Genomic DNA, 227,372 nt, shown 5'->3' with positions numbered 1-227,372 from the left:
CCGCCGTCCGCGCGCGACGCCGCCGCGATCGTGTGGGCCGCGAACCCCGGCATGCGCGGCGGGCAGGCCGTCGCCGAGCTGCTGCTCGGCCTGGTCGAGCCGGAGGGCCGGCTGCCGGTCTCGTTCGCGGAGCACGCCGGCCAGCAGCCCACCTACTACAACCAGGTGCGCGGGCAGCACGGCGACCGGTACGCCGACCTCACCCAGCGCACCGCGTTCGCGTTCGGCGAGGGCCTGAGCTACACGACCGTCGAGTACGCCGACCTGCGCGTCCAGGACGCGGTCGTCGGGCTCGACGACGTCGTGCGCGCCCAGGTGACGCTGCGCAACGTCGGTGCGCGCGCGGTGCGCGAGACCGTGCAGGTGTACGTCAGCGACGCCGTCACGACGGTGACGTGGGCCGACAAGGAGCTCAAGGCCTACCGCAAGGTGGAGCTCGCCCCGGGCGAGACGGCCGTCATCGACCTCGAGGTCCCGGTCGCCGACTGCACGCTCGTGGACGCCGCCGGTCACCGCGTCGTCGAGGCGGGCGACTTCGAGCTGCTCGTCGGCCCGTCGTCGCGCGACGAGGCGCTCCTGCGCGCCGGCTTCACCGTCAAGGGCTGACCGCGCTCGGAGACAGAGCCCCGGTGCGCGAGATAGAGCCCCGGTGCGCGAGATAGAGCCCCGGTCATCGACCAGGGCTCTATCTCGCGAGCTGGGGCTCTCTCTCGGCGGAGTGCTGCCCTCGCCCGAGCGGGCGGAGCTGTCTCCGGTCAGGCGCCGCTCGTCACCTCCTCGCGCACGTCCGCGATCTCCTCGCGGTCGACCCGGGCCGCGCGGAGCCGGGACATGATGACGGCACCGAACGCGATGCCGGCCGCGACGACGGCGATCCCGATGCGCAGCACCTGGTTCGCGTCCTCCGGCACGCTGAGCAGGACCACGGCCGGCGCGATGAGCAGCGAGACGAGGTTCATGACCTTGATGAGCGGGTTGATCGCGGGCCCCGCGGTGTCCTTGAACGGGTCGCCCACGGTGTCGCCGATCACGGTCGCCGCGTGCGCCTCGGACCCCTTGCCGCCGTACGCGCCGTCCTCGACGATCTTCTTCGCGTTGTCCCAGGCGCCGCCCGAGTTCGCGAGGAACACCGCCATGAGCACGCCCGCACCGATCGCGCCGGCGAGGAAGCCCGCGAGCGGCCCGACCCCGAGGCCGAACCCGACCGCGATCGGCGCGAACGCCGCGAGGAGGCCCGGCGTCACGAGCTCGCGCAACGAGTCGCGCGTGCAGATGTCGACGACCTTGCCGTACTCGGGACGCTCGTCGTACGTCATGATCCCCGGGTGCTCGCGGAACTGACGGCGCACCTCGAAGACGATGGCACCCGCGGCACGGGTCACCGCGTCGATCGCGAGCCCGGAGAAGAGGAACACCGTCGCCGCGCCGAGGATCACGCCGACCAGCGTGATGGGCGAGATGATCTCGTAGTCGAGCATCGACGTGACGAGGCCCGCGCCCACGGACTCGACGTCCGCCATCGCGTGGTTGACCGCGTCCGCGTACGAGCCGAACAGCGCCGTCGCGGCGAGCACGGCCGTCGTGATGGCGATGCCCTTGGTGATCGCCTTCGTCGTGTTCCCCACGGCGTCGAGGTCGGTGAGGATCTGCGCGGCGTCCGACTCGTCCGCCTCCGACGCCTCGCCGAGCGACATCTCGTAGATGCCCTGGGCGTTGTCGGAGACCGGTCCGAACGTGTCCATCGCGACGATGACGCCGACGGTCGTGAGCAGGCCGCACCCGGCGAGCGCGACGAGGAACAGCGCGAGCCACACCGAGCCGCCCGCGAGCAGGAAGAGCCCGCAGATCGCGGCCGCGATGACGCCCGCCGTGTAGACGGCGGACTCGAAGCCGACGCCGATGCCCGACAGGACGACCGTCGCGGCACCGGTGCGCGAGGTGGCGGCCACGTGCAGGGTGGGCTTCGACGTCGTGCCCGTGAAGTAGCCCGTGATCCACAGGATGATCCCGGCGAGGACCACGCCGATGACGACCGCGAGGCTCGCGACGACGCGCGGGTCCGCGGCGATCCCGGAGAGGTCGCCCAGGTCCGCCGTCCCGTCCATCTCGCCGAACGAGGACGGCAGGTAGACGAACGCGGCGACGGCGGCGAGCACCGCGCCGACGAGCGCCGAGAGGTAGAAGCCGCGGTAGATCGCCTTGAGGCCGTTCTCCTGGCCCCGCACGCGCGTGATGAACACGCCGAGCACGGCGACGAGCGCGCCCATCGCGGTGACGATCAGCGGGAAGACGAGGCCTTCCTCACCCATCGCGGCCTTGCCGAGGATGAGCGCCGCGACGAGCGTCACCGCGTAGGACTCGAAGAGGTCGGCGGCCATGCCTGCGCAGTCGCCGACGTTGTCGCCGACGTTGTCCGCGATGGTCGCCGCGTTGCGCGGGTCATCCTCGGGGATGCCCTGCTCGACCTTGCCGACGAGGTCCGCACCCACGTCCGCCGCCTTGGTGAAGATGCCGCCGCCCACGCGCATGAACATCGCGAGCAGCGCCGCCCCGAAGCCGAAGCCCTCCAGCACGGCAGGAGCGTCGCCTCGGTACAGCAGGACGACCCCCGCCGCACCGAGCAGGCCTAAACCCACGACGGACATCCCCACCACGCCGCCGGTGCGGAACGCGATGCGTGCGCCCTCCGTCCGGCCGCCCGGACGCGTCGCGGCAGCCGCGACGCGGACGTTCGCTCGCACGGCGAGCCACATACCGAGGTAGCCGATCGCGGCGGAGAACGCCGCACCCACGAGGAAGGCGATCGAGCGGCCGACGCGCACGCCGCCATCGCCCGGCAGGAGGAACAGCAGGCCGAACACGATGACGGCGAACAGCGCGAGGGTGCGGAACTGTCGGCTCAGGTAGGCCGCGGCACCCTCCTGCACGGCCAGGGCGACGTCGCGCATCGCGTCGTTGCCCTCCCGTGCGGCGAGGACCTGTCTGCGCAGGACGACGGCGAAGCCGAGGGCGACGAGCGCGATCAGCGCGATCACCCCGACGATGGCGAGACTTTCGGTACCGAGGGTGGGCATCCGTCCTCCTTGACGACTGCGGTCGTGCCTGGCCCCTGCCGACACGATGGGGAGGAGTCTACGCACGTGTGTCGTGGGTCACGACCGTTCGTGCAGCCCGTCACAAGCACGCCCGTCACGGCGGCCGTGCCACGGCACACCGCACCGTGTCAGTCCGCGAGACGGAAGGCCAGCTCGTGGTCCCACTCGGCCAGGTCGGGCTGCTCGGACGGGTCCGTCAGGTACCGCTCGACCCGCGCGCCCCACGCGCGCTGCTGGTCGTCCGCGTCCCACGCCAGGCCCTGCGTCGCGGCCCACGCGAGCAGGTCGCCCGTCACGGCCTCGAGCTCGTCAGGGTGGCCGTGGTGGCCCACGACCACGTACCTCCCCGCCGGCAGCGTGCCCGACCGGGGGCCCGGTGCGACGACGTGCCCGACGGGTGCGGCGTCGTCCGGCACGGGCGTGGCGACGGGGAACCCGACGTCGAGGACGAGATCGTCCTCCATGTCGATCACGCGATAGCGGAAGAACGGTGGGCCGGCCGGCTCGACGCCGCGCTCGGCGAGCCACGCGAGCACCTCGAGGAGCCGGTCGGCCGCCTCGGCGATCGTCGCCATCGTCACGGTGCACGTCACGCCGACGTACGGGACGTCGGGGCGGGCCTGGATCTCGGGGGTCTGCTGGAGCGTCATGGCCGGTGGACCTCGCCGGCGCGGCAGACTCATCGGCGTCCGCCGGTGCCGTCGCCGCGATGCCGACGACACGCGCCCGCGGGCGGACCCTCAGCCGTCGCGCACGAGGCGCCCGACGGCGTCCGCCCGGGTCAGGGGGAACAGGTGGCCCTCTTCCGCGACCCCGACGCGCGGCAGGTCCAGCCGTTCGGCGAGCTCACGCTGCTCGCGCAGGAACCGGGCGCTCGCTCGCGTGCCGGTGATGAGCAGCGGGTGCGCCGACGACGGGACGGCACGACCGTCGTCGAGCAGACGGCGCACGCGGGGCGCCTGCTCCCAGCTCGCCGTCCACTGGTCGGCGACGTCGAGCCACCCGGCGCGGTCGCCGTAGCGCGCGGCCGCGACGTCTCGGGCGAGGTCGTCGGGGCGGTGCGCGACGGCGCGCACGGCCGCCCGGCGCAGCGCCGGTCCGGTCGGGGCGAGGACGTCCGCGACCGCACCCACGGCCGCACGTCCGGCACGCGACGCCCGGGTCCCCGGGTGCAGCGCGGGACGGTGCCGCTCGAACGGGCTCGAGGGGTCCAGCAGCACGAGGCGTCGCACCTCGTCGGGGTGGAGGAGGGCCCACTCGAGCGCGGCGAGACCGCCCGCGGAGTGCCCGACGAGCGCGACGTCGTCGGACCCGTCGACGTCCAGGGCGGAGCGGAGCGAGCCCGCCGGGTCGGTCACCGGCGTGCGCCAGGCGTCGAGGACGCGGACGTCGCCGTCCGGATCGATCGCCCGGGCGAGGGGGACGTAGTCCTCCGGTGCCAGGGCGAGTCCCGGCAGGACGACCCAGATCATCGCGCTCTCCTCTCTGCCCGGTGAGGCCGTCACGACGGTACGCGGTCGACCTGGACGTCGCCCGGAGGCCGGCTGGAGGCCGCCCGGACGTCGGCGACCTCGGCCGGACGCCGGCCCGGGCGACCGGGCGGCGCGGTGCGAGACTGGCACCATGCCCGCACCGACCGCTGCCGCGCACGAGCACGCCCTCGACCTCATGTCCTTCGTCCAGGCCTCGCCGTCGTCGTTCCACGCGGCGCACGAGGTGGCTCGCCGTCTCGTCGCGGCGGGCTTCACGCAGCTCGCGGAGACGGACGCGTGGCCGACGCACGCGGCGTCGACCGGGCCCCTGAGGGAGGTGCAGCGCGAGCCCGACGTCGGAGGGCGGTACGTCGTCGTGCGCGACGGGGCCGTGATCGCCTGGGTCGTGCCGCCGGGCGCCACGCCGACGACACCGTTCGCGATCCTCGGCGCCCACACCGACTCCCCCGGGTTCAAGCTCAAGCCGCGCCCCGGCCTCGTGCGCGAGGGCTGGTGGCAGGCGGGCGTCGAGATCTACGGCGGGCCGCTGCTCAACTCGTGGCTCGACCGCGAGCTCGAGCTCGCCGGGCGGGTCGTGGTGGGCGACGGCACACGGCCGGACGACGTGCACCTCGTGCGCACCGGGCCGCTGCTGCGCATCCCGCAGCTCGCGATCCACCTGGACCGCCAGGTGAACGACGGCCTCGCCCTCGACAAGCAGCAGCACACGCAGCCGGTCTGGGGGCTGTCGTCGGCGGCGGGCTCCGCGGGCTCCGACCGGGTCGGCGGCGGCCACGACGGGCCCGCGGAGGCCGACGTCCTCGCCGAGCTCGCGCACCACGCGGGGGTGCGCGCGAGCGAGATCACCGGCTACGACGTCGTCGTCGCCGACACGCAGGACCCGCGGGTCTTCGGGGCTCGCGACGCGTTCCTCGCGTCGGGGCGGCTCGACAACCTGATCTCCGTGCACGCCGGGCTCACCGCGCTGCTCGAGGTCGCGGGTGCGGGCGCGGGTGCGCCGGGGGCGGGCGCGACGGTCGAGAGCGACGGGGCCGCGACGATCCCCGTGCTCGCCGCGTTCGACCACGAGGAGATCGGGTCGGAGTCGCGCTCCGGGGCGTCAGGACCGTTCCTCGCCGACGTGCTCTCGCGGGTCGCCGCCGGTCTCGGCGCGGGCGAGGAGCAGCGCCACCGCCAGCTCGCGGCGTCGCTGTGCGTGTCGAGCGACGTCGGGCACTCGGTGCACCCCAACTACCCCGAGCGCCACGACCCGGCGAACCGCCCGCTCGCGGGCGGTGGTCCGATCCTCAAGATCAACGCCAACCAGCGGTACACGACCGACGCGCTCGGCGCCGCGGCGTGGGCGCGCGCGTGCGCGACGGCCGGGGTGCCGAGCCAGGAGTTCGTGTCGCGCAACACGGTCCCGTGCGGCTCGACGATCGGGCCGCTCACCGCGACGCGCCTCGGGATCCGGACCGTCGACGTCGGCGTGCCCATCCTCTCGATGCACTCCGCGCGCGAGCTCACGGCCGTCGTGGACCCGTGGTACCTCACGCGGGCGGTCGTCGAGGTGTTCCGCGGCTGACCCTGGACCTGTCAGGCGAGAGGTCACCCCGGTCCCGTGGCCCCGACCCTGGCCGCCGCGACGGTGGGCGCCGGGTGGAAGACTCGTGCCGTGCCCGACGCCTCTGCCCCGCCGACCCTGGTGACGTCGAGCCCGCTCCTCGACGTGCTCCTCGCGGGCGGGCGTCGTGCGGACCGGCTCACGCACGTCCGTGAGCTGCCCGCGCGCGACGGCGTGCACGGCGACTGGCCCGCCTGGTCCGACGCCGCGCTCGTCGCCGGGTACCGCGCGCTCGGCGTGGAGCGGCCGTGGGTCCACCAGGCCGTCGCGGCCGATGCCGCGTGGTCGGGCCGGCACGTCGCGCTCGCCACGTCCACCGGGTCCGGCAAGTCACTCGCGTTCTGGCTCCCGGCGCTGACGTCGGTCCGGGCCGACGTCGCGGCCCGTACGCTCGACCCCGGGCGCATCGAGTCCGTCGCGCGCCGCGGGTCCGTGCTGTACCTCTCGCCGACCAAGGCCCTGGCCGCCGACCAGCTCGCCGGGCTGCAGCGGCTGCTCGACGCGGCCGGGACGCGGGACGTGCGCGTCTCGACGTGCGACGGCGACACCTCGCCCGACGAGCGCCGCTGGGTGCGCGAGCACGCCGACGTCGTGCTCACCAACCCGGACTTCCTGCACTTCGCGCTGCTGCCGAACCACCGGCGCTGGTCACGGCTCCTGCGCGACCTGCGGTACGTCGTCGTGGACGAGGGGCACGCGTACCGCGGCGTCTTCGGCGCGCACGTGTCGCTCGTCCTGCGGCGGCTGCGGCGGCTCGCCGCGCACTACGCGCGCGAGGGCGAGGCGGCGCCGACGTTCGTCGTGGCGTCGGCGACGACGGCGGACCCGGCCGTGAGCGCGGCGCGGCTCGTCGGCGTGGACCCGGCGGACGTCGTGACGGTCGCCGGTGACACGTCCCCGTCGGGTCACCGGACCTTCGCGCTCTGGGAGCCGCCCGTGGTGGCGGGCTTCGGCGCGGCCGCACAGCACCAGGAGGAGCACGTCGACGACCCGGCGGTGCCCACGGCGCCGACCGAAGACGAGGCGCCCGAGCACCCCCGACGCAGCGCGACGTCGGAGGCGGCCGACCTGCTCGCGGACCTCGTCCTCGCCGGCGCCCGCACGCTCGCGTTCACGCGCTCGCGCCGGGGCGCCGAGGCGGTCGCGACGCAGACCCAGGACTACCTGCGCCCCGTCGACGCCGACCTCGCGCGGCGCGTCGCGGCGTACCGCGGCGGTTACCTGCCCGAGGAGCGCCGCGAGCTCGAGGACGCGGTCCGCTCCGGCGCGGTCCGGGCGCTGGCCACGACAAACGCGCTCGAGCTCGGGGTCGACATCTCGGGTCTCGACGCGGTGCTCGTCGCGGGCTGGCCGGGGACGCGCATGTCCGTCTGGCAGCAGGCCGGCCGAGCGGGGCGTGCCGGCGCGGACGGGCTCGTGGCGTTCGTCGCGCGCGAGGACCCGCTCGACACGTACCTCGTGCACCACCCCGAGGCGATCTTCGACGCGCCGCTCGAGGCGACGGTCTTCGACCCCGCCAACCCGTACGTCCTCGCACCGCACCTGTGCGCGGCGGCCGCGGAGGTCCCCCTGCGCTCGGAGGACCTCGCCGCGTTCGGCGACCCGGCGGCCGTGACCGACCTGCTCGGCGTGCTCGTCGCGCGCGGCGCCCTGCGCCGGCGGGCGTCGGGCTGGTACTGGACGCACGCGCAGCCCGCCGCGGGGATGACCGACCTGCGCGGGTCCGGCGGCTCCCCGGTCCGCGTCGCCGAGGCGCGCACCGGCCGCCTGCTCGGGACGGTCGACGCGGCGTCGGCCGACGGGACCGTGCACGACGGCGCGGTGTACGTCCACCAGGGCGCCACCTACGTCGTCGAGCACCTCGACCTGACCGACGGCGTCGCGCTCGTGCGCCGCACCGACGTCGACTTCGGCACGTGGTCGCGCTCCGTCACGTCGATCACGATCGCCGACGAGCCGGGGCCCGGGGACGCGGCCGCCGGGCGCGAGGTCGTCGAGCGGCGCTGGGGCCCGGTCGGCTGGGGGTACGGGCCGGTCGACGTGAGCTCGCAGGTCGTGAGCTTCCAGCGTCGCCGTCTGCCGGACCTGCAGATCCTCGGCACGGAGCCCCTCGACCTGCCGGAGCACACCCTGCCCACCATGGCCGTGTGGTGGACCGTGCCCGAGTCCGTGCTGGAGGAGGCCGGGGTCGACGCCGACACCGCGCCCGGAGCGCTCCACGCCGCCGAGCACGCGTCGATCGGGTTGCTCCCCCTCCTCGCGACGTGCGACCGGTGGGACCTCGGCGGCGTGTCGACGGCGCTGCACGTCGACACCGAGCAGGCGACGGTGTTCGTCTACGACGCCTACCCCGGCGGGGCGGGCTTCGCCGAGCGCGGGTACGAGCTCGCCGCCACGTGGCTGCGCGCGACGCGCGACGCGATCGTGCGCTGCCCGTGCCAGGACGGGTGTCCCGCGTGCGTCCAGTCGCCCAAGTGCGGGTCGTACAACGCGCCGCTCGACAAGGACGCCGCCGTGCGGCTGCTCGACGCCGTGCTCGCGTACGCTCCCGCCTGACCGGACCGTCGCGCGGCCACCGCCCGACCACGACACCGCACCCCGCGGCCCCGGGTACGCCGGCCGGTCCGGGAGCGGGCCATGCTCCCACCGTCGTCAGAGGGTCGGTGATCGCTCGAGGAGGCGCAGGAGGGACGGCACCTACCGACCGGTGTCCGGCCGTCTTTCGGGCGCGACCACGCTCCACGGCACCTGGTGTCCTTCGAGCGCGCCCGAGAGGGCCGCTCGCGCGCACGCACGGCCTTGCTCGCGCAGGGAGGCCGACACCGACCAGACTCCCGAGGTGGTGGCTTCTCGCGAGGCGTCCCACCCGGTGATCGTCACCTTCCGTCGCGTGCCCCCCAGCGCCGAACGGGCCCCGAGCGCCAGCTCGTCGCTCATGGCCAGCACCACCACGGGGCCGGAGCCCTCCAGCGTCTCGAGCAGCGCCGCGGCAGCGTCCTCGCCCCGTTCGCGCTGGTTGCGCTCGACGACGGCGATCCGCACGTCGCCCCAGTCGTGACCAGCCTCGGTCAGCGCGTCGCGGTAGCCGGCCAGACGTGCACCGGTCACGGGGAAGGGGACCGCCTGCAGGTCCGTCAGGTCGAGGGGCAATTCGTCGCCGCGCAGGACGCCGCTGGTGCGACGCCGGTCCAGGGGGAAGCTGATGATGACCGGGACAGCCTCCGCCAGCGGCGTGGCTGCCGCGACCGCTGCCGCGGCGGCGCGGTCGTCGGGCGCGATGCAGACCAGGCCCGGCTGGGCAGGACCGCCTTGGATGGCAGCGGGTCGTCCGCTGGCCGCGACGGCAGCGAGGACGGGGTCGCCGGCCACCGTGGTCCACAGCACGTAGCAGTCCACCGCCGCTGACAGCACCCGGTCCACGTCGGTGGCATCCCCTCGAGTGGGGATCAGCACCATACCCAGGTCCTCGCTGACGCAGACCTCCGCGATCCCGGCGAGGAACTGCGCAGCCTGTGGATCGTCGAAGAGGTAGGACAGGTGCTCCCCGACCACCACCCCGAGCTGCTTGGCCCGGCCCGAGCGCAGGGCACGGGCCGTGCTGTCGGGGTGATAGCCCAGCTCGGCCGCGGCTGCGAGGACTCGGGTCCGGGTGGCCTCGGCCACTCGCGCGGGGTGGTTGAACGTGTAGGAGACGGTCATGGGCGCGACCCCCGCCTGCTGGGCGACGTCTTTGACGGTGGGCCGCCGTCGTGCAGGTGGGTTCACACCGGACAGCATACTTGTGTAACGTTACGATCATGCACCGAGACATCAGCGCCGCCGCGCCGCGCCCACCCTTCGACGGTGCGCGTGCCGCCTACGCGCCCTACGCCGCGTTTGCTGCGTTCGGGATCTTCTGGGGTGCGTGGGGCGCTGCGCTGCCCGCGTTGCGCACCCAGGCGGGGGTCAGCGACGGCCAGCTGGGCACCGCCCTGCTCTTCGTCGGTCTGGGAGCGCTGCCGACGATGGCCGTCACCGGACGCGCGGTGGACCGCTTCGGGCTGCGCGTGGCGGCCTGGCTGCTGGCGGCTCTCGCGGGCGCCGGCCTGCTCATCACCGCCGGAGCGGACGGGATGGTGCTGCTGGTGACCGGGATGCTCATGGTGGGCGCCGCCTCCGGTGCCGCGGACGTCGCCATCAACACGCTGGCCGGGCGCGCGGAGCACTCCACCGCACAGCCTCTGCTCACCCGTTCACACGGGCTGTTCTCCGTGGGCGTGGTCATCGCCAGCCTGTCCACCGGAGCGCTGCTGGGTGGGGGGCTGTCACTGCTGGCGACCTTCGCCGTCGTGGCGGCGGTGATGAGCGTCCTCGCAGCGACTGCCTGGCTGACCAGCGCGTCGCTGCAGATGCCGGATCACCAGGCCCCTGCTGCTGCCCGGCAGGAGTACGAGGCACCGACACGCTCCGGCACGACAGCGCCCCGCGGCGCACCACGCTTCACGGGTCTGTTGCGCCGGGTCGGCCCGACCTCACCGCTGCTGGTCGTGGGACTGGTCGCTGCCTCGGCATACGCCGTCGAGAACGCCCACCAGAGCTGGGGAGCGGTGATGCTCACCGACGTCTTCACCGCCTCGCCCCAGATGGCGGCCGCAGCCCCGGCGACCTTCGCCGCCACCGCCGCGCTGGCCCGCCTGAGCCTCGCGCCGCTCTCACGCAGCCACCCCACCGCGATGCTCGTCGGTGGCGGCGCCCTGGCCACCGCAGGCACCACGGTGCTGGCCATCGCTCCCTCGGTCGCCGTGGCCCTGGTGGGGCTCGTGCTGGCCGCCCTGGGCACCGCGACGCTGTTCCCCACGCTGCTGAGCCGCAGCCTGCGTGGCACGGACCCCGCGCAGCACGGCCGGGCCACCTCCACGGTCGCCGCCACCGCCTATCTGGGCTTTCTGCTCGGTCCAGCCTGCGTGGGCCTGCTGGCCGACCGCAGCGACCTTCGCGGCGCGATGCTGGGCGTGGCCGCGCTCGCCCTGATCTTCACCGTGACCGCAGCGCCGATCAGCGCCTGGGCGGCGAGAAGGAGATGATGCACCTCGACGTCGCAGCGCCCAGTCCGACGACGGATCGGGTGCGTCCGGACGCGGCTGACGCCGAGGTCCGGGCGGCGCAGGACCCGTGAGCTGACGCGTCGGCGGTGGTCCCGCCAGCACCGGGACGGGCACGCGAAGCGGTCCTCGCGCGTCAGTGCCCGCGGGTGCTGACGTCGACGACAGCCCGCAGCCGCGCGGGGGTGGGCCGCGACGACGGCCGCGGGCTGCGGCCGCCGTCGCGCAGGATCGACGTCGACGTCACCCCCACCGGCGCTGCTCAGTCGTCGAGCGCCTGCTGCGCCGTCCACTCCCAGAGGCTGAGGCCCTCCGGCGTGGTCGGGGCGTTGCGTGCCTGATAGATCCACGACCAGTGCCCGGGATAGGTCACGCCGTCCCACGTCACGTCGTCGTACAGCGACAGGATCGAGCCGGGCAGCTGCTCGTGCGCCCACACGCTGGTCTGCGCGTACGGGACGGTGGGGTCGTTGCGCGCGTGGACGAACCACGTCGGCGTGCCCGCCAGCGCGGCGATCTCGGTCGCGTCGATGCGGTAGGTGCCGCCCGTGTAGTACGCCGGCGCCGAGACGGCGAGGGACGCGAAGTCGTCCGGGTAGGCGGCCACCAGCCGGGTCGCCATGTACCCGCCGGCGGAGGCGCCGGCGACGTGGATGCGATCGGTGTCGACCTTGTACCGGTCGGCGATCTCGTCGATCAGGGCCCGCAGCCTCTCCTGGTAGCCGGCGGCGTCCGCGTTGTACCAGGTGTCCGGGACCTGCGGCACGAGCACGTAGGCACCGCCGAGGACCTGCTGCGCCTCCGGTGTCGCGAACCCGAGCGCGCCGCGGTTGGCACGCAGCGGCGGCTCGTTGTCGTAGTAGCCGCCCAGGCCTCCCTCGCCGTTGCCGTGGAGCCAGACGACGAGCGGCCGGTCGCCGCCGCCGCGCCGGTCCGGCGTGAACAGGCGGTAGTTGAGCCCCGTCGCGGACACCCCGGCGCGGAACGCGTCGACCTCCGGGTCGACGAGGTCGCCCTGGACGAAGCCGCGGATCGTCACGTCGCGGCCGTTGCGCAGCTCGAGCGGGGCGTTCTGCACGACCGTGTACGTCAGGTCGAGCAGCACGTTGCGCCCGGCCACGGGCTGGTAGGTGAGCGTGTCCGCGCCCGGCGTACCGAACCCGGACGCGAGCTCCAGGTGGAGGTCGCCCGAACGGGTCAGCTGCACGTCGGTGACGGTCCGCTCGACGTCGTACACCAGCTGGGGACGACCGCCGCGGTCGACACCGTCCGGGTAGGCACCGACGGCCCGCACGGTGAACGTGCCGGTGCCCAGCGACGCCGGGTCGATCCCGCGGAGCCGGTGCGCGTCGATCGTGAGGCCCGTGACCTGCTGGCCGGAGTCGAGCACCTCGGCGTCGAGCGTGAAGGTGGTCTCGGCGACGCGGCCCGGTGGGTCGTCGCGGGGCACGGCGACGCTCGGCGTGGTGACGGCGGCGAGCGCGAGGGTCGCGACGGCGGCCGACGCGATGCGCCAGCGGTGCGGCAGGACATGCATGGGGTGCCTCCGGATCATCGTTGACCACGCCCGACAGCAGGCGCGAGGACCCGTCGAACGCTACCGACATCTCCCCGGCTCGCCAGGAGACGGACCACCGCGGTGGGGCACGGGGCGCCCGGTGATCACCCGTTCGCGGAGGTCGCCGGGCCGGCACGCGCGGCCGCCGTGGCCTCGCCGAGCGCGACGCCGAGCACCGAGACCGTCGGCCCCGACACGACGTCGACGCGGACGGAGCCCGCTCCCGTCTCTGCGCACGCCACGACCCGCACGCCGTTGCGGCCCGCCGTCTCGCGGGCACGTCCGCACGGTTCCCAGCCGTCGCGCAGCGCCGTGGCGGCCGCGAGCGCCGCCAGGTCCGCTCCGGCCTGGGCCCGACCTCGCGCGGCCTGTGCCTGCGCCAGTCCTCCGAGCGCGACGAGGACCACGAGCAGGCAGGCGACGATCCCGAGCACGAGCACCGTGCCCGCGCCGCGCTCGCGGTCCCGCGCGTCCGGTCCGTGTCCTCCCGGCCGCCCTCTCACGGTTCGACGCGCGCAACGGCGTGCCCGCTCGCTCGCAGCGGCGCGGCCGAGAGCCAGCCGCCGACGACGGGCGAGCTCACCGTGACCTCGACCCACGGCTCGCCGCGCACGACGGTCACCTGTGCGCCGTCGCCCGCCACGTGCTGGGCGGTCGAGCGCACGGTCGCGTCGTCCTCGCCGATCGCCGCCGCCCGCGCGCCCGCCCTCGCCGCGTCCGCGGAGCGCATCTGGGCGCCCGCGGCCGCGGCGAGGGTGAGCACGGCGACGAGGACGAGCACGACCGCCGGGAGCGCGACCGCCAGCTCTGCCGTGACGGCACCGCGCTCGCGTGCCTCCGCGACCGGGCTCCACCGACCGGAGAGGGTCGCGGCGGACCGCCGTGCCCGTTCCCGCCGCACGATCAGCCCAGCGAGAGCGCGCTGCGGACGATGCCGAGCAGCATCTCGCGCACCTCGCCGCTCCGGAGCACGACGATCAGCAGCCCGGCGAAGCCCGCGGCCGCGACGGTCGCGATCGCGTACTCCGCGGTCGCGAGGCCGGCCTCCCGGCCGTCCGTGCCGCCGGTGAGCCGTGCGAGCACGCGTCCGGCCGTCGTACCGGACCCCGCGGCCCAGCCCCTTCCCACGGTCCTGGCCTGGGGCACCGCCTGGGACACCGCCGTCGCCTCCGGCACCACGTTCCCCACCGACAGCCCGGTCCTCGTCATCGTCGTTGGCGTCGTCATGACTCTCTCCCCTTCTCGTGGCCCGCGGTCGCGGGCGGTGCGCCCACTCTGGCGAGTCCGGTCGAGACGTCGCGCGAGGCGACGGTCCCGCGGTGGACGGGACACCCGAGGACCGGGCCTGTGGACGGCCAGGACCGGCGCCCGCGCGCGCACGCCGTCGTGCCGGTCCCGAGAACGGCCGCGCGATCTCTGCCAGAGTGGTGTCGATCTGCGCCGGCCTCGCGCGTCATCACCACGAGACCTCGACCGAGGTCCTCCGTCCGGACCGACCGGACGGCGGCACGACGTCAGGAGACGACCATGAGCACCGAGTACGTCATCCTCATCCACGACGACGAGAGCGCATGGGTGGACCCGTCACCCGAGCTGCGCGCAGCGACCTACGCACGGCACGACGAGTTCGCTCGTCTGGCCGCGGCCGAAGGGCACCGGATCACGGGCGGGGGCGAGCTGCACAAGACGTTCACCGCGCGCGTCGTCCGGCCCGGGGCGACACCGGACCAGGCGCTCGTCACCGACGGGCCGTTCGCCGAGCTCGCCGAGCAGGTCGGCGGGTACTACGTCGTCGAGTCGTCCGACCTCGACGGCCTCGTGCGTGCGCTCGCCACCGCGTTCGCGGGCAGCCCCGAGTCGTTCGAGATCCGGCCCGTCGTCTCCGAGGCGGAGCACGCGGCCGGTCAGGACGCGAGCGCCGACGTGGCCGGGGTCGGCGCGTGAGGTTCCTGCTGCTCCTGTGCGAGGACGAGCAGGTCTGGGCGGGGCTGCGTGACGCGCACCGCGACGAGTACCTCCGGCGCCACGACGACTTCGCCGCGGCGGTGCGCGCGCGGGGGACGATCGTGTCCGCCGAGGCGCTGGCGCCCGTCGCCGCGGCGACGACCCTGCGGCGCGACGACGACCGGCTCGCGGTGACCGAGGGCCCGTTCGCGGAGACCGTGGAGCAGGTCGGCGGTTTCTACCTGGTCGACCTGCCCGACCTCGACGCCGTGCTGGACGCCGTCGCCCTCCTGCCGCCCTACACGGTCGAGGTCCGGCCCGTGGTCGACGTCGACGACCTGTGAGCACGGTGGGGACGCCGCCGACCGCGCAAGAAGCGCTCGCCGCGGCCTGGCGCGAGCACTGGGCACGGCTCCTCGCCGCGCTCGTGGCCCGCTACCGCCGTCCGGACCTCGCGGAGGACGCGCTGGCCGACGCGTTCGCGGCCGCCGCCCGGACCTGGCCGGCCGACGGCGTCCCCGCCAACCCCGCCGGCTGGCTGCGCACCGCGGCCGGCCGGCGGGTCCTGGACCGGCTCCGCGCGGAGGCGGTCGCCCTCCGGAAGGAACCGCTCATGGTCGTGGAGGAACGTGGCCGTCCCGGCCCTCCGGAGCCGGGCGAGGACCCCGACGAGGGTGCGCACGTCCCCGACGAGCGTCTGCGGCTCGTCTTCGCGTGCTCCCACCCTGCCCTCGCCCCCGAGGCCCGCGCGGCGCTCACGCTCCGGTTCGTCGCGGGTCTCGGCGTGCCCGACCTCGCACGGTTGTTCCTCGTCCCGGAGGCGACCATGGCGGCACGCGTCACGCGCGCGAAGAAGCGGCTCGCGGCGTCGGGCATCCCGTTCGCCGTGCCTCCGCCCGAGCACCTCGACGAACGGCTCGACCTCGTCGCGACGGTGCTCTACCTCGCGTTCACCGCCGGCTACGCGCCCGGTACGGGACCCGACCTGGTCCGCGTCGCGCTCGCGGGCGAGGCGATCCGCCTGGTCCGCCTCCTCGACGAGCTGCTGCCGGGCCGGCCCGTCGTCCGCGCGCTCCTCGCGCTCCTCGTGCTCCAGCACTCGCGCCGCGACGCGCGCACCGGCCCTGACGGCACGCTCGTCCTGCTCGCGGACCAGGACCGCTCCCGGTGGCACGCCGACGAGATCGCCGTCGGGCTCGCGGTCCTCTCCTCCGTGCCCGACGACGTCACCGGGCTCGCGCGGGACTACCTCCTCCAGGCGCGGGTCGCCGCGGAGCACGCCGTCGCGCGCACCGCGGGAGCGACGGACTGGGCAGCCATCGCGTCGCACTACGCCGCTCTCGAGGACCACACCGGCTCGCCCGTCGTCCGCCTCGCACGTGCCGTCGCAGTCGCCGAGTCCTCGGGGCCCGAGGCCGGGCTCGTCCTGCTCGACGGTCTCGACGCCGCGCTGCCCCACCACCACCGGCTCCTCGCCGTGCGCGGCGAGCTCCTCGCGCGTGCCGGACGCGTCGACGCCGCCGTCGCCGCGCTGGAGCTCGCGATCGAGCGGTGCGCCAACGGCGCGGAACGCGCGCACCTCGAGCGTCGTCGGCGGGAGGTCGCCGGCGGGTGAAGCCCGTCAGCCACCGAGCACCCCGGAGCCCAGCGAGAGCAGCACGGGCAGCAGGCCCACGAGGACGAACGCCGGCAGGAAGCACGCGCCGAGCGGCAGGACGAGATGGACGCCGAGCCGCGCCGCGGCAGTGCGTGCGGCCGCCGCACGCTCCTGCCGCAGCGCGTCTCCCGCCGCCCGCAGCGAGCCGACCGGCCCCGCCCCGTGCAGCCAGGCCGGCCGCAGGGCACGACGCACCACGTCGAGCCGTCGCGGGACGTCGACCCACGCGCCGTCCCAGCTGGACCCGAGCACGAGCGCGGCGCTCGCCCGGCGCAGGCACGCGCCGTCGGACCCACCGACCGCGACGCCCACGGCGTCGAGGGCCCGGGGTACGGACGCCCCGGCCCGCACCGCCGCCGCGAGGAGCTCGAGGATCACGCCGGTGTCGATCGCTCCCTCCGCCTCGGGCCGTCGGCCGCGGACGGGTTCGCCCGTCCGCCCACCACCCGCCCGTCCGCCCATCCCCCGACCACCGGTCCCGCGCCGGCCGAGCGCGCGCGACACCCCCGCGAGCCGGGCGGCCCGGCGACCGGTGACGGATCGGGCCAACCACCACGGTGACGACGCGACGAGGACGCAGCCGATGACGACCACCACGAGCGCGTTCACGCGTCCTCCCCCGCGGCACGCGCCCTGTCGACCAGCCGCGCGGACCACGCCCGCCCGACCGCGAGCAGCAGGACGCCGAGCAGCACGCCGACCGTCCCGATCCCGCCGTCGAGGGCCGTGGCGACCGGGTCGGCACCGAGCACGTAGCCGAGCAGGACGCCGACGGCGGGAAGCCAGAGCAGCACGCGCGTCGTCGCACGCGGCCCGGCGAGCGCCGCGTCCCGCGCCGCACGCGCCTCGGCCTCGGCGGCGATCGACGCCGCGACCTCGTCCAGCACGGTGGCGAGCGGTGCGCCGACGTCGCCCGCGAGCCGGCACGCCGCCACCACGGCCCGGGCCGTGGCGGCACCGCCCACGTGGACGGCCAGGTCGGCCGTGCGCGGCGTCCCGGTCGCGTCGACCCGTGCACCGGTCGTGCGCTCCCACGCGGCCCCGGGCGGCTGGCCCGCGCGCAGGAGAGCACCGACCTGGGACACGACGAGACGCACGGCCTCCGCCTCGGCCGGGCCGTCCCGACGTCGGCTCCTCGTCCGGGCGTCCCGGCCCGCCTCGCCGGGCCGTGCCCCTCCGACCCGCACGCCGCCGGCTCCCGCACCGCGCGTCCCCGCGACGTCGCCGCGCACGGCCACCGACGCCCGGCGCCCGCCGGGGTCGACGGCGCACCACACGGCGAGCGCGACCAGCAAGCCCACGGCGGCCGTCACCCCGACGCCACCGACGCCACGCCGACAGGGCGCGCGGACGCACCGGTGGGCAGGGCGCCCGTCCGAACGCGCCGCGCACTCATGCGGACCACCGGCGCACCAGCTCGTCCCAGGCAGGGCCCGGTCGGGGATCACCGCGACCGTCCCACGCCGCGGCCAGGTCGACGACCAGACCGGTCCGGTCGTCCCGGCGGACGAGGCCGACCTGGGCGAGGAACCGTCGACGGGCGGACTCGACACCGCCACGCCGCAGGTGCAGCACGACGTCGAGGCCGCTCGCGGCCTGCGCGGCCAGCGCGGCGCGGTCCATCCCGGCGAGCGCCGCGAGCGCCTCCAGCCGCGCAGGGATCACCCCGACGTCGTTGGCGTGGATCGTCGCGAGACCGCCCTCGTGCCCGGTGTTCAGCGCCATGAGGACCTCACGGACCTCGGCCCCACGGCACTCGCCCAGCACGATCCGGTCCGGCCGCATCCGCAGCGCGGCCCGCACCAGGTCGGCGAGCTCGACGGCGCCCGCACCGTCGACGTTCGGGCGCCGGGCGGTGAGCGGCACGACGTGCGGGTGGTCCGGCACGAGCTCGCGCGCCTCCTCGACGCACACGACGCGCTCGTCGTGCGGGACGAGCGCGAGCAGGGCGGCGAGCAGCGTCGTCTTGCCCGTGCCCGTGCCGCCGGACACGAGCACCGAGGCGCGCCGCGCGACGAGCACGCGCAGGAGCGGCTCCCACGCGGGCGGGACGGTGCCGTGCGCGACGAGCTCCGGGAGCCCGAACGCCCTCGGCCGCAGCACGCGCAGCGAGATGACCGCGCCCGCCGCGCACACCGGCGCGACGACGGCATGCAGGCGCGTCCCGTCCGGCAGCCGCGCGTCCACGACGGGGCTCGCGTCGTCGAGCCGTCCACCGCCGGCCGCGGCGAGCCGGGTGGCGAGCGCGCGCACGTCGTCGGGGCCACCGAGCGACACCGCCACGCGCTCGAGGCCCGAGCCCCGGTCGACCCACACGTCGTCCGGTCCGTTGACCAGCACGTCGGTGACACCGGGCTCCTCGAGCAGGTGCTGCAGCGGCCCGGCCCCGTAGAGCTCCGCGCGCGCGGCGCGGGTCAGCTCGCGCAGCGCCGTCGAGCCGATCACCCGGCCCGACGCCCGGAGCGCGTCGGCGAGCCGGGCGTCGACGAGGCGGGACTCGTCACGCGCTGTGCCGTCGAGCGCGGTGCCGTCGCGCCCCGTGCCGTCGAGCACGGCGCGGTCGAGCCCCGTGCCGTCGCGGCCGGTGAGGTCGGCACCGGGCCCCAGCCCTGCGCGCGCGAGCCGGTCCCGCACGCCGTCGAGCAGGTCGGCGGTCGTGGACGTCATGACCGCCTCCCGGGACCGAGATAGCGCGCGGCGAGCACCCGGCCGGCACGCTCGACGTGTCCGCCCGCCGGGCACGGTCCGTGGCCGCGCTCGACCGACCCCGCCACCCGGCGGTCCCAGCGGACGCTCGCCGCGACGTCGAGGCCGACGGCGTGCGACACCTCCGCCGCGGACAGCCGTCCCGGCGCGGGGTGCCGCACGACGAGCGCGGCCGGACGGCCCGCGAGGTGCGTGCCGAGGGCGACCGCCCCGCCGACGGCGGGGACGTCGAGCGGCGTGACGACGAGCACCTCGTCGCACGCGGCGAGCAGCTCGTCGACCGGCCGCCCCAGGGTCGCGCGCCCGACGTCGAGCACGACGAGGCCACCGCGCGGGACGACGTCCTCGGCCAGGGCCGCGACGACGTCCACCACGCTCTCGGGGTCCGCGCCTCCCTCGGTCGTCGCGCTGACCACAGCCACGTCGGACCAGCAGGGCAGCCGGTCGAGGAGGTCGACGCCGTCGAGGCGGCCTCTCGCGTCGCCCAGCTCGGGCCAGCGCACGCCGGGCTCGTCCTCGACACCGAGCAGCACGTCGAGCCCGGCTCCCGCACCGGCGAGGTCGACGAGGCACGCTGGCGCTCGCCGTCGGACGACGGCCCGGGCGAGGGCGGACGCGACGACGCTGGCCCCCGCGCCGCCTCGCGCCGCGACGACCCCCACCACCGCACCCGTGCTGCCCATGCGTCCTCCGTCCGTGCGTCCCGCCCGCCCCGTGCGGGCCCTTGCGGCTCGTGGCCGGGGGCCGGAGCGAGCGCCGACCTGCCGGGACCTGACGCGCACACCCTGGACCGTCCGGGAGAGGTCGCGCGACCCGCCCGGCGCGACCTGTGGACGAATCTCCCCACGCCGGGCCTGTGGACGGCCACGCTGCGCCGCTAGGCTCACCGCGTGACCTCGCCGACGGACCACTCGCCACCGCGCACCGACGGTCGCGTCGCCGCGTTCTTCGACCTCGACAAGACGATCATCGCGACGTCGTCGGCCGCCGCGTTCTCCCGCCCGTTCTTCGCGGGCGGCCTCATCAACCGCGCGGACGTGCTGCGCAGCGCCTACGCGCACTTCCTCTTCATGGTGGGCGGCGCGGACGCCGACCAGACGGAGCGGATGCGCGCGCACCTGTCGAACCTCGTCACGGGCTGGGACGTCGCGACCGTCTCGCGCATCGTCGAGGAGACGCTGCACGAGCACATCGACCCCGTCGTGTACGCGGAGGCGGTCGAGCTCATCGACTCCCACCACGCGCACGGGCACGACGTGGTGGTCGTCTCGGCGTCCGGCAGCGAGGTCGTCGAGCCGATCGCGGCCGTGCTGGGCGCCGACCACGCCATCTCGTCGCGCATGGCGATCGAGGACGGTCGCTACACGGGCGGGATCGACTTCTACGCGTACGGCGAGAACAAGGCCGCCGCGATCCGCGAGCTCGCCGAGCGCGAGGGCTACGACCTCGGCGCGAGCTATGCCTACTCCGACTCCGTCACCGACGCGCCGATGCTCGCGGAGGTGGGCCACGCGTCGGTCGTGAACCCCGACCGGGCACTGCGCCGCCTGGCCGCGGAGCACGGGTGGGGCGTCCTGGCGTTCACCAAGCCGGTCGCGCTGCGCTCCCACCTCTCCCCGAGGACGCCGGCGCTCGCCGCCACAGGCCTCGTCACCCTCGCGGTGGTGGGCTGGCTCGTGTGGCGTGCGGTGCGGCGTCGGCGCCGGAGCGCGCCGGAGGCCTGACCACCGCGTGCCAGGGACGTCCCGGACCAACCTCGCGAGGCGGGCTCGAACACGGGTAGAACACGCTGTGAGGGTCTGCCCGGGGGCTTGCGGTCGCGGCCTCGCGGGGCTCTCATGGAGGGACAACAGCATCGCGGCGGTACCCACGCGCAGGTAGTCCACGCGGAGGACTCGCTGACCGGGCGGGAGGGCCATGGCGGCCCCCCGAGGCCGTTGCAGCGGCTACGAACCGAGCACGCCTTGATAGCCACCGAGATGCTGGCGGGACGGCGCCCGAGAGGGCGCCGTCGTCGTGTCTGTACATGCCGGCCGCCCGACGGCGGCGCGACCCTGGGCCGATACTGGTCCTCATGACCTCTGCGCCGAGCGTGTCCTCCTCCATCACCGTCCGCCTGCAGGTCGAGGCGCGACCCACGGCCGTGAGCGAGCTGACGACCGCGATCGAGCACACGGGCGGCATCGTCTCCGCGCTCGACGTCACGGCGTCCGGCCACGAGCGCATCACGGTCGACGTCACGGTCGCCACGCGCGGCGAGGACCACGCCGGGGAGATCGTCGAGGCGCTGCGCGCGCTGCCCGGCGTGGACGTCGAGCGGGTCTCGGACCGCACGTTCCTGCTGCACCTCGGCGGCAAGCTGAAGATCGAGTCCAAGGTGCCGATCCGCAACCGCGACGACCTGTCGATGATCTACACGCCCGGCGTCGCGCGCGTGTGCGAGGCCATCGCGGCCAAGCCCGACGACGCGCGCCGCCTCACGATCAAGCGCAACACCGTCGCGGTGGTCACCGACGGGTCGGCGGTGCTCGGGCTCGGCGACATCGGCCCGCTCGCGTCGCTGCCGGTCATGGAGGGCAAGGCCGCGCTGTTCAAGCGGTTCGCGGACATCGACGCGTTCCCCATCGCGCTCGACACGACCGACGTCGACGAGATCGTCCGCACGGTCAAGGCCATCGCCCCGGTCTTCGCGGGCATCAACCTCGAGGACATCTCGGCGCCGCGCTGCTTCGAGATCGAGGCGCGGCTGCGCGCCGAGCTGGACATCCCGGTGTTCCACGACGACCAGCACGGGACGGCGATCGTCGCGCTCGCCGCCCTGACGAACGCGCTCAAGGTCGTGGGCAAGTCGCTGCCGGACGTGCGGATCGTCCTCTCGGGCGCGGGGGCGGCAGGGACCGCGGTGCTCAAGCTGCTCCTCGCCGCGGGAGCGCACGACGTCGTGGTCGCCGACGTGGAGGGCGTCGTCCACCCGGGCCGGCCCGGGCTGTCGCCGTCGCTCGCGTGGACCGCGGTGAGCACCAACCCGCGCGGCGTCACGGGCACCCTCAAGGACGCCGTCGTGGACGCCGACGTCTTCGTCGGCGTCTCGGCCCCCGACGTCATCGCGGGCGACGACGTCGCGCGCATGGCCCCCGACGCGATCGTCTTCGCGATGGCGAACCCGCGCCCCGAGGTCGACCCCGTCGAGGCGGCGAGGTACGCCGCGATCGTCGGCACCGGGCGGTCCGACTTCGCGAACCAGATCAACAACGTCCTCGCGTTCCCCGGCGTGTTCCGCGGCCTGCTCGACGCGCAGTCGCACGTCATCACCGACCGCATGCTGCTCGCGGCGGCGCGCGCGCTCGCGTCGGCGATCCACGAGGACCAGCTCAACCCGACGTACATCATCCCGAGCGTCTTCAACCCCGAGGTGACGAGCCTGGTCGCCGCCGCCGTCGAGCGGGCCGCGCGGGAGGGGGACGAGACCGAGCCGGCCGCCCTGACCGGCGGCGTCCCACGCGTCGGCCCTGCGTCCGGCCCGTCCTCGGCCTCGGCCCCGACCACCGCCACGGAGGCCTGAGCATGCAGCGCGTCACGACCCGCAACGCCGCGTTCCAGCAGTGGGAGGCGCTGCTCACCAACCGGACCAAGCGCCACCGCGCGGGCGAGATGGTCGTCCAGGGCGTCCGGCCGATCACCGTCGCCGTCGAGTCCGGGTGGACGGTCCGCACGTGGCTCGTCGACGCCGACCGGTCGCTGTCGACGTGGGCGCACTCGATGCTCGACCGGGTCCGCGCGCACACGTTCGCCGTGTCGACCCCGCTGATGCGCGAGCTCGGCGGCAAGGACGACGACGCGCCCGAGCTGCTCGCCGTCGTCGAGATGCCGCCGGACGACCTCGGCCGGATCGCGGTGGGCACCGCCTTCCTCGGGGTCGTCCTGGACCGTCCCACCAGCCCCGGCAACGTCGGGACGGTGGCCCGCTCGCTCGACGCGTTCGGTGGCACGGGCCTCGTCGTCGCGGGCCACGCGGCCGACCCGTACGACCCCCGCGCCGTGCGCGCGAGCACCGGCTCGATCTTCTCGGTGCCGACGGTGCGCGTGCCGTCGGGGCGCGAGGTGCTCGACTGGGTCGCGGCGCAGCGCACCGCCGGGCTCCCCCTCACGCTCGTCGGCACGGACGAGCACGGCGACGTCGAGCTCGCCGCGCACGACCTCACCGGCCCGACGCTCGTCCTCACCGGGAACGAGACGACCGGCCTGAGCGCGGGGTGGCGCGAGGCGTGCGACGTCATGGTGAGCATCCCCATGCTCGGGTCGGCGAGCTCGCTCAACGCCGCGAGCGCCACGACGGTCGTGCTGTACGAGGCGGTGCGCCAGCGCCGGCCGCAGGGCTGATCCGAAGCAGTCACCCTCGAGGTTCCTCACGTTTCCACCATGCTCCGGTAAAGCCGCTGGTCAGGGAGCGTGGACTACCTACTCAGGCGCCCCCACGCCGCCGTGCGACGCCGCCCCGGAGGCAGGCTTCGGGTCAGAGGACGTGCACCGAGCACGGCCGACCACCTGAAGGGGACGCACACCATGACCACGACGACGAAGAACAACCACGGGGCCGTCAAGGGCTCGGTCGCCGCCGCGGCGGGCATCGCCGTCCTGCTCGGCGGGGCCGGCACGTTCGCGCTCTGGAACGCCAACGGGGCGATCGGCACCACGGGCACCGAGACCGGCAGCCTGACCGCCGAGTTCGGCGACTCCACGACGTGGGAGGACGTCACGGCGGGCGCCGCCAACCCGATCAGCGACATCACCGACTTCCGCATGGTGCCGGGCGACACGGTCGTCGGGACGACCACGGTCGACGTCACGGCCACCGGCGAGAACCTGCTGGTCGACGCGACGCTCGACTCCGAGGCCGCCGGCCTCCCCGAGGGCGTGACCGCGACCGTCGTCCTGACCGACGGCGGCACGGAGGTCACGAGCCTGCGGGGGTCGAACGCGGGTGAGACGTACAACCTCTCCGCCGCGGTCACCCTGACCTTCGACGCGAGCACTCCGGGCTCGATGACGGAGGCGGTCGACCTGAGCAAGGTCACGATCGACCTCCAGCAGCGCCTCAACGCCTGACCCACCCCGACCCCGCGGGCGGTGGCGGCCACGCCCCTGGCCCCGCCGCCCGCGGTCCTTCCCCCGCCCGCCCCGCGTCGACGGTCACCCACCGCGACGGCCAGCTCCTGAGACGGGAACCTCATGCGCCGAGACCACCGACAGCCCCCCACGACGACGCTGCGCGCGACCGCGCTCGCGGCCGCCGTGGCCGCCGCGACCGTCGCCTTGGTCCTCGGCGCGCCCGCGGCGGGGGCGTACGCGGCGTGGAACGAGACGACGCCGGTCGGGGGCGCCACGAGCACCGGTTCCCTCGGTCTCGACCAGGACGCGCTCTCCCCGGGGACCTGGACGCGGGACGGCGCGGCGTTCGACCCGGCGACCGGTCGGCTGACCGCCGGCACCACGCTCGCCTACGCGATCACGGACGTCCCGGTGACCGCGCTCGGGGACAACCTGGTCGCCAGTTTCACCGTCTCCGGGGCACGGGTCCCGACGGCGATCGCGGACCACGTCACGGTCGCCGTCGACACGCCGGCCCCTGTCCGGGGCTCCGCGTCCGACGCCGCCGGGCACCAGGACGTCGACCTCGCTCTCACCGTCACCGCGGACGCCGGCCTGCCGTCCGGCACGCAGACCGTCGACCTCACCGACCTCACCGTGACGCTCACGAACGGCCACGCGTGGTCGGACACCGCCAGCCTCGACGCAGGGACCCTCACGACAGGTCGCACCCCGGCTCCCGGCGGGTCGACCCTGTCGCTCATCTTCAGCCTCGCGCTCGACGACGACGGCGTGATCGGCTTCTACCTCGACGACCCGGCACCCGGCACCATGATCTCGTGGGGCGTCTGGGACGGCGGGACCGAGCGCAGGACGGAGGCCGTCGACGGGCTGAACTCGATGGACTACGGCGACCTCCAGACCAACCCGAACGTCGACGTCGTGGGTGCCTTCGACGGGTTCGGCTCGGCGGAGCAGACCGCGAGCCTCGTCGGCGCCCTGACCCACGTCTCGGGCTGGACCGAGGACTACGGCACGACGTCGGCGAGCTACGCCTTCAAGGACGCCGTCCACCTGCAGCACGTCAACGACTTCCCCGACACCCTCACGGACACGTCCTACGCCTTCCAGAACGCCGGCTCGGCCAACGACCCCGGTTCGTCGTCGTTCGAGCTGACGAACTGGGACTCGTCCCACGTCACCACGATGGCGCACATGTTCGACGGTGCGACCAACTACAAGCAGTACCAGCCGACCTGGGACACCTCGAGCGTCACGGACATGTCCTACATGTTCGCCAACACCGCGAGCTTCACAGGGCCGATCAGCTTCTCCAGCACCGCGCGCGTCACGACCATGGAGGGCATGTTCCAGAACGCGACGGCCTTCGTCGGCGCGTCCTGGTCGGAGGGCGCCCACATCCAGTTCTGGGACGTGTCGAGCGTGACGACCATGGCGCACATGTTCGAGGGCGCGACCTCGTTCGACCGCCGGCTCGACGCCTGGAACCCGTCGCAGGTCACCACGATGGAGGCCATGTTCCGCGGCGCGACGCGCTTCTCCCAGGACCTGAGCGGCTGGGACGTCGCGAGGGTCGGCAACCACGAGAGGTTCGCCGAGGGCTCGTCGCTCACGCCCGACCGGCTCCCCTGCTTCCCCGGCGCCGCCTGTGCGACGTCGCTGCTGACCGAGGGGCTGGCTGCGGACGAGCCCGCCGCCGACGACGCGGCGACCGCGACGACACCCGCGGAACCCGCGGAACCCGCGGAACCCGCGGACGAGGCGGCGCCCGGCCCGGGCGTCCCCGACCCGTCGGCCGAGGGCACGTCGTCGGGCACGGAGACGACCGAGCCCCCGGTGGAGCCGCAGGACCCGGTCGACGCGCCCGAGGACGCCGGGGCGCGCCACGAGGACGGAGAGGCAGAATGATCACGGCGCCGGCAGCTGCCGCGCGAGGACGTCGGGAGGTCGACATCAGCGCGGACGACGCCATCACACCGGTCCCGCACCCCGCGCCGGGCGCGGGACCTGACGAGCAGCACGCGCCCGGCCGCGCACCCCGGCGTCACGCGGTGCTGTCCGGGCTCTGGACCGGGATCACGTACGGCGTGCTCGCGCTGGTCCTGCTCCTCGCGACGCTGGTGATCGTCGTGCCGCGGCTCGTGGGCGGGATCCCGCTGACCATCCTCTCCGGTTCGATGGAGCCGAACCTGCCCGTCGGGTCGCTCGCCGTCGTCCGTCCGGTCGACCCGGCCGAGATCCGCATCGGCGACATCGTCACCTACCTGCCGAACCCGGAGGACCCGACGGCGGTCACGCACCGCGTGGTCGCGATCGACACGCACCAGGACGGGACGCGCACGTTCACGCTCCAGGGCGACGCCAACGCGAGCCCGGACGCCCCTGTGCAGGAGCACCAGGTGCGCGGGACCGTCGCGTACGCCGTGCCGTGGCTCGGCCACGTGAACTCGGCGGTCAACGGCGAGCAGCGTGCGATGGCGGTGTACGTCGTCGCGGGCGCCCTGTTCCTGTGGGCGGTCGTCCTGTGGTGGCGGGCCTGGCGCCGGCGGGCACGCGCCGCTGCACCCGACAGCCCGGTGGCGGCGTCAGCCGACGAGCGCCCGCCGGTCTGAGACCCCGAGCTTCTGCATGGCCCGGTACAGATGGTTCTCGACGGTGCGGACGGAGAGGAACAGACGGCTGGCGATCTCCCGGTTGGTGTGGCCGGAGCGCGCGAGGTCCACGATCTCGAGCTCGCGGGCGGTGAGACCGGCGGACTCCCCCTCCACCGGTCGCGCCGTCCGCGGGTCCGCACCGATCAGCACGGCCGCCTCCTCGGCGGTCAAGGGACGGCGACCCTCCTGCGCCGCCCGCTCCTGGGCGACCCTGACGGCGACACGCGCCAAGGGGCCCCGTGCACGGAGCACGGTCATGGCCTCGATCACGGCTCCGCTCGTGCCGTGGTCGAGGTACCGGTGCAGGCGCACCGCGGGTCCGAGGACGGGGAGCCGCGTCGCGGCGAACACCTCCTCCAGCCGTGCGAGACGCTCCTGCGGGAGCTGTTGCGGCGTCAACGCCCAGCAGAAGGCCGCCGACGCGACACGGCCTGTCCCCCACAGCTCCTCGCCCGCCTTCCACAGCGCGTCCGCGTCCGGGTCGCCGCCGGTCGCCGCCTCGACCTCGAGCCTGGCCCACGGCCGCATGAAGTCCATCGCCGGGGCGTAGGGGCGCGGGGTGCCGTCGAGCTCCTCCAGCAGGGTGCGGGCGAGCTCTGGTCGCCCGTCGCGCGCGTACAGGACCGCGGCGAGCGCGAACACCCGCTCGTCGAACGGGCTCTGGACCGGACCGCAGCGGCCGAGCCGCAGGACGACGCTCAGCGCCCGCCGTGCCCGCGCGTGCTCGCCGCGCAGGAACAACGCCGTCGCGAGGCAGCGCGACGCGAGCCGGATGCCGAACGGGCTGAGCTCGTCGTACGCGGCGCTGAGCCGCGAACGGGCCCAGCTCACGGCGTCGTCGACCTGCCCGACCAGGAGCAGCGCGTCGCCTCGCAGCGCGTCGAGCTGGTGCGTGAACGGCTGCTGCCGCGCCGAGCCCGTCCACGACCCGAGCAGCTCCAGCGCCCGGTCAGGCGCACCGTCCTCGATCGCCGCCTGCACCCGGAGGATGGTCGCGAGCCCGCGCAGGGAGTCGGGCACGTCCCGCTCGTCGTCGATGTCGGCGAGGTCGGGGACGACCGCGTCGTCGACCCCCCGCCGGTAGACCGCGTCGAGGTGGGCCAGGAACGGCTCGCGGGCGCCGGGGAGCACGAGCCGACCCGACGGACCGGGGTCGTGCAGCAGGCCCTCGCGAACCGTCCCCCCGCACTGTGCGGACCACTGGGCGCGCAGCAGCACGTACGCACCCACCTCGTCCGGGTCGTCGTCCGCGCCGGCGGAGGTGCCGGCGAACACCTCGTCGACGTCGACGGACACCAGTCCGTCCACGAGGTGGAGGCGCAGGAGCGGGAGCGCGCTGGCGACGTCCCTGCGCTCGGACCACGCCCGCGACCACAGCGCGGCGCGCGTGCGGACGGACTCGGTGATGATCGCGACCTGCTGGTGGACGGGGCGGTCGTCCGGCGCGACCGACTCGTCCTCGAGACCGCCGACGAGGCGTGGGCCCTGCTCGGGCGTCGGTACGTCCGTGCCGAGGATCTCGCCCGCTCGCTCGCGCAGGAGCGCGCGACGCGCCGGCGTGTGCCCGAGCCGCAGCGCGTGCCCGAGCACGGGCGGGCTGACGGCCACGGCGGGGTTCCGGGAGTGCTCGTCCACCGCGATCCGGCCCGCGTGGTCGAGCGCGCGCAGGACGTCGTCGCCCACCAGCATGCGTGCGTGGGCCAGGTCGAGGAGCCCGAACCACGCCAGGACGTCGAGCGCGGCGCGCTGGTCCGTGGGGAGGTGGCCGATCAGCGCGTGCACGACGGGCTCGGTGGGGACGGCCTCGAGGCTCCCCGTCTGCGCCCACCGTCCCTGGCTCTTCCCGACGGCGCCGGCCGCGAGCGCCGCCGCCGCCAGCATCTTCACCACGCGCGGGTTGCCGCCCGACCGTCCCGCCACCGCGGCGGCGAGCCCGACCTCCACGAGACCTCCGAGGGCGTCGGAGAGGAGGGCGACCGTCGCGTCCACGCCGACGGGAGGGACTCGCTCGACCACCGCACCGTTCGACAGCGGTGCTCCCGAGTCGGGCGCGCTCGCCGGGAGGGTCGTGACGACGCGGACCTGGTCGGGACGCTGCCTGACCGCTGCGGCCACGACCGTGAGGGAGGCCCGGTCGAGCAGGTGGACGTCGTCCACGAGGACGACGGCGGAGCGCGAGCCGAGTGCCTCGGCCAGCACGGCCACGGCCTCGGCCGGACCCGCGCGCCCGGAACGGGGCCGCAGGACGGGGTGCGTCGTGAAGGCTCCCAGGGGCACCGCGTCGCCGGTGCCCGCGCCGAGCAGCTCGACGACGGCAGCGCCCGACGCCCGCAGCGGCGCGACGAGCGCGCGCAGGACGGTCGACCGGCCGGAGCCGGTGTCGCCCACGAGCACGACGTCGTGGCCCGAGCGCACCCAGCGCACGACGGACGTCAGGACGTCCTGGTGGACGAACGTGCCGTTGCCCACTCGCGGCCTCCTCTTCCGTCCGGCGCCACCCCAGGATGGCAACAGGATCCCGGGACGGCGACCGCTGGCCGCGCTCCGGCAGGTTTTGCGAGGACGGCGACCGAATCCTGGACGCGATGACCCCGGTCACCCGTGCGGTCTAGACTCGCCCGCGACGAGGCCCTACAGGACCCGCCTCCCCGGGCGCGACACGTCGCGCGCCGGCGGACCGCACCAGAGTCGATGCGCACCGGAGGTCAGCGTGCCAGAGAACGAGTCCACCACCGCGGCGGGCGCCAGCCCCAGCCTGGAGAACCTCCTCCACGAGACCCGGAGCTTCGCACCGAGCCCCGAGCTCGCCGCCCAGGCGAACGCCCAGCCCGGCATCTACGAAGAGGCCGGCGCGGACCGGCTCGCGTTCTGGGCGCAGCAGGCTCGGGACCTGGTCACGTGGCGCACGCCGTTCACCGAGACGCTCGACTGGTCACAGGCCCCCGTCGCGCGCTGGTTCGCCGACGGCACGCTCAACGCCGCGTACAACGCGGTCGACCGGCACGTCGATGCCGGCCTCGGCGACCGCGTCGCGCTCCACTTCGAGGGCGAGCCGGGCGACACGCGCACCGTGACCTATGCCGAGCTCCAGCGCGAGGTGTCGCGCGCGGCCAACGCGCTCGCGGCGCTCGGCGTCTCGACGGGCGACCGCGTCGTGATCTACCTCCCGATGGTCGTGGAGGCCGTCGTCGCGATGCTCGCGTGCGCGCGGATCGGCGCTCCGCACTCGGTGGTGTTCGGCGGGTTCTCCGCCGACGCCCTGCGCAGCCGCATCGCCGACGCGGAGGCGACGCTCGTCGTCACGGCCGACGGCGGGTACCGGCGCGGGGCCGCCTCGGCGCTCAAGCCCGCGGTGGACGAGGCGCTCGCCCCCAAGGAGGGCGCCCCCGCCACGACCGTGCAGCACGTGCTCGTCGTGCGCCGCACCGGGCAGGACACCGCCTGGACCGAGGGCCGCGACGTCTGGTGGCACGACGCCCTGGAGTCCGCCGACACGACGCACGAGCCCGTGTGGGTCGAGGCGGAGCACCCGCTGTTCATCCTCTACACGTCGGGCACCACCGGGAAGCCGAAGGGCATCCTGCACACGACCGGCGGCTACCTCACCCAGACGGCGTTCACGCACAAGAACGTCTTCGACCTCAAGCCCGAGACCGACGTCTACTGGTGCACCGCCGACATCGGCTGGGTCACGGGGCACTCGTACGTCGTGTACGGGCCGCTGCTCAACGGCGCGACCCAGGTGATCTACGAGGGCACGCCCGACACCCCGCACCAGGGCCGCTGGTGGGAGCTCGTCGAGAAGTACGGGGTGTCCATCCTGTACACCGCGCCCACGGCGATCCGCGCGTGCATGAAGTGGGGCGACGAGATCCCCGCGCAGTTCGACCTGTCGTCGCTGCGCGTGCTCGGGTCGGTCGGCGAGCCCATCAACCCCGAGGCGTGGATGTGGTACCGCCGCGTGATCGGCGGCGACCGCACGCCCATCGTCGACACGTGGTGGCAGACCGAGACCGGCGCGATCATGATCTCGCCGCTGCCCGGGATCACGGCCGCCAAGCCCGGCTCGGCCCAGGTGCCGCTGCCCGGGATCTCCGCGACCGTCGTCGACGACGAGGCGCACGAGGTCCCGAACGGTGGTGGCGGCTACCTCGTGCTGTCCGAGCCGTGGCCGTCGATGCTGCGCGGCATCTGGGGCGACCTCGAGCGGTTCAAGGACACCTACTGGTCGCGGTTCCCCGGCATCTACTTCGCGGGCGACGGCGCCAAGAAGGACGAGGACGGCGACATCTGGCTGCTCGGCCGCGTGGACGACGTCATGAACGTGTCCGGCCACCGCCTGTCGACGACGGAGATCGAGTCGGCGCTCGTGTCGAACCCGATCGTCGCCGAGGCCGCCGTCGTGGGAGCTGCCGACGACCTGACGGGCCAGGCCGTCGTCGCGTTCGTCATCCTGCGCGGCGAGCACGCGGCGCGCGCCGCCGACCCCGAGGGCGCCGCCGCGGTGCAGACCGAGCTGCGCAACCACGTGGCCAAGGAGATCGGCCCGATCGCGAAGCCGAAGAAGATCCTCGTCGTCCCGGAGCTGCCCAAGACGCGGTCCGGCAAGATCATGCGCCGCCTCCTGCGCGACGTCGCGGAGAACCGTGCCGTCGGCGACGCGACGACGCTCGCGGACTCCTCCGTCATGGACCTCATCGCGACGGGCCTGCAGAAGCCGCAGTCGTCGGAGGACTGACCGGCCTCGCGCCGAGCACGACCTGAGGGTCGTCATCCGCTGGATGGCGACCCTCACGTCGTGCTCGGTGGCGGGAGGTGTCGCGCTCGTCGCGTGGTTGCAGCGGTCCCGGCTCACCTAAACGGTTCGGCCCCTGCCCGACGGCGCTCCCTCGTCCCACGATGACAGCGCACGCACGCCCGTGGGTGCCGACACCGACAGAGACGAGGACGTCCGATGAGCCGCTCCGCACCCCTGCCCGACGCCGAGGCCGCCCGCCCACGCAGATCCCGGCTGTCCGCCCCGGTCGTCGCAGCCCTGACCACCGCCGCACTCCTCGCGACGACCGCGGCCGTGGCGACCGCGACCGCGCGGTCCGCCGCCGCCGCGGAGGCGGACACGCCGCCCGGCATCCACGTCGTCGACGGCCGGATCGCCGAGGCCGACGGCACGGACCTCGTGCTGCGCGGCGTGAACCACGCCCACACCTGGTACACGCACACCACCGACTCGTTCGCCGACATCAAGGCCGCCGGCGCGAACTCGGTGCGCGTCGTGCTCTCGAACGGCGTGCAGTGGACACGCAACGGTCCCGAGGACGTCGCGAACATCGTCGACCTGTGCGAGGAGAACCGCCTCGTGTGCATCCTCGAGGTGCACGACACGACCGGCTACGGGGACGAGTTCGCCCCCGCGGCGTCGACGCTCGACCAGGCGGTCGACTACTGGGAGGACCTGTACCCGACGCTCGCCGGGACCGAGGACTTCGTCATGGTCAACATCGGCAACGAGCCGTTCGGCAACGACGCGACGGTCAACCAGCGGTGGGCGCCCGAGACGTCGGCCGCGATCCAGCGCCTGCGCACCATCGGGTACGAGCACGCGATCGTCGTCGACGCCCCGAACTGGGGCCAGGACTGGACGAACGTCATGCGCGCGGAGGCCCCCGGCGTCTTCGCCGCCGACCCCGACGCCAACACGATCTTCTCCATCCACATGTACGGCGTGTACGCGGACCCCACGACGGTCACGAGCTACCTCGAGCACTTCGTGGACGCCGGGCTGCCGATCATGGTCGGTGAGTTTGGCTGGAAGCAGACGGCGTCCGACGTCGACGAGGACGTCGTCCTCGCCGAGGCGGCGCGGCTCGACCTGGGGTGGCTCGCGTGGTCGTGGAGCGGCAACACCGACCCGTACCTCGACATGGTCCTGGACTTCGACCCGGCGAACCCGAGCGCGTGGGGGACGCGCATCATCGACGGTCCGCAGGGCCTGCGCGAGACGGCCGTCGAGGCGTCGTGGTTCGACGACGACGGGTCGACCGACCCGCCCACCGACGCCGTGTGCACCGCGACCCTGCGCGTCGCGAACTCGTGGCCGGGCGGCTGGCAGGGCGAGCTCGTCGTGACGGCCGGTGACGAGGCGATCGACGACTGGGCCGCGACGTTCGCCCTGCCGACCGGTGTCACGGTGGCCCAGCTCTGGGGCGGCGTGCACAGCTCCGGGGCGACGGGCGAGCAGGTGACGAACGCCGCCTGGAACGGCTCGCTCGCCGCGGGCGGCTCGGCCACGGCCGGGTTCATCGGCACGGGCACGGCGCCGGGCACGGCCCCCGAGGTCGCCTGCACCTCGAGCTGACCGCGCCTAGCCTGCCGAACCCCGGGTTGTGTGCCGATCAACGCCGTGAGCGGCGCACAACCCGGGGTTCGGCGCATCCAGCCCGGGGCACCGGGCCCGATCCCGCCGACGACGACGACGCAGCGGCAGGTCGACGACGGCCGCGGACTACCCTCTGGAGGTGGCCTCCCCCGACCGCGCCCTCCTGCTCGAGCAGCTCGACCTGCGCACCGACTGCTCGCGCTGCACGGGCCTGTGCTGCGTCGCGCTGACGCTCACGCGCTCGGCGGACTTCGCGATCGACAAGCCCTCCGGCGAGCCGTGCCCCAACCTCCGCGAGGACTTCGGGTGCGCCATCCACGCCCGGCTCCGGTCGTCCGGGTTCCCGGGCTGCACGGCGTACGACTGCCTCGGCGCCGGGCAGCGCGTCACGGCCGTCGTCCGTGCCGCGCACGACGGCGCGACGTGGCGCGACGACGCCGCCGCCGCGCACGACGCGTTCGCCGCGCTCCCGGTCGCGACCCAGGTGCACGAGCTCCTCTGGTACCTCACCGAGGTCCTCGCCCATCCTGACGCGACCCCCGTGCACGACGACGCCCGCACGGCCCTCGACGAGACCGCACCCCTCGCGGCCCTCGCCCCGGCCGACCTGCTCGCGCTCGACGTCGGCGCGGTCCGCCGGGCCGTCGGTCCGCTGATCGACCGGGCGAGCACGCTCGTGCGGACGGCAGCCGTGCGCCGTCGTCCCTCCGCCCACGCCCCGGCGGGCACGGCCACCGACGCCTCGCCCACCACGTCCCCTCCCACGCCGGCCGTGCGCCGCCGGCTGCGCCGCGTGGCGGACCTCGTCGGCGCGCGGCTCGGCGGCCTCGACCTCACCGCGTCCGACCTGCGGGGCGCGCTGCTGCTCGGCGCCGACCTGCGCGGTGCCGACCTCACCGCCGTCGACCTGCTGGGGGCGGACCTGCGCGGCGCGGACCTGCGCGGCGCCGACCTCTCCGGCGCGCTCTTCCTGCTGCCGGCCCAGGTCGGCGCGGCGCGGGGCGACGCCGCGACCCGGCTCCCGGCCGTGCTCGACCGCCCGACGCACTGGACCTGAGCGACCGTTCGGCACCCGGTGCACGGTTCGGCAGCACGAGCCGCCGACCCCGAGCACTGAGCGCCGAACTCCGCATGTCCTGCCGAACGGTCGCCGACTCAGCGCCGCCCGACGTCGACGGATCCCGGCAGCCGACCGATCCGGCGTGCGGCGGGCACGGCGACGACGAGGAACGCCACGACGAGCGCCGCCGCTCCCCACGCGAGCGTCGCGTACGACCACAGCGCGATCACCCCGCCCGCGAGGAGCCCGCCGACGGCGCCCCCGGCGTTCATCGACAGGTCGGAGACGCCCTGCACGGCCGTGCGCGACGACGCGGGCGTCGCGTCCACGAGCAGCGCCGAGCCGGCGACGAGACCGCACGACCACCCGATCCCGAGCAGCACGAGACCGACGGTCAGGCGCGCGGAGTCGTCGCTCGGGGCGCCCGCCACGACGACGGCCGCCCCGAGCAGCACCACGCCGCCGACGACCAGGACGCGCGCGTGACCGACACGGTCCGCGAGCCACCCGATCACCGGGCTGAGCGCGTACATCCCGGCGATGTGGGCGCTGATGACGAGCCCGACGACCTGCAGCGTCGCCCCGCCGTGGTTCATGTGCACGGGCGTCATCGACATGAGCCCGACCATCACGAGGTGGCTCACGACGACCGCCCCGAGCGCGAGCCGCGCCGCGCCCGACGACCGCACCACCGCCCACCCGGCCCGGACGCCGCCCGCGGTGGGCCCGGGGGGCGGCACGGTGCCCGCGGGCGTGCGCGCCTCGGCGGCGACGTGGAGCGGGTCGGGGCGCAGCCACACCCACACGACGAGCGCCGCGGCGACGAACGCGACGGTCGCGAGGACGTAGGGCGCGGCGGTCGGCCCGGCACCGGTCGCGGCCTGCGCGGCGCCGTGCCCCGCGTGGTCCGAGGTCGCCGCACCGGCGCCGACACGGTCGGCGAGGCCCCCGAGCGTCGGCCCGAGGACCGAGCCGATCGTCGTCGCCCACACCACGACGGACAGGTCCGTCGCCCGGCGCTCGGGCGTCGCGAGGTCTGTCGCGGCGAACCGCGACGCGAGACCGGCCGCGGAGCCCGCCCCGAACAGGACCATCGCGACGACGAGCGCCGGCCACGACCCGAGCGTCGTCGCGACCGCGGCCCCGACCGCTCCGACCGCGGCGAGCACGAAGCCCGTGGTGAGCGACCGCCGTCGGCCGTGCCGCGCGGCGAGGCGCGCGAGGGGCAGCGCCACAGCCGCCGCCCCCACGACGGCCGCGGTCTGCGTGAGGCCGGCCACGGCGTCGGACCCGGACAGCTCGGACGCGATGAGCGAGCTCACCGCAATGCCCGTCGCGACGCCGACGCCGGCGAGCACCTGGCTCGCGGCGAGGGTAGCGACGGTCCGGCGCTGCGTGCGGGCGAGGTCGAGGCTGGTCACGACCCGACCCTAGAGGCACGCCCGACCGCGCGACCAGCAGCGGGACCGCCACGGATCGTCGACGTCCTGCCACCCCCTGCCGGCCGCGGCGTCGCCCGCCGGGCGGGCTCAGGGGAGGATGGAGTGGTGGAGACCTCGATCCTCTGGCACCCCGGACCGCTGATCGACGACGCCGAGATCACGCAGGTCCACGAGCTCGCCGCGGCGGCCGAGCGCGCGGACGGCGTCGCGCCGCTCTCGGAGCAGCCGTTGCTCAACCTGCGCGAGGCGGACGACGACGTCGTTCACCTGCTCTCGTGGTGGCGCGGCAGCCTCGCCGGCTACGCCCAGGTGGACCGGCGCGGGCCCGTGCCCAGCGGCGAGCTCGTGGTCCGGCCCGAGCACCGGCGCCACGGTCTCGGGTTCCACCTGCTCGCGAGCGCCACCGCCCGCGCGCAGGAGCGTCACGACGGCGCCCCGTCCGGACAGGAGGGCGGCGGACCGCCCGCCGCGCTGCACGTCTGGGCCCACGGCGACCTGCCCGCGGCCCGGTCGCTCGCCGCGCGCTCAGGGTTCGTGCCCGTGCGCGAGCTGCTCGTCCTGGCCCGCCCGCTGGGCGGCCCGGACGAGCACCCCTTCCCGGACGTGCCTGCGGACCTGCGCCCGCGCACGTTCGTCCCCGGAGCCGACGACGCGGCCTGGGTCCGCACCAACGCGCGCGCCTTCGCGCAGCACCCCGAGCAGGGACGCCTCACCGTCGACGACCTGCGCGCCAGGACGCGCGAGGACTGGTTCGACGCGAGAGGGCTGTACCTGCTCGAGGAGGAGGGCGGCGGCGACCCGGTCGGGTTCGTCTGGACGAAGATCCCCGACGCCCTCGACGCCCCGACGGGCGCGCCGCACCCCGAGGGCGAGATCTACGTCGTCGGCGTGGACCCGGACGCCCAGGGGCGCGGCCTCGGCAGGCTGCTGACCGCCGTCGGCCTCGCCCACCTGGCCCGCGCGGGCGTGCGGGAGGCGGTCCTCTACGTGGACGGCGACAACACCGCCGCCCTCCGGACGTACGAGCGGGCAGGGTTCTCCCGGCGCACGGCCGACGTCCAGTACGCCGCCGCTCCCCCGGGCCCGACCGGTCGGTGACCCGCGTCACGCGTCGTTCACCATCTGGTGCCACCATGAACCCATGACCGACACGTCCACCCAACGCGCGCTCGACCCCGACCTCGCGGCGCACATCGCCGAGCACATCGCCGAGGAGCCGGAGATCGAGATCACGACGGTCGGCACCGAGCCGCTGCCCGACGACCGCTTCGCGGACCGAGAGCTGAGCTGGCTCGCGTTCAACCAGCGCGTGCTCGAGCTCGCGGAGGACCCGCGGCAGCCGCTCCTGGAGCGCGTGCGCTTCCTCGCGATCTTCGCGTCGAACCTGGACGAGTTCTTCATGGTGCGCGTCGCCGGCCTGAAGCGCCGCATGGCGACGGGCATCGCGGTCACGGCCGCGTCCGGTCTGTCGCCGCGGCAGGTGCTCGACGCGATCAGCGAGCGCGCGCACGAGCTCATGGCGCGGCACGCGAGCGTCTTCGCCGACGACGTGCAGCCCGCGCTCGCCGCGGAGGGCATCACGCTCGTGCACTGGGACGAGCTGGAGACGCGCGAGCAGGAGCGCCTGCACAAGTACTTCCGCAAGCAGATCTTCCCGGTCCTCACGCCGCTCGCCGTGGACCCGGCGCACCCGTTCCCCTACATCTCGGGCCTGTCCCTCAACCTCGCGGTGGTCGTCGCGAACCCGACGACGGGCAAGGAGCACTTCGCCCGCGTCAAGGTGCCGCCCCTGCTGCCGCGGTTCATCGCGGTCGACGCGCGGGGACGCCCCTCGGCGCCGACGTCGCAGACGGGCGCGTCCGACCGCGGGCCCACGTCGTTCGTGCCGATCGAGGAGGTCATCGCCCAGCACCTCGACCACCTCTTCCCCGGCATGGAGGTGCGCGAGCACCACACGTTCCGCGTGACGCGCAACGAGGACGTCGAGGTCGAGGAGGACGACGCCGAGAACCTCCTGCAGGCCATGGAGAAGGAGCTCCTGCGACGCCGCTTCGGCCCGCCCGTGCGCCTCGAGCTCACGCACGGCATCAGCCCGCGCATCCGCGCGCTGCTCGTGCGCGAGCTCGGCGTCGTCGAGGAGGAGGTCTACGAGCTGCCCGAGCCCCTCGACCTCACCGGCCTCAACCTCATCGCGGACCTGGACCGCGCCGACCTGCACTTCCCACCCTTCGTCCCGACGACGCACCGCGTGCTCGCCGAGGTGGAGAGCGCCTCGCCGACCGACGTGTTCGCCGCGATCCGTGAGCGCGACGTCCTGCTGCACCACCCGTACGACTCGTTCTCGACGTCCGTACAGACGTTCCTCGAGCAGGCCGCCAACGACCCGAAGGTCCTCGCGATCAAGCAGACGCTGTACCGCACGTCGGGCGACTCCCCCATCGTCGACGCGCTCATCGACGCCGCCGAGGCGGGCAAGCAGGTGCTCGCCCTCGTCGAGATCAAGGCGCGCTTCGACGAAGAGGCGAACATCTCGTGGGCGCGCAAGCTCGAGCAGGCGGGGGTGCACGTCGTCTACGGGATCGTCGGGCTCAAGACCCACTGCAAGCTCTCGCTCGTCGTGCGGCAGGAGTCGGACGGCCTGCGCCGGTACTGCCACGTCGGGACGGGCAACTACCACCCGAAGACGGCCCGCCTGTACACCGACCACGGCCTGCTGACGTGCGACCCGGACGTCGGGCAGGACCTCACGCGCCTGTTCAACCAGCTCTCGGGCTACGCGCCGCAGTCCCGGTTCCACCGGCTCCTCGTGGCGCCCCGCACGGTGCGCACGGGCCTGGTGGAGCGCATCGAGCGCGAGTCGGCGGCGGCGCGCGAGGGCCACGAGGCGTGGGTCAAGATCAAGGTGAACTCCGTCGTCGACGAGGCCACGATCGACGCGCTCTACCGGGCGTCCCAGGCCGGCGTGAAGGTCGACCTCGTCGTGCGGGGCATCTGCGCGGTCCGGCCCGGCGTCCCGGGGCTGTCGGAGAACATCCGGGTCCGCTCGATCCTCGGCCGGTTCCTCGAGCACTCGCGCATCTTCGCCTTCGCGAACTCCGCGGGCCCCGCCATCGGCGAGGGACCCGAGAGCGGTCCGGAGGTCTTCATCGGGTCCGCCGACCTCATGCACCGCAACCTCGACCGCCGCGTCGAGGCGCTCGTGCGCATCACCGACGCCGACCAGGTGCGCGAGCTCCTCGACCTGCTGGACACGTCGACGGCCGACACGACGGCCTCGTGGCACCTCGACGCGGACGGGACGTGGCACCGCCCCGACGGCGGTCCCGACGGCAGACCGCTCGTCGACCTGCAGGCGAGCCTCGTCAGCCGTCAGCGCCGCCGTCTCGCCGGGCGGCGGTGAGCCGCGGATGGGAGTACCACCCTCCGCGCTGCAACCGGGCGTCCCGCTGCGCCCTGCCCTCGGCCCCACGCACGTCGAGCACGCCCCCGTCATCGAGTCCGCCGGCGCGCTCGTGTGGCGCGTGCACGACGGCGAGCTGCAGGTCCGGCTCGTGCACCGCCCGCGCTACGACGACTGGTCCTGGCCCAAGGGCAAGCTCGACCCGGGCGAGACCTTCCAGGCCGCTGCCGCGCGCGAGGTGGCCGAGGAGACGGGCAAGGCCGTGGTCCTGGGCGTGCCCCTACCGGGTCTGCAGTACCTCACGCCCGAGGGCCGCGTGAAGCGGGTCCACTACTGGGCGGCGCGCCGCGCGTCGCGCACGCGCGACGCCGGCGCGCTCGCCGCGCGCGCACCCGTCCCCCCGGTCTCGCCGCAGGAGATCGACGCCGCAGCGTGGCTCCCGGTCCAGGATGCCGCGCGCCGGCTGACGCGCTACGTCGACCGGACGCCGCTCGACGCGCTCGTGCGCGAGCGGGACGAGGGCCGGCTGGCGACGCACGTCGTCGTCATCGCGCGGCACGGCAAGTCCGTGACCCGCGGCGTGTGGCACGGCGAGGAACGCGACCGCCCGCTCACGCCCACCGGGCACGCGCAGGCGATGGCGCTCGTCCCGGTGCTCGCCGCCTACGGCGTCGAGGCGGTCGTCACGAGCCGGTGGGACCGGTGCGCGCAGACCATCGCGCCGTACGCCGACGCGGCGCGCCTCGAGACGGTGAGCAGCGAGCACCTCAGCGAGGCGCAGCACGAGCGCTCCCCGGGACGGGTCGCCCGGACCGTGCGCGAGCTGCTCGAGACCGAGCGGTCGACGGTGCTGTGCACGCACCGACCGGTGCTGCCCACCGTCCTCGACGTGCTGGGGCAGCACTCGCGCCGCGCCGTCGCGAACGCGCTCCCGACGCAGGACCCCTACCTGGAGCCGGGCGAGGTCATCGTCGCGCACGTGGCGCACACCGCCAAGGGCCCGCGCGTCGTCGCGGCGGAGAAGGTCGCGCCACCCCTGCACTGACGGGTCAGGGCCACAGGCCGCCCGAGCGATCGCTCACCCCGGCACGTCACACGAGGAGCGGGCTGAGGATCCAGTACACGAGGGCCGCGACGAGCGCGGCCATGGGGATGGTCAGCACCCACGCGACGCCGATGTTCTTCGCGACGCCCCAGCGGACGGCCGAGAGCCGCTTCGTCGCGCCGACGCCCATGATCGCGGACGTGATCGTGTGCGTCGTGGAGACCGGCGCGTGGAAGATGAACGCGTTGGCGTAGAGCACCAGGGACGCCACGGACTCGGCGACGAAGCCGCGTGCCGGGTCGAGCTCGATGATCTTGCGGCCCAGCGTGCGCATGATGCGCCAGCCGCCCGCGTAGGTGCCGAGGGAGATCGCCGTCGCGGCCGACAGCTTGACCCACAGCGGGATGGTGTTGTCGTCCTGGAACCCTCCGGCGACGAGCGCGAGCACGATGACGCCCATCGTCTTCTGGGCGTCCTGGAGGCCGTGGCCGAGAGCCATCGCCGCGGCCGAGGCGGTCTGCGCGATGCGGAAGCGGCGGAACGCCTTCGCGGGCGCCGCGTTCCGGAAGAGCCACAGCACGCCCACCATGAGCACGAACGCGAGGCCGAACCCGATGAGCGGAGAGAAGATCATCGGCAGCACGACCTTGTCGAGGATCGCGTCCCAGTGCACCGTGATGCCCGACGCGAGCCCGACGCCCGCGAGCCCGCCGATGATGGCGTGCGTCGAGGACGACGGCAGCCCGAGCCACCACGTGATGAGGTTCCACGTGATCGCGCCCACGAGCCCGCACAGCACGATGACGAGTCCCTGGTGGGGCGGGACGTCGTTCACCGCCACGATGTCCTCGGCGATGGTCTGCGCCACGGCCGTGCCGAGCAGCGCCCCGATGAGGTTGAAGACCGCCGCCATGATGAGCGCGGCGCGCGGGGTCAGCGCCCGCGTGGAGACCGACGTCGCGATCGCGTTCGCCGCGTCGTGGAAGCCGTTCGTGTAGTCGAACGCCAAGGCGAACGCGACGACAACGACGACGAGGATGACCTCGCTGCCCACCGTGCTCAGGACTCCTTGAGCGCGATGGTCTCGACGGTGTTCGCGACCTTCTCGAACGCGTCCGCCGCCTCCTCGAGGATCTCGACGATCTCCTTGAGCTTCATGAGGAGGATCGGGTCCGCGACGTCGTCGAACAGCTCGGCGAGCAGCTTGCGGTGCAGCTTGTCGGCCTGGTTCTCCAGGCGGTTGACCTCGACCCAGTACTCGGCGAGGTCGCTCATGGACCGCAGCCGCGGCATGGCCTCCGCGGTGAGCTCCGACGCGCGCTGCAGCACCTGCACCTGCTCGGACACCCGCGCCGGCAGCTCCTCGACCTTGTACAGGACGATGAGGTCGGCGGCCTCCTCCATGTAGTCCATGCAGTCGTCGAGCGCGGACGCGAGCGCGTAGATGTCGTCCCGGTCGAACGGGGTGACGAACGTCTGGTTGAGGCGCCGCATGATCGAGTGCGTCGCGTCGTCCGCGAGGTGCTCGGTCTCGCTCAGCTGCTTCGCGAGCACCTTGCGGGTGGGCCGGTCGGCACCGAGCAGCTCGGCGAGGAGCGTGGAACCGGTGACGAGGTGCTGCGCCAGTGCGGCGAGGAGATCGAAGAACGAGGTGTCGCGCGGGGTCAGGCGCAGGCGCACGGGAGGCTCCGGAGGTGGGGCGGGGTCTGGTTCAGCGCTGTGCCGGAACGCTCGCGTGTCCCTGTCGACGAGGCGCTGTCGGTACGGCGGAGAGGAGTGTCGAGGACTGCTGGGCGGTGTGGCACGGGTGAGGCGTGGGTGTGGTGCGGGTGAACACGGGTCGAACTCTCGTCAAATGTAGCCGACCGGGAGCCGTGCTCCCGCACTCGTGCCCGCGCGCACGCCACGAGGTGCCGCACGGCCTCTCCGGGCCGGGCCGCAGGTCCCGCGCCCGTGGAGCGTCGGGGAGAGATGCCGACGCCGCCCGCCTCGTCGCGGGCCGCTCGGCCACGGAGCGACGCCGGACCGGGAGCGCCTCTCGGCGCGTGGCCGCTCGAAGCGGCTGAGTGTGGAGCCCGGGGCTACCGCGGTCCGGCGTCGTCGTCCATCGTACGTGCCGGTCCCCGGCACGGGAACCCGGGCGGTGGCGTGTTCGCGCACCGCGAGACTCCCCCGCTCACCGTGCGAGCCGACCGCTGCCGTGCAGGTGCGCGGCCGTGCGGGCGCGCGGCCGTGCGGGCGCGCGGTCAGTCCAGCCGGTCCGCGCGCCAGAGCGTCGCCGCGTGCTCCAGCTCCTCGGCGGTCCGCTGGAGCGACGACGCGCCGCGGGTCGTCCGCAGCGCGCCGTCCGGGTCGGCGACCTCCCGGGCGTCGGCGTCGAACGCCGCCCCGGTCGCGAGGATGCGGCAGAACGACGCTGCACGCTCCAGCGCGACGGCGAGGTCCCCGGCGAAGACGCCCGAGAGGACCGCGTCGGCGAGCTCGAGGAGGTCCTGCGGCTCGGGCGGGCGGGGGACGCCGGCGATCGCCTCGTGCACCGGGGCGACGTCGACGCCCAGTCGGTAGCGCAGCGTCACGGTCTGCGGGTCCCGGCGCACCCACTCGCGCAGCACGTAGAGCCGCCACAGCGCACCAGGCAAGGAGTTGGGCGGCGCGTCCGCCCAGAGTGCCGCGACGACGTCGAGGCCCTCGGTCTCGACGAGGTGGACGAGCCGGCCGACGACCTCGGGGTCCTCGGCGTCGCGGGCCTGATGGACGATGGCGTGCGCGGTGGTGTGCGCGACCTCCTCGCGGAGCGCGGGGTCCAGCTCGCCGGGCAGCTCGTCGGCGTCGCGCGGGTCGAGCATCGCGGGGCGCCGCGGGCGCACGGTGCGGTCCGAGCGGCCGGGATCGGGGGCGTCGTCCGGCACGGCGGAAGGCGGCACGCGAGGACGCTCGGGCGGCAGGTCTGGGACGTCGGGCACCGAACCAGTCTGCACCGGACCGCCGTCGGGCACGTGCCGCGGCGGTGTCGCCCAGGCCACTCGCGAGCCGGGCCGCTTCGGCGCGCCGGGTCGAACAGGCCGCCCTACAGTGACAAAAGGGGTCCCGGCCGGACCCGTGAGCGACCGGAGGGATCCCATGTCCAGCAGCGACACCGCAGGTCACCCGACCGTCACCGCGAAGAGCGCGCACCGCAAGGCCATCGGCCTCGCGTTCGCCGCCGCCGTCGGTGGCTTCCTCTTCGGGTTCGACAGCTCGGTCATCAACGGCGCGGTGGCCGCGATCGAGGGCCAGTTCGACCTCGACGCCGCGGTCACCGGCCTGGTGGTCGCGATCGCGCTCCTCGGGTGCGCGCTCGGCGCGTGGTCCGGCGGCAAGCTGGCCGACCGGTGGGGGCGCACGCGCGTCATGGTGGTCGGCGCGGTCCTCTTCTTCGCCTCCTCGATCCTGTCCGCGATCGCGTGGTCGGCGCTCGACCTGGCGCTCTGGCGGTTCATGGCGGGCGTCGGGATCGGCATCGCGTCGGTCATCGCCCCGGCGTACATCGCCGAGATCGCCCCGGCGAAGCTCCGCGGCCGCCTCGGGTCGCTGCAGCAGCTCGCGATCACGGTCGGCATCTTTGCGGCGTTGCTGTCCGACCAGCTCCTCGCGGAGACTGCCGGCGGCGCCGCCAACGAGCTGTGGCTGGGCTGGGAGGCCTGGCGCTGGATGTTCCTCGTGTGCGTGGTCCCCGCGGCGGTGTACGGCATCCTCGCGCTGCGCATCCCGGAGTCGCCCCGCTACCTCGTGGCGAAGGGTCGCGACGCGGAGGCGAGGGACGTGCTCGAGTCGGTGCTCGGCCCGGACGAGGACGTCGACGACCGCATCGCCCAGATCCACCGCTCGATCGCCGTGGACGAGAAGAACGCCCAGGAGGGCTCGCTCAAGGGCTCGGCCTTCGGGCTCAAGCCGATCGTGTGGGTCGGCATCCTGCTCTCGGTCTTCCAGCAGTTCGTCGGGATCAACGTGATCTTCTACTACTCGACGACGCTGTGGCAGGCCGTCGGCTTCGACGAGAGCCAGTCGTTCCTCGTCTCGACGATCACGTCGATCACGAACGTCGCCGTGACGTTCATCGCGATCGCCCTCGTGGACAAGGTCGGGCGCCGTCCCATCCTGCTCATCGGCTCGGCCGGCATGACCGTCTCGCTCGGCATCATGGCGCTCGCCTTCACGCAGGCGAGCGGGAGCGGCGACAACATCTCGCTGCCGGACCCGTGGGGCCCCATCGCGCTCGTCGCCGCGAACGCCTTCGTCGTCTTCTTCGGCGCGTCGTGGGGGCCGCTCGTCTGGGTCCTGCTCGGCGAGATGTTCCCCAACCGGATCCGCGCCGCGGCGCTGGGCGTCGCCGCGATGGCCCAGTGGCTCGCGAACTTCGCGATCACGCTCTCGTTCCCCCCGATGCTCGACGCGTTCGGCGCGACCATCCCGTACCTCATGTACGCGATCTTCGCGGCGCTGTCGTTCGTCTTCGTGCTCTCCAAGGTCCCGGAGACGAAGGGCATGGAGCTCGAGGACATGGGCAACGAGGCGGCCGTGCGGCACGGCTGACCCGCTCCCCGGCAGACCCGACGAGCCCGGGGTCGCGCGGCACCTGTGCCCGCGGCCCCGGGCTCGGCACGTCCGGGAACAACCGGACGGCACCGATGGTTGCTGCAAGCAACTGCATGGCGTATGCTTGCCTGCAGCAACCAAGGAGTCACCGTGCCCGTCACCCCCACCCTCGCGCCCGACGACGCGCCCCCCGCCGCTCCCGACCGCACCCCGACCTCGGGGCTGGTCCGCGCGCTCGACGACCTCGCGCGCGTCCAGCGGGAGAGCGCCGTGCGCATCGCCCGCGAGCTCGACATCCCCCGCGCGTCGCTCGGCGTGCTGCGCATGCTCGACCGCTGCGGCCCCGTCCAGCTCGGCGACGTCGCGGCCAGGCTGCGCGTCGACCTGTCGGTCGCGAGCCGTCAGGTGAGCCACCTCGTCGACGGCGGCCTCGTGCTGCGCTCGGTCGACGACGACGACCGGCGGGCACGGACCATCGCGCTCACCGACACCGGGCGCGACGTCGTCCGCCGGTCGTTCGCCGTGATCGACGTGATGAGCGCCGAGACCTTCGCCGACTGGTCGCCCGACGAGATCGTCGCCGCGACCGACCAGATCGAACGCGTGACCGAGGCCGTCGCGGCGGCTCACGCCGCCTCCGGCCACGCCACGCCCACCCCGACCTCCCCCGCACCGTCAGCACCCCCGAGGAGCCACTCCGCATGACCAGCACCTCCACCAGCCAGGAGACGCCACCCGCGTCCGCCGGGCAGACCACGATGACCCGCCGCGAGGTCATGGAGTCCCTCTCCGGGATCCTCCTCGGCATGTTCGTCGCGATCCTCGCCAGCTCCATCGTGTCGAGCTCGCTGCCCAAGATCGTCAGCGACCTGGACGGGTCGCAGTCGTCCTACACCTGGGTCGTCACGTCGACCCTGCTCGCCATGTGCATCTCGACCCCGATCTGGGGCAAGCTCGCCGACCTCACGAACCGCAAGGTCCTCATCCAGGTCGCCCTCGTGGTCGCGGTCGTGTCCTCGGCGCTGGCCGGGCTGTCGCAGAACGTCGAGACCCTCATCGCGCTGCGCGCGTTCCAGGGCATCGGCGCCGGTGGCCTCATGGCGCTCGCGACCGTGCTCATCACCGACATCATCTCCCCGCGCGAGCGCGGCAAGTTCATGGGCCTCATGGGCGGCATCATGGCCGTCAGCCAGATCGGCGGCCCGCTCCTGGGCGGCGTGCTCACGGACACCGTGAGCTGGCGCCTGAACTTCTTCGTCGGACTCCCGTTCGCGATCGCCGCGATCGTCGTGCTGCAGCGCACGCTGCACCTGCCGACGATGGCGCGCAAGGTCGTGCGCATCGACTACTGGGGCGCGATCCTCATCAGCGTCGGCGTCGCCACGCTCCTGCTCTGGGTCACGTTCGCCGGCCAGAACTTCGAGTGGCTCTCGTGGCAGACCTTCGTCATGGTCGGCGGGGCGCTGGCCGCGCTCGTCGCCGCCGTGCTGGTCGAGCGCGTCACGCCCGAACCCATCATCCCGCTGCACCTGTTCAAGAACCGCACCTTCGTCCTCGCGGTCGTCGCGTCGGTCGCCGTCGGTGTCGCGATGTTCGGCACGGCCGTCTTCCTCAGCCAGTACATGCAGGTCGCGCGCGGCAAGACGCCGACCGAGTCGGGTCTGCTGACGATCCCCATGATCATCGGCACGTTCGTCGCGTCGACGCTGTTCGGTCAGCTCATCACCCGGACCGGCCGGTACAAGACGATCATGGTGTCCGGCGCGGCGCTGCTCGCCGTGTCCCTGCTCGCCCTGTCGACGATCGACTACCACACGAGCTTCGTCCTGGTCAGCCTGTACCTGTTCCTGCTCGGGACGTCCATGGGCATGCTCATGCAGAACCTCGTGCTCGCGGTGCAGAACACGCTCGCCGTCGAGGAGATGGGTGCCGGGTCGTCCACCGTCGCGTTCTTCCGCACGCTCGGCGGCGCGATCGGCGTGTCCGTGCTCGGCGCGGTCCTCGCGAACACGGTGACGTCGTCGATCCGGTCCGGTCTCACGTCGATGGGCGTCCCGGCCGACTCGATGGGCGGCAGCAGCGCCGTGCCCGACGTCGCGACCCTGCCGGCCCCGGTCCGCGACCTCGTCGAGAAGTCGTACGGCGACGGGATCGCCGAGATCTTCCTCGTCGCGGTGCCGCTCGCGCTCGTCGCGCTGATCGCGGTCGCCTTCCTCAAGGAGGTGCCTCTCGGCACCAAGACGGGTCTGCAGGAGCGTCTCGAGCGCGAGGCGGCGGCGTCCGCCGGAGCCGACGAGGCGCCCGTGGACGCGACGCCCGGTCGCGTGACCCTGGCCGAGGAGGCGGAGTCGACGCTCGTCGACGCGTGGGCCCCCGGCAGCGTGGTCGACGACGAGGCCGCGGCCCGACCGTCCCGCTGACCCAGCGAGCGCTGAGTGCATGAGATATGCGGTCTCGAAACGATTCGGGGCCGCATATCTCATGCACTCAGCGTGCTGGTCGGGTGTCCAGCGGGGTGAGGTTTCCCGAACGATCGTGACCTTTCCTCCCCGTTGCCGCCATGATGGGCCTGTGTCCGCCGAGAAGCCCGTCCCCAGCGCCCCGACCTCCGAGCCCGACGTCGCGTACGTCGACCTCGAGCGCGAGCTGCGCATCCTGCTGCGCCGCGCCGGTGCGGCGGCCGCTGCCATGGCGCGCCGGATCCACCCCGGGCTGGAGGCGAGCGCCTACCCGCTCCTGGCGCACATCGCGGACCGGCCCGGCATCCGCGGCTCCGACCTCGCGGCCCACTTCGGCGTCGGGCGGGCGACCATCTCCCGCCAGCTCAGCCGCATGCACTCGCTCGGCCTCGTCGCCCGCGAGGTCGACCCCGACGACTCGCGCGGCCAGCTCATCACGCTCACCACCGACGGTGCGGCACGCCTCCAGGCCGCCCACCGCGGGCGGGTGCAGTCCATCACCGAGGCGCTCGCCGGGTGGGAGCGCGACGACGTCGCGACCCTCGCCGGGCTCCTGCACCGCTACTCCGAGGACGTCGTGCGCTGGAACGCCACGCGGTGACGACGTCTCGGCGGCGCCTCGCGCTGCTGGCCGCGCTCGCCGTCGCGGTGCTGGCCGGCCTCGTCGTGGCGACCCGCGTGCCGGACCCGTGGGGCGACGTCGGCGGCGACGTGCTCTACGCGGTGGCGACGTACCTGCTCGTGGCGCTCGTCCTCGCGCGCTCCCGGCCTGTCGTGGTGGGCGCGCTCGCGCTCGCGTGGTGCTGGGCGGTCGAGGCGTTGCAGGCCACCGGCCTCGCGGCGGCGGTGAACGACGAGGTCCCGCCCGCGGCGTGGCTGCTGGGCAGCACGTTCGCGGTGCGGGACCTGGCCTGCTACGCGGTCGGCGTCGTCCTCGCGCTGGGGGGCGACGTCCTGGTCAGGTCGCTCGCCGCGCGCCGGACGAGCCGGGGCGCGACGGCGGCCGTCACGCCGTCGGCTCGAACGTCAGGCTGACGGAGTTCATGCAGAAGCGGTCGCCCGTCGGGGTCTGCGGCGCGTCGTCGAAGACGTGCCCCAGGTGCGAGCCGCACCGGGCGCAGCGCACCTCGGTGCGCACCATCCCGAGGCTGCTGTCCGTGAGCAGCTCGACGCGGTCGCCGGCCAGCGGGCTGAAGAAGCTCGGCCACCCGCAGTGCGAGTCGAACTTCGTGTCCGAGCGGAACAGCTCGTTGCCGCACGCGCGACAGCTGTAGACGCCGACGCGCTTCTCGTCGAGCAGCTCGCCGGTCCACGCGCGCTCGGTGCCCGCGTGGCGCAGGACGGCGTACTCCTGCGGCGTCAGCTCCTCGCGCCACTGCGCGTCGGTCTTCGTCACCTCGTAGGTGCCGGTGTTCTCGTGGGTCTTGTCGGTCATGATCCACCTCCGACCATCCCAACCGCCGGGAGGCGTGCAGTGTTCCTGGCCCATGGCGCCCGGGCGCGCCACCGGCGAGGATGAGCCCATGGCCGACATGCCGAAGAGCTGGCGCCGCCACGTCCACGCCCGGGCGGCGCCCGACCTGCTGTACGGCGCGGTCGTCACGGGGTCCGTGCTCGCGGTGAACAGCGTCCACACCGTCGACGGCGACAGGGTCGCGATCGCCGCCTCGGTGGTCGCGGTCATCTACTGGCTCACCCACGTCTACGTGGACGCGATCGGTGGCCGGTTCTCGGACCCGGACCACTCGTCGGGCCATCGGCTCAACGAGGCGCTGCGGACCAACACCGGCGTCCTCGTCGGCAGCATCCCCCCGATCGTCGTCTTCGTGGTCGGGCGGTTCGCGGGCCTCGACGCCGAGACCGCGTCCTTCGTCGCCCTGTGGTTCACCGTGGTGCTGCTCGCCGGAGCCGGCTGGTACGCCGCGTCCAGAGCGGGCGTCCGCGGCTGGCCGCTGGTCGGGGAGACGTGCGTCGCGGCGGGCTTCGGCGTCGTCGTGATCCTGCTCAAGTACCTGCTGCACTGACGCGCCCACCTTCGGCCGCGGGCGGCGCGGCTCCTCGCGCCGCCCGACTACCGGTCGCACTCCCTCTCCGCGCGTGATACAGATCACACTGGCAGGCGCCAGCAGGGCGTCCGCAGCGGCGTGGCGCTCGCGCCCGCCCTGCCCGAGGAGGCACCATGCGTCCCGACCAGCACCTCCGCTCGATGCTCCCGATCCCCGACCGCACGCCTCCCGGCCTGACGACGTACGACGCGCGGGACCCCGACACCGCGTTCCCGCCGATCGAGCCGCTGCTGCCGCCCGAGGGGGCGCCGAACGTCGTCGTGATCCTGCTCGACGACGTCGGGTTCGGCGCGTCGAGCGCGTTCGGCGGTCCGTGCCGTACCCCGACGGCCGAGCGGCTCGCCGCGGGCGGTCTGCGCTTCAACCGGTTCCACACGACGGCGCTGTGCGCCCCGACCCGTCAGGCGCTCCTCACGGGCCGGAACCACCACTCGGTCGGCATGGGCAGCATCACGGAGACCGCGACGTCGGCCCCGGGGAACAGCTCCCTGCGTCCCAACACGAAGGCGCCCCTCGCCCTCACGCTGCGGCTCAACGGCTACTCGACGGCGCAGTTCGGCAAGTGCCACGAGGTCCCCGTGTGGCAGTCGTCCCCGATGGGCCCGTTCGACGCCTGGCCGTCGGGTGGCGGCGGTTTCGAGACCTTCTACGGCTTCATCGGCGGCGAGAACAACCAGTGGGACCCTGCGCTGTACGACGGCACCACCCCTGTCGAGCCGCCCGCCACACCCGAGGAGGGCTATCACCTCACCGAGGACCTCGTGGACCACGCCTCGGCGTGGGTGCGCCAGCAGAAGGCCCTCATGCCGGAGAAGCCCTTCTTCGTCTACCTCGCGCCGGGCGCGACGCACGCACCGCACCACGTGCCGGCCGAGTGGATCGAGAAGTACCGCGGCGCGTTCGACGACGGCTGGGACGTGCAGCGCGAGCGGATCTTCGCGCGGCAGCAGGAGCTCGGGGTCGTGCCCGAGGGCACGGAGCTCACCGCACGCCACGACGAGATCCCCGCGTGGGACGACATGCCCGACGATCTCAAGCCCGTCCTGGCCCGCCAGATGGAGGTCTACGCGGCGTTCCTCGAGCACACCGACCATCACGTCGGCCGGTTCGTCGACACGCTCGAGGAGCTCGGTGTGCTCGAGGACACGCTCGTGTACTACGTCATCGGCGACAACGGCGCGTCCGCCGAGGGCACCGTGAACGGCGCGTTCAACGAGATGGCGAACTTCAACGGCATGGCCGCGCTCGAGACGCCCGAGTTCATGCGCTCGAAGATGGACGACTTTGGCTCACCGGCCTCGTACAACCACTACGCCGTCGGGTGGGCGTGGGCCATGAACTCGCCGCTGCAGTGGACCAAGCAGGTCGCGTCGCACTGGGGCGGCACGCGCAACGGGACGATCGTGCACTGGCCCCGGCGCATCGCGGAGCGGGGCGGGCTGCGCTCGCAGTTCACGCACGTGGTGGACGTCGCACCGACCGTCCTCGAGGCGGCCGGGATCCCCGAGCCCACGATGGTCAACGGGGTGCTGCAGTCCCCGATGGAGGGCACGTCGATGCTGTACGCGTTCGAGGACGCGGACAGCCCGGAGCGGCACGACCTCCAGTACTTCGAGATGTTCGGCAACCGCGGGATCTACCACAAGGGCTGGAGCGCGGTCACGAAGCACCGCACCCCGTGGGTCATGGTCGGCGGGGTCGTCCCCGCGTTCGACGACGACACCTGGGAGCTGTACGACGGGTCGACGGACTTCAGCCAGGCACGCGACCTCGCCGCGGAGCACCCGGACAAGCTCGCGAGCCTCCAGCGGCTGTGGCTCATCGAGGCGACGAAGTACAACGTGCTCCCGCTGGACGACCGCACCGCCGAGCGCCTGGAGGCGTCGATGGCCGGCCGGCCGACGCTCCTGCGCGGGACGCGGCAGGTGTTCTACCCCGGCATGGGGCGCCTGTCGGAGAACAGCGTGCTGAGCGTCAAGAACAGGTCGTTCTCGGTCACCGCGCAGGTCGACGTCCGGGACGCGCCGGCGCAGGGCGTGCTCCTCGCACAGGGCGGCCGGTTCGGCGGGTGGAGCCTGTACGTCCACGAGGGCCGGCTCACGTTCCTCTACAACGTGCTCGGCATCCACCACTTCGCCGTCCGGGCGGACGTCCCGCTGCCCACGGGCAGCCACCAGGTGCGCGCGGAGCTCGCGTACGACGGCGGCGGGCTCGGCAAGGGCGGCGACGTCACCCTGTTCCACGACGGCGAGCCCGTCGGCACCGGTCGCGTCGACGCGACCCAGCCGATGGTCTTCTCCGCGGACGAGACCACGGACGTCGGCTACGAGTCGGGCACGTGCGTCTCGCCCGACTACACCGCGCGGACGAGCCGGTTCACCGGGCGGCTGCACTGGGTCCAGCTCGACGTGGGCGGCGACACCCACGACCACCTCGTCGACCCCGAGACGGTGCTCCGGATCGCGATGGCGCGGCAGTAGCGGCGACCGTCCGGCGGGAGCGCTGCCGGACGCGGGGACGACAGCGGGCCGAGGACGGTTCTCCCGTCCTCGGCCCGCCGTCGGTGCTGCGAGAAGCTGAGCCGTGCAGCGCTCAGCGCGCCGACGACGTCGAGTAGACGGTCCCGCCCGCGGGGCGCTGCGCGCGGCCGCGGCCGCCGCGGCGGGCGGAGCCGCCCTGCCCTGCCGACTGCTGGCCGCCCTGCTGACCGCCGCGGGACTGCCCACCGCGCGACGAGCCGCCCGCCGAGGAGCCACCGGCGGGGCGGCCGGAGCCGCCCGAACGCTGCGCCGTCTGGCGCTGGCCACCCTGGCCGCCGGCCGACTGGCCGCGCGGAGCGCCGCCCTGGCCCGAGCCCTGTCCGCGACGCGAGGCGCGCGAGCCGCCGTTGGTCGACGCGGTGCCACGACGCGCCTGCGTCTGCGGCGGCGTGATGTCGGCGGGGCGCACGTACTCCGCGACGTCGCCGACGAGGGCCTTGAGCGTCGCGTCGCCCGGGTCGACGGGCTTCGGCTGGGCCGTGATCTTCGCCTTGCGGGTCAGGTCGCGCACGTCGCCGCGCTGCTCCGGGAGCATGACCGTCACGACGACGCCCTCCGAGCCCGCGCGTGCCGTACGGCCCGAGCGGTGGAGGTACGCCTTGTGCTCGGCCGGCGGGTCGACGTGCACGACGAGCTCGACCTCGTCGACGTGGATGCCGCGCGCCGCGATGTCCGTGGCGACGAGCACCTTGACGGTGCCCGAGGAGAACGCCTCGAGGTTGCGCTCGCGCGCGCCCTGGCCGAGGTTGCCGTGCAGGTCCACCGCGGGGACGCCCGCGGCGGTGAGCTGCCGCGCGAGCTTCTTCGCCTGGTGCTTCGTCTTCATGAACAGGACGCGGCGACCGGTGCCCGACGCAAGCTCGTGCACGACCTGCTTCTTCGCCTCCGCGTCGCGCACCGCGAGGATGTGGTGCGTCATCTGCGGGGGCGCGGCCGCGGCGTCGTCCACGGAGTGGCGCACCGGGTTGCTGAGGTAGCGCTTGACGAGCTGGTCCACGCCGTTGTCGAGCGTCGCGGAGAACAGCATGCGCTGACCCTTCTTCGGGGTCTTGTCCATGATGCGCTTCACGCCGGGCAGGAACCCGAGGTCGGCCATGTGGTCCGCCTCGTCGAGCACGGTGATCTCGATGCCGTCGAGCGTGAGCACGCGCTGGTTGAGGAGGTCCTCGAGGCGGCCGGGGCACGCGATGACGATGTCCACGCCCTTGTCGAGCGCGGCGACCTGGCGCGACTGCGCGACGCCGCCGAAGATGGTCGTCGTCGTCAGGCCGAGGGCCTTCGCGACGGGCTCCATCGTGGCGTTGATCTGGTTGGCGAGCTCGCGCGTCGGGCACAGCACGAGCGCGCGGGGCCGGCGCGGGTGGCGCGACGTCTTGGCGTGGGCGAGCCGCGCGACGGTCGGGAGCGAGAACGCGAGCGTCTTGCCGGAGCCCGTGCGGCCGCGGCCGAGGACGTCGCGGCCCTTCATCGAGTCGGGCAGCGTGGCGGTCTGGATGGGGAACGGGGAGTCGATGCCCTGGCGCGAGAGCTCGCGCACGACGGTGGTGGGCAGGCCGAAGTCGGCAAAGGAAGTCACAGGAAGAAGGGCCTCTCGAGGCTGGGGTCGGGGTCCGCCGCACGCAATCCGGGGGGATCTCCACGACGCGGGGCGCGCGGTTCGCGCTGCCCTCGTCCGTCCAGTGTCTCATGCCCGACGCCGTGGGGCCGGAACCGTGTGCGGCGTCACGTCTGGAGGGGGCACCCGGCTCGCCGCCGAACACGGGTTATCCCACCGGATCTGCCGCGATCCGGTGGACGACCCCGTGCTCGGCCGTGGACGATCCCGTGCTCGGCACGCTGTGGTGGAATGGCGCGCGTGGACGTGCTGACGAAGGCCGTGACGGCCCTGACCACCCTGTCCGACGGCGGTGCCCCCTCGGGCGGCGACGTCGCCTCGTCGGTGGGGGACGTCGCCGGGCAGATCTGGGACGCCGCCGTGACCCCCGTCGCTCCCCCGGACCCTGCGGTGGTCACCGCGATGGGTGCCCTGGCGCTCGCCGTCGTGCTCGTGACCCCCGTGTGGCGCGTCGCGCGGCACGTGATCACCATCGCGCACGAGGGCGCGCACGCGCTCGCCGCCGTGCTGACGGGCCGGCGTCTCTCCGGCATCCGGCTGCACTCCGACACGTCCGGGCTGACCGTCTCGTCCGGCCGGCCGCGCGGGTTCGGCATGGTGCTCACCGCGTTCATGGGCTACGTCGGGCCGGGCCTCATCGGCCTCGGCGCGGCCGGGCTCCTGCGCCAGGGGTACGCCGTCGGGCTGCTGTGGCTGCTCGTGCTGCTCCTCGCGCTCCTGCTGCTGCAGATCCGCAACTGGTTCGGCCTGTGGTCGGTGCTCGTGAGCGGTGCCGCGCTCGTGGCGGTCTCGTGGTGGGCGACGCCGCCGGTGCAGAGCGCGGTCGCCTACGCCGTCACGTGGTTCCTCCTGCTCGGGTCGGTTCGGCCCGTGCTCGAGCTCCAGGCCGAGCGGTCGCGCGGACGGGCAGCGAGCTCCGACGCCGACATCCTCGCCCGGCTCACCCACGTGCCGGGCCTGCTCTGGGTCGGGGTGTTCCTCGTCGTCACGGCGGGCGCGGCCGTCCTCGGCGGCTGGTGGATCGTCGGGCCGGCGGCATGACGCGCTCCGCCGGCACGTCCTCGGAGCGCGGCTCGCGACGGCGCCTCGCGAACCTGCTCCTGCCGGAGACGGACCGCCGGGACGTCGCGCCGGCCTCGTCCGGTCTCCGTCGCCTTCGAGAGACCTGGGGGCGGCGACGCGCGGAGATCTGGCTCGGCACCCGGTTCGAGGTCAGGTCCGAGCACCTGTGGTTCGGCGTCTCGCGCGCGGACCGGGCGCTGCTGCGCGGCGTGCCGGGCGAGATGATGCTCGCGCTGCACGACGTGACGGCGGTCGAGACGGAGCCGGGGGTCGTGACCGGGATCGTCGCGGTGCACCACGAGCGCGGCGTCCTGCGGTTCCGGTGCTGGCGCGCCGACCGCGTGGCTGCGGAGGTCGCGGCCGCTGCCCGCGCGACCCGGTAGGTACCCCGCGCGACCCGGGCGTGCACCACCGGGCACGACGACGGGCCGCCCGCTCGATGCGGACGGCCCGTCGACGTTCGAGGACGCGCCTGGAGGAGGAGGACGACGCGTCGCCGAGGACTGCGTACGGCGTCAGCCCTGAGGGGTCAGGACGAACGACGGACCCTGAGCGTTCGGGTCGGTGTCGAGCGTGAGGTTCGAGAGCGTCTGCACGGTGGTGTTCTCCACGAACACCTTCGCCTCGCCGTCCTCGACGACGGTGTCGTCGGGCTGCGGGGCGGGCACGAGCGCGAGCTCGAAGCTGCCGGCCTGGTCCGCGGACTCGGCGATCCGCAGACCGCCTCCCTCGGGGACACCGGCCTGCGTGGTGAGGTCCTGGACAGCGGTACGGGCGTTGTCGGTCAGGGTAAGCACGAGAGCTCCTCTCGTCGCCGGGCGGGGGCCACGGGACACGTCCGTGCGACTCACACCTGGGGGGTGTGACCTGCCGTCGGTGCACCCTCCCGCGGGCCCCTCGGTCTCCTCCAACCAAGCAAGATCCGGCGGGGTACGCAACCGCCACGCCGGGATCTCACGAAAGTTCTCACGCAGCAAGACTGGCCAGGACGTCCCCTGCACGGGCGCGTACGGTACGCGCGCTCGCGCGCTGCCGGGGTCCCCCGGAAGAGCTACCCCGGTTGCTGACCGGCGGGTGATTCGCCCGTGCCGTGGCCCTCCTAGCGTTGCTGGTGGTCGCCGATCCGGGCGGCCACGCACCGACGGAGGCCCGCATGAGCACGACGACCGCGACACCCCGACCGGACGCCCTGGGCGCCCTGGACCCCGCACCAGGCGGCCCGATGGCCCGCTTCCTCCGCCATCCCCTGGCCTGGATGCTGCTCGGGATGGTCGCCGTCGGCGCGGTCGCGGGCCTGACCGCGCAGCGCGAGCCGCTCACCGTCTTCCCCGTGCTCGGAGCGGTGCTCGCGGTCGTCGTCTACCGGGTGGTCATGCGGTTCGTCGCACGACGCCGGACTCCCGAGATCGCCGCCCGCCGCGCCGTGCCCGAGGCGCTGCTGGGCGCCGCGATCGGGCTGGGCTTCGTGGCGGTGTCCGCGTCCGTCGTCGCCGCCCTCGGCGGCTACACGTTCCGCACCGCCGACGTCGACCTCGTCGCCGTGGTGGTGCCGGTGCTCACCGTCATGCTCGGCGTCGCGGTCACCGAGGAGCTCATGTTCCGCGGCTTCGCGCTCCAGGCCCTCGAGCGTGTCCTCGGCAGCTGGGTCGCGCTGCCGGTCACCGCCGTGTTCTTCGGGGTGGCGCACCTGCTCAACCCGGGCGCCACACCCTGGACCGCGCTGGCGATCGCGATCGAGGCCGGCGGCATGCTCGGCGCCGCGTTCCTCTGGCGTCGCAACCTCTGGTTCGTCATCGGTCTCCACCTCGCCTGGAACACCACCGTCGCGCTGCTCGGCCTCCCGGTCTCGGGCCACGCGGAACCGGGGCTGCTGGTCGCCGAGGTCTCGGGTCCCGCCCTGCTCACGGGCGGCGACTTCGGCATCGAGGGCTCGCTGGTGACCGTGACGGTCGGGGTGCTGCTCGCCGTCCCGATGCTCGTCGCCGCCCGACGCCGCGGGACGCTGGTCCCGTCGCGCCGCCGCCGCCCGTAGGCTCGGGCGGTGCCCGTCACCTCCGCCGTCGACCGGGCGCAGCGTCCTCTCCGGACGCGCGCCCGGCGGCTCGCGCACCGTCCGGGCGTCCGGGACGGTCTGCTGGCGGCGCTCCTCACGGTGCTCGGCGTCGTCCCGACGCTGTCGACCATCGGGGTCGAGCTCGGCGACCTGCCCGAGCGACCCCTGGACGCGCTGGGCGTGACGCTCCTCCTCGCGCAGTGCGTGCCCGTCGCGTTCCGCCGCCGGTGGCCGGGGGCCTGCCTGCTGGTCGTCGGCACGGCGCTCGCCGCGGACCAGGCGCTGTCGTACCCGCCGACGTTCGCGAGCGTCGGCCTCTACGTCGCGCTCTACGCCGCCGGGGCGTACCAGACGCGGTTCCGCCACGTCACCGCCGCCCTGACGACGGTGGGCTACGCCGCCCTGACGGCCACGCTCGTCGGTCTCGGTTCGCCGAACGACCTCCCGGCCTTCCTCGCGTTCTACCTCGTCCTGGTGGTGATCTGGATGGCCGGCACGGGGGTGCGCCGCTGGCGGGCGGAGGAGGTCGAACGCCGGCGCCTGGCCGCCGCGGTGGCGACGTCGGACGAGCGGGCCCGGATCGCGAGGGAGCTGCACGACGTGGTGACGCACCACGTGACGGCGATGGTGGTGCAGGCGGACGCCGCGCAGTACCTCCTGCCCGCGACGCCGGACCGTGCGACCGACGGGCTCGTCGCGATCAGCGAGACCGGACGACGCGCCCTGACCGAGCTCCGGTACCTGCTGGGCGTCCTCGAGGCGACCGGCGAGCCGGAACCCACGGGACGGGTACCCGTCCTCGGCCGTGTGGACGACCTCGTCGAGCAGGCCCGCCGGTCGGGCCAGCCGGTGGAGTGGAGCGAGGAGGGCGGACCGCGCGCCCTGCCCGACGCCGTCGGGCTCGCCGCCTACCGGGTCGTCCAGGAGGGCCTCACCAACGCGCTCAAGCACGCCCCCGGGCGACCGACCACCGTTCGCGTGCGGCACGGCGCCGAGCACCTCGAGACCGAGGTGACCACCAGCGGCCCCGCTGCGTCGGTCGCCACGCCCGGCACGCCGTCGTCGGCCCGGTCCGCCGCCGTGGCGGTGTCGGCCCCCGGCGGGCGCGGCCTCTCCGGCCTCCTCGAACGTGTCCGCCTCCTCGACGGCGACCTGGAGACCGGGCCGACGCCCGACGGCGGGTTCCGCGTGCGGGCCCTGATCCCCACCACACCGACCAGGAGCAGCCCATGACCGTCCCGTCGACCGAGCGAACACCCCCGATCCGGGTCCTCGTGTGCGAGGACCAGGAGCTCGTGCGGGTCGGCTACGTCACGATCTTCTCCGCCCAGGCCGACATGGAGGTCGTCGGCGAGGCGCAGGACGGGCGCTCGGCCGTCGAGGCCGCGCGACGGCTGCGCCCCGACGTCGTGGTGATGGACATCCGGATGCCTGTGCTCGACGGCATCGAGGCGACGCGGCAGATCGCGGGACCGGACGCCGAGACGCCGGTCAAGGTGCTCATGGTGACCACGTTCAACGTCGACGAGTACGTCTACGAGGCGCTGCGCGCCGGGGCGAGCGGGTTCCTGCTCAAGGACGCTCCGCCCGCAGAGCTGGTCGACGGCATCCGGACGATCGCCCGGGGCGAGTCCCTGCTCGCCCCGACCGTCACCCGGACCCTCATCGGCCGCTACGCCGAGCGGGTGCGGCCGACCGGCACGTCCCACGCCGCGCGGGACGACGTCGTGCGCAGCCTGACCCCGCGCGAGCTCGAGGTGCTCGAGCAGCTCGCCGCCGGGCTGTCGAACGCGGAGATCGCGCGCGAGCTCGTCATCACGCCGGAGACGGTCAAGACGTACGTGTCCCGCATCCTGGCCAAGCTCGGCCTGCGCGACAGGGTGCAGGCCGTCGTGCTCGCCTACCGGGTGGGACTCGTCTCGGCGACGGACCAGGGGTGACCCCTGGGGCGTGAGCCGGGGGCGTGACGTACGCCGGGATGAGCCCTCGGCGGAACCCGCACGCCGCGGCCAGGCGGTACTGTCGGACGCGTCGACCGCAGCGGTCCCCGACCGCCCGCGCACGACACCGGTGGTGTGCCGGGGACTCCACGGACGGACCCGCTCATCGCCCGGGCCTCTAGCTCAACTGGCAGAGCTGCGGACTTTTAATCCGTAGGTTGTGGGTTCGAACCCCACGGGGCCCACGCGCCAGCACGGTCGGTTTGTCCACGGGCCGCCGTCGCGACCGGCGACGTCAGGAAGGGCCGGTCGCAGGGCCGTTCTCGCCCGTGCCGCCGTCGGGGCGTGCTGCACCCCGCACGGCCTCCGCGAACCAGCGGTCGAACTCGGCACCGATGTCGTCAGGGTGCATGCGCAGCGTCTCCGCGGGGCTCGTCGCCTCGCGGCCCGCGACGTAGAGCCGACGCACCATGTCCGTCGCCGGCGTCCAGGGCCTCACGCGCCCCGTCCTTCACCGCTGCACGGCGCGGGCACCGCGGCGTCGTCGCCGGTGGCGCGAGCGTCGGCGCTGTGGGGACCGCCGACGAGCTCGACCAGTCCGCGCGCACTGCTCATGTCCAGCAGGTCGAGCACCGGCTGCGGGGCGTCGACGAGACGCGGACGGCTCGCCGCCGTCACCTTCATGAGGATCAGGTGCAGTCCCGACGAGTCCATGAAGGTCACGCGTCGCAGGTCGATGGTCTTCGGGAACCCGTCGATCGTGGAGGCCAGCGCCCGCTTGACCCGGTGCGTCACCGAGAAGTCGATCTCGCCCCACATCACCCACCGCGACCCGCCGTCCTCGATCGCGACGTCGCCCACAACTTCCGCACTCACCGTGATCCGCGCTCCCTTTCGTCAGCGGCTCGACGGTACGCGCCCTGACGCGTGCTCGCTCAGCGGGCGCGGCTCACAGCGCTCTGGCGAGCGTCGACAGCTCCTCGAACGATGCGACGCGCACGAGACCCTCCGCCGCCCGCACGAGCCCGGCGTCCTCCGTGACGAGGGCGTCGGCCTGAAGCTTCGCGACGGCGACGTACTCGGCGGGCCCCGTGTCCTCCCAGCCGAGACGGTCCGCGACGGACCAGGCCGTCGCGCGCGAGACGCGGTCGCCGAGGAGGCGCATCCTGGTGGTCGTGACGCGGTCGAGGAGCTCGCGGCCCTCGTGCTCGCTCAGCTCGCCCGTGCGGACCGCGCGGTAGAGGCGCGACAGCACCTCCGACCGCAGCTGGTTGGGCGCCACGAGCTGGTGCTCGGCCGGCACGACCACCTTCTCGCGCGCCAGCCGGATCGCCACGGGCGCGTCGATCGCGTAGCGGGTCATGCCGTCATCGTGGCACCGCCCGGACGCGGCGTCGACGGTATGGCCCGCCCGGTCCGGGCTCCTCGGCGACGGGCTCAGGCCTCGGGCGGCACGATCGGCGTCGGCTCGAGCGACGCCCGCAACGTGTCCATGACCGCGTTCTCCACGAGCACGGGCACGAAGTCGCGCACGTGCGCGTCGTCGAACGCCTCGAGCTCGGCGTGCACCTGCGCGCGGACGTCGTCCGGGTCCACCCCGGGGAAGCGGTCCGCGATGCGCTGGACCACGACGTCGATCTCGCGGGTCTCGTCGGCTGTCATGGGGGCACGCTCGCACGCCGTGGTGACCGGGGGCCGAACCGACGGTGAACACCTGCCCCGCCGGCCGTCGCAGCGACCCGCCACGGGTCCGGGCGTCCCGCCCGTAGACTCGAACGAGTGCAGTGCCACCACTTCGACGCCTGGCGGTGCCGGTCGTGCACGCTCCTGGAGCAGCCGTACCCGGCGCAGCTCACGGGCAAGCAGCGACACTGCGCCGACCTCCTCGCCCCGCTCGCCCCCGGTCTGCGGTGGCTCGACCCGGTGACGTCGTTCGAGGCCGGCTTCCGCAACAAGGCCAAGATGGTCGTCACGGGGACCGTGGACGACCCGGTGCTCGGCATCCTCGACGAGGCCGGCGGCGTCGACCTCACCGACTGCCCGCTCTACCCCGCGGCTCTGCAGCACGCGTTCGGCCCGCTCGCCGAGCTCGTGACGCGCGCCCGGCTCGTGCCCTACGACGTCCGAGCCCGGCGCGGCGAGCTGAAGTACGTGCTCGTGACCCTCTCGCCGGACGGCGAGCTCATGGCCCGGTTCGTGCTGCGCTCCACCGAGTCGGTGCCCCGCCTGCGCAAGCACCTGCCCGCGCTGCTCGACGCACTGCCCCGGCTGCGCGTCGTCTCGGCGAACATCCACCCCGAGCACAAGGCGGTCGTCGAGGGCGAGACGGAGATCCTCCTCACCGACACCGAGACCTTGCGCATGACGGTGAACGGCATCGACCTGCACCTGCGCCCGCAGAGCTTCTTCCAGACGAACACCGACGTCGCCGCGGCCCTGTACCGCCAGGGCCGCGACTGGGTGGACGACGCCGCCCCCTCCACGGTCTGGGACCTCTACTGCGGCGTCGGCGGGTTCGCGCTGCACGTCGCGAGCGGGGACCGCGACGTCGTCGGTGTCGAGACGAGCGTCGAGGCGATCGCGAGCGCGCGGCTCTCGGCGCACGACGCCGGGCGGGACCGCACGACGTTCCGCGCCGGCGACGCGACGGCGTTCGCTCTCGCCCAGCCGCCAGCCGCCGCCCCTGACCTCGTCGTCGTGAACCCGCCGCGACGCGGCATCGGCGAGACGCTGAGCACGTGGCTCGAGGAGTCGGACGTGCGGCACGTCGTGTACTCGAGCTGCAACGCGACGTCGCTCGCGCGCGACCTCGCGCTCATGCCGTCGCTGCACGCGCGGGAGGCGCGCGTGCTCGACATGTTCCCGCACACCGCGCACTACGAGGTCGCGGTCCTCCTCGAACGCGCCTGAGACGGCGAACCCCGCCGAAATCGACCCGAGCGTCGCGAGATCGACCTTCCGTGGGTCGACCTCGCGGCGCTCAGGTCGATCTCGCGGTCAGTCGCCTGCCCGACGCGCTGCCTCCACCGCCGCGTCCTCGAGGCGCTGACGGTAGGCCGCCCACTTCGCGTCCGACTGGACGGGCACGTCTCCCCTGCCGTTGCCGACCGCGCCGTCGACGAGCTCGCGCACGATGTCCGCGTGGCCCGCGTGGTGCGCCATCTCGTCGAGCATGTGGACGAGGATCTGGTGGAGCGTCACGTGCCGCCGCGCCGGCGCCCACCACGGCACCTCGCCGCGCGCGTCGAGGTCGAGACCGGCGACCCACTCGTCGGAGATCTCGCAGGAGCGTCGGAACAGCTCCACGATCTCCTCGCGCGACTCGTCGGCCGTCGCCCACATGTCGGCGTTGACCTCCGCGCCGTCGTCGAACCACGGCATCGCGAGGTCGTGCGTGCCACCGAACGTCTCGCACAGGTAGCCGACCTGGACGCTCGCGACGTGCTTGAGCAGGCCGAGCAGGTTGGTGCCGGTGCGGGTCAGGGGGCGACGGACGTCGTACTCGCTCAACCCTTCAGCCTTGCTGAGCAGCGTGGCGCGCTCGCGCGCCAGATACCGCAGCAGCGTGTCCTTCGGATCTTCCGGCAACCGGTCCGCGTGCGGTGTCGTCCTCGATGCGCTCATCCCCCGGACGCTACTCCCGGCCACCCGCAGCGGTGCCAGACTCGGCCCATGGCGACCCTCCACGAGCAGATCACCGACCGTCTCGCAGCGTTCGTCCTGGCACAGCCGGTGTTCTTCGTCGGGACCGCCCCTCTCGCCGCAGAGGGGCACGTCAACGTCGCGCCCAAGGGCATGGCCGGGACGTTCGTGGTGCTGGGGCCGGACCGCGTCGCCTACCTCGACTACACGGGCTCGGGCGCGGAGACACCGGCTCACCTGCGGGAGAACGGCCGCATCGTGATCATGTTCTGCGCCTTCGACGGGCCGCCGAACATCGTGCGGTTCCACGGCACGGGGCGGTACGTCGAGGCCGGCACGGACGAGTTCGACGAGCTGCGCCCCCTCTTCGCCAAGGAGCAGACGGCGGGGCAGCGGGGCGTCGTCGTCGTGGACGTCACGCGCGTCTCCGACTCGTGCGGTTTCTCCGTGCCCCGCATGGAGCTCGTCGAGGACCGCGACCTGCTGGACCGCTGGGCCGCACGCAAGACGCCCGAGCAGCTCGACGACTACCGGGAGCTCAAGAACACGTCGAGCATCGACGGCCTCCCGGCGATCGGCGACGGGCGCGCCCACGAGCTGTCGGCGCCTCACCGACCCCAGGGCCTGCACGCTGCTGACAACGCCGGGTGACGACAACCTGTCAGCGGCTCACCGGTCCTGAGGCCGCCCTGTCGCTGACAGCCCGGACCGGCCCTCGTCGCCCGACGTCGCGTCGAGGTAGGCGCGCCCGCGCGGCGAGATGCGGTAGCCGACCTCGAGGCTCTCGGTGAGCCCGAGCTCCTTGAGCCGCCGCACGCGGACCTTGAAGTCGTCGCGCGGCATCCCGAGCCCGGCCGCGAGCTCGCGCGCCACGACGCCCGGGTTCGCTGCGACGAGCTCGAGGTACGCGCGCGTCCAGGGTTCGGCCGCGGCCCGGTCCTTGCGGGCGAGGCTCGCGCCGATCTGCTCGACGGCGGCCGCGTCGAGCTCGGCGTCGGCACGCAGCGCGACGCGCGGGTCCTCGCCCACGAACCGCAGCCCGACGCGATACAGGTCTCCCTCCCGGGCGCCGCCGCGGGCGAGCACACGCTCGGGCGAGGCCATCCCGGCGCGGCGCGCGTCGTCGTCGGACACGAGCGGAGCGCCGTCCGGTCCTGGCGGGACCCGCTCGACCGACGTCACCTCCACCACGCCGATGCGCGTCCGCTGCTGCGTCCCGACACGCACGCGCGGCACGGTCCAGCGACGGAACGCGAGCGTCACCGTCCCGTCCTGGATGCCCTGCAGCGTCCGCGCGTCGAGCAGCACGGGACCGAGCCTACGAGCCTCCGGGCGTCGTGCCCGTCCGGCACGGCGGTCCGGCACGTCCCGACCGCGGTGCTACCTCGCGGTCAGGCGAGCTCCGGACGGCGCGCGACGGTCAGAACGTGGGTGTCCGGCCAGTCGACGGGCTCGCCGGTCGCGGCGTCGTGCAGGGTCGCCACGGGCGCGAACGCGTGCTCGACGAGCCAGTCGTTGCGCCAGGCGCCGCTGCCGGGCTCGAGCTCGAAGCCCGCCTCCACCAGCAGCGACTCCCACGCCGGGCCGCTGAGGTCGCAGAACCGCTCGTGCGCCTCCGACAGCCAGTTGTCGACGTAGTCCTTGCGCGTGAGGAACTCCATCGCCTCGCGCAGCGTGAGCCGCCAGCGTCCGCCACCGAGCGGCTCGGGCGCGAACGCCGCGCCCGAGGACCGCGGGAAGTCGTGCGCGAACTGGGCGAGACGCGCGTCGGTCGACAGCCCGCCCACGTACGCCGCGACGTCCTCGCGCGCGAGCCCGTCGAGGTCGGTCCGCGCCCCGCCCGGGCCGTCCCCGGTCGCCGGGACGCCGTCGTCGGTCCGCAGCGTGAGCACGACGACGCGGCCCGGGTCCGCCGGCCCGCACACGTCCGAGTTGACCCAGACGCCGCCGGGCCGGGTGTGCCGCAGCACGCGGCGGGCGAACAGCCCGACGTCGCGCACGCCGTCGCCGTACGACGACACCTCGTGCGTGAGCGCGATGGTGAGCGTCGTGTCCACGGACGCGTCCGGCATCACGGACCGCGCGAGGATGTTCGCCTGCACGAACCACACGTTCGGGTTGGCGAAGACGCCCTGCGCCTTCTTGTGCTCGGCCTCGGCGACGAGGTGGCGCGCGACGTCGACGCCGAACAGGTCGGACTCGTGCAGGCGCGGCTCGCGCGCTGCGTGCTCGAGCAGACCGCCCGTGGCGCACCCGATGTCCACGACGCGCCCCGGGCGCACGTGCGGCGCGACCTGAGCCCACTTGCGCGCCGACGCCTCCTCGAACGCGGCCGCGTACGTGCGGTAGTCGCGCGTCGTCGTGAGGTCGCCGTCCCCCGAGACGACAGGGTCGGCGAAGATCTCGCGCACGTGCTCGACGAGGCCGTAGCGCGCGTAGAAGTCGGGCACCGCGGGGTGCGCCACCTCGCGCCAGCGTTCGTCCCCCGCGGCGAGGAGCTCGACGAGGTCCCAGGGCCGCGCGACCGCCTCGCCCACCGAGGGTGCGCCGCCGCGGTCGTCGTCCTCCGCCGCGTCGAGCTCGACGCCCGCGACGCGGAAGCCCAGCTCCCGGTAGGCGTCGATCAGGGACGGCGTCGAGCAGGCCACGACGGTGTCGGCGGGCGTGGGCTCGCGCCCCGTGCCCGTCGCGACGCTCGTCACGACGAGGGTCGCGAAGCGCGGGCTCGGCGCGGCGTCCGGCACGGGGACGACGACGCTCGGCAGGCCCTCACGCACGGCGACGTTCTCGATCAGCGCCTCGCGCCGGTGCCCCGGCAGCGGGTTGCGCCGCGTGCCCGAGTGGTTGGCGGAGGTCACGACCCAGACGACCTCGACGTCGGGGGCGCAGCGGACGCGCCGCCCGTCGAGGTCCCGGACGAGCCCGGCGCGCAGGGCCCGCAGGTAGTCGACCTGGAACCGTGTGACGAGGTGGTGGCGGCCGGGGAAGAGGATGCGGCGGACGACGCCGTCGGTCGGGTGCACGGGCCAACGGTGCTGGTCCCGGCCCCGGTAGCGCAAGCCGGCGGGCGGGGAGGGCCCTGGTCACGAGACGCCGGCGCGGCCGTCCTGGACGCTCGTCCACGATGCGATGGGCACCTCACCTGTGGCACGGTGGTCGCGATGTTCTGGATGATCGCAGGGGCTGTGCTCGTCGTGTCCGGCCTCGCGGTCTCCGCGGCGGCCGTCCGCGCCACGCCCCGGGACCGGTCGACGGGCGCGAACGGCCTCGCGATCGGCTGCGGCGCGGGGCTCGTCCTCTGGGGTGTGATCGCTCTCGTCGTCGCGCTCGCGCTGCGCTCCTGAGACGGTGCCGGTCCGCGCCGGCTCGTGCCGGCTCGTGCCAGCTCGTGCCAGCTCGTGCCGGCTCGTGCCGGACCGCGCGATCCGTGCGACGGTGGACGCAGGCTCACCGAGGAGGACGACGATGGACGTGCTCTCCGCCCACGGGGACGCGATCGGCGCGTTCGACGCACGCGTGCGTCCGCTGACCGACGACGACTGGCCCCGGCGCACCCCCGACGACGACTGGACGGTGCGCGACCTCGTCAACCACCTGACGGCCGAGCAGCTCTGGGCGCCCGAGCTCCTCGCGGGCCGGACCCTCGCCGAGGTCGGCCCGGTGCTGGACGGCGACGTGCTGGGCGACGACCCGGTCGACCGCTGGGTCGACGCGTCCGTGCAGGCTCGTGAGGCGTTCCTCGCGCCGGACGCGCTGGACCGCGTCGTGCACCTGTCGTACGGGGACACGTCGGCGGCGGAGTACTGCGCGCAGATGACGTTCGACCTCGTGGTCCACGCGTGGGACCTCGCCCGGGCGACGGGCGGTGACGAGGACGTGGACCCCGCGCTCGTCGCGTGGGCCCTGCACTACGCCGAGGCGCGCTCGACGCTGCTCGACCCGGGCCCGCTGTTCCGCGGCCCGCTCGACGTCGAGGACGACGCGGACGACCTCACGCGCCTGCTCGCCCTCACGGGCCGCCGCCGCTGACCGACCAGGGACTCCGGCAGGTCAGGAGGTCGAGGTCTCCCCCGCGGCGTCGCACAGCTCGCGGTACTCCGTGAGGCCCTCGCGCGCCGAGGCGATGTCGAGGTCGACGGACTCCTCCGTCCCGGTGTCGAGGTTCTCCTGGAGCTGGAGGAACGGCACGCGCACCTTCTCGACCGCGCCCTCGAACTCCGTCGGCACCGTCACCGAGAGGCTGCCGAGCTCGATCCCGACCGCGGTCATCGTGCCGACGGTGTCGGTGCCCGCGCCGTCCTCGCTGATGCCGACGAGCGCGGCGACGACGCGGCGCTCGAGCGGCTCGCCGCCGTCGACGTACATCGCGGCGCACGCCTGCTGCGCCGTCAGCGTCTCGTCCGGGCTCGCGGTGCCGTCCGTCTCCTCGGCGCCCGCGTCCGTCGACGCGGTGTCCGACGGCGTGTCCGACGGCGAGGCCGACGCCGCGTCCGACGGCGTGGGGTCGGTCGGCTCGTCGGGTCCGCCCGAGCAGGCGGTGAGCAGGGCGGCGCAGAGCACACCGGCGACGACGACGGCAGAACGGGACAGGGCAGGTCGGGGCGAGGCGGGTCGGAGGGCCATGGACAGCATGGAACCACCCGCACCGGCGAGCGCCCAAGCCGGGGCGGCCGAGTGAACGGCGGGCGAAGGGTCGGCGACGGGCGGCCCGGGGGCCTGGCGCGCCACCGCTCGCGTGGCGAGACTGGCGCTATGACCCTCGACGACGTGCCCCGGCTCCTGCTCCCGGTGACGGCCCGCGGGGGGCGACCGGCCGTCGTCGCGCACCGCGGGAGCTCGTCCGTCGCCCCGCAGAACACGCTGGCCGCGTTCGAGTCGGCGTGGCGCGCGGGTGCCGACGCGATCGAGCTCGACGTGCACCTCACGGCGGACCGTCGCGTCGTCGTGCTCCACGACGACACCGTCGACGAGACGACCGACGGCACGGGTCGTGTCGCCGACCTGACGCTCGGAGCGCTGCGCGGCCTCGACGCCGGGGCGTCCTTCTCGCGGGCCTACGCGGGACAGCGCGTCCCCACGTTCGAGGACGTCACGCGCCTCGTCGCGGAGCGGCCGGGCATCGACCTGCTCGTCGAGCTCAAGGGCACCTGGACGGCCGACGACGCCCGGCTCGTGGCGAAGGAGGTCGACGCCGCGGGGCTCGCCGGGCGCGTCGTCGTGCAGTCGTTCTGGCCGTCCACGGTCGCCGCGCTGCGCGACGCCGCACCGCACCTCGCGCGCGCCCTCCTCCTCGCCCTGCGCCCGGACAGCACGGACGAGCTCGTGCGCGTCTGCTCCGAGCTGGACGTCGTGGCGTGCAACCCGGAGCTCGCGCTGCTGGGGCGCGAGCCCGGGCTCGTGGACGTGCTGCACGGCGCCGGTCTGCGCGTCCTCGTGTGGACGGCGGACGAGCCCGGGGAGTGGCTCGACCTGCTCCGCCGCGGGGTCGACGGCGTCGTCACGGACCGGCCCGACCGCCTCGCGGGCTGGCTCGACGGCCGCCTCGGCACCCCCGGGGCGCCTCTCGCCGGGTGAGGCGCCGCCGCGCGCCCTAGCCTCGACGGATGAGCGCGACGTCACCGACCCCGGTGCCCGAACCCGCCCCGACCGCCCCGGCCCCCGCCGCGACCGCCCCGACCGAGGCCCGCACGCCCACGGTGTGCGTCCTCGCCCTCACGCCGCTGCTCACGATCGAGATCGAGCCCGCGGGCCCGCACGAGTCGTCGCCCGAGGTCCACGTCCACCCGGGCGGGCAGGGGCTGTGGCTCGGGCGCATGGCGTACTCCCTCGGCGCGCGCGTCGTCGTGTGCGGGCCGTTCGGCGGGGAGACCGGCACGGTCGCCGCGCACCTCGCGCGCGCCGAGAACCTCGAGCTGCGCACGGTCGGCACGGGGGGCAACGGCGCGTTCGTCCACGACCGCCGCAGCGGCGAGCGCACCGAGGTCGTGACGATGGACCCGTACCCGCTCAACCGGCACGAGGTCGACGACCTGTACAGCACGGTCCTCGTCAGCGCGCTCGACGCCGCCGTCACGATCCTCACGGGCTCCGAGACGGCGGTCGGCGTGCCCGCGTCGTTCTTCGGCCGGCTCGCGCGCGACCTGCACGCGTCCGACCGCCAGGTCGTCGCCGACCTGTCCCGCGACCAGGCGCGCGCGGTCTGCGACGCGCCCGGTGTCGTGCTGAAGATGAGCCACGAGGAGCTCGTGGACGGCGGGTTCAGCGACGACGACTCGGAGACCGCCCTGCTCGCCTCCGCCCGGGACATGGTCGACGCCGGGGTGCGGGCCGTCGTCGTCTCGCGCGCGCAGGACCCCACGCTCCTCGTGACCCGGGAGCACACCTACCGGGTCACGACGCCGCGCGTCACGACCGTCGACCACCGCGGCGCCGGCGACTCGATGACGGCCGGGATCGCCGTCGGGCTGGGGCGCGGTCTCGAGCTGCCCGACGCGGTCCGCATCGGGGCCGCCGCGGGGGCGCTCAACGTCACGCGGCGCGGCCTCGGCACCGGTCGCCGCGACCAGATCGAACGCTTCGCGCGGCGTGTCACGGTGCGCGAGGCGTCCTGACCGACCGACGACCCACCCGGAGGACATCGTGCACGCACTCGTGACCAACGACGACGGGATCGACTCCCCCGGCCTGGCCGTGCTGGCGGGCGCGGCGCTCGACGCCGGCTACGACGTGACCGTCGCCGCCCCGGCGCGCGAGTCCTCCGGGGCGAGCGCGTCCCTGCTCGGGGCGGAGCACGACGGACGCCTCGTCGTCGAGCCGCGGGACGCGCCCGGGCTGCCCGACGGCGTGACGTCGTCCTTCGCCGTGCGCGCCGCGCCCGCGCTCATCGCGTTCGTCGCCGCGTACGGCGGCTTCGGCCCGAAGCCCGACCTCGTGCTCTCGGGCGTGAACAAGGGTGCGAACACGGGCAACGCGATCCTGCACTCGGGCACCGTCGGCGCGGCGCTGTCCGCGACGACGCACGGCATCACGTCGATCGCCGTCTCGGTCGACGCCGCCGAGCCGCGGCACTGGGAGACCGCGCGGCTGGTCACGGACCACGTGCTCGACTGGGTCCGCAGCACGCCCCTCGACGGGCGCACGCTCAACGTCAACGTCCCGGACTGCCCCCCGGACCGGCTCCGCGGGCTGCGCTCCGCGCCGCTCGCGACGTTCGGCCTCGTGCAGGCGCGCGTGCACGAGGACGGCGACCGCCACCTCATGCTCCAGTACTCCGGGACGGAGCGGCACTCGGAGCCCGAGTCGGACACCGGCCTGCTGACGCGCGGCTGGGCCACGGCCACCCTGCTGCGAGCGCCGTTCGCCGACGCGAGCGTCGAGATCCCCGGGCTGGGGTAGCCCCTCCGTCTCTGCTCGTCGTCCGCCGAGCACGGGGTTCGCCACCGGATCGCGCCGGATCCGGTGGTCAGTCGCGTGCTCGGCGGTCGCCGTCCCCGTGGTCGACGTCGCGGGTGCCGCTCCCGTCGTCGTCCCGGGCGTCCGCCGTGCCGTGGGCGGACTCCTCCTCCACGCGCGCGTGCTCGGCCGTGCGCTCGCGCTCCTCGATGACGTCCTGGCCCGGGCCGGCGAAGGCCTTCGAGCGCTCCTCGCCCTCGGCGCTGCCGCTGAAGAACGCCGACTCGGCGGCCTCCGGCAGGGCGTCGTCGTCGTGCCCGACGGCGGGCAGCACGCGGGTCTCGCCCGGCGCCCCGCTCCCCGGGCCGGGGACGACGCCGACGAGCCGCGTCGGGTCCTCGCTCGGCGCGGCTCCCGCCCTTCCGGCACGACGGATCGTGCCGAGCACGACGGGCGCGTCGGCGCGTCGCGAGCCGCGGTCCGGGGGGAGCCGGGGCGGGCGCGCGGGCGCGACCCGCGGCGGCTCGTCGTCGGCGCGGTCGCCCTCCTCGTCCGGACGCCCGTCCGTGGGTCGGCCGGGTCCCGGGCCGCCGGCCGGGGCGTCGTCCGGGTGCGCGGCGAGCGCGGGCCTCCCCGCGTCGTCGGGCACGGTCGTGGCGGCACCCTCCCACCGGGTGCGCGGGAGTCCCTGCGGCGCCGCCCGCTGCAGCCAGTCCACGAGGCCCTCACGGACGAAGCAGCGCAGGTCGAACAGCGTCGGGGCGTCGTGCGCGCTGACGAGAGCGCGCACGCGCACGAGCCCCCCGACCGCGTCCGTCACCTGGAGGATCCCGACGCGCTCGTCCCACAGGTCCGTGAGGGCGAGCAGCCGCTTCAGCTCGGCACGCATCGCGCCCACGGGCACCTCGAAGTCGAGGTCGAGCTCGACCGTGCCGAGCAGGTCCGCGGCACGCCGCGTCCAGTTCTGGAACGGCGTCGTCGTGAAATACGTCGACGGGAGGATGAGCCGCCGGTCGTCCCACAGGTGCACCACGACGTACGTCATGGTGATCTCCTCGATCCGGCCCCACTCGCCCTCGAGCACGACGACGTCGTCCACACGGATCGCGTCGGTGAACGCGATCTGCATCCCCGCGAAGACGTTCGCCAGCGACGTCTGCGCGGCGAGCCCGGCGACGATCGAGATGAGGCCGGCCGACGCGAGGAGGCTCGCCCCGGCGGCGCGCGCCTCCGGGAACGTGAGCAGCACGCCCGCGATCGCGCACACGATGATGACGGCGACCGTGAGCCGGCGGAGCACGGTGATCTGCGTCCGCACGCGGCGCGCGTGCCGGTTGTCCGCGGTGTCCATGCGGTAGCGCTGCAGGGCCGAGTCCTCGAGCACGAACGCGAACGCGCCGACCCACCACGCCCCGACGCCGATGAGGGTGATGAGGAGCAGGTGCTCGACGACGGGCAGCCACGGCGTCGACGCGTCGGTCGTCAGGCGCACCGCGATCCACCCCGCGAGGACCATGAGGACGGCACGGTCCGGGCGGCGCAGGCGCCGCGAGAGGTCGCGCATGAGCTCGCTGCGCCGACCGAGGCGCCGGACCACGGCCGACAGGATCGTGCCGAGCAGGAACGCGACCACGATCCCCGCGGCCACGGCACCCAGCGTCACGACGACGTCCGTGGCGTTCTCGATCTCCGGTTCCATCCCCCCAACGTAGGCAGGAGGCGCGGCCGGCGCGCGAGGCGGCGACGAGACGCCCGTCACGGGCGGCCGGGCGCGCGACGGGCGCCCGCTCGGCGCCGGGCCTACCGTGGGCGCATGATCTCGTGGGACCTCGCCCTCTCCCTGCGCGACGCCGGCCTCCGCTGGTCCCCCGCCTCCGGCGACCGGTTCCGGCTGCTGGCGACCGGGCGGGACGGCGACGTCTTCACGGTGAGCGACATGACGATCGAGCCGCACGAGTTCGACACGGGCGTCGTGCTCGGCTTCAACGGCACGACGGAGTGGGCGCTGGACTCCGTCGCGCTCGAGGACGCGCTGTGGCACCCCCTCGAGAATCAGCTGCGCGAGCTGCTCGGCGGCACGTTCCGGCGCCTCGAGCGGACGGGCGAGGGGTACGTCGTGCGCACCGTGCTGCTCGACGACGCCGCGACCTACGCCGCCGCGGAGCCCGCCGACGCGTACGGCCAGGCGCTGCTCGCCCTCGTCAGGGCCAGCGCCGGAGACCGCTCCTGACCGGGGCCGGGAACCGTCGGTGGCGGGACGGGCTGCGCGGTGCACCGGCCACGTTCCGCAGGATCCTGCACGCCCTCGGCAGGGACCCTGGTCCCGAGGACGTCGCGGAGCCGCCCGACGTCCCGCCCGACCTCGTCCCGCTGCTGCGCGCGCTCGGCCGCGACCTGCTCGACTCCGGCCAGTCCGTGACGGACGTGGAGGAGGCTCTGGAAGCCGTCGCACAGCGGTACGGGGCGACGACGGTCGGGACGCTCGTCCTGCCCACGGGCGTGTTCGTGCGGGTGAGCACGGCGGGCGGCACGCTCACCGACTTCGCCGCCGCCGCGGGGAGCGGGCTGAACCTCGACCAGATCGGCGCGATCTACACGCTCGTCCGGCGCCTGCGGACGACCGACGTGCCGCTCGCCGACGCGCGCTCCGAGCTCCGCGCGATCCGCGCGCGACCGCCCCGCTTCGGCGCGGTGGTGACGATCCTCGGGCACGGTCTCCTCACCGTCGGCTTCGGCCTCGTGCTCAACCCGACGGCCCACCTGCTCCCGGTCTACCTCGTGCTCGGGATCTTCGTCGGCGCGCTGCGCTGGCTCGGGTCGCGGTGGCCGACCCTCGGTACCGCGCTGCCGGTCGTCGCAGCGTTCCTCGTCACGGTCGTCGCGATCGACGTCGTGCAGCCCTGGCTCGGCGACGAGCCGCTGAGCGTCCTGGTCCCCCCGCTCGTGTCCTTCCTGCCGGGCGCGGTGCTGACCGTCGCCGCGATCGAGCTGACCGGCAACCAGATCGTCGCGGGCGCGAGCCGGCTCGTGTACGGGGTGGCCCAGCTCCTGCTCCTCGTCTTCGGCGTCATCGCCGGCGCCGCGGTCGCGGGCCGGCTCGACGCCGCGACCGCGCAGCCGACGCCCGTCTGGTGGGCGCCGTGGCTCGGCGTGCTCGTCGTCGGGGTCGGGCAGATGTACTTCGCGTCGACGCCGCGCGGCTCGCTGCCGTGGGTGTGGGTCGTGCTGCTCGGCGCGTACGCCGCCCAGCTCCTCGGCGCGCTGGCCGCCGACCCGCTCGCGGGCTTCGTCGGGGCGCTCGCCGTGGTGCCCCTCGCGGCGCTCGTGGAGCGCACGCGGACCGGTCCGCCTGCGGTGGTCACGACCCTGCCCGCGTTCTGGCTCCTCGTCCCCGGGGCGCTGAGCCTGCTCGGCCTCTCGGACCTCGTGAGCGGCGGGGCCGAGGCCGCGCAGGAGCTCGCGAACGCGGCGGTCGCGGTCTTCGGGATCGCGCTCGGGACGCTCGTCGGCAGCGGCGTCACCCGGGACGCGAGTCGCGTGACACGTACCCTCTTCACATCCTGAGCACGGACCTCCCACCCCATTCGCGACGCATCCCCGCGGAAATGGTCACGGCTGGACGTCCGTCTAGTTGACGATTGAACGGTCGGTAGGGGTCGCCTCGCGAGCCCGGCAGCCGACCTCGTGGTGCGAGGGCCTGAGCGTCCCGCCACGACACGCACGCCGTCGTGGTCACCGCGCCCGCCCTCCGTCCGGCCGCCCCTGCCCGGGGTGGTCCACCGGGCCCCGTCGACCACGACCCGACGATCGGACCCTGGTTTGACTCTGCTGCACCACGACGCCCGCGGTACCCGCCGGCCGACCACCGGCGAGGACCGCTAGATGGGCCGCCACTCCGCCCCGCGCACCTCGCTGCGCTCGACCCTCGGCGCCACGGCTCGCCTCGAAGCCCTCGCGGCGCGCCCCGTGACGGGCCCGCGCGCCCGGCGCACCGCCGTCGGGACCGGCGCCGCCCTCGCGGCCGTCGCCCTCACGGCGACCACGGCCGCTGCCGCCTTCGTCGACCCCGCCGGAACCCCGGCGCAGGGCACGACGACGCCTGCGCCGACGACGACCTCCCCCCTGCAGACGAACGGGGCGCCGGTCGTCGTCGCCGACCCCGCGGTGATCGAGGCCGCGAGCGACGCGCTCGTGCGCGCCGAGTACGTCACGAGCGAGCAGGCGGCCTCCCTCCCCGCCGACCAGGCCGCGAAGATCGAGGAGACGCGGACGCGACTCTCCGAGGCGATCTCCGCGAACGACGGCTCGACCGACGTGATCGCCGGCGCCACGGACGCGCCGGAGGGCGCGGACGCCGTAGCCGCCGACGCTGCGGCTGACGCTGCGCCCACCGAGGATGCCGATTCCGAGGACGCACGTTCGGAGGACGCCGGGGCGACGGACGCCGCAGGTGCCGACGACACCGGACTCGCGGCGCGCGGCACCGAGAAGGCGAGCCGCAGCTCGGAGCGCACCCACCTCGACACGCTCGCCGCACCCCTCGGCGGCGCGCTCGACCTCCCCATGCCGCTGGAGCCGGTGTCCGCCGCCGAGGACACGACATCCGCCGGGTCGTCCGACGACTCGACGGCGGCGAAGGACGAGACCGCCGCGGCCGAGGCGGCGAGCGCCGACGGCGCGGCCGCGGACACGCCCGATGCGTCCGACCCCGCCGACACCGCCGCGGAGAAGGCTGCCGCGAAGGCTGCCGCTGACGAGGAGACCGCCACGGCGGCCGACGCCGAGGCCGAGGCCGCGGCCGTGCCGGCGAGCGCCGACGAGATCACGGCGCTGACGGCCGAGCTCCGCACGCTGCTCGACGCGACGGAGGCCGGGATCGCCGTCGAGGTGGTCCCCGGCCCGCCGTCCGCCGCAGAGGTGGCTGCCCAGCTCGACCAGTGGGCGTCGTCCACGGCCGGGTACGGCAACGGCCAGATCCCCGCCGAGTCCCTCTGCGAGCTGTCGTTCGCCCCCGGCGAGATGCTGCGCTGCGACGCGGACTTCCAGATCGAGGCTCTCAACCTCAAGTACCGCGAGGCGTTCGGCACGGACCTGTCGGTCACCGACTCGTACCGGTCGTACGGCTCCCAGGTCGCGGTGAAGGCGTCGCGGGGCCACTTCGCCGCGACCCCGGGGACGTCGAACCACGGGTGGGGTCTCGCGCTCGACCTCGGGGGCGGGGTGCAGAGCTTCGGGTCCGCGCAGTACGCGTGGCTGCGGGCGAACGGCCCTGCGTTCGGCTGGGACAACCCCGAGTTCGCTCGTGCCGGCGGTTCGCTCCCCGAGGCATGGCACTGGGAGTACGGCGACCTCTCCTGACGACCGCCCTTCGACGGCTCGACGCCGATCCACGTCACCCCGCGACCGTTCCGGTCGCGGGGTGTCGTCGTCCCGGGGACCGGGCGTCGCCGCGCTACGGGGCCAGCGCGGCGTGCGGCGCTACGCGGCGAGCGCGTCCGCGATGAGGAGCATCGTCACGAGGAAGCCCGTCACCAGGTTGAGCCACAGGAACGTGCGCCACCCGGCGTTGGCGCGCTCGCAGTCGGCATCGCGCACGGCGCGGAAGCGCAGCACGTTGGCGACGTACGGGAGGGGCAGCAGCGCCGCGAGCGCTCCTGGCCACGGCAGGAGGGCGAGGACGACGGCCGCGGCGGCGTAGGCCCCGGCCGCCCCGAGCACCGTCGCGTGCGCCCCGACGACCGTCGCCACCGAGCCGATCCCCGCCTCCCGGTCGGCCTTCACGTCCTGCACGGCGCCGAAGGCGTGCGACGCCGCCCCCCAGAGGAAGAACCCCACGAGCACGGGCCACACGGTGCGCGACCCGAGGTCGGCGCCGACGAGCACGAGCGCGTAGAGCAGCGGCCCGACGAAGTGCATCGACGACGTCGCCGAGTCGAGGAACGGCCGCTCCTTGAACCGCAGCACGGGTGCCGAGTAGGCCACCACCAGGAACACCACGAGCGCGAGCACGAGGCCCGCGGCCACGTCGCCGAGCGCGAGGAGCCACACGACGAGCGGGACGTTGGTCAGCGCGCACGCCCACAGGATGCGCCGGTGCGTCGCACGCGCCGTCGCCGGGTCCGCGAGCGCGCCCTCGATCCCGCCCTTGCGCGGGTTCCGCAGGTCGCTCTCGTAGTCGAAGACGTCGTTCACGCCGTACATGAGCAGGTTGTACGGGCCGAGGAAGTACAGCGTGCCGACGACGAGCGCGACGTCGACGCGCCCGCCCGTCGCGACGAGGTACCCGGCGGCGAAGGGGTAGGCGGTGTTGATCCACGAGAACGGTCGCGACGCCGCGAGCACCTCCTTCACGACGCGTCCCCTCCGGCGGTGCCGTCCGGACCGGGGGTGCCGTCCGGTTCGGAGGTTCCGTCCGGACCGGCGGCACGACGACGGCCCAGCACCGTCCACAGCACCGGTATGCCGAGCGCGGCGGCGACCGCGTAGGCGAAGTCCTCGAGCGGCGCGCCCCACAGGTACACACCGAGGATCTTGTCCGGGTCGTAGACGTACAGGTCGGCGGCGATCATCAGCGTGTCGAACACGAGCGTGAGCACGCACAGCACGAGCACCGTGAGGGCGAGCGGCGCGGGCCGCAGGCGGCGCAGCACGCGCCACGACACCGCGACGAGCACGACCAGCACGATCGCGTTGAGCACGATGTTCGTCATGCGCCACCGCCTCGTGGTGCGGCCTCGTCGGCCGGTGTCCGCCACCGCAGCACCTGCTCGAGCAGCCGCCACACGACGAGCGCGACGTAGCAGAGCAGCGTGAGGAAGAAGACCTCCTCGATCGGGAGGTCCGGCGCGAGCAGGATGCCCGTCATCCACGGGCTCTCGCCGCGCGCGAAGATGCCGAGCACGAGCCCGGCGACGTCCCACAGGAGGAAGCCGACGACGCCCAGCCCGACGGTGAGCGCGGCGCGGCGCGCGTCGTGCCAGAAGGCGAGGCGGAACCGGTGGTCGATCACGGCCATGCCGCCGATCGACACGGCGAGCGCGCCGAGGTAGGCCAGTCCGGTCACCCCCGCGTCACCGCCGCACCGCGACGGGCGCGCCCAGGCGCTCGGGCCGCCGGCTCGCGTCGAGGAAGCCGGCCCGCAGCGGCGCCGGCAGCGGGCGCGCCGACGTCTCCCCGAGCAGCCGCTTGGCGACCAGCTCGGCGCTGATGAGGCACATCGGCAGTCCCACGCCCGGGATCGTGCCACCTCCTGCGTGGTAGAGCCCGTCGACGCGCGGCGACACCACCCCGGGCCGCCACAGCGCGGACTGGCGCAAGGTGTGCTCCATGCCGAGCGCGCCGCCGCGCCACGCCGACAGCTCGGTCGCGAAGTGCGCGGGCCCGAGGACGCGCCGGGTCACGACGCGGCCGGGCAGGTCGTCGATCCCCGCCCACGCGCCGACCTGGGCGAGGTAGCGGTCGGCGAGCCCCTCGAGCGCCCGTTGCGACGGGGCGTCGGCGCCGAGCGCGGGGTCCGCGGGGAACGGGACGAGCACGAAGAGGTTCTCGTGCCCGGGCGGCGCGGCCGGGCCGCCCGACGACGGCCCGTCCGTCGCGGTCGTGCGCGACACGTAGAGGGACGCCGGCTCGGGCACGCGCAGGCCGTTGACGGCGCTCCCCGCGTCCGTGCCGAGGATCGCCTCGAAGTTCCGGGGCCAGTCCCGCGTGAAGAACAGGGAGTGGTGCGCGAGCTCGGGCAGCTCGCCGCGCACCCCGGCGAGGACGAGCAGCGCCGAGACCCCCGGCCCGTGGTCGTCCCACCACGCCTCGGGCCGCGTCGACCAGCGCGGGTCAAGCAGCCGGGTCTCGGTGTGGTGCAGGTCCGCGGCGCTCACGACGACGTCGGCGGGGACCACCTCGCCCGTGGCGAGCCGGACGCCGGTGGCGCGCCCGCGGCGTCGGGCACCGGGCTCGACCTCGATCGCCTCGACCTCCACGCCCGTGCGGATGTCGACGCCCTCGGCGCGCGCGAGCCTCTCGATCGCCTCGATGACGGTGTACATCCCGCCGCGCGGGTACAGCACGCCGTCCACGAGGTCGAGGTGGCTCATGAGCGAGTAGAGCGCCGGGGCCCGGTACGGCGAGGACCCGAGGAAGACCGCGTGGTACCCGAGAACCTGGCGCAGCCGCGCGTCGTCGACCGTGCTGGCGGCGTGGTCGGCGAGGGTGCGCCCGAGCAGGCGCGCGAGCCGCGGCAGCCGCCGCAGGACGTCGGGCGACAGGGCGCGGTCCGGTCGCTCGAACGTCGTGTAGAGGAAGTGGTCGAGGGCGAGCCGGTACGCCTCGGAGGCGTCGTCGGCATAGGCACCCATCCGCTCGCCCGCGCCGGGCTCGAGCGCGTCGAACGCGGCGAGGGTCGCGGCGCGGTCCCGCGTGACCTCGAGGGTCGTGGCGTCCGCGCCGCCCGACGCCGCGCCCTCGGCGCCCGGCTCGAAGAAGACCCGGTACGCCGGGTCGAGGGGCACGAGGTCGACGTGGTCCTCCACGCGCTCGCCCAGCAGCGCGAAGAAGTGCTCGAACACCTCCGGCATGAAGTACCACGACGGCCCGGTGTCGAACCGGAACCCGTCGAGCTCGAGCGTGCCCGCGCGACCTCCGACCGTGTCGTGCCGTTCGAGCAGCGTGACGCGCGCCCCGCCGCGCGCGAGCAGGGCGGCCGTCGCGAGACCCGCGATACCGCCGCCGACGACCGCGACGCGCGGCGCCCTCACACGGCCGCCCGTACGCGCGCCGCGGGGGTCCTGGTCCGCTGCGTCGCGACCTGACCGAGGAGCTGCGTGCTCGCGGCGCGCGCCGCGAGCGCGATCTTCACGGGGTCCGCGACACGGACCCGCGCGCGCAGGATCTCCTCGGGCGGGGTCGCGCACAGCCGCGCGAGGAGCCGGTCGTAGACGGCGAGCGTCGCGGCGACGGCGACGCGGGCGCGCACGGGAAGTCCCGGCAGCGCCGCACGGGCGTCCGCGAGATCGGCCTCGACCTCGGCGCAGAACGCCTCGACGTCGCGCCGGCGGAGACGGTCGGGGACGACGCCCGGGAGATAGCGGCGTCCGAGGTCGGCGTAGTCGGTGCGCAGGTCGCGCAGGAAGTTGATCTTCTGGAACGCCGCGCCGAGCGCGCGGGCGCCGCGGACGGCCGTCTCGTCGGGGACGACCAGCGGCTCCCCGGAGCCGCGGTGGGCGTTGAGGAACACCGCGAGGCACATCAGCCCGACGACCTCCGCCGAGCCGTAGACGTACCGCTCGTAGCTCTCCCGGTCGTGCACCCGGACGGTGAGGTCGGTGCGCATCGACGCGAAGAACGGGTCGACCTCGTGGTGCCCGATCCCGCAGCGGCGCGCCGTGCGGGCGAAGGAGTGCACGACGAGGTTCGTCGACCACCCGGACACCAGCGCTCGCGTCGTCTCGGCCTGGAGCTCGTCGAGGAGCTCCGCCGCGCCCGCGCCGCGCCGCGTGTCCACGACCTCGTCGGCGATGCGCACGAGCCCGTAGACGGCGTCGATGCCGCGGCGCGTCTGCCGGTCGAGCAGCCGGGCGCCGAGCCCGAACGATGTCGAGTACGACGACAGCACGATCCTGCTGGTGCGTGCTGCCGTGCGGTCGTACAGGTCGTGCTCGGCGCCCACGCCATCACCCCGTCCGGATCGTCGAGGAAGCTCGTGGCGCACGTCCACGGCATTCCTCAGCATGCTGAGGAATGCATCCTCCCACGGGGCGGCTCGGCTCACACGTCGGCGGGCACCTCGATCTTGCGGGGGCCCGCCTGCCAGGCCTCCCACGCCGAGGAGATGATCTCCGGCAGCCCCTGCGACGCGCGCCAGCCCAGCACCTCGTTGATCCGGCGCGGGTCGCCGACGAGCTGCGGCGGGTCGCCCGCACGGCGCGGCTCGATGTCGGGCGTCACGTCGAGCCCGCTCACGCGGCCGATCTCGTCGATGACCTCCCGCACGGACGACCCCTCGCCCGTGCCGACGTTGAACACGTCGAACGGACGCTCGTCGGCGTCGAGGTAGTCGAGCGACGCGAGGTGCGCGTGCGCGAGGTCGAGCACGTGGATGTAGTCGCGCAGGCACGTGCCGTCCGGCGTGGGGTAGTCGTCGCCGAAGATCTTGGGCCGCTCGCCGCGCTCCAGCCGGTCGAGGACCATCGGGACGAGGTTGAGGACCGCGGGGTCACCGAGCTCGGGCCAGCCCGAGCCCGCGACGTTGAAGTAGCGCAGCGCGACGAACCGCAGGCCCCACGCGCGACCGGCCGCGCGGCCGAGCCACTCGCCGACGAGCTTCGTCTCGCCGTAGGGGTTGATGGGCTCCGCGTGCAGCTTCTCCTCGACCATCGACACCGACGGCATGCCGTACGTCGCCGCGGACGACGAGAAGACGAGCCGGTCGACCCCGGCCGCCTGCATCGCGGTCACGAGGTTCGTGAAGCCGCCGACGTTCTGCTGGTAGTACCACGCGGGCTTCTCGACCGACTCGCCGACCTGCTTGCGGGCCGCGAAGTGGATGACGGCGCGCACGTCGTGCTCGGTGAGGGCGCGGGTCAGCACGTCGACCGCCTCGGGCGCCGCGACGTCGACCTGGACGAGCTCCGCGTCGCCGATCCGGTCGGCCCGGCCGGTGCTCAGGTCGTCGACCACGACGACCTTCTCGCCCTTGTCCTGCAGCAGCCGCACCACGTGCGCGCCGATGTACCCCGCTCCGCCGGTCACCAGAATCGTCATGCGGCCAGCCTAACGGCGGGCCGCGCGGCCCGTCGGGGCGGTCCGGCCGCACGCGCGGACCTCAGTGGTGCGCGGACGGCTCCGTGCTCCGCATGTCCGGCGGCTCGATCTGGAACGTGCAGTGGTCGACGTCGAAGTGGCCGCTCAGGCACGTCCTGAGCCGCTGCAGGACGTCCGTCCCCTCGCCGCGGGCGAGGCGCGCCGCCTCGACCTCGACGTGCGCGGACATGACCGGGACTCCCGAGGTGATGGTCCAGGCGTGCAGGTCGTGCACGCCGACGACACCGGGGACGCCTTCCATGTGCTCGCGGACCGCGGCGAGGTCGACGCCCGGGGGCGTCGCCTCGAGCAGGACGTGCGCGACGTCGCGCAGCAGCAGGACGGCGCGGGGCAGGATCATGAGGCCGATCGCGACCGACGCGATCCCGTCGGCGCGGGGGAAGCCCGCCGCGACGGCGACACCCGCGGCGACGACGGCGACGGAGCCGAGCAGGTCCCCCAGCACCTCGAGGTACGCCCCGCGGACGTTGAGGCTCTCGGCCTGGCCGGCGTGGAGCAGCCGCAGCCCGACGGCGTTGGCGGCGAGTCCCACGAGCGCGACGACGATCATGACGCCCGCCCGGATGTCCGGCTCGGGCGCGCGCACGCGCCCGACGCCCTCGACGATCACCGTGACGGCCACGAACCCGAGGATCAGGGCGTTCGCGAGCGCGGCCAAGATCTCCGCGCGCTGCCAGCCGAACGTGCGCCGCGACGTCGCCGGGCGGGCGGCGAGCCAGCTCGCCACGAGGGCGATCGCGATCCCCGAGGCGTCCGTGAGCATGTGGCCCGCGTCCGCGAGCAGCGCCAGGGAGCCGGAGACGAGCGCACCGACGACCTCGCCGGCCATCACGGCCAGCGTGATCGCCAGCACGACGGCGAGGCGCCGGCGGTGCGCGCCGGTCGCGGTGCCGTGCCCACCGTGCCCGTGACCCCCGTGGCCGCTCACGACGCCTCCTCCGCGCGCGAGCGCGGCGCGAGCGCGACGTGCTCGGCGTCGGCGAGCAGGTGCGCCACCTCGGGTCGCAGCAGGCGGTACCAGGACGAGCGGCCCTCACGCCGGACGGCGACGACCCCGGCGTCACGCAGCATCGTCAGGTGGGCCGAGACGGTGGACTGGGCGAGACCGAGCTCGCGCGTGAGGTCGACGACGCGGCGCTCCGCTCCGGTGAGCAGGTGGACGAGCGCGAGACGGTTGGGCTCGGCCAGCGCGTGCAGGAGCCGCGCCACGGCCTCGTGGTCGTGCGACCCGTTATTCATCGCCATATGACGATGTTATCGCCTGCTGCCGATGAATACCAGGCCCGTGGGAACGCGACGCCCGTCGACGCCCTCTGTCGAGGAAGCCCGGCGGACATCTACCCCCAGCCGAGCTCGTGCAGGCGGTCGTCGTCGATCCCGAAGTGGTGGGCGATCTCGTGGACCACGGTGATCGCCACCTCCTCGACCACCTCGTCGCGGGTCTCGCAGATCGCGAGCGTGGGGTTGCGGTAGACGGTGATGCGGTCGGGCAACGACCCGGCGGCCCACATCTCGCCCCGTTCCGTGAGCGGCACGCCCTCGTACAGGCCGAGCAGCTCGGGGTCGTCCGCCGGTGCGTCGTCCTCCACGAGCACGACCACGTTGTCCATCTGGGCCGCGAGATCCGGGGGCACGAGGTCCAGGCCGTCGCGCACCGCGTCCTCGAACTCCTCGAGCGTCATCTCCACCACGGGACCATCCTCCCCCGCTGTACACTGGCCGACGTCCACGAGCCCCCATCGTCTAGCGGCCTAGGACCCCGCCCTTTCACGGCGGTAGCACGGGTTCGAATCCCGTTGGGGGTACGCAGGATGGTGCAGGACCGGTGGTCACCAGCGGATTTACGGATCGGCTCATCGGTACGGTACGATCCTCTCGGTTCGAAAGCAGCCCGCCGAACAGCGGGAAGCGGAGAACTTTCAGCATCACAGCAAGGCCCTGTAGCGCAGTTGGTTAGCGCGCCGCCCTGTCACGGCGGAGGTCGCGGGTTCAAGTCCCGTCAGGGTCGCGCGAGGCGAGAGCCCGGGCCGGTCGACATCGGCCGCCCGGGTTCTCTCGCATCAAGGCTCTGTAGCTCAGTTGGTAGAGCGTTCGACTGAAAATCGAAAGGTCACCGGATCGACGCCGGTCGGAGCCACTCACGAAGCCCCCGCCGGGGAGACATCGGCGGGGGCTTTCTCGTCCTCCGGCGCGTCTCGGCACGTCACAGGCATGCCGACGCGCACCCCGCAGGCGGCTCGGAAGTTGCGGACCGTCACCGCTGCCGGTTGAGTGGGACAGGGATCACGGCGAAGGGCGGAGACATGAGCGACTGGGTCGACGGGCGCATCCCGCCCGAGGAGCAGAAGCCGACGGTCGGGCAGCTCGTCGAGCGCCTCTCCGAGCAGGCGACGAGGCTCGTGCGATCCGAGATCGCGCTCGCCAAGACCGAGCTCAAGGACAAGGCGATGCACGCCGGCGTGGGCATCGGGATGCTCGTCGTCGGCGCGGTGCTCGTGCTCTACGGTCTCGGCTTCCTCTTCGCCGCGGGCATGGAGGGCCTGGCCACCGTCATGCCGACGTGGCTGGCCGCGCTGATCGTCGGCCTGGTCCTCGTGCTCGTCGCCGGAGGCCTCGCCTTCGTCGGGGTCAAGCAGCTGCAGCGCGGCGTGCCGCCCACCCCGACCGCCGCGGTCGACAGCATCAAGGAAGACGTCGAGACCATCAAGAAGGGGGTCCGCTCGTGAGCGCCGACAAGGCACCCGCTCCGTCCCAGTCCCAGATCGAGGACGAGATCGCGCGCACCCGCGCCGAGCTCGCCGGGACGATCGACGAGCTCACGACGCGGCTCGACCCGCGCGTCCAGGCCTCGCACGTGGCGCAGCAGGCGAAGCAGGCGGCGTCCGACACCGGCGCCTTCCTCACGGGGGGCGGGCTCCCCGAGGAGGATCCCGACCGGTCGCGCAACGTGAAGCTGCTCCTGGGTGCCGCGGTCGCTGGGGCCGCGCTCGTCGTCGCGGCGATCCTCCGCAGGCGCTCCTAGGCCGTCGCGCGTCGTCGCGCCACCGAGGCGGCCGCACCGCCGAGGCCGTCACGCGTCGGGGCGACCACGCCGCACCGGGACTGGCGCGGACGTGGGTCCGCCCAGCGCTCGATCAGCCGCCCAGCGCTCGGTCAGCCCTTGTCGGCGCCGTCGGCCGGCTCGCTGGCGGCGCCGAGCAGCGCGCGCACCTCGGACTCGCGGTAGCGGCGATGGCCGCCCAGGGTGCGGATCGACGAGAGCTTGCCCGCCTTCGCCCAGCGGGTCACGGTCTTGGGGTCGACCCGGAAGAGGCTGGCGACCTCGGCGGGCGTGAGCAGAACCTCGGACTCTCCATGCATGGACATCACGGCACCTCCTCCTGGAACGCGCTGGTCCGGCTGATGCCCCGGATCACGACGACAGCACGACGCCAGTTCCCCTCCATTGTCGCAGGATGCGGATTTCGGGCGACTTGACGGACGGGTGAATTAGGAACCCTATGGTCGGAAGGGTCGGACAGTCGCTCCTGCGCCTTACGAGCACCCTGAGCCCCGGGGCGCGGGCCGACGTGCCGACCGGTGGCACCGCCGGGCTCGTGGAGAGGTTGTGACGGTCCGCACGTCACGATCTCGACGCCTCTCCTGAGTGGCTGGAATAGGCCCCGAGCGTGTACCGTTGGACTCTGAACAGACGAAACTACACCCCGGGGCCGCACGTCTGAGCACGGTGCCGCCCCGCTTCTACGTTGAGGGGGTCGGAGCCATGGGCCGCGGCCGTCAGAAGGCAAAGCAGACCAAGGTCGCTCGGGAGCTGAAGTACTACAGCCCCGAGACGAACTACAGGGCTCTCGAGCAGGAGCTCACCGGTCACAGCCATACGGATGTCGCGACGGACTCCCGCTTCGGCGCCGAGTCGTCCGACGATCTCGACAGCTACGATCAGCGATACAACGGCTGGTCCGACGACCGCTGACGTCGTCGCTCCGTCTCCTCTCGCGGCGACGGGGCCCCGCCCGCAGGTGCGATCTTCACGTACGACGGCGCCGCCATCCGACGAGATGGCGGCGCCGTCGTCGCGCCCGGACCCGAGGGCCGCCGTCGAGGCGGCGACCCTCGGGCAACCGTGACCCTCGGGCGACCGTGACCCTCGACGAACTCAGGCCCGGTAGTCGTCGACGAGCCGGACGGCCCCGGCCTGCACGCCCTTCGTCCCGGCGACGAGGTCGCCGTCCGCGACGGCGCCCGGGGCTGCGGGGTCGAACGACTCGACCGAGCCGAGCACCCACGCCGGCAGGCCGAGCGCCGCGCAGCGCGCGAGGGCGGCGTCCGCGCCGTCCGCGCCCACGATCGCGACCATGCCGACGCCGAGGTTGAGCGTGCTCTCCAGGTCGGTGCGCGGGACGCCACCGAGCTCGCGCACGAGCCGGAAGACCGGCGGCACGTCCCAGCTCGCGCGGTCCACGACCCCCACGAGACCGGCCGGCAGGACGCGCGCGAGGTTCGCCGCGAGGCCTCCGCCGGTGACGTGCGTGAAGGCGTGCACCTGCGCCGCGTCGTCTGCGGCGAGCGCGAGGCAGTCGCTCGCGTACACGCGCGTGGGCTCGAGGAGCTCCTCGCCGACCGTCCGACCGAGCTCGTCCACGTGGCGCTCGAGCCCCCAGCCCGCGTGCCGCAGCACCGCGCGCACGAGCGAGTAGCCGTTCGAGTGCAGGCCCGACGACGCGAGCCCGATGAGCACGTCGCCCTCACGGACGCGGTCGGGGCCCAGGAGCGCGTCGGCCTCCACGACCCCCGTCGCCGCGCCCGCGACGTCGTACTCGTCCGGCTCGAGCAGCCCCGGGTGCTCGGCGGTCTCGCCGCCGACGAGCGCGGTGCCCGCGACCTCGCACGCCGCCGCGATGCCGCGGACGATGCCGGCGATGCGCTCGGGCACGACCTTGCCGCACGCGATGTAGTCCGTCATGAACAGCGGCTTCGCGCCGACGACGACGATGTCGTCGACGACCATGCCCACCAGGTCGAACCCGATGGTGTCGTGGACGTCCATCGCCTGCGCGATAGCGACCTTCGTCCCGACGCCGTCGGTGGACGTCGCGAGGAGCGGGCGGCGGTAGCGGGTCAGCTCGGCGGCGTCGTAGAGGCCGGCGAAGCCGCCCACTCCCCCGAGGACCTGCGGGCCCTGCGTGCGACGGACCGCGTCCTTCATGAGCTCGACGGCCTTGTCACCCGCCTCGGTGTCGACGCCGGCGGCGGCGTAGGTCAGGCCGGCGGGGGTCTGCGGCACGTCGGCAGTCACGGTCGTCGCTCCAGGTGTCACGGGATGGGAGAGGTGCGGTCGGGTCAGGGGTGCTGGAGCGCCCCGGCGCCGCCGGCGGTCACGGAGAGCGACCGCAGGCCGTCCTCGGGGGCGCCGAGCGGCAGCTCGGCCTGCTCGAGGAGGTGCTTGCCGAGCTGGTCGTCCGGCGGCAGCTCGATCGGGTACTTCCCGGTGAAGCACGCGGTGCAGAGCTGCGACGCGGGCTGCTCGGTGGCGGCGATCATGCCCTCGGCCGAGATGTAGCCGAGCGAGTCGGCGCCGAGCGACTGCCCGATCTCGTGGGGCGAGAGCCCGTTGGCGATGAGCTCGGCGCGCGAGGCGAAGTCGATGCCGTAGAAGCACGGCCACTTCACGGGCGGCGAGCTGATCCGCACGTGCACCTCGGCGGCGCCCGCCTCGCGGAGCATCCGGATGAGCGCGCGCTGGGTGTTGCCGCGCACGATCGAGTCGTCGACGACGACGAGCCGCTTGCCGCGGATGACGTCGCGCAGCGGGTTGAGCTTGAGCCGGATCCCGAGCTGGCGCAGCGTGTCCGACGGCTGGATGAACGTGCGGCCGACGTAGGCGTTCTTCGTGAGGCCCTGCCCGAACGGGATGCCCGACTCCGCGGCGTACCCGACCGCGGCGGGGGTCCCGGACTCGGGGACGGGGATGACGAGGTCGGCGTCGACGGCGTGCTCGCGCGCGAGCTGCCGGCCCATCTCGACCCGGGCGGCGTGCACCGACCGGCCGTTGATCGCCGTGTCGGGGCGTGCGAGGTAGACGTACTCGAACACGCAGCCCGCGCGCTCGATGGGCGCGAAGCGCTGCGAGCGCAGGCCGTCCGCGTCGATCGCGATGAGCTCGCCCGGCTCGACCTCGCGCACGAACGACGCGCCGACGATGTCGAGTGCCGGGGTCTCGCTCGCGACGACCCAGCCACGCTCGAGCCGGCCGAGGACGAGCGGGCGCACGCCCTGCGGGTCGCGCGCGGCGTACAGCGTGCGCTCGTCCATGAAGACGAGCGAGAACGCGCCGCGCAGCCGGGGCAGGACCTCGAGGGCGGTGGCCTCGAGCGTGTGGTCGGCGTCGCCCGCGAAGAGGGCGGTCACGAGCGCGGTGTCCGTCGTGTTGCCGCGCGCGAGCTCGCCGCGGCGCTGGCTCCCGTACCGCTCGGCGACGAGGTTGACCAGCTCGGCCGAGTTCGTGAGGTTGCCGTTGTGGCCGAGGGCGACGGTCCCGGACGCGGTCGCGCCGAGCGTCGGCTGGGCGTTCTCCCACGTGACGCCGCCCGTGGTGGAGTAGCGGCAGTGCCCGACGGCGATGTGCCCCGTCAGGGCGTTGAGCGCCGTCTCGTCGAACACCTGGGAGACGAGTCCCATGTCCTTGTAGACGAGGATCTGCTCGCCGTTGCTCGTCGCGATGCCGGCCGACTCCTGCCCGCGGTGCTGCAGGGCGTACAGGCCGAAGTAGGCGAGCTTGGCGACCTCCTCGCCGGGCGCCCAGACTCCGAAGACGCCGCAGGCGTCCTGGGGGCCTTTCTCGCCGGGCATGAGGTCGTGGTTGAGAAGTCCATCTCCGCGGGGGGCCACGTACCTCAGTGTCTCACGGGCGCGGCCCCGACCGGAGAACGGCCCGGGGACCGCACCGGCAACCGGCCGCGGACCGGTGCGAGGACGTTCACCGAGGCGTTACGTCGTCTCACCAGTCAGTCAGGGGTTTCGCGGAGTGGTCATCCACCGCTTCAATCTGGACTTACCCGATCGCGGCAGTCCAGTTTGCCGCGCGAGACGGCCCCCGGGCCCCCACCGAAGGACGAGACAGATGCGACGCCACCGGACCACGTTCCCCCTCGCCGCCGCCGTAGCGGCCACCGCGCTGGTCCTCACCGCCTGCGCGCCGACCGCCGTCGACGGATCAGGAGGCGGCGACGGTGACACGTCGGTGGAGCCCACCACGCTCTCGCTCGTCGGCTTCGCCGTGCCCAAGGCCGGCAACGACGCGGCCCAGGAGCTGTGGGCCGAGACGGAGGACGGCCAGGGCGTCACCTGGGAGACGTCGTACGGCGCCTCGGGCGACCAGAGCCGCGCCGTCGCCGAGGGCCTGGACGCCGACTACGTCCACTTCTCGCTCGAGGGCGACGTCACGCGCCTCGTCGAGGCGGGGCTCGTCGCCGAGGACTGGGACGCGGGCGAGAACGCGGGCATCGTCAGCCAGTCCGTCGTCGTGCTCATCGTGCGCGAGGGGAACCCGAAGAACATCCAGGGCTGGGAGGACATCGTGAAGCCGGGCGTCGAGATCGTCACGCCGAACCCGGGCTCCTCCGGCTCGGCCCGGTGGAACATCCTCGCCGGCTGGGGCAGCGTCATCGCGAACGGCGGGAGCGAGGAGGACGCGACCGAGTACCTGCGCCAGTTCTTCACCAACGCCGTGGCGCTGCCCGGCAGCGGCCGCGACGCGACCACGACCTTCACCGCCGGGACGGGCGACGTCCTGCTCTCCTACGAGAACGAGGCGATCCTCGCGCGCCAGAACGGCGAGACGTTCGACTACGTCGTGCCCGACCAGACGCTGCTCATCGAGAACCCGGCGGCCGTCACGATCGACGCGGACCCGAAGGCGCAGAGCTACCTCGACTTCGTCCTCACGCCCGAGGGGCAGCAGGCGTTCGCGAGCAAGGGCTTCCGCCCGCTCGTCGGCGAGGTGGAGGGCGAGGTCGAGGGGGCCAACGACCCGAGCGACCCGTTCCCCACCGTCCCGTCCCTGCTCACGATCGAGGACGACTTCGGCGGCTGGGACGCGACGAACGCGAAGTTCTTCGGCGACGAGGGCCTCGTGACGAAGGTCCAGACCGAGACCGGGAAGCAGTGACCCGTGACCACCGTCGCTGAACGACCGGGCCGGGCGGCGCGCGAGCGCCCCCCGGCCCCGGCCGCGCCCGGTGGGAGCGGCCGGAGCGGCCGTGCGCGCCGCCGGACGCGCAACGGCCCGTACCGGCTCACGGCCGCCTCGGGCCTCGGGCTGGGCGTCTCCCTCCTGTGGTTCTCCGCGCTCGCGCTCGTGCCGCTCGTCGCGGTCCTCGTCGAGACCTCCGCGGGTGGCTGGCCCGCGTTCGTCGCCGCGATCACCCAGCCCCAGACGGCCGCCGCGCTCACGCTCACCGTGTCGCAGGCGCTCGCCGTCACGGCCGTGAACGTCGTCATGGGCACGCTCATCGCGTGGGTCCTCGTGCGCGACTCCTTCCCGGGCAAGCGGATCCTCGAGGTGCTCATCGACATCCCGTTCGCCCTCCCGACGATCGTCGCCGGGCTCGTGCTGCTCGCGCTGTACGGGCCGTCCGGGCCGCTCGGGGTCGACGTCGCGAACACCCGGGCTGCCGTCTTCCTCGCGTTCCTGTTCGTCACCCTGCCGTTCGTCGTCCGCAGCGTGCAGCCCGTCCTCGCGGAGCTGGACCGCGACGTCGAGGAGGCCGCGTCGTCGCTCGGCGCGACGCGCGCCACGACGTTCCGGCGCGTGATCCTCCCGGCGCTCGCCCCGGCGATCACGGCGGGCGCGGCGCTGTCCTTCGCGCGGGCGATCAGCGAGTACGGGGCGCTCGTCCTGCTCTCGGGCAACCTGCCGATGCGCACCGAGGTCGGCTCCGTCCGCATCCTCAGCTACCTCGAGAACGGGCAGCCCGAGCAGGCCGCTGCCGTCGCGTCCGTCCTCCTGCTCGTGTCGCTGCTCGTCATCGCGACGATCCAGCTCGTCCAGAGGAAGGTGGCCCGCCGTGGATAGCTCCCCCTGGGTGCGCCGCACGCTGCGTGCCGTCGTGGTCGTCTACCTCGTGATGCTCGTGGGCTGGCCGCTGACCCTCGTGGTGCGCGGCGCGTTCGCCGACGGCCTCGAGACGCTGCGCACCGCGCTGTCGGACCCGAGCGTCGTCTTCGCGCTCCAGCTCACCGCGTCGGTCGCGGTCCAGGTCGTCGTGATCAACACGCTCTTCGGCGTCGGGATCTCGCTCCTGCTCGTCCGCTACGACTTCCCCGGTAAGGCGCTGCTCAACGCGCTGCTCGACCTTCCGCTGTCCGTCTCTCCGATCGTCGTGGGCCTCTCGCTCATCCTCGTCTACGGTCAGGACGGCTTGTTCGGTCCGGCCCTGGAGGACGCGGGGTTCCAGGTGGTCTTCGCGCCGCCCGGCATCGTCATGGCGACGGCGTTCGTGTGCCTCCCGCTCGTGATCCGCGAGGTCGTGCCGGTGCTCACCGAGATCGGCACCGACGAGGAGCTCGCCGCGACGAGCCTCGGTGCCACGTGGTGGCAGACGTTCCGCCGCATCACGCTGCCGGCGATCAGGTGGGCCGTCGTGTACGGCGTCGTGCTCACGCTCGCCCGCGCGCTCGGCGAGTTCGGCGCGGTCAAGGTGGTCTCCGGCAACTTCGAGGGCCGCACCCAGACGTCCACGCTCCTCGTCGAGCAGCGCTACCAGGACTTCGAGCAGGGCACCGCGTACGCGGTCGCGTTCCTCCTCGCGTCCGTGTCGGTCGCGTGCATCGTCGCCGTCACCTTCCTGCGCTCGGACACGCCGTCCGCCGTCGCCTCCCCCGCCCGCCCCCGCACCACCCACCCTGCGAAGGCCGCCTCATGAGCATCGAGATCCGGAACGTCCGCAAGACCTTCGGCGACTTCGTCGCGCTCGACGACGTCTCCGTCTCCGTCCCGACCGGTCGCCTCACCGCGCTCCTCGGCCCGAGCGGCGGGGGGAAGTCGACGCTCCTGCGCGTCGTCGCGGGCCTCGAGCAGCCGGACTCCGGCACGGTCGAGATCGAGGGCCGGGACGCGACGAACCTGCCCGCCCGACGGCGCAACGTCGGCTTCGTCTTCCAGCACTACGCCGCGTTCAAGCACCTGAGCGTCGCGCGCAACGTCGCCTTCGGGCTGGAGATCCGCCGCACCCCCAAGGCGGAGACCGCCGAGCGCGTCGACGAGCTCCTGCGCCTCGTCCACCTCGAGTCCTTCGCGCACCGGCTGCCGTCGCAGCTCTCCGGCGGTCAGCGCCAGCGCATGGCGCTCGCCCGGGCGCTCGCGATCCGCCCGAGCGTCCTGCTGCTCGACGAGCCGTTCGGCGCGCTCGACGCCAAGGTCCGCAAGGAGCTGCGCGACTGGCTGCGCCGACTCCACGACGAGATCCCCGTCACGACCGTGTTCGTCACGCACGACCAGGAGGAGGCTCTGGAGGTCGCGGACGAGATCGTCGTCGTCAACGAGGGTCGCATCGAGCAGGTCGGCACGCCCGACGACCTCTACGACCGCCCCGCGAACGACTTCGTCATGAGCTTCCTCGGCCCGGTCACGCGGCTCGGCGGGATCCTCGTGCGCCCGCACGACGTCCACGTCGAGGTGCTGCCCGACGGCGCCCTGCCCGGGGACGCGCCAGCTCGCCCGAGCGGCGTGCCGGCGACCGAGGACCGCGCGTCGTCGGACCAGGCCGTCACCGGGGTCGTGACGCGGACGACCCGCGTCGGCTTCGAGGTGCGCGCCGAGGTGACGACCGAGGACGAGGTGGTGTCCGTCGTCGTGACGCGGGCAGAGGCCCGGACGCTGGGTCTGGCGCCGGGCGTCGCCGTCCGCCTCGCGCCGGCCGACGGCGCCCCGACGTCCGCCGCTCCGGCGCGGGCCGCCGAGGTGGGCCCGGACCCTGTCGTCGCGTCCGCTCCCGCGTCCGTCGCCGGCTGACCCGGACGGACCGACCGCTCGCTCCCCTATCCTGCGGGCGTGCGCCCTTCCCCCGCCGACCGGCCCGCCGGGGGCCGCGACCGGCGTCCGCGGCACCATCGCGAGCGCGACGCCTACCGGTTCGTCGAGGTCGTGCCGGACGCGCGCCGCTCGCTGCTCGACGGGCTCGCGTCGGCGTCCGCGGCCCTTCTCGTGGGGACGGTCCTGGGCTTCCTCGTCCTCCTCGGGCTGACGCTCGCCGGGGGCGAGCTCGTGGTGGGCGCGCGACACGAGGCGGAGGAGATCCTGAGGACCACCATCGGGTGGTGGGTCCTGGTGCTCGTCGCCGCGGTGCTCGCGCACGTCCCGCTCCGCGCTGCGGCGACGCTGGCTCTCGGCCCCGCGCTGCTCGGTCCGGACCGCCCGCGCACCGACGTCCCGACGCGGTCGACGCGGCGGCGCGTCAGGGAGTCGAACCCTCCGGGAGCTCTCGCGGGCCTCGCCTGGACGTTCCTCGCGTCCGCCATGCTCGCGGGTGGCGTGATCGCGCCGTTCGCGATGGACGACGACGACACCGCGCGCCTCCCGACCATCGTCGTCTCCGCGATCGTCGGGACGACGTCGGTCGTGACCCTGGGCATCGTCCCGGGCCTCCGAGCACGCTGGGCGGCCGTCCAGGAGGCCGTGCGGTCGACCTGGGGCCCGAACGAGGCGCGCCTCGCCGAGGCGGCCGAGAAACGTCGTCGAGCAGCGCTCGCCACCGGGCCCACGTCACGCCCGAGTGGTCGCCGCGCCGCGCGGAACGGCCGCGCCGCGGCCGTCCTCGGCGGCACCGGCATGGCGGGACTCGTGCTCTTCATGGCGGGAACGATCATGCGTCACCCGCAGAAGTTCGGCCCGGACAGGTACTACGGTCCGGTCGGAGAGACGGCGATCGACGTGCTCGTCGGTGCGGGCGCCGTGCTGGTCGGTAGCGCGCTCCTCCTCGGCGCGGCGTGGCTCGCGGGCCCGGGGCTGCGGCAGGACCGCCGGCGTCGCGACGCGCTGGCCGCGCTGGGCTCACCGGACGGCTTCCCCACCGCGTCCACGCCGCCCGCCGACGACGTCGTCGAGGAGCTCCTGGCGCCGTGGACGGTGCCGGCGACGCTCGCGCTCGTGTGGCTCGTCGGCGTCGGGCTCGTCGCCCCGTCGCTCCTGGCGGGAGCGGCGGGCGAGGGTGTGGCTCTCGTGGCGGACGGCGTCCCGTGGGTGGTCGTCGCGCTCACCGCTCTCGTGACGGCCGTCGGGGCGGCCGTCGTCGTGGTCCGGGACGTGCCCCGGTCTGCGGCCGTCCGCGCCGCGGTCCGCGAGCGCTGGCATCCCGGCGACGTCGACCCCGCCTGAGCTCGCGAGCCCGGCAGGTCAGCGGCGGCGCAGGCTCCGGCGGTCGGCGACCACGGCCCACACGCCGGCGACCGCGGCGCCGAGCGCCGTGCAGGTGACGAGGATGACGGAGAAGTAGACGCCGGGCTTGAACACGCCCCGCACGGCGTCGGACTGCAGCCACGCGCCACCGACCCCGAGCCCGACCACGAGGCCGAGGACGATCCCCACGGTGAAGAACGCGCGGTAGCGCGGCGCACGGCGCACGGTCGTCGGGTCGACGACCTCCTCGATCTGGACCTCGTCGGCGGGCACGCGCGCCGGGTCGTCCGCGGGCACGTCGACCGCGCCGTCGGCCGGGTTCTCGGCGGGTGGCAGGGGGTCGGACGCCGCGCCGTGGGGCCGGTCGCCGGGCCCGTCGCGGGGAGCGGAGGACTGCTGGTGACTCACGGGACGACCCTACCCGCGCTGCCTGGGAGCCTTGTCCGAGCCGGACGCACCGCGACCCGGGCCCGTCGGACGGGACCCGGGTCGCGGATCGGAGCGCTAGCGCGTCAGCCGCACGTCTGGCCCGCGAACGGGACCTCGTACTCCTGCGTCACGCCGTCGAGCGTGGCGGTGACGGTCACCGTGCCGCCCGCGACGGACGTGGCCCGGGTGTTGAACGACTGGTACGCGTTCTTGCCCGGCTGGAGGCTCGGGAACCGCTTCGACCCGTACGGGGTGGCGACCACGACCTCGACCGGGACGTCCTCGCCGTTGGTCGCCCGGACGGCGACGTGGACGAACGGGCCGAGGCAGCGTGCCGAGGCCTGGACGTTCTCGAGGACGACGGCCGGAGCCACGGCCTCGACCGTCACGGGGATCCGCGCGGTCGTGCCGCTCGGCGCCGCGACGACCCACAGGTCGTACGCGCCCTCCGCGGTGGAGGCGGGAACCGTGGCCGTGAACGTCGCCGCCCCGTCGGTCAGCGTGGCCGTCCCGACGGCGTCGCCCGGGTTCTCCGGGTCGAACGTGCCGTCCGCCGGGACGAGGTACCCCGTGACCTCCGTGTTCTGCGGCGACCCGAGCGAGGTCAGGTCGAGACGCGACAGCGCGATGCTGACGTCCTCGCCCGCCGTGACCGGACCGGGCAGCGCGTCGACGACCACCCGGGATCGCGCGAACGACGGCGACAGCGGGGAGTTGCCGCTGAGGTAGGCGATCCACGCGTCGCGGTCGACGAGACCGGAGTCGCGCGGGTCGGTGCCCTCGGTGAACACCCGGAAGTTGTCACCGCCGGTCGCGAGGAACGAGAACGTCGCGACTCGGTACTCGCCGTCGGGGTCGATCGGCTCGCCGTCGATGGTCACGGTCAGCACGTTGTCCCCCGGGGCCGCGTTCGGGTCGGCGGTGCTCGCCGTCCACGAGACGTTGTCCGACAGACCGAGAGCCAGGTACGGGCGCGACGGGCGGTTGCCGTTCGCGTCCGTCTGCCACTGCTGCTCGAGCATCGTCACGACCTGCTCGCCCGTGAGGGTCACGGTCCACAGGTTGTTGACGAACGGCAGCACCGCGTTCGCCTCGGCGTACGTGATGACGCCGTCCGCGCCCACGAGCAGGTCGCTGCGCAGGCCGCCCGGGTTGACGACGCCGAAGTCGGCGCCGCCGCGCGCCGGGTCGGCGAGGGTGTCGCGGAGCGAGTTGGCGACGAGGTTGCCCAGCGTCGACTCGGAGGCGCGGTCGTCGCGCGCGCCCGTCGGCGGGTTCGTGACCGGCGGCGCGACGTAGACGCCGTCGACGTACGAGCCTCCGGTCCACGCCGTCGTGATGTCGGCCGTGACCTCGCCGACCGGCTGGGAGCCGATGACCTCGGCCTCGGCCAGCGCCGGGTCGAGAACGTCCTTGACCGCCTGCACGCGCGGGTAGGTCTGGACGAGCTGCTCCCACGGCGTCGACGTCCGCGGCACGTTGACCGCGGCGTGGTCGACGACCTCGCCCGTCTCGGTGTCCACGGTGAGCGTGATGCGTCCGACGAACTCGCCGTAGCTGCCCGTCTGGAGGATCGGGCGCGTCGCACCCTCGACGCCGGGGACCGGCGCCTCCCACGCGTACTGCTTGTGCGTGTGGCCCGTGAAGAACGCGGCCACGCGCGGGTCCGTGCCGTTGACGATGTCGGCGAAGACGCCGCCCGCAGCGACCTCCTCCTCGAGCGTCGAGCCGTCGGGGGTGCCGGCTCCGGCGCCCTCGTGCACGAGGGCCACGACGACGTCGGCCTCGCCGTTCGCGTCGTCGCCGTCCTGGAGCTGGGCGGTCACGCGGTTCAGCGCCTCGACCGGGTCGCCGAAGTCGAGGTCCGCGATGCCCGCCGGGGTGACGAGCGACGGCGTCTCCTCGGTGACCACGCCGACGAACCCGACCTGCACGCCGTCGATCTCGACGACGTCGTACTCGGGCAGGGCGGGGTTCTGCGTCCCCTTGTCGTAGACGTTCGCCCCGAGGTAGGACCAGTTCGCCGCGTCGGCGACGCGACCGGTGAGGTCCGCGAAGCCGCGGTCGAACTCGTGGTTGCCCACCGCGGAGGTGGCGAGCTCGAGCGCGTTGAGCACGTCGATCGTGGGCTGGTCGTCCTGCGAGGACGACGCGAACAGCGAGGCACCGATGTTGTCGCCCGCCGAGACGAAGGCCGTCCCGTCGGGGTTCTCGGCACGCAGCTGCTCGACCGTGCCCGCGAAGGACAGCGTGTTGTTGGTGACGACGCCCGTGGTCCGGTTCGTCACGTACGGCTCGATGCGCCCGTGGAAGTCGTTGATCGCGAGCAGGTCGATCGTCGTCGTGCCCGGCTCGGCGTCGCCACCGAGATCCATCCCGACGAGGACCGGGTCGTGGTCGGACGACCGGAACGGCGTCGTGTCGTAGAGGATCGACGCGTTGTAGTTGTAGCGGCTGTACTCGTTCGCGATGGCCTCGACCGAGTTGATGTTCCAGATGTCGGTACCCGTCACGACGTCGGCGGCGGCCGGCGAGGCGAACACGTGGTCGAGCGACCCGACGTAGCCGTCGAAGAGGTAGCTCTGCTCACCGGTCGTCTCGCCGAGGTCGACGTAGCCCGCGTCCTTGAGGACCTCGAGCGGGTCCTCCATCGAGTAGGAGTTGAAGTCGCCCGCGAGGAGGACCTTGTCCGTCCCCGCGTCCGCCGCGACGTCCTCGGCGAACCCGACGAGCGCCGTGGCCTGCGCGACGCGCGACGCGTTGAACGCGCCCTGCCCGTCGCCCGAGTCCTCGTCGCCCGGGAGCACCGGGTCGCCCGAGCCCTTCGACTTGAGGTGGTTCGCGACGACGAGGACGTCGTCCTCGGCCGACTCGGCACCCTCGGCCGGCTGGAACACCTGTGCGAGCGGCTCGCGCGCGTTGACGAAGGCCGGGTCGTCGAGCAGGATCTGCGAAGCGCCGACCGGCTCGGCCGCGTCCACCTGGTAGATGTAGGCGAGGCGGATGACGTCCTCGTCGTCGGGCAGCGCCGCCGGCGAGGGGACGAACGCCCACTCGTCGGCGCCCGCCGCCGTGTTGAGGGCGTCGACCAGGTCGGACAGCGCCTGGTCGCGGTCCTTGCCGAACGGCGCGGAGTTCTCGATCTCCATGAGCGCGACCACGTCGGCGTCGAGGGCGTCGATCGCCGCGACGATCTTGGCCTGCTGCCGCTCGAGGTTCTCGTCGTTCGCCGCGCCGCGGGCGTCGCAGCCCCGGTTGACGGTGATCGGGTTGCCCGCACGGTCCGTGTAGTAGGTGCAGCCCGTGAGCTCGTCGCCCGTGGTCGTGAAGTAGTTGAGCACGTTGAACGTCGCGACGCTCAGGTTCCCGCCGACCTCGGCGGGCGCGTCCTCGCGCGTGTTCTCGAACGTCGCCGGCTGGACCTCGGCGGCGTTGCCGCCGTCGCCCGCGCGCAGCTGCGTGAGCGGCTGGAACGTCCAGGCGTCGAAGCGGTAGTCGAGGATCACGGGCGTCGTGAACGTCACGCCCGCGCCGACGCGGGCCGGCGCCCCGCCCGTGAGGTACGGGAGCGGGATGCTCTTGTTGGCGGACCCGTTGAAGTTGGTCGTCGCGCCGTCGTCGAGCACGACGCCGCGGGCCGCCCGGTCCGCGACCGCGGCCTGGGCCTCGGCGGACCCGGGGCGACCGGCCGACGTCGGCTGCAGGAACGGCTCCGTCCCGGCGGCGAGGAGGAACGACCCGTAGTAGTTCGTGTCGTAGTTGTCGGCGATCGTGTAGTCGCCCGCGGGCTGGACGAGCATGCCCTCGAGCGCCTCGCGCTCGGCGTCCGTCGCGGGGAACGCGACGTCCGCGGCCTTCACGGCCTCGGCGGGCTCGTCGAGCACGGACCAGCCGCCGGCGGCGGGGGCGACCTGCGTGAGCGTGAAGTACTCCGAGACGGTTCCGGTGACCTCGACGTGGTCGCCGACCTCAAGCTGCTCGGCCGCGGCCTTCGAGTACACGAAGATCGCGTCCGACGCGTCGTGGTCGTCGCCCAGGTCGCCGCCGGTGCCCTCGGTCTGGAGGTACAGGCCGTCGTAGCCGCCGGTCGGGTACGTCGCGGTGACGACGCCGCGCGTCGTGACGGTCTGTCCGACGAGCGGGCTCGTGGCCCCCGTGCCCTGGATGTCGGCGATCGGCACGACCTCGCCCGGCTCCGGGTCAGGGCCGCCACCGTCGTCGCCGCTGTTCTGCGGCGTGACGGTGCTCGAGAGCGTGAAGTCCTTGCTGTTGTCGTCGGTGTCGACGAACCCCGTGCGGTTGACGGACGCGGGGACGTTGTTCGCCGACGGCGCCGGCCCGACCGCGGTCTCGAAGGTCAGGGAGGCGCCGTACCCGACGAGGTCGACGACGCCCGCGGCGCCCGCGACGTTCCCGGTGGGCAGGGCGAGCGCGCTCGTCGAGCTCGCGAGGACGAGCGTGCCCGTCGTGCCCGACGGGTTGAGCCCGCCGGTCGCGTCCGGGGTCGGCAGCGCGGCGCCGTTGGAGCCGTTCGAGCCGCCCTGGACGAGGTAGTAGCCGCCGGGCTCGACGCTGCCGGACAACGGGGTCACGCCCGTGAACGTGCCCGTGCCGGTCGCGGAGCGGTACTGCAGCGACATGCCCGACACGTCGATCGCCGCGTCGGTGGGGTTGTACAGCTCGACGAACTTGTTCGTGTAGGGCGCGTTGGTGCTGCCGCCGCTCAGGTACGCCTCGTTGATGACGAGGCCGGACCCGTCGACGGCGGTCGGCAGGGAGCCCGCCGCGGTGGCGGCGGTCGCCGACAGGGGGACGGCGAGCGCCGCGCTCAGCGTCGCTGCCACCACCTTTCCCCGTCGGTTCCCGCGCTGCGGCGGGAGGTGGTGGTGGGACACGCTGACTCCTTCATCTCGTGCGGACGGCCCCGGAACGACCCGTCCGTGCAGGGCGCGGACGCGACGCCCCTGACGCCAGGGTCATCGCAGCGCACGCGGATGAACGGACGGTTGCTGCCGGATCACCACCGTGAGAACGACACCGCACGTCGTCGTGCCGCGTCGGCCCCGCGAGCGGTGGCCGATCATCCACCGGACGCTAGCCCTCCGGCTCGCCCGTGGCCAGAGCAGGACCCGGAACGTTACTCAGTGGTAACACCCGGTCATGGTGGCTCAGCGCCTCCGCGCCGCCTGGAGCGGGAGGAGCCACGAGATGTCGGACCGCTCGCCCGACGCGCGGACCCGGCCCGCGGCGACGGCGTCGGCCCACGTGAGCTCGCCCGTCGCGAGGCCCAGCCAGGTCTCGGGGTCGGTCTCGACGACGTTGGGCGGGGTACCGCGCGTGTGGCGCGGCCCCTCGACCGCCTGGACAGCCCCCGCGGGCGGGACCCGCACCTCGACGGCGTGGCCCGGCGCGACGTCGGCCAGCTCCTCGAGCGTGAACCGCACCGCGGTCGTCACGTCCCGGCGCTCGGCGTGCCCGTCGCGCCACGCCGCGAGGGCGAGACGGCCGACGGCGGGATCGGTGCGGCGTCGGGCAGGCATGGGACCAGCCTAGGCACCGCTCACCCCACCGGCGTGCCGCGCCGGACCGTCCGAGACGGGACGCGACGCGGTCAGGGCGACGTGAAGAGCACGCGGCGGTCGGCGACCGACGCCTCGCGCAGCGCCACGCGCACGGGGTCGCCGAGCGGGAGGTCGGTGCCCTCCACCGGGGCGCGCACCGCCGGGTCGGCGAGCACGACCTGGCCCCGCCGGGGCGCGGCGTCCCCGCCGCCCTTGCGCTCGAGCCGGCGCCCTCGCTCGCGGTCGTCCTCGACGTCGACGACGACGCCGTCGAACACCTCGCCGACCCGTCCGGCGAGCAGCGCCGCCTCGACGACGTCGACGATGGCCCGGTCGTAGGCGCTCGCCCGCTGACCGGTCCGCGCCATCGTGCGCGGCAGCCCGGGCAGCGCGTCGAGCACCCAGCGCGGGACGGGGTCGCCCGCGCACAGCGCGAGGCAGACCTCGGTGCCGTACCGGTCGACGAGGCGGCGCAGCGGGGCGGTGACGTGGGCGTACTCGGCGGCGATCGCGGCGTGCGCAGCGTCGTCGGGCACGCCCGGTTCCTGGCCCGTGCCGCCGAACGCCTCGTACGACGCCCCGCGGAACAGGCTCGTGGCCTCGGTGAGGAACGCCGCGTGGCGCGGCTGCGCGGAGTCGAGCGTGGGGACCAGGTCGCCGTACTCGACGTCGCGCGGCCAGTCGATGCCGAGGGCGCCGGCGGTGCGGCGCAGGCGCGCGACGTCGCGCGGGTCGGCGTCGGGCAGCGCGCGGAAGACCCCGACGCCCCCCGCACGCATGATCCGCGCCGCCGCGATCCCGGTCAGCAGAGAGATCTGCGCGTTCCACCCCTCGGCCGGGAGGGTCGCGCGGAAGACGAGGCCGAACGACCCGTCGTCGTGCGCGACGATCTCCTGCTCCGGGACCTCGAGGGAGACGCCGCCGCGGGCGCGCTCGCGCGCCAGCCGCAGCTCGCCGACCACGCGCAGCAGCGCGAGCGTCCCGGCGGTCTCGTCCGAGCCTTCCGAGCCGTTCGAGGCGACCGCACCTGCAGCGTTCTCCCCGGTCCTCGCCACCGGCGGCAGCGCGTCGACGCGTGCCTGCGCCTCCTCGTACGTGAGCCGGGCGCGCGAGCGGACGACCGCGCGGCGGACGGTCGCGTCGACGATCTCCCCCGCGGCGTCGAGCACGATGCGCCAGGCCGCCGCACGCCTGTCCTCACCGGGCAGCAGGCTCGCCGCGCCCTCCGAGAGCGCGGCCGGGTGCAGCGGCGTGCGCGCGTCGGGGGCGTAGAACGTGCTCCCTCGCTGGTGCGCCTCGGTGTCGATCGCGCCACCCGGCTCCACGAAGGACCCGACGTCCGCGATCGCGTAGTGCACGACGTACGCCGCGCTTCCCTCCGCGGCCGGACCCGCCGGCTCGAGGAACAACGCCTGGTCCAGGTCCATCGAACCGGGCGGGTCGATCGTCAGGAACGGCAGGTCACGCAGGTCGACCCGGCCGTCGGAGCCAGGACCACCGGCGCCGTCGGTCGCCGCGCGCGCCGCCGCCTCGGCCTCGGTGACGACCTCCGGCCCGAAGGCGTCGGGGATCTCCATCTCGCGCCGGAGCGTGGCGAGCGCCGCCCGGACGTCCCGGGTGGCGTCGGGGGCAGGAGCGAGGCGGACCTGGGGGCTGGGCACGGGACGACCCTACCGAGCCGCGACGGACCGCGCCGCGCCGCGCGACAGCGGGGTGCGCCGGGCCGGGGAAGGACGACGCGCGGGGGCCACCCGTCCCACCGTCCGACCCCCGCGCGTCCGCTCAGAGGTCTCGCGTGCCGAACCGGTCGCGGTCGACGTCGCCGCTCCCGACCGCCGCCGCTGCCAGCTCGGCGCGGACCTCGTCGCGCAGGCGGCCGTGGTTCTGCGGGTCGGGTGCGGCGCTCAGGAGCAGCTTCGTGTACTCGTGCTGCGGGTCGAGGATCACCTGGTCCGACGGGCCGCGCTCCACGACGTTCCCGCGGAACATCACGAGGATCTCGTCGCTGAAGTGCCGCGCGGTCGCGAGGTCGTGCGTGATGTACAGGACGCCGAGGTTCTCCTCGCGCTGGAGCCGGGCGAGCAGGTTGAGCACGCCGAGCCGGATCGACACGTCGAGCATCGACACCGGCTCGTCCGCGACGAGGAAGCGCGCACCCGGCGCGAGCGCGCGGGCGATCGCGACCCGCTGGCGCTGTCCGCCCGACATCTCGTGCGGCTGCTTGGCCGCGTAGACCTCGGCAGGGGTGAGGTTCACGCGCTCGAGGAGCTCGTGGACGCGCCCGTCGACGGCTTCCTTGCCGCGCGCGACCTTGTGCAGGCGCAGGGGGCGCTCCAGGTGGTGCCCGACCGTGTGGAACGGGTTGAGCGACGCGAACGGGTCCTGGAACACCATCTGCACGTCGTGCCGGTAGGCGTCCAGCCCTCGGCCGCGCGTCGCGGACGTCCGGCCGTCGAGCAGGATCTGGCCCGAGGACGGCGTCTCGAGCTGGGCGATCATGCGGGCCACGGTCGACTTTCCCGACCCCGACTCACCGACCACGGCGATGGTCCTGCCGGGCTCGAGCGTGAACGACACGTCGTTCACGGCGCGCAGCGTCGACCGCCTCAGGCCCTTGCGGATCCTGAAGTCCTTCACCAGGTTGCGGACCTCGAGAGTGCTCATGCGTGCGGTCCTTCCTGCTGCTCGCCCGTGCTCTCGCCCGTGCGGACGAAGGAGCCGCGGTCACCGGTCAGGCTCGGGAACGAGGCGAGGAGCCGTCGCGTGTAGGGATGCTGGGCGCCCTCGACGATCGACTCCGCCGTGTCGATCTCGACGATCTCGCCACGGAGCATCACGGCGATCCGGTCGCTGATCTCCAGCAGGAGCGGGAGGTCGTGCGTGATGAACACGACGGCGAAACCGAGCTGCTCGCGCAGGCGCATGATCTCGCGCAGGATGCCGCGCTGGACGACGACGTCGAGCGCCGTCGTGGGCTCGTCCATGATCATGGCCTGCGGGTTCAGCGCGAGCGCCATGGCGATCATCACGCGTTGGCGCATCCCGCCCGAGAGCTCGTGCGCGTAGCTGTCCAGGCGCAGCGGGTCGACGCCCACGAGCTCCAGGAGCTCCGCGGACCGGGTCGCCCGCTCCGCGCGCGACATCCCGGGCCGGTGGGTCTTGAGGACGTCCCCGAGCTGGTCCCGCACGCTGATCACCGGGTTGAGCGAGTTCATCGCTCCCTGGAACACCATCGAGACCTTGTCCCACCGGAAGGCGCGCAGCGCGTCGCCGGTGAGCGCGACGACGTCGACGTCGCGACCGCCCTGGTCGTGGAACGTCACCGTCCCGGACGTCAGGAGCGCCGGCGGCTTGAGGAGCCGGTTGATCCCGTACGCGAGCGTCGTCTTGCCGCAGCCCGACTCGCCGGCGAGGCCGAGGATCTCGCCGCGGTGCAGCGTGAGCGAGACGTCCTTGACGGCGTGGACGACCGGCTCGACCTCGTACTCGATCGAGACGTGCCGCGCGGTGAGCACCGGCTCCTTGCCGACGAGGTAGGCGGCGTGGCGCGCGCTGGTCAGCGGCTCGGCGGCCGTGGTCGTGGCGGTCATGCTCCCACCGTCTCCTTCATGTCGTCGGTGTCGGCAGCGTCTACGGCGCGACCCGCCTTGCGGGCCTTGCGCACGCTCTTGACCGCGGCAGGCCCCAGGCGCAGACGGGGGTTGATGATCTCGTCCAGGCTGAAGTTGACGAGCGCGAGCCCGCAGCCGAACAGGGCGATGAGCAGGCCCGGCGGTACGAACCACCACCACATGCCGAGGCTCAGCGCGTTGTTCGAGCTCGCCTGGTTGAGGATCGTGCCCCACGTGATCGACCCCGACGGACCGAGCCCGAGGAACGACAGCCCGGCCTCGGCGAGGATCGCGAGGAGCACCGCGCCGAGGAACTGCGCGGTGAGGAGGGGCAGCAGGTTGGGGAAGATCTCCACGAGGATGATCCGCGGCGTCTTCTCGCCCGCCACGCGGGCCGCCGACACGTAGTCGCGAGCGCGCAACGACTTGGCCTGCATCCGGAGCACGATCGCCGCACCGGGCCAGGCCGTCAGCCCGAGGATCACCGCGACGACGAGGAGCGAGCGCGTCTGCAGGTACGCCGAGATGACGATGATCAGCGGCAGACCCGGGATGACGAGCATGATGTTCGTGACGAGCGAGAGTGCCTCGTCCGTGAACCGCCCGCGGTACCCCGCGACGATGCCGAACACGATCGACAGCACGAGCGCGATCGCACCGGCGATGAGCCCCACCATGAGGGAGCCCTGCCCGCCGTACGCGACCTGGGCGAAGATGTCGTTGCCGATGTGGTTCGTGCCGAGCAGGTGCTCGGCGCTCGGCGGCAGGAACCGTGCGTTCGCCGTCGAGCGCGGGTCCTGGGTGAAGAACGGCGCGACGAACGTGAACAGCAGGATGCCGACAACGAGGACGACCCCGGCGGTGAGCTTGCCGGACCGGCGCGGGAGCATCGCCCGCACGCCCCGGCGCGCAGGAGCGGCGGGGGTGTCCTGCTCGAGCGCCGGCGGCACGTCCCGCACGTCCGGGACGATCCCTGCGGTGGTCGTCGCCGGCGCGAGGCCGTCGACCACGACCGTGGCGGCGGGGGCCGCGTCGGCGGCAGGTGTCACGATCTCCGTGTCGCGGGGGTTGTCAGACATTGGCGCGCGCCCTCGGGTCGATGAATCCGTAGATGATGTCCATGAGGAAGTTCGCGGCGAGCACGGCGAGCGTGATCACGAGGAACGTGCCCTGCATGAGCGCGAAGTCGCTCGCCTGGACCGCGTTGAACAGGAGCTTGCCCAGGCCCGGGTAGCTGAAGACCTGCTCCATGACCACCGACCCGGCCACGACGAACCCCAGCGCGACACCGAAGCCGGCGAACGACGGGAGCGCGGCGTTGCGGGTCGCGTAGGTGATCGCGACGCGCATCCGGCGCAGGCCCTTGGCCTCCGCCGTCGTGACGTAGTCCTCGGACAGCGTGGACACCATCATGTTGCGCATCCCGAGGAGCCATCCACCGACGGACGACAGGACGATCGTCACCGCGGGCAGGATGCCGTGGTAGATCACGCTGCCCACGAACTCCCACGACCACTCCGGCCCGTTGTCGAACCCGAAGATGTCGTAGCTCCCGATGCGGGGGAACCAGCCCGTCGTCACGGAGAAGACGGAGACGAGGATGAGGGCGAGCCAGAAGTAGGGCACGGCCTGCAGGAGCGTCGAGGCGGGGATGATGCTGTCCACCCACGTGCCGCGCTTCCAGCCGGCCCACGCCCCCAGCCCGACACCCAGGACGAACGAGATGATCGTCGCGAGTCCCACGAGCCCGACCGTCCAGGGCAGCGCCTGGCCGATCAGCTCGGTGACGGGCTGGGGGTAGTAGGTGATGGAGATGCCGAGATCTCCCTGGAACAGCCGCCCCCAGTAGTCCACGTACTGGTCCCACAGGGAGGCGTCGCCGTCCGCGCCGAAGAGGAGGTCGATGCTGTTCTGCATCTGGGGCGTGAGCTCGCCGCCCTTGCGCAGGAACTTGTCGACGAAGATCTGCTCGGGGTCGCCCGGCATGAGCTTCGGGATGAGGAAGTTCAGCGAGACCGCTGCCCAGAGGGTGATCACGTAGAACGTGATCCGTCGTGCGTAGTACCTCATGATGCGTGTCCCTCGTCCCTCGGTCCTCCTCCTCGGCGCGGTCGCATCAGCTCGTCGGCTCGAGCTTCGAGAGCACGACGCCCAGCGAGACCGTGCTCCACGACGGCGGGAACGCGTAGAGGTCGTCCTCGGTCGGCCAGCCGGTGAAGTCCTTGGTGTCCATGAACGTCTGCGAGGCGTTCACGACCACCGGGATGTAGGGCAGGTCGCGGACGATCTCCTCCTGGATGACCGCGTACTGCTCCTGCTTCGCGGCCTCGTCGTTCGTCGAGGCGGCCGCCTCGACCGCGGCGTCGACCGTCGGGTTGGTGTAGCGCACGTAGTTGAAGAGGCCGGACTCCATGACCTCACCCACGGGTCGGGTGTAGTCCGTCGTCATCCACTGGCGGTAGATGCTGAACGGGTCGTCGAGCGACGGTCCCGTGATGCCGCCGACCATGAGCTGGTAGGTGCCCGCGACGCGCGCGTCCGACATCTCCTGCTGCGTGACCTTGTTGTGGACGATCGAGATGCCGGCGGCCTTCGCCTGCTCGACGAGCAGGTCGCCGACCGCGTTGTAGTCGTTCCAGCCGTCGACCGTGATGAGCGTCAGCTCGACCTTCTGGCCGTCCTTCTCGTAGATGCCGTCCGCGCCCTGGGTGTAGCCGGCGTCCTCGAGGACCGCCGACGCCGCCGCGGCGTCGGCCGTCTGCGGGCTCTCGGCCTCGACGTCGGGAGAGATCCACCGGTCGTCGCGGCCGAGCAGCGCGAACGTCGGGGACGCCGGGGCGGCCAGGCCGGCGAAGGCCTTCTCGTTGATCTCGGTACGGTCCATCGCGAGGTTGATCGCCTGGCGCACCGCGACGTCGGTCTGCGGGCCGGTGCAGCCGAGGTCGACCGAGACGCACGAGTAGATCGTCGTCGGGTCCTGCGGCGTGTTGAGCATCGAGAGGCGTCCGTCGGCCGTGATGCGGTCGGGGTCGGCGACGAACATCGCGGTCCAGTCGACCTTGCCCGTCGTCATGAGGTCCTCGGCGCTCTGGTTCGCGTCGATGCCGAGGTAGCGGACCTTCTTGACCTGGGGGGCGCCCGCCCAGTAGTCCTCGTTCGCCACGACCGTGTAGGCAGCCTCGGTGACGGCGTCGGCCTTGTACGGACCGGTGCCGACCGGGTTCTCGTTCGCGAAGGTCACGAGGTCGTCGACCTCGGACCAGATGTGCTCCGGCACGACGAGCGACGTCCCGAGGATCTGGACCTCGGACGTGAACTGCGGGGAGTCGAACGTCCACGTGACGGTGTACGGGTCGACGGCCTCGACCGAGACCACGAAGTCGCGCTGGGCGGCCTCGTTGGTGTGCGAGAAGACCACGTCGTCGGCGTCGAAGTCCTCGCCGTCGGTCCACTTGACGCCTTCGCGGAGCTTCACCGTGAGCTCGAGGCCGTCCTCGGACCACTCGAAGGACTCGCCGAGGCGGGGCTCCGGCTCTCCCGCCTGCGCCTTGTTGTAGTAGAACAGCGGCTCGTAGATCGCGCCGTTCGCCGCGTGCAGCGGGTTGGGCGAGTAGGGGTTGAAGTTCGCGACGATCGGGGTCTGGGAACCGGCCCAGACGTTGAGCGTGCGCGCCTCGCCCCCGCCCTCCTCGCCGTCGCCGTTGCCGGAGCCGGAGCAGCCCGTCGCCAGGAGGGTCACGCCGGTCAGGAGCGCAACCGTCGTGAGCAGACGCTTGCGCGCCGTGCTTCGAATCATCATCGGTCCTTTCGCATGGACGGCGCGTCGTCGCGCCGTTCGTCGAGCGCCCTGAGGCGTGTGCAGGAACACTAACTAATTCGATCTAGGGCTCACCGCAATACGACAGGAAAGTTACCTAACTGATACACGCCAGCAACAGAGGTCGCCGGCCGCCCGTTCAGGGCGCGGGTCAGCCGGCCTGGGTCGCGGCGTCGAGCGCGGCGCGAGCAGCCTTCGCGACGGCCCGGTCGGTGACCTCGTAGCCGGCGTCGCCGCCCCCGCCCGGGCCCGCGTCGTCGACGACGACGCGCTTCGCCGACAGGTGTACGGCGTCGACCCCGACGCCGACGAGCGCCGCGACGTCCTCGACCCGCACTCCCCCGCCGGCCATCACCTGGACGGCCCCGCCGAGCGGTCCGTGCGCCCGGGCGGCGAGCTCGCCCAGGCGGCCCGCGCCGTCGGCGCACCGCGGCGCGCCGCCGGAGGTCAGCACCCGGCGCACCCCGAGGTCCACGAGGACGTCGAGCGCGAGCACCTGGTCCGCGACGACGTCGAAGGCCCGGTGGAACGTCACCTCGGCCTCGCCGGCCACCGCGACGAGCGCGCGGACCGCATCGACGTCCACCTCGCCGTGCGGCGTGAGCGCCCCGACGACGACGCCGCTCGCCCCCGCCTCGACGGCCGCCCGGACGTCCCGGACCTGCAGGTCGATCTCGTCGGCCGAGTAGACGAACCCGCCCGGGCGGGGCCGCACGAGCACGTGGACCTCCGGCGCCGACACACCGCCGGGGAGGCCGAGATCGCGCGCCGCGTCCAGGGCGGCGGCGAGCAGGCCGGCGCTCGGCGTCAGCCCACCCGTGGCGCCGAGCCCGACGCAGAGCTCCACGCGGCGCGCCCCGACCGAGGCCGCGACGCGCACGCCCTGCGGGTCCTGGACCGCGAGCTCGAGCGCGACGTCGCGCCCGGCCCGTGGGGTGGTGGCCTCGAACCCGCTCGTCGTCACCCGTGTGCTCCCGTCGGCGTGCGGCCGGTCGGTGCGCGACCCGTGCGCGCACCCGACGTCCGGCCGCCCGCCAGGGTAGACGACGCGTCAGATGACCCCGAGCGCGATCATCGCGTCGGCCACCTTGGTGAACCCGGCGATGTTCGCACCGAGCACGTAGTTGCCCGGCGCGCCGTACTCGTCGGCCGTCTCGACGCAGCGGTCGTGGATGCCCGCCATGATCTGCGCGAGACGCTCCTCGGTGTGCTCGAACGTCCAGGAGTCGCGCGACGCGTTCTGCTGCATCTCGAGCGCCGACGTCGCGACCCCGCCGGCGTTCGCCGCCTTGCCGGGGGCGAAGAGCACGCCCGCGTCCTGCAGGAGCGTGACGGCCTGGGGCGTCGTCGGCATGTTCGCGCCCTCCGCGACGGCGACGACGCCGTGCGCGACGAGCTGCTTCGCGGCCCGCTCGTCGAGCTCGTTCTGCGTCGCGCACGGCAGCGCGACGTCGGTCGGGACGTCCCAGATCGAGCCGTCGGTCACGAGGTGGGCCCCCGGCCGGCGGGCGACGTAGTCCGCGACGCGTCCACGCTCGACCTCCTTCACGTGGCGGAGCAGCGCGAGGTCCACACCGAGGTCGTCGACGACGTACCCGGAGGAGTCCGAGAACCCGACGACGTGCGCGCCGAGCTGCTGCGCCTTCTCGATCGCGTAGATGGCGACGTTCCCCGACCCGGACACCGTGACGCGGCGCCCGTCGAGGTCGCGCCCCGTCGTCGCGAGCATGCGCTCGGCGAAGAGGACCGTGCCGTAGCCGGTCGCCTCGGTGCGCACGAGCGACCCGCCCCAGCTGATCCCCTTGCCCGTGAGCACGCCCGACTCGTACCGGTTCGTGATGCGCTTGTACTGGCCGAAGAGGTAGCCGATCTCGCGTCCGCCGACGCCCGTGTCGCCCGCCGGCACGTCGGTGTTCTCACCGATGTGCCGGTAGAGCTCGGTCATGAACGACTGGCAGAACCGCATGATCTCGCCCTCGGAGCGGCCGCGCGGGTCGAAGTCGGACCCGCCCTTGCCGCCACCGATCGGCATCCCGGTGAGCGAGTTCTTGAAGACCTGCTCGAACCCGAGGAACTTCACGATGCCGAGGTACACCGAGGGGTGGAAGCGCAGGCCGCCCTTGTACGGGCCGAGCGCGGAGTTGAACTCGACGCGGAAGCCCCGGTTGATGTGCACGCGGCCGGCGTCGTCGACCCACGGCACGCGGAAGATGATCTGCCGCTCCGGCTCGCAGACCCGCTCCAGGACCGCCGCCTCGACGTAGCGCGGGTGCTTGCGCAGGACGGGGCCGAGCGAGTCGAAGACCTCGCGGACGGCCTGGTGGAACTCGGCCTCGCCGGGGTTGCGGCGCAGGACGTCGTCGTAGACGGACTGCAGGCGGCTGTCCATGGGTGCTCCTCGTCGGACGGGTGACGGAACCCTCGACGGTACGCCTGTACCAGATGGGTTCCGGTCCACGTCCGCTCCGCGGAACGCCGTACCCCCGGACGATCACGTCACGTTCGTCCACGCGCTGAGAAACCCGACTGATCTGGTGCACTTTGCTGACCGGGTTGCTATACCCGTCCTCAGGTCACGAGAACCAGCGCCAAGCCCCGGCTCGCTGGTCGGCAACCCCCACGTCACGGCGGGGTGCTCCGGGAGATGACCAGGCCGCACGGGCCCTGCCGCCGCACCCGCGGAAGACGGTCCGTACCGGCAAGCGTGATCGACGACAACTGCGAGGAAGAACACATGGCACAGCACCTCTCACCGACCGACCCGTCACTGACCGACCCGGCCACGGTCGTGGTCGTGTCCGGGAACCCGCGTCCCGGATCCCGGACCCTCACGGCCGCCCGGGCGCTCGCCGACCGGGTCGCCGCGCACCTCGACCTCGCGGCGCCCGACGCCGCTGCGACGATCGACCTCGCGAACCTCGCGGGCGAGATCCTCTCGCCGGAGCACCCCGCCGCGGACGCGGCGACCGCCCGGCTCGCGGCCGCACGGGTCGCCGTCGTCGCGACGCCGGTCTACAAGGCGTCGTACACCGGGCTCCTCAAGGCGTTCCTCGACCTGTACGGCCCCGGCGGGCTCGCGGGCGTGGCCGTCGTCCCGCTCGTCGTCTCCGGCAACCCCGCGCACGCGCTCGCCGGGGAGGTCCACCTGCGGCCCGTGCTCGTCGAGCTCGGCGCCGTCGTCCCGACGCGCACGCTCGCGGTCACCGAGAACCAGCTCGCCGACCTCGACGCGGCGATCGACGCCTGGCTCCTCGGCGCCGGCGACGCGCTGCGGCGCGCCGCAGGCGGTCCGGACGACCGCACGCCGGCACCTGCCGCGGCCCTTGCGGGGGTGGCCCGATGACCGCTGAGCCCGCGACCGACCTCTCCCACCTCGAGGCGCTGCTGGCCGAGCAGGACGAACCGCAGCTCAGCCCCGACGCGTACAAGGCGGTGTTCCGGCAGCACCCCGCCGGTGTCGCCGTCGTTGCGCTCGAGCACGAGGGTCGCCCGGTCGGCTTCACGGCGACCTCCGTCATCTCGGTGTCCGCGGCCCCGCCGCTGCTCGCGTTCTCCCTCGCGTCGACGTCGTCCTCGTGGCCCGCGATCTCCACGGCGCGGACCCTCACGGTCAGCTTTCTCGCCGACCACCAGGACGGCGTGTCGGCCCGCTTCGCGACGAGCGGCATCGACCGGTTCGCCGACGGCGGGTGGTCGCGGCTCGAGACCGGGGAGCCGGTGATCGACGGCGTGCTGTCCTGGGTGCGGGGCCGGGTCGTGCAGCGCACGCCGGTCGGCGACAGCTACCTCGTCTCGCTGCGCGCGCTCTCGTCGCGCACCGCCGGCCCGGGCACGGTGGACGCCACGACGCCGGCCCGCGCCGCGTCGCCGCTCGTCTACCACGACCGGACGTACCACCGGATCGGGGACCACTCGGCCCTCTGACCCGGGCGGAGCGAGAGCCGGGCGGCGGCGCGCACCGGCGTCCGGCTCTCGTCCCTCGCAGGTCTGCAGGGAACGTCAGGGCTTCACCAGCTCCAGCCGCGCGCGCTCAGCTCGAGCTCCTCGCGGAACCGCTCGTCGTCCCCCGTGCGGAACCCGGCCTGCAGCGGCATGTCCTCGACGGGCAGACCGGTGAGCCGGCACGCCTCGCGCAGGAGCGCGTCGTACGCCCCCTGGACCGCGAGGTAGTGGTGCGCTCGGGCGTAGACCTCGGGGTCCGCCTCGATGCGGCGCAGCTCCGCCGCCAGCTCGCTGAGCCGGACCTGGAGAGCCAGGGTCACGAGGGGGTCGGGGGTGAGCGCCTCCCGCCGTGCGCGGCGCCGAGGCGGCCGGGGCCGGACCGGGAGCGGGCGCGGGTGCAGCGCGCGGAGCAGCACCCACCACACGGCGGCGAGCGTGCACGCCGTCGCGCACCAGAGCATGAGCTGCCACGTCATCGGAGCGGACCTCGTGAGCCTCCCGCGGGTCGCCCCGCGGGACGTCGTAGGGACACCCTGAGTCTACGGGGAGGTCCCCCGCGAGAGCCATGCACGGGCGCCCAGCGGCACGCGCTCCGCGGCACGGGGCACCCGGCACGCCGGCCCGCGACCCGTACTCTGAGCCGGACCGGTCGTCCTGGAGGAGGTCGCCATGAGCGCAGCGCTGCGCACCGTCGCGTTCCGCGGTCAGTTCTGGGCCGCCCTCGTGCTCCCCGTCGCGCTGATCGCCGGGTGCGTCCTCGCGGGCGGAGGGCTGATCCTCGCCGGCCTCGTCCTCGGGGCGCCCGTCGTCGCAGCGGTGGTCGTGATCGGGCCCGCGCTCGGCCGGTGGGTGGGCCACCTGCGCACGGCCGACGACCTGCACCTGTCCTACCCCCTCGTGACGATCGCTCTGTGGGTCGCGGTGCTCCCGGTCGGCTTCCTCCTCACCGCGTCCCAGCCGGTCCCGCTCGACGTCGAGCCGCCACCCGGCCAGGCCCTCGCGAACGCGCTCGGCGCACCGGTCGTCTGGTCGGTCCTCGTCCTCGGGGCGACGCAGGTCGTCCTCGGCGCGATCGGTGTCCGGGCGCGCCGTCGGGCCGCCCCCGTGGAAGCGGTCGCGTCGCCGCCGAGGGCGGGGAGCGGCGTCGACGCGCGGCGCCCGCCGCTCCCCTGACCCGGCCGGCGCTCAGCCCGCGAGCAGGTCGGGCTGCGGGTGCCGGACGCCCTGCACGGCCTCGCGCGGGATGCTCCCGCCGATCGCCGCGACGTCGTCGACCGTGAGCTCGACGGACGCCGCCGCGACGTTCTGCTCCAGGTACGCGAGCCGCTTCGTGCCGGGGATCGGGACGATGTCGTCGCCCTGGGCGAGCAGCCACGCCAGCGCGAGCTGCGCCGTCGTGACGCCGCGCTCCGCCGCGAGGCCCTCGAGCGTGCGCACGAGGCCGCGGTTGTGCTCGAACGCGTCGCCCGCGTAGCGCGCGTGCGCGCGGCGCACGTCGTCCTCAGCGAAGGTGTCCGGGGCGTCGACCGTCCCCGTGAGGATGCCGCGACCGAGCGGGGAGAAGGGCACGAACCCGATGCCGAGCTCACGGAGCGTGGGGAGCACCTCGTCCTCCGGCTCGCGCGTCCACAGGGAGTACTCGCTCTGGACCGCGGTCAGGGGGTGCACCGCGTGCGCGCGGCGCACGGTGGCCGCGGACGGCTCGGAGAGTCCGATGGCCCGGACCTTGCCGGCCTCGACCAGCTCGGCGAGCGCCCCGACCGTCTCCTCGACCGGGACCTGCGGGTCGATGCGGTGCAGGTAGTACAGGTCGATCCGGTCCGTCCCGAGCCGGGACAGGCTGCGGTCGATCGCGGCGCGCACGTACTCGGGCCTGCCGTCGACGCGGCGGCCGTCGGGGTGCCCGCCGGCCGGCGGGAGGCCGAACTTCGAGGCGAGCACGATCTCGTCGCGGTGCGCGCCGAGGACGCGTCCGATCAGCTCCTCGTTGCGGCCGTGCCCGTAGACGTCCGCCGTGTCGATCAGCGTCACCCCGAGCTCGAGCGCGCGGCGCAGGACGGCCTCCGCCTCGGCGGCGTCGGCCGGGCCGTACGCGTCGGTCACGGACATGCCGCCGAAGCCGAGCGCCGAGACGGCGAGCGCGGCCGGGCCGCTGCCGAGGGTGCGGGACGGGAGGACGGGGAGCTCTGCTGCGTGGTCGTCGGTCATGACGACAGCGGACCACCCGAGGATGCCTGGCGCAAGCGTCCCGCCGGCGCTCTCACCTGTCGGGAGGACGTGAACGGGACGCGGTCAGGTACGCCTGCCCTTGCTGGCGGGGCCAGCCCGGGACGCCTAAACTGGAATCGTTCCAGAAAAGATCGACGAGGTGCCCGGCCCGCACGACGGGCGGCGCCGAGAGAGCGAGGAGCACCATGACCACGCCGACCATCACCCGAGGCACCGCCCGCTTCCAGGCGTCCGAGACGCTGCGCACCCACCTCCAGCGCGTGCTCGTGGACCTCGTCGACCTGCACCTCCAGGGCAAGCAGGCGCACTGGAACGTGACGGGCCGCGGCTTCCGCGACCTGCACCTCCAGCTCGACGAGCTCGTCGACGCCGCCCGCGAGCACAGCGACACCGTCGCCGAGCGCCTGCGCGCGCTCCAGGCCGTCCCGGACGGACGCACCGAGACCGTCGCGACGACCACCGACCTGTCCCCCTACCCCGCGGACCTGCTGTCCGTCGGCGACACGGTGAGCACGGTCGTCGAGCGCGTCGCGCAGACCGTCGCCGTCGTGCGCGAGGTGCACGACGCCGTCGACGCCGAGGACCCCACCAGCGCGGACCTCCTCCACGAGATCCTCGCCGACCTCGAGAAGCAGGCCTGGTTCCTCTCGTCGGAGAACCACGAGGTCTGATCCTCCCGCCCGGCGTAGTCCGGCGACCCGGCTGGGGCGGGCCCTCGGCCCGCCCCAGCACCGTGAGGCAGGTCGGCGTCCGGGGTCAGGCGATCGCGGCGAAGCGGCGTCCGGGACCGGCGAGCCCGAGCGTGTCCCGCAGCGTCGTGCCGGGGTACTCCGTGCGGAACAGGCCCGCCCGCTGCAGGAGCGGGACGACGCGCTGCACCACCGCGTCGAGGTCGGTGCTCAGCGACGACGGCCGCAGGACGAAGCCGTCCGCGCCGCCCGCGGTGGTCCAGTCCTCGACGGTGGCCGCGAGGTCGCGCGCGGTACCGACGTGCGTGAGGGAGCCCGTGTCCCAGCCCACGCCGTCGACCCCCTCGAGGTCGTGGAGGAGATCGAGGCGCGCCTGGGCGCTCGCCCGGTCCTGACCGATGACCACGTAGGCGTCGACCAGGACCCGGACGTCGTCGGGGTGGCGACCCGCGTCGGCCGCGGCGTCGCGCAGCAGCTCGCGCACCGCCACGGCCTCGTCGCGGGTCGCCGCCCGCACCCGCGCGACGTCGGCCCGGCGGGCCGCGAGGTCCGCGGACCCGGGCGAGGTCACCCGCACGACGACGGGCGGCCGGCCCTGCGGCGGGCGCACCGTGGCCGACGGCTCGTCGACCACGAAGCGGATGCCGTCGCGGTCGACGTGACGGAGCGTCTCCCGGACGCCGGAGCGGCCGCTCGCGACGTCGCGGGCCGTGGACGCGTCGTCCTCCCGGCCCGCCCACAGGGCCGTGACGGCCCCGACGACCTCGTCCGCCTCGGCGACGGCGTCGGCCGTACGTTCCGGACCACCGCGGCGGGACCCGGCCGCCTCCACGGGCGCCGTCGACCATCCGACCTGCCATCCGGCCCGGCCGTCGCTCAGGTGGTCGAGGGACGCCAGGGCCCTGGAGACGTGCGACGGCTCGGTACGCGTCGTCGTGACGGTCGGGACCAGGCCGATGCCCGCGCTGCGGGACGCGAGGCGGGACGCGACGAGCGCGGCGTCGAGGCGACCGTGGGCGCCCCCACGACCCGGCCGGACCGAGAAGGCGTCGTCGAAGGTCACGAGGTCGAGCAGTCCTCGCTCGGCCGTCGCGACGAGTTCGACGAGGCGCCTCGCGTCGAAGCGCCGCTGCGCCGAGGAGCCCACCGCGCGCCAGGCGGCGGGATGGGTCCCCGCGTCGGTGAGGTCGACACCGAGGTGGACGGGGCGGGGGTGCGAGGCCGTGCCGTGCATGGGTCTGTCCGTTCTCGAAGAACGCGGACGCGTCGGCGTCCCGGGAAGGCAGGGTCGAGCGCGGCCGGACGTGGTCACGATGGCGCGAGTCCAGGGCGTGGCCGGCGAGCGGGAGTCTCGGTGCGCCGGAACTTACGAGGGCCCCCCGGGGGGCGTCAACGCGTTCCGGGCGCCTTCCCACATACTGGACCAATGTTGTCAACATTTGCTCCGGAGCGGATACATTTGCACTCAGTGCAACGATGCACCTAGTGTCAGGACGTGATCTCCGAGGCTCCCCCCGCCGACCGGCGCACCGCCCTGCGCCAGCGTCACAGGCGCGCCATCGTCGACGCCGCCGCGGCGCTCCTCGACGAGCGGAACGGCGCCCGGTTCACCGTCGACGAGCTGGCCGCACGGGCCGACGTCGCCCGCCGCACGGTCTTCAACCACTTCGCCTCCGTGGACGACGTCGTGGCCGAGGTCGGTGCCCGCGTGCTGGGCGAGGTAGCCGCCGACGTCGGCGCGAGCACCACGGCACCCTGCGCGGACGAGCACGGCACCTCGCTCTTCGACGAGCTCGCCACGGTCCTGCGCAGGGCCGATCTCGTCGGTCCGATGGCCTACCTGACCCGCGTGCTCGGCGCACCGGACGACGCCGAGCCGTCGCCCCGCGTCACGACGATGGTCGCGCGCACGTTCACCGACCTCAGCGAGAGGTTCGTCGCCGACCTGACGCGCCGCCATCCCGACGCCGACCTCCTCGACGTCCAGCTCCTCGTCGCGTCGTTCATGAGCGGGCTCCTCGTGATCCACCGACACTGGTGGAAGGCCACGGGCGCCGCGGACGACGCCGCGTCCCGCGAGGTCTGGACCGGACTGCTCGACCACCTCGTCGAACGCGCGCGGCACGGGCACGCCGCGCCGTCGGACCGCACCTCCTGACGTCCCCCACGACAGCCCCACCGATCGCCGGACCACCACCGCACCGTCCTGACCGCTCCCTCACGAAGGACCCTCATGGCTGAACTCCTCTACCGGCTCGGGCGTGCGTGCGCGCGCCGGGCACGGACCGTCCTCGCGGCCTGGCTCGCGATCCTCGTCCTCGCGGGCGCGGCGTTCGCCGCGTTCGGCGGCACCCTCGCGACCAGCTTCTCGATCCCCGGCACACCGACGGCGGAGGTCACCGAGCGGCTGCAGTCCGAGCTCCCGGAGGCGTCCGGCGGAAGCGGCACGATCGTCTTCCAGACGGAGGACGGCTCGGCGTTCACCGCCGAGCAGGAGGCGGCGATCGGCGACCGCATCGCCACGGCGAGCGAGGTCGACGGCGTCGAGACCGTGATCGACCCGTTCGCGACGCAGGCCGAGCTCGCCGACCAGGCGGCGCAGGTCGAGGACGGCCGCACGCAGATCGCCGACGGCCGCGAGCAGATCGAGGCCGGGCGCACGCAGCTCGCGGACGGGCAGGCGCAGCTCGACGCCGCACGCGCCCAGCTCGACGCCGGCCAGGCCCAGCTCGACGAGGCCCGCGCGCAGGCAGAGGCTGCGGGCATCGCCGACCAGGCCGCACCAGACCTCGACGCGCAGCAGGCGCAGCTCGACGCCGGACGCGCCGAGCTCGACGCGCAGGCCGCGACGATCACCGAGCAGCAGGCCGCGCTCGAGGAGCAGAGCACGCAGCTCGAGGAGCAGGCGGCCGAGCTCGAGAGCTCGGCACCGCTGCTCGAGATGGCCGCCGACATCCGCATGGTCTCGGACGACGGGAGCGCCGCGGTCGCGAGCGTCTCGTTCACCGAGCCGAACATGAGCATCGAGCAGCAGACGAAGGACGACCTCGTCGCCGTCTTCGCCGACGACCCGGTCGACGGCGTGCAGACGGACTTCTCGGCCGACATCACCCAGGGCGTCCCCCAGGTGTTCGGTGTGGGCGAGGCGATCGGACTCGTCGTCGCGGCCGTCGTTCTCGTCGTCATGCTGGGCACGCTCGTCGGCGCGGGGCTGCCCATCGTCACCGCGCTCATCGGCGTCGGCATCGGTGCGCTCACCGCGATGTCGCTCTCCGGCGTCGTCGAGATGTCGTCCGTGACGCCGGTGCTCGGCCTCATGCTCGGCCTCGCCGTCGGGATCGACTACTCGCTGTTCATCGTCAACCGGCACCGCCGACAGCTCAAGCAGGGCGACGACCTCGGCGAGTCCATCGGGCTGGCGAACGGCACGTCGGGCAACGCGGTCGTGTTCGCGGGCGCGACCGTGCTCATCGCGCTGCTCGCGCTCAACGTCACCGGCATCCCCTTCCTCGGGCTCATGGGCACCGTCGGCGCGCTGTGCGTCGCGATCGCCGTCCTCATCGCCGTCACCCTGACCCCGGCGCTGCTGGGCATGATCGGGATGCGCATCCTCAGCAAGCGCGAGCGTGCGCGTCTGGCCGAGGCGACCACCACCGGTGGGGCGACGAGCGCGTCGGCGGCTGCGGCGTCGGGCACGGCGGGGGCGGGAACGGGCGCGGTCGCCGCGGGCGGCTCGCCCGCCAAGCCGGTCCGCCCGATGTCGACGGTGCGCGCCATCGGGACCGCGCTGCTGAGCATCGCGGCGCTCGCCGTCGTCGCGCTGCCCGCGCTCGACCTGCGCACCAACCTGCCGGACGGCTCGTCCGAGGCGCACGACTCCACGCAGTACCGCGCCTACTCCACCATCGCCGAGCAGTTCGGCGAGGGCACGAACGGCCCGCTCCTCGTCGTCGCCGACCTCCCGGGCGAGCCCACGGAGGACGAGGCGCTCGAGTACCAGGTCCGCGTCGCGGAGGAGCTCTTCGCGCAGGACGACGTCGTGGCCGTGGCGCCGATCGGCACGTCGGAGGACCGCACCGTCGCCGCGTTCCAGGTCGTCCCGGCCGAGGGACCGACGAGCGAGTCCACCGAGGAGCTCGTGCACAGCCTGCGCGACCTCGAGCTGCTCGACGGCGAGGTCACGATCGGCGTCGCCGGCTCCGCGAGCGGGAACATCGACATCTCCGACAAGCTCGCGCAGGCGCTGCCGATCTACCTCGCGGTCGTCGTGGGGCTGTCGCTGATCATCCTGATCCTCGTCTTCCGGTCGATCTTCGTGCCGGTCGTCGCGACGCTCGGGTTCATCCTGTCCTACTTCGCCGCGCTCGGCGGGGTCGTCGCGATCTACCAGTGGGGCTGGCTGGCGGGGGTGTTCGACGTCGAGACGCCGGGGCCGATCCTCAACTTCCTGCCCACGATCCTCGTCGGCATCCTGTTCGGCCTGGCGATGGACTACCAGCTGTTCCTCGGGTCGGGGATGCGTGAGGCGTACGCGCACGGCGCCCCCGCGCGGATCGCGATCGTGCAGGGCGTCCGGGCGGGACGCTCGGTCGTGACCGCCGCCGCGATCATCATGATCTCGGTGTTCGGCGGGTTCGTGTTCTCGCACAGCGCGATGATCCGGCCCATCGGGTTCGCGCTCGCGTTCGGCGTCCTCGTCGACGCGTTCGTGGTCCGCATGCTCCTCGTGCCGGCGCTCATGCACCTCGCCGGCGACAAGGCGTGGTGGCTGCCGCGCTGGCTCGACAAGATCCTGCCGGACGTCGACGTCGAGGGCGCGGCGCTCGAGCGCCGCCACCCGCACGAGCACGGTGCCCCGGCCGAGCCGGCCCCCGGCGGCGCGACCGAGCCGGAGCCGGCGAAGGGCTGACACCAGGACCGTGCCGAACCCCGGGCTACGTGTCGATCGTCGTGCTGATCGCCGCGCAACCCGGGGTTCGGCACGTCACGGGTCGGGCGGTGCCCCGGGGCGGTCAGGGGCGCGGGACGTGGACCGTCGCGAGGATCGCGCGGTGGTCGCTGTTCGTGACCTGCACGGAGCGGACGTCGGTCACGACGTTCTCCCGGTCCGTCACCACGTGGTCCAGATCGAGCAGCGCCGGCGTGCCGAGCCGGGCCGACCACGACAGGTTGAGGCCCTGGCCGGCGCTGCGCGTCGCGTCGTGGAAGCGGTCGCCGAGCAGGCTCCGGAACGACGCGTGGTCGTAGGTCGCGTTGAAGTCTCCGACGAGCACCTGGGGCAGCGGGTCGTCCTCGACGCGCGCCGTGAGCCGCAGCAGCTCCGCCTTCCACTGGTGCGTGATCTCGGGCAGCGGCGGCACGGGGTGCACGGCCGTGACGCGCACCAGACGTCCGTCGACCTCGACGGTCGCCGCGGGCATGGCGAACGTCGAGAAGTCCGTGGTGTCGACGTCGTCGAGCGGCAGCGCGCTCCACAGCCCGCTCCCCGGCGAGCCGGTGCCGACCTTCGCGTCCACGTGGTGGGGCAGCAGGTCGTCGATGCCCGCGGCGACGAGCCGCTCGCGGAAGTCGGTCGTCAGCTCGACCACCGCGAGGACCTGCACCTCCTCGGCGCGCACCAGGTCGACCACCTGCGCGGCGTCGGCCTGGCCGAACCACGCGTTGACGCCGAGCACGCGCAGCGGAGCGGCCCCGGCGGGGGGCGAGGGCTGCTCGGAGCCGAAGAACGGCGCGAGCCACACCGCGTGCCCGACGACGCACGCCGCGACGAGCACGGCGAGCAGCCGGCGCCGCGCGACGAGCACGACGACGAGCAGCACCGCGGCCAGCGCCGCGACCCACGGCGTCATGCCCACGAGCTGGGCGAACGGCGTCGCGGCGTCGAACGGGACGAGGCGCACGAGCGTCATGACGACCACGACGACCGTCAGCGTCACCAGGACCGCCCCGAGCACCGGCCCACCGGGGCGGTGGCGCGTCGTGACGCGCGGCCGGTTCGTCGCCGGGGTCCGCGGCGTGCGCTGCCCTGTCATGGCACCGGACTCTGGCACCCGGGATCTCACGACGCGACGCACGGCACGACGTCGGACCCCGACCTCCACGAAACCCGCGCAGTCGACGCTTCGGCACCCCGGTCGGCGTTCGGCGGCGAGAGCCGGGTTCGGCGGCTGCAGCCGCCGAACGGCGGACGACGTGCCGACGTCGGCATCGACCGCCGAACCGTCAGGGCGCGCAGAGGCGCCCCGGCCGCCGGCGACGTGGCGTCGCGGCGGCCGGGGCGTTGCCCCGACGGGGAGGCGGTGTCAGCCGAAGATGCGCGGGAGCGTCTCGCGGAACGCGGCGTCGGCCTCGGCGAGCGCGATGGTGAACAGTCCCTCGACCTCGAGCGCCTCGCCGGAGTCCGCCGCGACCGTCGGCTCGGTGCCCGTCTCGCCGATCTTCACGACGGGCACGCCGCGCGCGACGCACGCGTCGACGAGCTTGCTCTCCTCACCCCGGGGGACCGCCACGAGCGCGCGGGCCGTCGACTCGGAGAACAGCGCCTCGAACGGCGTCACGCCGTCGCGCTCGGTGATCGCCGCGAGCGACACGGTCGCACCGACGCCGAACCGCAGCGAGGCCTCGAGCAGGCCCTGGACGAGACCGCCCTCGGACAGGTCGTGCGCGGCGGAGACGAGGTCGTCGCGGCTCGCGTTGACGAGGACACCGGCAAGCGCCTTCTCGGCCGCGAGGTCCACCCGCGGGGGCAGGCCGCCGAGGTGTGCGTGCTCGACGTCGGCCCACGCCGAGCCGTCGAGCTCGCCGCGCGTGGTGCCGAGCAGGTAGATGCTCTCCCCCGCCTCGCGCCAGCCGGACGGCGTGGCGTGCGCGACATCGTCCAGCACGCCGAGGACGCCGACGACCGGCGTGGGGTGGATCGAGGAGTCGATCTGGCCGGGCTCGCCCGTGCCGTTGTAGAGCGAGACGTTGCCGCCGGTCACCGGGACGCCGAGCTCGCGGCACGCGTCCGCGAGGCCCTCGATCGCCTCGACGAGCTGCCACATCGAGTCCGGGTCCTCGGGTGAGCCGAAGTTGAGGCAGTCGGTCACGGCGAGCGGGCGGGCGCCCGTCGTCGCGACGTTGCGGTACGCCTCGGCGAGCGCGAGCTGCGCGCCCGTGCGCGGGTCGAGCTTGGCGTAGCGGCCGTTCGCGTCGGTCGCGAGCGCGACCCCGAGGCCCGTGGACTCGTCGACGCGGATCACGCCCGAGTCGTCGGGCTGCGCGAGCGCGGTGTTGCCCTGGACGAACCGGTCGTACTGGTTGGTCACCCACTCCTTCGACGCGAGGTTCGGCGAGGTGAGCAGGCGCAGCGCCGTGGCGCGCAGCTCGTCGCCGGACTCCGGCCGCGCGAGCCGTGCGGCGCCGTCGGGACCCGAGACCGTGTCGGCGTTGAGGCCGTCCTGCCACGACGGGCGCGCGTACGGGCGGTGGTACACCGGGCCCTCGTGCGCGACGGTCTTCGGGTCGACGTCGACGATGCGCTGCCCGTGGTGGTCGATGGTCAGGCGGCCGGAGCCGTTGACCTCGCCGATGACGGCCGTCTCGACGTCCCACTTGCCCGTGATCGCGAGGAACTCGTCCAGCTTGTCGGGCGCGACGACCGCCATCATGCGCTCCTGCGACTCCGACATGAGGATCTCGCCCGCGTTGAGCGTCGGGTCGCGCAGCAGGACGTCGTCGAGCCACACGTGCATACCGCCGTCGCCGTTGGAGGCGAGCTCCGACGTCGCGCACGAGATGCCCGCGGCACCGAGGTCCTGGATGCCCTCGACGACCTTCGCCGCGTAGAGCTCGAGGCAGCACTCGATGAGGACCTTCTCCATGAACGGGTCGCCCACCTGGACGCTCGGGCGCTTCGCGGGGACGCCGTCCTCGAACGTCTCGGACGCGAGGATCGACGCGCCACCGATGCCGTCGCCGCCCGTGCGCGCGCCGAAGAGGATGACCTTGTTGCCCGTGCCGGACGCGTTGGCGAGGTGGATGTCCTCGTGGCGCAGCACGCCGAGGCACAGCGCGTTGACCAGCGGGTTGCCCTGGTAGGAGCTGTCGAACACGAGCTCGCCGCCGATGTTCGGCAGGCCGAGCGAGTTGCCGTAGCCGCCGACGCCGCTCACCACGCCGTGCACGACGCGCGCCGTGTCCGGGTGGTCGACGGCGCCGAAGCGGAGCTGGTCCATGACGGCGACCGGGCGCGCGCCCATCGAGATGATGTCGCGCACGATGCCGCCGACGCCCGTCGCGGCGCCCTGGTAGGGCTCGACGAACGACGGGTGGTTGTGCGACTCGACCTTGAACGTCACGGCCCAGCCGTCGCCGATGTCGACGACGCCCGCGTTCTCGCCGATACCGACGAGCAGGTGCTTCTTCATCTCGTCCGTCGTGGCCTTGCCGAACGTCGACAGGTGCACCTTGGACGACTTGTAGGAGCAGTGCTCGGACCACATGACGGAGTACATCGCGAGCTCGGCGGCCGTCGGGCGACGCCCGAGGATGTCGCGGATGCGCTGGTACTCGTCGGGCTTGAGGCCGAGCTCGGCGTACGGCTGGACCTCGTCAGGGGTCTCGGCGGCATGCTCGACGGTGTCAAGAGCGGGGCGTGCAGAAGCCTGGGATGCGGGGGCGGTCATCGGTTCCCTCGGGTGGGCGCTGGCGGGGAGCGCACGACGGCGCGCGCCCAGTCTACCGGCGGGCCGCCTCGCCGTCGGCGCGGCCGGTCCGCGAGACGCGGCGCACGACCGGCCGCGGGACGGGTCGCGAGACCGGCGCTCCGCGGGCAGTGACGGTCGTGTAGTCTCACGGGCATACCGCGCGGTCGGTACGGAACTCTGGACGACGTCGTCAAGGAGGTGCGAGCGATGGAGATCGTCGGCGCCGTGCTCGAACGGACCGGCGCCCCGGCGCCCTTCGCCACCTCGCGCCCGCTGCGCCTGACGACGCTCGAGCTGGACCCGCCCGGGCCGGGCGAGCTCCTCGTGCGGATCGAGGCCGCCGGGCTGTGCCACTCCGACCTGTCCGTCGTGGACGGCAACCGCCCGCGGCCCGTCCCGATGCTGCTCGGCCACGAGGCGGCGGGCGTCGTCGAGGAGACCGGGCGCGACGTCGTCGACGTCCGGCCCGGGGACCGCGTCGTCATGACGTTCCTCCCGCGCTGCGGCGCATGCCCCGAGTGCGCGACCGACGGGCGCCTGCCGTGCCGCACGGGCAGCGCCGCGAACGCCGCCGGGACGCTCGTCGGCGGCGCGCGCCGCCTGCACCGCGACGGCGTCCCGGTCCACCACCACCTCGGCGTCTCCGCGTTCGCGACGCACGCCGTCGTGAGCCGTACGTCCGTCGTCCCGGTGGACGACGACGTCCCGCCCGACGTCGCGGCCCTCCTGGGCTGCGCGGTGCTCACCGGGGGTGGCGCGGTGCTCAACGCGGGGCGCCCGCGGCCAGGCGAGCCGGTGCTCGTCGTCGGCCTGGGCGGCGTCGGCATGGCCGCGCTGCTCGTCGCGCGGGCCCTGGGGCACGAGGTGATCGGCGTCGACGCGGTCGAGGACAAGCTCGCCACGGCCCGCGCGCTCGGCGCGTCCGCCGTGCACACGCCGGCGTCGCTGACCGAGTCGGGGACCCGGGCCCCCGTCGTCGTCGAGGCCGCGGGCAGCGCCCGCGCGTTCGAGACCGCGTTCGCCGCGACCGCACCGGGCGGCACGACCGTGACCGTGGGCCTGCCCGGCCCCGACGCCCGGTCGTCGGTCTCCCCGCTCACGCTCACCGCGGAGGCGCGCACCGTCGTCGGGAGCTACCTCGGCTCGGCCGTGCCCGCGCGCGACATCCCGCGCTACGTGCAGTTCTGGCGCGACGGCGTGCTCCCGCTGGAGCGTCTCGTGTCCGCGCACGTGGCCCTCGACGACCTCTGCTCCGCGATGGACCGCCTGGCGACCGGCGCGGAGCTGCGCCAGCTCGTCCGACCGAACGAAGGGACACCCCGATGACCGAGACCCCCACCGAGCAGGGCACCGGCCGACCACCCCGCACCGCGATCGTCACCGGCGGCGCGCGCGGCATCGGCGCCGCGATCGCCCGGCGGCTCGCCGCCGACGGCCTGCGCGTCGCCGTCGTCGACCTGCGCGAGGAACAGGCCGCCGAGACCGCGAAGGGCATCGAGGACGACGGCGGCCGTGCCCTCGCGATCGGCGCGGACGTCGCGGACGCGGCGGCCGTCGAGACCGCCGTCGCGCGCGTCGTCGACGAGCTCGGCGCTCCGACCGTCCTGGTGAACAACGCCGGCATCCTGCGCGACAACCTGCTGTTCAAGATGTCCGACGACGACTGGGACGCCGTCCTCGGCGTCCACCTGCGCGGCGCGTTCCTCATGACCCGGGCCGTGCAGCGCCATCAGGTCGAGGCACGCTGGGGGCGGGTCGTGAACCTGTCCAGCACGTCCGCGCTCGGCAACCGGGGGCAGGCGAACTACTCCGCCGCGAAGGCCGGGATGCAGGGGTTCACCAAGACGCTCGCGATCGAGCTCGGCCCGTTCGGGGTGACCGCGAACGCGATCGCCCCCGGGTTCGTCGCCACGGACATGGTCCGCGAGACGGCCGCGCGCGTCGGGATGGGGTTCGAGGAGTTCTGCGAGCTCGCCGCCCAGGAGATCCCGGTGCGGCGCGTCGGGCAGCCCGAGGACATCGCGGCGCTCGCGTCGTTCCTGTGCTCGGAGGAGGCCGGGTTCGTCTCGGGCCAGGTCGTCTACGCGGCGGGAGGTCCGCGCGCATGAGCACCGCGTCCACCGGCCCGACGCCGGCCCCGCCGACCCCGCAGACCGACACCGCGATCCGGGTGGCGTCGGTCGCCGACCTGCCGTCCGCCGTCGGGCGCTCGGCCACGTCCGAGCGGTGGGTCGTCGTCGACCAGGCGCGCATCGACGCGTTCGCGGACGTCACGGAGGACCACCAGTGGATCCACGTCGACCCGGAGCGCGCCGCAGCCGGGCCGTTCGGCGCGCCCGTCGCGCACGGCTACCTCACGCTCTCGCTCCTGCCGGTCCTCACCGCGGGCCTGCTGGACGTCGGCGGCGTCGCGATGCACGTCAACTACGGCCTCGACTCCGTGCGCTTCCTCACCCCGGTCCGCGCCGGGTCGCGCGTGCGTGCGACGTCGACCGTCACGGGGGTGGACGACTCCCCGCGCGGGGCCCGCGTCCGCATCCGCGTGAGCGTCGAGGTCGAGGGCGCAGAGAGCTCCGACAAGCCCGCGCTCGTCGCCGACACCGTCGTCCTCGTCGTCCCGGCCTGACCGGCCGGGCCACCCATCGGCGCGGGCGGTCACGAACGGCGAGCGCCACGAGGCCCGTCCCGCAGCACGCGGGGTGGGCCTCCCGTCAGCCTCCGCGTGTCGTCACCCTCGGGCGCCACGGCCGAGGACCCCGACGAGCACGCCCCAGACCAGCCGGTCGAACCGCGCGTCGAGGTCCGGCGGCTCCGGCGGGGTGACGGGCGACGCCGCGCCGAGCGCGGCCGCGATGCTCGGGTGCTCGCCGTCGCCGGCGACGGCGACGAGACGAGCAGCGAGCTCTGCGTCGGCACCCCGCCGCACCTCCGCGTCGACGAGAGAGCGGACGACGGTGTTGACGATCGCGAAGGCCTCGAGCTTCGTGGGACCCGGCACCTCGACGCGCGCGAGCGCTGCGAGCGCACGCTCGGCGTACGCCATCGACCGCGGCCCCGTCCCGACCCTGCTCCCGAGCGCGTCGAGGAGCCACGACCGGCGGAGCAGCAGTGCCCGCACCCGTCGGGCGAGCTCCACGACAGCGTCGACGCCATCGCCGTCCAGCGTGAGGTCCAGGTCGGCGAACGCCTCGTCGACCATGAGGTCGACGAGCTCGGCCCGCCCCGTGACGTAGCGGTACAGCGATGCCGGCGCCGTTCCCGCCGCCGCGGCCGCGGACCGCATCGTCACGCCGTCCAGCCCGTCGGCGTCCGCGACGCCACCTGCCGCACGGCCGAGACCTTCACGGGTCAGAGCGGGCGCCGGGCCCCGCGCGCCCCGTTCCGGACGGTCCCACACAGTCGGCGCCACGACACTCTCCGTCCTGCTAGCCTCACTGCGAACAATAATCGCAGTTTATGGGAGATCGGCATGGTCGGCAACGCGCAGTGGACACCCACCCGGTACGCGCACAACGGGCAGGTGCGGATCGCCTACGACACGTTCGTCGGTAGCTCCGGCGACCCGCTGGTGCTCGTCATGGGGCTCGGGACGTCGAGGTTCTGGTGGCCGGACGGCCTGTGCGCAGCCCTGGCCGACGTCGGCTTCCAGGTGCTCCGCTACGACCAGCGTGACGCCGGCGAGTCGACGCGCATGCCGGAGGTGCGGACCACGAACCCGTTCGTGGCGCTCACCCGCGGCACGGGCGAGGCCTACACCGCGGAGGACATGGTGGACGACGCCGTCGCCGTGCTCGACGCCGCCGCCATCCCTGGCGCGTTCGTCGCCGGGCACTCGATGGGAGGCCTCCTCGCGCAGCGGCTCGCGATCCGGCACCCGGACCGGGTGCTCGGGCTGGTCTCCGGGGGCGCCGTCCCCTCCGACGCCTCCGGCCTCACCACCTGGCGGCACCTGCGGCTGCGCACGATGGTCCGCCTCGCCCGGACGACGTTCCCCGCAGGGCGACAGGGCGACATCGACGCCTCGGTCGCCCTGGCTCGGCTCATCGCCTCGTCCACCTACCCGGCCGACGAGGACGCCGTCCGCACCTGGGCGCAGCGCGAGGCCGACAGCGGACCTCGCGACGCGAAGGCCCAGAGCCGTCAGATCGGCGCGTCCTGGAGCGGCGGGCGCCTCGCCGACGTCGTCGCGCCGACCCTCGTCGTCCACGGCGAGGAGGACCCCCTCGTCAAGCCGAGCGCCGCGCGCGCGATCGCCGGCGCGATCCCCGGGGCGCGCGTGCGGATCCTCCGCGGCGTCGGTCACGATCTCCCCGCGCCGTCGTGGGCCGTGTACGCGCGGGAGGTCCGGGCGCTCGCCGACCGGACCCGGGCGGCGAGCGCCTGACTCGTCAGGGCACGCGCTCGAGCACCATCGCCATGCCCTGCCCGCCGCCGACGCACATCGTCTCCAGCCCGTAGCGCCCGCCGGTCTCCGCGAGTCCGTGGACCAACGTCGACGTGATGCGCGCGCCCGTCATGCCGAACGGGTGCCCGACGGCGATCGCGCCGCCGTGGACGTTGAGGCGGTCCAGGTCGACCCCGAGCTCCTTGGCGCTCGGCAGGACCTGCGCGGCGAACGCCTCGTTGATCTCGACGAGGTCCATCTGGTCGATCGTCAGCCCGGCGCGCTCGAGCGCCTGCCGGCTCGCCTCGACGGGACCGAGGCCCATGATCTCGGGCGACAGCCCGCTGACGCCGGTCGACACGATGCGCGCGAGCGGCTGCAGGCCGAGCTCGTCGACCACGCGGCCGCTCACCACGACGACCGCCGCGGCGCCGTCGTTGAGCGGGCAGCAGTTGCCGGCCGTGACGGTCCCGTCGGGGCGGAACACCGGGTCCAGGCCCGGGAGGGACTCGACGGTCACACCCGGGCGAGGGCCGTCGTCGGCCGTCACGCGCGTGCCGTCCGGGAGGGTGACGGGCGTGATGTCGCGCGACCAGAACCCGCTCGCGAGCGCCGCCTGCGCGCGCTGCTGGCTCAGCGCGGCGTACTCGTCCTGCTCGCGGCGGGACGTGCCGGTGAGCTGGGCGACGTTCTCCGCCGTCTGGCCCATCGCGACGTACACGTCGGGGAGCTCCCCGGCGAGGCGCGGGTCGGTCCAGCCGTCGGCGCCGGCCTCGGCGCGGCGGGCCGTGCGCCCGACGGCGGCCGCGAACCGGGGGTTGGTGAGGTCCTCCCCGGGGATGTGGTCGGCCGTGCCGCGCGCGGTGCTGCTCACGGACTCCACGCCCGCCGAGACGAACACGTCGCCCTCGCCCGCGCGGATCGCGTGGAACGCCATGCGCGTGGTCTGCAGGCTCGACGAGCAGTACCGGTTGACGGTCGTGCCGGGCACGCCGTCCAGGCCCAGGAGCACGGCGACGACGCGGGCCATGTTCATGCCCTGCTCCCCGCCCGGCTGCCCGCACCCGAGCAGCAGGTCCTCGACCCGACCGGGGTCGAGCGTGGGCACCTGCGCGAGCGCGGCCCGGACCATCTCGGCGGCGAGGTCGTCCGGGCGCACCCCCCGCAGCGACCCCTTGAACGCGCGCCCGATGGGCGAGCGGGCGACGGCGACGACGTAGGCCTCCTGCACGGTGGCCTCCTTCCGATGGTGGGTTCTCCTGGGTTGTCACGAGTACTGGACGGCTCAGACGAAGGCCTGGATCCCGGTGATCGCGCGCCCGACGATGAGCGTGTTCATGTCCCGCGTGCCCTCGTAGGTGTAGACGGCCTCGGCGTCGGCGAAGTAGCGCGCGACGCCGTGGTCGAGCTGGATCCCGTTGCCGCCGACGACCTCGCGGCAGCGCGCGACGGTCGCGCGCATGCGCGTGGTCGCGAACGACTTGGCGAGCGCGGCGTGCTCGTCGCGCTGGTTGCCCTCCTCGGCGAGGAGCGAGAGCCGGCGGCAGAGCGCGATGCTCGCCGTGATGTCGGCGAGGGACTCCGCGAGCTTGTCCTGCACGAGCTGGAACGACCCGAGCGGGCGCCCGAACTGCTCGCGCGACGCCACGTACGCGACCGCGGCCTCGTACGCGCCGACGGCGAGCCCGACCGCCTGCCACGCGACCTCCGCGCGCGTGGGCCGCAGGACCGCCGCGACGTCCCGGAACGAGGAGACCCGCTGGAGCCGGTCCTCCTCGGCGACCTCGACGCCGTCGAGCACGATGTCGGCGTTCTGCACGGTGCGCAACGCCTGCTTGCGCTCGATCTTCGTGACGGTCAGGCCGGGGGTTCCCGTGCGGACCAGGAAGCCCTTGACCTGGTCGTCGGCGACGTCCTTGGCCCACACGACGATCACGTCGGCGAACGTCGCGTTCCCGATCCAGCGCTTGGCCCCGCGCAGGGTCCACGTGTCGCCGTGGCGCTCGGCCGTCGTGCGCAGGCCGCGCGAGGTGTCCGACCCGGAGTACGGCTCCGTGAGCCCGAACGCGCCCATCAGCTCGCCGCGGCCCATCGGCGGGAGCCACTGCTCGCGCTGCTCGGGCGACCCGCCGCCGGCGATCGCGGTCATCGTGAGGCCGGTCTGGACGCCCACGAACGTCGCGATCGACGGGTCGACCCGCGCGAGCTCGAGCGCGACCCAGCCGCGATAGAGCATCCCGTTCTCGAACCGCGCGGTCTCGGGCAGGTGTGCCCCGAACAGACCGAGGTCGGCGAGCCCCGGGATCAGGTGGTGGGGGAACTCGGCGCGGTCCCAGCAGTCGTCCGCGATGGGCCGGACTTCGCGCTCGAGGAACTCGCGGATGCGCAGGACCTGGTCCTGCTCTGCGGGCGCGAGCTCGGTCTGCACCCCGTAGAAGTCGCTCGCGAGCGTCGCGGGCGGTGCCGCGGTGGTCGTGGACATGCGTGCCTCCGGTGGATCGTCGATGATCTCCTCGCGGCCAGTGTGCATCAAAATCCAAAATGTTGCACGCACCGGTTCTCGCGGCGGTAGAGTGCCCGGCATGGCAGGTGACGACGACGCCCCCGGCACGACGACGGGTCCGGCCACGACCGCGACGGCCCCGGCGCCCGGTGTGCCGCAGGCCGATGACCGGCTCGGGCACGTGGGGACCGCTGCCGCGCCGTCGTGGCTGTCGGAGCGCCTCGTCTCGGGCACGCACGCCGACACGGTCACGGCGTTCCGGCGCGCGCGCGAGACGTTCATCGCGGGCGAGCGGATCGACATGGGTCGGCTCGCGACGTCGCTCGGCGTGGACCGCACGAGCCTGTTCCGGTGGGTCGGCAACCGCGACGCGCTGCTCTCCGAGGTGCTGTGGTCCCTCGCGGTCCCCACGCTCGAGCAGGCCGACGAGGCGGCCTCCGGGATGCGCGGCGCCGAGCGCGTGGCGTCGGTCCTCACGACCTTCGTCACCGACCTCATCACCGCCGGCTACTTCCGCACGTTCCTCCAGCGCGAGCCCGCCCGCGCCCTGCGCCTGCTGACGACCAAGGAGAGCCAGATCCAGCGACGCTACGTCGCCGAGGTCGAGGCGCTCGTCGACGCCGAGCTCGGGCCGCGACCGCTCGGCCGCGACGTCGCCCCGCGCGAGATCGCGTACCTGCTCGTCCGCATCAGCGAGTCGTTCACGTACGCCGACCTCATCGCGGGCGACGTACCGAGCGCCACGCGCGCCCGGACCGCCTTCGAGCTCGTGCTGCACCTCGACCGACCCGACCCCGCGACGTCGTGACGCCCGCCCCGCCGGTCTACGGCCACCGCTCGCCGTTCCCCACGCGGTGGAACGACGACGACGTGTACGGCCACGTGAACAACACCGTCTACTACGAGGCGATGGACACCGCGATCAACACGTGGCTCGTGCGCGTCGCGGGCCTGGACCGCCTGGCCGGCCCCGCGATCGGGCTGTGCGTGAGCAGCTCGTGCGAGTACCGCGCGTCGGCGTCGTTCCCCGATCCGCTCGAGGTGGGCCTGCGGGCCGGGCGGCTCGGGACGTCGAGCGTCACCTGGGAGCTGGGCATCCTGCACGCGGGCGAGGACGTGCCGATCGCCGAGGGCCGGTTCGTGCACGTCTTCGTGGACCGGGAGACGCGCCGCCCGACGCCCGTCCCGGCGACCATCCGGGCCGCGATCGAGCGCGACCTCCTCGCCCCCACGGCCTGAGTGCTGGGTATGTGTCGTCGAGAGTGCGCACCGACGACACATCCCCAGCACTCAACGGTCACCCGGACCCGCGCCATACCGACCGCGCGGTATGATCGTCCGGAGCCGGTCGATCCGGCGTCCCGACGACGCGCGACGCAGCGCGGAGAGGTGGTCGACGATGACCCGTCCGACGGCGAGCCCGCCCGGGCTCGACGTGCACCGGCTCGACCAGTGGTTGCGCCGGACGCACCCCGAGCTCGCCACGCAGGACCCGCTGTCCGCGAGCGTCATCGCCGGGGGCCGCAGCAACCTCACGTACCGCGTCGACGGGGCGTCCGTCCCGCTCGTGCTGCGCCGGCCACCGCTGGGCCACGTCCTCTCCACGGCGCACGACATGGCACGCGAGCACCGGGTCATCGCGGCCCTGCAGGGGACGCCCGTCCCGGTACCGCGCGTCGTCGACCTCGTGGACGACCACGACGGCGGGGCCGGTACCGGGACGCCGTTCTTCCTCATGGAACACGTCGCCGGCGAGGTGCTCGCGAACCCGGTCCAGAACGCCGCCTACTCCGCGGCCGAGCTGCGCGCGCTCTCCCTCGAGCTCGCCGAGACCCTGGCCGAGCTGCACCGGGTGGACCCGGCCGCCGTCGGGCTCGGGGACTTCGGCCGGCCGGACGGCTACCTCGAGCGGCAGCTGCGCCGGTGGGCCACGCAGCTCGACGCGTCACGCTCACGCGAGGTCCCGGCTCTCGACACGCTCGGCGCGCTCCTGCGCGAGCACGTCCCCACTCAGCAGGCGGCGGGCATCGTGCACGGCGACTTCCGGCTCGACAACGCCATCGTGGGCCGCGGGATCGGGGCCGGCGACGCCAACGGGGCCACCGTCGGGGTGCCGGACGGCGCCGCCGACGGGACCCCGCACGTGGCGGCGATCCTCGACTGGGAGATGGCGACGCTCGGGGACCCGACCGTCGACCTCGGGATGCTCGGGCTCTACTGGGACATCGGCGCGCTCGGCGAGGCCGCCGCGGGCGTCGCGACGAGCGCGGTCGACCTCGACGCCGGGTACCCCGCGTTCGACGAGCTCGTCGACGCCTACGAGGCGCGGCGCGGCCGTCCCGTCCCCGAGCTCTCCTGGTACCGCGCGTTCGGCGCGTACAAGCTCGGGGTCATCCTCGAGGGCGTCCACTTCCGGTACCGCGCGGGCGACACGGTGGGAGACGGCTTCGACGTCATCGGCGACCTCGTCGAGCCGCTCGCCGACGAAGGGCTCGCGCGCCTCGCGGGCGCACGGAGGGGATGAGCATGGACTTCGAGCCCGACGCCACGACGCGCGACGTCGTCGCCCGCACCCAGGCGTTCCTCGACGAGCGCGTGATTCCCGCCGAGCCCGTGCTCGCCCACCAGGTCGAGGCGACGCCCGACGACTGGTCGTTCCGGCCGGTCGTGCGCGAGCTCCAGGCCGAGGCGCGCGAGCGCGGCCTGTGGAACCTCTTCCTGCCAGGGCCGGACGGCGGCGGCCTCACGACGCTCCAGTACGCCCCGGTCGCCGAGCTCTCCGGCCGCAGCCCGCGGCTCGCGCCCGTCGCGATGAACTGCGCCGCGCCGGACACCGGCAACATGGAGCTCCTCCACGACTTCGGCACGCCGGAGCAGAAGGAGCGGTGGCTCGCCCCGCTCCTGCGCGGCGAGATCCGCTCGGCCTTCTGCATGACCGAGCCCGACGTCGCGTCGTCGGACGCGAGCCAGATCGCCACGCGGATCCGCCGGGACGGCGACCACTACGTGGTCACCGGCCGCAAGTGGTGGTCCACCGGGGCGATGAACCCCGACGCGACGATCTTCGTCGTCATGGGCGCCACGGACCCGGAGGCCGACCGGCACCGCCGGCAGAGCATGATCCTCGTGCCGCGCGACACCCCGGGCGTGCGGGTCGTGCGGCCGCTGACCGTGTTCGGCTACGACGACCGGGAGCACGGCGGGCACGCCGAGATCGTGCTCGACGACGTCCGGGTCCCGGCGAGCCACCTCGTCGCCGGGGAGGGCGACGGCTTCCGCATCGCCCAGGCGCGCCTGGGCCCGGGTCGCGTGCACCACTGCATGCGCGCGCTCGGCATGGCGGGGCGGGCGCTCGACCTCGTGCGCGAGCGCGCGACGTCGCGCACCGCGTTCGGCCGGACCCTCGCCCAGCAGGGCGTGATCCGGGAGTGGGTCGCGGAGTCGCGCGTCCAGCTCGAGGCGCTGCGCCTGCTCGTGCTCAAGACGGCGTGGCTCATGGACACCGTGGGCAACCGCGCCGCGATGCGCGAGATCCAGGCCATCAAGATCGCCGTGCCGCGCGCCGTCCAGCAGATCCTCGACCGCTCGATCCAGGTGTTCGGCGCGGCCGGCCTGTCCGGCGACCAGCCGCTCGCCGAGATGTTCGCCGCCGCGCGCGCGATGCGGCTCGCCGACGGACCCGACGAGGTCCACCTCGCGGCGCTCGGCCGGGCCGAGCTCGCCACCCCCGCACCGCCGACGCCGCCCGGGCGCCGGTGACCGTCGCACCACCCACACCCCCCACCGACACCGACGGGACCTCGACCGATGACCGCTCCTGGTGACCTCGACCTCTCCCCCACCGCTCCGGGTGCCGTGCCCGCCACGGCGGACGCCCCGTCGTCGGGCACGGCACCCGACCCCGTGCTCACGGGCCCCGGCTTCGGGACGCTGTCCATCGCCGCGATCCTCGCGGAGACGGCGCACCGCCGGCCCGACGCCACCGCGTTCTTCGTCGGCGACGCGTCCGTGACCTACGGCGACCTGTGGGCGCAGACCCGCGCGTACGCCGGCGCGCTCCTCGCGCGCGGGATCCGGCCCGGCGACCGCGTCGCGATGCTCGTGCCCAACGTGCCGGACTTCGCGCGCGTCTACTACGCGGCGCTGTCGATCGGCGCCGTCGTCGTCCCGATCCACCTGCTATTCAAGGCGGCGGAGATCGAGTTCGTGCTGCGCGACGCCGGGGCGAGCCTCCTCGTCGCGGGCGCGCCGTTCCTCGGCGAGGCCGGGCCGGCGGCCGCCGCGGGGGGCATCCCGACCGTGACCGTGCTGGTGCCCGACGCGCTGCGCGACCAGGTGCCGTTCCCGCGCCTCGAGGACGAGGCCGCGCAAGCCGAGCCGGTCCGCACGTACGCATCGGTCAACCCGCTCGCCGCCGCGACGATCCTCTACACGAGCGGGACGACAGGACGCCCCAAGGGCGCCGTCGGCTCGCACCTCGCGATGATCGAGCAGGTCCACGTCGCGCTGATCGACACGTTCGACCTGCGGTCGGACGACGTCGTGTTCGGCGGCCTGCCGTTCTTCCACACGTTCGGGCAGATGGCGGTGCTCAACATCGCGTTCCGCAAGGGCGCGGCGATCGTGCTGCTGCCGAAGTTCGACCCGGACGAGGCGCTCGCCCTCCTCGTGCGCCACCGTGCGACGGTGTTCACGGCCGTGCCGACGATGTTCGTCGGCATGGTCCAGGCCGCCGAGCGCAACCGCGACCGGCCCCCGCTGCGGTACGCCGTCTCCGGCGGCGCCGCTCTCCCCGTGCCCCTGCTCGAGGCGTTCTCGCGCGCGTTCGGCGCGGAGGTCCACGAGGGCTACGGGCTCACCGAGACGTCGCCCACCGCGGCGTTCAACCCCGTCGGCGAGCCGATCCGGCCCGGGACGGTCGGGCGCCCGCTCTGGGGCGTCGACGTGGAGATCGCCGACGCGGACGTCGACGACCGCGTCGACCTGCTCGGAGCGGGCGAGCTCGGCGAGATCGTCATCCGCGGCCACAACCTGTTCAAGGGCTACCTCGGCAACCCGGAGGCCAACGCGCAGACCGTCGTCGACGGCTGGTTCCGCACGGGCGACCTCGGCACCAAGGACGCCGACGACGTCGTGACGATCGTCGACCGCAAGAAGGACATGATCGTCCGCAACGGCTACAACGTGTACCCGAGCGAGGTCGAGGACGTCATGACCGGCCACCCCGCCGTCGCCCAGGCCGCGGTGTTCGGGCTCGCCGACGACACACACGGCCAGGAGGTCCACGCCGCCGTCGTGCTCATGCCGGGCCGCACCGCCGACCCGGCGGAGATCGTCGCGTTCACCAAGGAGCGCGTCGCCGCGTACAAGTACCCGCGGCACGTGCATCTCGTGGAGACACTGCCGCTCGGCGGCTCGGGCAAGGTGCTCAAGCGCGAGCTCGTGGCGTCGTTCGAGGCGGCCCGCTCCCCCGAGGGGGCATGACCGGGATGCGGCGATCGGCCGGTTGAACGTCGTCGGCCACGAGAACGTGCTCGCCCGCCGACGCGAGAGCGCGACCCAGCGCCTTCCGACGTACGCGCACCAGAAGGTCGCTCCGCCGGTGGCTGCGGTGACCCTGGCACACGTACGTCACTGTGACGACTGTCGCAAAACCCTGGTGGCTGTTCTGCGCCACCGAGGGTTGTCGGACACGAGTTCTGCGACACCTTTCTGTCGGCCTGTCGCGATGACCAGCGCGGTGTACGACAAACGGTCGGTTTTGCAACATCGGACAAGTGCCCCGGTATGTCCGACGGGTTCGTCAGAGTGCGGTGTGGCGCGTCTATCCTCGAGCGGGTTCTGGTCCCGGGGGTGAAAAGCGGCAACCCTCTCGGCGTGTCGCTGCTGCTCTGGGCGCGCGAGTTGTCTAGTTCTCCCGCTCAGCACTGTGCGAGCGCTTCTAGAGAGTGGGTTTCAATGACGAACCTGCGCTGGACGACACCCCTCGTCCTGCTCCTGGCAACTGCAATTGCAGCGCCTGCTTCTGCCTCGGCACCATCACCGGATGGCAGCGAGAGCGACCAGGTCACCGCGGCCGCGGCCTGCTTCCTCAAAGATCACGGGCCAACTCCTCAACACATCAGGCGGATACCTCAAGTACGCTCCCGTGTCGGTCAGCGTGCTGCCGCCCGAGAGCACCACCGGTGACCTCCAGTCCGTGCTCCTGGGCGAGACGACGACCGACGCGCTCGGCCGGTTCGAGCTCGTGCGGTGCAACGGTGCGATGCCCGTCTCCGACCTTGGCGACGGCTCCTACATGCTGGTCTTCACCGGCGGCGACGAGGCCAACTTCGTCTACACCGAGGCGATCATGAAGCAGCCGACCACCCTCGGTGCGGCCTGGACGCTCGCCGACGCCCCGCAGGCCTACACAGGCGGAACGGCTCCGCTGGAGTCCGTCAACGGTGGTGAGACGGAGGTAGGCACGGTCGGCATCGTTACGGAGGCGCACGCCGCGGGCGACGGAGCCGAGCTGGAGAATCCGGTGTACGAGGACGAGAACGGCAACCCGCAGGATCCGACGATCCTCGACGATCCGCCGTCGGGCATGATGAACACGATGGCGATCCCGACCTCGGTCTGTTCCGGCTCGGTCTCGTATACGGCAACGAACACCTACACGCGCGCGTGGGTCCCGATCCAGCGATTCAAGACTCGTACCCGGCTCGGCGCCTCCTTCGGCTGGAGCACGACCAAGGAGACGAGCCTCGGTGTGGCGATGACCGGGTCGAAGGGCAAGTACAACGTCGGGCTCTCGAAGTCGCTGACCAACAACACTGCGACCGGCATGAGCGTCAACGCGAATACGAACAGCGCCTTCCGCACTGATGTGGAGTGGCGCTACCGCGGCTACAAGGTCACGTGCTGGCCTGTGGGCTCCAACGCCCCGGTCGCCACAGGACAGATCGCGTGGCGCCCGTACAACTGGACTGGCGGTAACCGGAACGCCATCTCCCAGCCAACCTGGTCATGCGTGGCGAGCAGGACGGTCTCGCTCGCGAACGCCATCTGGGTCGCTCGTGACCGCACGGTCACGTGGTCAGGGAACTACTCCATCGGCGGCGTCTCTCTCTCGAACTCGCAGAGGACGAGCACCAGCGCCAAGCTGACGCTGATCCCGAAGGCAAGCGGTGCGAAGGCGTGTGGCAGCAACTCCACTCCGACGACCGCGGCTCAGGTGCAAGAGGCCCCATGATCCGTCACCACCGAAAGGTGGCCGTCGCGCTCGGCCTGGCACTCCTCCTCTCGGGGTGTCGGGCCGAGCCGTCCGCATCCGACGACTTCCGCCCGACAGAGCCTCACGGGTGGGCTGTCGAGGTCACGCCTGGCGAACCAGTGACCGACGGCCTAGAGGTGCTCTACCTCGACGTTCCCGGCGAGGCCACGATCACCGACATCTCGATCACCCCCGAGGACAGCGGTATCGAGATCGTCGGAGCGTCGATCCTCGGCCCGAAGGACCGCGAGATCGGTGCGACGCAGCTCGCCCCCGGCTTCCCGCCCGCACCGGCCGACGTCAGCGCGACCGTGGACACCTTCGACGACGCCTTCGGGTACACGGTGACGTACGAGGGCTCTCGGGCTCCAGCGGACGAACCCGAGGCGATCGAGGGCTACCAGCTCCTCATCGGGATCACAGCGGAGAAGCCCGGTCGCTTCGAACGGAAGACGATCGAGGTCACCTACGAGATGGACGGTGCGGAGAGGCGGTACTCGATCCCGGCAGAACTCGTCGTCTGCTCGGGTGCCCCGATCGACGAGAGCGGCTTCGACTGCGCCAACTGACTCGGCATCTGCTGCGAAACCCAACGTTTGTCGTGCGTCGCAAAACCAGGTTCTGCGACGCACGACAAACGGTCGGTTTAGCGGTGTCCGACAACCTGGCATGCATGGTCAAGGCATCGGAATGAACGGTCGATGGTTCCTTCGTCGCTGTCGATCAGAGGTTGGCCTGTGGGTGCGGTCTAGGTGGAGACTGCCAGACACTCGCTGATCGCATCCCAGCCGCTAGGTGCATGGGCGGTGACGTCTCCGCCTGCGTCGTAGGCAGCGCTGACCTGCTCTGGGGGCAGGCTCGTCTGGATCGTTGGACCACCACACCCACTGCCGATGAACGCGCCATCACGCTCGATCCACAGGCAGAAGGCGGCGCCGTTGTCGGGGGATTCGGTTAGGAAGAACGAGTACCCGTCCTGCTCATGGAGAAGTCGGGTCTCACCGATCGAATCTAGGTCTAGGTCCGAGGAGCTCACATCGACCGAGTCCTCCGGTCCGGCGTCCGTGGCCAGCACCTGAGATGGAGCGCACGCAGAGGTCCCGGTCCCGCATGACACGGTGGCAGCAGCGGTGAGCAGCACGAGCGCTACGGGAACCACCGATCGATGCCCTCGGCCCTGGTCGCGTCGCGGACCCGTGAGTAATCCAATCGCATGCATGTCACTAACTTTACTAGAGGAACTTGTAACGATCGCGAAAGGTCACTCGTGATCTACCCACCGTACTAGCGTGGGCAGCGAGCTGGTGCGTTGATGGGTTGAGAGCGCCGTCGGTTCTGCGGTGTCCGACAACTTTGTGGGGAGTCGACAACCCGTTCGGCCGTCGTTCACTCGTGCCGCAGGTCGACGGCCTGGACGGTGGTGCGAGTGAGAGGCAGGGTCGCCAGGGAGATGACGAGCGCGCCCGCGAGCACGGCGGCGAGCATCGATGCGAGGACGCGCGGGTCGACGGCCGCGCCGGCGCCAGCGATGTGGGCGTACGCGCTGATGCCGAGCATCCCCAGGCTCGCACCGATCGCGATGGCGATGAGCAACGGGACGGCGTTGGCGACGCCTTGCGCGGTGCGCAGGAGCCTTGCGGGAACGCCGACGGCGACGAGACGTGCCCGGGCGCGTCGGGTCGCTCGGGCGCGGTCGATCGTCGTCAGGGCGTAGGTCATCAGGGCCACGGTGACGGCGGCGGCGAGGATGCCCCAGACCGTTGTGCGGGTGGAGACGACCTGTCGGTAGTCCCACATCTCCGGAAAGGACGACCAGGCGTCGTACCGATCGGCGACGGCGTCGAGAGCTGTCCTGGTCGCCGCGCCGTCGGCGGGGTCGACCTCGACCTCGAGCGACGTCACTGGCAGTCCCCAGGTCTCCGCCACAGCGGCCGGGATGAAGACCTGGGCCTCGGGCGGCCACACGACTCGCTGCACGCTGGCCGCGACGTCGTGGGAGATCTCGCCGGGCAGTGCGACGGTGAACGTCTCCTGTGAGTCGCCGATCCGAAGTTCCAGCTCGCCGACCAGGGTGCCGGTCATCATCGGGTAGCCTTCGTCGCTCGTCCGTTGGATCCACGCTGCCTCGTCCTCACGACACCCCGTGGCTTCCATGGCACGTGCGAGCTGAGCGCACGTGCCGATGAACACCTGGGGACAGTTCATCGAGTCCCCTTCCATGCAGGAGGCGGCCCACACCGGGTAGAGGGGACGGACGTCGAGCACGCCGGGGGTCGCGGCGAGCTCGTGCGTCAGCGCCGGGTCGACGTGGCCCTCCGGGTCGTTCGGTCCGACCGCGATGTGCTGCGGTCCTTCCTCGACGACCCGGACCGCGTACTGGAGGTGGGGCGAGGACTGGAAGACCCCGAGGTATCCGGCGGCGGCGAACACGACGAAGACCGTGACGCCGAGAGCAGTGACCCGACGTCCAGTCTGCGCAGGCTGGGCCTGGATCTCTCGTCCGGCCATCAGGGTGGGCACGGTTCCCACGCGTGTGAGCAGCATCGACGTCCACGACGACACCAGCGGTGTCACGAGAGCCACGGCGAGGCCCGACGCGGTCAGCCCGACGAGCAGCGCGATCGCAGTTCGGTCCGTCACGTGCTCGGGCGGTGTCTGGAACATCGCGAGGAAGCAGACGATCGCCACGGGTACGGGCATCAGGCGCCACAGGCTCGGACGCTGGCGCGGCGACTCAGCAACCGCCGCCCGTGGCGAACCGAGACGGACCAGCGGAGTGAGCGCGAGAACCACGGACACACCAACGACCGCGACAGCGACGACGGCAAGCCAACCCTCGCCGCCGATCGGTTCTCGAAGAACGGGCGCAAGGCGGTCGGTGAGGACCGGACGGATCACGAAGAAGCCCGCGATACCGAGGAGCGCACCGCCCGCTGCAGGCAGGAGATTCTCGATCGCGGCGACCACGGCCAGGCGCGCTCGCCCGACACCTAGCAGGAACAAGGATCCGATCCGGCGGTCACGCACGGAGGACGAGAGCCGTCCGACGGCAAGGAGCAACGCGGCGACCGGCACGACGACCAGGGCGAGCAGTGTCGTGAGCACGCCGCGCTGCGGGTCGACCTCGTCGGGCGCGACGACCGGGTACAGGGCATCCGGCAGGGCCCACGCCAGGCCGAGGAGCGTCACGGCCACCGCCGTTCCCACCACGAGAGACACCGCCCGCAGGGCGCCGCCGGCACGCACGAGTCGCGCCCCGAGCAGCACGAGCGCGTTCATCCGAGCGCTGCCGGGGTGCGCAGCGCGCCGTCGCGCATCTGCACGTCGCGCTCAGCCCACGCCGCGACACTCATCTCGTGCGTTACCAGCAGCACCGCCGCGCCCGTCTCCTTCGATGCCCCGACCAACGCCTCGAGCACCTGCTCCCCGGCGACCGTGTCGAGCGCACCCGTCGGCTCATCGGCCAGCACGACGGCTGGCTCATGGACCAACGCGCGAGCCACCGCGGCGCGCTGGGCCTGACCGCCGGACACCTCGTGCAGGCGTCGATCCTCCAGCTCGGCGATCCCGAGCAGGCCGAGCAGATCGGTCGCGCGTCGACGGGCCTTAGCCCGCGACGTGCCCAGGAGCCGCAACGGCAGCTCGACGTTCTCAACCACGGTCAGCTCGGGGACCATGTCGCCGAACTGGAACACGAAGCCCAGGTCGCGCAGCCGCACCCGGGCGCGCGCGTGCTCCCCCAACGTGTCGACGCGCGTCCCGCGCAACCAGACCTCACCGGAGCTCGGGCGCAGAAGGCCCGCCAGGACGTGGAGCAACGTGGACTTGCCGGAGCCGGACGGCCCCATCAGGGCCACGACCTCCCCCGCCGCGATGTCGAGGTTGACGCCCTTGAGCACCGTCTCGACGCCGTAGGAGTGCTCCAGGCGTCGCCCGGAGAGCACGACCTCACTCATCGCGCGCTCCGATCGTCGACGTGACGTCCGCGCGCAGGTCCGTCAACCGGGCCCCGGCGAGCTCGATCCACCGCATGTCGGCCTCGAGGTGCGCGATCTCGAAGTCGGCCGCGAGACGGTCGATCGCGTCGCCGGATCTGCTCGTCGCCGTGAGCTGCCGCATCCGCGACAGGTACACCACACGCTGAGCGTCCAGGATCGCCTCGACCGGGCGACCGCTGGCCAGCGCCAGGATCACCCGCGTGAAGAGCTCCGCGGGCCGGCCACCCGGCAGGAACGGCTCCTGCAACCACCGGTCCAGCTCGCCCACCCCGGCCTCGGTGATCGCGTACACCTTGCGGTCCGCGCCCTCACCGGGCTCGATCCCGACACCGTCGGCCAGCCCGTCGCGCTCCAGTCGCGCGAGCGTCGAGTACACCTGCCCGTACCGCAGCTCGCTCGCCTGCCCCAGCAGGCCGTCGTACCGGCGCTTGAGCGCAAAGCCGTGCGCAGGCGCACCATCCAGCAGGGCCAGCAGAGCCATCGGGACCGTCATGTCCGCAGTGAACCACGTGTGCACACTCGGTGTATACCCCGAGTGTGCACACGTCGATGTCGCACAAACGCGGGCTTGTCAGGCGTCGCACAACCTTCTTCTGCGAGGCCCTGACAAACGGTCGGCTGTGCGGTGTCCGACAACGGCGCTCAGATTGCCGCGATGCGGTCCGGATGAAGCCATCGGGTGGTCAGCGGCGCAGGACGGACGACGTCGGATGCCCCCGCGGGCGCACCATCCTCCGCGACCCGGGATGGTCGATCGCACTCCGGCAACTCGATCGCCTCCATGCGGTGCACCGCCTCCGCTTGCCGCGCGTGAGTGCCTTGTGAACCGCTCACCTGGGGCGCCTGCGTCACGGGTGAGCGGTTCGAGTCGTCAGTGCTGGACGTCGTAGACGAGCTTGACGACGCCGTTCGTGTACGTTGCCGAGTCGCGCAGCGACAGCGTGCGACGGTCGGCGCCGCGTGTGCCGAAGATCGTCTTGCCCCCGGGAAGGAGGTAGGGGAACGACAGCAGGTTGTAGCGGTCGACGAGGCCGGCCTCGCCCAGCCGCAGGGCGAGCTCCGCGCTGCCGTGGATGAAGATCGCACCCCCGTCGGTCTGCTTGAGATCGGCGACGTCCTGGGTGCTGCGCAGGATGGTCGTCGGTCCCCAGCCGTCGACGACGGCGTCCTCCTCGAGCGTCGTGGACACCACGTACTTGGGAAGCTCCTGGTAGGCCGCGTGGTCGGACGACGTCGGCCAGAAGCCCGAGAACGCCTCGTAGCTGCGTCGGCCGAACAGCAGGGCCGTCGTCTCCTCGAGCTCTTCGCCCTTCAGGGCGTACGCCTCCGGGACGAAGTCGGTGTCGAACACCCACCCGCCTCCGGGATGGCCCTCGGCCGTTCCGCCGGGAGAGTCGACCGAGCCGTCGAGGGTGATGAATCCGGTGTAGACGAGTTCGCGTGCCATGGTTCCGTTCCTGTTCGGGGGTGGTGCATCTCAGCGCCTTCACGACGACGTCGAACGGCGCACCCCTCGGTTCGACATCTTCTCGAGGGAACTTTCGCCGAGCCCGCGCCCGTCGACCGAGACGGCGGTCAGACCCGGACCGTACGCGCCGCCGACGGCTCGGGTCGCCGCTAATTACGCGCGCCCCTCGGAGAACCCCTCCCCGCACGACGTCGTCAACTGTCGGTCTCGTGCTCGGGTCAGAGCGCGTCCACCGCGGTGATCGCAACTGTCGCGGTGCTCTCGTGCGTGGGCATGCCGCTCCACTGATACAGAACCTGAGCTGGTCGGATCTCGCCCGGCCCGACTGCCTCGCCCGTCTCCTCGCAGAAGCACAACGTCCAGGACGCGCCTCGAGCCGGGTGGCATTCTCACAACACGCTCAGGCCGGACGTGCTGCTCCCCGGATGCCGTCAGCGAACGGCGCACCACAACGTCCAGCGGTCGCGCTCGAGCACCGGCCCGGCCGGCAGTCGTCCTCGGAGCTCTGAGACGAGGTACGAGAGCTCGTCGTCGTCCAGCTCGTGCAGGATCGAACGACCGGTCCTGGTGCCGATCTCGGCGAGGTAGGCCTCCCGGTCGTCGTACCTGCGCCGAACTTCCCACAGCCTGCGGACGCTGGGGGCATCGAACCCGGCGGCGCCGAGCGCATCTCGGAGGCTGGCGTCGTCGGGACGACGCGCGGCTTCGACCTGCCGTAGGCGGGGAAAGACGTCGAACAGCCAGCCCCGCGGGTGGCGCTCGTTCCCCGGTTGGTCGACGTCGGCCATCGTCCGGTCCTGGATCAGGTAGCGGCCTCCCTCGCGCAGCAGGCGGTGCGCCTCGCGGACCACCGCGGGCAGGTCCGCGACGTGGTGCACCAGGGCTCGGGCGAACACCACGTCGACGCGGGCAGCGGAAAGGCCCGTCGCTGCCGCATCTCCCAGGTGCAGGTCCAAGCCCGCCGGCGCCTGTGCGCGCGCAGCCTCGAGGATGGAGGCGCTGGAGTCCACGCCGGTCACCGCAGCGGCTCCCAGCCTCAGCCATGCCCGGGCGTAGACGCCGCCACCACAGCCGATGTCGACGACCGTGCGTCCGCGAGGATCGAGCACACCGGTGATCGCCCGGTCCCAGGACGGATCGACGTCACGATCGGAGTACGTGCGGGCGTTCGCCGGATCGTCGAAGTCGATGGGCACGGGTGAACCTCCGTCGGAACGGGCCGCAATTTATCTTGACATCAAGATAAATTGCGCCACTACCCTTGGGCAAGAGTCCAACACGCTCGATCGACACATGGCCGGTCGATCCGCGACGCGCGCGACACGTCGACGAGCTCCGCTCTGCGCCACGAGCTCGCCTGCCGCTGCTTCGCGCTCCCCGGGGGTGCGTGTCCCTCGTCGGTCGACCGTTACCGGTTCGCCGCCGGTTCGTGATCGAGTCGAGGCCACGACCAGCAGCAGGTCGGCGCGTACTCCTGCCAGGCTTGCGCCCCATGGAAGCGCCTCTCGCCGTCCCTCGAGCGCCGTCGCTCGTGGTTGAGCCTCGACGGCGACGGCGCCGCGGAACCACGTGGTGGGGCGTGACCTTGCTGGTCGTGGGTCTCGTCGTCGCGATCGGTCCGGTGACGGGCGGGATCTGCGCATTCGTCCCGTGCACCCCCGCCGTTCCACTGCTGGGGTGGTCACAAGGATCGGACGGACGGGCACGACTGCACGTCGGCTCCGCCGCCGGCTCGCAGACGGTCACGATCGAACTCCACGCCGCCGACGAAGCGGGTTCGCCGTCGAGCATCCCGCTCTGGAGCCTCGAGCGGACTCCGGAAGGTCCACCCGCCTGGGACGGGACGGTGCTGCTCGGCGACCCTCCCCCCGGATTTGCCGAGACTGTACCGCTCACCGTCCCTGTGCCCGTCGGCACGGAGGCCTCGGTGTCGAACGGCTGCTTCGTCGGATCAGGCGCGGTCCCCGACAGTCTTCCCGTCGGAAGCATCAGGACCGAGGCCGGCATCATGTCACCGGCGGAGTTCTCCGGGGAGAGCGGAGCCTTCACGCCCTGCTCTGCCGCGAAGCACCAGCCCCCGAACGTAGGTGGAGCGGCCGTCATGGCCGCAGGAGCTGCCCTCCTCGCCTGGCGCACCTGGTCGGGGCGCCGCCGTCCGCCAAGTGCCCATGGGGTCGTGCGGCAGGCTCGGTGAGCAAAGTTCGTGCCCGCGCTGCGGAGGGCTGCGTCCGACCGCGGCGTCGTCCACGCCGCAGCACCTTCCGACCCGGTCGTCGCGTCCCGCTCCCCTTCGCCAGCAGCAGATTCGGCCCCGTCACCCAGCCGGGATCCGTAGGGTCGCTCGGATGGAGAGCACAGAGGTGTCCCGGTGGAGCTGATCTTCGTCCATGGCGCTCTGGTGCGCGACGGCGAGTGGTGGTGGCGGCGGGCCGCAGACCTGCTCCGGGAGCGTACGGGGATCCGGAGCCGAGCCCTCGCGCTGCCGTCGTGCGGCGAGACCACGCCCGAGCAGGTCGCGGGCGGACTCGTCGCCGACGCGGCGGCGCTCCGCCGGGAGCTCGACGACGTGGACTCCGCGATCGTCGTCGGTCATTCCTACGGAGGCACGGTCATCGCCGAGGCGGGTCACCACCCCGCGGTCGCGCACCTGTTCTACGTGTCGTCCTACCTGCCCGAGGTCGGGCAGTCGCAGGCCGCCATCATGAGCGGTGAGGACGACCCGGTGTCGATCGGCGACAACGGGGACGGCACGCTGAGCGTCTCCGGCTACGACGCCGCCTCGTTCGGAGCACGGTTCCTCCAGGACGCGGACGCCACGACCCAGCGCCAGGGGTGGGAGCGTACGAGCCCGCAGGCTGTCGGCGCGTTCATGACGCCGACGAGTGCTGCCGGCTGGCACGGAGCCGACTCGACGTACCTCGTCTGCGGGCTGGACCGCAGCACGTCGGTCGAGCTGCAGCGCGTACATGCGGGTCGAGCGACACGCTCCGTCGAGCTGCCGACCGGGCACCACCCGTTCCTGTCCCGTCCGGACCTGGTGGTCGATCAGATCGAGGTCGTGCTGCAGCAGGCGCCCCGCGCCGGGCATCCCGGCGGCTCCTGACCCGCGGAAGGAGAGGGGCAGCGCACGACGCCGACGGCGGGTCGCACGTCATCCGGTCGGCGCGTCCGCGGGCGGCGCGGTCAGCGCGCCCAGCCGGCGGCGCAGGAGGCGCCGGTCGCCCTCGCGGTCGACGAGCTCGAGCGCGACGCGCAGCGCGTGCACGGCCTCGTCGGTCCGCCCCGCCCGCGCCTGGAGCTCCGCGCGGACGGCGGGCAGGAGGTGGTAGCCGGCGAGCGCCGGGTCGTCGGCCACCTCCTCGATCGCGGCGAGACCGGCCTCGGCGCCGTGCACCTCGGCGACGGCGACGGCGCGGTTGAGGGCCACGACCGGCGAACCGGTCATGCCCAGGAGCACGTCGTACAGGCCGAGGATCTCGGACCAGTCCACCTCCGCGTCGCTGCCGGCGCGGTCGTGCAGGGCCGCGATCGCCGCCTGCACCTGGTACGGGCCGGGCCGCCCCGCGGCGAGAGCGACGTCGAGCTCGCGCAGGCCCTCGGCGATCTCGTCGTGCCGCCAGCGTGACCGGTCCTGCTCGGCGAGGGTGCGCGCAACGCCGTCGGGCCCGGTCCGCTCGTCCCGCCGGGCGTGCTGGAGCAGCAGCAGCGCGAGCAGGCCCCGGGCCTCCGGCTCGTCGTCGAGCAGGCGCGCGGCCAGCCGCGCGAGGCGCACGGCGTCGTCCGCCAGGGCGCGCCGGTCCCAGGAGCCCGCCGTCTCGTCCGCCGGCTCCGCCCAGGCGTCGTACCCCTCGGTGAAGAGCAGGTAGAGGACGGCGAGCACACCGGTGACGCGCTCCGCGCGCAGCTCCGGTGGCGGGACCCGGAACGTGATGCCCGTCGCGCGGATGCGCCGCTTCGCGCGGACCAGGCGCTGCGCCATCGTCGCCTCGGGGACGAGGAACGCGCGCGCCACCTGCGCCGTCGTCATGCCGACGAGCGACCGCAGCGTCAGCGCCACCCGCGACTCGGCGGGCAGCGCCGGGTGGCAGCAGGTGAACAGCAGGCGGAGCAGGTCACCGTCAGGGTCGTCGATCGCCCACGGGTCGTCGTCCAGGGAGAGCGCCACCTCGTCCGGGACCGGGTCCGCGGTGGGCCCGACGCCGCGCGGCCCGGCCTCGACCCGTTCCCCGAGCCGCGCGGCCGCCGCGGTCCGGTCCGTGTCGACGCGCCGGCGTCGGAGCACGTCGATGGCGTGCCGCCGGGCGGTGGTCGTCAGCCACGCGCCGGGCCGCTCGGGGACGCCGTCGCGCCCCCACGTCCGGAGCGCCGTCGCGAACGCCTCCTGGGCGGACTCCTCGGCGAGGTCGAGGTCGCCCGTGCTGCGCGCGACGGCCCCGAGGACGCGCCCCCACTCGGTGCGGAACGCGTCCTCGACGGCCGAACCGGGACTCATCGCCGGGGACCGCGGCTCAGGCGTCGTCGAGGTTCAGCGGCCAGACCGGCCGCAGCTCGATCGCCCCGCCGCGCGCCATCGGGTGCTCGGACGCGATGGCGATCGCCGTGTCCAGGTCGGGCGCCTCGAGCACGTCGAACCCGCCGATGGCCTCCTTCGTCTCCGAGAACGGACCGTCGGTGACCAGGACCTTGCCGTCGCGGACCCGCACGCCCACCGCGTCCGCGGGCGGCCGCAGCCGGTCGCCCAGGACCGCGGCGCCGCTGCCGTAGTGCCGCTCGACCCACTGCTCGATGGTGGGTCCGCTCTCGGCGTCCTCGGACCGCAGCTCGGGGTCGTCCGGCGTGCTCAGGACCAGCATCAGGTAGCGCATCAGGACTCCTCCGCCCAGGTCGTGGCGGGCCGGCGGAGCACCATCGGCCCGAAGAACGCCACGTCGGCGGCCTCGATGCCGTCGCCGACGCTGCGACGCCCGTCACCGTACAGCGTGGAGCCGTCCCGACCCGGACGGTCGGCCCGCAGGATCGTGTCCAGGAAACTCATCGTGCCTCCTTCTCGTGCACGGCCCGTGCGGCCGTACACCAGGACGACGAAGCCCGGACGCCGGGATCGACACCTCGCGCCGAGGAGTTTTCCGAGCCGGTCCCTCGCGGCGACGGACCGAGCCCCGGTCGACCCGACCGGGGCTCGGTCTCACGCGTCGGGGAGCCGTCAGGGCTGCGGGATGCCCTCGTTCTCGAAGGGGACCGCCTCGCCGGTGAAGTCCTCGACCGGGCCGTCGGCGGAGTCGGTCGAGTAGACCGGGCCGACGTAGTCCTGGACGCCGCTCGTCACGACCGTGATCCCGACGCCGTCGTACGCCGAGTGGTCGTCGCCCGAGAACGCGAGCGGCATGATGCCCGCCCCGACCACGTCGCCGGACTCGAGCGCCTCGACGAGGCTCTCGCGCGTCGGGTCGTCGCCGGCACGGGCCAGCGCCTCCGCGAACGTGTACGCGACGGACATCCCGTAGACGGTGTTGCCGTCGAAGGGCGCGCCGTCGTTGTACTGGTCGTTGACGTCGCGGAAGTGCGCGACCCACGGGTCGTCGGGGCTGAACGAGAGGTAGTTCGTCGAGACGAAGCCCTCGAGCAGCAGCGGCGCGACGTCCTCCCCGAGGAACCCCGCGAGCGTCGGGTAGTCGCCGCCGGACGACGACGACAGCCACCGTGCCTGGTAGCCGAGCTGTGCCGCGGTGCCGAGCGCGAGCGCCGTGAACCCGTTGACGGTCGCGAGGAAGTTGGTGTCGCACCCCGCGGCCTGCATCGCGCCGATCTGCGCGGTGACGTCCTGGTTCGACACGGAGTAGGTCTGCACGGACGCCAGCCCGTCGGCGCCGAGCACGGCCTCGAGACCCTGCTGGAACTCCTCCCCGAAGTCGTCGTCCTGGCCCAGCACGCAGTACGTGCTGCCGTCGAGCTCCTCCTGCGCGTAGTGGGCGAGAGCCTTGCCCTCGACGACGTAGTCCGCGTTGAACGCGAACGTCCAGGGGTACTCCTCGGGCTGGTCCCAGCTCGTGCTGCCCGACGCGACGAACAGGTCAGGCACCTCGTTCTGGTCGAGGTAGTCGAGGACGGCGGAGTGGGTGGGCGTGCCGAGGCCGTTGAGGATCGCGAAGACCTCGTCCTCCTGGACGAGCTCGCGCACGACCGTCTGCGTGTTCGCGGGGTTGTAGCCGTCGTCCTTGACGACGTACTCGATGGTGCGGCCGTTGATGCCGCCCTGCTCGTTGAGGTAGTCGAAGTAGGCGGTGGCCGCCGCGGAGATCGACGAGTAGCCCGCCGCGGCGGGACCGGTCAGCGGGGTGTGCGTGCCGACGGTGACGGTGGAGTCGGTGACGCCCGTGGCGTCGCCCTCCTCGTCGCCGGACGCGGTGGATCCCGGGACGCTGCAGGCCGTGAGGCCCAGGGCGAGGGCCGGGACGGCGAGGACTGCGGCCGCGCGCAGGCGGCGGGTGGTGAGTGACATCGGCGTCACCTCTCTGTGTCGGCGTGGAGCGGTACATCGGACGGCACGGCGGACGGCGCATCGGACGTCTCGACGGCGGTCGCGGCGGCAGGACCGGCGCCAGCACCCGACGGCGCGGGGTGGCGCGAGGCCGTCGACCGGGACCCGGGGCGGGCCCCGGTCCGGGACGCGGACCGGGATCTCGACCGGGACTGCAGGGCGCCGGTGAGGCCGCCGGGGGCGGCGATCATGACGACGACGAGCAGGACGCCGAACAGCAGGACGGCGAGGTTGCCGTCGAGCCGCTGGGCCAGGTCCCCCGGGACGGGCAGCGCGTCGGCGAGGAGGCCGGCGAGCCACGGCACGAGGACGAGCAGGACGGCGCCGACCACGGCGCCGCGCAGGCTGCCGAGGCCGCCCAGGACGACCGCGACGAGGAGCAGGAGCGACAGCGACAGGCCGTAGCCCCCCGGCGCGACGGACTGCGTGACGAAGCACAGGACCGCCCCGCCGAGCCCGGCGCCGACGGCGCTCGCGGTGAACGTCGCGACCATGACCCGGCCGGCGGGGATGCCGGCGAGGCGCGCGGCGACGGCGTCGTCCCGCACGGCCCGGATGCGCAGGCCGAGGCGGCCGTCGCGCAGCAGCGCGAGACCCGTCACGACGACGGCGGCCACGACGACCGCGACCCACGCCTGCCACTGCTCGATCGCGAGGAGTCCCTGCAACGGTTCCGGGACGCCGTCGAACGCGACCTGGACGCCCTGGTCACCGCCCAGCACCGTGCTCCACGTCGTCGCGAGGGCGGGCAGGGCGAGGACGAGCGCGAGCGTGAGCCCGGCGAGGTACGGGCCGTGCAGGCGGGCGCCCGCGAGACCGAGCAGCAGCCCGAGCGCCCCGGCGACGACTGCGCCCGCGAGCAGCGACGGCACCACCCGGGCCACGCCCTCGACCCCCGCCTCGGTCAGCGCGTTCGCGGTGAGCGCGTACCCGTAGCCGCCCGCCGCCATGAGGGCGGCGTGCCCGAGGGACACCTGCCCGGCGAGCCCGACGACGAGGGTGAGCCCCGCCGTCGCGCACAGGTACACGGCGACGAGCGCGACCTGGTAGCTGCGGAACGGGTCGAGGAAGAGGACGGCGACGAGGACCGCCGGGGTGGCGACCGCGGCGAGCACCAGCGTGCGGCGAGCACCGGTGAGGCGGCTCATGCGCGCCTCGCCTCCCCCACCGCGAGCAGGCCCTGGGGCCGCACGAGCAGCACGACGACGAGGAGCACGAGGACGGCGAGGGGCGCCACGCTCGCGCCGAGGTACCCGGTGACGAGACTGATGAGCACGCCCACCCCGATCCCGCCGACGAGCGCGCCCACCGGCGAGTCGAGCCCGCCGACCACCGCGACGGTGAAGCCGAGGACGAAGAGCATGTCGGTCGCGTGCGGCGTCAGGCCCAGCTCCGTGGGCACGAGCAGGATCGCCGCGAGCGCGGCCACGGCCGACGACAGCGCCCACCCGAGCGTGAGCAGCCGCGACACCCTGATGCCGAGCATGCGCGACACCTCGGGCGCGAACGCCGCCGCCCGCATCTGCAGGCCGAGCCGCGTGCGGGTGAACAGCAGGCCGAGCCCGGCCATGACGACGAGCGCGACCACGAGGACGAACAGGTCGTACGGCGACAGCAGCGGGACGCCACCGACGCTGATCGGCCGCTCGTCGAACGGCGCCTCGACGGGCAGGGTCCGGCCGCCCACGAGGATCCCGAGCGCGGACTGGAGGATCATCACGAGCCCGATCGCGACGATCACCCCGGCGAGCGGCGAGCTGCCCGCGACGCGGCGCATGAGGCCGCGCTCGACCGCCCAGCCGAGCGCGGCGCCCGCGACGAGCGCGGCGACGAGCCCGACGACGAAGCTCCCCGTCGTGCGGGTCACCACGTACGCGACGTAGGTCGCGGTCACGGCCATGGCGCCCTGCGCGAAGTTCACGACGCGGGCGGCGCGCCAGACGAGCACGAGCGAGAGCGCGAAGAGCGCGAGCACGGCGCCGCGGGCGAGGCCGGTGCCAAGGAGGAACACGAGTCGGTCCATCAGAACCCCAGGTAGGCGTGGCGGAGGGTGGTGTCGTGCAGGAGCTCGGTCGCCGGGCGGCTCGCGACGACCTCGCCGAGCCCCAGCACGACGCCGTGGTCGGCGACGGACAGGGCGCTCGCGACGTTCTGCTCGGCGAGCAGCACGGTGAGTCCCGTCGTGTCGCACAGGCGCCGCAGGACGGCCATGATCTGGGCGACGACGCGGGGCGCGAGGCCCAGCGACGGCTCGTCGAGCAGCAGGACGCGCGGGGCGGCGACGAGCGCGCGGGCGAGCGCGAGCATCTGGCGCTCGCCGCCGGAGAGCTGGTGCCCCGCGCTCGTGCGGCGGCGCGCGAGCGGCTCGAAGAGCTCGTAGGCGTCGGCGATCGCCGCGCGCCGGTCCGCCGGGGTGCGCCACAGGGCCCCCAGCCGCAGGTTCTCCTCGACCGTCAGCTCGACGACGACGCCGCGCCCCTCGGGCACGTGCGCCAGACCCCGGCGCGAGCGGTCCTCGACGGAGAGGTCCGCGAGGTCGGCGCCGTCGAGGCGGACGGTGCCGGCCGTCGGCGGGACGAGACCCGAGGCGGTGCGCAGGAGGGTCGTCTTGCCGGCGCCGTTCGCCCCGACGAGCGCGACGATCCGGGCGGTCGGGACCTCGAGGTGGACGTCGCGCAGCACGGGGGCACCGCCGTAGCCGACGGTGAGGCCGTCGATCTCCAGCGCGGCGGTCACCGGTCGACCTCCGTGCCGAGATAGGCCTCCTCGACGGCGGGGTCGTCACGCACCTCGGCGGGCGTCCCGCACGCGATGACGCGGCCGAAGTCGAGCACGACGACGCGGTCGCACACCTCCATGACGAAGTCGACGTGGTGCTCGACGAGCAGCACCGCGCACCCGCTGCGCGCCACGCGGCGCACGAGCCCGGCGAGCTCGTCGATGTCCGCGGCGCCGAGACCACCGGCGGGCTCGTCGAGCAGCAGGAGGCCCGGCCGCGACACGAGGGCCCGCGCGAGCGCGACCTTCTTCTGGTCGGGGTACGGCAGGGCCGAGGGGCGGGCGGCGGCGAGGTGCCCGATCCCGAGCCCGTCGAGCTCGGCCAACGCGCGGTCGGCGCCACCCCGCCGGTCGGGGCAGGCCGCCACGACGTTCTCCAGGACCGTCAGACCGGCGAACAGGCCGAGACCCTGGAGCGTCCGGGCCACGCCGTGGCGGACAAGGTGGTCCGGACGCGGTGCCCGGCCTTCCCGCCCGCCGGCGACGGCGACCGTGCCCTCGGTCGGCGCGACCAGCCCGCACACGGCGTTGAACAGCGTCGTCTTGCCGGCCCCGTTCGGGCCGATGAGCCCGACGACCTCGCCGTCGTCGACGTGCAGGGAGACGTCGGTGAGCGCGGTGAGCCCGCCGAAGCGCACGGTCAGACCGTGCACGGCGAGCCGCGGGACCAGCGTCGCGGGGGGAGCAGCGGTGGTGGACATCGGCACCTCTTCGTGTCGGTTCCTCTGAACGGTACAACAGAGACCGACCGGCCGGTATGTCGATTCGGCAACGATTCTCGGTGGTCTCGGACCCCTCCGGCACGCCCACGGCGCACCGGACGGTCAGGAGTGCGGGATGCCCGCGATCATGCCGCCGTCGACGACGAGCTCGGTGCCCGTGGTGTACGACGACTCGTCGCTCGCGAGGAAGACGACGGCGCCCGCGACATCCTCCGGGAGCGCCGGGCGGCCGAGCGGGATGTGCGGTGACTCGGGGTCGAGCCGCTCGGTCATCGCCGTGAGCACGAATCCCGGATGGACGGAGTTGACGCGGATGTTCTCCGGCCCGAGCTCGACGGCGAGCGACTTGGTGAGCCCGCGCACGCCGAACTTCGACGCGACGTAGCCGTGCAGACCCGGGCTGCCGCGCATGCCCTCGACCGAGGACACGTTGACGATCGACCCGCCGCCGGCGGCGCGGAGCGCGGGCAGGACCGCCCGGACGCCCAGGTACGTGCCCGTGAGATTCACGGCGATGACGGCGTCCCACTTCTCCCGCCCGTACCGCTCGATCCGACCGGCATTGGCGATGCCCGCGTTGTTGACGAGCACGTTCAGCGCGCCGAACGCTGCGACGCTCGCGTCGACCGCCGCGGTCCAGCTCTCCTCGTCGGTGACGTCGAGCCGAACCCCGAGAGCGCGGGAGCCGAGCTCGTCCGCGAGCGCCCGCGCCTCCTCCTCGAGGAGGTCGGCGACGACGACGCACGCCCCCTCCGCGTGCAGCGCGCGCACGTACGCCGCGCCGAGCCCACGGGCTCCTCCGCTGACGAGCGCGACCTTGCCGTCGAGCCGGGCCATGACTGCTCCTTCGATCGGTGACGGGCGAGCGGTGCTGCGGGAGGCGGCCGGCGTCAGCGGACGCGCACGACGAGCCGCCCCGTCGTCGCGCCGTCCGCGAGACGCTGGACGGCGTCGGCGGCGTCCTCGAACGGCACGACGTCGCCGACGACGGGCCGCACGGACCCGTCCGCGACGAGCCGCGAGAGCTCGTCGTGGACCTGCGCGACGAGGTCGGGCCGCTCGCGCGCGTACAGGCCCCAGTGCAGGCCGAGGACGCCGTAGTTCTTCACGAGCGCGTGCTCGGGGCGCACTCTCTGGATGCGTCCGCCGGCGAACCCGACGACCACGATCCGGCCCTCGAACGCGACGCACCGCACGGAGGCGTCGAAGGCGTCGCCGCCCACGGGGTCGACGACGACGTCCGCCCCGCGCCCGTCGGTGGCCTCCTTGACGGCGGCGACGAGGTCGTCGCGCGTGCGGTCGAGCACGACGTGGGCGCCGGCGTCGCGCGCGACCTGCGCCTTCGCCTCGCCGCCCACCACCCCGACCACGCGGGCGCCCGCGGCGACCGCGAGCTGCACGGTCGCGGTCCCGACGCCCCCGGCCGCCGCGTGCACGAGCACCGTCTCGCCCGGCTGCACGGCGGCACGGCGGTGCAGCGCGAACCAGGAGGTCTGGTAGGCGATCATCAGGGCGGCGGCCTCGGCGTCGTCCAGCACCTCGGGCGCCGCGAACACCTCCGTCTCCGCGAGCACCGCGACCTGCGCCAGCACGCCGATCCGCGAGCCGACGACGCGCTCCCCCACCCGCACGCGGGTGACTCCGGCACCCACCGCGACGACGTCCCCGCACAGCTCGATGCCGGGCGTGAACGGGACCTCGGGCCGCACCTGGTACTCGCCGCGCGCGAGCAGCACGTCCGGGAAGTTCACCGCCACGGCGCGCACGCGGACCGCGACCTCCCCCGGCCCGGGCTCGGGCTCCGGCACCTCGACGACCCGCAGCGCGTCGCGCGGCTCCCCGAGGCTCGTGACCTGCCACGCCTGCACGCTCATCCGCCGACCCCTGTCGTCGTCGTGGTCCCGGGCAGGACGCTCCGGCCCGCGCTCTCCGCGGAGAGCGCGACGAGGAACATGTCGGTGAGCTGCTCCGCGACCTGCACCTTGGACTCCGGCCCCGTCGGCGAGTACCAGTGGGACAGGTAGTGCACGTCCGAGAAGAAGTGCGCGACCAGCACGCCGACCGGGACGTCGGTCCGATACAGGCCCTCGCGCTGCCCGCGCTCGATGAGCCCCGAGAAGGTGTCGTGATAGGCCCGACGGCGCTGGGTCACCTCCTGCTGGCGCGGCGCGGACAGCATGTGCGCGCTGCGGAAGAACACCGTGCCCTCGGCCAGGAAGTCGATCGACGTCTCGATGACGTCGACGCACACGGCGCGCAGCGTCTGCGCCGTCGGCTCGCCGCGCCCGATGATCTCCTCGAGGTGCGACGTCTGGAGCGACAGGATCCGCTCGTAGATCGCGAAGAGGAGGTCGTCCTTGGACTCGAAGTAGTGGTACATCGCGCCCTTGGTCACGCCGGCGGCCTCCACGACCTGGCGGACCGAGGTGTTGGCGAAGCCCTGCGTGGCGAACAGCTCCAGCGCTGCCCGCATGATGTCGTCGACGACGGGTGTCTGCCTCATGCGCCCATCCTCACCCGATCGGGCGGACGCTGCTGCCGCCGTCGATCGTCAGGGTCTGGCCGGTGATCCACGCGGCGTCGTCGGACAGGAGGAACGCGACCGGCCCGGCGACGTCCGCCGGCTCGCCCAGGCGACCGAGCGGGTACCGCGCGACGACCTCCTCCTCGCGCCCCTCGTAGAGGGCGCGCGCGAGCCGCGTCCGCACGATCGCCGGAGCGACCGCGTTGACCCGCACCCCCGGCGCGAGCTCGATCGCGAGCTGCTGCACGAGGTTGACGAGCGCCGCCTTGGAGACGCCGTAGAACGCGATGCCGGGGCTCGCGGCGAGGCCCGACACCGAGGACGTGCACACGACCGACCCACCCGCGCCCAGTCCGGCCGCGACGGCGTCGCGCGTCCACTCGAGCGCGGCCACGACGTTGACCTCGAGGATCTTGCGGATCGCGTCGGGCTCGATCTCGAGCGCCGGACCGTACACGGGGTTGACGCCCGCGTTGTTGACGAGGTGGTCGATGCGGCCGAAGCGGTCGACCGTCGCGGCGAGCGCCTCCGCGCGGTGCGCCGGGTCGTCGGCCTTGCCCACGACCGTCAGGACGTTGTCCTCGCCCAGCTGCTCGACGAGCTCCGCGAGCGCCTCGGGCTTGCGCGCCGTCGCGACGACGCGAGCGCCCTCGGCGACGAGCCGCTCGACGATCGCCCGCCCGATGCCGCGGCTCGCCCCGGTCACGACCGCGACCCTGCCCTCGAACCTGCGCACGGGCTCCGCCCTCCCGGCCCTCACGGCCACCTCGCCGACGAACGGCCAGACCGACCGTTCGGTATGTCGCGAGACACTAGCACCCTCGGACGCCCGGGTCGACCGGCTCACCCGCGACGGATCACTCCGTCGACGACGACGGCCACAGGAAGGGTTCCGCCACCGCGAGCGCGACGGCGACGCCGCCCATCACGATCCCGACGCGCGTGTGCGGCCACCGGAGGCCGCGCGCCCGGAGGCCCTCACCGCGTCGGTACACCCACTTCTCCCCTGCCACGACGAGGGCCACGCTCGCGGCCACGCCGCCGACCGCGCCCAGCGCGAGCACCGCGGACGGCACGGGGAAGGGCGGGCGGGTGTCGTCGGGCCGGTACGCGTTGTCCTCGCGCTCCGCGGCACCCGGCCGCGCGGCGTCGTCGTCCGCAGCGGCCGACGTCTTGCCGAGACCCGACGCCGCGTCGCGGAGAGACCGCACCGCCTGCCGCGCCTCGCGACCGTCGGCCGTGGACGTCACGGTGAGGACCGCGCCCGCGGTGCCGACCGCGGTCTTGAGCAGGGCGCGCGCCCAGCGGGGCCGCACCACGTCGGGGACGGCGTACCAGGCGAGGGTCGTGGACCCCGCGATCGCCACGGTCGTCGGGTCGACGGCTCGTCGTGTGGTCGGTTCGTCGTGCGTCATCGGTCCCCGTCTCGTCGGCGTGCTCACGTCTGGGCAACGGCTCGCGCCGACGCCGGGTTCCTCGTGGCCAGGTCACTCGCCGAACCCTGGGTTACGCCGCGATCCGACCCCGGAAGGACGCGCAACCCGGGGTTCGGCAGCAGCACCTCAGGGCACGACGGCGCGCAGCCGCTCCCGCAGGTACCGCACCGCGGGCGCGTCGGTCATCGTCGCGCGCCAGGCGACGCTCACCGGGCGCGTCGGGACGGGCTCACGCACGGGGACCGCGACGACGCCGGACGGCAGCGGTCCCCGACCGAGCCGCGGGACGAGCGCCACCGCGAGCCCGTGCGCGACGAGCTCGACCTGCGACGCGAACTCCAGGCACCGGTAGTCGATCCGCGGCACGCGCGGCTCGCGCGCGAACATGTGGCAGAACCACTCGTAGCAGATGGTCCCGTCCGGGGTGCAGACCCACGTCTCGTCGAGGAGGTCGGCGGGCGTGAGGGCCTCGCGGCCAGCGAGCGGGCTCGTGCGGTGCACGAGGACGTCCGCCTCGTCGCGGAACAGCTCCTCGCTGCGCAGGCTGGGCGGGAGCGAGATCCCGACGCCCTCCCAGTGGTGCACGAGGGCGAGGTCGAGCGTCCCGGCGGCGACCGCGGCGACCGCCTCCCACGGCTCGGCCTCCTGCACGACGAGCCGCAGGTCGGGCTCGTCCGCGCGCACCGCCGCGGCGAGCGGCGCGACGACGCCGCGCACCGCCGTCGAGAAGGTCCCGAGCCGCACGGTCCCGGTGGGCCGCGCCCCGGCGTCGTGCAGGCGGGAGCGCAGCGCCTCGACCTGCTCGCGCAGGACGCGCCCCTCGTCGACGACACGCCGGCCCGCGGACGTGAGCACGACCCCGCGGCCCTCGCGGTCGAGCAGCCGGACGCCGAGCTCGCGCTCGAGCCGCTTGACCTGCTGCGACACCGCCGACGGCGTGTAGCCGAGATCCCGGGCCGCGGCGTGCACGGTCCCCGTGCGCTCGACGGCGACGAGGGCGTCCACGGCGGCGAGATCGATCATGCCCTCACGCTACCGTGCAGCACTGCTACCGGGAATGCGTCAGATCTGTGCGCTGGACGTGCACGGAGGGACCGGTCAGGCTGGCCCCATGCCCCTGCGCCCGTCCCTCCTCGCGGTCCTCGTCGCCGTCATCTGGGGAGCGAACTTCGTCGTCATCGACCTCGGTCTCGGCGACCTGCCGCCCACGCTGTTCGTCGCCATGCGCTTCGTGGCGGTGCTCGTGCCGGCGATCTTCCTCGTCCCCCGACCCTCCGCCCGCTGGCGCGACGTCCTGCTCGTCGGGCTCTTCATGAGCCTCGGCCAGTTCGGCCTGCTCTACACCGCCCTCGCGCTGGGCATGCCGCCGGGGCTGGCGTCCCTCGTCCTCCAGGCGCAGGTCGGGCTCACGGTCCTGTTCGCCGCGCTCGCGCTGCGCGAGGTCCCGACCCGCTGGCAGCTCGTCGGCGTCGTGGTCGGCGCGGCCGGCCTCGTCGTCGTCGGGCTGGGCCGCAGCGCGTCGACGCCGGCGCTCGCGTTCGTCGTCACGCTCGCCGCCGCAGCGTCCTGGGCGATCGGCAACGTCGTCCAGCGCCGGTCTGGCAGCCGTTCCCACCTGCGCACGGGCGAGCCGACGGCAGAGGCGGTGGGGGCGACGTCGGATGCGAAGGGCGTAGAAGCCGCGCTCGCGAAGGGACAGCCGAGGAACGAGGGCGACGGCGCGGCCCGCCCGAGCACCGACGTCTCCCCCACCGCCGGACCCGACCCCACCGCCCGACCCGACCACCGGACCTCCTCGAGCCTCGACGGCCTGTCCATGACGGTGTGGTCGGCGCTCGTCGTACCGGTCCCCCTGCTCGGGCTGGCGCTGTGGACCGACGGGCCGGACGCCGTCGGGCACGCGCTGACCCACCTGACGCTCGCCCCGGTGCTGTCCACCGCGTACACCGCGTGGCTCGCGAGCCTCGTCGGGTACGGGATCTGGAACGGGCTGCTCGCGCGCTACCCGGCGTCCGCGGTCGTGCCGTTCACGATGCTCGTCCCCGTCGTCGGGATGCTCGCGGCCTGGCTCGTCCTCGACGAGGTGCCGAACGCCGCGGAGGCGACGGGCGGCGTCGTGCTGCTGCTCGGTGTCGCCGTCACGACCGGCGTGCTGCGCCGCCGTCGGCCCGCCGCGCTCGCCGCGCCCGTCGAGAGCACCCCGGTCCCCGAGCCCACCCCGGCCGCCGAACCCCGGGTTGCGCACCGATCCGGGGCCTGATCGCCGCACGACCCGGGGTTCGGCACCTCGCGTCGACGCTCGCAGCGACACTCCCGGCGGCGCGACACGCACCGTTCGCGCTGACAACCGGCTCTCCGCGCGGTCTGATGGAGGTCCGGGATGTCGGAGACGCGAGGGAGCCTCTCATGAGCCAGACCGCAGGGCAGACGGAGGCGAGCCAGGAGCAGCCGGAGCTGCGGCGCGTCATGGGGCCCAAGCTGTTGCTGCTGTTCATCGTCGGCGACATCCTCGGCACGGGTGTCTACGCCCTGACGGGCCAGGTCGCGGGCGAGGTCGGCGGGGCGGCGTGGCTGCCGTTCCTCCTCGCGTTCGCCGTCGCGACGATCACCGCGTTCTCCTACCTCGAGCTCGTCACGAAGTACCCGAGCGCCGCCGGCGCCGCGCTCTACACGCACAAGGCGTTCGGCATCCACCTGCTCACGTTCGTCGTGGCGTTCATGGTCATGAGCTCGGGCATCACCTCGGCGTCGACGGCGTCCAACGCGTTCGCCGGGTTCGTCTCGGACGGCTTCGGGCTGGGGCTGGAGACGGGTGGTGCGGGTCGCCTGTGGATAGCGCTCGGCTTCATGGCGCTCGTCGCGCTCGTGAACTTCCGCGGGGTCGCGGAGAGCGTGCGGACGAACGTCGTGCTGTCGCTCGTCGAGCTGTCCGGCCTGCTCCTCGTGATCTTCGTCGGGCTGTGGGCGACGACGCAGGGCCGCGCGGACTTCTCACGCGTCGTCGTGTTCGAGAGCGCCGACGACAAGAGCGTCTTCCTCGCCGTGACCGCCGCGACGACGCTCGCGTTCTTCGCGATGGTCGGGTTCGAGGACTCGGTGAACATGGCCGAGGAGTGCAAGAACCCCGTGCGCGACTTCCCCCGCATGATGCTCACGGGCCTGTCGATCACGGGCGTCATCTACGTCCTCGTCGCGATCACCGCGGTCGCGCTCGTCCCCGTCGGCGACCTCGTGGACGAGGCCAAGGGGTCGGCACTCACCCAGGTCGTCGCGGCCGGCGCGCCGAACCTGCCGTTCGACACGATCTTCCCGTTCATCGGCATGTTCGCCGTCGCGAACTCGGCGCTCATCAACATGCTCATGGCCTCGCGGCTGCTCTACGGGATGGCGAACCAGGGGGTGCTGCCGCGCGCGTTCGGGCAGGTCCACCCCTTCCGCCGCACGCCGTGGGTGTCGATCCTCGTGACGACGGCCATCGCGTTCGCGCTGATCACCTACGTCGTGCGCCAGTCCGCGACGGAGGGCGGGGCGAACGCGATCGCACTGCTCGGCGGAACGACGTCGCTGCTGCTCCTCGTGGTCTTCACGATCGTCAACGTCGCGCTGCTCGTGCTGCGGCGCAAGCCCGTCGACCACGAGCACTTCCGCACGCGCACACCCCTCGCGATCCTCGGTGCCCTGACGTGCGGCTACCTCGCCGGCCCGTGGGCGCGCAGCGCCGAACAGCAGGAGCAGTACGTCATCGCCGGCGCCCTCGTGGCGCTCGGGGTCGTGCTCTCGTTCGTCACCTGGCTCTACAACCGCGCTGTGCGGCACCGCCAGATCCAGTTCTCCGACGTCTCCCGGCTGGAGGACGACGTCGAGGAGAAGTGAGTCGGCACGCCCGGGACCGCCTATCGTTCGCGACATGGTTCGACGAACGGACGATGCGGCCTCCGGCGCTCCTCGCGCGCAGCACGTCGGTCCCACCGACGTCCTCGCGTTCCTCTGCGAGCTCGCGCTGGTCGTCCTGCTCGTCGTCGCCGGGTGGCGCCTCGGGACCTCGACCGGTCTCGCGGCACCGCTCCCCGTGCTGCTCGGCGTACTCCTCGCGCTCGCCCTCCCCGCGGCGGCGATCGCCGTGTGGGGCCGCTGGCTCGCGCCGCGCGCCGCGCGTCGGCTGTCCCAGCCGTGGAGGCTCGACGCCCAGATCGCGGTCTTCGTCGCGTCCGGTCTCGTCGTCGCCGCGGCAGGGCTCGTCTGGTGGGGCGTGGGCCTCGCCCTCGTCGGCACGACGGCGTTCGCCCTCACCCGGGACCACTGAGCCCGCGCGGGGCAGGATGGTGCCCATGAGGATCCGCGTCGCCGCCTATGCCGTGGTCGTCCGCGACGACGGGCGGCTCCTCCTGCCGCACTGGACCGAGGGGGGTCGCGACGGCTGGACCCTGCCCGGCGGGGGGATCGACCCCGGTGAGCACCCCGAGGACGCGGCCGTGCGAGAGGTGCGCGAGGAGACGGGGTACGACGTCGAGCTCGACGGCCTGCTGGGCGTCGACAGCATCGTCGTGGGTGCCTCCGAGCGGCTGCGGCCCGAGGACCGGGACCACGCGATGCAGGGCATCCGGATCGTGTACCGCGCGCACGTCGTCGGCGGCGAGCTCGCCGTCGAGCAGGACGGGAGCACCGACGACGCCCGCTGGTTCACCGCCGACGAGGTCGACGCGCTCGACCGGGTCGGGCTCGTCGACCTCGCCCGGCGGTGGGCCGGGCTCGTCCCCACAGCACCCGTTCCGCGGCCGTCATGACACCGGGCGCCGCATGACCCGCTGGTCGGGCAGTGTCCGACGCGCGGCCGTCCTCCTCGCCGCGATCCTCACCGTCGGCGCGACGAGCGCGTGCACGGCGGGCGCCCCGTCCGACCCGACCAGCGCGACGACGCAGGCCGGCACCTCCGCGCCCGACGTCGACGCCGACGTCGACGTCGACGCCACGACCCCGCAGGAGCGGCCGTCCTCGTCGGTCGACACGGCCCGCGCCACCTCGGGCGACGTGGTCGTGGACGTCGAGGTCCCGCTGACCACGGAGCCGCCCGGACCGGGCGCGGACGACGGTGCGGGGGCCGTCCGGGTCGGCACGGACGACGACGGGGCCACGACGCTGACCCTCACGGTCGGCCCCGAGCCCGCGGTGCTCGTGCTCGCGACGCCCGGGACGTTCGCCGCGAACGCCGACGGGACGGTCACGGTCCTCGACGCCGCGGGCACGCCCGTCGGCGGGCTGGCCCGGCCGACCGCCACACCGGCGGAGCCGGCGCCAGGAACCGGGGACGGCCTCGACGACCCCGGGACGACACCGCGCGCCCGGCTCGTCGTGACCGACCCGACCCGGGTCGAGGTGACGGTCGACGCGGTGGACGCGACGTCGTCGGGCACCACCGGTCGCGAGGCCACGGGAGGACTCGCGAACACCCCGGCCGTCACCGTGACGACGACGCTCGGCACCGACGCCCTGCGGACCACGAGCTGGGGCGAGCGCGAGGGCGGACGGTCGCTCGCCGTCGACCCGACCGGCTGGGCGCGAGCCGGGGGCACGGCGGCGCAGGACGTCCTGTGGGCGGCGCTCGTCGCCGCCGAGCCCGAGGCGGACACGCCCGGCATGCACGACCAGCTCGTCTGTCACGCGCTGGGCGCGCCGGACAAGGCGACGTGGAACCTCGAGCCCTGGCGGCCCGACGTCGGGCTCGTCGCGGTGGTCGCGGCCCGCTGCAACCCGAGCTGACCTCCTGCGACACCGTCGCCGAGAACGCCCTCGCGCGCCGTCGAGCACGACCTGAGGGCCGCGATGCGCCGCAGAACGACCGTCAGGTCGTGATCGGCCCAGAAAGACGGCTCGGGCGTCGCGACGGCTGGTGGTCGTCACGACGCCCGGGCCGAGACCTCGACCGGCGGTACCGCTCCGCCGTGCTGGTCGAGGCGTGGGGGCGCGCCGGGCGCCCGCGTCCGGGTCGACGCGGTGCCCGGTGGCGCGGCGTCAGTGGCGGGTGGCCACCGACGAACCCTTCACGGCCTTCTCGGCCTTGCGCAGCGACTTCTCGCTGAGCGGCTGGTCACCGCTCGCGCGCAGGCGCCGGTAGTAGTCGTGCGCCTCGTCCTGCCGCTCCTTCTCCGCGCCCGACGCGATCTTCGCGCGCAGGTGCTCGGGGCCGTAGCCCCACGCGTCGACCAGGTCCTGCGCGTGCGGGCGCAGCCGGTCGACGAGGCGGTCGAGGTAGCTCGTGACGGTGCGCGCGCGCTGCGTCGAGAGGCGGCCGTTGAGCAGGTACCACGCGAGGTGACGCTCGACGAGGCTGAGCCCGTACAGGTCGCGCACCGTCGTGAGCACCTCGCGCGTGCCCTCGTCCTCGATCGTCGCGAGCGCCTGCGTGAACGCCTCCCAGCGCAGCAGCTCGGCGTGCGCTCGCGCGGCCTCGACGAGCTCGACCTGGTGCGCGTTGAAGAGGTTCGCCGCGGTCTCCGCGTCCGCCTTCTGGGCGGGGCGCAGCGCCTGGGCGACCTCGGCGACCATCGTCTCGACGCGGTCGCTGAGGAGCGCGCGCTGCGTCTCGGCGTCGCGCAGGTGGCCCGCGGCCCGGCGCGGGTCGCCGACGTCAGCGAGCGCCTGCGCCGCGCGCTTGAGCGGCGTGCGGTGCAGCGCCATGTCGCCGGCCCGCTCGACGACGACGCGCGCCATCTGGCCCGGGGTGATGCCCTTGAACTGCTTGCCGTAGTCCGCGAGCAGGCGCTTGGCGACGAGCTGGAGGAGCACCGTGTTGTCGCCCTCGAACGTCGCGTAGACGTCGAGGTCGGCGTGCAGGCTCGTGATGCGGTTCTCGGTGAGGAAGCCCGCGCCGCCGCACGCCTCGCGCGTCTCCTGCAGCGTGTCGAGTGCGAACCGGGTGCTCGTCGCCTTGAGCGCGGCGGCCGTCGTCTCGAGGTCCTCGCGCTGCTCCGGGGTGTCCTCCTCGCCGGAGAACACGGAGTGGAAGAGGTCGAGCAGGCGGTCGTGCGCGAAGTGCCCGGCGTACGCCTCGGCGATCGGGACGATCAAGCGGCGCTTGTGCGTGCCGTAGTCGAGGAGCACGACCTCGTCCGTCGCGGACCCGCCCGTGAACTGACGGCGCTCGTTCGCGTACCGCACGGCGATCGCGAGGCCGAGCTTGGCCGCGGAGACGGCCGCGCCGTCGAGCGACACGCGGCCCTGCACGAGCGAGCCGAGCATCGTGAAGAAGCGGCGCCCGGGGCTGTCGATGGGGCTCGAGTACGTGCCGTCGGCGTCGACCGAGCCGTACCGCGCGAGCAGGTCGGCACGCGGGATACGGACGTGGTCGAAGTGCAGGCGGCCGTTGTCGATGCCGTTGAGTCCGCCCTTCTGGCCGTCGTCCTCGCCCCCGACGCCCGGCAGGAACGGCAGGCGGCCGAGCTCGTCGCGCTCGCCCTGCGGGTCCCGGATCGGCACGTAGAACGCGTGCACGCCGTGGTCGACGTTCTTCGTGATGAGCTGCGCGAAGACGACCGCAGCCGTCGCGTGGACCGCCGCGTTGCCGAGGTAGTCCTTCCACGCCCCGCGGAACGGGGTGTGGACGACGAACTCCTGCGTCTCGGGGTCGTAGGTCGCGGTCGTCCCGATGCTCGCGACGTCGGACCCGTGGCCCGTCTCCGTCATCGCGAACGCGCCGGGGACCGACAGGTCCATCGCGCCCGGCAGGAGCCGGTCCTGCTGCTCGGGCGTCCCGAGGTGGAGGATCGCCGAGCCGAACAGGCCCCACTGGACGCCCGCCTTGATCTGCAGCGACGGGTCCGCGGCCACGAGCTCCTCGAACCCGGCGAGGTTGCCGCCCGGGTCGTCGGCGCCGCCGAGGCGCTCCGGGTACCCGCGCCACACCTGCTTCTTGTCGACGAGGAGGCGCATCTGCTCGAGCACGTGCTCGCGGTGCACCTCCTTGCTCTGGCCCTCGACGCGCCAGAACGCGGGCTCGCCCGCGGTCGCGCGCGCCGCGGCGCGCAGCTCGGCCCAGCGGCCGAGGAGGAGCCGCTCGAGCCCCGGCACGTCGACACGCGCGTCGCTGCCGGTCGTGAGGGAGCCGTCCACGGGGCTGAGGGCGGGACGGTCGGACGTGGCGGTCATCGGGACTCCTTGGGTGCTGAGGACGACGTCGTCGGGCGGTGCGTACCGCCGGGGTTCTGGGAGAGGACGCCGACCGGACCGGCCCACAGCCAGGCGGCGACGCGCTCGGTGAGCTGCTCACGGTCGGGGGTGCCGGGGCGGTCGCGGTGCGCGAGCCACCACTCGCCCGCGCCGCGGACGAAGCCGACGGCGCCCGCCGCCCACGCCGCGGCGTCGGCGGGCGGGACGTCGGTGACGCGCGCGAACGGTTCCGCGACGAGCTCGATGACGGAGTCGAGGAACGCGGCGAGCGGGGCCTGCGGCCCGGTGCCGCCCTGCCCGGCGGCGAGCGCGGCGGCCGCCGCCTCCTCCGTCCCGGCGACGGCGCTCGTGCGCGTCACGAAGTAGTAGACGTTGGGCGAGCTCTCGATCATCTCGAGGTAGACGCCGACCATCGCGCGCAGCGCGCGCCGCGGGGTCTCCGCGGCCTCGGCCGCCTGGGTGAGCGCGTCGTGCATCTGCCCGACGACGGCCGCGCCCAGGGCGACCTGGAGGCCCGTCTTGTCGTCGAAGTAGCGGTAGATGATCGACTTCGACGTGCCGGACGCGGCGGCGATCTCGTCCATGGAGACGCCCGGCCCGCCGCGGTGCACGGCCTTGCTGGCAGCCCGGATGAGCTCGGCGCGGCGCGCGGCCCGGTGCTCGTCCCAGCGGGTGGAACGCCCGTCGGTCGACGGGCCGGGCTGGCCCCGTCCGCGGGTCCCGGCGGCGGTGCCGATGCCGCCCACGCTTGTGTTCACGCTGTCCTCCGTCGCGACGTCTGCGTCGTCATGGGTCGTGATGGGCCGCGATGGGTCGTCGCGAGCCCTTCGCGAGTCGTCCCCGCCCTTCGAGGGGCAGGGCGGATCCTGTGACCCGACTCACGATACTGACAGTATCAGGTACTGTAGGTCTTGGACACCGACCAACGCAGCGCAGCGAGTGCGGACGAGGAAGTGAGACGCAGTGGCCACCAGGAAGACACCGGCGACCAGGTCGACGACGCAGGCGGGCACCGAGCTCGGGGCAGGCGGTGGACCCGGTCGCGAGACCCCCGGCCTGCGCGACGCCTACGTGATCGGCGGCAACCGGATCCCGTTCGCCCGCGCGGGCGGCAAGTACTCCCGCGCGAGCAACCAGGAGATGTTCACCGCAGCCCTGGACGGGCTCGTGGCGCGCTTCGGCCTGCAGGGCGAACGCATCGGCGAGGTCGTCGGCGGCGCGGTGCTCAAGCACTCGCGCGACTTCAACCTCGTGCGCGAGTCCGTGCTGGGTTCGGCGCTCTCGCCGCAGACCCCTGCGTACGACCTCCAGCAGGCGTGCGCGACCGGGCTCGAGGCGACGATCGCCGTCGCGAACAAGATCCGGCTCGGCCAGGTCGAGTCCGGGATCGCGGGCGGCAGCGACACCGTGTCCGACGCCCCCATCGCCGTGAGCGAGGGCCTGCGCCGGGCGCTCCTCGACGCGTCGCACGCCAAGACCTTCCAGGCGCGCGTGAAGGCGTTCGCGAAGGTCCGCCCGTCCGACCTCGCGCCGCTCACGCCCGCCACCGACGAGCCGCGCACCGGCCTGTCGATGGGCGAGCACCAGGCGATCACGACGGCGCGCTGGGGCATCACGCGCGAGGCGCAGGACGAGCTCGCGCTCGCCTCGCACGAGCACCTCGCCGCGGCGTGGGACGCCGGGTTCTTCGACGACCTCGTCACGCCGTTCCGCGGCCTGGTGCGCGACCAGAACCTCCGCGCCGACTCCTCGCTCGAGAAGCTCGCGGCGCTCAAGCCGGTCTACGGCAAGCGGCTCGCCGGCTCTCCGGACGGCGCCGAGCCGACGATGACCGCGGGCAACTCCACGCCGCTCACGGACGGCGCCTCGACCGTGCTCCTCGGCTCGCGCGAGTGGGCCGCCGAGCGCGACCTGCCGCTGCTCGCGCGCGTCGTCGACGCCGAGACCGCGGCCGTCGACTTCGTGCACGGCCACGAGGGACTGCTCATGGCGCCCGCGCACGCCGTCCCGCGCCTGCTCGCGCGCAACGGCCTCACGCTCGCCGACTTCGACCTCTACGAGATCCACGAGGCGTTCGCGTCGACGGTCCTCGCGACGCTCAAGGCCTGGGAGGACGACGAGTACTGCCGCACCGAGCTCGGCCTCGACGGGCCGCTCGGCTCGATCGACCGGTCCCGCCTCAACGTCAACGGCTCGTCGCTCGCCGCAGGTCACCCGTTCGCCGCGACGGGCGGGCGCATCGTCGCGACGGCGGCCAAGCTCCTCGCGGTGAAGGCCGCCGAGACGGGCCGGCCCGCCCGCGCGCTGATCTCCGTGTGCGCGGCCGGTGGTCTCGGCGTCGCCGCGATCCTCGAGTCCGTCCCCGCCACCGCGTGACCGCCCCGACGACCGAGAGGACCACCCCGTGACCGACTCCTACGTCCAGGCCGTCAACTCCGGCTTCACCAAGACCCTCGCCAAGAAGCTCGGGCTGCCTCGCCCCGCCGTGCTGCGCCGCTTCCGGGCGGGCGACCCGCTGACCGTCGGGCCTGTCCTCGTGCTCGGCGGCACGCCCGGCGTCCACGACGACGCCGACCGCGTCGCCACCGCCCTGCTCGACACGCACGCCCTCGACGTCCGACAGAACGCCGACGACCAGACCCGCTGGGGCGCGATCGTCGTGGTGCTCACGCAGGCCGAGCAGCCGCAGGACGTCTCCGGCACCGTCATGGCGCTGTCCGCGAGCCTGCGCCGCCTCGCGCCGAACGGGCGCGTCGTGACGATCTCCCGCGCCCCGGCCGACGGCGACTCCCCCGAGCTCGCCGCGACCCGCGAGGGCGTCGAGGGCTTCCTGCGCTCCGTCGCCAAGGAGCTGCGCTACGGCGCGACCGGCAACGGCATCCAGCTCGTCGACGACGTCCCGGTCGACAGCGCGAGCGCCCTCGCGACCCTGCAGTTCTTCCTCTCGGCGAAGTCCGCGTTCGTCGACGGCCAGGTCCTGCGCGTCGGCGCCGGCTCGTCGGCCGTACCCGGCAGCACGGACGCACCGCTCGCGGGCAAGGTCGCCGTCGTCACGGGCGCGGCCCGCGGCATCGGCGCGCAGGTCGCCCGCACGCTCGCGCGCGACGGCGCGAAGGTCGTGGTCGTGGACGTCCCGGCGGCGGGCGAGTCGCTCGCGAAGGTCGCGAACGAGATCGGGGGGACGGCGCTCCAGCTCGACGTCACCGCCGACGACGCCGGCGCACGCATCCTCGAGCACGCCCGGGCGCGCCACGGCGGGCTCGACGTCCTCGTCCACAACGCCGGCATCCTGCGCGACAAGCTGCTCGCCAACATGTCCGCCGACAAGTGGGACGCCGTGATCGCGGTGAACCTCGCCGCGCAGCTGCGCATCACGGAGTACCTGCTCGGCGCCAACGGGTTCTCGGGTGAGCCGCGCATCGTCTCGCTGGCGTCCACGAGCGGCATCGCGGGCAACCGCGGCCAGGCGAACTACGCGTTCTCCAAGGCGGGCGTCATCGGTCACACGCGGGCTTTCGCACGGCTGCTCGGCGGGCCGGCCGGTCCTGGGGGCACCGCGAACGCCGTCGCGCCGGGTTTCATCGAGACGGAGATGACGGCGTCGATCCCGTTCGTCACGCGCGAGGTCGCGCGCCGCGTGTCGTCGCTGCAGCAGGGCGGCCAGCCGGTGGACGTCGCAGAGGCGATCGCGTTCCTCGCCTCCCCCGGAGCGGCGGGCGTGAACGGGCAGGTGCTGCGCGTGTGCGGGCAGAGCCTGGTGGGCCGGTGACCGCCGCGCAGCCGGAGCGGGTCGAGACGCTGGCCGCGGTCCCCGGTCTCGGCGGTCTCTACGCGCGGGGCGTCGCGGCGTCGGCTCGGCTGGCCGCCGCGGACCGCCTGGGCCGAGCGCCGGGCGACCTGACCCTCCCGGACGTCGTGCACCGCGTCGCCGGCGTCCCGACCGGCGACGACGCCGAGCCCGGCGCGGTCGGCAGCGCCGAGCACCTCGCGCGGTACGCCGACGTCGTGGGCGAGGCGCCGTCGGACGTGCTGCCTGCCGGGTACCTGCACGTGCTCGGCTTCCCGCTGGCGACGGCTCTCATGGTGCGCGGTGACTTCCCGCTGCCGCTCCTCGGCATGGTGCACCTCGCGAACTCGGTGTCCGTGGTGCGTCCGGTGCGCCTCGGTGACTCGCTCGAGGTCCGCGCGTGGGCGCGCGACCTGCGCCCGCACCGACGAGGTGTCCAGGTCGACCTCGTCACGGAGATCTCGGTCGAGCGCACCGACGCGGAGCGCGCGGCGGGCTCCGGGCTGGCCGCGACGACGCTCGCGTACCGCGGCGTGTCGACCTACCTGGCGAAGGGCGTGCGTCACCCCGACCTGTCGGCCTCCGAGGACGCTCCGGTGGCCTCCGAGGCCGACACGTTCGAGCCCCCGCTCCCCACCGCGCGCTGGTCGCTCGGGCCAGGGACGGGGCGCGCCTACGCCGCGGTGTCCGGGGACCGCAACCCGATCCACACCTCCGCCCTCGGCGCGAAGGCGTTCGGGTTCCCGCGAGCGATCGCGCACGGCATGTACACCGCTGCGCGTGCCCTCGCTGCGGCGGGCCCGACGCGCGGCGACACGTACGACTGGACCGTCACGTTCGCGAAGCCGGTCCTCCTGCCGAGCACGGTCGACGTCGCCGTCCGCCCGACGCAGGGCGTCCCGGCCGCGCTCCGAGGCACTCTCGACCAGGTCGCGCCCGCCGTGCCCGACGGCGCGGGCGACCCTGGCGCCGGCCTCACCTACCTGGCGTGGGACCGCGCGGGCCGGCTGCACCTGTCCGGGTCGGTCGCCCCGCGCGCCTGACGGGCTCGGGTCGGCGACCTCCGAGGTCGCCGGCCCGGAGCGCCGGACGGAGCGCCGGCGTCACGCCTCGCCGCTCACGACCTCCAGGGTGCGCTCTGGCTCCTGACCCGCCGGTCCGCGCGCCCGCAGGGACGGTGCGAGCGACAGCAGGACGACGACGGTCACGAGGCCGGCGAGGACGCAGAGCTCCACCCACTCGATGAGAGAGACCGGGCTCCCGGAGAAGGTCACCGCCCACAGCGGGACGAGCAGTGCGCAGAGGACGAGCGACAGCGCCCTGGCCCACCGCACGTCACGTCGGACCAGGTAGGCGAGGACCATGATCACGGCTCCGAGGATCATCCGCCCGAAGAAGAGCGCAGCGACCGCGGAGGTCGAGGACGGCGTCCGGGCGAGGCCGTCCACCGCGTCGAGGAAGACGCCGGAGCTGAAGAGCACGACCGCACCCACCCACCCCTCGAGGCGCCCCGCCGCTCGCAGCCACCCGTTGCTCGACAACGCACGCTCTGCAGATCCCCGCACGACGCTCCCCCCTGGCCCCGACCATCGGGGCCAGACGAGAACGTAGCGTCAGAACGAGGCGTCGGAACGGTTGTCCACAGGCGCCGGAGTCGTCAGGAGAACGCGTCGAGCCTGCGGAGCAGACCGTCCCGCACGGCTGGCCACTCGTCGACGAGGATCGAGAAGTACGCGGTGTCCTGGCGCGAGCCGTCCGGTGCGACGCGGTGGCTGCGGAGCACGCCCTCGGGCTGCGCGCCGAGCCGGGTGATCGCCCCGATCGACCGGGCGTTGCGCGCGTCGGCACGGAGCGCGACGCGCGCCACCCCGAGCTCGTCGAAGGCGTGCCGCAGCAGCAGGTACTTGCACCCCGGGTTGGTCACGCCGCCCCACCACGGCCGGGCGTAGAACGTCGAGCCGAGCTCCACCCGGCCCTGCGCGGGGACCCACTCGTAGAGCGAGGTGCTCCCGCGGACCACCCCCGCGTCGTCGGGCAGGCGGCCGCCGTCCGGGCCGGTGAGGTCCGGTCCGGGAGCCGGGTCCGGTCCCAGGACCGCGAACGCGAGCCGGCCGGGCGCGGCCACGGCGTCGCGCACGTACGCGGCCATGGCCTCGTCCCCCTGCGGCGTCGGGCTGGACATGCCTGCCCAGATGCCGTCGTCGACGAGCGCGCCGAGCGCGGGTGCGTGCTCCTCGGCCAGCGGGACGAGGCGGAGTCCGAAGCCGTCGAGACGGGTGTCGTGCTGCACGGGGACATCCCACCACGGACCGTCGGTGCTCGGCGCGGAGGTTCCAGCACGTGCGTGCGCGCGAGGACGTGCTTACGGTCGGGACAACCGACGAGAGGAGATCCCCATGGGACTCGGTGACAAGATCGAGCACGCTGCCGAAGAGGCCAAGGGCAAGATCAAGGAGACCACCGGCAAGGCGAAGGACGACGAGCGCCTCGAGGCGGAGGGCAAGGGCGAGCAGTCCAAGGCCAACGTCAAGCAGGCCGGCGACGACGTCCGCGACGCCTTCAAGTAGTCGGACCCCGCGGTCCTGGTGACCGCGGCCACGCATCGCGAGGGCCCCGCCCCACGGCGGGGCCCTCGTCGTGTCCGGGACGACCGCGAAGGCCGGCTCTCAGGAGGCGACGAGCGGCAGCGCCTCCGGGACGGGCAGGGTGAGCGTCGACACGACGCGGGGCCGGGTGATGCGCTCCAGCAGCCCCGACTCGATGCCGGGCCACTCCGGCGCGAGGACCGAGAAGACGACGGAGTCGGCGCGCGAGCCGTCCGGTGCGGAGCGGTGACCGCGCATCACGCCCTCCTCGTACGCGCCGAGGCGACGCATCGCGCCCAGCGAGCGCTCGTTGCGTGCGTCCACCCGGAAGCCCACGCGGTGCACGTCCCACGTCTCGAACGCGTGCCGCAGGAGCAACAGCTTGGTGACCGGGTTGACGAGGCTCCCCCACGTGGCGCGCGCGTAGAACGTCCGGCCGATCTCCACGCGCCGGTCGACGAGCGACAGGTCGCGGAACGCGGTGCTGCCGAGCACGTCCCCGGACGAGCCGTCAGGGTCCACCCACCGCACGACGAAGCCCGTGAGGTCGGGCGCGTCGCGGGTCGCGGCGACGAGCCCCGCCATCCCCGCGACGCCGCGAGGCATGGGGGTGCTCATCCCGGACCACATCGCCTCGTCGACGATGCCGGCGAGCGGTTCAGCGTGCTCCAGGGCCAGCGGTTCCAGGCGGAAGCCGTGCCCCGTGAGGACGACGTCGTGCAGCACAGCGCATATCAGAGCACACGAACGCCGCCGCGCACAGAGGGTTCGGCGACCTCGTGGACAACGCTCGTCGACGGTCGGGTGAACGCCCCCCTGACGCCCGGCCCGCGAGAGGTCAGTCGGCGGGGCCGCACCCCGCGGCGTCGGCGAGGAAGCCCGCCGCGGCGGTCGCGAAGAGCCCCTCCAGGCCGGAGCCCGCCGGGACGGGGCGCGGGTCGTCGACGACGGTCCAGCACCCGTCGACCACGGCGTACCGGACCTGCGGCCCCTCCTCGACGTACGCACGCACCGCGTCGACGAGGCGCACGACCTCCGCGCCCGACGTGCCCACGCCGACCGATGCCCGGATGGCGCCCTCGTCGTACCCGAGCCGGGCGAGCAGCGGGTGCGCGCAGAAGCGGCCGTCGCGGACGCCGATGCCGTGCTCCGCCGACAGGTACGCGGCGACGAGGCCCGGGTCGTGGCCGGTCACGGAGAACGTCACGACGCCCACCGGGTCGACCGCGTCGGGCCACACGCTCACCACCTGCACCCCGTCGAGCGCGGACAGCCCCGCGACGAGCGCCGCGCGCAGCGTCGCCTCGTGCGCGTGCAGGGCTGCCGGGTCGAGGCCCGCGAGCGCGTCGCACGCGGCGGCGAGCGCGACGGCGCCCACGACGTTCGGCGACCCGGCCTCGTGGCGCGCGGGCGCCGGCTGCCAGTCGGTGCCGTCGACGCGCACCTGGCGCACGGCGCCGCCGCCCGCGAGGTAGGGCGTGCCCGCGTCGAGCCAGTCGCGACGCCCCACGAGCGCGCCCGCGCCGAACGGCGCGTAGGTCTTGTGGCCCGAGAAGGCGACGTAGTCGACGCCGGTCTCGGCGAGCGAGAACCCGCGGTGCGGGACGAGCTGGGCGCCGTCGAGCACGACCCGCGCCCCGGCGTCGTGCGCGATCCGCACCACGTCCGCGACCGGCAACGACTCGCCCGTGACGTTGGACGCGCCGGTGACGGCGAGGAGCGCGTAGTCGAAGCGCGCGAGCTCCGCGCGCAGGCCGGACAGCGTCTCCGCGACGCTCACGCCGCCCGCCAGGACCGTCGCTCCGCCGCTCCGCTGCCACGGCAGGAGGTTCGCGTGGTGCTCGACGTCGAGGACGAGCACGCGGCCGGGTGTCCCGTCGGGGTTCGCCGGGACGCAGCCCGCGAGGAGGTTGAGCGAGTCGGTCGTGTTACGCGTGACGACCGTGACGTCGTCCTCGCGTGCACCGACGAACGACCCGACCGTGCGGCGCGCGGCCTCGTAGAGCGCCGTCGACACCTGGGAGAGGTAGCCCGCACCGCGGTGCACGCTCGCGTACAGCGGCAGGACCTCGGTCACACGGTCCGCGACGGAGCGAAGCGCCGGCGCGGACGCCGCCACGTCGAGGTTCGCGTACGGGACGCTGCGGCCGTCGACGAGCGGGACGAGCGTGTCGCTGCCCACGACGGGGAGCACGGCCGGCAGCGCGGCGACGTCGCCGGCCGAGAAGGCAGAGTCCGCCGTCGGACACGAGAGTTCGGCGAGAGCAGTCATGGCACGGTCCTCCGAGGTCGTGTCGGGGAGGTGCTCCCCGCGCTTGCCGCGCGCCGGTCGGCGTGCGGCCTGGTCGTCACCCGGGGCACCCCGCCGCGAGAGGAGGGTTGCCGGCCAGCAAACCGGGGTTTCACGCTGGCACTCATGACCTGTCACCCAGGATGTGGGAGGGCTCGCGACCGTGTCAACCGGTGGGCAGGGGGTCTCGCATCCCGGGACGCACAACGCTCCACGACGCGAGACGGGCGTTCCGCGAGCCGGTCACCGTGACGTACGATCCGAGCAACCATCCGGAGCGGCCGAGTGACGTGGCACGTCGACGCCGCAGCAACCCCCTGGCCCGAGAGGGCACGGGCGAGGGTGCTACTGCCACGATCGATGGAGGAGACCCCATGAGCGACCTGACCCCCCGCCCCGCCGACGGCTACGCCGGCGACATCACGCCGCAGGAGGCGTGGGACCTGCTCGCCGCCGACGAGCGGGCCGTCCTCGTGGACGTCCGCACCGAGGGCGAGTGGCGCACCGTCGGCGTGCCCGACGTCGCGCAGCTCGGCCGCGAGGTCGTCTTCGACGAGTGGGTGACACCGTTCGGGCCCAACCCCGCGTTCGTGGACCGGCTCGCCCAGGCGGGTCTCGCCCCGGGCGACGAGCGTCCCGTCGTGTTCCTGTGCCGCTCCGGCCAGCGCTCGATCGGCGCGGCGCGCGCGGCGACCGCGGCCGGTCTCGGGCCGTCGTACAACGTGCTCGAGGGCTTCGAGGGTGCGCCGGGGTTCAGCGGCGCGCGCGACGCCGAGGGCTGGAAGGTGCGCGGCCTGCCCGTCACCGCGTACGCACCCGCCGAGGGCGAGACCGCGCGATGAGCGCGGGAGACGGCGTCGGGCACGTCGCGGGCGGCTCCGGCCGCAAGCCGCTGCCCGCGAGCGCCCGTCCCGCGACGCTCGCCGTGCGCGGCGGCAACGCGCGCACGGAGTTCCAGGAGACGTCCGAGGCGTTGTTCCTCACGCAGGGCTACACGTACGACCGCGCGTCCGACGCCGAGGCCGCTTTCAAGGGCGAGCTCGACCGGTTCGTGTACTCCCGCTACGGGAACCCGACCGTGCACACGTTCGAGGAGCGGCTGCGCCTCATCGAGGGCGCCGAGGCGTGCTACGCGACGGCCTCCGGCATGTCGGCCGTCTTCACGTCGCTCGCGGCGCTCGTGCGGTCCGGGTCGCGGATCGTCGCGGCGCGCGCGCTGTTCGGGTCCAGCGTCGTGATCTTCGACGAGATCTTCGCCAAGTGGGGCGTGCGGACGGACTACGTCGACGGTCACGTGCTGTCCCACTGGGAGGAGGCGCTCTCGACGCCGGCGGACGTCGTGTTCTTCGAGACGCCGTCGAACCCCATGCAGGACATCGTCGACGCGCGCCGCGTGAGCGAGCTCGCCCACGCGGCCGGGGCCGTCGTCGTGCTCGACAACGTGTTCGCGACGCCGCTCATGCAGAAGCCGCTCGAGCTCGGCGCGGACGTCGTCGTGTACTCCGCGACGAAGCACATCGACGGCCAGGGGCGCGTGCTCGGGGGCGCGATCCTCGGGACCGAGGAGTACATCGGCGGGCCGGTCCAGACGTTCATCCGCAACACCGGCCCGACCCTCTCGGCGTTCAACGCGTGGGTCCTGCTCAAGGGTCTGGAGACGATGCCGGTCCGCGTCGCGGCGCAGAACGCCGGGGCCGAGCGGATCGCGCGCGTGCTCGAGGAGCTGCCGGGGATCGCGCGCGTGCGCTACCCGTTCCTCGAGTCCCACCCGCAGGTCGACCTCGCGCGCTCGCAGCAGACGGGTGGCGGGACGGTCGTGACGTTCGACCTCGCGGTGCCCGAGGGGACCGACCCGGAGACCGCGAAGAAGCGCGCGTTCACGTTCCTCGACGCGCTGCAGGTCGTGGACATCTCCAACAACCTGGGCGACGCGAAGTCCATGGTCACGCACCCGGCGACGACGACGCACCGCAAGCTGGGGCCCGAGGGCCGCGCGGCGGTCGGGATCGCCGAGACGACGGTCCGGCTGTCGGTCGGGCTCGAGGACCCGCTCGACGTGATCGAGGACGTGACTCAAGCTCTCAAGGCCTGAACCGCTCGTGCCGAGCAGGTGGACGGGTCGTCGCTTGCGGTTTGTGAATCGCTTCTGACGTATTCCTCCCGAGTTCGCTGCTGCATCATCTGCGATTCAACGCTAGTGTGATGCCACGATGAATCAGCTGTGATTCGGAGGTGAGAGGGATGGCGGGCGATCTCTGGTACCGCGCACGCACGCTCGAGTCGCTCGGCGCGGCCGTCGCCGGCATCCGGGGCGCTCGCGGCCTGACCCAGACGGAGCTGGGCGCGAGGACTGGATCGTCGCGCCCGACCATCAGCCGGATAGAACGGGGCGAGCCCGCGTCCGACGAGACCGTCCTGCAAGCCCTCGCAGCCATGGGATACGAGCTCGTCGCCGTGCCGCGCGGCGCCGTCCTGAAGGTGGAGAAGGCCTCGTGACGGACGCCCTCACCGTCTGGTTGCACGGCGAGGAGCTCGGGGCGCTGCGGCGGCTGCGCACGGGACGTCTGCGACTGCAGATGTCCGCGGGCGCGCTCGACCGCTACGGCGTCGGCTCCGTCGCCCTGTCGCTCGCCATCCCCGTCACGTCGCGGCGGGTGGAAGGCGTCGTCCTCGACCGGTTCCTCGAAGGGCTGCTCCCCGAGGCCGCGGTCCGGGCCGCGCTCGAGCGGCAGCACAGGGTTGCCCCGGGAGACACGTTCGGGATGCTCACAGCCATCGGCCGCGAGTGCGCCGGGGCGATCCAGTTCACGCCCGACGGCGACGTCCCCGGCGACGGCACCTTGCGACCTCTCAGCCGTGACGAGGTCGAGCGCATCGTCGAGGACCTCCCCACGCTCGAGCCCCCTGCGGGGACGACCGTCGGCGCTTCGCTCGGAGGCGTCCAGTCCAAGGTGCTTCTCACGAGGACCGCGGACGGATGGGCCTGGCCCGTCGACGGGGCCGTGTCGACACACCTCGTCAAGCCCGAACCGGTCTCGGACGCCGTCGTGCCGGACCTCGTGGAGCACGAGGCCTGGGCGATGAGCGTGGCGGCCGGTGCGGGGCTCCCGGCCGCCTCGGTCGAGCTGGCGACCTTCGGAGACCGGCGAGCCATCGTCGTCGAACGGTACGACCGTCACGGCGGACGCCGCACGCACCAGGAGGACTTCACCCAAGCACTGAGCATCGCGACGGCGGAGAAGTACGAGCCGTCGTCGTCCGACCCTCCCCGCCTGCTGCGGATCGCTCGCCGCGCAGGCGAGCAGGCGGTCGATCCCACCGCGTTCCGGCTCGACCTCCTCCGCCTCGTCACGTTCAACGCGGTGATCGGCAACGGTGACGCCCACTCGAAGAACTACTCGCTCGTCCTGGACGTCGACGGCAGCGTGTCGCTGGCGCCCCTGTACGACGCAGCCCCCGTCTTCCTCCTCGCCCGCCAGCTCAGGCACAGCGGCCACGCCCTCGACGGCCAGACGAACCTCGCGTACGTCACGGCGGGCCATCTCGTCCGCACCGCCACGTCCTGGGGTGTGAACGAGGACGAGGCTCGGGACGTGGTCCGCGCGGTAGCGCTCGCGGTCGCGGACGTGGCGACGCTGGTCGACGCCCCCGACGTCGACACCGACGTCCCAGGACGCGTCGCCGAGAGGGCAGCGGCCTTCGCCGCCGATGCGACGAATGCCGTGGACGACGGCGGGCTGCGCGCCTAGCGTCGCGGACGTGCCCGACGCGATCTTCGACGACCCGACCCTCGCCGCGCTGTACGACCCGCTCGACCCCGACCGCAGCGACCTCGACGCGTACCTGGCGCTCGTCGACGAGCTCGGCGCGCGGTCCGTGCTGGACGTGGGGTGCGGGACCGGCACGTTCGCGTGCTTGCTCGCGCTGCGCGGGATCGACGTGGTCGGCGTGGACCCGGCCGGTGCGTCGCTCGAGGTCGCGCGGACCAAGCCCGGGGCCGCCGCTGTGCGATGGCTCCACGGCGACGCAGCCACACTGCCGCCGTTGCCCCAGTTCCCCGTCGACCTCGCCACGATGACCGCGAACGTCGCGCAGGTGTTCCTCACCGACGACGCGTGGACCGCGACGCTGCGCGGCGTGCGCGCGGCTCTCGCCCCGGGCGGCCACGTGGTCCTCGAGACCCGCGTGCCCGCGCGTCGGGCGTGGGAGGGCTGGGTGCGCGACGAGACGTTCGTCCGGGTCGACGTCCCCGGGGTCGGGATCGTCGAGAGCTGGACCGAGCTGACGGACATGGCCCTCCCGCTCGTGTCCTTCCACGACACGACCGTCCTGCCCGACGGGCGCGTGCTCCACTCCGACTCGACGCTGCGGTTCCGCTCGCGCGAGGAGGTCGAGTCCTCGCTCGCGGAGTGCGGGTTCGTCGTCGAGGACGTGCGCGACGCTCCGGACCGGCCGGGCCGGGAGTGGGTCTTCGTCGCGCGCGCGACCGGCACGGACGACGCGAGCCCGTCCGCCGTCGTCCCCCCTGCCGGACCGGGTGGGTGACCGCGTGGGTCAGGCGGTGCCCCAGACACCGAGCTCGTTGCCGCTCGGGTCGAGGAAGTGGAAGCGGCGGCCGCCGGGGAACTCGTACGGGCCGTTGACGACGGTGCCACCGGCGGCCTTCACCTGGTCCAGGGTGTGGTCGAGGTCGTCGCTGAAGAGGAGCACGAGCGGGCCACCGCGGGTGACGGACTCGGCGAGCAGCAGGCCGCCTGCCTCGTCGCCCTCGCTCTCGGACTCCGCGGCGGTGCGGATGCCCGCGTACTCGTCCCCGTACGAGGTGAACGTCCAGCCGAACGCGGCGCCGTAGAAGTCCTGCGCGGCACGCATGTCGGTGACGGAGATCTCGACGTAGTCGATCGTGAGCGGTATGGAGTGCGTGTGCTGAGCCATGCCGACACGTTCCCGCACGCCACCCACAGCGACCGACGCGCGCGGTACCGGGGCGCCGGCTGTGGACGGCGGTTCGACGCTGTCGGACGCACCTCGTAGCCTCCTCGTAGCGCCCGGCGGTCCGGCCGGCGCGACGGCCGTCCGTGGCCGGTCGTGGAGAGTCGATGGGGGCAGCTGTGTTGCACGTGCACCGCTCCGAGCGTGCCGACTCGCTCGTCGAGCCGCTCGCGCGCCTCCTCGCCGACCCGCTGGACGACCCGTTCGCGACGGACGTCGTCGCCGTCCCGACGCGGGGCGTGGAGCGCTGGCTCGCGCAGCGGCTATCGCACCACCTGGGCGTGCCTGCGGGGGCGTCCGACGGCACGTCGGGAGTGTGCGCCAACGTCGACTTCCGCGGGCCTCGGCGGCTCGTCGAGCAGGTCGTCGCGGACCTCACCGGGGTGGAGCCCGACGACGACCCGTGGCGGCCCGAGCGCCTCGCGTGGTCCGTGCTGGAGGTGCTCGACGCGCACCTCGGCGAGCCGTGGGCAGCGCCCCTCGCGCGCTACGTCGGCGACCCGGGGGACGAGGTGCGACGCGGCCGCCGGTTGACGCTCGCGCGCCGCGTCGCGGACCTCCTCGTCGACTACGCGCGGCAACGGCCCGACGTCGTGCTCGCGTGGTCGGCGGACGTGGACGCCGCGGGGCCCCGGCCGTCGCGGGCGGTGGACGTGCCCGACGACCTCGCGTGGCAGCCCGAGCTGTGGCGGCGCCTGCTGGCGCGCGTGCCCGAGCCGGACCCTGCGCGGCGGGTCGAGGACGCGGTCGCCGCGCTCCGCACCGACCCGGCGGCGGTCGACCTGCCTCCGCGGCTGTCGGTGTTCGGTCCCACGCGGCTCCCGGAGGACGAGCTCCGGGTGCTGCGCGCCCTCGCCGCGCACCGCGAGGTCCACCTGTGGCTCGTGCACCCCTCCCCCGCCCTGTGGGAGAAGGTCGCCACGCACGACGACGGCGCGACCTCGCGCGCCGACGTGCCGACGTTCGCCCGGCACCCGCTGCTCGCGTCCACCGCGCGCGACGCCGTGGAGCTCCAGCTCCGGCTGACCGGCGCGCAGGTGCACCGCCACACGGCGCAGGCGCCCCCTCCGACGCTGCTCGGCGCCCTGCAGTCGGCCCTCCACGCGGACGCTCCCGACGGGACGCACGTCCTCGACGCCGCCGACCGCTCGGTGCAGGTGCTGTCGTGCCACGGCCGGGCGCGACAGGTCGAGGTCCTGCGGGAGACGCTGGTCGGGCTGTTCACCGCGGACCCCACGCTGCAGGCACGCGACGTCATCGTGCTCTGCCCCGACGTGGAGACGTTCGCCCCGCTCGTCACCGCGACGTTCGGCGCGGTGCCGGAGCTCGGCGACGACGCGCACCCCGGCCAGCGTCTGCGCGTCAGCCTGGCCGACCGGGGTGCGGGCACGACGAACCCGGCCCTGGCGCTGCTCGCCACCCTGCTGCGCCTCGCGGACGGTCGCGTCACCGCGTCCGAGCTCCTGGACCTCGCGGCGAGCGCCCCGGTCCGCCGCCGGTTCCGCTTCTCGGACGACGACGTCGACCGGCTGCGGCAGTGGGCCGTCGAGGCGGGCGTGCACTGGGGCGAGGACGGCGAGCGGCGGGCGCGGTTCGGGATCGACCCGCACGTGCGGCAGGGCACGTGGGACGCCGCGCTCGACCGCATCCTCCTCGGCGCTGCGATGGCGGACGAGGGCGCCCGGTTCGTCGGTCCCGCGCTGCCCCTCGACGACGTCGGCTCGACCGACGTGGACCTCGCCGGGCGTCTCGCCGAGCTCGTGGCCCGGGTGACCCACCTCCTGGACGGTCTCGACGGCGTCCACCCGCTCGGGCACTGGCTCGACACCCTCGACCGTGCGCTCACCCTGCTCGCCGAGGCGCCACCGACGGAGGCCTGGCAGATCGGCGCGGCACGCCGCGCTCTCGGCGACGTGCGCGCCGCCGGCTCGGACCACGGGGACGTCCCCCTGCGGCTCGCGGACGTGCGCGCCGTGCTCGCGGACCGGCTCGCGGGCCGGCCCACGCGATCGGGCTTCCGCACGGGGGCGCTCACGGTGTGCTCGCTCGAACCGATGCGGTCCGTGCCGCACCGCGTGGTGTGCCTGCTCGGCCTGGACGACGGCGCGTTCCCCCGGGTCGGAGCCGCCGCGGGCGACGACCTGCTCGCCCGGCACCCCGAGATCGGCGAGCGCGACCCGCGCAGCGAGGACCGGCAGATCTTCCTCGACGCCGTCGCCGCGGCGGGCGACCATCTCGTCGTCGTGCACACGGGCGCCGACGAGCGCACGGGCGCCGTGCGACCGCCCGCCGTGCCCGTGGCGGAGCTTCTCGACGCGCTCGACCGGGTGGCGACCGCTCCCGACGGGCGCCGCGTGCGCGAGCACGTCGTGGTGCGGCACCCCTTGCAGACGGTGGACGCGCGCAACTTCGCGCCGGGCGCGCTCGGCGTGCCCGGCGCGTTCAGCCACGACCGCGCGGCGTTCGCCGGGGCGCGCACCGCGCGGGGCGAGCGCCAGGCGGTCGGGGCGCTGGTCAGCGTGCCGCTCGCCCTCCCGTCCGCCGACCACGCCGCGCCGGACGACGGGGCGTCGGGCTCCCGCGACGTCGAGCTCGACGATCTCGTGCGCCTGCTCGAGAACGCACCGCGGTGGTTCGCCCAGACGACGCTCGACGTGGGGCTCGTCGTGGACGAGGACGACGTCGACGACCGCCTGCCGCTCGCGCTCACCGGCCTGACGGGCTGGGGCGTCGGCGACCGGGTGCTGCGGGCCGCGCTGGCCGGGGTCGAGCCCGGCCGGGCGATGCAGGCCGAGTGGCGGCGTGGCCAGGTCCCGCCGCGCGAGCTGGGCCGCTCCGCGCTGCAGCAGGTGGTCCAGGCCGTCGGTCCGCTGCGGGTCGTCTCCGTCGAGGCGGCGCGCGAGGCCGATGCGGCCGCAGGGCGTCCCCAGAGTCCCGACGTGCTGCGCTCCGGCGAGACCGTGGACGTCCGGGCCGTGCTTCCGGACGGCCGCACGCTCGTCGGCACCGTCCCCGGCGTGCACGGCGGCCGCGTGGTGCGCACCGAGTACTCGCGGCTCGGCCCGAAGCACCGCCTCCGCGCGTGGGTGCAGGCGCTGGCGCTCACGGCGAGCGACCCGATCCGACAGTGGGACGCGGTGACGGTCGGACGCTCGCCCCGCGGCCCGGGCGTCGCCTGGTCGACCGTCACGCCGCCGGACGCCGGCGCCGCGTCGCGGCTCCTCGGGGACCTCGTCGCGCTCCGGGACGAGGCGGCCCGCGAGCCGCTGCCGCTGCTGCCCGAGGTGTCGTTGAAGTACGCCGAGGAGCGACGCACGACCGACGCGCGCGACGCCCTGGTGCGCGCCGGCTGGCTGTGGAACAAGGGCTTCGAGCGCAAGGACCCGTACGTCGTCCTCGCGTGGGGCCGGGACCCGCAGGTCGCCGACGTCGCGGGCCAGGCCACGACGGCGGACCTCGGCCGGTTCCCCGACGACCCGTCCCGCCTCGGCGCCCTGGCGCGCCGCGTGTGGGAGCCCCTGCTGGAGCACGAGCTGCGAGGTGCCCGATGAGCGGCCCGACGTCCGCACCGCTCCCGACGGCACCGCCCACGACCGCGTCCGGGACCGGCCGCGCGACGGGGTCCGGCGGTCGGCCGCGCCGCTTCGACCCCTTCGCCGACCTCCCGCAGGGGACCGTCGTGCTGGAGGCGAGCGCCGGCACGGGCAAGACCCACACCATCGCGACGCTCACGACGCGGTACGTCGCGGAGGGCGTCGCGACGCTGCCCGAGATCATGCTCGTCACGTTCGGCCGTGCGGCGACGTCCGAGCTGCGGGACCGCGTGCGCGAGCGCCTCGTCGCCACGGAGCGTGCCCTGCGCGGGCCCGACCCGGCGGGCGACCCGGAGCCGCTCGTCGCGTTCCTCGCCGCGGTCGACGACGCGGAGCTCGACCGGCGCCGTGACCGTCTGCGCGTGGCGCTGTCGCAGCTCGACGCCGCGACCATCACGACCACCCACGGCTTCTGCCAGCAGATGCTGTCCGCCCTCGGCACGGCCGCGGACGTCGACCTGGCCACCGGGTTCCTCCCCGACGTCTCCGACCTCGTGGAGGAGGTCACGGACGACCTGTACGTGCGGCTCTTCGCCGACCAGGCCGAGCCACCGCTCGCGCCCCGGGACGTGTCCGACGTCGCGCGCGCCGCGGTGAGCGACCACGGCGCCGTCCTCGCCCCGGACGACGCCGCCGACGGCTCGGTGGCCTCCGTGCGGTACGAGGTCGCCGTCGCCGCCCGGCGCGAGGTCGAGGCGCGCAAGCGGGCGATGCACCTGCTCGACTACGACGACCTGCTCGTGCTGCTGCGGCGCGCGCTGACCGACCCGGAGCACGGCGAGACGGCGTCCGAGAGGGTGCGCAGCCGGTACCGCGTCGTCATGGTCGACGAGTTCCAGGACACGGACCCCGACCAGTGGGAGATCCTGCGCACGGCGTTCCACGGGCACCGCACGCTCGTGCTCATCGGGGACCCGAAGCAGGCGATCTACGCGTTCCGAGGCGCCGACGTCGTGACGTACCTGAGCGCCGTCGAGGTCGCGGAGGACGTCGCGACGCTGAGCACCAGCTGGCGCAGCGACGGGCCGCTCCTCGCCGGGCTGCACGCCCTCCTGGGCGAGACCGCGCTGGGCGACCCCCGCATCGTCGTGCGGCCGGTCGACGCCGCGAACCCGCGGGCCCGGCTCGCCCACGGCGCGCCCGTCCGGCTCCGCCAGGTCACCCGCCGCGCCTACCGGCTCGGCGGCTCGTCCGCCCCCTCTGCCCCGGACGCGCGGTCGCTGCTCGCGAAGGACGTCGCCGCCGACGTCGCGGGACGGCTGGGGACCGCGACCGGCGGTGACCGCGTGCTCGACGGTGCGGCGGACGGTGCAGCCACACCCGAACGCTGGCGCGGCCTCGAGCCGCGCGACGTCGCGGTGCTCACCCGGACGAACGCGCAGGCGGAGGCCGTGCGGACCGCGCTCGTCGCGCTCGGGGTCCCGGCGGTCGTGTCCGGGCCGTCGAGCGTCTTCGGCTCCGCCGCCGCGCAGGACTGGCTCACGCTGCTCGCCGCGCTGGAACAGCCGGGCCTGCACCGTCGGGCGACGGCGCTCGCGCTCACCCCGTTCGTCGGCTGGGACGCGCATCGTCTCGCGACGGCCGACGACGCGGACCACGACGTGCTCGGAGACACGGTGCGCGCGTGGGCCCGGCTGCTCGCGGACCGCGGTGTCGCTGCCGTCGCGGAGACCGCGGCCCGGCAGGGGGCGACCGAACGGGTCATGGCTCGCGCCGACGGGGAGCGGTACCTCACGGACCTGCGGCACGTCACGCAGGCGCTGCACGAGGCCGCCACCACCGAGGGCCTGGGGACGGCGGCGCTCACCGCGTGGCTGCGGGGCCGCATCGCCGAGGTCGGCACCGTGTTCACCGACGAGCGGACCCGGCGCCTCGAGACGGACGCCGCCGCCGTCCAGGTCGTCACGGTGCACGCCGCCAAGGGCCTCGAGTTCGGTGTCGTCTACGTCCCGTTCGGCTGGGAGCGGTTCGAGCCCGACGACCAGGAGCTCTTCGCATTCCACGACGATCACGGGCAGCGCGTGCTGCACGTGGGCGGCGTCGGGTCGCCGGGCTTCGTGGACGCCCGGACGCGCTCGCGCGACGAGGAGCTGGGCGAGGACCTGCGGCTGCTCTACGTCGCGCTCACGCGGGCGCGCCACCAGGTGGTCGTGCACTGGACGCCGACCAAGCGCAGCACCGGGTCCGGGCCGCTGACGCGCCTGCTGCTCGCCGACCGCCTGCTCGGCGGGGAGCCTGGCCGCCACGCGCGGCCGGACGCGATGCGTGACGACGCGGTGCGTGCCGCGTTCGAGGCCGTCGCCGCGCGCTCGGGCGGGACGGTCGTCGTGGAGCAGGTGGACTCGCGCCCGACGGGTCAGCGGTGGTCGCCGGCGCCGCGCGCCGAGTCGGTGCTGGAGGTCGCGACGGCCGGTCACCTCCCTGATCGCGAGTGGCGGCGCGCGTCGTACTCCGCGCTGACGGCCGCCGCGCACCACGGGCCGGTCGGCGGGGTGGAGTCGGAACCCGAGGATCCCGGCGTCCAGGACGAGCCGGAGGACGGCCCCGAGGACGACGCGCAGGACACCGGCCCCGCCGCCGCGCCCGGTGCAGCGCCCGGTGCCGCGCCTGGGGCCGACGTGCCGTCCCCGTTCGAGGGCCAGCCCGGCGGGACCGCGTTCGGCACGCTCGTGCACGAGATCCTCGAGTACGTGGACACCGCGGCCGACGATCTGGACGCGGAGGTGCTGACCCGGTGCGCCCAGGCGGCGACCGTCCGCGTGCCAGGGGTCGAGCCCGTCGCGCTCGCGACGGCGCTCGGGCTCGCGCTGCGCACCCCGCTCGGGCCGCTCGCCGGCGGTCTCACGCTCGCCGAGGTGCACCCGCGCGACCGCCTGCCCGAGCTCGAGTTCGAGCTGCCCCTCGCGGGCGGTGACACGACGGAGGGCATCCGCCCGTCGACGCTGCGCGACCTCGCCGACGTCCTGCGCGCCCACCTCGCCCCCGACGACCCGTTCGCCCGGTACCCCGACCTGCTCGCGGCGCTCGCCGACGAGTCCTGGGCCGCGGCGGTGCCCGGCTCCTCGTCAGGTCAGTCGTCCGACGGCGTGCCGCTGCGCGGCTACCTCACGGGCTCGATCGACGCCGTGCTGCGCGTGCCCGGGCCGGACGGGCGGCTCCGCTACCTCGTGGTCGACTACAAGACGAACCGCGTCGGCCCGCCCGGTCTGCCGCTGACGGTCGCCGACTACCGGCCCGAGGCGACGCGCGACGCGATGCTCGCCTCGCACTACCCGCTCCAGCTCGTGCTCTACCTCGTGGCGCTCCACCGCTACCTGCGCTGGCGGCTGCCCGGCTACGACGCGGACCAGGACCTCGCGGGCGGCGCCTACCTGTTCGTGCGCGGCATGGCCGGGCCGGGGACGCCGGTCGGTCCCGACGGCGCCCCGTACGGGGTCGTCGCCTGGACCCCGCCGCCGGGGCTCGTCGTCGCCCTGTCCACCCTGCTCGACGGAGGCCGCGCATGACCACCCCCGCCGACACCTCGCAGCCCCTGCCCGCCAGGTCCCCGAACGCCGTGCCGACGCCGGTCGCGTCCGTGGACGAGGGCGACCCGCGCCTCGCCGTCGGCGTCCCCGCGTGGCTGGCGCCGTTCAACGCGGCGCGGGTCGTCTCCTCGACGGACCTGCGGGTCGCGCTGCGGCTCGGCCGCCTGACGGGCGAGCACGACGACCAGGTGCTGCTCGCCGTCGCGCTCGCCGTGCGCGCGGTGCGCAACGGGTCGGTGTGCGTGCGCCTCGACGACCCGTCCCTCCGGCTCCCCGAGGACGAGGAGGCGGCGGGATCCGAGGCCGCGTACCTGCCGTGGCCCGACGCCGCGGCCTGGGCCGAGGCGGTCGCGCGCAGCCCGCTCGTCGCCGCCGGGCCGGACGCGCCCGACGACCGGCCGGCACGCTGGGTCGGCGGGCTGCTCTACCTCGATCGGTACTGGCGCGACGAGCTCGCGGTGCGCCACGACGTCGACGGCCGGCTGGCCGCCGAGGACCTGCCCGTGGACGACGCCCGGCTGGGCACCGCACTGACCCGGCTGTTCCCCTCGGAGCGCGACGCCCGCCAGCGCCTCGCTGCCGCCCATGCCGCGCACCGGCGGCTGACCGTCCTCACGGGCGGGCCCGGCACCGGCAAGACGACGACCGTCGCCCGGCTTCTCGCCGTCCTGCACGACGCCGCCTTCCCGCCCGGGCAGCAGGCCGGTGGTCCGGTGGACGGCCCGGAGGGCGGATCGGTCGAGAGCGCCCGGCTCCGGGTCGCGCTCGCCGCTCCCACCGGCAAGGCCGCCGCGCGCCTCCAGGAGGCGGTCCGCGACGTCGTCGCCCGCTTCGACGACCCGGCGGACCGCGAGCGCGTCGGGGTCCCCGTCGCCTCGACGTTGCACCGCCTGCTCGGCTACCGGCCGGGGAGCACGACGCGGTTCCGGCACGACGCGCACCATCACCTGCCGCACGACGTGGTCGTGGTCGACGAGACGTCGATGGTCGCGCTGCCGCTCATGGCGCGGCTGCTCGAGGCGCTGCGGCCGGACGCGCGGCTCGTCCTCGTCGGCGACCCGGACCAGCTCGCGTCCGTCGAGGCGGGTGCGGTGCTCGGCGACCTGGTGAACCGCCCGCCCGTCTCTGCCGCTCCCGCGGCGACGGAGGTCCGTGCCGTCGCGGAGGTCGCCCTCGCCGACGCCCCGCCGCCCACGGAGGACGAGGTGGACGACCGCTCGGCGCTCGGCAACGGCGTCGTGCGGCTGCGCACGGTGCACCGGCAGGAGAGCGGCTCGGCGATCCTCCCGCTCGCCGAGGCGATCCGGCGCGGGGAGGCCGACGCGGTCCTCGAGCTCCTGCGCGCGGGCGACGCCTCGGTGGAGTTCTTCGAGTCCCCCGACGGCGAGCCGGACGCCGCAGCGCTCGCCGCGATCCAGGAGGACACGGTCACCGCTGGCACCCGGCTGGTCGCCGCCGCGCGGGCGGGTGACCCCACCGGCGCCCTGTCGGCCCTCGCGCAGCACCGCGTGATGGTCGCCCACCGTCGCGGCCCGGCGGGCCGCACCCGCTGGGCGGCCCAGGTCGAGGCGTGGGTCGAGGAGGCCACCGAGCGCCCCGCGACGGACACGCCGTGGGTCGCCGGCCGACCGCTGCTCGTCACGACCAACGCGCCGGACGTCGGCCTCTACAACGGCGACACCGGCGTCCTGGTCGCCGACGGCGACGGGGTCGTGGCGGTGTTCGGCGACCCGGGCGCGCCGGTGCGCGTCCGCACGCACCGCCTGCCGCCCGTCGAGAGCGTGCACGCGATGACCGTCCACCGCGCGCAGGGCAGCCAGTTCCGCCGCGTCACGCTGCTCCTGCCGCCCGAGACCTCGCCGCTGCTCACGCGCGAGCTGCTCTACACCGCGGTCACGCGCGCCCAGGACGCCGTGCGCGTGGTGGGCAGCGAGGCCGCGGTGCGGGCCGCCGTCGGGCACGCCGTGCGCCGGGCGAGCGGGCTGCGGGTGCCGCTCGGGACCGGCTGAAAGCCCTGGAGCGCGGGTGGCGTGCGTGCGACGATGCGACGTCGCCCGAGGACGTACCCGTCCTTGACCCTCGACGCCCTCGACACCCACCTGGAGGCCCCGTGCCGAAGACCGTCACCCTCGTCCGCTCGCGCGAGCTGTCCGACGTCGCCGAGTACGCCTACGCCGCCACCGTCGCGGCGGACGCGCGGCTGATCTTCCTCGCCGGCTCGTGCCCGCTCGACGCGGACGGACGCACCGTCGCCCCCGGCGACCACGCCGCCCAGGCCGCTCGCTGCGTCGAGAACCTGGTCGTCGCGCTCGCCGCGGCCGGGGCCACCCTCGAGGACGTCGTGAGCACGCGCGTCCTCGTCGCGTCGACGCGGCAGGCAGATCTCGTGTCCGCGTGGAACGTGGTCCGCGACGCGTTCGGCGACCACGACGTGCCGAGCACGCTGCTCGGCGTCACGGTGCTCGGCTACGACGACCAGCTCGTCGAGATCGAGGCGGTCGCGGCCGTCCGGGACTGACGCACCCGGTCGCCAGCAGGGCTCGACAGGCCACGGGACCGGTCGTCGTCAGGCGAAGCCCGGGTACTCCCACGGCTCGACGTCGAACAGCGCGCGCGACGCCGGGTTGCCCTGGACGAGCGCGTCGACCACGTGCTGGTGCAGCACCTCGGCGCCGCTGCGCGTGAACGACGAGCTGAACAGGCCTCCGGGCTCGACCCGTGTCGAGTACATGAGCGGCATGCGGCCCTCGGACCTGTCATAACCGACCCAGCGCGTGAACACCGACCAGCCCGCGACCACGTCCAGCCCGACGACCGACCGGTCGTCGCCGCGCAGCTCGTGCCAGGTCCGCTCGTCGATCGGCATGCCGTCGAAGTCGTAGTACAGCACCACGTCGGCGTGGAAGTTGATGTCGTCGTCCACGGCCGCTCCCCTCGCCCCAGGGTCGTCGTCCCCCAGTACGGTCGCCACGTCGTCGCGACCACCGCACCGCCTTGTGCTGCCGATGATGCCGCTCCCGGTCCGATACCGCCATCCGGCGCGCGCGCAGCCCGGGGGCGGCGGGAATGCGGGTCCGGTGCGCCGGGGTTGTCCCTCGTGATGAGCACCTCGCCCGACGCCGCGGCGTCCCCCAGCCCCCGTCTGTCCGTCCTCGACCTCGTCCCCGTGCGCTCGGGCCAGACGAGCGCCCAGGCGGTCCAGGCCTCGCTCGACCTCGTCCGTCTCGCGGACCGGCTCGGGCTCGAGCGCTACTGGTTCGCCGAGCACCACAACATGGCCGCGGTCGCGGCGTCGACGCCCCCGGTGATGATCGCGGCCGCCGCGTCCGTGACGGAGCGGATCCGGGTCGGCTCGGGCGGTGTCATGCTGCCGAACCACGCGCCGCTCGTCGTCGCGGAGCAGTTCGCGGCGCTCGAGGCGATCGCCCCGGGGCGCGTGGACCTGGGGCTCGGGCGCGCACCGGGCTCCGACCCCGTGGTCACCCAGCTCCTGCGCATCACCGGCCCGACGGCAGACGTCGACCGCTTCCCGCAGCACGTGACCGACATCCTCGCGCTCATGAGCCCGCAGGGCGCGCAGCTGCGCCTCACGAGCGGCCAGGTCTACGACGTCCACGCGACGCCCGCCGCCGAGAGCACGCCCACCGTCTGGCTCCTCGGGTCGAGCGACTACTCGGCCCGCCTCGCCGCCGAGCTCGGCCTGCCGTACGTGTTCGCGAACCACTTCTCGGGCCAGGGGATGGACGAGATCCTCGCGCTCTACCGCGAGGGCTACCGCCCGAGCGAGGCGCACCCGGAGCCGCAGACGTTCCTCACGGCGAACGTCGTCGTGGCGGAGACGGCCGAGGAGGCGCACGCCCGAGCGCTCCCGCAGCTGCGGATGATGGCGCGCCTGCGGTCCGGTCAGGCGCTCGGGGCGCTGGAGACCGTCGAGGACGCGCAGGCGACGCCTCTCGACGCCCTGGCCGAGCAGACGATCGAGGCCATGCGGTCGCGCTGGATCATCGGGACGCCCGAGGATGCCGCGACCGAGCTCCGTCGGCTCGCCGACCGCCACGGCGTCGACGAGATCATGGTCGTCCCCGTGGCGGCGTCGCGCGCCGACGAGCCGCTCGACGCGACGCCGGGCCGCGCCCGCACGCTCGAGCTCCTCGTCGGGGCCCTGGGGTGACGTCGGCGCCCCTCGGGTAGCGTCGCGGCCATGACGACGACGCTCGACGACGCGACCTGGCACTCCGACGGCGAGGGGTTCCCTCCGGAAGCCGGTCCCGAGGCGGGAGCCACCCACATCGGGGTGTTCCTCGCGTGGGCGGTGCTCGCCGGGCACGTCTCGGCCGACCTGGAGGACGACGCCGCCGGCGACCTCGCCGCGCTGCGTGCCCGCGAGCTCACCGGCGGCCGGTTCGTCCACGAGTCGCGCGACGGCACGCTCGTCACGGACGACCTCGACGCCGACGCGGCAGCGTTCGCCCTCGCCTACTACGTGGGCGACGAGGACGACGAGGACGGCGGTGGCCTCTTCCTCGAGGACTACGTCGACGCCGTGAGCCCCGGGGACGGCGAGCCCGAGGACGTCTACCTCGTGCCGGACACGTGGGAGACGTACGACCTGGTCGGCCCGGTCATCGACGCGCGGTTCTCGCAGTGGGAGGACGAGGGCCGGCCTGGTGTCCTGCGGCACCGCGCCTGATAGGGCGTCGTCCGGCTCCGGCCTTCCCCCACCGGGCGGCAACGGACTAACCTGGCTTAGTCCGTCTGGTCCAGGCTCGCTCTCGGCGCGGAGGCACCGTGAAGACCGTCAACGTCCACGAGGCGAAGACCCACCTGTCGCGCCTGCTCGCCGAGGTCGAGGCAGGCGAGGAGATCGTCATCGCCCGCGCCGGGAAGCCGGTGGCCCGCCTCACGGCGGCTTCGCCCGCCACAGCTGCGGAACGGCGGCTCGGGTTCTTCCGGGGCCGCACCACGGTCCCTGACGACTTCGACACGTGGGGGCAGGACGAGATCGTCGCGATGTTCGAGGGGACCGAGTGAGGATCCTGCTGGACACGCATCTGCTGTTGTGGGCGGGCGACGAGGTAGACCGCCTGCCACGCGGGGCTCGCGACCTTCTGGCCGACCCTGACGTCGAGCCGTGGTTCAGCGCGGCCAGCATCTGGGAGATCAGCATCAAGCACGCCCGGAGACGGGCGGACTTCAGCGTCGAGCCCGGCCCTTTCCGTCACGCGCTCCTCGGAGCAGGCTTCGTCGAGCTCGCCGTGACGGGGGCCCACGCCGCCGCCGTCGCCGCACTCCCACCGGTCCACCGCGACCCGTTCGACCGGTTGCTCGTCGCACAGGCGGTCAGCGAAGGCGTCCAGCTCCTGACGCACGACGCCCGTCTCGGCCGCTACCCCGGCCCGATCCGGGTCGTCTGAGATGACCGCACCCCGACCCGTCACCCGGCTCGCCTCCGCCGTGCGCGCCGACAACCCCGGACCCATGACGCTCGACGGCACGCGCTCGTACATCTTGCGCGCGCCCGGTGCCGACGCGTGCGTCGTCGTGGACCCCGGGCCCGACGACACGACTCACCTCGACGCGCTCGCCGCGGCCGGGCCGGTCGCCCTCGTGCTCGTCACGCACCGCCACGCCGACCACACCGCGGGATCGGCCCGTCTGCACGCCCTCACAGGTGCGCCGGTCCGCGCGGCCGACCCGGCGCACTGCCACGGCGGTCTGCCGCTCGTGGACGGCGAGACCATCGACGTCGCCGGTGTGCGCGTCGCCGTGCTCGCCACGCCGGGCCACACCGCGGACTCCGTCTGCCTGGTCCTGCCCGACGACGGCCCGGTCACCACCGGGCACGACGCACCCGGGGGTGCCACGGTCCTCACGGGCGACACGATCCTCGGGCAGGGCACGACCGTCATCGCCGAGCCGGACGGGTCGCTCGGCCGCTACCTCGCGAGCCTGGACCGCCTGGACGCGCTCGTCGGGGACCGGCGCGTCGTCGGGCTCCCGGGTCACGGCCCGGTGATCGACGACCTCGGTGAGCGGGTGCGCGCGTACCGGGCCCACCGGCTCGAACGGCTCGCGCAGGTGCGGACCGCGCTCGCGGCGCTCAGCCTCACGCCGGGCGACGAGTCCGCTGCGGAGCGCGTGACCGCGCACGTCTACGCCGACGTCGACCCGTCGGTGCTCGGTGCCGCCCGGCAGAGCGTCGTGGCGCAGCTCGCGTTCCTCGCCGAGGCCGACCGGCACGCTCACCCTCCGCGACGCGGTCGGTCGCGAGCGCGGCAGCGCGACGTCTGAGTGTCCGAGGCTCGCGGCACGATGGGCGCATGACGACACCTCGGCTCGGCATCGCCTACGTCCCCACCCATCCCCCGGAGACGCTCCACGCGCTCGCAACCGGCGCGGAGGCCGCAGGCCTCGACGACCTGTGGGTGTGGGAGGACTGCTTCAAGCAGAGCGGCCTCGCGTCTGCGGCCGCGGCGCTCGCGTGGACGGACCGCGTCCGGGTGGGGCTCGGGCTCATGCCGGCACCGCTGCGCAGCACCGCCGTCACGGCGATGGAGATCGCGAACCTCGGACGCATGTTCCCCGGGCGGTTCGTCGCGGGGGTCGGGCACGGCGTCCAGGAGTGGATGGGGCAGGCGGGGGTACGGGTCTCGTCACCCCTGACGCTCCTGCGCGAGCACACCGTGGCGCTGCGCGCCCTGCTCGCGGGCGACGAGGTCACGACGTCGGGCCGGTACGTGACGCTGGACCGCGTGCGACTCGACTGGCCGCCGACCGAGGCGGTCCCGCTGTGGCTCGGCGGGGTCGGTCCACGATCGGTCGCGCTCGCGGGCGAGCTCGGCGACGGTCTGATCCTCGCCAACGCGTTCACGCCGGCGGAGGTTCGCGCGACGGTGGACGCCGTCCGGGCCGCGGCGCACGACGCGGGGCGTCCGGAGCCCGACGTGCACGCGACCCTCATCGCGGCGACGGGCCCGGAGGCGCAGGAGCGCGTCGACCGCGAGGTGCCCACGTGGGGCCGGGAGCCAGGGATCGGCATCGGGGCGGGCGGCGACGCGCGCGTGATCGCCGACGCGGTGCTCGCTCTCGCGGACGCCGGAGCGACGGCCGTCGCGGTCCAACCGACCGCGGACGAACCGGACCTCGACGCGTTCGTCCGGTTCCTCGGCGAGGAGGTCCGGCCGCTCGTCGTCGCGGGCTGAGGAGCGCCGGGCTCAGCGCCCGGCGTGCTCCCGTGCCCGACGACGCTCGCGCACCCCGTGCACGACGGCGGCCGTCGCGCACACGAGCGCCACCAGGGCGACGGCGAGGACGAGCCGCGCGGGGAACGAGGCGTAGAGGTCGGTCACCTCGGCCACCGGGATCCCCCAGTCCGTCGCGAGCTCACGGGCGTCCGTGGCGAGGCCACCGACGCGACCCGGCACGAGCGCGACCGCCCCGAGGACCCAGCCGAGCAGCTCCCCGACGAGCGCGGGCACGGAGTAGGCACCGGAGAGGGCGGAGATCACGCGGCAACCCTATCGGGTCGGCCGGGTACGAACCAGGACAACTCGGGATGCGGGACGGTGCGGTCAGCGCAGCGGCTTGGCGAAGCAGAGCGCGATGCCGTTGTCGCCGCGGTCGAACGGCGGGTACGGCAGGACGGCGCGGAAGCCCAGCGACCGGTAGAGCGTGATCGCGTCAGGCTGCCGGATGCCGGTCTCCAGGAGGAGCGTCGTCGCGCCACGGCGCCGCGCCTCGACCTCGACCGAGGCCATGAGCGTCCGCGCGACACCGGCACCGCGCGCGGTCTCGCGGACGAAGAGCTTCTTCACCTCGAGCGCCGCGCCGTGGGCAGCACTCGCACCCGCCGCGACGTCCCGCAGCGACACGCACCCGAGCGGTTCACCGCCACGCCACGCGACGAACGTCGCCACCGTCTCGGCGCCCAGACGGCCGTCGACCGCCTCGAAGCCGCCTGCCGCCTCGAGGCCGGGGAACAGCTCCGGGTAGAGGACCGCCGACGACGTGTCGTGCATCTCGCGGCGCAGCGCGAAGGCGTCGCGGTCCTCCCACGGCACCGCCCGCACCGCGATCTCCTCGCGCGCACCCGGACCGGCCGCTCTCCGGTCGGAGACCGTGGCCACGCCTCCCGGTCCGACCGACCCCGCGTCGGAGCCGGTCGGACGCCGTCGTGCCGTGGCCCCGTCACCGTTCGCCGCGCGGTCGAGGTCGAGCGCGAAGCACCTCGACAGCGGGTCGCCCGCGTAGTGGCCGTAGGACTCGGTCGGGAGATAGCCGAGATCGAGGTAGAGGTCGATCGACTCCGGCTGCCGCGTGCCCGTCTCCAGGACGAGGCGTCGCAGGCCGGTGGCCGAGGCGTGCTCGTGCACCGCCCGCATGGCGGTCCGGGCGTGCCCGCGCCCGCGGTGCTCGGGCGCGACGAAGAGTCGCTTCACCTCGCCGGTCGACGCCGCGTGGTGGCCGCCGCGACCGTCGGGCGTCCCGGAGACGTCGCGCAGCGCGACGCACGCCACGGGCTCCGCCCCGTCACGCACCACGAGGGCCGCGAGGAGCTCCGTGGCGTCGAACGCGCCGCTGTCGGGCTCGCCGTACCGCTCCGCGAGCTCGGCCTGCTGGCGCGCGAACAGGGCGAGCGCGTCGGCGTCGTCCCCGGCGACCACGGACACGGGGACGCCCGGTGCCGAGGCCGTCCGTGCGCCGTCGGCCCCGTGAGCCGTGACCGTCACGCGTGGACGAGCGTGCTCAGCACCGAGGTGAAGAACCCCAGACCGTCCGTGCCCGCACGCGGGCCTGCCTCCGAGGCCGGGCCGAAGCCGGCCTCGACGGCGTGCTCCGGGTGCGGCATGAGCCCGACGACGTTGCCCGCCGCGTTCGAGATGCCCGCGATGTCGCGGCGCGAGCCGTTCGGGTTCCAGCCGTCGTAGCGGAACACCACGCGGCCCTCTCCCTCGAGCTCGTCGAGCGTGCGGTCGTCGGCGACGAACTGCCCGTCCTGGTTCTTCAGCGGGATCGTGATGCGCTGGCCCGCGGAGTAGTCGCGCGTCCAGGCCGTCTCGGCGTTCTCGACGACGAGGACCTGCTCGCGGCAGAGGAAGTGCAGGTGGTCGTTCTTGATCATCGAGCCCGGCAGCAGGTGGGCCTCGGTGAGGACCTGGAAGCCGTTGCAGATGCCGAGCACGGGCAGCCCGCCCTGCGCGGCGTCGACGAGCGACTCCATGACCGGCGCGAAACGGCTGATAGCACCGGCGCGCAGGTAGTCCCCGTAGGAGAACCCGCCGGGGAGGACGACCGCGTCGACGTCGTGCAGGTCGGCGTCGGCGTGCCACAACGAGACGGCCTCGCCACCGGCGAGGCGGACGGCGCGCGCGGCGTCGCGGTCGTCGAGCGTGCCGGGGAACGTGACGACGCCGATCCTGGCCGTCGCGAGCGACGTGGGCGCGGTCATCAGGCGAGGCCCTGAGAAGCCGCGGCCGTGCCCGCAGTGTCAGACAGGTCGGTCACGGCGTCGGCCACGCGGACGACGTCCTCGATGACCGGGTTGGACAGCACCTTCACGGCGGCCTCCTGCGCGGCGGCGAGGACCTCGGGCGTCACGTCGCCCTCGACCTCGAGCTCGAACCGCTTGCCCTGACGGACCGACGTGAACTGGGTGAAGCCGAGGCGCGGCAGCGCCCCGACGACGGCCTTGCCCTGCGGGTCCAGGATCTCGGGCTTGGGCATGACCTCGACGACGACGCGTCCCACGGGTGCTCCTTGGCGAAGAGTTCGGGAGGGCCGGGGCTCCGGGATCCCGGTCACGGGCGCGTGCTGCACGTGGCGGCACGTCACGGCGTGAGCGAGCGGGAGCCGACGGCGGGATTCCGCGGCCAGTCTACCCGCGCCCCGGTCACGTCACGGCCGTCGTCCACAGCCCGGCGCACGGTGCCTCGCGGCCTGGTCCGCGGGCCCGCGTCACGGCCCGACGGCGCGCGCGGGCTCGACGGGGATGTTGCCGCCGAGCACGTGCTTGCGCCAGGCGCGCTCGACGTTCTTCTCGCGCCAGACCGCGCCGCCGAGGGCGAAGGCGGCCAGGACCACGAGGACGATCCACGGCGAGAACGTCGTGGGGCTCTGCCCGAACAGCCAGCCCTGCAGCGCCGGCACGCCGAACCAGATCACGAGCATGACCACCATGTTGAACGCCTTCGTGCGCCACGAGAACAACGTCCCGTGGATGTCGTCCGCCACCCACCACCAGTAGCGGGCGGGGAGCCGCGCGTCGAACAGGCGGTAGAGCAGCCACCGCCCGAGCGGCGGGTGCTCGCGCCAGCGCAGGCCCCACCCCGCTCGCACCAGCCCCCACGCCTCGCGGGCGCCGATCCCGGTCGCCGTGGACGCGTCCTCGGACCCCGGGGCGAGGTCCAGGAGGACCGCGAGCGCCTCGTCGCCGTGCGCGTCGCGCCAGCGGGGCGGGTAGGCCCGGAGCCAGAACCGCGCGGAGCGCTCGTACCGACCTCCGGCGCCCTCGTCACGACGGGTCTCGTCACCGTCCGCCTGCGCTCCGGGGCGGTCTTCCGGCGTCATGCCGGGCCTCCGGCAGGGCGATACCGTCCGCACCCGGCAGCAGGGAGAGCGAACGTCGCGCGTGCTCGGTGAGCTCGGCGAGGCGCACGGTCTCCGCGCGGACCGCGCGTCGCCCGTCGTCGGTCGCCCGGTAGTAGCGGCGCAGCCGCCCGTCGACGACCTCCTCCCCCACCGCCTCGACGAGACCGGCAGCGACGAGCCGGTCGAGGTTCCCGTAGAGCGTCCCCGCGCCGAGCCGGGTGCGCCCGTCCGAGAGCTCCCGGACGGCCTGGATGACGGCGTACCCGTGACGTCGTTCCGTGGCGAGCGCGAGGAGCACGAGGTACGACTGCTCCGTCATGCGGAACCCGCCGCCACCGACTGTCTTCATGGTCGATATATATCGCGCGACGACCTATCGCGCAACGGCCGCACCGCAGGAATGCGCCGCCCTTGCCCCTCGGGGGGCGTTGTCAGAGGATGCGGCTACTCTCGAACACGTGTTCGAGACGCACGCTCGACCACGCGTGCGGGGGCGGGGTCCTGCCCCTTCCCCGCCCTCGCACGCTCGTCACCCAGCGGACGGAGACCGGTCTTGGCTGCACCACCACTCCCCCCGACCACCGAGCCCGCGACGACAGGCCGCCCGTCGGTCCGCACGGTCGCCGCGGTCCTCGCGCGGGACGTGACGTGCACGTTCCCCGGGTGCGCCGTGCCGGCGTTCCGGTGCGACCTCGACCACGTGGTCGCGCCCCGGCCCGGCGACGACACCGCGCATGCCGCGGACAACCTCGTCGCGCTGTGCCGGCACCACCACGTGGTGCGGGCGCGTGACGGGTGGCGTCCCGCGCTCCTGCGCGACGGCACGGTCCGGTGGACCGCGCCGAGCGGGCACACCTACCTCCGCGCGGGAGCGCGGACCGCGTGAGCGTCGACGCCTCAGGCCAGCGACGAGCCCGTGAGCCGCTCGTAGGCTTCGAGGTACCGGTCCCGCGTGCGTGCCACGACGTCTGCGGCCAGCGGCGGGGGCGGCGCGTCGCCGGACCGGTCCCAGCCCGACGCGGGCGACGCCAGCCAGTCGCGCACGTGCTGCTTGTCGAAGCTGGGCTGCGCATGGCCGGGCTCCCACTGGTCCGCGGGCCAGAACCGCGACGAGTCGGGCGTGAGCACCTCGTCGCCGAGCACGGTCGCGCCCGTGGTCGGGTCGACGCCGAACTCCAGCTTCGTGTCCGCGAGGATCACGCCGCGCTCGCGCGCGATCTCGTCGGCCCGCGCGTACACCGCGAGCGTGAGGTCGCGCAGGCGCGTGGCGTCCTCCAGACCGATCTGCTCGGCCACCACCTCGAAGGACACGTTCTCGTCGTGCTCCCCCACGGCGGCCTTCGTCGCGGGCGTGAAGATCGGCTCCGGCAGGCGCGATCCGTCGACCAGCCCGTCCGGCAGCGGCACACCGCACACCGCCCCGCCGGCGCGGTACTCGATGAGGCCCGAGCCCGTGAGGTACCCGCGTGCGACGCACTCCACCGGGAACATGTCGAGCCGTCGGCAGACCATCGCGCGGCCCGCGACGAGGTCCGGCACGAGGCCGTCACCGGGCTCGGCCGACACCCCGGTCGAGACGACGTGGTTCGGCACCAGGTCGGCGAGCTGCTCGAACCACCACAGGCTGAGCTGCGTGAGCACGACACCCTTGTCCGGGATGCCCGGGGAGAGCACGTGGTCGAACGCGCTGACGCGGTCGCTCGCCACGACGAGCACCACGTCGCCCAGGGGGTGCACTCCGCCGACGGCGGGCAGGTCCGGCTCGTAGAGGTCCCGCACCTTGCCGGAGTACACGTGCCGCCAGCCCGGCAGCTCCAGCGGGGCGGTGTCGAACGCGTCGGCCTCGCCGAGCGAGAGCGCGGGGGTGGTGTCGCGTGCGTCGTTCACGGCCGGACCCCCTCGCCGGCCGCGGCCGTGGCTGCGATGTCGGTGCGGTGGTGGGAGCCGGGGAGCACGATCCGGTCGACCGCGGCATACGCGCGGCGTCTCGCCTCGGCGAGGTCCGCCCCCTGGGCGACCACCGACAGGACGCGGCCACCCGAGGCGACCAGGCCGCCGTCGTCGTCACGAGAGGTCCCGGCGTGCAGCACGTGCACACCCTCGACGTCCTCGGCCGCGTCGATGCCCGTGACCGGGTCGCCGCCCCGGACCGCACCGGGGTAGCCGTGCGCGGCGACGACCACCGTGACCGACGCGTCGTCGGACCACGACAGCCGCGGCTGCTCGGCGAGCCGGCCCTGCGCCGCGGCGAGCATGACCGCTGACAGCGGGCTGAGGAGCCGCGCGAGCACCGACTGCGTCTCCGGGTCGCCGAAGCGTGCGTTGAACTCGACGACGCGCGTCCCGCGGCTCGTCAGTGCGAGGCCGACGTAGAGGACGCCGACGAAGGGCGTCCCGCGCCGTGCCATCTCGTCGATGGTGGGCTGCGCGACCCGCGTGACGACCTCGTCCACGAGGCCTTCCGGCGCCCAGGGCAGCGGGGTGTAGGCACCCATGCCGCCCGTGTTCGGACCGGCGTCGGCGTCGAACGCGCGCTTGAAGTCCTGGGCCGGCTGCAGCGGGACGACGGTCGCGCCGTCGGACAGGCAGAACAGAGAGACCTCCGGACCGTCGAGGTACTCCTCGACGACGACGCGCGGGTCCTCACGCGTCCCGTCCGCCGCGGTGCGCGGCGACGCGAAGCACGCGGCCGCGTGCTCCAGCGCCGCCTGCCGGTCCTCCGTGACGACGACGCCCTTGCCCGCGGCGAGACCGTCGTCCTTGATGACGTACGGGGGGCCGAACGCGTCGACCGCGGCGGCGACCTCGTCGACGTCCGTGCACACGTGGGCGAGCGCCGTCGGGACGGACGCGGCGGCCATGACCTCCTTGGCGAACGCCTTGGAGCCCTCGAGTCGCGCGGCCTCCGCCGACGGGCCGAACACCGGAATGCCGGCGGCGCGCACCGCGTCCCCGACGCCCGCGACGAGCGGCGCCTCCGGGCCGACCACGACGAGGTCGACCCCGAGGCGCATCGCGAGCGCGGCGACCGCGGCGCCGTCGAGCTGGTCGACCGGGTGCAGCGTCGCGAGGTCGGCGATCCCCGGGTTGCCCGGCGCCGCGTGGATCTCGTGCGGTGCGGTGCCGAGGCGGCCGGCCTCGCGCGCGAGGGCGTGGACGATGGCGTGCTCGCGGGCACCGGTCCCGACGACGAGGATCTTCACGGGCGCCGAGTCTACCGAGGTCCCCTGCGCGACCTGTCAGCGTCCCACCGGGCGGAAGACCGGAGGGGCGCTGACAGGTCGGCCGTCAGTGGATGAGGTCGTGCCGCGGGATGATCGCGTCGCGGCTCGGGCCCACGCCGATCGCCGAGATCCGCGTCCCGGACATCTCCTCGAGCGCGAGCACGTAGCGCTGCGCGTTGACCGGCAGGTCCTCGAACGTGCGGGCGCCGGAGATGTCCTCCCACCAGCCGTCGAGCTCCTCGTAGATCGGCGTCGCGTGGTGGAACGCCGTCTGGTCGAGCGGCATCTCGTCGTGGCGCACGCCGTCGACGTCGTACGCGACGCAGACCGGGACCTTCTCGAACCCCGTGAGGATGTCGAGCTTGGTGAGCACCATGTCGGTGATGCCGTTGACGCGCGTCGCGTAGCGGGCGATGACCGAGTCGTACCAGCCGCAGCGCCGGGCGCGCCCGGTCGTCACGCCGTACTCGCCGCCCTGCTTGAGCAGGTACTCGCCGTTCGCGTCGAAGAGCTCGGTGGGGAACGGGCCCTCGCCGACGCGGGTCGTGTACGCCTTGATGACGCCGATGACGGAGCTGATGCGCGTCGGCCCGACGCCCGATCCCGTGAGCGCGCCGCCCGCCGTCGCGTTCGACGACGTGACGAACGGGTAGGTGCCGTGGTCGACGTCGAGCATCGTGGCCTGGCCGCCCTCGAAGAGGACGTTCTTGCCGGCGTCGAGCGCCTGGTTCAGCACGAGCGACGTGTCGGCGACCATCGGCTTGATGCGCTCGGCGTACTGGAGGAGCTCCGCGAGCGTCTCGTCGACCGTGATCGCGCGGCGGTTGTAGACCTTGACCAGCAGGTGGTTCTTCTGGTCGAGAGAGCCCTCGATCTTCTCCGCGAGGATCTTCTCGTCGAACAGGTCCCACATCCGGATGCCGACGCGGTTGATCTTGTCCGCGTACGCCGGGCCGATGCCTCGGCCCGTCGTGCCGATGCGCCGCTTGCCGAGGAAGCGCTCGCTCACCTTGTCGATCGTGCGGTGGTAGCCCGCGATGATCTGCGCCGAGCCCGAGACCAGCAGCTTCGAGACGTCGACGCCGCGCGCGACGAGGTCGTCGAGCTCCTGGAACAGGACCTCGATGTCCACGACGACGCCGTTCGCGATGACGGGCGTCACGCCCGGCGAGAGGATCCCCGAGGGCAGCAGGTGCAGCGCGTACTTCTCGTCGCCGATGACGACGGTGTGGCCGGCGTTGTTGCCGCCGTTGAACTTCACCACGTAGTCGACGCGCGACCCGAGGAGGTCGGTCGCCTTGCCCTTGCCTTCGTCGCCCCACTGGGCACCGACGAGCACCACGCCTGGCATGGATTCCCCACTTTCGACTGCCTGTTCCTCGGGCCGGGTCATGTCGTGCGCGCGTCGATCGCGCGACAGGTGCCGGTCGTGCCCGACGGCGCGGCTCCCGCGGGGCCCGAGGCGTCCCCCGGGCGGCAGTCACCCGGGGACCGCGACGAGTTTACCGGTCGTTGACCTTCGGGGTCGCAGGGCGTCCACGGCGCGCCGCCCGCGGTCTCACGGTCCGCCGAACCCCGGGTTATGCATCGCTGAGAGCCGCGATGGCCGCACAACCCCGGGTTCGGCAGGCTCGGGAGCCGCGCAACCCCGGGTTGGGCACAATGAGCCCATGAGCGACTCCCACCAGAACCTCCTCGACGGACCCGCGCCGGTCCGTCTCCCCGACGACTTCGCCGCCGTGCGCGAGTCCCTCGACGCCGGGGGCGACCCCTACGAGATCGCGGCGCGCGAGCCCGCGTCGTCGCTCGCGTGGGCGTTCCTCGCCGAGGACTACCTCCACGAGAACGGCTCCAAGGGCGCCGTGACGGCGTACGCGTTCGCCCGCACGGGGTACCACCGCGGCCTCGACGCGCTGCGCCGCGCTGGCTGGCGCGGCCAGGGCCCGATCCCCGCCGACCACGTGCCCAACCAGGGCTTCCTGCGCGCGCTGCTCGCGCTCGCCGAGTGCGCCGCCTACATCGGCGAGGTCGACGAGGCCGAGCGCTGCGAGCAGTTCCTGCGCGCGTCGGGCACGTCCGCCGACGAGGTCCGCGCGCTGCGCTGACCCGGCGCCGTCGGCCGCGGGTGGCGCCGCGGACGCCGGGCCGCGGGGTGCAGGTGCCCCGGGCCACGTCTACAGTCGACAGCATGATCGAGATCGCCACCTCCCCCGCGACGACGACGCTCGTCATCACCGGGGACCTTGATCTCGCCGAGCGCGACCAGTTCCCGGAGATCGCGGCGCGGGTCGTCGGGCTCCGCCGACAGCTGCTCGTCATCGACATGTGCCGCGTGACGTTCATGGACTCGACGGGCGCGGCGTTCCTCATCTCGCTCGCCGACTCCGGCCGCAAGCGCGGTGGCGCGACGGTCCTGCGGGGCTGCGACGACCGGGACCTGTTCGTCCTGGAGGTCTGCGGCGCGCTCGAGCTGTTCCGCATCGACGCGGACCACCGCTGCGAGCCCGCGACGCCCCCGTCGGGGTTCGCCAAGGTCGAGCCCCAGGCCTGACGACGCCGGTCAGGCCTGGCGCGAGGCCGACTGCGGCCGCAGCGTCGCCCAGACGAGCTTGCCGGACGCCGTCGGCCGCCAGCCCCAGTCCGCGAGCCGCTCGACGATCTGCATCCCGAACCCGCCCATGCGGTTGGCGTGCCCGTCCGTCGGGACGGGCGGCGCGGGGTTGGAGTCCTCGACCTCGACGCGGATCCCGTCCCCCGTGTCGAACAGCCGCAGCGCGAGGTGGCCCCAGCCGTGGAGCACGCCGTTGGCCACGAGCTCGGACACGACGAGCTCGGCGTTCGCGCTGTCCTTGACACCCCACGCCTGGCACGTGCGCACGACGGCGTGGCGCGCCCGCCCGATCGACGCCGGCTCGCTCGGCAGGAGCCAGCGGCGGCTGCGCGGGCTGAGCACGACGGCCGTCGCGTCGCCCACCGGGTCGGGGATGCGCACGACGACGAGCGCGACGTCGTCCTCCGGCGCGTCGGCGAGCCGTGACAGGAGCTCCTCGCCGACCCCGGCGGCGTCCACGGCCGTGACGGCGGCGGACGCGGCGACGAGCGCGTCGAGCCCCACGCGCAGCGCGCGGTCCCGCCGTTCGATGAGCCCGTCGGTGTAGAAGACGAGCGTGTCCCCCGGGCGCAGCGACACGTGCCCGGTGGACCGGCTCCGCCCGCCGAACCCGACGAGCGCGCCGCCGGCGTCGTCGAGCTGGGTGACGGTGCCGTCGCGCAGGAGCAGCGGCGGCAGGTGGCCGGCGCGCGAGTACTCGATGCGCCACGCGTCCTCGGGGTCGGTCGCGTCCGGACGCGTGAGCGCCGCGTACACGAGGCTCGCCGAGCGCGGGATGCGCATGCCCTGGACGAGCTGGTCGACCCGGTCGAGGACCGGGCCCGGCGTGGTGAGCTCGTAGGCGTAGGACCGTACGACGGACCGCAGCTGGCCCATCGCGGCGGCGGCCTCGACGTCGTGCCCCACGACGTCGCCGATGACGAGGCCCACCACGTCCGGCGTGATCTGCAGGACGTCGTACCAGTCCCCACCGACCTGCGCGTGCTCGGAGTTGGGCGCGTAGTACGTCCACACGTCGAGGCCCGTGACGTCCGCCTGCTCCGGCAGCATGGCGCGCTGCAGCGTCTCCGCGAGGCGGTGCTCGCGCGCGTAGAGCCGCACGTTGTCGATCGCGGTCCCCGCCCGCCGCGCGATGACCTGCAGCAGCGTCCGGACGCTCTCGCGGGCCTCCGCGTCGGCGGCGCGCGGTCCCCCGTCCTCGTCCCCGCACGACACCAGGAGCCCGAGGATGCGCCGGCGGCCCGGGACGGCGGTCACCGTCACGGCGGCGCGTGGTCGGCTCCCGAGGCGCGACAGCCGGTGCTCGAGGTCTCGCCGGAGCCAGCCCGAGGCGGACCACTGGGGGAACTCGGCGGTCAGGTCGAGCTCGACCGGGCCCTCGATCCGGCCGTCGAGCACGTCCTGGACCCGGTCGGGGACGTCGACGAGCCGCGGCCGGGGGGACGACTCGTCGGTCACGGCCGAGTCGCCGAGCGCGTCGGTCTCGGGGGCACCGGGGCGCCCCGGCGACCCCGTCCACGGCGTGTAGCGGCCGTGGCGCTGCCCGCGTCCGCTGGGCGGGGCCGAGGTGTCGACGCCGTCCGCGAAGCGCAGCCCGTCGTCGTTGAGGTAGAAGCCGGCCCAGTCCACGACGTAGCCGGCGAGGAGGCTCGTGATGTCGCGCAGGGCGTACGGCTGGTCGAGGTCGGCCAGCAGGTCGGAGCTGCGCGCGACGACGTCGAGCACCGCCCGCTCGCGCCGCTCGAGCGCGAGCGACGCGACCTGGGCGGCGTACCGCTCGAGGTGGTCCGACACGTCGACCTGGACGCCGACCCAGTGCGTGACCTCGCCGTCGGCGCCGAGGATCGGGGAGAGCGAGAGCTGCGCCCACACCGGCTGGCCGTCGCGCCGTCGCGCACGGACGGTGTGGGTGATCTCACGTCCGGCGACGATCGCGGCCCGGAGCTCGTCCACCTCGACCGGCTCGGCGAGCAGCGCCTCGAGCGCGCGCGGGCTGCGCCCGACGACGTCCTGCGCCGTGAACCCCGTGTCCCGCTCGAACGCCCGGTTCACCCAGACGAGGGGCATGCCTTCAGACCGCGGCCCCGTGACGAACATCGCGACGCCCGCGCTGTCCATCGCGCGGGTGCACAGCTCGAGGACGTGCGCGGGCAGGTCGGTGCCGAGTCCCAGCGGTCCGCCCATCCTCACCTCCGACGGTCTGCACTGCGCGTGGGCCGTCGCCGGCCATCGTCCCGTGGACGCCTGGCGGTCGCATCTGGCTGCACACGCTCCGGTCGCGTTACTGTCCCGACTGGACATTCAACCGTAGATTGGTGCTTCCCGAGACCGGAACGGTCCTGGAGCCGCTGAAAGGAGCGCCGTGCGCGAAGGTACCTCCTCGTCCGCCGACCGGCCGGTCGGCGTCGCCGGTGACCCTGCGCGGTCGGGCGACCCGGCGAGCGTGCACGTCATCGTGGGCACCACGCGTGCCCGCATCGTCCTGTCGGGAGAGATCGACGCCGACCTCGGCGCGGACCTCCAGGAGGCGACCGCGGCCGCCGAGGACTCGAGGCTGCCCGTCGAGATCGACGCGCACCACGTGACCTTCATGGACTCGTCCGGCGTCGCGTTCCTCGCACGGCTGGCGTCGCGCGGTCCGCACCGTGTGCGCGTGCTGCGCGCACCGCCGACGGTCCGTTTCCTCCTGGAGGTGACGCGCATCGGCGAGCTGCTCGACATCGTCGACACGGACCCGGGCTTCGACCTGGAGGAGCCCCCCGCCGTCGAGCCGGGCGCGCCCGGCTCCTGACCGGCAGCACACAGACGTGCGAGAAGGCCCCCGGTCCGTGGACCGGGGGCCTTCTCGTCGTCCGCGCCCGACAGGGGGCGGCGAGGTGCGGCGGGACCGCCGGGCGTGTCAGCGGAGCTTGTTGCCCGCGGAGCGCAGCTGCTGGGACGCCTCGACGATGCGGGCGGCCATGCCGGCCTCGGCCAGCTTGCCCCAGGCGCGCGGGTCGTAGGCCTTCTTGTTGCCCACCTCGCCGTCGACCTTGAGGACGCCGTCGTAGTTGCCGAACATGTGGCCGACCACGGGACGCGTGAAGGCGTACTGCGTGTCCGTGTCGATGTTCATCTTGATGACGCCGTGGTCGACGGCCTCGGAGATCTCCTCGGCCGTGGAGCCCGAGCCGCCGTGGAAGACGAGGTCGAACGGGTTCTCCTTGCCGATCTCCGCGCCGACCGTCTTCTGGATCTCGGCGAGGATCGACGGGCGCAGCTTGACGGCACCCGGCTTGTAGACGCCGTGCACGTTGCCGAACGTGAGGGCCGTCAGGTAGCGGCCCTTCTCGCCGGCACCGAGCGCGCGGACCGTCGCGAGGCCGTCCTCGGCCGTCGTGTAGAGCTTCTCGTTGATCTCGGCCTCGTGGCCGTCCTCCTCGCCGCCGACGACGCCGACCTCGATCTCGAGGATCGTGCGGGCCGCCTGCGAGAGCTCGAGGAGCTCCGCGGCGATGACGAGGTTCTCGTCCAGCGGGATGTCCGAGCCGTCGAACATGTGCGACTGGAACGTCGGCAGGCCGCCGTTCCTCACCTGCTCGGCCTCGATCTGCAGGAGCGGGCGGACCCAGGAGTCGAGGTTCTTCTTGACGCAGTGGTCCGTGTGGATGGCGATCTGCACGGGGTAGCTCTTCGCGACCTCGGCCGCGTACGCGGCGAGCGCGAGCGAGCCGGAGATGCGGTCCTTGACCGTCGAGCCCGACGCGTACTCGGCGCCACCCACCGAGACCTGGATGATGCCGTCGGACTCCGCCTCGGCGAAGCCCTGGAGCGCGGCGGTGATGGTCTGCGACGACGTGATGTTGACGGCCGGGTAGGCGAACTTGCCTGCCTTCGCCCGGTCGATCATGTCGGCGTAGACCTCGGGGGTTGCGATGGGCATGCGGAGCTCCTGGGGAGTCGTGCGGGGTGGTGTTGTCGGTCAAAGTCTGGCACGGATGGCCGCGGGGTCGTCAGGGCCGTTCGACCCGTGGTCCCCCGACGTCCGCGTGCTGCACGACCCACGCGTGCATCGCGATCGCGGCGGCCGCGCCCGCGTTGAGCGAGCGCGTCGAGCCGAGCTGCGTGATGTGCAGGACGGCCTCGCACGCCGCCACGGCCTCGGGCGTGAGCCCCGAGGACTCCTGGCCGAGCAGCAGGACGCACGCGCGCGGCAGCGCGAGGCCCTCGATCGGCACCGAGCCCGGGACGTTGTCGATCCCGAGGACGGGGAGCCCCTCGGCGCGCGCCCACGCGGCGAGCTCCGCGACAGAGGCGTGGTGGTGCACGTGCAGGTAGCGGTCGGTCACCATCGCGCCGCGCCGGTTCCAGCGCCGTCGCCCGACGACGTGCACGCCCGCCGCGTTGAACGCGTTCGCCGTGCGCACGACCGAGCCGATGTTGAGGTCGTGTGCCCAGTTCTCGATCGCGACGTGGAAGAGCCGGTCCGAGGACCGCCGCGCGTCCAGGTCCGCGACGACCGCCTCCACCGTCCAGTACCGGTAGCGGTCCACGACGTTGCGCCGGTCGCCGTGCTCGAGCAGCTCGGGGTCGTACCGCGGGTCGGTCGGCCACGTGCCCGGGCCGCCCGGCCACGGCCCGACGCCCACCTCGCGCTGCCCGTCCGGCACCTCGGACGGCAGCGGTCCCGGAGCCTCCCCGCGCCGTGCGGTCACGACGTCAGCCACTCGCGATAGGTGACGGTTCCCCAACGACGGTCCGGCACGAGGTTGCCTCCGCCGCGGAAGAAGTCGCCGAGCGGTCCGGGCAGCGGTACCCCGACCACCGGGCGGCGGGAACCGTGCGCAGCACGCCAGGCGCGCGCCATGTCGCGAGCGTCGAGGATCTCCGGACCGCCGATCGTCACGGTCGTCGCGTCCGGTCCGGGGCCCGGCACGCCGCCGGCGGGCGCGTGGCCCTCGGCCGCGTCCACGAGCGCCCGGGCGACGTCGACCAGCGCGATCGGCTGGAACCGCGCGCCCCGCGGGACGGGCAGCACCCCGAGCCGCGCCCAGCGTCCGAGGCGCCCGCCGTGGCCGAGGAACAGCTCGAGGAACTCGTGGAACTGCGTCGCGCGCACGACCGTCGTCGCGGCGCCCGCGCCCGCGAGCAGCCGCTCCTGCTCGACCTTGGCGCGGTAGTAGCCGTAGTCCGCCTGGTCGGCGTTCGCGATGGACAGCACGACGACGCGACCGACGCCGGCACGCCGGGCGGCCGTCGCGAGCCGCGAGGCCCCGACGGTGAGCACCTTCATCGCGGTCGGGCTCTGCCCGTTGGTCGTGTCGACCACGACGTCGACCCCGGCCAGGGCGGTGTCGAGAGCGTCGCCGGCGACGCCCGCGCCGTCGTCCCCGAGGAGGTCCACCCGGTGGTGCGTCGTCCCCGGCACGCGCGCGGCGTCGTCGGGCGCGTGCCGGGACAGCACGCGCGCCACGTGGCCGCGGGACACGGCCTCCTGCACGACGGCGCGGCCCGCCGCGCCCGTCCCGCCCACCACCGCGATGCTCAGCCTGCTCGTCATGGCGCCATTCTGCCCGGGGCCGCGAGCCCTCCCCGCTAGGCTGAGACCCCGTGAGCACCCTTCCTGAGCTCGTCGGCGCCCTGCCCGACGGCGTCGCACACCTCGCCGCCGCCGGTCCGGGCGGGCACGTCGTCGCCCTCGGGCCGGACTGGATGGACCCGCAGTCGCTCATCGACCGGTTCGGCGACGCTGCGCTCGTCGGGATCGTGCTCGTCGTCTTCATCGAGACGGGGCTGCTCTTCCCGCTCCTCCCGGGCGACTCGCTGCTGTTCACGGCGGGTGCGCTCGTCGCGCAGGACTCGCTGCAGATCAGCCTGCCGCTGCTGCTCGCGCTGCTCTTCGCCGCGGCCTTCCTGGGCGACCAGACGGCGTACCTCATCGGGCGCACGGCCGGTCCCAAGATCTTCGACAAGCCGGACTCACGGTTCTTCAAGCGCAAGTACATCGACCAGACCAACGCCTACTTCGAGAGGTACGGCGGGCGGACGATCGTCATCGCGCGGTTCGTGCCGATCGTGCGCACGTACGCGCCGGTCGCCGCGGGCGTCGGGCGCATGGACTACAAGCACTTCGTCGGCTTCAACCTGCTCGGCGCCCTGCTGTGGGCGGTGGGCCTCACGGTGCTCGGGTACCTCCTGGGCAACATCACGTTCGTGCGCGAGAACATCGAGGCGCTCGTGCTGCTCATCGTCGCGCTGTCGGTGCTCCCGATGGTCGTCGAGGTGTGGCGGGCACGACGCGCCGCGCGGCGGGAGCCGGAGCCCGTGCTGGAGCAGGTCGCCGACGTCGTCACCGGCCAGCACCTCGCGGGCGACGACGACCCCACCACCGGCGCGCGGGCCGACGAGGCCGCGGACGGGACCACGACGGAGGGCGCACGATGACGGAGCAGCCGACGCGGACGATCTCGAGCTGGCTCACCGACATGGACGGGGTCCTCGTCCACGAGGGCCACGCGATCCCCGGTGCGGCCGAGTTCGTCAAGGCGCTCCGCGACAAGGGGCGCCCGTTCCTCATCCTCACGAACAACTCGATCTTCACGGCCCGCGACCTGCGGGCCCGGCTCGCGACGTCGGGCATCGAGGTGCCCGAGGAGTCGATCTGGACCTCGGCGCTCGCCACGGCGCAGTTCCTGCACGACCAGATCCCGGGCGGCAGCGCGTACGCCGTCGGCGAGGCCGGGCTCACGACGGCGCTCTACGAGGCGGGCTACACGCTCACCGAGTCGGACCCGGACTACGTGGTGCTCGGCGAGACCCGCACCTACTCGTTCGAGGCGATCACCAAGGCGATCCGCCTCGTCCTCGGGGGCGCGCGGTTCATCTGCACCAACCCGGACACGACCGGCCCGTCGCAGGAGGGTCCGCTCCCCGCGACCGGCGCCGTCGCGGCGATGATCACGTCCGCGACCGGCCGCAAGCCGTACTTCGTCGGCAAGCCGAACCCGATGATGTTCCGGTCCGCGCTCAACCGGATCGACGCGCACTCGGAGACGACGGCGATGATCGGCGACCGCATGGACACCGACGTCGTCGCGGGCATCGAGGCGGGCCTGTACACGTACCTCGTCATGACGGGCTCGACGCGCATGTCCGAGGTCGACCGCTTCCCGTTCCGGCCGAGCAAGGTCGTCGACTCGGTCGCGGACCTCGTCGACCTGGTCTGAGTCCACGGACGCGACGGCGCCCGGTCACCGAGGTGACCGGGCGCCGTCGTGCATCCCGTCCGGTCAGGCGGTCACGCGCGCCCGGGCCCGACGGCGCGTGGTCGCGCCCACGAGGACCGTGCCCGTGAGGAGCAGCGCCAGGGCCGTCAGTGCAAGGTTCCCGCCGTCCGAGCCGGTGGCCGCGAGGCCCGAGTACACGTCGCACTCGACGTCGCCGCCCACCGGGAACGAGACCGTCACGGGCGAGAGCGCGGTGCCCGCGTCGTAGAACCCGGCGAACGCCGCCGCGCCGGCCGCGGTGAGCGTCGCCGGAGCGCCGCTCCACGTGATGGTGGAACCCGAGGTCGACCTCGCCCCCGACAGGTCCAGGCTCGCGAACGCGACGCCGTTCGAGGAGGACGCGTTGCCCTCCATGTCGCTGCTGCGGACGTCGACCACGAGCGTGCCCGTCGAGCCGTTCACCACGACGCGCGGGTTCGAGATCTGCAGGTCGAGGATTCCCTCGTGGCCCGAGAAGGAGACCGTGCCGCCGTAGCTCGCGCGGCCCTTGCCGAGGTCGGTGTTGAACGACCCCTTGCCACCGCTCCACGTGAACGTCGTGCCGTTGTCGCGCACGCCGCTCGTCGAGACGGAGCCCTTCGCGATCGGACCCGTGACGTAGGCGCGGAAGCGGTCGCTCACGCCCCAGGTCAGCGTCGCGCCGTTGACGCCCTGCGCGAAGCACTTCTCCTCGGCGGCGCCCTGACCGGCGCCCGGGCCGGAGCCCGTCGTTCCGCTCCCGACGATCGTGATCGGTGCCGTCGCCTCGTGGCCCGCGCCGACGAGCGCGAGCGTGTGCTCACCCGGCGCGACGTCCGCCGGGATCGTCACGGTCGCGCTCGCGGCTCCGCCCGCGTTCGCGGCCACGCCGGTCGCGAGGGTCCGCGGCGTGGACCGGATCTCGGACCGGATGCCGGCCTCGTTCGCGCCGAACCCGATCCCGCTGATCGTCACCTCGTCGCCCGGGGCGGCCTGGGAGACCGAGAGCGTCGCCCGGGCCGGGTCCGCCGAGCCGCCCGTCGACCCGTCGCCGGGCGTGCCGATGCTGCCGCCGTCACCGCCGCCAGGCTTTGACGTGGGCACGCCCACCGTGAAGGTGACGGGCGCGAGCTCGGCGCCCGCGTCGTAGAAGCCCGAGAAGGCGGCGGAGCCCGCGGCGGTGAGGGTCGCGGCCGCGCCCGAGTACGTGACGGACCCGTCCCTCGCGGTCGTCGGCGCCGGCAGGGCGAGCGACGCGAACGCGACGTCGTCCTCGTCGAACGACGTGCCGTCGAGGTTCGACGACGTCACGTCGAGCACGAGCGTGCCCGAGGCCGGTCCGTCGATCCGCACGCGCGGGTTCGACACCGTGAGGTTGAGCAGGCCGTCGTGACCCGTGAACTGCACGGACCCGGCGTAGCCGGTGGCCTTCCCGGTCTGCGGGGCGGACCACGGCGTCGACTGGCGGAAGGTGAAGGTCTTCCCGGAGACGGACGCGCCGTCGCTGGTCGTCGCACCGCCCTTCGCGATCGTCCCAGTGATGTAGTCGACGAACGACGTCCGGACGCCCCAGCTCAGGCTCCCCACGGTCGTCGGGACGGACGGTTCCGGGTCGACCGGCGGCTCGACGGACGGCCTCGTGACGGTCAGCGTGGCGCTGCCCGTGACGCCCAGCCGCGACGTCACGACGACCGCGACCTCACCCGCGGCGCCCTCCGGGACGGACACCACGACGGTGCTGCCGGTCCGCGTGAAGGTCGCGTCGTCGCCGTCGAGCGTGACGCCCGCGAGCGTGTCGCCGTCGACGAACCCGCCCACGGTGAGCGTCACGGACCTCCCCGCCTCCACCGTCGTGGACGACGGCGAGACGGTGAGCGGCTGCGGTGCGTCGTACGCGACCGGGACGTAGAGCTCCTGGTCGGCGTTGACGACGCCGCTCGCGGGATACGTGTAGACGCCGTAGCGGCCGCCGTCGAGCGCCGCGGGGTTCTTCACCACGAGGCGCGCCTCGAACGTGCCGTCCTCGGCGACCTCGGTCCAGGCGGCACGGATCGCACCCTGGAACTGCGGCGGGACCTGGTCGAGGACCGACTCGGCGAGGGCCCAGGACTGGGACCCGACCGTGCGCGCGGAGGCCTTGGCGCCCTCGGAGGGCCGCCACGTCTCGGCGAAGCTGCCGAACACCACGTAGGTGCCCTGGGGCAGGTGCGACGGGATGGGCATGCCGCGCCCGCCGACGTTCCCCGCGGGGTCGAAGCCCGAGCCCTTGACGACGATCGTGTCGCCGACCGACACCTCGGTGTCACCGAGCGGTGTCGTGCCGTCCGCCGCGAAGACCTCGACGGCGGGCTCCCAGACGGGAGCCGTCGGCTCGGTGGTGAAGGCGACCGGAGCGTAGAGCTCCTGGTCGGCGTTGGTCACGCCGCCGGCGCCGTACGTGTAGACGCCGTAGCGGCCCTCGGCCTCGGACGCACCGACCGTGAGGGTCGCCTCGAAGGTGCCGTCCGGCGTGATCTCCACCCACTGGTCCCGGATCGCCTGCTGGAACACCGCGGGGACCTGGTCGAGCACGTCCTCCGCGAGCGCCCACCTCTGCGACACGACCTTGCGCGCCGAGGACCCGGCGCCCTCCGACGGGCGCCACTGCTCGGCGAACTTGCCGAAGACGACGTAGGTGCCCTGCGGCAGGGTCGCCGGGATCGGCATCCCCCGCCCGCCGACGTTCCCCGCCGGGTCGAACCCGGAGCCCTTGACGACGATCTCGTCACCTGCCCGCACGGCGGAGTCCCCGAGAGGGGTCACGCCGTCCGCGGCGTAGACGGTCACGGACGGCTCCCAGACCGGCTCCTGCGGCTCGGCGCCCTGGACGACGACCGGCGTGAAGGTGTCCAGACGACGGTCGGTCACCGACAGGCCGTGCGCCGCCGACGTCGCCACCACGTACTCCACCTCGGGGTCGAACGACCCCGCCGGCACCGTGAACGTCGTCGTGAACGCGCCGTCCACGATCTGCCGCGGCTGCACCCAGCCCAGGTTCAGCCACCCCGTCGCGACGAGCGGCCCGGAACCGTCCCAGATCGACGCGTCACCCAGCACCACGTACGCCCCGTACTGCGCCGCCGGGCCGACGAAGCCCGTCCCCGACACCGTGAACGTGTTCTCCACCGCCGGGTCGACCGGCGTGGACGGCGTGACCGTCACCTCCGGGTCCGCGACCGGCGTGGGCTCGGGCTCCACGGCGGCGGTCACCGTGTGACCGACGACCGCGGAGTTCGAGCCGGTGAACGCCGCGACGTCCGCGGGCGTGAACACCGCCGAGAAGCTGTGGTCGCCGACGGCGAGCGGGCCGGTCTGGAGGCGTGCGAAGCCCCCGGACGTCTCGGCGGAGCCGAGGACCGTGTCGCCGTCCCGGAACTCGACCGACCCGGCCGCGGCGGGCGCCACCGTCGCGGTCAGCCCCACCGTGCCGCCCTCGACGGACGCGCCGGACGGCGCGACGGCGAGCGTCGTCGTCGTGGTGACCGCCGGGAGGACCGGCTCCGGCACCGTGAACGTCGCGGTCAGCGGCGCGATCGCCCGCCCGGAGTACATCGAGAAGTAGCTCGACACGCTCGCGAGGGAGGCGCCGACCGTCCCGTTCGCGGTGAGGGTGACGTCGTCGCCCGTGCGGGTCGTCGTGACGGTGACCTCGGCGACCGTGGCGTCGTTCCCGGCACCCTCGGTGACCGTCCCTGAGAAGTCGGCGCGCAGCACGCCGGTCGTCGGGCCGGTGAGCTCGAGCGTCAGGTCCGAGATCGTCACGTCCAGAGCACCGTGGTGCCCCTCGTAGCGGGTCGTGCCGCCGAAGCGCACCGTGCCGGTGCCCGTCTCGTCGTCGTAGGTGCCCGAGGCCGGCGAGTACGCCGAGCCCGCGGCCCCGGGCGCCGGGGTGATGGTCCCCTGCGCGATCGGACCCGTGACGTAGCTCGACCACGAGTCGACGAAGTTCCAGGTCGCCGAGCCACCCTGGATCTCCGCGGTGGCTGCCTGGGCGGGGGCGACGACGCCCCCGACGGTGAGACCGGCGACGAGCGCGCCGGTGAGGAACGAGGCGAGGACGCGGCTGAGGCGTCCCGGCAGGGATGTGCGCACGAGGTCTCCGGTGCTGGTCTCTCGGCCGCCGCGGCGGAGGCCGGGCGGAGTGCTCAGCGCGATCTGACGCACTGTCGCGTCGGACTGTATAAGGCAACCCTCACCAAAGCAAGGTAAGCCTTGCCTAGTGGGTGTGAGATGTGTCCGCGCACGACGACGCCCCGCCGCCCGAGGGGACCGCGAGGCGTCTGCCAGAGAGAGTTCGTGGGGAGGCTCAGGCCAGCCCGAGGTCCTCCAGGCTGAAGAGGAAGTGGTACGGCACCCCGAGCGCCTCGATCTTCTCCCCCGCGCCCGTCGCGCGGTCGACGATCGTCGCGACGCCCACGACCTCGCCACCGGCGGCGCGGACGGCCTCGATCGCGGCGATCGGCGACCCGCCCGTCGTCGTGGTGTCCTCCACCACGACCACGCGGCGACCCGCGACGTCGGGCCCCTCGATCTGGCGCTGCATCCCGTGCGCCTTCGCGGCCTTGCGCACGACGAACGCGTCGAGGTCCTGGCCGCGCGACGCCGCGGCGTGCAGGAGCGCCGTCGCGATGGGGTCGGCGCCGAGCGTCAGGCCACCCACGGCGTCCACCTCCGCGGTCCCGAGGCCCTGCTCCTCGAGCAGGTCCAGCATCTGGTGCCCGATGAGCGGCGCAGCGCGGTGGTGCAGCGTGACGCGGCGCAGGTCGACGTAGTAGTCCGCCTCCTTGCCCGAGGAGAGCGTGACCTTGCCGTGCACGACGGCGAGCTCGCGGATGAGGTCGAGCAGCTGCTCGCGCGGGGTCGAGGAGAGTTCGGTAGTCACGACCGCCAGGGTAGTCGGGTCACCCGTTCCCGGGCGTGCCCCAGTCGGGTGCGTCGGTCACGGCCCGCCCCGGCGCCCCGGCGGCAGGCGAGGACGGCGGCACCCCGTCGGCGGCCGAGAGGCCGCTCCGCACGAGGGCCACGAGGTCCCGGGAGACGGCCGCGACGTCCGTCGACGTGCACACGAACGCGTACGCCCCGTCGAGCACGATCCGCTCGCCCCGCAGCGAGGACGACATGAGCAGTCCCCGCACGTCCGGGCCCAGGAAGCGTCGCGTCCGCTCGCCGTCCACGCCGCGGATCGACCAGGCCTTGTCGACCTCGGGGTCGCCCACCTCGATCTCCCCGCCGGTGACCCTGTTCACCAGGCCGCCGAGGACGCCCTCCGGCTTGAGCTCGAGCCGGGGCACGACGCCGCCGGTCTCGACCGCGACGATCGGCGCGGCACGCCGGACGACGACGCGCCGGCGCGACGAGTCCGTCCCGATGCCGGAGCTCTCGTACTCGTGCGTGTGCCACTCGTACGTGAACGCGGTGACGGGGTGGCCCTGGACGGTGCCGCGCAGGACGTCGACCGCGCCGCGCTCGAACCCGTCAGCGGCGAACGGTCCGCCGCGGTACCGGTCGACGAGCGAGTCGTCGCGAGCGGTGCGCTGCCAGCTCGGGTCCGGCGCCCGGAGCACCCCGGACCCGCTGCCCGTGCCCCCGCCGCCGCGCCCGGTGGCGCCACGGACCAGCCGCACGATCGCCGACCCGAAGACCAGCACGGCAGCCACCCCGATGAGGATCGGCACGACGGTGAACATGCTCGACATCTCGCCGAACCCCACGTCGGGTCCCACGACCGCCCCCCTCTCGCCCGGGAGTCGGTCGCCCCCGCGCGCCGCTCACCCTAGCGGTGCGGCGCGGCCCGTCGTCAGCGGTGCCGGCCGATGGCCCGCACGGCGGAGCGGGGCATCGCGCGCAGCGCTGCGGAGGCGAGCCGGTAGCGCGTCGACGGCGTCGAGATGACGACGCCGCGCCGCACGTCGGCGAGCGCGGTGGCGACGACGCGGTCGGCGTCGAGCCACGCGACGTCGGGCAGCCCGGACATGTCGACGCCGGCCCGCTCGTGGAACTCGGTGTGCGTGAAGCCGGGGCACAGCACCGTGGCGCTCACGCCCGTACCGGCGAGCTCGACGGCGAGGCCCTCGGTGAACGTGCGGACCCACGCCTTGGCGGCGGCGTAGGTGCCGCCGGCGGTGAGCGCGGCGACGGACGCGACGTTGAGGATCGCGCCGCGTCCCCGCTCGGTCATCTGCTCGGCGGCGGCGTGCGACAGGACGAGGACGGCGCGCACCATGACGTCGAGGGCGCCGAGCTCGACGTCGAGGTCGCCGCCCACGAACCGCTGGTGCGTCGCGAAGCCCGCGTTGTTGACGAGGAGTCCGACCGGGCGCTGCTCGCCGTCGCCCGAGGCGGCGAGACGCTCCGCGACCCGGGCGACGTCGTCGGGAAGCGTGAGGTCCGCCGGCAGCACCTGGACGTGCACCCCCGCGGCGGCCCGGATCTGCCCGGCGACCTCCTCCAGGCGCGCCTCGTCACGCGCGACGAGGACGAGGTCGTGCCGCGCCGTGGCGAGCTGCCACGCGAACTCCAGGCCCAGGCCGGCGCTCGCGCCGGTGATGAGTGCTGTCGCCATGGCCACAGCCTACGGTCGTGGCGGCCGACCAGCGTGCGGGCGTGCGGGCGCGGGGGCGGTCGGACCTACGCTGGTGCCCGTGCGCCTCGCGACCTGGAACATCAACTCGATCCGCGCCCGTGTCGACCGGGCGGTCGCGTTCCTCGAACGGTCGGGGACGGACGTCCTGGCGCTCCAGGAGACCAAGTGCACCGACGCGCAGTTCCCGGTCGGCCCGTTCGAGGACGCCGGGTACGAGGTGGCGCACGTCGGCGTCAACCAGTGGAACGGCGTCGCGGTCGTCTCGCGTGTCGGCCTGGACGACGTCGAGACGTCGTTCCCCGGTCAGCCCGCCTTCGGCGACCCGGCCCGGGTCGAGGCGCGGGCCCTCGGCGCGACGTGCGGCGGCGTGCGCGTCTGGAGCCTGTACGTGCCGCACGGGCGCGAGGTCGGCGACCCGCACTACGAGTACAAGCTGCGCTGGCTCGACGAGCTGCGCGACCGCGCCGCCGGCTGGCTCGCGGACGACCCGTCGGCGCAGATCGCCCTCGTGGGTGACTGGAACGTGGCGCCGCTCGACACGGACGTGTGGGACGTCGCGAAGTTCGCCGGCAAGACGCACGTGACGCCCGCGGAGCGGGACGCGTTCGCCGCGTTCGGCGCCGCCGGGTACACCGAGGTCACGCGCGAGGCGATCCCCGCCGAGCGCACCTACACGTACTGGGACTACCAGCGCCTGCGGTTCCCGCGGAACGAGGGCATGCGCATCGACTTCGCCTACCTGTCGCCCGCGGCGCGCGCCCGGGCGACCGGCGTCCTCATCGACCGGGACGAGCGCAAGGGCAAGGGCGCGTCGGACCACGTGCCCGTCGTCGTCGACCTCGCCGACTGACGAGCCCTCTCCACAGCCTGTGGGCGCCGGGCACGGCGCACCGCCGGACGAATTACGGTGTGACCATGACGACGCCGCCCGTCCCGCCGTACGGCTCCCCGGACGACCCGGACCCGTACGCGCCCCGTCGCCCGCAGCAGCAGCCGTGGTCGCCGTACGACCTCCCCTCGGAGGACGACGCCCTCGCCCCGGCCGCGCCGACGGCCGGCGGCACCGTCCCCGGGACCGGTGCGGACGGGTTCGCACCGCCGTCGGGAGCGGTCGCGCCGTCCGCGGGACACACCTCGCCCTACGGGCCCGGCCCCTCGGCCCCGTACGGGACGCCCCCCGGGACGACGCCGTACCCCGGGCCGGGCGACCCGGCGGCGGGCTACCCCCCGCCGGGCTATCCGCCGCCGGGCTATCCGTCGCCCGGCTATCCGCCGCCGGGCTACGGCCCGGCGTACCCGGGCGCGTACGGGCAGCCGTACGGCCCCGTGACCCCGACGAGCGGGCTCGCCGTCGCGTCGATGGTGGTCTCCGTCGCGAGCCTCGTCCTGTGCCTCGGCCTCACGGGCGTCGTCGGGCTGGTCCTGGGCATCGTCGCGCTGAACCAGGTGATGCGTGACGGCAAGCGCGGCAAGGGCTTCGCGATCGCCGGGATCGCCGTCGGGGCGGTGGGCACGGTCGTGCTGGGGCTCCTGCTCGTCGGGATCGTCTCGGACGGGGTCTGACCATGGGAGACGACCTCTTCGCACCGCCCGACGGCCGTCCGCACCCCCCGGCGGGCCGCGGACCGGCGGGCGTGACGCCGGACGCTGCGCCGCCCGCGCCGCCGGTGCCCGCACCACCACCCTCCGACGGCGGCGCTGCGACCACCGGTACGGCGGTGGGCGGGTTCGCGGCGGAGACGTACTACGCGCCGGGATGGACCCCGCCACCTCCACGCACGGAGCCGCTCGCCGTGGCGAGCGTTCCCGCGGGGCTCGTCCTCGGTCCCGTCGGGATCGGGCTGGGCGGCGCCGCGCTGTCCCGGGTCCGCGCGCACCGGACGCGGGGGCGAGGGCTCGCGCTGACGGGCATGGCCGTCGGGGCAGCCGTCACGCTCGGGTGGGTCGTCGGCGGGATCGCCTGGTGGCAGGGCGAACAGGCACGGACGCCCCTCGCGGGCGACGTGAGCGAGCCCGCGACCGTGAACGCCCGGCAGCTCGTGCTCGGCAGCTGCCTCGAGGAGCTGCCGCCCGACGGCGAGGTCACGCGCGTGCGCGTGGTCCCGTGCGCGGACGAGCACCGGGCCCAGGTCGTCGCGCGCACCGACTTCGGCGCCGACGAGACGTGGCCCGGCCAGGACGCCGTCGACCGCCGCGTCGCCCGCGTCTGCGGGCCGGAGACGCTCGGTGCCGCGGCGCCCGAGGGCGTCGAGCGCGTCGTGTGGGCGCCGACCGAGGCGTCGTGGCGGGACGGCGACCGCACCGGCCTGTGCCTCGCGGCGAGCGACGAGCCGCTGCCGGCGGACCTCCTCGGCTGAGAGCCCGGGATCAGCCGCCTCGGCGATGACCCTCGATGACCCTCAGTCGGCGAGAACCATCCGGAGGTAGGCCCGGAGGTCCGCGGCCATGTCGACGCGATCCTCCTCGTCGCGGTCGAGCGCGAGCAGCCACTGGACCTGCAGCCCGTCCATGAGGGCGACGACGTGGCGGGCGGCGACGGCGGCGTCGACGCCGTCCCGCAGCCGCCCGGTGTCGGCGTATCGCTGCAGCCCGTCCCGGATGGCCGCGACGGTCGTGGCGTACCGCTGGACGAAATACTCGTGCGCCGGGTGGTCGGGCGACGTCGCCTCCGCCGCGAGCGCCGTGAACAGCTCGACCACGGGGCGGCGCCGGCTGTTGCGCTCGACCAGTGCGACGAGCGCGTCGACGTAGTCGGTGCCCCGCTCGATCTCCTCGCCCAGCTCCGACCGGTCGACGACGTCACGATGCTCGAGCACGGCCTCCAGCAGCGACACCTTCGTCGGGAAGTGGTGCAGGAGCCCGGGGTGCGACATCCCGACACGGGAGGCGAGCTCGCGGAGCGACGCCGAGTGGTACCCGACCTCGCCGAAGAGCTGGATCGCCGCCTGGAGGATCTGCTCGCGCTTCGCCCGCCCCTTGGCGTACCCCCGCCCGGGATCCGCAAGATCGGCTCGGCGGGGTCCGCCACCTGCCCGGACCGTCCCGGTCGTCGCGCTCGTCATCGCCTGCTCCATCCGTCGCCCGTCCTGCGAACCTTACCGACCGGAAAGCGGGTGTCCCGGCGCTCCTCGTCCCCGTGCGGCACAGCCGTCTCTGCGGGCACGCACCCGGGCCAGGCGAAGCGGTTCGAACCACCCCGCACGCGCTGCCCTGCGCCCGGCAGGACACCGACGCCTTCCCGGGCACCAAACGCGACCCGCGTGCGCCTGACCCCTTGCCCTACGGTACGTGGTCCCCTACCGTGACCATCGAAGCGCTTCGACCGCACAGCCGCGGCGAGGCGTACCAGACCGGGGGCGACGGACCCGCCGCCCCCGACGGACCGCTCGCCGGAGAGCACCCCGCGAGCGACGGACTGCGCGACGAAGGGCATCCCCGTGACACCATCCCGACCCATCCGCCTCCTGGCGCTCGCCGCCACCGTCGCGGTCGCGACGTCCCTCGCGTCCCCCGCGGCCGCGAGCACCGGCGCCCCCTCGGCCGTCGCCACGGACCTCGGCACGAAGCGCCCGGCACCGCCGTCGGCGAACCAGGTCGTCGCCGCGATGCAGCCCGGCTGGAACCTCGGCAACTCGTTCGACGCCGTCGGCGCGGACGAGACGGCCTGGGGCAACCCCGTCGTCACGCGCGAGCTGCTCGACGAGATCGAGGACCAGGGCTTCGAGAGCATCCGCCTCCCGGTGACGTGGGGCCAGCACCAGGGGACCGCTCCCGACTACACGATCGACCCCGCCGTGCTGGACCGGGTCGAGCAGGTCGTGGACTGGGCGGTCGACGAGGACCTCTCGGTCCTCCTCGACGTCCACCACGACTCGTGGATGTGGACGCACCAGATGGGCTCCGACCACGACGCCGTGCTCGCGCAGTTCACCGCGACGTGGGAGCAGCTCGCGGAGCGGTTCCGCGACCAGCCCCGCACGGTGCTCTTCGAGAGCATCAACGAGCCGCAGTTCGCGGGCGTCGACGACACGACCGCCTACGCGCTGCTCGACGAGCTCAACACCGTGTTCCACGACGTCGTGCGCGCGAGCGGCGGCCGGAACGCCGACCGCGTGCTCGTGCTGCCCACGCTCCACACCAACGCCGACCAGGGGCGGCTCGACGCCCTCGTGGAGACGTTCGACGCCCTCGACGACCCGAACCTCGCGGCGACGTTCCACTACTACGGCTACTGGCCGTTCAGCGTGAACGTCGCGGGCGGCACGCGGTTCGACGACGTCGCCCGGGCCGACATGGACGGCACCTTCGCGCGCGTCCACGACACGTTCGTCGCGCAGGGGATCCCGGTGATCCTCGGCGAGTACGGGCTCCTGGGCTTCGACCGTCACACCGGCACGATCGAGCAGGGCGAGAAGCTCAAGTTCTTCGAGCGGCTCGGCCACCAGGCTCGCACCACGGGCATCACGACGATGCTGTGGGACAACGGCCAGCACCTCGACCGGACGGCGCTCACGTGGAGCGACCCCGAGCTGTTCGAGCACATCTCCACGAGCTGGGACCGGCGCTCCGGGACGGCCTCGACGGACCAGGTGTTCGTCCGTGCCGGCGCGGTGACCGCGCAGACGGTCGTCCTCGAGCCGAACGGCACGCGCTTCCGGGACCTGTACGACGGGAAGAAGAAGCTCAAGCAGGGGCGCGACTACACGCTCGTCGGGAACGACCTGACCCTCTCGGCCACGCTCCTCGACCGCCTCGCCGGCGACGGGACGCTGGGCACGCGCACGGAGCTGCGCGTGAAGTTCGCGGGCGGCCTGCCCTGGTGGATCGAGGTCGTGGGCGCCGACGTCCCCGTCCTGGGCGACGCCACCGGCACGACGGACGACTTCGCCGTCCCGACGCAGTTCCGCGGCGACCGCCTCGCGACGATGGAGGCCCGCTACGCCGACGGGACGAACGCCGGACCGCACGGGTGGACGTCGTTCAAGGAGTTCGACGTGACGTTCGCACCGGACGCGGCCGCCGAGGAGATCGTCCTGCGGCCCGCGTTCTTCGCCGAGGTGACCGACGGCGCCCCCGTGACCCTCACGTTCCACTTCTGGAGCGGCGAGACCCTCGAGTACGTCGTCCGGCGCGACGGCACCGCGGTCACCGGCACCGCGGGCTGATCCGCGCGACGGGGCCGACCGACGGGGCCGACCGACGGGGCCGACCGGCAGGTCGACCGTCAGTCGGCTCCGTCGCCCGCGGTGGACGGCACGGACTGCAACGACGGGGCAGCACCCTCGCCGTCCGTCGTGGAGCCGGGGGAGGTCGGCTCGGTGGGCGTCGTCGGCTCCGTCGGCTCCGTCGTGGGCGGCGGGCTCGTCTCCTCCCCGCCCCCGGACTCCTGCGGCGCGGCGGCGAGCGCCGCGCGCGTCTGCGTCCCGACGCGGCCGTCGGCGGTGAGGCCGCGCGCCTCCTGGAAGACGCGCAGCGCGGCGACGGTCGCGTCGTCCAGGGTTCCGGTGACCTCGACGTCGAGCCCGTGGACCCGCAGACGCTCCTGGACCCAGGTGGCCGTCGGGGCGTCGGGCTCCGCGGTGGGGTCAGGGCTCGGGGTCGGGGTCGCCGCGGGCGTGGGGGTGGTCGGCGCGCTCCCGGTCGGCGCGGGGGCCGGTTCGGCGACGGGCGGTACCGCAGGCGTCTCGGCCGGCCGGTCCGTGGTCGACGACGGACGCGGCGCCGGCTCCTCGTCCACCGGCTCGGGCGGCGGGATCCGGGTGACGACGGGACGCGGCTCGTCCGGGCGCGGCACGACCGCCGGGTCGGACCCCGCGTCCCAGTCCTCGGACGCGCTCGCGGGGACGACGACGGGCGGCGACCCACCGGTCGCGGCACCCACCATCCCGGCCGCCGCGACGACGATCGTCACCGCACCGGCGCCTGCGACGACCGCGCCCCAGGGCAGGGCGGCGCGCGTCCCGCGAGGGGCCGCGCGGCGGCTCGCGACGCGCGTCCCGGTGGCGTCGGGGCGGTCCGAGGAGCCCGGTCGGGACTCGTCGGTCAGGTCGGGACGACGGTGCACCTCGCCTCCTTCCAGCGCGGTCGAGACCGGCGGACGGCGCAGCACGCGGCGCGCCGAGCGGTCGTGTCGGGCTCACCAGACTGCCCCATGCCCGCCCGGCCTGTCACGCCCGCCCTCCTGACCTGCGGCGACGCACGGCCTGCAAGCGGGGAGCGCGCCCTCGTGACCGGGCGGGTCCGCCGGAGGTCGCAAGCAGGGTTCCCCCGCGCGGCCCAAGACGCGGCCGGGCCGCGCCGACGAGCCTGGTGGGACCGCACGGAGAGCCCGTGCGGCCCACCGGAAGGGGACGCTGTGCCTGCTGTCCAGATCACCGGGCTGCGCAAGTCCTTCGGCGCGTTCGACGCCGCCCACGACGTGACCTTCGCGGTCGAGCCGGGACGCGTCGTCGGGCTGCTCGGGCCGAACGGCGCCGGCAAGACCACCACGCTGCACGTGCTGCTCGGGCTCGCGGCCGCGACGTCCGGCACCGCGACCGTCCACGGACGCGCCTATCACGAGCTGCCCGACCCGGCCCGCACCGTCGGCGCGCTGCTGGACGCCGGGGGCCTGCACCCGGGCCGCACGGGGCGCGACCACCTGCGCGTCCTCGCCGCCGCCGGACACCTCCCGGCGCGCCGCGTCGACGAGGTGCTCGCGCTCGTCGGCATGACCCCCGCAGCCGACCGCCGCGTGCGCACCTACTCGCTCGGCATGCGCCAGCGCCTCGGTCTCGCGGCCGCGCTGCTCGGCGACCCGCAGGTGCTCGTGCTCGACGAGCCCGCCAACGGCCTCGACCCCGCGGGGATGCGCTGGCTGCGCGACCTCTTGCGCGGGTTCGCCGACGACGGCGGCGCCGTGCTGCTCGCGAGCCACGTGCTGTCCGAGGTGCGCCAGGTGGCCGACGACCTCGTCGTGATCGGGCAGGGGCGCGTCGTCGCCGACGGCCCGCTCGACGCCCTGGTGAGCGACCGCTCGCTCGAGGACTACTACCTCGACCTCACCGCGACGACCGAAGGAGTCCGCTGATGTACCGCGCCGAGATCCTCAAGCTCCGCACCACGCGCGCCGCGTGGGTCGTCGGGGGCGTCGCCCTCGCGGGCATGCTGCTCGTCCAGGGCTTCCTCGTCGCCCTGCCCCGCGTCCTCGGGAGCCTCGGGTCGCTGGACGGAGCGGCCTCGGGGCTGCCCGCCGACCTCGCCCCCGACCTCTCGTCCCTCGCGGACCCGACGCAGGCCGCGTTCCAGCGGACCGTCCTCGACGTGCTCGCGACCGGGGGCGGCAGCGGCGGGTCGACCGGGATCACCGCCGTCTGCATGCTGCTGCTCGGCGTCCTCGCCGTGACCACGGACTTCCGCACCGGGGGCATCGTGCCCACGGCGCTCGTGCAGCCCTCGCGGGTCCGCGTGCTCGCGGGCAAGGCGGGAGCGACGGCCACCGTCGCGCTCGTCGTCGGCGTCACGCTCGCCGTCGTGAGCGCCGCGGGTCTTCTCGTCGCGATCGCGACGACGCCGGGCGCGCGCCTCGAGCTGTCGCCCGCGGAGGTCCTCGGCATCTGGGGCCGTGGGCTCGTCGTGCTCGTGCTCCTCGCGTGGTTCGGGCTCGCGGTCGGCACGCTCGTGCGTCATCAGGTCGGGGCCGTCGTCACCGTCGGGGCGCTGGCACTCGTCGAACCGCTGGTGCAGGCCGTCGTGACGCTGCTCTCGGGCGGGCAGTCGGCCGCCGCGTCGTGGCTCCCGCTCGGCCTCGCGTCGCTCGCGACGACGGGTCAGGGCGCCGCCGAGCTGCTCGGCGGGAGCGCGCCGTTCGGCGTGGCCGCCGCGCTCGCGGGGCTGTGCGCGTGGGTCGTCGTGCTGCTCGGCAGCGGTGCCCTGTCGTTCCGGCGGCGCGACCTCGTGTGATCCGCCGGTCGTGCACGAGATCGATCTCGCGAGCACGCCGCCTAGGGTGAGCGCATCGCCCTCCCCGCCCGCCGACCCCGGAGACGTCCGTGACCCTGACCCTGCGCCGCTGGCTCGCCGCTCTCGGCGTGCGCACCGACGGCGGGCGCGACGCCGTCCTCGCCGGTGCCGTCGCGCTCGTGAGCGTCGCGCTCTTCCTCGGTGTCGAGCGGGTCGTCGCCTCCGAGGCGGGGACGACGTTCGGCGCGGGCCCGGGCGCCGTCGTCGTCACGGCGGGCGAGCGCGCCGCCGTCCTCGCGGTGCTCGTCGCGCAGGCGGCGTGCCTCGTCGTCCGGCGCAGGTACCCGGTCGCGTGCCTCGCCCTCACGGTCGGCGGGCAGGTCGCCCTCCTGGTCCTCCTCCCGTCGTACCTGTCCTTCCAGGCGCCGGCGACGCTCGTCGCCGCGTACTCGGCCGGCGCCTACGCGCCGCGGCGACGGGGGCTCGTCGCCGCGGCCCTCGCGGCCGCCGGTCAGGCGCTGGTCCTGTTCGCGCTCGGCGGGGTGGGCACGCTCGGGACGAGCGGCGCCGCCTATGTCGCGCAGGCGGCCGGCGCGCTGCTCAACGCGCTCGCGACCTACCTCGTCGCGGCGCTCGTCGGGGAGTACGTCGCGACGCGCCGGTCGCTGCTCGCCGAGCTGCACGACCGGGTGCAGCGCGCCGAGCGCGAGCGCGAGGCCCTGGCCGCGAGCGCCGTCCTCGAGGAGCGCGGACGCATGGCGCGCGAGCTGCACGACGTCGCCGCCCACCACCTGTCCGGCATCGTCGTGCAGGCCGCGGCGGCAGAGCGCCTCGTCGACCGGGACCCCGAGCGGGCCAAGGAGTCGATGCGCCGCATCCGCGCACAGGGCCGAGAGACCCTCGACAACCTGCGGCTCGTCGTCGGGCTGCTGCGCGGGTCCGGCGACGCCGAGCCTGCGCCGCAGCCGACCCTCGCGGACCTGCCCGCCCTGATCGACGACGCGCGGGCGGCCGGCGCCGTCGTGCGCGACGAGGTGCGCGGCGACGCCTGGGACCTGTCGCCGACCGCCCAGCTCACCGTGTTCCGGGTGCTGCAGGAGGCCCTGTCGAACGCGCGCCGGCACGGCCCCGGCCGGCCCGTCGAGGTGCTCCTTGAGTACGGGCAGACCGAGCTCGTGCTCACCGTCCGCAACGCGGTACCCCCGGGCAGCCCTCGCTCGGACGGCGACCCCCCGGGGCACGGGGTCATCGGCATGACGGAGCGCGCGACGATGGTCGGCGGAACGCTCGTGGCGGGGCTCCGGCCCGACGGCGCGTGGCGCGTCCGCCTGACCGTCCCCCGGACCGGCCCGGTGGACCGGCGCGCCGCTCCCGCGCGTCGCACCGCGACCACGGGCCCCACCTCCGCACCGGCGTCAGCCGCCGTGCCCGCAGCCGACCTCGCTGCCGATCCCACCACCCTGGAGACCCCGTGACCCGTGTCGTGCTCGTCGACGACCAGGCCGTCGTGCGCGCCGGCTTCACCGTGATCCTCGAGAGCGAGGGCCTGGAGGTCGTCGGCGAGGCGTCCAACGGCGCGGACGCCGTGCGCGTCGCCCGCCGCGAGCGGCCGGACGTCGTGTGCATGGACGTGCGCATGCCCGGCGGGGACGGGATCACGGCGACGCGCGCGCTCGCCGGGCCGGAGGTCGTCGACCCCGTGCCCGTGCTCGTCGTGAGCACGTTCGACCTCGACGACTACGTGTTCGGTGCGCTCGAGGCGGGCGCGAGCGGGTTCCTGCTCAAGGACGCGGAGCCCGACGTGCTCGTCGAGGCCGTGCGGCGCGTCGCGTCCGGCGACGGGCTCGTCGACCAGTCGCTCACGCGCCGCGTCATCGACGAGTTCGCGCGGCGCCGCTCCCCCGCGACCCGGGACGAGGGCGCGGCCGGGCTGCTCACCGCGCGCGAGCACGACATCGTCGGGCTGCTGTGCCGCGGGTCGTCGAACGCGGAGATCGCGGCGGCGCTGTTCCTCGAGCCGAGCACGGTGAAGTCGCACCTGAGCCGCGTCATGACGAAGACGGGCGCGCGCGACCGCGTGCAGCTCGTCGTGTGGGCGTACGAGCACGGGATCGTCGCACCAGGAGCCTGACCGGGCGTCAGGGGAGCCGCGGGATCCCGAGGCGCGCGTCGACCGGCCGGGCGGCGACGTGGACGAGCGGCGGGTCCGCCGGCAGGGAGAGACCGAGGCGCTGGAGGGCGTCGGTCGCGAGACGGTCGACGCTCCCGCGCCGCAGCGTCCACGGCTCGTGCTCGACGGGGATCCGCCATGTCCGCCCGGCCCGCACCGCGTACGCGGCCCAGCGCGCGGTGAGCCACCGCGTCAGGCCCGACGACGCGTCCACCTCCTCGTGCGCCCGCACCCGGGCGGCGAACCGCACGGGCGCGGTGCGCGACGTCGAGACGAACCGGTACCGCAGGACCTCGTCGCCCGTGGCGTCGGGCACCGCCGCACGACACCGGTGGTACGGCACCCCCGCGACGCGCGTCACCGCGACGAACGCGGCGCGCTCGCACCAGAGCGCGTCGAACCACACGCCTTCACCCCCCGCGGCGTCCCGCACGTAGACACGCAGGTTGAGCTCGCCGAACGTCGACCAGCGCGGGACGGCCGGCAGCGGCCCGAGCCGCACGTCCTCCATGCGGAACGGCACGAGGCCGACGTACGTCGCGCCGTCGTACGTCTGGACCCGCAGGCCGCGGGGCAGCACGCGCTGCACCACGAGCGGGTCGACCGGCCAGTGCAGGAAGCTCAGCGCCTCCCACCGCTGGGTCGTGGCGGGGAGCCTGACAGCCGCGTCCGGGACGGCGCTCGTCACGCGCCGCGCGCCCCGAGCCCGGCCGCCTCGGCAGCGACGCGCAGGTCGGACACGAGCGCGTCGAACGCCTCGTCCCATCCCGACCGGTCGCGCAGGCGCAGCAGCGCCGAGGGGTGCGTCGTGACGACCACGAGCGGCGACGCTCCACCCTTCCCGTCCGCGCCGCGACGCGCGCCGCCCGCGGGGCCGTCCCCGCCGCCGCCCCGCGGGGCGCCGTCCGGGGCGTCGTCCGGGTCGACGACGCGCCCTCGCTCCGCGGTGACCCGCGCCGGACGACCGAGCACCGCACGCGCGGCCGTGGCGCCGAGAGCGACGACGACGCGCGGCCGGACCGCGGCGACCTCCGCCTCGAGCCAGGGCAGGCACGCGCGGACGTGCGCGACGTCGGGAGTCTTGTGCAGACGGCGCTTCCCCCGCTGCTCGAACCGGAAGTGCTTCACCGCGTTCGTGAGGTACACCCGGTCGGGGACGATCCCGGCCGCCTCGAGCGCGTCGGCGAGGACGCGCCCCGCGGGGCCGACGAACGGCTCCCCCTCCCGGTCCTCGCGGTCGCCCGGCTGCTCGCCCACGAGGACGAGCGGCGCGTCGTCGGCTCCCCGCGAGAACACCGCCTGCGTCGCGTCCGCCCACAGCTCGCACCCGCGGCAGCCCTGGACGGCCCCGGTGAGCGCGTCGACGTCGCGGGCGGCGGCGCCGTCGGGCACCCACTCCTGCGCGCCGGGGCGGCGCGGAGCGGTCGCTGCGCGGGACGGGCTCATCGCCCCACCGTGCTCCCGACCGCGACGCCTCGCACGTCGTCGTGCGCGGTCGGGCAAGACGGCGCGAGGCGTCAGAGAACTCGCAGGAGCACGCCCTGGAGGAGACCCAGCACCACGCTCAGGAGCGCCGCCGCCCCGAGCGCCGTGCCCGCGGCGGCGAAGCCCGTCCCCGGCGCGCGCCGGACGAGCACGACGAGCCCCGTGACCACCGCGACGAGCGCGAGGACCACGGAGAGGATGCCGTGCCCGGCCTGCAGGGTGACGTACGACATCGAGGCGAAGCTCATCGACCGGATCACGACGGGCAGCGCGAGGGTGTAGACGGCGCCGACCAGCACCGTCGCGACACCGGCCCAGAACGACACGAGCGCGAGTCCCGACCGACGCGGCGGGGCGGCGGACGGCCCGGACGGTCCGGCCGGCCCGGACGGAGAGCGGACGTCGGCGTACGCGCCCGGCGGGTACGCCGCGCCGTCGAACGCGCCAGGCAGGTGTGCCGCGCCGTCGAACGCGCCGGGCGGGTGTGCCGCGCCGTCGTACGGACCAGGTCCCGCGCCGTACGGAGACGCGGAGGGTGGAGGCTCGGGCTGGCTCATGGGGACATCCTGCCGGAACGCGACGTCAGCCCTTCCTCGGACCACCCTCGGCGAGGTCCTCGGACTCGTCGGGCTGGTAGACGCACACCACGAGCGCGTCGGGGCGCACGCTCACGTCGAGCCGCTCGGACGGCTCGATGACGTCGCCGTCGAGCTGTCGGGGCTGAGGCCGGTCGGAGACGACGGAGATCTCCCGGCCGCGCACGACCTCACGGCTCGGCACCCGGCTCTTCCCGCGCACCACGCCCCACAGCAGCTGGACCCAGTGCTTGAGGCTGCGCGGCGCGATGATCGCGACCTCGAGCTGGCCGTTGTCGGGCTCCGCGTCGGGCAGGAGGTTCGTCCCGGCCTGGAGCCGGCCGACGTTGCCCACCACGACGGTCCGCGCGCGGCGGCGACGGGTCGTGCCGTCGACCGTCACCTCGAGGCGCATCTCGTCGTCGGCGAGGTGCTTGAGGGCCGAGAACACGTAGGCGATCGACCCGGCGCGCGCCTTGAGCGCCGTCGGGGCGTCGTCCATCATGGCGGCGTCGAGGCCCATCCCGGCCATGATCGCGAACACCTGGCCGTCGACCTCGCCGACGTCGATGGTCCGGCGCCCGCGCTCGAGCGCGATCCGGATCCCGTCGACGGAACGCGTCGGGATGCCGAGGTTCGCCGCGAGC

The 227,372-nt window shown here is 74.0% G+C and carries 215 protein-coding genes, 4 tRNA genes, 1 pseudogene and 3 riboswitches (2 of these 223 running past the window's edge); of the genes and pseudogenes, 109 read left to right on the top strand and 111 right to left on the bottom strand.

Features of this window, described 5'->3' with window-relative positions; all coding sequences use genetic code 11:
• On the top strand, positions 1-606 hold the 3' portion of the coding sequence (locus tag V5D56_RS07720; protein WP_435738458.1) for a glycoside hydrolase family 3 N-terminal domain-containing protein. 1,683 nt of this gene lie to the left of the window's left edge; the window shows 606 of its 2,289 coding nt (coding positions 1,684-2,289); its start codon lies off the left edge, out of view; it ends in the stop codon at positions 604-606.
• A gap of 149 nt (positions 607-755) precedes the next feature.
• Here the strand turns inward: V5D56_RS07720 and V5D56_RS07715 are convergent, their stop codons facing one another.
• From V5D56_RS07715 to V5D56_RS07705, 3 genes are all read right to left on the bottom strand, one after another.
• Complete coding sequence (locus tag V5D56_RS07715) at positions 756-3,074, bottom strand: sodium-translocating pyrophosphatase (RefSeq protein WP_435738457.1); 2,319 nt, start codon at positions 3,072-3,074, stop codon at positions 756-758.
• A 149-nt stretch (positions 3,075-3,223) separates the two neighbouring features.
• Complete coding sequence (locus V5D56_RS07710; RefSeq protein ID WP_435738456.1) at positions 3,224-3,745, bottom strand: GyrI-like domain-containing protein; 522 nt, start codon at positions 3,743-3,745, stop codon at positions 3,224-3,226.
• Positions 3,746-3,835: 90 nt separating this feature from the next.
• The gene (locus V5D56_RS07705) at positions 3,836-4,567 is read right to left on the bottom strand and encodes an alpha/beta fold hydrolase (protein WP_435738455.1); all 732 of its coding nucleotides are present in this window, start codon (positions 4,565-4,567) and stop codon (positions 3,836-3,838) included.
• Between the two features lie 151 nt (positions 4,568-4,718).
• Here V5D56_RS07705 and V5D56_RS07700 point away from each other — a divergent pair, with 151 nt between their 5' ends.
• Together V5D56_RS07700 and V5D56_RS07695 are read left to right on the top strand one after the other, a co-directional pair.
• The gene (locus V5D56_RS07700) at positions 4,719-6,152 is read left to right on the top strand and encodes a M18 family aminopeptidase (protein WP_435738454.1); all 1,434 of its coding nucleotides are present in this window, start codon (positions 4,719-4,721) and stop codon (positions 6,150-6,152) included.
• Positions 6,153-6,242: 90 nt separating this feature from the next.
• Positions 6,243-8,747: a DEAD/DEAH box helicase gene (locus V5D56_RS07695; RefSeq protein WP_435738453.1), complete on the top strand. Its 2,505-nt coding sequence runs from the start codon at positions 6,243-6,245 to the stop codon at positions 8,745-8,747.
• 141 nt (positions 8,748-8,888) lie between these two features.
• Here the strand turns inward: V5D56_RS07695 and V5D56_RS07690 are convergent, their stop codons facing one another.
• Both V5D56_RS07690 and V5D56_RS07685 read right to left on the bottom strand, forming a co-directional pair.
• On the bottom strand, positions 8,889-9,746 hold the full coding sequence (locus V5D56_RS07690) for a hypothetical protein (protein ID WP_435738976.1): 858 nt from the start codon (positions 9,744-9,746) through the stop codon (positions 8,889-8,891).
• A gap of 57 nt (positions 9,747-9,803) precedes the next feature.
• A pseudogene (locus V5D56_RS07685) lies at positions 9,804-9,968 on the bottom strand (LacI family DNA-binding transcriptional regulator); the annotation flags it as partial.
• Positions 9,969-9,988: 20 nt separating this feature from the next.
• Here V5D56_RS07685 and V5D56_RS07680 point away from each other — a divergent pair.
• Positions 9,989-11,254: an MFS transporter gene (locus V5D56_RS07680; protein ID WP_435738452.1), complete on the top strand. Its 1,266-nt coding sequence runs from the start codon at positions 9,989-9,991 to the stop codon at positions 11,252-11,254.
• 280 nt (positions 11,255-11,534) lie between these two features.
• Here V5D56_RS07680 and V5D56_RS07675 read toward each other — a convergent pair whose 3' ends face one another.
• The 4 genes from V5D56_RS07675 to V5D56_RS07660 all read right to left on the bottom strand — a co-directional run bounded on the left by V5D56_RS07675 (position 11,535) and on the right by V5D56_RS07660 (position 14,057).
• Positions 11,535-12,809: a prolyl oligopeptidase family serine peptidase gene (locus V5D56_RS07675; protein WP_435738451.1), complete on the bottom strand. Its 1,275-nt coding sequence runs from the start codon at positions 12,807-12,809 to the stop codon at positions 11,535-11,537.
• Between the two features lie 125 nt (positions 12,810-12,934).
• On the bottom strand, positions 12,935-13,333 hold the full coding sequence (locus tag V5D56_RS07670) for an Rv3654c family TadE-like protein (RefSeq protein WP_435738450.1): 399 nt from the start codon (positions 13,331-13,333) through the stop codon (positions 12,935-12,937).
• Positions 13,330-13,731 (bottom strand): TadE family type IV pilus minor pilin, encoded by a 402-nt coding sequence (locus tag V5D56_RS07665; RefSeq protein WP_435738449.1) that lies wholly within the window; start codon positions 13,729-13,731, stop codon positions 13,330-13,332. Before V5D56_RS07665 ends, V5D56_RS07670 begins: the two co-directional genes overlap by 4 nt.
• A gap of 2 nt (positions 13,732-13,733) precedes the next feature.
• Positions 13,734-14,057 carry a DUF4244 domain-containing protein gene (locus V5D56_RS07660; RefSeq protein WP_435738448.1) on the bottom strand — a complete coding sequence of 108 codons (324 nt, stop codon included), beginning with the start codon at positions 14,055-14,057 and terminating at the stop codon, positions 13,734-13,736.
• Positions 14,058-14,357: 300 nt separating this feature from the next.
• Here V5D56_RS07660 and V5D56_RS07655 point away from each other — a divergent pair, with 300 nt between their 5' ends.
• The 3 genes from V5D56_RS07655 to V5D56_RS07645 are packed head-to-tail and all read left to right on the top strand — an operon-like array spanning position 14,358 to position 16,389.
• Positions 14,358-14,774, top strand: coding sequence for a YciI family protein (locus tag V5D56_RS07655; RefSeq protein ID WP_435738447.1), 417 nt, complete (start codon positions 14,358-14,360; stop codon positions 14,772-14,774).
• Positions 14,771-15,118 (top strand): YciI family protein, encoded by a 348-nt coding sequence (locus V5D56_RS07650; RefSeq protein WP_435738446.1) that lies wholly within the window; start codon positions 14,771-14,773, stop codon positions 15,116-15,118. The genes V5D56_RS07655 and V5D56_RS07650 overlap by 4 nt, the downstream gene beginning before the upstream one ends.
• Complete coding sequence (locus V5D56_RS07645; protein WP_435738445.1) at positions 15,115-16,389, top strand: RNA polymerase sigma factor; 1,275 nt, start codon at positions 15,115-15,117, stop codon at positions 16,387-16,389. The genes V5D56_RS07650 and V5D56_RS07645 overlap by 4 nt, the downstream gene beginning before the upstream one ends.
• Before the next feature lie 6 nt (positions 16,390-16,395).
• Here V5D56_RS07645 and V5D56_RS07640 read toward each other — a convergent pair whose 3' ends face one another.
• The 4 genes from V5D56_RS07640 to V5D56_RS07625 form a co-directional block, all read right to left on the bottom strand.
• Positions 16,396-17,040 (bottom strand): type II secretion system F family protein, encoded by a 645-nt coding sequence (locus V5D56_RS07640; RefSeq protein ID WP_435738444.1) that lies wholly within the window; start codon positions 17,038-17,040, stop codon positions 16,396-16,398.
• Positions 17,037-17,744: a hypothetical protein gene (locus V5D56_RS07635; protein WP_435738443.1), complete on the bottom strand. Its 708-nt coding sequence runs from the start codon at positions 17,742-17,744 to the stop codon at positions 17,037-17,039. Before V5D56_RS07635 ends, V5D56_RS07640 begins: the two co-directional genes overlap by 4 nt.
• Positions 17,745-17,823: 79 nt before the next feature.
• Entirely contained in the window at positions 17,824-19,098 is a 1,275-nt protein-coding gene (locus tag V5D56_RS07630; RefSeq protein ID WP_435738442.1) for a TadA family conjugal transfer-associated ATPase, read from the bottom strand.
• Positions 19,095-19,820: a pilus assembly protein FlpE gene (locus V5D56_RS07625; protein WP_435738441.1), complete on the bottom strand. Its 726-nt coding sequence runs from the start codon at positions 19,818-19,820 to the stop codon at positions 19,095-19,097. The genes V5D56_RS07630 and V5D56_RS07625 overlap by 4 nt, the downstream gene beginning before the upstream one ends.
• A gap of 207 nt (positions 19,821-20,027) precedes the next feature.
• Here V5D56_RS07625 and V5D56_RS07620 point away from each other — a divergent pair, with 207 nt between their 5' ends.
• The 6 genes from V5D56_RS07620 (at position 20,028) to V5D56_RS07595 (ending at position 26,858) form a co-directional block, all read left to right on the top strand.
• Positions 20,028-20,861, top strand: coding sequence for an HAD family hydrolase (locus tag V5D56_RS07620; protein WP_435738440.1), 834 nt, complete (start codon positions 20,028-20,030; stop codon positions 20,859-20,861).
• A gap of 350 nt (positions 20,862-21,211) precedes the next feature.
• The gene (locus V5D56_RS07615) at positions 21,212-22,699 is read left to right on the top strand and encodes an NAD-dependent malic enzyme (RefSeq protein WP_435738439.1); all 1,488 of its coding nucleotides are present in this window, start codon (positions 21,212-21,214) and stop codon (positions 22,697-22,699) included.
• Between the two features lie 2 nt (positions 22,700-22,701).
• Positions 22,702-23,517 (top strand): TrmH family RNA methyltransferase, encoded by an 816-nt coding sequence (locus V5D56_RS07610; RefSeq protein WP_435738438.1) that lies wholly within the window; start codon positions 22,702-22,704, stop codon positions 23,515-23,517.
• A gap of 183 nt (positions 23,518-23,700) precedes the next feature.
• Positions 23,701-24,243, top strand: a complete 543-nt coding sequence (locus V5D56_RS07605; RefSeq protein ID WP_435738437.1) for an alternate-type signal peptide domain-containing protein — start codon at positions 23,701-23,703, stop codon at positions 24,241-24,243.
• 123 nt (positions 24,244-24,366) lie between these two features.
• On the top strand, positions 24,367-26,154 hold the full coding sequence (locus V5D56_RS07600) for a BspA family leucine-rich repeat surface protein (RefSeq protein ID WP_435738436.1): 1,788 nt from the start codon (positions 24,367-24,369) through the stop codon (positions 26,152-26,154).
• Complete coding sequence (locus V5D56_RS07595; RefSeq protein ID WP_435738435.1) at positions 26,151-26,858, top strand: signal peptidase I; 708 nt, start codon at positions 26,151-26,153, stop codon at positions 26,856-26,858. The genes V5D56_RS07600 and V5D56_RS07595 overlap by 4 nt, the downstream gene beginning before the upstream one ends.
• On the opposite strand, the gene V5D56_RS07590 is transcribed toward V5D56_RS07595, so the two are convergent.
• Positions 26,832-29,369 carry a LuxR C-terminal-related transcriptional regulator gene (locus V5D56_RS07590; RefSeq protein ID WP_435738434.1) on the bottom strand — a complete coding sequence of 846 codons (2,538 nt, stop codon included), beginning with the start codon at positions 29,367-29,369 and terminating at the stop codon, positions 26,832-26,834. The two genes, V5D56_RS07595 and V5D56_RS07590, sit on opposite strands and share 27 nt — an antisense overlap.
• 241 nt (positions 29,370-29,610) lie before the next feature.
• Here V5D56_RS07590 and acs point away from each other — a divergent pair, with 241 nt between their 5' ends.
• From acs to V5D56_RS07575, 3 genes are all read left to right on the top strand, one after another.
• Positions 29,611-31,638, top strand: a complete 2,028-nt coding sequence (gene acs, locus V5D56_RS07585) for an acetate--CoA ligase (RefSeq protein WP_435738433.1) — start codon at positions 29,611-29,613, stop codon at positions 31,636-31,638.
• Positions 31,639-31,854: 216 nt separating this feature from the next.
• Positions 31,855-33,255 carry a cellulase family glycosylhydrolase gene (locus V5D56_RS07580; protein ID WP_435738432.1) on the top strand — a complete coding sequence of 467 codons (1,401 nt, stop codon included), beginning with the start codon at positions 31,855-31,857 and terminating at the stop codon, positions 33,253-33,255.
• Between the two features lie 160 nt (positions 33,256-33,415).
• On the top strand, positions 33,416-34,333 hold the full coding sequence (locus tag V5D56_RS07575; RefSeq protein WP_435738431.1) for a pentapeptide repeat-containing protein: 918 nt from the start codon (positions 33,416-33,418) through the stop codon (positions 34,331-34,333).
• Between the two features lie 98 nt (positions 34,334-34,431).
• Here V5D56_RS07575 and V5D56_RS07570 read toward each other — a convergent pair whose 3' ends face one another.
• The gene (locus V5D56_RS07570) at positions 34,432-35,757 is read right to left on the bottom strand and encodes an MFS transporter (protein WP_435738430.1); all 1,326 of its coding nucleotides are present in this window, start codon (positions 35,755-35,757) and stop codon (positions 34,432-34,434) included.
• Positions 35,758-35,883: 126 nt separating this feature from the next.
• Here V5D56_RS07570 and mshD point away from each other — a divergent pair, with 126 nt between their 5' ends.
• Genes mshD through V5D56_RS07555 form a run of 3 tightly spaced genes read left to right on the top strand, consistent with a single transcriptional unit; the run spans position 35,884 to position 40,223 of the window.
• Complete coding sequence (gene mshD / locus V5D56_RS07565) at positions 35,884-36,876, top strand: mycothiol synthase (protein WP_435738429.1); 993 nt, start codon at positions 35,884-35,886, stop codon at positions 36,874-36,876.
• A gap of 43 nt (positions 36,877-36,919) precedes the next feature.
• Positions 36,920-39,178 (top strand): RNA degradosome polyphosphate kinase, encoded by a 2,259-nt coding sequence (locus tag V5D56_RS07560; protein WP_435738428.1) that lies wholly within the window; start codon positions 36,920-36,922, stop codon positions 39,176-39,178.
• A gap of 7 nt (positions 39,179-39,185) precedes the next feature.
• Complete coding sequence (locus V5D56_RS07555; RefSeq protein WP_435738427.1) at positions 39,186-40,223, top strand: NUDIX hydrolase; 1,038 nt, start codon at positions 39,186-39,188, stop codon at positions 40,221-40,223.
• Between the two features lie 46 nt (positions 40,224-40,269).
• Here V5D56_RS07555 and V5D56_RS07550 read toward each other — a convergent pair whose 3' ends face one another.
• The 3 genes from V5D56_RS07550 to V5D56_RS07540 form a co-directional block, all read right to left on the bottom strand.
• Entirely contained in the window at positions 40,270-41,277 is a 1,008-nt protein-coding gene (locus V5D56_RS07550; RefSeq protein WP_435738426.1) for an inorganic phosphate transporter, read from the bottom strand.
• 5 nt (positions 41,278-41,282) lie between these two features.
• Positions 41,283-41,903: a DUF47 domain-containing protein gene (locus V5D56_RS07545; protein WP_435738425.1), complete on the bottom strand. Its 621-nt coding sequence runs from the start codon at positions 41,901-41,903 to the stop codon at positions 41,283-41,285.
• Between the two features lie 566 nt (positions 41,904-42,469).
• Positions 42,470-43,069, bottom strand: a complete 600-nt coding sequence (locus V5D56_RS07540) for a hypothetical protein (protein WP_435738975.1) — start codon at positions 43,067-43,069, stop codon at positions 42,470-42,472.
• A gap of 274 nt (positions 43,070-43,343) precedes the next feature.
• Here V5D56_RS07540 and V5D56_RS07535 point away from each other — a divergent pair, with 274 nt between their 5' ends.
• From V5D56_RS07535 to V5D56_RS07515, 5 genes are all read left to right on the top strand, one after another.
• Positions 43,344-44,795, top strand: coding sequence for a sugar porter family MFS transporter (locus tag V5D56_RS07535; RefSeq protein ID WP_435738424.1), 1,452 nt, complete (start codon positions 43,344-43,346; stop codon positions 44,793-44,795).
• Positions 44,796-44,948: 153 nt separating this feature from the next.
• Positions 44,949-45,503 carry a MarR family winged helix-turn-helix transcriptional regulator gene (locus V5D56_RS07530; RefSeq protein ID WP_435738423.1) on the top strand — a complete coding sequence of 185 codons (555 nt, stop codon included), beginning with the start codon at positions 44,949-44,951 and terminating at the stop codon, positions 45,501-45,503.
• The gene (locus V5D56_RS07525) at positions 45,500-47,218 is read left to right on the top strand and encodes an MDR family MFS transporter (RefSeq protein ID WP_435738422.1); all 1,719 of its coding nucleotides are present in this window, start codon (positions 45,500-45,502) and stop codon (positions 47,216-47,218) included. The genes V5D56_RS07530 and V5D56_RS07525 overlap by 4 nt, the downstream gene beginning before the upstream one ends.
• Positions 47,219-47,369: 151 nt before the next feature.
• Entirely contained in the window at positions 47,370-47,858 is a 489-nt protein-coding gene (locus V5D56_RS07520) for a MarR family winged helix-turn-helix transcriptional regulator (protein WP_435738421.1), read from the top strand.
• On the top strand, positions 47,855-48,292 hold the full coding sequence (locus V5D56_RS07515) for a DUF2809 domain-containing protein (RefSeq protein WP_435738420.1): 438 nt from the start codon (positions 47,855-47,857) through the stop codon (positions 48,290-48,292). Before V5D56_RS07520 ends, V5D56_RS07515 begins: the two co-directional genes overlap by 4 nt.
• On the opposite strand, the gene msrB is transcribed toward V5D56_RS07515, so the two are convergent.
• Positions 48,264-48,692 carry a peptide-methionine (R)-S-oxide reductase MsrB gene (gene msrB, locus V5D56_RS07510; RefSeq protein WP_435738419.1) on the bottom strand — a complete coding sequence of 143 codons (429 nt, stop codon included), beginning with the start codon at positions 48,690-48,692 and terminating at the stop codon, positions 48,264-48,266. The two genes, V5D56_RS07515 and msrB, sit on opposite strands and share 29 nt — an antisense overlap.
• Before the next feature lie 88 nt (positions 48,693-48,780).
• Between msrB and V5D56_RS07505 the strand changes: the two genes are divergently transcribed.
• Complete coding sequence (locus V5D56_RS07505; protein ID WP_435738418.1) at positions 48,781-49,281, top strand: hypothetical protein; 501 nt, start codon at positions 48,781-48,783, stop codon at positions 49,279-49,281.
• Positions 49,282-49,436: 155 nt separating this feature from the next.
• Positions 49,437-51,803, top strand: a complete 2,367-nt coding sequence (locus V5D56_RS07500; RefSeq protein ID WP_435738417.1) for an arylsulfatase — start codon at positions 49,437-49,439, stop codon at positions 51,801-51,803.
• A 112-nt stretch (positions 51,804-51,915) separates the two neighbouring features.
• Here V5D56_RS07500 and V5D56_RS07495 read toward each other — a convergent pair whose 3' ends face one another.
• On the bottom strand, positions 51,916-53,439 hold the full coding sequence (locus V5D56_RS07495; RefSeq protein ID WP_435738416.1) for a DEAD/DEAH box helicase: 1,524 nt from the start codon (positions 53,437-53,439) through the stop codon (positions 51,916-51,918).
• Positions 53,440-53,838: 399 nt separating this feature from the next.
• Here V5D56_RS07495 and V5D56_RS07490 point away from each other — a divergent pair, with 399 nt between their 5' ends.
• Complete coding sequence (locus V5D56_RS07490; RefSeq protein ID WP_435738974.1) at positions 53,839-54,519, top strand: M50 family metallopeptidase; 681 nt, start codon at positions 53,839-53,841, stop codon at positions 54,517-54,519.
• On the top strand, positions 54,516-54,923 hold the full coding sequence (locus tag V5D56_RS07485) for a hypothetical protein (protein WP_435738415.1): 408 nt from the start codon (positions 54,516-54,518) through the stop codon (positions 54,921-54,923). Before V5D56_RS07490 ends, V5D56_RS07485 begins: the two co-directional genes overlap by 4 nt.
• Before the next feature lie 132 nt (positions 54,924-55,055).
• On the opposite strand, the gene V5D56_RS07480 is transcribed toward V5D56_RS07485, so the two are convergent.
• Entirely contained in the window at positions 55,056-55,337 is a 282-nt protein-coding gene (locus V5D56_RS07480; RefSeq protein WP_435738414.1) for a HesB/IscA family protein, read from the bottom strand.
• A gap of 356 nt (positions 55,338-55,693) precedes the next feature.
• Between V5D56_RS07480 and V5D56_RS07475 the strand changes: the two genes are divergently transcribed.
• The 4 genes from V5D56_RS07475 (at position 55,694) to V5D56_RS07460 (ending at position 58,778) form a co-directional block, all read left to right on the top strand.
• Positions 55,694-56,572, top strand: coding sequence for a lysostaphin resistance A-like protein (locus V5D56_RS07475; protein WP_435738413.1), 879 nt, complete (start codon positions 55,694-55,696; stop codon positions 56,570-56,572).
• Between the two features lie 9 nt (positions 56,573-56,581).
• A complete protein-coding gene (locus V5D56_RS07470; RefSeq protein WP_435738412.1) occupies positions 56,582-57,826 on the top strand; it encodes a sensor histidine kinase in 1,245 nt (414 codons plus the stop codon).
• On the top strand, positions 57,823-58,533 hold the full coding sequence (locus V5D56_RS07465; RefSeq protein ID WP_435738411.1) for a response regulator: 711 nt from the start codon (positions 57,823-57,825) through the stop codon (positions 58,531-58,533). Before V5D56_RS07470 ends, V5D56_RS07465 begins: the two co-directional genes overlap by 4 nt.
• A 172-nt stretch (positions 58,534-58,705) precedes the next feature.
• Positions 58,706-58,778, top strand: a tRNA-Lys gene (locus V5D56_RS07460).
• Between the two features lie 50 nt (positions 58,779-58,828).
• Here the strand turns inward: V5D56_RS07460 and V5D56_RS07455 are convergent.
• The 4 genes from V5D56_RS07455 to V5D56_RS07440 all read right to left on the bottom strand — a co-directional run bounded on the left by V5D56_RS07455 (position 58,829) and on the right by V5D56_RS07440 (position 60,195).
• Positions 58,829-59,032: a hypothetical protein gene (locus tag V5D56_RS07455; protein ID WP_435738410.1), complete on the bottom strand. Its 204-nt coding sequence runs from the start codon at positions 59,030-59,032 to the stop codon at positions 58,829-58,831.
• Positions 59,029-59,409 carry an STAS domain-containing protein gene (locus V5D56_RS07450; RefSeq protein ID WP_435738409.1) on the bottom strand — a complete coding sequence of 127 codons (381 nt, stop codon included), beginning with the start codon at positions 59,407-59,409 and terminating at the stop codon, positions 59,029-59,031. The genes V5D56_RS07455 and V5D56_RS07450 overlap by 4 nt, the downstream gene beginning before the upstream one ends.
• Before the next feature lie 73 nt (positions 59,410-59,482).
• A complete protein-coding gene (locus V5D56_RS07445; protein ID WP_435738408.1) occupies positions 59,483-59,896 on the bottom strand; it encodes a type II toxin-antitoxin system VapC family toxin in 414 nt (137 codons plus the stop codon).
• 74 nt (positions 59,897-59,970) lie between these two features.
• The gene (locus tag V5D56_RS07440) at positions 59,971-60,195 is read right to left on the bottom strand and encodes a three-helix bundle dimerization domain-containing protein (RefSeq protein WP_435738407.1); all 225 of its coding nucleotides are present in this window, start codon (positions 60,193-60,195) and stop codon (positions 59,971-59,973) included.
• A 117-nt stretch (positions 60,196-60,312) separates the two neighbouring features.
• Between V5D56_RS07440 and rlmC the strand changes: the two genes are divergently transcribed.
• A complete protein-coding gene (gene rlmC / locus V5D56_RS07435; protein WP_435738406.1) occupies positions 60,313-61,443 on the top strand; it encodes a 23S rRNA (uracil(747)-C(5))-methyltransferase RlmC in 1,131 nt (376 codons plus the stop codon).
• 87 nt (positions 61,444-61,530) lie between these two features.
• Here rlmC and V5D56_RS07430 read toward each other — a convergent pair whose 3' ends face one another.
• Positions 61,531-62,157 carry a DinB family protein gene (locus V5D56_RS07430; RefSeq protein ID WP_435738405.1) on the bottom strand — a complete coding sequence of 209 codons (627 nt, stop codon included), beginning with the start codon at positions 62,155-62,157 and terminating at the stop codon, positions 61,531-61,533.
• Between the two features lie 48 nt (positions 62,158-62,205).
• Between V5D56_RS07430 and V5D56_RS07425 the strand changes: the two genes are divergently transcribed.
• A complete protein-coding gene (locus V5D56_RS07425; RefSeq protein WP_435738404.1) occupies positions 62,206-62,826 on the top strand; it encodes a pyridoxamine 5'-phosphate oxidase family protein in 621 nt (206 codons plus the stop codon).
• Between the two features lie 18 nt (positions 62,827-62,844).
• Here the strand turns inward: V5D56_RS07425 and V5D56_RS07420 are convergent, their stop codons facing one another.
• Complete coding sequence (locus V5D56_RS07420) at positions 62,845-63,483, bottom strand: ASCH domain-containing protein (protein WP_435738403.1); 639 nt, start codon at positions 63,481-63,483, stop codon at positions 62,845-62,847.
• 83 nt (positions 63,484-63,566) lie between these two features.
• Complete coding sequence (locus tag V5D56_RS07415) at positions 63,567-65,198, bottom strand: class I SAM-dependent methyltransferase (RefSeq protein ID WP_435738402.1); 1,632 nt, start codon at positions 65,196-65,198, stop codon at positions 63,567-63,569.
• Positions 65,199-65,336: 138 nt separating this feature from the next.
• Between V5D56_RS07415 and V5D56_RS07410 the strand changes: the two genes are divergently transcribed.
• Positions 65,337-65,519, top strand: coding sequence for a hypothetical protein (locus tag V5D56_RS07410; RefSeq protein WP_435738401.1), 183 nt, complete (start codon positions 65,337-65,339; stop codon positions 65,517-65,519).
• A gap of 121 nt (positions 65,520-65,640) precedes the next feature.
• Complete coding sequence (locus tag V5D56_RS07405; RefSeq protein WP_435738400.1) at positions 65,641-66,204, top strand: TIGR03086 family metal-binding protein; 564 nt, start codon at positions 65,641-65,643, stop codon at positions 66,202-66,204.
• A gap of 21 nt (positions 66,205-66,225) precedes the next feature.
• Here the strand turns inward: V5D56_RS07405 and V5D56_RS07400 are convergent, their stop codons facing one another.
• Positions 66,226-66,798 (bottom strand): hypothetical protein, encoded by a 573-nt coding sequence (locus V5D56_RS07400; RefSeq protein ID WP_435738399.1) that lies wholly within the window; start codon positions 66,796-66,798, stop codon positions 66,226-66,228.
• 129 nt (positions 66,799-66,927) lie between these two features.
• Between V5D56_RS07400 and V5D56_RS07395 the strand changes: the two genes are divergently transcribed.
• From V5D56_RS07395 to surE, 3 genes are read left to right on the top strand one after another with little or no spacing between them, the layout of a single operon-like run.
• On the top strand, positions 66,928-67,749 hold the full coding sequence (locus V5D56_RS07395) for a glycerophosphodiester phosphodiesterase (RefSeq protein WP_435738398.1): 822 nt from the start codon (positions 66,928-66,930) through the stop codon (positions 67,747-67,749).
• Positions 67,750-67,778: 29 nt separating this feature from the next.
• Positions 67,779-68,786 (top strand): 1-phosphofructokinase family hexose kinase, encoded by a 1,008-nt coding sequence (locus V5D56_RS07390; RefSeq protein ID WP_435738397.1) that lies wholly within the window; start codon positions 67,779-67,781, stop codon positions 68,784-68,786.
• Between the two features lie 28 nt (positions 68,787-68,814).
• Positions 68,815-69,570, top strand: a complete 756-nt coding sequence (surE, locus tag V5D56_RS07385) for a 5'/3'-nucleotidase SurE (protein WP_435738396.1) — start codon at positions 68,815-68,817, stop codon at positions 69,568-69,570.
• A gap of 67 nt (positions 69,571-69,637) precedes the next feature.
• Here surE and V5D56_RS07380 read toward each other — a convergent pair whose 3' ends face one another.
• Positions 69,638-71,266 (bottom strand): mechanosensitive ion channel domain-containing protein, encoded by a 1,629-nt coding sequence (locus tag V5D56_RS07380; RefSeq protein WP_435738395.1) that lies wholly within the window; start codon positions 71,264-71,266, stop codon positions 69,638-69,640.
• Positions 71,267-71,380: 114 nt separating this feature from the next.
• Here V5D56_RS07380 and V5D56_RS07375 point away from each other — a divergent pair, with 114 nt between their 5' ends.
• The 3 genes from V5D56_RS07375 (at position 71,381) to V5D56_RS07365 (ending at position 74,925) form a co-directional block, all read left to right on the top strand.
• Positions 71,381-71,797, top strand: a complete 417-nt coding sequence (locus V5D56_RS07375; protein WP_435738394.1) for a pilus assembly protein CpaE — start codon at positions 71,381-71,383, stop codon at positions 71,795-71,797.
• Positions 71,794-73,131, top strand: a complete 1,338-nt coding sequence (locus V5D56_RS07370) for a threonine/serine ThrE exporter family protein (RefSeq protein WP_435738973.1) — start codon at positions 71,794-71,796, stop codon at positions 73,129-73,131. The genes V5D56_RS07375 and V5D56_RS07370 overlap by 4 nt, the downstream gene beginning before the upstream one ends.
• Positions 73,132-73,449: 318 nt before the next feature.
• A complete protein-coding gene (locus V5D56_RS07365; RefSeq protein WP_435738393.1) occupies positions 73,450-74,925 on the top strand; it encodes a M15 family metallopeptidase in 1,476 nt (491 codons plus the stop codon).
• 120 nt (positions 74,926-75,045) lie between these two features.
• Here V5D56_RS07365 and V5D56_RS07360 read toward each other — a convergent pair whose 3' ends face one another.
• From V5D56_RS07360 to V5D56_RS07320, 9 genes are all read right to left on the bottom strand, one after another.
• Positions 75,046-75,918: a prenyltransferase gene (locus tag V5D56_RS07360; RefSeq protein WP_435738392.1), complete on the bottom strand. Its 873-nt coding sequence runs from the start codon at positions 75,916-75,918 to the stop codon at positions 75,046-75,048.
• On the bottom strand, positions 75,915-76,277 hold the full coding sequence (locus V5D56_RS07355) for a lycopene cyclase domain-containing protein (RefSeq protein WP_435738391.1): 363 nt from the start codon (positions 76,275-76,277) through the stop codon (positions 75,915-75,917). The genes V5D56_RS07360 and V5D56_RS07355 overlap by 4 nt, the downstream gene beginning before the upstream one ends.
• A complete protein-coding gene (locus V5D56_RS07350) occupies positions 76,274-76,630 on the bottom strand; it encodes a lycopene cyclase domain-containing protein (protein WP_435738390.1) in 357 nt (118 codons plus the stop codon). The genes V5D56_RS07355 and V5D56_RS07350 overlap by 4 nt, the downstream gene beginning before the upstream one ends.
• 7 nt (positions 76,631-76,637) lie before the next feature.
• A complete protein-coding gene (gene crtI / locus V5D56_RS07345) occupies positions 76,638-78,317 on the bottom strand; it encodes a phytoene desaturase family protein (protein WP_435738389.1) in 1,680 nt (559 codons plus the stop codon).
• The gene (locus tag V5D56_RS07340) at positions 78,314-79,228 is read right to left on the bottom strand and encodes a phytoene/squalene synthase family protein (protein WP_435738388.1); all 915 of its coding nucleotides are present in this window, start codon (positions 79,226-79,228) and stop codon (positions 78,314-78,316) included. The genes crtI and V5D56_RS07340 overlap by 4 nt, the downstream gene beginning before the upstream one ends.
• A 98-nt stretch (positions 79,229-79,326) precedes the next feature.
• Positions 79,327-80,322: a UDP-glucose 4-epimerase GalE gene (gene galE, locus V5D56_RS07335; RefSeq protein ID WP_435738387.1), complete on the bottom strand. Its 996-nt coding sequence runs from the start codon at positions 80,320-80,322 to the stop codon at positions 79,327-79,329.
• A 61-nt stretch (positions 80,323-80,383) separates the two neighbouring features.
• Positions 80,384-81,310: a cation diffusion facilitator family transporter gene (locus tag V5D56_RS07330; protein ID WP_435738386.1), complete on the bottom strand. Its 927-nt coding sequence runs from the start codon at positions 81,308-81,310 to the stop codon at positions 80,384-80,386.
• A complete protein-coding gene (locus V5D56_RS07325; RefSeq protein WP_435738385.1) occupies positions 81,307-81,627 on the bottom strand; it encodes an ArsR/SmtB family transcription factor in 321 nt (106 codons plus the stop codon). The genes V5D56_RS07330 and V5D56_RS07325 overlap by 4 nt, the downstream gene beginning before the upstream one ends.
• A gap of 92 nt (positions 81,628-81,719) precedes the next feature.
• Positions 81,720-82,064, bottom strand: a complete 345-nt coding sequence (locus V5D56_RS07320; RefSeq protein ID WP_251152662.1) for a metallopeptidase family protein — start codon at positions 82,062-82,064, stop codon at positions 81,720-81,722.
• Between the two features lie 50 nt (positions 82,065-82,114).
• Here V5D56_RS07320 and V5D56_RS07315 point away from each other — a divergent pair.
• The 5 genes from V5D56_RS07315 to V5D56_RS07295 all read left to right on the top strand — a co-directional run bounded on the left by V5D56_RS07315 (position 82,115) and on the right by V5D56_RS07295 (position 83,404).
• A tRNA-Glu gene (locus V5D56_RS07315) sits at positions 82,115-82,187 on the top strand.
• A 129-nt stretch (positions 82,188-82,316) separates the two neighbouring features.
• Positions 82,317-82,390, top strand: a tRNA-Asp gene (locus tag V5D56_RS07310).
• Positions 82,391-82,446: 56 nt separating this feature from the next.
• Positions 82,447-82,519, top strand: a tRNA-Phe gene (locus V5D56_RS07305).
• 166 nt (positions 82,520-82,685) lie between these two features.
• The gene (locus tag V5D56_RS07300; RefSeq protein WP_435738384.1) at positions 82,686-83,108 is read left to right on the top strand and encodes a phage holin family protein; all 423 of its coding nucleotides are present in this window, start codon (positions 82,686-82,688) and stop codon (positions 83,106-83,108) included.
• Positions 83,105-83,404, top strand: a complete 300-nt coding sequence (locus V5D56_RS07295) for a DUF3618 domain-containing protein (RefSeq protein WP_435738383.1) — start codon at positions 83,105-83,107, stop codon at positions 83,402-83,404. The genes V5D56_RS07300 and V5D56_RS07295 overlap by 4 nt, the downstream gene beginning before the upstream one ends.
• A gap of 131 nt (positions 83,405-83,535) precedes the next feature.
• Here V5D56_RS07295 and V5D56_RS07290 read toward each other — a convergent pair whose 3' ends face one another.
• A complete protein-coding gene (locus V5D56_RS07290; RefSeq protein WP_251152510.1) occupies positions 83,536-83,748 on the bottom strand; it encodes a BldC family transcriptional regulator in 213 nt (70 codons plus the stop codon).
• 397 nt (positions 83,749-84,145) lie between these two features.
• Between V5D56_RS07290 and V5D56_RS07285 the strand changes: the two genes are divergently transcribed.
• Entirely contained in the window at positions 84,146-84,355 is a 210-nt protein-coding gene (locus V5D56_RS07285) for a DUF3073 domain-containing protein (RefSeq protein ID WP_435738972.1), read from the top strand.
• A 183-nt stretch (positions 84,356-84,538) separates the two neighbouring features.
• Here V5D56_RS07285 and purM read toward each other — a convergent pair whose 3' ends face one another.
• On the bottom strand, positions 84,539-85,678 hold the full coding sequence (gene purM / locus V5D56_RS07280; protein WP_435738382.1) for a phosphoribosylformylglycinamidine cyclo-ligase: 1,140 nt from the start codon (positions 85,676-85,678) through the stop codon (positions 84,539-84,541).
• Between the two features lie 44 nt (positions 85,679-85,722).
• A complete protein-coding gene (purF, locus tag V5D56_RS07275) occupies positions 85,723-87,270 on the bottom strand; it encodes an amidophosphoribosyltransferase (protein ID WP_435738381.1) in 1,548 nt (515 codons plus the stop codon).
• A 232-nt stretch (positions 87,271-87,502) separates the two neighbouring features.
• Between purF and V5D56_RS07270 the strand changes: the two genes are divergently transcribed.
• Genes V5D56_RS07270 through V5D56_RS07250 form a run of 5 tightly spaced genes read left to right on the top strand, consistent with a single transcriptional unit; the run spans position 87,503 to position 92,755 of the window.
• Positions 87,503-88,549 carry a sulfate ABC transporter substrate-binding protein gene (locus V5D56_RS07270; protein ID WP_435738380.1) on the top strand — a complete coding sequence of 349 codons (1,047 nt, stop codon included), beginning with the start codon at positions 87,503-87,505 and terminating at the stop codon, positions 88,547-88,549.
• 3 nt (positions 88,550-88,552) lie between these two features.
• Positions 88,553-89,455, top strand: a complete 903-nt coding sequence (cysT, locus tag V5D56_RS07265; protein WP_435738379.1) for a sulfate ABC transporter permease subunit CysT — start codon at positions 88,553-88,555, stop codon at positions 89,453-89,455.
• Positions 89,448-90,305, top strand: a complete 858-nt coding sequence (locus tag V5D56_RS07260) for a sulfate ABC transporter permease (RefSeq protein ID WP_435738378.1) — start codon at positions 89,448-89,450, stop codon at positions 90,303-90,305. The genes cysT and V5D56_RS07260 overlap by 8 nt, the downstream gene beginning before the upstream one ends.
• Positions 90,302-91,393: a sulfate/molybdate ABC transporter ATP-binding protein gene (locus V5D56_RS07255; protein WP_435738377.1), complete on the top strand. Its 1,092-nt coding sequence runs from the start codon at positions 90,302-90,304 to the stop codon at positions 91,391-91,393. The genes V5D56_RS07260 and V5D56_RS07255 overlap by 4 nt, the downstream gene beginning before the upstream one ends.
• A gap of 39 nt (positions 91,394-91,432) precedes the next feature.
• Positions 91,433-92,755 carry a hypothetical protein gene (locus V5D56_RS07250; RefSeq protein ID WP_435738376.1) on the top strand — a complete coding sequence of 441 codons (1,323 nt, stop codon included), beginning with the start codon at positions 91,433-91,435 and terminating at the stop codon, positions 92,753-92,755.
• 18 nt (positions 92,756-92,773) lie between these two features.
• On the opposite strand, the gene V5D56_RS07245 is transcribed toward V5D56_RS07250, so the two are convergent.
• The 11 genes from V5D56_RS07245 to gdhA form a co-directional block, all read right to left on the bottom strand.
• Positions 92,774-93,184: a hypothetical protein gene (locus V5D56_RS07245; protein ID WP_435738375.1), complete on the bottom strand. Its 411-nt coding sequence runs from the start codon at positions 93,182-93,184 to the stop codon at positions 92,774-92,776.
• A 104-nt stretch (positions 93,185-93,288) separates the two neighbouring features.
• A complete protein-coding gene (locus V5D56_RS07240) occupies positions 93,289-98,100 on the bottom strand; it encodes an ExeM/NucH family extracellular endonuclease (protein ID WP_435738374.1) in 4,812 nt (1,603 codons plus the stop codon).
• Between the two features lie 273 nt (positions 98,101-98,373).
• Positions 98,374-98,745 (bottom strand): sterol carrier family protein, encoded by a 372-nt coding sequence (locus V5D56_RS07235; protein WP_435738373.1) that lies wholly within the window; start codon positions 98,743-98,745, stop codon positions 98,374-98,376.
• Between the two features lie 71 nt (positions 98,746-98,816).
• Complete coding sequence (locus V5D56_RS07230; protein WP_435738372.1) at positions 98,817-100,427, bottom strand: RNB domain-containing ribonuclease; 1,611 nt, start codon at positions 100,425-100,427, stop codon at positions 98,817-98,819.
• 121 nt (positions 100,428-100,548) lie between these two features.
• Positions 100,549-101,430 (bottom strand): ABC transporter ATP-binding protein, encoded by an 882-nt coding sequence (locus V5D56_RS07225; protein WP_435738371.1) that lies wholly within the window; start codon positions 101,428-101,430, stop codon positions 100,549-100,551.
• On the bottom strand, positions 101,427-102,356 hold the full coding sequence (locus V5D56_RS07220; protein WP_435738370.1) for an ABC transporter ATP-binding protein: 930 nt from the start codon (positions 102,354-102,356) through the stop codon (positions 101,427-101,429). Before V5D56_RS07220 ends, V5D56_RS07225 begins: the two co-directional genes overlap by 4 nt.
• Positions 102,353-103,456, bottom strand: a complete 1,104-nt coding sequence (locus V5D56_RS07215) for an ABC transporter permease (protein WP_435738369.1) — start codon at positions 103,454-103,456, stop codon at positions 102,353-102,355. Before V5D56_RS07215 ends, V5D56_RS07220 begins: the two co-directional genes overlap by 4 nt.
• Positions 103,449-104,447 (bottom strand): ABC transporter permease, encoded by a 999-nt coding sequence (locus V5D56_RS07210; RefSeq protein WP_435738368.1) that lies wholly within the window; start codon positions 104,445-104,447, stop codon positions 103,449-103,451. The genes V5D56_RS07215 and V5D56_RS07210 overlap by 8 nt, the downstream gene beginning before the upstream one ends.
• A gap of 46 nt (positions 104,448-104,493) precedes the next feature.
• Positions 104,494-106,173 (bottom strand): ABC transporter substrate-binding protein, encoded by a 1,680-nt coding sequence (locus V5D56_RS07205; RefSeq protein WP_435738367.1) that lies wholly within the window; start codon positions 106,171-106,173, stop codon positions 104,494-104,496.
• A 172-nt stretch (positions 106,174-106,345) separates the two neighbouring features.
• Entirely contained in the window at positions 106,346-107,158 is an 813-nt protein-coding gene (locus V5D56_RS07200) for a copper homeostasis protein CutC (RefSeq protein WP_435738366.1), read from the bottom strand.
• An 87-nt stretch (positions 107,159-107,245) separates the two neighbouring features.
• A complete protein-coding gene (gene gdhA / locus V5D56_RS07195; RefSeq protein WP_435738365.1) occupies positions 107,246-108,583 on the bottom strand; it encodes an NADP-specific glutamate dehydrogenase in 1,338 nt (445 codons plus the stop codon).
• A 182-nt stretch (positions 108,584-108,765) separates the two neighbouring features.
• Positions 108,766-108,905, top strand: a riboswitch (SAM riboswitch).
• 23 nt (positions 108,906-108,928) lie between these two features.
• Here gdhA and V5D56_RS07190 point away from each other — a divergent pair.
• A complete protein-coding gene (locus V5D56_RS07190) occupies positions 108,929-109,537 on the top strand; it encodes an NADPH-dependent FMN reductase (protein ID WP_435738364.1) in 609 nt (202 codons plus the stop codon).
• Complete coding sequence (locus V5D56_RS07185; protein ID WP_435738363.1) at positions 109,534-110,118, top strand: flavin reductase family protein; 585 nt, start codon at positions 109,534-109,536, stop codon at positions 110,116-110,118. Before V5D56_RS07190 ends, V5D56_RS07185 begins: the two co-directional genes overlap by 4 nt.
• A gap of 83 nt (positions 110,119-110,201) precedes the next feature.
• Here the strand turns inward: V5D56_RS07185 and V5D56_RS07180 are convergent, their stop codons facing one another.
• On the bottom strand, positions 110,202-110,612 hold the full coding sequence (locus tag V5D56_RS07180) for a hypothetical protein (RefSeq protein WP_435738362.1): 411 nt from the start codon (positions 110,610-110,612) through the stop codon (positions 110,202-110,204).
• Between the two features lie 193 nt (positions 110,613-110,805).
• Here V5D56_RS07180 and V5D56_RS07175 point away from each other — a divergent pair, with 193 nt between their 5' ends.
• Entirely contained in the window at positions 110,806-111,309 is a 504-nt protein-coding gene (locus V5D56_RS07175) for a hypothetical protein (protein ID WP_435738361.1), read from the top strand.
• A 12-nt stretch (positions 111,310-111,321) separates the two neighbouring features.
• Here V5D56_RS07175 and V5D56_RS07170 read toward each other — a convergent pair whose 3' ends face one another.
• Complete coding sequence (locus V5D56_RS07170) at positions 111,322-112,344, bottom strand: aldo/keto reductase (protein ID WP_435738360.1); 1,023 nt, start codon at positions 112,342-112,344, stop codon at positions 111,322-111,324.
• 206 nt (positions 112,345-112,550) lie between these two features.
• On the opposite strand from V5D56_RS07170, the gene dps reads away from it, so the two are divergent.
• Entirely contained in the window at positions 112,551-113,036 is a 486-nt protein-coding gene (gene dps / locus V5D56_RS07165; RefSeq protein WP_435738359.1) for a DNA starvation/stationary phase protection protein Dps, read from the top strand.
• 85 nt (positions 113,037-113,121) lie between these two features.
• Here dps and V5D56_RS07160 read toward each other — a convergent pair whose 3' ends face one another.
• Complete coding sequence (locus V5D56_RS07160; RefSeq protein WP_435738358.1) at positions 113,122-114,288, bottom strand: LLM class flavin-dependent oxidoreductase; 1,167 nt, start codon at positions 114,286-114,288, stop codon at positions 113,122-113,124.
• A gap of 261 nt (positions 114,289-114,549) precedes the next feature.
• Between V5D56_RS07160 and V5D56_RS07155 the strand changes: the two genes are divergently transcribed.
• Complete coding sequence (locus tag V5D56_RS07155; RefSeq protein WP_435738357.1) at positions 114,550-115,212, top strand: TetR/AcrR family transcriptional regulator; 663 nt, start codon at positions 114,550-114,552, stop codon at positions 115,210-115,212.
• A gap of 75 nt (positions 115,213-115,287) precedes the next feature.
• Entirely contained in the window at positions 115,288-117,963 is a 2,676-nt protein-coding gene (locus V5D56_RS07150) for an MMPL family transporter (RefSeq protein ID WP_435738356.1), read from the top strand.
• Between the two features lie 103 nt (positions 117,964-118,066).
• Here V5D56_RS07150 and V5D56_RS07145 read toward each other — a convergent pair whose 3' ends face one another.
• Both V5D56_RS07145 and purL read right to left on the bottom strand, forming a co-directional pair.
• Complete coding sequence (locus tag V5D56_RS07145; RefSeq protein WP_435738355.1) at positions 118,067-119,086, bottom strand: endonuclease/exonuclease/phosphatase family protein; 1,020 nt, start codon at positions 119,084-119,086, stop codon at positions 118,067-118,069.
• A 270-nt stretch (positions 119,087-119,356) separates the two neighbouring features.
• Entirely contained in the window at positions 119,357-121,720 is a 2,364-nt protein-coding gene (gene purL, locus V5D56_RS07140) for a phosphoribosylformylglycinamidine synthase subunit PurL (protein ID WP_435738354.1), read from the bottom strand.
• A gap of 228 nt (positions 121,721-121,948) precedes the next feature.
• On the opposite strand from purL, the gene V5D56_RS07135 reads away from it, so the two are divergent.
• From V5D56_RS07135 to V5D56_RS07125, 3 genes are read left to right on the top strand one after another with little or no spacing between them, the layout of a single operon-like run.
• Positions 121,949-123,067, top strand: a complete 1,119-nt coding sequence (locus tag V5D56_RS07135) for an alcohol dehydrogenase catalytic domain-containing protein (RefSeq protein ID WP_435738353.1) — start codon at positions 121,949-121,951, stop codon at positions 123,065-123,067.
• Positions 123,064-123,849, top strand: a complete 786-nt coding sequence (gene fabG / locus V5D56_RS07130; protein ID WP_435738352.1) for a 3-oxoacyl-ACP reductase FabG — start codon at positions 123,064-123,066, stop codon at positions 123,847-123,849. The genes V5D56_RS07135 and fabG overlap by 4 nt, the downstream gene beginning before the upstream one ends.
• Positions 123,846-124,367, top strand: coding sequence for a MaoC family dehydratase (locus V5D56_RS07125; RefSeq protein ID WP_435738351.1), 522 nt, complete (start codon positions 123,846-123,848; stop codon positions 124,365-124,367). Before fabG ends, V5D56_RS07125 begins: the two co-directional genes overlap by 4 nt.
• Before the next feature lie 102 nt (positions 124,368-124,469).
• On the opposite strand, the gene V5D56_RS07120 is transcribed toward V5D56_RS07125, so the two are convergent.
• Entirely contained in the window at positions 124,470-125,150 is a 681-nt protein-coding gene (locus V5D56_RS07120) for a TetR/AcrR family transcriptional regulator C-terminal domain-containing protein (RefSeq protein ID WP_435738350.1), read from the bottom strand.
• Positions 125,151-125,210: 60 nt separating this feature from the next.
• On the opposite strand from V5D56_RS07120, the gene V5D56_RS07115 reads away from it, so the two are divergent.
• The gene (locus tag V5D56_RS07115; protein WP_435738349.1) at positions 125,211-126,125 is read left to right on the top strand and encodes an alpha/beta fold hydrolase; all 915 of its coding nucleotides are present in this window, start codon (positions 125,211-125,213) and stop codon (positions 126,123-126,125) included.
• Between the two features lie 4 nt (positions 126,126-126,129).
• Here the strand turns inward: V5D56_RS07115 and V5D56_RS07110 are convergent, their stop codons facing one another.
• Both V5D56_RS07110 and V5D56_RS07105 read right to left on the bottom strand, forming a co-directional pair.
• Positions 126,130-127,356 carry an acetyl-CoA C-acetyltransferase gene (locus V5D56_RS07110; RefSeq protein ID WP_435738348.1) on the bottom strand — a complete coding sequence of 409 codons (1,227 nt, stop codon included), beginning with the start codon at positions 127,354-127,356 and terminating at the stop codon, positions 126,130-126,132.
• A gap of 54 nt (positions 127,357-127,410) precedes the next feature.
• Positions 127,411-128,607 carry an acyl-CoA dehydrogenase family protein gene (locus tag V5D56_RS07105; RefSeq protein WP_435738347.1) on the bottom strand — a complete coding sequence of 399 codons (1,197 nt, stop codon included), beginning with the start codon at positions 128,605-128,607 and terminating at the stop codon, positions 127,411-127,413.
• Positions 128,608-128,707: 100 nt separating this feature from the next.
• On the opposite strand from V5D56_RS07105, the gene V5D56_RS07100 reads away from it, so the two are divergent.
• The 7 genes from V5D56_RS07100 (at position 128,708) to V5D56_RS07070 (ending at position 136,455) form a co-directional block, all read left to right on the top strand.
• Positions 128,708-129,436, top strand: a complete 729-nt coding sequence (locus tag V5D56_RS07100; RefSeq protein WP_435738346.1) for a QsdR family transcriptional regulator — start codon at positions 128,708-128,710, stop codon at positions 129,434-129,436.
• Positions 129,433-129,867: an acyl-CoA thioesterase gene (locus tag V5D56_RS07095; protein WP_435738345.1), complete on the top strand. Its 435-nt coding sequence runs from the start codon at positions 129,433-129,435 to the stop codon at positions 129,865-129,867. Before V5D56_RS07100 ends, V5D56_RS07095 begins: the two co-directional genes overlap by 4 nt.
• 160 nt (positions 129,868-130,027) lie before the next feature.
• Positions 130,028-131,152: a phosphotransferase family protein gene (locus tag V5D56_RS07090; protein WP_435738344.1), complete on the top strand. Its 1,125-nt coding sequence runs from the start codon at positions 130,028-130,030 to the stop codon at positions 131,150-131,152.
• Positions 131,153-131,154: 2 nt separating this feature from the next.
• Entirely contained in the window at positions 131,155-132,387 is a 1,233-nt protein-coding gene (locus tag V5D56_RS07085) for an acyl-CoA dehydrogenase family protein (protein ID WP_435738971.1), read from the top strand.
• Positions 132,388-132,435: 48 nt separating this feature from the next.
• Positions 132,436-134,112: an AMP-binding protein gene (locus V5D56_RS07080; RefSeq protein WP_435738343.1), complete on the top strand. Its 1,677-nt coding sequence runs from the start codon at positions 132,436-132,438 to the stop codon at positions 134,110-134,112.
• Between the two features lie 664 nt (positions 134,113-134,776).
• Positions 134,777-135,865: a hypothetical protein gene (locus V5D56_RS07075; RefSeq protein WP_435738342.1), complete on the top strand. Its 1,089-nt coding sequence runs from the start codon at positions 134,777-134,779 to the stop codon at positions 135,863-135,865.
• Positions 135,811-136,455, top strand: a complete 645-nt coding sequence (locus V5D56_RS07070) for a hypothetical protein (protein WP_435738341.1) — start codon at positions 135,811-135,813, stop codon at positions 136,453-136,455. The genes V5D56_RS07075 and V5D56_RS07070 overlap by 55 nt, the downstream gene beginning before the upstream one ends.
• 817 nt (positions 136,456-137,272) lie before the next feature.
• On the opposite strand, the gene V5D56_RS07065 is transcribed toward V5D56_RS07070, so the two are convergent.
• The 5 genes from V5D56_RS07065 to V5D56_RS07045 form a co-directional block, all read right to left on the bottom strand.
• Positions 137,273-139,165 (bottom strand): hypothetical protein, encoded by a 1,893-nt coding sequence (locus tag V5D56_RS07065; RefSeq protein ID WP_435738340.1) that lies wholly within the window; start codon positions 139,163-139,165, stop codon positions 137,273-137,275.
• Positions 139,162-139,842 carry an ABC transporter ATP-binding protein gene (locus V5D56_RS07060; RefSeq protein WP_435738339.1) on the bottom strand — a complete coding sequence of 227 codons (681 nt, stop codon included), beginning with the start codon at positions 139,840-139,842 and terminating at the stop codon, positions 139,162-139,164. Before V5D56_RS07060 ends, V5D56_RS07065 begins: the two co-directional genes overlap by 4 nt.
• Positions 139,835-140,377, bottom strand: a complete 543-nt coding sequence (locus tag V5D56_RS07055) for a PadR family transcriptional regulator (RefSeq protein ID WP_435738338.1) — start codon at positions 140,375-140,377, stop codon at positions 139,835-139,837. The genes V5D56_RS07060 and V5D56_RS07055 overlap by 8 nt, the downstream gene beginning before the upstream one ends.
• 378 nt (positions 140,378-140,755) lie before the next feature.
• Positions 140,756-141,331, bottom strand: coding sequence for a dihydrofolate reductase family protein (locus V5D56_RS07050; RefSeq protein ID WP_435738337.1), 576 nt, complete (start codon positions 141,329-141,331; stop codon positions 140,756-140,758).
• 452 nt (positions 141,332-141,783) lie between these two features.
• A complete protein-coding gene (locus V5D56_RS07045) occupies positions 141,784-142,548 on the bottom strand; it encodes a class I SAM-dependent methyltransferase (RefSeq protein ID WP_435738336.1) in 765 nt (254 codons plus the stop codon).
• 1,172 nt (positions 142,549-143,720) lie between these two features.
• On the opposite strand from V5D56_RS07045, the gene V5D56_RS07040 reads away from it, so the two are divergent.
• Positions 143,721-144,455: an alpha/beta hydrolase gene (locus tag V5D56_RS07040; RefSeq protein WP_435738335.1), complete on the top strand. Its 735-nt coding sequence runs from the start codon at positions 143,721-143,723 to the stop codon at positions 144,453-144,455.
• A 48-nt stretch (positions 144,456-144,503) separates the two neighbouring features.
• On the opposite strand, the gene V5D56_RS07035 is transcribed toward V5D56_RS07040, so the two are convergent.
• The 14 genes from V5D56_RS07035 to V5D56_RS06970 all read right to left on the bottom strand — a co-directional run bounded on the left by V5D56_RS07035 (position 144,504) and on the right by V5D56_RS06970 (position 156,373).
• The gene (locus tag V5D56_RS07035; RefSeq protein WP_435738334.1) at positions 144,504-145,844 is read right to left on the bottom strand and encodes an RNA polymerase sigma factor; all 1,341 of its coding nucleotides are present in this window, start codon (positions 145,842-145,844) and stop codon (positions 144,504-144,506) included.
• Positions 145,845-145,860: 16 nt separating this feature from the next.
• Entirely contained in the window at positions 145,861-146,217 is a 357-nt protein-coding gene (locus tag V5D56_RS07030) for a YciI family protein (RefSeq protein WP_435738333.1), read from the bottom strand.
• On the bottom strand, positions 146,217-146,387 hold the full coding sequence (locus V5D56_RS07025; RefSeq protein WP_435738332.1) for a hypothetical protein: 171 nt from the start codon (positions 146,385-146,387) through the stop codon (positions 146,217-146,219). Before V5D56_RS07025 ends, V5D56_RS07030 begins: the two co-directional genes overlap by 1 nt.
• Before the next feature lie 168 nt (positions 146,388-146,555).
• Positions 146,556-147,851, bottom strand: coding sequence for an ABC transporter substrate-binding protein (locus tag V5D56_RS07020; RefSeq protein WP_435738331.1), 1,296 nt, complete (start codon positions 147,849-147,851; stop codon positions 146,556-146,558).
• A 5-nt stretch (positions 147,852-147,856) separates the two neighbouring features.
• Positions 147,857-149,038 carry an ABC transporter permease subunit gene (locus tag V5D56_RS07015; RefSeq protein ID WP_435738330.1) on the bottom strand — a complete coding sequence of 394 codons (1,182 nt, stop codon included), beginning with the start codon at positions 149,036-149,038 and terminating at the stop codon, positions 147,857-147,859.
• Positions 149,035-149,901, bottom strand: a complete 867-nt coding sequence (locus V5D56_RS07010) for a branched-chain amino acid ABC transporter permease (RefSeq protein ID WP_435738329.1) — start codon at positions 149,899-149,901, stop codon at positions 149,035-149,037. The genes V5D56_RS07015 and V5D56_RS07010 overlap by 4 nt, the downstream gene beginning before the upstream one ends.
• Before the next feature lie 11 nt (positions 149,902-149,912).
• Complete coding sequence (locus V5D56_RS07005; RefSeq protein ID WP_435738328.1) at positions 149,913-150,626, bottom strand: ABC transporter ATP-binding protein; 714 nt, start codon at positions 150,624-150,626, stop codon at positions 149,913-149,915.
• Positions 150,623-151,369, bottom strand: a complete 747-nt coding sequence (locus V5D56_RS07000; protein ID WP_435738327.1) for an ABC transporter ATP-binding protein — start codon at positions 151,367-151,369, stop codon at positions 150,623-150,625. The genes V5D56_RS07005 and V5D56_RS07000 overlap by 4 nt, the downstream gene beginning before the upstream one ends.
• Before the next feature lie 123 nt (positions 151,370-151,492).
• Entirely contained in the window at positions 151,493-152,227 is a 735-nt protein-coding gene (locus tag V5D56_RS06995) for an SDR family NAD(P)-dependent oxidoreductase (protein WP_435738326.1), read from the bottom strand.
• 53 nt (positions 152,228-152,280) lie between these two features.
• On the bottom strand, positions 152,281-153,264 hold the full coding sequence (locus V5D56_RS06990; RefSeq protein ID WP_435738325.1) for an NADPH:quinone oxidoreductase family protein: 984 nt from the start codon (positions 153,262-153,264) through the stop codon (positions 152,281-152,283).
• Positions 153,261-153,893: a TetR/AcrR family transcriptional regulator gene (locus V5D56_RS06985; RefSeq protein WP_435738324.1), complete on the bottom strand. Its 633-nt coding sequence runs from the start codon at positions 153,891-153,893 to the stop codon at positions 153,261-153,263. Before V5D56_RS06985 ends, V5D56_RS06990 begins: the two co-directional genes overlap by 4 nt.
• Before the next feature lie 10 nt (positions 153,894-153,903).
• Complete coding sequence (locus V5D56_RS06980) at positions 153,904-154,620, bottom strand: SDR family oxidoreductase (protein ID WP_435738323.1); 717 nt, start codon at positions 154,618-154,620, stop codon at positions 153,904-153,906.
• Between the two features lie 151 nt (positions 154,621-154,771).
• On the bottom strand, positions 154,772-155,329 hold the full coding sequence (locus tag V5D56_RS06975) for a hypothetical protein (protein ID WP_435738322.1): 558 nt from the start codon (positions 155,327-155,329) through the stop codon (positions 154,772-154,774).
• Between the two features lie 147 nt (positions 155,330-155,476).
• Positions 155,477-156,373 carry a LysR family transcriptional regulator gene (locus tag V5D56_RS06970; protein WP_435738321.1) on the bottom strand — a complete coding sequence of 299 codons (897 nt, stop codon included), beginning with the start codon at positions 156,371-156,373 and terminating at the stop codon, positions 155,477-155,479.
• 88 nt (positions 156,374-156,461) lie between these two features.
• Here V5D56_RS06970 and V5D56_RS06965 point away from each other — a divergent pair, with 88 nt between their 5' ends.
• The 5 genes from V5D56_RS06965 to V5D56_RS06945 all read left to right on the top strand — a co-directional run bounded on the left by V5D56_RS06965 (position 156,462) and on the right by V5D56_RS06945 (position 161,107).
• Positions 156,462-157,610, top strand: a complete 1,149-nt coding sequence (locus V5D56_RS06965; RefSeq protein ID WP_435738320.1) for an EamA family transporter — start codon at positions 156,462-156,464, stop codon at positions 157,608-157,610.
• Positions 157,611-157,756: 146 nt separating this feature from the next.
• A complete protein-coding gene (locus tag V5D56_RS06960) occupies positions 157,757-159,223 on the top strand; it encodes an APC family permease (RefSeq protein WP_435738319.1) in 1,467 nt (488 codons plus the stop codon).
• A gap of 34 nt (positions 159,224-159,257) precedes the next feature.
• Positions 159,258-159,653 carry a YrdB family protein gene (locus V5D56_RS06955; protein ID WP_435738318.1) on the top strand — a complete coding sequence of 132 codons (396 nt, stop codon included), beginning with the start codon at positions 159,258-159,260 and terminating at the stop codon, positions 159,651-159,653.
• A 25-nt stretch (positions 159,654-159,678) separates the two neighbouring features.
• Positions 159,679-160,134 (top strand): NUDIX hydrolase, encoded by a 456-nt coding sequence (locus tag V5D56_RS06950; protein WP_435738317.1) that lies wholly within the window; start codon positions 159,679-159,681, stop codon positions 160,132-160,134.
• A gap of 13 nt (positions 160,135-160,147) precedes the next feature.
• Entirely contained in the window at positions 160,148-161,107 is a 960-nt protein-coding gene (locus tag V5D56_RS06945; RefSeq protein WP_435738316.1) for a DUF2599 domain-containing protein, read from the top strand.
• A 252-nt stretch (positions 161,108-161,359) separates the two neighbouring features.
• Here V5D56_RS06945 and V5D56_RS06940 read toward each other — a convergent pair whose 3' ends face one another.
• On the bottom strand, positions 161,360-163,492 hold the full coding sequence (locus tag V5D56_RS06940; protein WP_435738315.1) for an acyl-CoA dehydrogenase family protein: 2,133 nt from the start codon (positions 163,490-163,492) through the stop codon (positions 161,360-161,362).
• Positions 163,489-164,271, bottom strand: a complete 783-nt coding sequence (locus V5D56_RS06935; RefSeq protein ID WP_435738314.1) for a TetR family transcriptional regulator — start codon at positions 164,269-164,271, stop codon at positions 163,489-163,491. The genes V5D56_RS06940 and V5D56_RS06935 overlap by 4 nt, the downstream gene beginning before the upstream one ends.
• A 298-nt stretch (positions 164,272-164,569) precedes the next feature.
• Between V5D56_RS06935 and V5D56_RS06930 the strand changes: the two genes are divergently transcribed.
• From V5D56_RS06930 to V5D56_RS06920, 3 genes are read left to right on the top strand one after another with little or no spacing between them, the layout of a single operon-like run.
• Complete coding sequence (locus V5D56_RS06930) at positions 164,570-165,889, top strand: acetyl-CoA C-acetyltransferase (protein WP_435738970.1); 1,320 nt, start codon at positions 164,570-164,572, stop codon at positions 165,887-165,889.
• Positions 165,890-165,917: 28 nt separating this feature from the next.
• Positions 165,918-167,282 carry a 3-oxoacyl-ACP reductase gene (locus tag V5D56_RS06925; protein ID WP_435738313.1) on the top strand — a complete coding sequence of 455 codons (1,365 nt, stop codon included), beginning with the start codon at positions 165,918-165,920 and terminating at the stop codon, positions 167,280-167,282.
• Entirely contained in the window at positions 167,279-168,343 is a 1,065-nt protein-coding gene (locus tag V5D56_RS06920) for a MaoC family dehydratase (RefSeq protein WP_435738312.1), read from the top strand. The genes V5D56_RS06925 and V5D56_RS06920 overlap by 4 nt, the downstream gene beginning before the upstream one ends.
• A 60-nt stretch (positions 168,344-168,403) precedes the next feature.
• Here V5D56_RS06920 and V5D56_RS06915 read toward each other — a convergent pair whose 3' ends face one another.
• The gene (locus tag V5D56_RS06915) at positions 168,404-168,865 is read right to left on the bottom strand and encodes a hypothetical protein (RefSeq protein ID WP_435738311.1); all 462 of its coding nucleotides are present in this window, start codon (positions 168,863-168,865) and stop codon (positions 168,404-168,406) included.
• 92 nt (positions 168,866-168,957) lie between these two features.
• Positions 168,958-169,590, bottom strand: a complete 633-nt coding sequence (locus V5D56_RS06910) for a GNAT family N-acetyltransferase (protein WP_435738310.1) — start codon at positions 169,588-169,590, stop codon at positions 168,958-168,960.
• A 106-nt stretch (positions 169,591-169,696) separates the two neighbouring features.
• On the opposite strand from V5D56_RS06910, the gene V5D56_RS06905 reads away from it, so the two are divergent.
• Positions 169,697-169,867 (top strand): CsbD family protein, encoded by a 171-nt coding sequence (locus tag V5D56_RS06905; RefSeq protein WP_435738309.1) that lies wholly within the window; start codon positions 169,697-169,699, stop codon positions 169,865-169,867.
• Positions 169,868-169,966: 99 nt separating this feature from the next.
• On the opposite strand, the gene V5D56_RS06900 is transcribed toward V5D56_RS06905, so the two are convergent.
• Positions 169,967-170,611 (bottom strand): GNAT family N-acetyltransferase, encoded by a 645-nt coding sequence (locus V5D56_RS06900; protein ID WP_435738308.1) that lies wholly within the window; start codon positions 170,609-170,611, stop codon positions 169,967-169,969.
• A gap of 112 nt (positions 170,612-170,723) precedes the next feature.
• Positions 170,724-172,157: an aminotransferase class V-fold PLP-dependent enzyme gene (locus V5D56_RS06895; RefSeq protein WP_435738307.1), complete on the bottom strand. Its 1,434-nt coding sequence runs from the start codon at positions 172,155-172,157 to the stop codon at positions 170,724-170,726.
• 34 nt (positions 172,158-172,191) lie between these two features.
• Positions 172,192-172,307: riboswitch (SAM riboswitch) on the bottom strand.
• A gap of 133 nt (positions 172,308-172,440) precedes the next feature.
• A riboswitch (SAM riboswitch) is annotated at positions 172,441-172,542 on the top strand.
• A gap of 7 nt (positions 172,543-172,549) precedes the next feature.
• On the opposite strand from V5D56_RS06895, the gene V5D56_RS06890 reads away from it, so the two are divergent.
• The 5 genes from V5D56_RS06890 to V5D56_RS06870 all read left to right on the top strand — a co-directional run bounded on the left by V5D56_RS06890 (position 172,550) and on the right by V5D56_RS06870 (position 176,720).
• Positions 172,550-173,017 carry a rhodanese-like domain-containing protein gene (locus V5D56_RS06890; protein ID WP_435738306.1) on the top strand — a complete coding sequence of 156 codons (468 nt, stop codon included), beginning with the start codon at positions 172,550-172,552 and terminating at the stop codon, positions 173,015-173,017.
• The gene (locus tag V5D56_RS06885; RefSeq protein ID WP_435738305.1) at positions 173,014-174,267 is read left to right on the top strand and encodes an O-succinylhomoserine sulfhydrylase; all 1,254 of its coding nucleotides are present in this window, start codon (positions 173,014-173,016) and stop codon (positions 174,265-174,267) included. The genes V5D56_RS06890 and V5D56_RS06885 overlap by 4 nt, the downstream gene beginning before the upstream one ends.
• 149 nt (positions 174,268-174,416) lie before the next feature.
• Positions 174,417-174,671, top strand: coding sequence for a helix-turn-helix domain-containing protein (locus tag V5D56_RS06880; protein ID WP_435738304.1), 255 nt, complete (start codon positions 174,417-174,419; stop codon positions 174,669-174,671).
• Positions 174,668-175,924, top strand: a complete 1,257-nt coding sequence (locus V5D56_RS06875; RefSeq protein WP_435738303.1) for a HipA domain-containing protein — start codon at positions 174,668-174,670, stop codon at positions 175,922-175,924. The genes V5D56_RS06880 and V5D56_RS06875 overlap by 4 nt, the downstream gene beginning before the upstream one ends.
• A gap of 10 nt (positions 175,925-175,934) precedes the next feature.
• The gene (locus tag V5D56_RS06870) at positions 175,935-176,720 is read left to right on the top strand and encodes a class I SAM-dependent methyltransferase (protein WP_435738302.1); all 786 of its coding nucleotides are present in this window, start codon (positions 175,935-175,937) and stop codon (positions 176,718-176,720) included.
• 9 nt (positions 176,721-176,729) lie between these two features.
• Here V5D56_RS06870 and V5D56_RS06865 read toward each other — a convergent pair whose 3' ends face one another.
• Positions 176,730-177,110 carry a VOC family protein gene (locus V5D56_RS06865; protein WP_435738301.1) on the bottom strand — a complete coding sequence of 127 codons (381 nt, stop codon included), beginning with the start codon at positions 177,108-177,110 and terminating at the stop codon, positions 176,730-176,732.
• A gap of 164 nt (positions 177,111-177,274) precedes the next feature.
• Here V5D56_RS06865 and recC point away from each other — a divergent pair, with 164 nt between their 5' ends.
• The 4 genes from recC (at position 177,275) to V5D56_RS06845 (ending at position 186,805) form a co-directional block, all read left to right on the top strand.
• On the top strand, positions 177,275-180,718 hold the full coding sequence (gene recC, locus V5D56_RS06860; protein WP_435738300.1) for an exodeoxyribonuclease V subunit gamma: 3,444 nt from the start codon (positions 177,275-177,277) through the stop codon (positions 180,716-180,718).
• Entirely contained in the window at positions 180,715-184,266 is a 3,552-nt protein-coding gene (locus V5D56_RS06855; protein ID WP_435738299.1) for a UvrD-helicase domain-containing protein, read from the top strand. The genes recC and V5D56_RS06855 overlap by 4 nt, the downstream gene beginning before the upstream one ends.
• Complete coding sequence (recD, locus tag V5D56_RS06850; protein WP_435738298.1) at positions 184,263-186,296, top strand: exodeoxyribonuclease V subunit alpha; 2,034 nt, start codon at positions 184,263-184,265, stop codon at positions 186,294-186,296. The genes V5D56_RS06855 and recD overlap by 4 nt, the downstream gene beginning before the upstream one ends.
• A gap of 101 nt (positions 186,297-186,397) precedes the next feature.
• Positions 186,398-186,805, top strand: coding sequence for a RidA family protein (locus V5D56_RS06845; RefSeq protein WP_435738297.1), 408 nt, complete (start codon positions 186,398-186,400; stop codon positions 186,803-186,805).
• 48 nt (positions 186,806-186,853) lie between these two features.
• Here V5D56_RS06845 and V5D56_RS06840 read toward each other — a convergent pair whose 3' ends face one another.
• Positions 186,854-187,210, bottom strand: a complete 357-nt coding sequence (locus V5D56_RS06840) for a hypothetical protein (protein ID WP_435738296.1) — start codon at positions 187,208-187,210, stop codon at positions 186,854-186,856.
• Positions 187,211-187,387: 177 nt separating this feature from the next.
• Here V5D56_RS06840 and V5D56_RS06835 point away from each other — a divergent pair, with 177 nt between their 5' ends.
• The 6 genes from V5D56_RS06835 to V5D56_RS06810 all read left to right on the top strand — a co-directional run bounded on the left by V5D56_RS06835 (position 187,388) and on the right by V5D56_RS06810 (position 191,489).
• Positions 187,388-188,458, top strand: a complete 1,071-nt coding sequence (locus tag V5D56_RS06835; protein ID WP_435738295.1) for an LLM class flavin-dependent oxidoreductase — start codon at positions 187,388-187,390, stop codon at positions 188,456-188,458.
• Between the two features lie 30 nt (positions 188,459-188,488).
• Positions 188,489-188,977: a hypothetical protein gene (locus tag V5D56_RS06830; protein WP_435738294.1), complete on the top strand. Its 489-nt coding sequence runs from the start codon at positions 188,489-188,491 to the stop codon at positions 188,975-188,977.
• Positions 188,978-189,075: 98 nt separating this feature from the next.
• Positions 189,076-189,318, top strand: coding sequence for a type II toxin-antitoxin system Phd/YefM family antitoxin (locus tag V5D56_RS06825; RefSeq protein WP_435738293.1), 243 nt, complete (start codon positions 189,076-189,078; stop codon positions 189,316-189,318).
• Positions 189,315-189,701 (top strand): type II toxin-antitoxin system VapC family toxin, encoded by a 387-nt coding sequence (locus tag V5D56_RS06820; protein WP_435738292.1) that lies wholly within the window; start codon positions 189,315-189,317, stop codon positions 189,699-189,701. Before V5D56_RS06825 ends, V5D56_RS06820 begins: the two co-directional genes overlap by 4 nt.
• Position 189,702: 1 nt before the next feature.
• Complete coding sequence (locus tag V5D56_RS06815; protein WP_435738291.1) at positions 189,703-190,578, top strand: MBL fold metallo-hydrolase; 876 nt, start codon at positions 189,703-189,705, stop codon at positions 190,576-190,578.
• 29 nt (positions 190,579-190,607) lie between these two features.
• Positions 190,608-191,489, top strand: a complete 882-nt coding sequence (locus tag V5D56_RS06810; RefSeq protein ID WP_435738290.1) for an LLM class flavin-dependent oxidoreductase — start codon at positions 190,608-190,610, stop codon at positions 191,487-191,489.
• A gap of 12 nt (positions 191,490-191,501) precedes the next feature.
• Here the strand turns inward: V5D56_RS06810 and V5D56_RS06805 are convergent, their stop codons facing one another.
• The 6 genes from V5D56_RS06805 to V5D56_RS06780 form a co-directional block, all read right to left on the bottom strand.
• Positions 191,502-191,795 carry a hypothetical protein gene (locus tag V5D56_RS06805; protein WP_435738289.1) on the bottom strand — a complete coding sequence of 98 codons (294 nt, stop codon included), beginning with the start codon at positions 191,793-191,795 and terminating at the stop codon, positions 191,502-191,504.
• Positions 191,796-191,858: 63 nt separating this feature from the next.
• Positions 191,859-193,016, bottom strand: a complete 1,158-nt coding sequence (locus V5D56_RS06800) for a GNAT family N-acetyltransferase (RefSeq protein ID WP_435738288.1) — start codon at positions 193,014-193,016, stop codon at positions 191,859-191,861.
• The gene (gene purQ / locus V5D56_RS06795; RefSeq protein WP_435738287.1) at positions 193,013-193,735 is read right to left on the bottom strand and encodes a phosphoribosylformylglycinamidine synthase subunit PurQ; all 723 of its coding nucleotides are present in this window, start codon (positions 193,733-193,735) and stop codon (positions 193,013-193,015) included. Before purQ ends, V5D56_RS06800 begins: the two co-directional genes overlap by 4 nt.
• Positions 193,735-194,034, bottom strand: coding sequence for a phosphoribosylformylglycinamidine synthase subunit PurS (gene purS, locus V5D56_RS06790; protein ID WP_435738286.1), 300 nt, complete (start codon positions 194,032-194,034; stop codon positions 193,735-193,737). The genes purQ and purS overlap by 1 nt, the downstream gene beginning before the upstream one ends.
• 207 nt (positions 194,035-194,241) lie before the next feature.
• On the bottom strand, positions 194,242-194,853 hold the full coding sequence (locus V5D56_RS06785; protein ID WP_435738285.1) for a hypothetical protein: 612 nt from the start codon (positions 194,851-194,853) through the stop codon (positions 194,242-194,244).
• Complete coding sequence (locus V5D56_RS06780; protein ID WP_435738284.1) at positions 194,813-195,223, bottom strand: PadR family transcriptional regulator; 411 nt, start codon at positions 195,221-195,223, stop codon at positions 194,813-194,815. Before V5D56_RS06780 ends, V5D56_RS06785 begins: the two co-directional genes overlap by 41 nt.
• 204 nt (positions 195,224-195,427) lie before the next feature.
• Here V5D56_RS06780 and V5D56_RS06775 point away from each other — a divergent pair, with 204 nt between their 5' ends.
• Positions 195,428-195,760, top strand: coding sequence for an HNH endonuclease signature motif containing protein (locus V5D56_RS06775; protein ID WP_435738283.1), 333 nt, complete (start codon positions 195,428-195,430; stop codon positions 195,758-195,760).
• A gap of 11 nt (positions 195,761-195,771) precedes the next feature.
• On the opposite strand, the gene V5D56_RS06770 is transcribed toward V5D56_RS06775, so the two are convergent.
• The 3 genes from V5D56_RS06770 to V5D56_RS06760 form a co-directional block, all read right to left on the bottom strand.
• A complete protein-coding gene (locus V5D56_RS06770; protein WP_435738969.1) occupies positions 195,772-196,692 on the bottom strand; it encodes a phosphoribosylaminoimidazolesuccinocarboxamide synthase in 921 nt (306 codons plus the stop codon).
• 65 nt (positions 196,693-196,757) lie between these two features.
• A complete protein-coding gene (gene purD, locus V5D56_RS06765; RefSeq protein ID WP_435738282.1) occupies positions 196,758-198,077 on the bottom strand; it encodes a phosphoribosylamine--glycine ligase in 1,320 nt (439 codons plus the stop codon).
• An 85-nt stretch (positions 198,078-198,162) separates the two neighbouring features.
• Positions 198,163-199,449, bottom strand: coding sequence for an adenylosuccinate synthase (locus tag V5D56_RS06760; protein ID WP_435738281.1), 1,287 nt, complete (start codon positions 199,447-199,449; stop codon positions 198,163-198,165).
• A gap of 319 nt (positions 199,450-199,768) precedes the next feature.
• On the opposite strand from V5D56_RS06760, the gene V5D56_RS06755 reads away from it, so the two are divergent.
• Both V5D56_RS06755 and V5D56_RS06750 read left to right on the top strand, forming a co-directional pair.
• Positions 199,769-200,203: a DUF3151 domain-containing protein gene (locus V5D56_RS06755; protein ID WP_435738280.1), complete on the top strand. Its 435-nt coding sequence runs from the start codon at positions 199,769-199,771 to the stop codon at positions 200,201-200,203.
• Between the two features lie 83 nt (positions 200,204-200,286).
• Positions 200,287-200,649 carry an STAS domain-containing protein gene (locus V5D56_RS06750; protein WP_251152610.1) on the top strand — a complete coding sequence of 121 codons (363 nt, stop codon included), beginning with the start codon at positions 200,287-200,289 and terminating at the stop codon, positions 200,647-200,649.
• 9 nt (positions 200,650-200,658) lie between these two features.
• Here the strand turns inward: V5D56_RS06750 and V5D56_RS06745 are convergent, their stop codons facing one another.
• Positions 200,659-202,893, bottom strand: a complete 2,235-nt coding sequence (locus tag V5D56_RS06745; protein ID WP_435738279.1) for a SpoIIE family protein phosphatase — start codon at positions 202,891-202,893, stop codon at positions 200,659-200,661.
• Positions 202,894-203,071: 178 nt separating this feature from the next.
• On the opposite strand from V5D56_RS06745, the gene V5D56_RS06740 reads away from it, so the two are divergent.
• Positions 203,072-203,500 (top strand): STAS domain-containing protein, encoded by a 429-nt coding sequence (locus V5D56_RS06740; RefSeq protein ID WP_435738278.1) that lies wholly within the window; start codon positions 203,072-203,074, stop codon positions 203,498-203,500.
• A gap of 108 nt (positions 203,501-203,608) precedes the next feature.
• On the opposite strand, the gene fbaA is transcribed toward V5D56_RS06740, so the two are convergent.
• From fbaA to V5D56_RS06725, 3 genes are all read right to left on the bottom strand, one after another.
• Complete coding sequence (fbaA, locus tag V5D56_RS06735) at positions 203,609-204,631, bottom strand: class II fructose-bisphosphate aldolase (protein WP_435738277.1); 1,023 nt, start codon at positions 204,629-204,631, stop codon at positions 203,609-203,611.
• Positions 204,632-204,701: 70 nt separating this feature from the next.
• A complete protein-coding gene (locus V5D56_RS06730) occupies positions 204,702-205,403 on the bottom strand; it encodes a TrmH family RNA methyltransferase (RefSeq protein WP_435738968.1) in 702 nt (233 codons plus the stop codon).
• On the bottom strand, positions 205,400-206,248 hold the full coding sequence (locus tag V5D56_RS06725; protein ID WP_435738276.1) for an SDR family oxidoreductase: 849 nt from the start codon (positions 206,246-206,248) through the stop codon (positions 205,400-205,402). Before V5D56_RS06725 ends, V5D56_RS06730 begins: the two co-directional genes overlap by 4 nt.
• A 50-nt stretch (positions 206,249-206,298) precedes the next feature.
• On the opposite strand from V5D56_RS06725, the gene V5D56_RS06720 reads away from it, so the two are divergent.
• Both V5D56_RS06720 and V5D56_RS06715 read left to right on the top strand, forming a co-directional pair.
• Complete coding sequence (locus tag V5D56_RS06720) at positions 206,299-207,132, top strand: VTT domain-containing protein (RefSeq protein ID WP_435738275.1); 834 nt, start codon at positions 206,299-206,301, stop codon at positions 207,130-207,132.
• On the top strand, positions 207,129-207,914 hold the full coding sequence (locus V5D56_RS06715; RefSeq protein WP_435738274.1) for an HAD-IIA family hydrolase: 786 nt from the start codon (positions 207,129-207,131) through the stop codon (positions 207,912-207,914). The genes V5D56_RS06720 and V5D56_RS06715 overlap by 4 nt, the downstream gene beginning before the upstream one ends.
• Before the next feature lie 63 nt (positions 207,915-207,977).
• Here the strand turns inward: V5D56_RS06715 and V5D56_RS06710 are convergent, their stop codons facing one another.
• From V5D56_RS06710 to V5D56_RS06695, 4 genes are all read right to left on the bottom strand, one after another.
• Positions 207,978-212,063, bottom strand: a complete 4,086-nt coding sequence (locus tag V5D56_RS06710) for an HtaA domain-containing protein (protein ID WP_435738273.1) — start codon at positions 212,061-212,063, stop codon at positions 207,978-207,980.
• A gap of 214 nt (positions 212,064-212,277) precedes the next feature.
• Positions 212,278-212,853, bottom strand: coding sequence for an orotate phosphoribosyltransferase (gene pyrE, locus V5D56_RS06705; RefSeq protein ID WP_435738272.1), 576 nt, complete (start codon positions 212,851-212,853; stop codon positions 212,278-212,280).
• A gap of 19 nt (positions 212,854-212,872) precedes the next feature.
• Positions 212,873-213,694 carry a hypothetical protein gene (locus tag V5D56_RS06700; RefSeq protein ID WP_435738271.1) on the bottom strand — a complete coding sequence of 274 codons (822 nt, stop codon included), beginning with the start codon at positions 213,692-213,694 and terminating at the stop codon, positions 212,873-212,875.
• Positions 213,695-213,768: 74 nt separating this feature from the next.
• Complete coding sequence (locus tag V5D56_RS06695) at positions 213,769-214,533, bottom strand: SDR family NAD(P)-dependent oxidoreductase (RefSeq protein ID WP_435738270.1); 765 nt, start codon at positions 214,531-214,533, stop codon at positions 213,769-213,771.
• Between the two features lie 79 nt (positions 214,534-214,612).
• On the opposite strand from V5D56_RS06695, the gene V5D56_RS06690 reads away from it, so the two are divergent.
• From V5D56_RS06690 to V5D56_RS06680, 3 genes are all read left to right on the top strand, one after another.
• Positions 214,613-215,404, top strand: a complete 792-nt coding sequence (locus V5D56_RS06690) for an exodeoxyribonuclease III (RefSeq protein WP_435738269.1) — start codon at positions 214,613-214,615, stop codon at positions 215,402-215,404.
• Between the two features lie 65 nt (positions 215,405-215,469).
• Positions 215,470-216,117: a DUF4190 domain-containing protein gene (locus tag V5D56_RS06685; protein WP_435738268.1), complete on the top strand. Its 648-nt coding sequence runs from the start codon at positions 215,470-215,472 to the stop codon at positions 216,115-216,117.
• 2 nt (positions 216,118-216,119) lie between these two features.
• The gene (locus V5D56_RS06680; protein WP_435738267.1) at positions 216,120-216,911 is read left to right on the top strand and encodes a septum formation family protein; all 792 of its coding nucleotides are present in this window, start codon (positions 216,120-216,122) and stop codon (positions 216,909-216,911) included.
• A gap of 42 nt (positions 216,912-216,953) precedes the next feature.
• On the opposite strand, the gene V5D56_RS06675 is transcribed toward V5D56_RS06680, so the two are convergent.
• Positions 216,954-217,616, bottom strand: a complete 663-nt coding sequence (locus V5D56_RS06675) for a TetR/AcrR family transcriptional regulator (protein ID WP_435738266.1) — start codon at positions 217,614-217,616, stop codon at positions 216,954-216,956.
• A 375-nt stretch (positions 217,617-217,991) separates the two neighbouring features.
• Between V5D56_RS06675 and V5D56_RS06670 the strand changes: the two genes are divergently transcribed.
• Positions 217,992-219,719, top strand: coding sequence for a cellulase family glycosylhydrolase (locus V5D56_RS06670; RefSeq protein ID WP_435738265.1), 1,728 nt, complete (start codon positions 217,992-217,994; stop codon positions 219,717-219,719).
• A 59-nt stretch (positions 219,720-219,778) separates the two neighbouring features.
• On the opposite strand, the gene V5D56_RS06665 is transcribed toward V5D56_RS06670, so the two are convergent.
• Positions 219,779-220,618: a peptidoglycan-binding domain-containing protein gene (locus V5D56_RS06665; RefSeq protein ID WP_435738264.1), complete on the bottom strand. Its 840-nt coding sequence runs from the start codon at positions 220,616-220,618 to the stop codon at positions 219,779-219,781.
• A gap of 291 nt (positions 220,619-220,909) precedes the next feature.
• Here V5D56_RS06665 and V5D56_RS06660 point away from each other — a divergent pair, with 291 nt between their 5' ends.
• From V5D56_RS06660 to V5D56_RS06645, 4 genes are all read left to right on the top strand, one after another.
• Positions 220,910-221,623, top strand: a complete 714-nt coding sequence (locus tag V5D56_RS06660) for an ABC transporter ATP-binding protein (protein ID WP_435738263.1) — start codon at positions 220,910-220,912, stop codon at positions 221,621-221,623.
• Complete coding sequence (locus tag V5D56_RS06655) at positions 221,623-222,495, top strand: hypothetical protein (RefSeq protein WP_435738262.1); 873 nt, start codon at positions 221,623-221,625, stop codon at positions 222,493-222,495. The genes V5D56_RS06660 and V5D56_RS06655 overlap by 1 nt, the downstream gene beginning before the upstream one ends.
• An 89-nt stretch (positions 222,496-222,584) precedes the next feature.
• A complete protein-coding gene (locus tag V5D56_RS06650) occupies positions 222,585-223,970 on the top strand; it encodes a sensor histidine kinase (RefSeq protein WP_435738261.1) in 1,386 nt (461 codons plus the stop codon).
• Complete coding sequence (locus V5D56_RS06645) at positions 223,967-224,626, top strand: response regulator (RefSeq protein WP_435738260.1); 660 nt, start codon at positions 223,967-223,969, stop codon at positions 224,624-224,626. Before V5D56_RS06650 ends, V5D56_RS06645 begins: the two co-directional genes overlap by 4 nt.
• 7 nt (positions 224,627-224,633) lie before the next feature.
• On the opposite strand, the gene V5D56_RS06640 is transcribed toward V5D56_RS06645, so the two are convergent.
• The 4 genes from V5D56_RS06640 to V5D56_RS06625 form a co-directional block, all read right to left on the bottom strand.
• On the bottom strand, positions 224,634-225,353 hold the full coding sequence (locus tag V5D56_RS06640; protein ID WP_435738259.1) for a YqjF family protein: 720 nt from the start codon (positions 225,351-225,353) through the stop codon (positions 224,634-224,636).
• On the bottom strand, positions 225,350-226,111 hold the full coding sequence (locus V5D56_RS06635) for a UdgX family uracil-DNA binding protein (protein WP_435738258.1): 762 nt from the start codon (positions 226,109-226,111) through the stop codon (positions 225,350-225,352). Before V5D56_RS06635 ends, V5D56_RS06640 begins: the two co-directional genes overlap by 4 nt.
• A 71-nt stretch (positions 226,112-226,182) precedes the next feature.
• Positions 226,183-226,707, bottom strand: a complete 525-nt coding sequence (locus V5D56_RS06630; protein WP_435738257.1) for a hypothetical protein — start codon at positions 226,705-226,707, stop codon at positions 226,183-226,185.
• Positions 226,708-226,732: 25 nt separating this feature from the next.
• A protein-coding gene (locus tag V5D56_RS06625; RefSeq protein WP_435738256.1) for a diacylglycerol/lipid kinase family protein crosses the window boundary here: on the bottom strand, positions 226,733-227,372 show its 3' portion. Its footprint extends 347 nt past the window's final position; only the last 640 of its 987 coding nucleotides appear in the window; the start codon falls outside the window, past its right edge; its stop codon occupies positions 226,733-226,735.

The organism is Cellulosimicrobium sp. PMB13, from assembly GCF_051294865.1.
GTDB lineage: Bacteria > Actinomycetota > Actinomycetes > Actinomycetales > Cellulomonadaceae > Cellulosimicrobium.
Note: the sequence above shows the minus strand (reverse complement) of the source record. Positions and strands in the feature narration are given on the sequence as shown.

Coding starts and splice junctions, on each gene's coding strand:
- V5D56_RS06890 (WP_435738306.1), top strand. CDS start 172,550: ATGAGCGACCTGACCCCCCGCCCCGCCGACGGCTACGCCGGCGACATC.
- V5D56_RS07430 (WP_435738405.1), bottom strand. CDS start 62,157: ATGAGCGCATCGAGGACGACACCGCACGCGGACCGGTTGCCGGAAGAT.
- V5D56_RS07445 (WP_435738408.1), bottom strand. CDS start 59,896: ATGACCCGCTACGCGATCGACGCGCCCGTGGCGATCCGGCTGGCGCGC.
- V5D56_RS07210 (WP_435738368.1), bottom strand. CDS start 104,447: ATGAGGTACTACGCACGACGGATCACGTTCTACGTGATCACCCTCTGG.
- V5D56_RS06725 (WP_435738276.1), bottom strand. CDS start 206,248: ATGACGAGCAGGCTGAGCATCGCGGTGGTGGGCGGGACGGGCGCGGCG.
- V5D56_RS07325 (WP_435738385.1), bottom strand. CDS start 81,627: ATGGCGATGAATAACGGGTCGCACGACCACGAGGCCGTGGCGCGGCTC.
- V5D56_RS07115 (WP_435738349.1), top strand. CDS start 125,211: ATGGTCGGCAACGCGCAGTGGACACCCACCCGGTACGCGCACAACGGG.
- V5D56_RS07185 (WP_435738363.1), top strand. CDS start 109,534: ATGACCGCTGAGCCCGCGACCGACCTCTCCCACCTCGAGGCGCTGCTG.
- msrB (WP_435738419.1), bottom strand. CDS start 48,692: ATGACCGACAAGACCCACGAGAACACCGGCACCTACGAGGTGACGAAG.
- V5D56_RS07660 (WP_435738448.1), bottom strand. CDS start 14,057: ATGACGACGCCAACGACGATGACGAGGACCGGGCTGTCGGTGGGGAAC.
- V5D56_RS06675 (WP_435738266.1), bottom strand. CDS start 217,616: ATGACGAGCGCGACGACCGGGACGGTCCGGGCAGGTGGCGGACCCCGC.
- V5D56_RS07215 (WP_435738369.1), bottom strand. CDS start 103,456: ATGTCTGACAACCCCCGCGACACGGAGATCGTGACACCTGCCGCCGAC.
- galE (WP_435738387.1), bottom strand. CDS start 80,322: ATGACGATTCTGGTGACCGGCGGAGCGGGGTACATCGGCGCGCACGTG.
- V5D56_RS06955 (WP_435738318.1), top strand. CDS start 159,258: ATGGTTCGACGAACGGACGATGCGGCCTCCGGCGCTCCTCGCGCGCAG.
- V5D56_RS07220 (WP_435738370.1), bottom strand. CDS start 102,356: ATGACCGCCACGACCACGGCCGCCGAGCCGCTGACCAGCGCGCGCCAC.
- V5D56_RS07300 (WP_435738384.1), top strand. CDS start 82,686: ATGAGCGACTGGGTCGACGGGCGCATCCCGCCCGAGGAGCAGAAGCCG.
- V5D56_RS07610 (WP_435738438.1), top strand. CDS start 22,702: ATGCAGCGCGTCACGACCCGCAACGCCGCGTTCCAGCAGTGGGAGGCG.
- fabG (WP_435738352.1), top strand. CDS start 123,064: ATGACCGAGACCCCCACCGAGCAGGGCACCGGCCGACCACCCCGCACC.
- recD (WP_435738298.1), top strand. CDS start 184,263: ATGACCACCCCCGCCGACACCTCGCAGCCCCTGCCCGCCAGGTCCCCG.
- V5D56_RS06760 (WP_435738281.1), bottom strand. CDS start 199,449: ATGCCAGGCGTGGTGCTCGTCGGTGCCCAGTGGGGCGACGAAGGCAAG.
- V5D56_RS06985 (WP_435738324.1), bottom strand. CDS start 153,893: ATGAGGCAGACACCCGTCGTCGACGACATCATGCGGGCAGCGCTGGAG.
- V5D56_RS06895 (WP_435738307.1), bottom strand. CDS start 172,157: ATGACTGCTCTCGCCGAACTCTCGTGTCCGACGGCGGACTCTGCCTTC.
- V5D56_RS07290 (WP_251152510.1), bottom strand. CDS start 83,748: ATGTCCATGCATGGAGAGTCCGAGGTTCTGCTCACGCCCGCCGAGGTC.
- V5D56_RS07505 (WP_435738418.1), top strand. CDS start 48,781: ATGGCCGACATGCCGAAGAGCTGGCGCCGCCACGTCCACGCCCGGGCG.
- V5D56_RS07355 (WP_435738391.1), bottom strand. CDS start 76,277: ATGACGAACATCGTGCTCAACGCGATCGTGCTGGTCGTGCTCGTCGCG.
- V5D56_RS07085 (WP_435738971.1), top strand. CDS start 131,155: ATGGACTTCGAGCCCGACGCCACGACGCGCGACGTCGTCGCCCGCACC.
- V5D56_RS06990 (WP_435738325.1), bottom strand. CDS start 153,264: ATGAGCGTGCAGGCGTGGCAGGTCACGAGCCTCGGGGAGCCGCGCGAC.
- V5D56_RS07035 (WP_435738334.1), bottom strand. CDS start 145,844: ATGAGTCCCGGTTCGGCCGTCGAGGACGCGTTCCGCACCGAGTGGGGG.
- V5D56_RS07170 (WP_435738360.1), bottom strand. CDS start 112,344: ATGACCGACGACCACGCAGCAGAGCTCCCCGTCCTCCCGTCCCGCACC.
- V5D56_RS07060 (WP_435738339.1), bottom strand. CDS start 139,842: ATGAGTGAGGTCGTGCTCTCCGGGCGACGCCTGGAGCACTCCTACGGC.
- V5D56_RS07285 (WP_435738972.1), top strand. CDS start 84,146: ATGGGCCGCGGCCGTCAGAAGGCAAAGCAGACCAAGGTCGCTCGGGAG.
- V5D56_RS06905 (WP_435738309.1), top strand. CDS start 169,697: ATGGGACTCGGTGACAAGATCGAGCACGCTGCCGAAGAGGCCAAGGGC.
- V5D56_RS07700 (WP_435738454.1), top strand. CDS start 4,719: ATGCCCGCACCGACCGCTGCCGCGCACGAGCACGCCCTCGACCTCATG.
- V5D56_RS06750 (WP_251152610.1), top strand. CDS start 200,287: ATGATCGAGATCGCCACCTCCCCCGCGACGACGACGCTCGTCATCACC.
- V5D56_RS07125 (WP_435738351.1), top strand. CDS start 123,846: ATGAGCACCGCGTCCACCGGCCCGACGCCGGCCCCGCCGACCCCGCAG.
- V5D56_RS07145 (WP_435738355.1), bottom strand. CDS start 119,086: ATGACAGGGCAGCGCACGCCGCGGACCCCGGCGACGAACCGGCCGCGC.
- V5D56_RS07405 (WP_435738400.1), top strand. CDS start 65,641: ATGGACGTGCTCTCCGCCCACGGGGACGCGATCGGCGCGTTCGACGCA.
- V5D56_RS07065 (WP_435738340.1), bottom strand. CDS start 139,165: ATGAACGCGCTCGTGCTGCTCGGGGCGCGACTCGTGCGTGCCGGCGGC.
- V5D56_RS07605 (WP_435738437.1), top strand. CDS start 23,701: ATGACCACGACGACGAAGAACAACCACGGGGCCGTCAAGGGCTCGGTC.
- V5D56_RS06715 (WP_435738274.1), top strand. CDS start 207,129: ATGACGGAGCAGCCGACGCGGACGATCTCGAGCTGGCTCACCGACATG.
- V5D56_RS06945 (WP_435738316.1), top strand. CDS start 160,148: ATGACCCGCTGGTCGGGCAGTGTCCGACGCGCGGCCGTCCTCCTCGCC.
- V5D56_RS07150 (WP_435738356.1), top strand. CDS start 115,288: ATGGCTGAACTCCTCTACCGGCTCGGGCGTGCGTGCGCGCGCCGGGCA.
- V5D56_RS07395 (WP_435738398.1), top strand. CDS start 66,928: ATGACCCTCGACGACGTGCCCCGGCTCCTGCTCCCGGTGACGGCCCGC.
- V5D56_RS07390 (WP_435738397.1), top strand. CDS start 67,779: ATGAGCGCGACGTCACCGACCCCGGTGCCCGAACCCGCCCCGACCGCC.
- V5D56_RS07320 (WP_251152662.1), bottom strand. CDS start 82,064: ATGACGCTCGAGGAGTTCGAGGACGCGGTGCGCGACGGCCTGGACCTC.
- V5D56_RS06635 (WP_435738258.1), bottom strand. CDS start 226,111: ATGAGCCCGTCCCGCGCAGCGACCGCTCCGCGCCGCCCCGGCGCGCAG.
- V5D56_RS06830 (WP_435738294.1), top strand. CDS start 188,489: ATGACGACGACGCTCGACGACGCGACCTGGCACTCCGACGGCGAGGGG.
- V5D56_RS06780 (WP_435738284.1), bottom strand. CDS start 195,223: ATGAAGACAGTCGGTGGCGGCGGGTTCCGCATGACGGAGCAGTCGTAC.
- V5D56_RS07630 (WP_435738442.1), bottom strand. CDS start 19,098: ATGACGTCCACGACCGCCGACCTGCTCGACGGCGTGCGGGACCGGCTC.
- V5D56_RS07030 (WP_435738333.1), bottom strand. CDS start 146,217: ATGCGCTACCTGATGCTGGTCCTGAGCACGCCGGACGACCCCGAGCTG.
- V5D56_RS07625 (WP_435738441.1), bottom strand. CDS start 19,820: ATGGGCAGCACGGGTGCGGTGGTGGGGGTCGTCGCGGCGCGAGGCGGC.
- V5D56_RS07090 (WP_435738344.1), top strand. CDS start 130,028: ATGACCCGTCCGACGGCGAGCCCGCCCGGGCTCGACGTGCACCGGCTC.
- V5D56_RS07135 (WP_435738353.1), top strand. CDS start 121,949: ATGGAGATCGTCGGCGCCGTGCTCGAACGGACCGGCGCCCCGGCGCCC.
- V5D56_RS06995 (WP_435738326.1), bottom strand. CDS start 152,227: ATGGCCCGGCTCGACGGCAAGGTCGCGCTCGTCAGCGGAGGAGCCCGT.
- V5D56_RS07595 (WP_435738435.1), top strand. CDS start 26,151: ATGATCACGGCGCCGGCAGCTGCCGCGCGAGGACGTCGGGAGGTCGAC.
- V5D56_RS07465 (WP_435738411.1), top strand. CDS start 57,823: ATGACCGTCCCGTCGACCGAGCGAACACCCCCGATCCGGGTCCTCGTG.
- V5D56_RS07710 (WP_435738456.1), bottom strand. CDS start 3,745: ATGACGCTCCAGCAGACCCCCGAGATCCAGGCCCGCCCCGACGTCCCG.
- V5D56_RS07020 (WP_435738331.1), bottom strand. CDS start 147,851: ATGTCACTCACCACCCGCCGCCTGCGCGCGGCCGCAGTCCTCGCCGTC.
- V5D56_RS07705 (WP_435738455.1), bottom strand. CDS start 4,567: ATGATCTGGGTCGTCCTGCCGGGACTCGCCCTGGCACCGGAGGACTAC.
- V5D56_RS07235 (WP_435738373.1), bottom strand. CDS start 98,745: ATGCCTGCCCGACGCCGCACCGATCCCGCCGTCGGCCGTCTCGCCCTC.
- V5D56_RS06755 (WP_435738280.1), top strand. CDS start 199,769: ATGAGCGACTCCCACCAGAACCTCCTCGACGGACCCGCGCCGGTCCGT.
- V5D56_RS07400 (WP_435738399.1), bottom strand. CDS start 66,798: ATGGCCCTCCGACCCGCCTCGCCCCGACCTGCCCTGTCCCGTTCTGCC.
- V5D56_RS07485 (WP_435738415.1), top strand. CDS start 54,516: ATGACGCGCTCCGCCGGCACGTCCTCGGAGCGCGGCTCGCGACGGCGC.
- V5D56_RS07080 (WP_435738343.1), top strand. CDS start 132,436: ATGACCGCTCCTGGTGACCTCGACCTCTCCCCCACCGCTCCGGGTGCC.
- V5D56_RS06940 (WP_435738315.1), bottom strand. CDS start 163,492: ATGACCGCCACGTCCGACCGTCCCGCCCTCAGCCCCGTGGACGGCTCC.
- V5D56_RS07100 (WP_435738346.1), top strand. CDS start 128,708: ATGGCAGGTGACGACGACGCCCCCGGCACGACGACGGGTCCGGCCACG.
- V5D56_RS07440 (WP_435738407.1), bottom strand. CDS start 60,195: ATGACAGCCGACGAGACCCGCGAGATCGACGTCGTGGTCCAGCGCATC.
- V5D56_RS07500 (WP_435738417.1), top strand. CDS start 49,437: ATGCGTCCCGACCAGCACCTCCGCTCGATGCTCCCGATCCCCGACCGC.
- V5D56_RS07055 (WP_435738338.1), bottom strand. CDS start 140,377: ATGACGGTCCCGATGGCTCTGCTGGCCCTGCTGGATGGTGCGCCTGCG.
- V5D56_RS06810 (WP_435738290.1), top strand. CDS start 190,608: ATGACGACACCTCGGCTCGGCATCGCCTACGTCCCCACCCATCCCCCG.
- V5D56_RS07025 (WP_435738332.1), bottom strand. CDS start 146,387: ATGAGTTTCCTGGACACGATCCTGCGGGCCGACCGTCCGGGTCGGGAC.
- V5D56_RS06630 (WP_435738257.1), bottom strand. CDS start 226,707: ATGAGCCAGCCCGAGCCTCCACCCTCCGCGTCTCCGTACGGCGCGGGA.
- V5D56_RS07050 (WP_435738337.1), bottom strand. CDS start 141,331: ATGGCACGCGAACTCGTCTACACCGGATTCATCACCCTCGACGGCTCG.
- V5D56_RS07580 (WP_435738432.1), top strand. CDS start 31,855: ATGAGCCGCTCCGCACCCCTGCCCGACGCCGAGGCCGCCCGCCCACGC.
- V5D56_RS07615 (WP_435738439.1), top strand. CDS start 21,212: ATGACCTCTGCGCCGAGCGTGTCCTCCTCCATCACCGTCCGCCTGCAG.
- V5D56_RS06885 (WP_435738305.1), top strand. CDS start 173,014: ATGAGCGCGGGAGACGGCGTCGGGCACGTCGCGGGCGGCTCCGGCCGC.
- purQ (WP_435738287.1), bottom strand. CDS start 193,735: ATGACCGCGCCCACGTCGCTCGCGACGGCCAGGATCGGCGTCGTCACG.
- V5D56_RS06815 (WP_435738291.1), top strand. CDS start 189,703: ATGACCGCACCCCGACCCGTCACCCGGCTCGCCTCCGCCGTGCGCGCC.
- V5D56_RS07160 (WP_435738358.1), bottom strand. CDS start 114,288: ATGCACGGCACGGCCTCGCACCCCCGCCCCGTCCACCTCGGTGTCGAC.
- V5D56_RS06965 (WP_435738320.1), top strand. CDS start 156,462: ATGCCCCTGCGCCCGTCCCTCCTCGCGGTCCTCGTCGCCGTCATCTGG.
- V5D56_RS07675 (WP_435738451.1), bottom strand. CDS start 12,809: ATGCATGTCCTGCCGCACCGCTGGCGCATCGCGTCGGCCGCCGTCGCG.
- V5D56_RS06785 (WP_435738285.1), bottom strand. CDS start 194,853: ATGACGCCGGAAGACCGCCCCGGAGCGCAGGCGGACGGTGACGAGACC.
- V5D56_RS07175 (WP_435738361.1), top strand. CDS start 110,806: ATGAGCGCAGCGCTGCGCACCGTCGCGTTCCGCGGTCAGTTCTGGGCC.
- V5D56_RS06835 (WP_435738295.1), top strand. CDS start 187,388: ATGAGCACCTCGCCCGACGCCGCGGCGTCCCCCAGCCCCCGTCTGTCC.
- fbaA (WP_435738277.1), bottom strand. CDS start 204,631: ATGCCCATCGCAACCCCCGAGGTCTACGCCGACATGATCGACCGGGCG.
- V5D56_RS07475 (WP_435738413.1), top strand. CDS start 55,694: ATGAGCACGACGACCGCGACACCCCGACCGGACGCCCTGGGCGCCCTG.
- V5D56_RS07015 (WP_435738330.1), bottom strand. CDS start 149,038: ATGAGCCGCCTCACCGGTGCTCGCCGCACGCTGGTGCTCGCCGCGGTC.
- V5D56_RS06855 (WP_435738299.1), top strand. CDS start 180,715: ATGAGCGGCCCGACGTCCGCACCGCTCCCGACGGCACCGCCCACGACC.
- V5D56_RS06970 (WP_435738321.1), bottom strand. CDS start 156,373: ATGATCGATCTCGCCGCCGTGGACGCCCTCGTCGCCGTCGAGCGCACG.
- V5D56_RS06745 (WP_435738279.1), bottom strand. CDS start 202,893: ATGGGCGGACCGCTGGGACTCGGCACCGACCTGCCCGCGCACGTCCTC.
- purL (WP_435738354.1), bottom strand. CDS start 121,720: ATGACCGCCCCCGCATCCCAGGCTTCTGCACGCCCCGCTCTTGACACC.
- V5D56_RS06655 (WP_435738262.1), top strand. CDS start 221,623: ATGTACCGCGCCGAGATCCTCAAGCTCCGCACCACGCGCGCCGCGTGG.
- V5D56_RS06960 (WP_435738319.1), top strand. CDS start 157,757: ATGAGCCAGACCGCAGGGCAGACGGAGGCGAGCCAGGAGCAGCCGGAG.
- V5D56_RS07680 (WP_435738452.1), top strand. CDS start 9,989: ATGCACCGAGACATCAGCGCCGCCGCGCCGCGCCCACCCTTCGACGGT.
- V5D56_RS06975 (WP_435738322.1), bottom strand. CDS start 155,329: ATGACGCACGACGAACCGACCACACGACGAGCCGTCGACCCGACGACC.
- dps (WP_435738359.1), top strand. CDS start 112,551: ATGACCACGCCGACCATCACCCGAGGCACCGCCCGCTTCCAGGCGTCC.
- V5D56_RS06680 (WP_435738267.1), top strand. CDS start 216,120: ATGGGAGACGACCTCTTCGCACCGCCCGACGGCCGTCCGCACCCCCCG.
- V5D56_RS06865 (WP_435738301.1), bottom strand. CDS start 177,110: ATGGCTCAGCACACGCACTCCATACCGCTCACGATCGACTACGTCGAG.
- V5D56_RS07375 (WP_435738394.1), top strand. CDS start 71,381: ATGATCTCGTGGGACCTCGCCCTCTCCCTGCGCGACGCCGGCCTCCGC.
- V5D56_RS06880 (WP_435738304.1), top strand. CDS start 174,417: ATGGCGGGCGATCTCTGGTACCGCGCACGCACGCTCGAGTCGCTCGGC.
- V5D56_RS07205 (WP_435738367.1), bottom strand. CDS start 106,173: ATGATTCGAAGCACGGCGCGCAAGCGTCTGCTCACGACGGTTGCGCTC.
- V5D56_RS07105 (WP_435738347.1), bottom strand. CDS start 128,607: ATGTCCACGACCACCGCGGCACCGCCCGCGACGCTCGCGAGCGACTTC.
- gdhA (WP_435738365.1), bottom strand. CDS start 108,583: ATGGACAGCCGCCTGCAGTCCGTCTACGACGACGTCCTGCGCCGCAAC.
- V5D56_RS07270 (WP_435738380.1), top strand. CDS start 87,503: ATGCGACGCCACCGGACCACGTTCCCCCTCGCCGCCGCCGTAGCGGCC.
- V5D56_RS07225 (WP_435738371.1), bottom strand. CDS start 101,430: ATGAGCACTCTCGAGGTCCGCAACCTGGTGAAGGACTTCAGGATCCGC.
- V5D56_RS07555 (WP_435738427.1), top strand. CDS start 39,186: ATGGGAGTACCACCCTCCGCGCTGCAACCGGGCGTCCCGCTGCGCCCT.
- V5D56_RS07255 (WP_435738377.1), top strand. CDS start 90,302: ATGAGCATCGAGATCCGGAACGTCCGCAAGACCTTCGGCGACTTCGTC.
- V5D56_RS06695 (WP_435738270.1), bottom strand. CDS start 214,533: ATGGCGACAGCACTCATCACCGGCGCGAGCGCCGGCCTGGGCCTGGAG.
- V5D56_RS07190 (WP_435738364.1), top strand. CDS start 108,929: ATGGCACAGCACCTCTCACCGACCGACCCGTCACTGACCGACCCGGCC.
- V5D56_RS07180 (WP_435738362.1), bottom strand. CDS start 110,612: ATGACGTGGCAGCTCATGCTCTGGTGCGCGACGGCGTGCACGCTCGCC.
- V5D56_RS07525 (WP_435738422.1), top strand. CDS start 45,500: ATGACCAGCACCTCCACCAGCCAGGAGACGCCACCCGCGTCCGCCGGG.
- V5D56_RS07540 (WP_435738975.1), bottom strand. CDS start 43,069: ATGCTCGACCCGCGCGACGCCGACGAGCTGCCCGGCGAGCTGGACCCC.
- recC (WP_435738300.1), top strand. CDS start 177,275: ATGGGGGCAGCTGTGTTGCACGTGCACCGCTCCGAGCGTGCCGACTCG.
- V5D56_RS06950 (WP_435738317.1), top strand. CDS start 159,679: ATGAGGATCCGCGTCGCCGCCTATGCCGTGGTCGTCCGCGACGACGGG.
- V5D56_RS06685 (WP_435738268.1), top strand. CDS start 215,470: ATGACGACGCCGCCCGTCCCGCCGTACGGCTCCCCGGACGACCCGGAC.
- V5D56_RS07560 (WP_435738428.1), top strand. CDS start 36,920: ATGACCGACACGTCCACCCAACGCGCGCTCGACCCCGACCTCGCGGCG.
- V5D56_RS07425 (WP_435738404.1), top strand. CDS start 62,206: ATGGCGACCCTCCACGAGCAGATCACCGACCGTCTCGCAGCGTTCGTC.
- V5D56_RS07535 (WP_435738424.1), top strand. CDS start 43,344: ATGTCCAGCAGCGACACCGCAGGTCACCCGACCGTCACCGCGAAGAGC.
- V5D56_RS07000 (WP_435738327.1), bottom strand. CDS start 151,369: ATGTCCACCACCGCTGCTCCCCCCGCGACGCTGGTCCCGCGGCTCGCC.
- V5D56_RS07410 (WP_435738401.1), top strand. CDS start 65,337: ATGTTCTGGATGATCGCAGGGGCTGTGCTCGTCGTGTCCGGCCTCGCG.
- V5D56_RS07600 (WP_435738436.1), top strand. CDS start 24,367: ATGCGCCGAGACCACCGACAGCCCCCCACGACGACGCTGCGCGCGACC.
- V5D56_RS07655 (WP_435738447.1), top strand. CDS start 14,358: ATGAGCACCGAGTACGTCATCCTCATCCACGACGACGAGAGCGCATGG.
- V5D56_RS07715 (WP_435738457.1), bottom strand. CDS start 3,074: ATGCCCACCCTCGGTACCGAAAGTCTCGCCATCGTCGGGGTGATCGCG.
- V5D56_RS07380 (WP_435738395.1), bottom strand. CDS start 71,266: ATGGAACCGGAGATCGAGAACGCCACGGACGTCGTCGTGACGCTGGGT.
- V5D56_RS07365 (WP_435738393.1), top strand. CDS start 73,450: ATGGGCCGCCACTCCGCCCCGCGCACCTCGCTGCGCTCGACCCTCGGC.